Here is a 222,972-nt window from a genome sequence, read left to right on the forward strand (position 1 = left end):
CCGTGGGCACGATGCCCCTGGGCACCAGCAGCACGAAGACCACCAGGATGCCGCCGAGCACGAGGTTGGCATTGAGCGTCTGCTGGGTGCCGATCTGCGTGGTCAGCCACTGGATGGCGACCGCACCCACCACCGGGCCGACCAGCGTCCCGAGCCCGCCGACGATGACCCAGATGATGATCTGCGCCGACTGGGCCAGGCCGAAGATCGTCGGGCTGGTGAAGGCGCCCCAGTTGGCGAAGAGGCAGCCCGCCAGCCCCGCGATGGCGCCGCCGAGCGTGAAGCTGAAGAGCTTGTAGGCCCGTGCGTCGTAGCCCAGCAGCAGCACGCGCTGCTCGTTCTCCTTGGCCGCCACGATCACCCGGCCGACCTTCGAGGCAAGCAGGGCACGCAGGCCGACGTAGACGACCAGCAGGCAGGCGAAGGCCAGGTAGAACAGGTCCTTGGGCGTGAGCACCTCGTCCTTCAGCCCGGGCCAGTTGAGCGTGGGGATGGCCGGGATGCCGTTGAAGCCGCCCAGCGGCGCATCGCCGATGCGCCATTCGGGCCCGGCCGTCGAATTGACCAGGTTGAACAGGATCAGCGTCACGGTGAGCGTGATCACGCCCATGTACACGTCCGACAGCCGGCCATAGAAGATGACGTAGCCCAGCAGCGCCGCGAAGAGCGCCGGCACCACGATGGCCAGCAGGAAGGGCAAGGTGCTGTCGCCCAGGTTCATCACCGCGATGGCATAGGTGTAGGCACCCAGCCCGAAGAAGGCCGCCTGCCCGAAGCACAGGATGCCGCCATAGCCCCAGATGAAGGCCAGACTGACCGACAGGATGGCCATGACCACATAGATGGTGACTTCGATCAGCGTGTAGTCGTCGATCACGACGGGCAGCCCCAGCATCAGCAGCAGGCCGAGGGCCAGGCAGACGATGGCGCTCGCCCACGAATTGGCGAAACGGTTCACAGGGACCCCTTGAAGAAACGGCCGGTGATGCCCTGCGGCAACACGCGCAGAAGCACGATGGCGGCGAGGAGCAGCGCCACCTCGCCCAGCACGGGCGTGGTGGCGAAGGTGGCGAGCTGGTTGATGGCACCGAACAGCGACGAGGCGCCCAGCAGCCCGGCGAGGATGGCCGGCCCGCCGCCGATCACCGTGATGAAGGCCTTGGCCACGAAGGCCGCGCCCATGGTCGGCACCACGCCCGTGAGTGGCGCCAGCAGCCCGCCCGCCAACCCCGACAGCGCAGCGCCGACGGCGAAGGTGACCGAATACACCCGGCTCGGACTGATGCCCAGCGCATTGGCCATGTCAGGCTTCTGCATGGTGCCGCGCGCGATAAGTCCCCACTGGGTACGGGTGAGCGCCCAGCGGATGGCCAAGGCCACCACCACCGCCACGGCGATGATGACCAGCGTATAGCCGCTGACCGAGTAGGCCCCCACCGAGAAGCTGCCCAGCGGCGCCGACACGCCCGCCGTGGTGTTGCCCGCGATGGAGGTCACGATGCCCACCAGCAGCAGCGACAGCCCCCAGGTGGCCAGCATGGTGTCGACCATGCGCCCATAGAGCCGCCGGATGACCAGCCGCTCCAGCACCACGCCGATGGCGCCGACCGCCACGGGCGCCACCACCAGCATGGCGACCCAGAGGTTGATGCCCAGCTTGAGCGCCAGGATGACCGCATAGGCCCCCAGCATCATGAACTCGCCATGCGCCAGGTTGATCACCTTCATCATGCCGAAGATGACGGCCAGCCCGGCCGAGACGATCACCAGGCCCGCCACGGCGTACAGCACCTGGATGACCACGATCAGCGCAAGATCCATGTCGATTGACTCCTCGGTCCGGGTCGTTCCACTTCAGGCTTTGATGACGTACTGCTGGTTGTCTTTCGGGTTCTTCTGGAGGTTGCACACCGCGCTGGTGTCCACCGGCGGCTGCTGCTGGAAGGTCTCGACGATGTTCAGCTGCTTGTTGCGCACCTCGGCGATGCTCACGTTCAGCACGCAGTGGTGGGTCTGGGCATCGACCGTGACCTTGCCGCTGGGCCCGTCGATGCTGATGCCGCTCTCCAGCGCGGTGATCATCTTCTCGCGGTCGATGGAGCCGGCCTTCTTCACCGCCTCGGCCCAGAGCTTGAAGCCCTGGTAGGTGCCCATGGCCAGCTCGGTGATGTTGGGATAGTCGCTGCCGAAGCGCTTGTAGAAGCGCTCCTTGAAGGCCTTGTTCTGCGGCGTGTCGAGGTTCTGGAAGTAGTTGTACGAGACCAGGAAGCCGTCGGTCTCCGCGGGCGAGAGCACGATGTGCTCGTTGCCGCCGGCGAAGGTGGTCGAGGCCAGCGGGATCTTCTTGGTCAGGCCGGCCGCCGCCCACTGGCGGTAGAAGGAGATGTGCGCGCCACCCACCAGGGCCGAGACGATCATGTCGGGCTTGGCGGCCTCGATCTTCGAGATGGTCGGCCCGAAGTTCGTCACATCCAGCGGGAAGAAGTCGATGGAGGCGACCGAGCCGCCGTTGTCCTGCACGAACTTCTTGACCCACTGCGAGGTGATCTGTCCGTAGTTGTAGTCCGCCGCTACCACGTAGACCTTCTTGCCCCACTTCTTCATGGCGTAGGGGATGAGCTTGGCCACCGTCTGGCCGGGCGTGACGCCGGTGCAGAAGGTGTTGCGGTCGCACACGCCCCCTTCGTACTGCGTGTTGTAGAAGTAGAGCGTCTTGTTGCGGGTGAGCACCGGCCGGATCACCTCGCGCGAGGCGGAGGTGATGCCGCCCATCACCACCGTGGACTTGTCGCGCAGGGCCGACTGCTGCGCGAACTGCGCATACAGCTGCATGTTGGACTGCGGGTCGTAGGTGACCAGCTTGATCTTCTTGCCGAGCAGGCCGCCGGCCGCGTTCTGCTCCTCCACTGCCAGCGTCATGCAGTCCGCCATGGGCTTGCCGTAGATGTCGAGGCCGCCCGACATGTCGATGATGCTGCCGACGACGATCTCGTCGGCCGCCATCGCGGCCATGGGCAGCAGCGGCAGCGCCGTGCCGGCCAGGGCGGTGGCAGAGCCTTGAAGGAAGGATCGACGATCCATGGGAACACTCCTCGTTGATCTGACGGACGCAGCCCGTCGTTGTGTGTGAAAGGGATGAAGGAACGGGAACGCGGGGCTCCGGGGCGGGCGCAGCGCGCCGCCCGGGTCGGATGGCTCAGAGGCTCTTCCAGTCGCCGGCCTGCTCGAAGGCATAGGCGGCGCGGTAGATGGTCTCTTCGTCGTAGTTGCGGCCGACGAGCATCATTCCGACAGGCAGGCCGTCGACCAGGCCGCAGGGAATGCTCATGGCGGGGTGCCCCGTGACGTCGAAGGGGCAGGTGTTGGGCAGCACCTCGAAGGCGCGCGTGATCACTTCTTCCAGCGACGCGCCCGGCTTCGGGATGGGCGTGGCCGTGATCGGCAGCGTCGGCATCAGCAGCAGGTCGAAGTCCGACAGGGCGGCGTCGTAGGCCGCCGTCAGCTTGCGCGCGAGGTTCTGCGCCTTGGCATAGAAATGGCCGCGGTAGTTCTGGATGAAGTATTCGCCCAGCACCATGGTGATCTTGAGCGTGTCGGACAGCTCGTCGGCGCGTTGCTTCCAGCCGGCATGGAAGTCCACCAGGCTGGTCACGTACAGGCCCTTCCAGTTGAAGCCGTGGCCGTTGTCCTTCATCATCTGCTGCGTCGCCCCTTCGGCGGCGATGGGCAGCCAGATGGCCGGGCCCAGTGCGTGCATCGGCACCGACACCTCGCTCACGGTGGCCCCCAGACGCGTGAACACCTCGGCGGCGTTGCGCACCTTCTCATTGACCGCCGCGTCCGACTGCGGCCAACCGAAACCTTCGGTCACGATGCCGATGCGCAAGCCCTGCACGCCCGTCTTCATCAGTTCGCTGTAGGGCTTCGAGCCCTGGCCCGCATGCTGGCGCGGGTCCAGGCCGTCCGGCCCCGCCAGCGCTTCGAGCATCAGCGCGTTGTCGGTCACGTTCGCCGTCATCGGTCCGGTGTGATCGATGGTCAGCTCGATGGGCATGACGCCGGTGTAGGGCACCAGGCCATGCGTGGCCTTCATGCCGTAGATGCCGCAGTAGGAGGCCGGCATGCGGATGGAGCCGCCCTGATCGCCGCCGATGGCCATGTCGACCTCGCCGGCCGCAACCAGCGCAGCGCTGCCCGAGGACGAACCGCCCGCCGAATAGCCCATGCGCCAGGGGTTGTGCACCGGCGAGGGCGAGCTGGTGTGCGAGCCGCCCGAGAAGCAGAAGTACTCGCACTTGGCCTTGCCCACGATGGTGGCGCCGGCATCCAGCAGCCGCGTGACGACGGTGGCGTCGACGTTGGGCACATAGCCCTCCAGCGTGGAGGCGCCGTTCATCATGGGCACGCCGGCCAGGCAGACGTTGTCTTTCAGCACCACCGTCTTGCCGGCGAGCTTGCCGCCGGGCTTCCCCTGGATGGTGGTCTTCACGTACCAGGCACCGTACTGGTTCTCCTCACCCGCGGGGAAGTAGCCGGGCGTGCGGGCATAGGTGACAGCCGGCTGGTAGTCGGGCATCGCATCCACGGCGTCGTAGGCATCGAAGTTGGACTGCAGCAGCGCGTTGTAGCTGGCGGCCTGGGAATCGGAGAGATGGATGCCGAGGCTGAGTGCGACGTCCTGCAGCTGCTCGACGGTGGGGCGCTTGATGGCCATGAAGGGACTCCGTGTCACGAGGGAAGAAGAGGTGCCCGAAGCAGACGGACACCCTGCGTTTCACGGATCGATTCTGTGAACTTATATTTTCCTGGTCAAGCTTTTTGTTTGCTTTGGAAAATAAAGGCGGTGCCGAAGCCGAGTCAGAGTCGTGTCAGTACGCGGAAGGCATTGCCCTCGGCGCGCGCGAGATAGATGGGCACACCGCTCGGTTCGCCGGCCTCGAAGGCGGCGTCGCGGGCGCTGCGGTAGGCGATGGTGCCGACGCTGGTGGGGCGGCTGCGGCCGGTGCATTCGCCGCGGTCGAGCAGCGCGGCCAGGAAGTGCATGCCCTCGTAGGTGGACTGGCCATGGGTGCTCAGCGTGGGCGCGCGCTCGCCGAAGTGGGCGCGGTAGCGCGCCTTGAACGCCAGGTTGGCGTCGGTGTCCAGCGTGGCGAAGTAGCCGCAGGCGGCATAGAACTCCTCGGCGTTGTCGGCGCCGAAGCCCAGCAGCTCGTTCTCGCCGGCGCCGCAGGTCAGGCGCAGCATGTGGCGGTGCAGGCCTGCGCGGCCGAATGCGCGGTTGAACTCGATGGAATCCTGACCCACCAGCGACACCAGCACCGCGTCGGCCCGGGCCTTGCGCACGGCCTCCAGCACAGCCGAGAAGTCGGTCGTCTCGAAGGGCACGTAGCTTTCGCCCACCAGTTCGGCCCCGGTCTCGGCGATGCAGGTGCGCGCGATGCGATGCGACATGCGCGGCCAGACATAGTCGTTGCCCACCGCATACCAGCGCCGCGGGCGCTTGCGCTCGCCCAGCCAGCGGATGGCCGGCCGCAGCTGCCGCTCGGCGGTCTCGCCGATGGCGAAGACGCCGGGGCTGGCCTCGCCGCCCTCATACAGCGGCGTGTAGACGATGGGAATGCGCCCGCCCACGGCGCGCAGGATGCGGTGGCGCACGGCACTGGTGTGCATGCCGACGATGGCATCGATGTCGCCGGCCTGCACCAGCTCCGTCAGCGTGGCCTCGATGTCGGCCGCGTCGTCCGCGGCGTTCACCGTCAGCAGCCGGCAGGCCCGGCCGCCCAGCCCCGCCTCCCGGTTGAGTTCGGAGACGGCCAGCTTGGCACAGGCCAGCGCCGACGGCGCCCAGATGCCCGCGAAGCCGCCGAGCGGCACGCACAGCGCGATGTTGAGTTCATGGCTCGCGAGCAGCGGGCGCTGCAGCCGACCGGCGGGCAGGCGCGGCGTGGCGGGTCCTGAGGATGGGAACATCGAGAACTCCGGGACAGTGCACCAAGTTGGCAACAGAAGGGACAGCGTCGCAAAAACTGCGCCAATGCTTTCCAAGGCAAGGGTTGCGCGCTACCATCGGAAACCCTTCCCCCCACGCGCCGACGTGAGCCATGCCTGAGAAAGACATATCGCAGTACCTGGCCTATCTGCTGGCCTCCGCCAACCGGCGCATGCGCATCGGCCTGGCGCAATCGATCGCCGCGGAAGAGGTGACCGAGGAGCACTGGCGCATCCTGCAGGTGCTCGCCGACGAGCAGGGCCGCTCGATGGGCGACCTGGCCGAGGCGGTGCTGCTCAACCACCCCGCGCTGACCAAGAACATCGACAAGCTGGTTGCCCGCGGCCTCGTCCAGCGCGCGGCCGATCCGGCCGACAGCCGGCGCGTGCTGGTCTACATCAGCGACCTCGGCCTGGAGACGGTCGCCCGCCTGCGCAAGAGCGTGGATGCCCATCACAGCCAGATCGAAGAGGCGCTGGGCCCCCGCAAGACGAGCCAGCTCAAGAAGCTGCTCGAATCCTTCATCGACGAGACCGAGCCGCACTGAGGCACGCATCGCGCCGCGGCCTGATTCCGCCGCCGGTGGCGCGGCGTCCGCGGGTCCGCCGCTATACCAAGGTATAGCCGCGCCATCCTTCCCGCATCCCTGACCGACCGAATGCGCGCTGGCTCCTGCGGCGCGTCACGGCGACCATTGCCGCATCGGCCCGGCCATGGCGGCAGCACGACAGCGGCACGCACCCGCCGCCGTTGACGCACGACCCGCCCTGCCGATGCGGCGACGCCCTGCCGGGCGCGTCCGGCTGACATCCATCTGACCTGACCCTGGCGACGCCCGCTGCCGAGCAGCGGGCGATGGCCGCGCCACGTCCGTCGTTCTCTCACACCGCCCGGAAGACGCCCATGAAGCCGATCCCCGCCCTCGCCCTTCTGCTGTGCCTGGCCACGCTCGCCAGCTGCGATGCCGGCCGCTCCGCACCCACCGCCCAAATTCAGGCCACGCCCTCCGATGGGGCGCGCCAGCACCAGAACACCCTCATCCGCGTGCCCGAAGGCTCCGCCCTGCGGCAGGCTCTGGTCGTGGCGGCCGTGGCGCCGCAGCCCTTTTCCCCCACGCTCGAAGTCCCCGGCACCGTCGAGGCCGCACCCGAGCGCCTGGTGAAGATCGTGCCGCCGCTGGCCGGCCGCATCGTGCGGCTGCATCACCAGCTGGGCGATGCGGTGAAGGCAGGCGATCCGCTGGTCACGCTGGATTCGCCCGACCTGGGCGCCGCCTATCGGGACGACGCCAAGGCCCAGGCCGCCCTGCTGCAGGCCCGCCAGGATTTCGAGCGCCAGCAGACGTTGAACCAGGCCGACATCGCCGCCGCCAAGGACCTGCAGGCCGCCCGCCAGACACTCACCGCCGCCGAGAGCGACGCCCGCGCCGCGCGGGAGCGGCTGGCTCAACTGGGCGCGCCGGTGGATGCCGCATCGCGCCGCGAATACGTGCTGCGCGCCCCCATCGCCGGCCGCGTGGTCGACATGAGCGGCGCCCTGGGTGGCTACTGGAACGACACCACGGCCTCGCTGATGACCGTGGCCGACCTGTCCACCGTCTGGCTGGCGGCCAGCGTGCCCGAGAAGGACATCGCCGCCCTGTCGGTGGGCCAGGCGGTGCACATCGCGCTCGATGCCTATCCCGGCCGCAGCTTCGAAGGCAAGGCGCGCTACATCGGCGACCTGGTCGATCCCGACACCCGCACCGTGCGCGTGCGCGTGGCCATCGACAACCGCGAGCGGCTGTTCAAGCCCGGCATGTATGCGCATGCCACGCTGGAAGGGCCCGCGCAGCCGGCGCTGCTGATCCCGGCGACCGCCGTGCTGCAGAGCGGGCTGGCCACGCGCGTCTTCGTCGAGCAGGCGCCCTTCCAGTACGAATCGCGTCTGGTGGTGCTGGGCCGCTCGTCCGACGACAAGGTGGAAGTCATTTCGGGCCTGAAGGCCGGGGAGCGCATCGTGGTGCAGGGCGGAGTGCTGCTCAATGATTGAGAAGCTCGTCGCCCTCGCCTTCCAGCGGCGCGGCATCGCCTGGCTGCTGTTTGTCTTCGTGGCGCTCTACGGCTACTGGAGCTGGAAGCAGCTGCCCATCGAGGCCTATCCCGACATCGCCGACGTCAGCTCGCAGATCGTCACGCAGGTGCCCGGCCTGGGCGCGGAGGAGGTGGAGCAGCAGATCACCGTGCCGCTGGAGCGCGCGCTGCTCGGCACGCCGGGCATGCACGTGCTGCGCTCGCGCAGCCTGTTCGCGCTGTCGCTGATCACCGTCGTCTTCGAGGACGGCACCGACGGCTACTTCGCCCGCCAGCGGCTGCAGGAGCGCATCAACGCGGTCACCCTGCCCTACGGCGCCTCGCCGGGGCTGGATGCCTACACCTCGCCCACCGGCGAGATCTACCGCTACACGCTCGAATCGAAGACGCGCAGCCTGCGCGAGCTGTCGGAGCTGCAGTTCTGGACCGTGATCCCCCGCCTGAAGAAAGCCACCGACGTGGTGGACGTGGCCAACTTCGGCGGCCTCACGACCCAGTTCATGCTGGAGCTGGAGCCCGACAAGCTTCAGCAGTACGGCCTGTCGCTGCAGGACGTGAAGGATGCGCTCAACAACAACAACGCCACCGGCGGCGGCAGCATCGTCGACCGTGGCGAGCAGAGCTACGTGGTGCGCGGCGTGGGCCTGCTGCGCTCGCTGGACGACATGGGCAACGTGGTGGTCAAGACCAAGGCCGGCGTGCCCGTGCTGGTCAAGGACCTGGGCAGCCTGAGCTACGGCAACGTCGAGCGCCGCGGCGTGCTGGGCAAGGACGCCAACCCCGACACCATCGAAGGCATCGTGCTGCTGCTGAAGGACCGCAACCCCTCCACGGCGCTGGCCTCGGTGCACGAAGCGGTGCAGGAGCTCAACAACCACATCCTGCCCAAAGACGTGAAGGTGGTGCCCTACCTGGACCGCACCTCGCTGATCGAGGCCACGCTGCACACGGTCTCGTCCACGCTGATGGAGGGCATGGTGCTGGTGGCGGTGGTGCTGCTGCTCTTCCTGGGCAGCCCGCGCGCGGCAGCCATCGTGGCGCTGACGATCCCGCTGGCGCTGCTGATCGCCTTCATCTTCATGCACCAGTTCCACATCCCGGCCAACCTGCTGTCGCTGGGTGCCATCGACTTCGGCATCCTGGTGGACGGCGCGGTGGTGCTGGTGGAGAACATCCTGCGCCGGCGCGAGGAGGCGGAAGGCCGGCCGCTTTCGGCCAGCGACGCCATCGAGGCCACGCTGCAGGTGGCGCGGCCGATCTTCTTCGGCATGGTGGTGATCGTGTGCGCCTACCTGCCGCTCTTCGCCTTCCAGCGCATCGAATACAAGCTCTTCTCGCCCATGGCCTATGCGGTGGGCGCGGCGCTGGCGGGCGCGCTGCTGGTGGCCCTCACGCTGATTCCAGGGCTGGCCTGGCTGGCGCTGCGCAAGCCGCGGCGCATCGTGCACAACCCGGTGCTCGAATGGCTGGCGGTGCGCTATGGGCGCTTCCTGGCCCACACGGTGGGCCGCGCGCGCGGCGTCCTCGTGGCCTGCGCCCTGTCGCTGGTGGCGCTGGTCGGCCTGTTTGCCACCACCGGTCACGACTTCCTGCCCTACCTGGACGAAGGCTCGCTGTGGCTGCAGGTGCAGATGCCGCCGGGCATCACCCTCGCCAAGGCCGCGGCCATGGCCGACGAGCTGCGCACGGCCACGCTGGCCTTCCCCGAGGTGTCGTACGTGGTCACGCAGACCGGCCGCAACGACGACGGCACCGACTACTGGACGCCCTCGCACATCGAGGCCAGCGTGGGGCTGCATCCGTACAGCGAATGGACATCGGGCCTCACCAAGCAGGAGCTGATCGACCGCATGGCGCAGCGCTTCGCGCAGATGCCCGGCTACACGGTGGGTTTCATGCAGCCCATGATCGACGGCGTGCAGGACAAGCTCTCGGGCGCCCACGGCGACCTCACGGTCAAGGTCTTCGGCGAGGACCTGGCGCAGATCCGCAATGTGGCCAACCGCGTGGCCCAGACGCTGCGTCGCGTGCCCGGCGCCGCCGACGTGGCAGTGGATGTGGAGCCGCCGCTGCCCAACCTCAAGATCGAGCTCGACCGGGCCGCCGCCGCGCGCCACGGCATCAACGCCGCCGCGGTGGCCGACCTGATCGCCACCGGCGTGGGCGGCACGCCCATCGGCCGGCTCTACGTGGGCGAGAGGAGCTACGACATGACGGTGCGCTTTCCCGAGAAGGCCCGCGCCAGCGTCGATGCCATCGGCAACCTCACGCTGAAGTCGGCCACGGGCGAGCAGGTGCCGCTTTCCGCCGTGGCCAAGTTGAGCACCGTGGCCGGCGAAAGCGTCATCGTGCGCGAGATGGCCGAACGCAACATCATCGTGCGGCTGAACGTGCGCGGCCGCGACCTGGCAGGCTTCCTGAAGGACGCGCAGGCCGCCGTCGCCCACGACGTGACGCCCGCCGACACGCATGTTCAGCTGCGCTGGGGCGGCCAGTTCGAGAACCTGGAGCGGGCCCAGGCCCGCCTGGCGCTGATCCTGCCGATGACGCTGGGCCTGATGTTCCTGCTGCTCTTCGGTGCCTTCGGCAACCTGCGCCAGCCGCTGCTGGTGCTGGCCGCGGTGCCGCTGGCCATGCTGGGCGGGCTGGCGGCGCTGCACCTGCGGGGCATGACGCTCAACGTCTCCAGCGCAGTGGGCTTCATCGCGCTCTTCGGCGTGGCGGTGCTCAACGGCGTGCTGATGCTGTCGCAGATCAACCGGCTGCGCACCGAAGAAGGCCGGTCGCTGCGCGAGGCGGTGCTGGAAGGCGCCCGCAGCCGCATGCGGCCGGTGCTCACCACCGCCACCGTGGCCGCCCTGGGCCTCACCCCGGCCATGCTGGCCACGGGGCTGGGCAGCGACGTGCAGCGGCCGCTCGCCACCGTGGTGGTGGGCGGGCTGGTCAGCGCAACGGTGCTCACGCTCGCGCTGCTGCCGGCGCTCTACCACCTGATCGAAGCGCGGCTGGAGCGGCGGCGTGCCTCGCCCGCCGCGCCCGCCTCGCATGACATCCCGACGCAGGAGGTCCAGCCGTGACAACCCTCCGACTCCGCTCACTTCTTCCCATGCCGCTGCTGGCCCTGCTCGGCCTGGTTCAGGGCTGCGCCGTCGGCCCGGACTTCCACGCGCCGGCCGCACCCGCCACACCGTCGGTGGCCGCGGCGCCCCTGCCCGCGCGCACGGCCGAGGCCGAGGGCCCGGCCGGCGGGGCGCAGCGCTTCGCCCTGGGCCAGGGCGTCGCCTCGCAATGGTGGAAGGCCTTCGGCTCCCCCGGCCTCGACGCCCTTGTCGATGCTGCGCTGGCCGCCAGCCCCGACCTGCAGGCCGCCGAGGCCGCGTTGCGCAGTGCGCAGGAGACGGCCCTCGCCCAGCGCGGCGCCTTCTGGCCCACGGTGGACGCGAGCTACACGCCCACGCGCCAGAAGACCTCCGGCGCCCTCTCCAGCCCGCTGGCCGACGGCGACATCACCCGCTACACGTTGCACACGGCGCAGCTCAGCATCGGCTACGCGCCCGATGTCTTCGGCGGCACGCGCCGCGCCGTGGAGGCGCAGGACGCGCAGGTCGACGTGCAGCGCTGGCAGCGCGAAGCGGTGGGCACCACGCTGGTCACCAACGTGGTGAGCACCGCGATCCAGGAGGCCGCGCTAAGCGCGCAGATCGACGCCACGCAGCAGCTGGTCGACCTGGCCACCCGCCTGCTCGACGGTGCCCGCCGCCAGCATGCGGCCGGCCAGATCGGTGGCGTCGACATCGCCGCCCAGGAGAGTGCCCTGGCCCAGGTCCAGGCCACGCTGCCGCCGCTGCAGAAGCAGCTGGCCGCGCAGCGCAGCCGGCTGGCGGTGCTCACCGGCCGGCTGCCGGGCGATCCGCTGCCGCAGCAGTTCACGCTCGATGCGCTGCAGCTGCCGGCCGAACTGCCGGTGAGCCTGCCCTCGCAACTGGTGCAACAGCGCCCCGACATCCGCGCCGCCGAGGCCCAGCTGCACGCGGCCGCCGCCCAGGTGGGCGTGGCCACGGCGGCGCGCCTGCCCAACTTCACGCTCACGGCCACGCTGGGCAGCTCGGCGCTGGGCGTGTCGCAACTGCTGCGCAGCGGCGGCTTCTGGTCGGTGGGCGGCACGCTGCTGCAGCCGGTCTTCCACGGCGGCACGCTGCTGCACCAGCAGCGCGCCGCGCAGGCCGCCTACGAGCAGGCCGAGGCGCAATACCGCAGCACCGTGCTCACGGCCTTCCAGAACACCGCCGACACGCTGCAGGCCATCGTGAGCGATGCCGACACGCTGCGCGCCACCGCCGCGGCCGAGGCGGCCGCGCGTCGCAGCCTGGCCGCCGTGCAGCGGCAGCGCGAGGCGGGTGCTGCCGCCCAGGCAGACCTGGTCCTGGCGCAGCAGACGCTGCAGCAGGCGGTGCTGGCCACTGCCCAGGCGCGCGCCGCCCGGCTCGGCGACTGCGTGGCGCTCTACCAAGCCCTCGGCGGCTGGTGGCAGGTGGCCGACAGCTCGGCGCGATAGGCTGGCGCGCCATGGTGCAAAGCCGAGCCTGGAACGCCCTCTCCAATCAGCCATGGGCGCGTGCACCCACGATCCGGAGACAAGACCATGAAGGCTTCACGCTGGCATCGCCTCGCCCTGCTCACCCTGCCCGCCACCCTGTTCGGCCTGGCGGGTTGCGCCGCCCTGCCCGGCCGCGAGGTGCAGGCCGGCGGCGCCTACTGCTTCCTCAACCCGCTGGCACATGGCCACCACGGGCCCTGCCTCGACGGACCGCTGCCCGACGCCGACACGGCCCAGCAGGCCTGGCACTTCGCACCCGACCCGCAGGCCCTGACCGTCTACGTGGTGCGTCAGAACTGGAGCGACGGCCCGCACCGCGTGGCCGTGTCCCTGGACGGCCAGCCGCTGGCGGACACGCTGCCCTCGACCACACTGCGCCTGCGCGTGCCGCCGGGTGCGCATGCGTTCACGCTGCACGCCGAAGGCCACCCGCCGCACACCATCTCGCTCGATGGGCGTGCGGGCGAGGTGCATTACCTGCACATCGCCACCCTGGCCGGGCTCTGGCACATGGACTACGGGTGGGAGCTCGAGCCCGACGTCGTACTGCAGGCCCGGGCACGCCGCACGCGGCTGGTGGCCGATCTGCGGGAGGACCCCACGCGACCGACGAAATGAAGCCATCGATCCCCCCGGCACGGCGTGCCGCTCCTCTTCGGGTGCGCGGTCGCGGCGCACCGCGCGTCCCGTCCGCCATCGCCGCCGCCCTCGCCCTGCTGCTGGCCGGCGCCGCCAAGGCCGAGCCGGTCGAGGCGCCCGCCGCGACACCCGAGCAGGAATGGGGCACCGCCTTCCAGTCCACCTACGTCTGGCAAGACAAGGCCGCTTTCCCCGCCGCCTATTCCGGCAACAACAGCCTGGGCACCGAGCGGGCGCTGAGCTATTCGTTCACCGTCACCGCCATGGTCGGCATGCGGCCCTGGCGGGGCGGCGAGCTGTATTTCAATGCCGAGGGCGCCCAGGGCGTGCCGCTGTCGGGCCTCACGGGCCTGGGCGGCTTCACCAATGGCGAGATGGCCCGCTCGGCCACGCCCAACCTGGGCCTGTACCGCGCCCGTCTCTTCCTGCGCCAGACCTGGGGAGAGGGTGGCGGCGAGGAAGTGCAGGCCTCCGGCCTCACCCAGCTCGCCGGCACCGCCGACCGGCGCCGCTGGGTGCTGACCGCCGGCAACCTGTCGGTGCTGGACGTGTTCGACAACAACGCCTATGCCCACGACCCGCGCACCCAGTTCCTCAACTGGGCCTTCATGACCTACGGCGCCTACGACTATGCGGCGGACGGGCGCGGTTACTCCTGGGGCGCGGTGCTGGAGCGCTACCACGACGACTGGGCCCTGCGCGCCGGCCGCTTCATCCAGCCCTACGAGCCCAACGGCCAGCCGCTGGATCCGCGCTTCCAGCGCCACTACGGCGACCAGGTCGAGCTGGAGCATGCCCACCAGCTGGACGGCCAGCCCGGCAAGCTGCGGCTGCTGGTCTTCCGCAACCGGGCGCGCATGGCCAGCTTCCAGGACGCGCTGGCGCTTGCGCAGGCCACGGGCGACACCCCAAGCCTCGACGCCGTGCGCGGCGGCGACCGCAGCAAGCGCGGCATCGGCCTGGGGCTGGAGCAGGCCGTGGGCGACGACCTGGGCCTCTTCGCCCGCTGGAGCCGGGCCGACGGCGGCACCGAGACCTATGCCTTCACCGAGATCGACCGCTCGCTCTCCGCGGGCGCCCTGCTGCGCGGCAGCGCCTGGGGCCGGGGTCAGGACACGGTGGGCGTGGCCGCCGCGGCGAACGGCCTCTCGCACGCACGCCGCGACTACCTGGCGGCAGGCGGCATGGGCACCTTCCTGGGCGACGGCGCATTGCGCTACGGCACCGAAACGGTGGTCGAGGTTTTCTACGCCATTCAGGTGACCCGGGCGTTCTGGGTGACGCTCGACTGGCAGCACATCCGCCATCCCGGCTACAACGCCGACCGCGGGCCGGTGCATGTCGGCTCGGTGCGGCTTCACACGGAGTTCTGACCGGACTGAGGGGCCGCACAGCCTCGCGGAGCCCCACCTCCACGCGCCCCGGGGGACGAGCCGGCCCCTGTCACCCTGGTCCGTCCTGTCCTACACCGAATGGGGAGATCTTGTGACGACCAGTGTCATGAAATTTCATCAATGTTCACGCCACTAAAGAATTGCAATCTGCCAAAAGGTGAGGTTGCGTTCTTCGGACCAGCTGTCGCAGCGATCGACGGGTGGCGCGTTCATGGCCATTTCGGGGAGTTTCGTTGTCCGTTGTTTCGTCTCTCGACCCCGCCCGGTGCGCGCACTGGTCGGCGGCCTGTGCGTTTTCACCCTTCGCGAGCGCCGAGTACCGGGCCTGGATCGCACGCGAATCATCGTCTGCCGACGCCGAGCGCGAAGCGCTGCTCGCTGCCCTGACGGCGGTCCCCCACCCCGCTGGCATCACCTTCGTCGTCGCCGACGACACACATGATCGCGCGGTGCGGGCGACGCTGTCGTCGCTCGCCGCGCAGGTGTGCCTGCAGTTCGACGTCCTGCTCAGTTGCAGCCCCGCACGCCGGGTGGCGATGTCGGGTGTCCTCGCCCTAGTGCCGCAGTCGCTGAAGGTGCGTGTCATCGTCGCCACCGAGGACGATGTCACCGTGCCGGCGCTGCAGCAGCTGGCACTCACCCATGCCGGCGGCGAACATGTCGGCCTGCTCAGCGCGGGCGACCAGCTTGCGCCCACGGCGGTGGCCGCCCTTCGGATGACGCTCGCGCGCTGGCCCGAGACCGACATCGTCTACGCCGACGAGGACTGGATCGCCGCCGACGGCACGCGCTGCAGGCCGCGCTTCAAGCCGGGCTGGGATCCAGAGGCCCAGCTGGGCTTCGATCTGCTGGAAGGCCTGTGCCTGTTCCGCCGCGCCGAAGTGCTGCACAGTGGCGGGCTGCGCCCCGAGTTCGGGCCTGCCGCGCGCTATGAACTGGGCTGTCGGATCGGCCTGCCGCTGCCGGCCTGGCGGGTGCGGCACATTCCTGCCGTCCTTTGCCATCGGCGCATACCGCTCGCACCGGACAGTGCCGCGACGGCCCGCGCGATCGAAGCCTATGCCGCGGCGGCACGTCGGGCCGCCCAGCAGGTGGCGTCGATGCAGAGCGGCACCCCCGTCGAGGTGGCCCCGTCGGTCCTGGCCCCCGTCGTCAACTGGGTGCGGCGCCCATTGCCGCAGCCCGCGCCGCGCGTCAGCATCCTGGTGCCCACGCGGGACCGCGCGGATCTGCTCGCCAACTGCCTGAACAGCCTGCTTCGGCATACCGACTACCCCGATCTGGAAGTCGTGGTGCTCGACAACGACAGCACCGAGCCCCAGACCCATGCCCTGTTCGCACAGCTGCGCCAGGACCCCCGCGTACGCATCCTGAAGACGCCGGGCGCGTTCAACTTCTCGCGCATCAACAACCTCGGCGCCCGTGCGGCGACCGGCGCGGTCCTGCTGTTCCTGAACAACGACACAGAGATCCTCGATGCGAACTGGCTCAAGGAGATGGTGGCGCAGGCCATGCGACCGGACATCGGCTGCGTCGGCGCCAAGCTGCTGTACGCCGACGGCACCGTGCAGCATGCCGGGGTGATCCTCCAACCCGACCGGCTGGCCATGCACGTGTCCCGCACGGACGATGCGATGGCGCCCGGCGCGGACGGCAGACTGGCCGGCGCCCGCGGTTACCTCGCAGTCACCGGCGCCTGCCTGGCCATCCGGCGCGAGGTCTTCCAGCTTCTCGGTGGCTTCGACGAGAAGCACCTGGCCATCGCGTTCAACGACGTCGACCTCTGCCTCAAGGCCACCGACGCCGGCTACCGCAACGTGTGCACGCCGTTCGCGACCCTGTTGCACCTCGAAAGCGTGTCGCGCGGGCACGACCACGCCAACGAAGAAAAGCAGCAGCGCGCCGCGCGCGAGCTCGGACACATCACCGCCAAGTGGCCGGACCGCTTCGCGGAAGACCGGTTCCACAACCCCAACGTGCGGCTGGACTGGTACACGGGCACGCAGCTGGCCGCCTATGAAGCGCGGTGGCAGCTCGCCCGCTAGTGAACGCCATCGATCTGAAGAGAGGCCTCGGCACGCGCCGAGCGGCAATACATGCAAGACACCCCCGTTCATCTTCCCGCCGTCGAGTGCACGAGCCTCGACCGCTCGCTCGACGTCCTGACGGACCCGGCGCTGGCGCCGCTGTTCTGGACACCCCATCTGCTGGGCAAGCCCAGCGCGTGGTGGACCCACACCCCCTTCGCCTTCTGGCTGGTGTCGGCCTGCAGGCCCCGCACGCTGGTGGAGCTGGGAACGCACAACGGCGTGTCGTACGCCGCCTTCTGCGAGGCCGTGGCCCGACTGGAGACAGGCACGCGCTGCTACGCGGTGGACACCTGGGCGGGCGACGAGCACGCCGGGCACTTCGACCCGCAGGTCTACTACGCGCTGCGCGATTTCCACGACAAGCACTTCAGCGCCTTCTCCGAGCTGCTGCAGTCGACCTTCGACGACGCGCTGCCCTATTTCGCCGACGGCTCGGTCGACGTGCTCCACATCGATGGCTTCCACACCTACGAGGCGGTGCGCCACGACTTCGAGACCTGGCTGCCCAAGCTGTCCGACCGGGCCGTGGTCCTGTTCCACGACACCAACGTGCGCAGCCGCGACTTCGGGGTGTTCCGCTACTTCGCCGAGCTGATCGGCCAGTACCCGTCGTTCGAGTTCCTGCACGGGCACGGCCTGGGCGTCCTGGCGGTCGGCCGCAACGCACCGGCCGCGATCAAGGCCCTGTGCAAGCTCGAGGCCGACAAGGCGGACGCCGTGCGCACCCGCTTCTCGCACCTGGGCACGCGATGGTTCGTGACCACACGCGAGCAACTGGGCAGTGCCGAGCTCAATCAGCGCCTGCAAGCGGCACAGACCCAGCAGGTGCAGGCCGAGGCCGAGCTGGCGCAACTGCGCGCCGAGCGGTCCGCCGCGACGGAAAGCAGCACCGTCGAGGCCGACTCGCAGCGCAGTGCCGAGATCGAGACACTGGCGCAGCAGGCCCAGGCCGCCGAGGCACGTGCCGCGCAGTCCGAGGCGCGGGCCGAGCGGGCCGAGGCCACCACCCATGCAACGCAGCTGGTGCAGCAGCAAGCGGGACGCCGGGTGGCGGAACTGCGCCGCATGGTGGCCCAGCTGACCACGGAACTGGCCCAGGCGCAGGAACGCGCGGTGACCGCGGACCGGCAGGCAGGCCTTCAGCAGCAGATCGCCGTCGCCTGGAAGGAGCGCGCCCAGGCACAAGGCGAACACTCCCGTGCGCTGCTGCAGCGCTTTCGCGACGTCCAGACCGATCCCGCTGCGCAGGCCAAGGCTGCGGAGCCGGGACGGCTTCGCCGCATTGCGAAGCGTCTGCGCAATCGGAAGATCGCCATCGGCGAGACCTGGGAGACCGAGACCATCCGCCGCTCCCCGTACTTCGATCGCGCCTGGTACCTGCTCACCTATCCCGATGTCGCGTCAGCGGGGCTGGACCCCGCGGACCACTACCTGAGATACGGTGCGATCGAGGGCCGCGACCCGGGCCCCCTGTTCTCGTCCGCCACCTACCTGGCCCACTACACCGATGTGGCAGCGGCGGGCCTCAATCCGCTGCTGCACTACATGGAGCACGGCATCGAGGAAGGGCGCCACGCCGCCGTGCACGGCCTCTCGCAGGGCGAGCCCGCCCTTCCCGCCCTGCCGACCCAGCGCTTCTCCATCTTCTACGTGTCCGGCGAACCCGACACCCCCGGGCACATCTACCGCGTGACCCGGTACATGGAGGCGGCGCGGATGAATGGCGTGCCCTCGGAGTGGGTGCGCCTGGACCAGCTGCAGGACAAGCTGTCGCTGACCGCCCAGCACGATGTGATGATGCTGTGGCGCACGCCCTGGACGCCCGCACTGCAGGAGGCGGTCGCCCGCATGCGCGCGCAGGGCAAGATGGTCGTGTTCGACATCGACGATCTGATGGTCGAGCCGGACCTCGCCCAGATCAAGTTCATCGATGGCATCCGCTCTGACGGCCATGTGCCCGAGCATGTCCGGGCGCATTTCGCCAACATCCGCCGCGCGATGCTTGCCGCCGACATCTGCCTGGCCAGCACCCAGGAACTGGCCTACCACATGCGCTGGGCCGGCAAGAGCACCCACGTCGTGCCCAATGGCTTCGACCACGGCACGCTGGAGCTTTCGCTTCGCAGCGCGCAGGCATGGCGTAGCACGCGCAGCGACGACCTGATCCGCATCGGCTACGCCGGCGGCTCACGCACCCACCAGCGCGACCTCGGCCTGGCCATCGAGGCGATTGCGCGCGTGCTGCGCGAGAACGCGCGTTGCCGGCTGGTCCTGTTCCAGACGCTGGCGGGCGTGCGCCTGGTCGAAGTGGAGGAATTCCCGGCGCTGGAAGGACTGGAGGACCGCATCGAGTGGCGGCCCTTCCAGACGCTGGAGACCCTGCCGCAGGAGATGGCGCGCTTCGACATCAACATCGCACCGCTGGAGTTCGGCAACCCCTTCTGCGAAGCCAAGAGCGAACTCAAGTTCTTCGAGGCGGCACTGCTGCATGTGCCCACGATCGCCTCGCCCACCGGCCCCTTCCGCCGCGCCATCTCGCACGAAGCGACCGGCCTGCTGGCCTCCGACGGCGACGACTGGTACCGCTGCCTGTCCCGGCTGGTCGACGAGCCGGCGCTGCGCGACGGGCTCGCCGCCGCCGCGCATCTCAGCGCCCTGGCGCAGTTCGGTCCTCTGCAGCGCGCGGCGCGGTTCGGTTGCGTGCTCGATCAACTGCGTGGCGACGTCCAGGCCGCGCGGGGGTTCGCGCTGGACGCGCGCATCCGAGCGACACCGTGGCGCAGCCCCACGCTGGTGCCGTCCACCGTGCTCTTCGAGCATTGGGCAGCGGAGCCGGAGGTGGCCGAGATCTCGGTGATCATCCCGCTGTACAACTACACGCAATTCATCGTCGAGGCGCTGGAGTCGGTGCAGGCCCAGAGCCTGGCGGTGCTGGACCTGATCGTGGTGGACGACTGCTCCACGGACGCCTCCCTGGACACGGCACTGGCCTGGGTCCGCGAGAACGCCCACCGCTTCAACCGGGCAGTGGTGGCGAGGAACGCGGTCAACAGCGGATTGGCCATGACCCGCAACGTGGGCTTCGGACTTGCACGGACGCCCTACGTGCTGCCGCTGGACGCCGACAACCGGCTGCTGCCGACCTGCTGTGAAACGCTGTACGGCGTCATGCGGGCGAACGCCGTGGCCTTTGTCTATCCCACCATCCAGCACTTCGGCGCCTCGCGCCGCACCATCAGCGACGCGCGCTACGAACCGCAACGCTTCGTGGCGGGCAACTACGTGGACGCCATGGCCCTGGTGGCCAAGGAGGCCTGGGCCATCGTCGGCGGCTACGACCACGTGAGGCACGGCTGGGAGGACTACGACTTCTGGTGCCGGCTCGCCGAGCAGGGCCAGCGTGGCCTCTGGGAGCCCCAGACACTCGCCGAATACCGCGTGCACGCCGCCTCGATGATCAAGACGGAGACCACGGCGCCCGAGAACTACCGGCGCCTCATGGACGACTTCAAGACGCGGCATCCCTGGGTGTCGTTGATCGACGAGCAACTCGCGCTGCAGGCAGCGCGCGCCAACCGCAGCTGACCAACCGTCGTCGCACGGGCAAAGGCGGTGAGCCCCTGCACCGCCGGAACCGGCGTGTGCAGCATGGCATCGTCGCGACGGGGCGCGCCCGTGCGGCCGCGCGACGGCCGCCAACCTGGCCATGTCGCGCACAATCCCGCCTGGCCGCATGCCGCTCTCCCGGCGTGCATGACGGTCCTCGCTGCGCGCCGCACCATGCTCCTCCTGGCCCGAACCCGCTCCGTCCTCCGCGTCGCCCTCGTGGCCGTGGCGATGGCGGCCATCTTCGTGGCGGACACGCTCACCAACTACGAGGTGGCGGCGGCGGTGCTCTATGCGGTGGTGGTGCTGTCGGCCGAGCGGGCGCTCCAGCCGCGGGCGCTGCGCGCCCTGGGCATGGCGTGCATCGCGATGACGGTGCTGAGCTTCATGCTCACGCCGCGCGGCCACTACCACGCCGGCCTGATCAACATGGGCCTGAGCGTGTCGGCCATCGCCATGGTGACCTGGCTGGTGCTGCGCATGCAACGCGCCCGGGCCGCGGCGCAGGCGGCACAGGCCCGGCTGGAACGCATCGCCCGGGCGCAGAACCTGTCGGGCCTGACCACCTCCATTGCGCACGAGTTGAACCAGCCGCTGGCGGCCATCGTGACCAGCGGCAATGCCGCCCAGCGCTGGCTGGCGCAGGCACCGCCGCAACTCGACAAGGCGCGCCAGGCCCTGCAGCGCATGCAGGCCGATGCCGAGCGGGCCAGCAGCGTCATCGCCCGGGTGCGCAGCCTCACGCGGGGCGAACCGCCCCAGGCCAGCCGCTTCGACCTCAACGCCAGCGTGCGCGAGATCGTGGCGCTGTCGCAAGACCGGCTGCAGGAAGAGGGCATCGACCTGCACCAGGCATTGGCCGCCGGACTGCCGCCGGTGTGGGCCGATCCGGTGCAGGTGCAACAGGTCATCGGCAACCTGCTGCTCAATGCACTCGACGCCATGCCCGCCGCGCCCGGCGCGCGGCGCGAGGTGCACATCGACACCGCCCGCGAGGGCGACACCGTGGTCTTCACCATCCGCGACTCGGGCATTGGCCTGGCGCCGGAGGTGCAGGCCCACCTGTTCGACGCCTTCTGGACCACCAAGCCCCAGGGCATCGGCATCGGCCTGAGCATCAGCCGCACCATCGTCGAAGCCAACGGCGGCCGCATCTGGGCCGAGCCCGCCGCCGGCCTGGGGGCGGTGTTCCGGTTCAGCCTGCCCGCCGCCCTGCAGGAGAAGCTGCCTTGACCCCGCCGACCTCGCCCGCCGACGCGGAACCCATCGTCTATGTGGTCGACGACGACCATTCGGTGCGCGCCGCGCTGGAAGACCTGCTCGCCTCGGTCGGGCTGCGCGCCATCGGCTTCGGCGCGACGCGCGACTTCCTGGCCCATCCCCGCGAACCGGCCCCGGCGTGCCTGGTGCTCGACGTCCGCATGCCGGGCCAGAGCGGCCTGGACTTCCAGCGGCAGATGCGGGCCACCGGCATCGGCCTGCCCGTGGTCTTCATCACCGGCCACGGCGACATGGCCATGGCGGTGGAGGCCATGAAGGGCGGCGCCATCGAGTTCCTGCCCAAGCCCTTCCGCGAGCAGGACCTGCTCGATGCCATCCACCAGGGCATCGCCTGCGACCGCGAACGCCTGGCGCAGGAAGCCGCGGGCGCGGACCTGCGGGCGCGCTGGGCCCTGCTGACGCCGGGCGAGCAGGCCGTGGTGCGCCTCGTGGTGCAGGGCCAGCTCAACAAGCAGATCGCCTGGCAGCTGCAGCTGAGCGAGGTCACGGTGAAGGTGCGGCGCGGCCAAGCCATGCGCAAGATGCAGGCGGCCTCGCTGGCCGAGCTGGTGCGGATGGCGGACCGGCTGGGCGACGTGGGCTGAAGCGCCGAGACTCACCGGCCAGGAGGGCACGCGCTGCGAGCGGCGCGCTCGCAGCCACCCCGCGCGGCCCTCAGGCCGCAGGCGCCACCGACGCGCCCTCGATCCCGTGCCGCGCCAGCGCCTCGGCCACGAAGCCGCTGGCCTTGGCCTCTTCCACGAAGGCGGCCAGCGCCGCGGCCGCGGCCCCGCCCCGGCTGTTTGGCGTGCCCATGGCCTGCTGGATCACCATGAAGCGACCCGGCAACAGCCGCAGGCCGCCGATGCGCGCGGCATCCGCCTGCAGCTGCTGCTTGACGCCGGCCGCGACGTCGGCGCCTTCGGCGATGAAGCTGTCGACCACCGCCGGCGAGGTGGGCGCGCGTTCGATGGTGGCGGCCTTGAGTTCGCGCGTCAGGTACAGGTCGTACGCGCTGCCCTTGCCCACCATGACGCGGGTGCCGGCGCGGTCCACCTCGTCGTTGGACTGCAGCGGCGAGGCATCGCGCACCAGGTACGCGCCCTCGATCAGCACATAGGGCGCGGTGAAGCGGATGCCCTCGCCGCGCAGCGGGTCGATGGCGAAGAAGCCGATGTCCGCGTCTTCGGCCTTCACCGCTGCCACCGACGCGGCCGCGGTGTCGAACACCGCCAGCTCAAGGCCTACGTCCAGCTTCTGTGCGAACGCGCGGGCCAGATCGACCGAGACACCCCCCACATCGCCGGTGTCCGCGTCGCGGCGGGCCAAAATGGGATTGCCGAGGTTGATGGAGGCGCGCAGCACGCCGCGCGGCGCAAAGGCGGCCGCGACGGCCGGATCGATGAGGGACATGGTGGACTCCTTGGAAGCGGGCCAAAAAAGACGGGGCCGGCAGGGCCGCCCCCGAACCGACCCGATCATCGTCGACGTGTCTGACGCCTGGCGTTGGCGCAAGCGCCACTGCCAGGCGCTGAAAGCCTTTTGACAGCTTGCCTTGTGCACCATGCGCTCCAGCCCGGCCGGCATCGCGCTGGCCGGGCCGAATTCTTTTCTGGCGGACCTCGCCGCCGCGCCCCTAGAACAGTTCCGGAGACGACGCCATGACGCACCACGACCCGCTCGCCCAACCCGCCCTGCCCACCCGCCGCCGCCTGCTGCAGGGCGCCGCCGCGTCCGTGGCCGCCGGCGCCCTGCCCCATCTGGCCTTTGCCCAGGACGGCTGGCCCACGCGCCAGGTGCGCTTCGTGGTGCCCTTCGCGCCGGGCGGCTCGTCCGAGATCGTCGCGCGCTCCACCGCGGCCGAACTGGGCAAGACCCTGGGCCAGAGCGTCTACGTCGACAACAAGCCGGGCGCGGCCGGCAACATCGCCATGCAGGACGTGGCCCGCGCCGACGACCAGCACACGATCATCCTGGGCCACATCGGCACGCTGGCGGTCAATCCGTACATCTTCGCCAAGCTGCCCTACGACCCCAACAAGGACTTCAAGCCCGTCAGCCTGCTGGCCAAGGTGCCCAGCCTGTACGTGATCCATCCGGACGTGCCGGCCAAGAACCTCAAGGAATTCGTCGCCTATGCCAAGACCCGCCCGGGCCGCCTGAGCTACGGCTCGGCCGGCAACGGCAGCGCCGGCCACCTGGCCATGGAATACCTGAAGATGAGCGCGGACATCTTCATGCTGCACGTGCCCTACAAGGGCACCGGCCCCATGCTGACCGACCTGATGGCCGGCCGGCTGGAGGCCTCGGCCATCGGCGCGGCGGCCGTGATTCCCTTCATCAAGTCGGGCAAGCTGCGCTGCATCGGCACCGGCTCCACGCGTCGCCTGCCGCAGTTGCCCGACGTGCCCACCGTGGCCGAGCAGGGCTTCCCGGGCTTCGAGATGACGCAGTGGTACGGCATGATGGCCCCGGCTTCGATGACGCCGGCCCACCTGGCCAAGCTGTCGGCCGAAACGATGAAGGCCGCCAAGTCGCCACCGGCCCTGGAGCGCATGAGCGCCGATGCGGCCGAGGTGGTGGGCGGCACCCCCGAGCAGTTCGCGCAGTTCATCGCGGCCGAGCAGGCCCGCTGGCAGAAGGTCATCGCGCGCGCCAACATCAAGCCCGACTGAGCGGCGCTGCCGGCTGCCGAAGCGGCATGGGCCGCAGCTAGCATCGGCCACCATGCGCATCCTCCTGGCGGAAGACGAACACACCCTCGGCACCTGGCTGTGCCGGGCGCTGGAGCATTCGGGCATCCAGGTCGAATGGGTGGACGACGGTCGCCTCGCCGACCGGGCCCTGCAGCAGCGTGACCATGACGCCCTGGTGCTGGACCTGGGACTGCCGGGACTGGACGGCCACCGCGTGCTGCAGCGCCTGCGCGAGCGCGACCAGCGCATCCCGGCGCTGATCCTCACCGCGCGTGATTCGGTCGACGAGAAGGTTGCGGCCCTGAACGCGGGCGCCGACGACTTCCTCGCCAAGCCTTTCGCCCTTGCCGAACTGGAGGCGCGCCTGCATGCACTGGTGCGCCGCGCCCGCGGCGTGGAGCATCCGCGCCTGGCGTGCGGGCCATTGGTCTACGACAGCACCCGACGGCAGTTCACGCTGCACGGCGAAGTGCTCGCGCTGTCGCCGCGCGAATCCGCCGTGCTGCGGGCGCTGGCGCAGCGCACCGGCGAGCCGCTGTCCAAGCAGCAGATCATCGACCGCGTGTTCTCGGACCAGGACGAGGTGAATCCCGAGGCGGTCGAGGTGCTGGTTTACCGCCTGCGCAGGCGGCTGGAAGGCAGCGGCGCGCGCATCGTCACCCTGCGCGGGCTGGGCTATGTGCTCGAGCCGGACTGAGCCGGCCGCAACCGCGGGACGAGGACTGCGGTCGCGCGTCGCGCGCTGGCTGCAGCGCAGCAGCCTGTGGCAGCGGCTGGCCCTGCTCCTGCTGCCGGGGCTGGCGGCGGTCACGGCGCTGGAGCTGTGGATGACCCGGCACGATGCGCTCGAATCCGCCAACGCGGCCTACGACCGCTCGCTGCTGGGCGCCCTCAAGTCCATCGACGCCAACATCTCCACCGCCTCGGGCGGCCTCTCGCTGGAGATGCCCTACACCATGTTCGAGTTCTTCGAGCTGACGGCGAGCGGCCAGGTGTTCTTTCGCGTCGCCACCTCCGACGGGCTGGTCGAACTGGGCAGCGCCGACTTCCCGCAGCCGGGCACCCCGCCGCCCCTGGGCGTGCCGGTGTTCTACGACGCGGTGTACTTCGGCGAGCCGGTGCGGCTGGCCGCCTACGAGCGCGAGCTGGAGCGCGCGCCCGCCGGCAGCACGGCGCGCCGCGTGATGATCCAGGTGGGCGAAGGCACCCAGTCGCGCGAGGTCTTCAGCGCCCGCTTCGTGCGCAGTGCCGCCCTGCGTGACCTGCTGGTGCTGCTCCTGATGCTGGGCGGCACCACGGCCGCGCTGCTGGCAGCGCTGCGGCCGCTCTTGCGGCTGGCGCAGGAGGTCGAGGCGCGCCCGCCCGAGGACCTGAACCGCATCTCGCAGGAGAACCTGCCAGCCGAGATCCGCCCGCTGGTGGAGGCCGTCAACCGGCAGATGGCGCGCACGCAGGAGCTGGTGTTGCTGCAGCGCCAGTTCCTGGACGACGCGTCGCACCAGTTGCGCACCCACCTCACCACGCTGCAGATGCAGGTGGACTATGCGCGCCGTGAGCAGGACCCAGGCATGGTGCAGGACGCGCTCGCCGCCCTCGAAGCCGAAATCGCCAGTGCCACGCGCAGCGCGCAGCAGTTGCTGGCGCTGGGCCGCAGCGACACGGTGCCGGTGGAGGCCGCACTCTTCGACGCTGGCGAATTGCTGCGTGAGGTCGCGCTGCAATGGCTGCCGGCCGCCCGCCGCAAGCGCATCGACCTGGGCATCCAGCCCGAGGCAGGCGCACCGGCCGCCTTCGGCGACCGCCATCTGCTGCGCGAGGCTTTCGCCAACCTGGTGGCCAATGCCGTGGCGTACACGCCCGATGGCGGGACGGTGACGCTGCTGTCCGGCAGCGATGCGCAGGGCTGGCTGCTGGCCGTCGAGGACAACGGCCCCGGCCTGGATGCCGAGGACCGTGCGCGCCTGGGCCAGCGCTTCCAGCGCGGCAGCGGCGCGCGGCCGGGCGGCTTCGGCCTGGGGCTGGCCATCGCGCGCTCCATCGCCCAGCGGCATGGCGGCGAACTGCGGCTGCTGGACCGTGCGCCATCGTCCGGCCTGCATGCCGAGATCTGGTGGCCCCGCGACCGCCGCGCCGACACTGCAAGAACGACAGGAGACACCCATGAGGCATCACACCCCGGCACGCCCACCTGATCGCCGCCAGTTGCTGCTGCGGGCCGTCGCAGCCCTGGTGCTGCCTGCGGGCGCGCCAGGCGCTGCCCCCGCCGCCGCAGCCCCCTTGCCGGCCATCCCGGACCCAAGCGTCCTGGCCGCCGAATGCGTCATCCCGGCGAAGGCCGGCGGTGGCTTCGCGCTCACCTGCGCACTGGCGCGCGACGCCCTGCAGGCGGTGCGGCCGCAGCGGCCCTCGCTGGGCCAGCGCTTCCTGCCCGGCGGCATCGGCGCCCTCGCCTTCGACCAGATCGCCACCGGGCGCATCGGCGGCCCCGGCACGCTGGTGGCCTTTTCCGGCGGCTCGCTGCTGAACATCGCGCAAGGCCGCTTCGGCCCGCACCCGGTCTCGGCGGTGCGCTGGCTGGCGTTGCTCGGTGCCGACTATGGCGTGATCGCCGTGCACCGCGACTCGCCCTACCGCCGGCTTCAGGACCTGGTGGAAGTGCTGCGCGCCAAGCCCGGCCGCGTGGCCTTCGGCGCCGGGGGCACCGTCGGCAGCCAGGACTGGGTGAAGGCGGCCCTGCTGGTGCGGGCCAGCGGCGGTGACCACAGGGCCATGCGCTTCGTGGCCTTCGAAGGCGGCGGCGATGCACTGAATGCGCTGCAGGGGCGTCATGTGGACGTGTTCTGCGGCGACGCCGCCGAAGCCGCCCAGGCCGTGGACGCCGGCGCTTCACTGCGCTTCCTGGCGGTCTTTTCAGCCGAGCGGCTGGGCGGTGCGCTGCAGGGCGTGCCCACGGCGCGCGAGCAGGGCATCGACATCGTCTGGCCCACCGTGCGCGGCGTGTACCTCAGCGCTGACGTGCCCGAGCCCGCGCTGCGCGCCTGGACCGCCGCCTTCGAGGAAGCGATGAGGGCGCCAGGCTATGCGAAGCTGCTCGCCCGCAGTGCGCTCTACCCCTTCGCGCTGACCGGTCCGGCCCTGCAGGGCTTCGTGGAAGCGGAGCTGGAGAAGTACCAGAAGCTGGCCACGGAACTGGGCCTGCGACGGTGGGGCCGCACGGGCAGCTGAGGGGCTGCTCCGCTCCCGCGGCCAGCGTCAATAGCCGGCGCCGCGGTCCACCGCACGCAGCGGCGCCAGGCCTGCGCGCACCCGCGCGACCTCTTCGGCGAACTGTGCCACCACGGCCTCGATGTCCACGCTGCGGCAGGCATGCGGGGTCAGGACCACGCGCGGGTGCTGCCAGAACGGACTTTCGGGTGGCAGCGGCTCATGCCGGAAGACGTCCAGCACCGCGGCGGCGAGGTGACCGCTGTCCAGCGCGGCCAGCAGGTCGGCGTCCACCACGTGCTCGCCGCGTCCGACGTTCAGCAGCGAGGCGCCCGCCGGCAGTTGGGCCAGCAGGCGCGCGTCGATCAGGTTCTCGGTGTCGGGCGTCAGCGGCAGCAGGTTGACCAGGATCTGCGAGCGGGCCAGCAGCGCCCGCAGGCCCGCGGCGCCTTCGAAGACGTGGATGCCGTCCTCCGACCGGCCCCGGCGCGCCCACGCGGCCACATCGAAGCCCACCTGCCGCAGCAGGCGTGCCGCGGGCGCCGCCATCGCACCGAAACCGAGGAAGCCGACGCGACGCGCGCGCAAGGGCAGCGGGGCCCGTTTGCACCAACGCCGCGCGCGCTGGTCCTGCGCATAGGCCGGCAGCTCGCGATGCAGCTGCAGTACCTGGGTCAACACGTACTCGTTCATGAGCACATCGCCGCCCTGGGGTACCGGGCGCGTCAGTGGCACCCCGGCGGGAATGCCGCCGTCGCGCAGCAGGTGGTCCACGCCGGCATGCAGCGAGCCCACGAGGCGAAGCCGGGGCAGCGCCTGCAGCGCGCCGTGCGGGATGCGCGAGACGAGCGCGAACTCGATCTCCGTCGCATCTCCCACATCGGGCCAGATGCGCACGGGCAGTTCGTCGCCGCAGTGCGCCTGCACCGCGGCGCGCAACTCCGGCAGGGGCACGGGCCCCGCATGCAGCAGCAGCGCCATCACTCGGCGCGAATGTTGTTGCGGCGGATCACCTCGCCCCAGCGCCGCTGCTCATTGGCCAGCAGCTTCGCAAACTGCTCGGGGGTGCCGGTGCTGATCTCGCCGCCCCCGTTGGCCGCGAACTGCTGCATCTCGGCCGAGGCCATCCCCCTGGCCGCCGCTTCGCGCACGCGCGCGATGACGGGCGCGGGCGTGCCCAGCGGTGCCATCAGCCCCATCCAGTAGTCTGCGCCGGCGTCCAGCACGCCCAGTTCCACCAGCGTTGGCACCCCGGGCATCAGGCTCGAGCGGGCGTCGCTGCTCAAGGCCAGCACCTTGACCTTGCCCTGCTTCATCCAGATCTGCGCGTTGGGCACGGTGTCGAAGTACATCTGCACCTCGTCGGCGGCCAAGGCCTGCACCGCGGCGGCAGAGCCCTTGTAGGGCACGTGCACCAGATCGAGCCCTGTACGGCTCTTGAACAGCTCGCCCAGCAGGTGGTTGGTGCTGCCCACGCCGGAGGAGGCGTAGTTCAGCTTTCCGGGCCGCTGCTTGGCGTAGGCCATGAAGTCGGCCAGGGTCCTGCCCGGCACCGAGGTGCTCACCATCAACACGCCCAGATAGTGGATCAGCAGCGTGATCGGCGCGAAGTCGCGCGCACCGTCGTAGGGCGGCTTCTCCAGCAGGAGCGGCGCGATCACCTGGTTGGTCGAGGTCGTGAACATCAGCGTGTAGCCATCGGCCGGCGAGCGCATCGCCGCCTGAGTGCCGATGGTGCCGGTGGCACCGGGGCGGTTGTCCATGACGACGGGCTGGCCGAGCTCGATGCGCAGGCGGTCCGCCACCATCCGGGCGGTGATGTCCGTGGCGCCACCGGGCGCGAACGGCACGATCAGCTTGATGGGCCGGTCGGGATAGCCACTCTGGGCCGAGGCCCCGAAGGCGAGCGAGGCGGCACCGGCGGCGGCCGCCGTCAGCACGCGGCGGCGTGGGATGGAAGTGGGCATGCTCTGTCTCCTCGTGGCGGTCATCGCGCGGGCGCGGTGTGTCCGCCCAGCACCTCGGCCACCCAATCCGCCATGTAGTCGGTGGCAGGCGCCTGGTTGTCGACGTGGCAGTGCTCGCAGCCGCCTTCTTCGGCGGTGAAGACCCGCAGTTCGCGCCGCGCGCTGTGGACGGCGGCGGCGTAGACCTGGTGCGCCTCGGTCACCGGCGTCTGCCGGTCATTCCCGCCGTGGGTGATGAGCAGCGGGCAGCGGATGCGCTCGGCGATGCCGCCCAGGTGCATGGGCGCCATCTTCGCGACGACGTCCTCGACGCCCTGCGCGCCGTACACCCACTCGGCATGTTCCAGATGGAAGTGCACCGCCTGTGCGAGTTGGCCCTTGAGGCGCTTCTCGAAGAGCGAGCCCCAGTCCCACACGCCGGTCCAGGCCACACAGCAGGCGAAGCGCGGCTCCAGTGCGGCCGAACGCACGGCGTGGTAGCCGCCCGCCGATGGCGCAATGATGCCGATGCGCGCAGGGTCCACGTCATCGCGACCCAGCAGGTATTCCAGGCTCGCGCGTGCCGGACGCTCGGTCTCGGGCATGCCGAGCAGGCCCTGCAGGCGCAGTGCCTCGCCCACGCCCGGATGGTCCACGATCAGCATCGAGATGCCGCGGCGGCGGAACTCCTCGTGGACCTGCATCAGGCAGATCGTCTCCTTCATGATGTCGAAGCCGTCGAACATCACCATGCAGGGGCCCCGCCCGTCGCCGGCGCGTACGAACAGCGCCGGCAGCGTGCTGCCTTCGTAGGGCACGGCGCAGCGCTCCACGGGCTGCTCCAGCGTGGCCTGCCAGCCCGCGAAGCTGTCGAGCATGCGGTGGTAGACCGGCATGCGCTGCGGGTCGGCGTGGCGCATCTGGCGCTCGGCCATCATGTAGTAGGTGCAGGCGCGCTGCAGCTTGCGTCCCGCACTGAAGGCGCGACCGGCGCGCCGGTCGACTTCGGCCTGCGCCGACACGCGGTCGGCGACCTTCAGCCAACTCTGCGTCCATGCGAGGGACGAGGCGTCGCCTTTGACGGAGGCGTAGGGTCGCAGCGGCCTGCATGCTTCGTCGATATCGCCGATGGCGCCACCACAGGTCTCGGCCATCATCACCGCCAGGCTCCAGGCGTAGTTGTCAGGGAAGTATTCGAACATCGTCTCGGTTGTTGAAGATAGCGACCGCGCACGGCTGCGCCACCAGGACCGCATGGGTGCTGGGCGGTAGGCGGCGGATCGTCGAGCCGGAGGCCGGCGGGGGTCGCGCTTCAGCCTCTCGGGCTGGCAGCGGCGGATGTCTTGGTCAGTCTTGTCTCCTTCTGCGATCAGCGTCGTGGGCGCATGCTGTCGTGCTTCGATGGGCGGCGGTGTCGATCACTGCCGACCCACGGCCTTGGCATGCACGCGGACCGCCGGAGTCGCCTGGCGGAGAGGGTGCGTGTGAGGCCGTGATGAGCGGCGCTCAGCATAGGAGTGCGGACAGGGCGGCACCAATGGAATCTGGCGATGGTTCGCATCGCCGCGGATGATGCATGCATCGCCCGCGCACCTTCGGTGCCTCGGCAGAAGCGAATGCGGCGGACTGAGCGAACGCCGCTCAGTCGTTCGGCGGCAGCTCGAATTCGCGCTGCGCCGCCTGGATCGATGCGGTCGAAGGCATTGATCGCAAGGCCGCAGCCCGCTGCGGCGACATTGGCAGGCGGTCGGCCACCGGCCGCGCCGGCCTGGGCGTCTGCACCAAGGGATCGACAGCCGTCGCAGCAAGAGGCGGCGTGCGACCCGTCATCGACACCGGCGCGCCAGGCCCGGCCCCCGACGCCTGGGTCGCGCTCAGGGTCACCACGATGCGCCGCCCCTCGACGGTGCGCAGCACCACCTCGTCGACGCGCACGGCTTCGATCGTCCACTCCGGCGTGACGGCGGAACGGGCTCGATACAACTGCCAGCCCGACGGCCCCACGGCCATGAGCGCCAGGCTGCGGGTCGCGTCAGCATGCATCACGGTCCCGCCCAGCTGAACGACAGGCGCGTCGTCTGCCCATGCTGCCTGGACGCCAGCAACGACAAGCATGGCGCATGCGAGCCGAACGCGACGCAGGAGATGCGCGAGCGGTGGGTCGGCAACGCGAGGAAAGGTCATGGGTTCGGAATGGCCAAGCGCAGCACACGATTGTTCCCACTCTGGAGCCGCATTCCATCGGTACAGGTCCCAGGACGAACTGAAAGCCAATTGAAAGGCGCGACCTTCTATGGTCGCTGCGCGCGGGCCACCGTGGCGCCCGCACCTCTGGAGACATGATGAACAGAACCTTTGCCCTGACGGGCGTTTGCGCAGCCGTGGTGCTGCTGGCCGCATGCGGCGGCGGAAGCAAGCAGACCAGCGTGGACCTCGTGGCACCCCCACCCCCCTCTTCCGAACAGCCCAGCACGCCGCCGCCACCGCCGCCTGCCGTCGATCCGCTGGCCAAGGCACCAGCCGATGTACGGATGACCTGGTTCGGCATCACCAACTGGCACTACCAGATCGGCGACAAGGGCGTGATGCTCGACGGCGAAGTCGTGAACTCCGGGCGCACCGCCAATGCCGCCGCCGTCACCAAGGCCCTGACGGCATTGACCGATGGCGTGGCCGGCAACTCGGTCGATGTCGTGCTGCTCGGTCATGTGCATCCCGACCATTCCGTGCAACTGCCCGAGTGGGCCAAGCAGACGAGCAAGCGCGTGTACGCACCGCCAGCCGCCTGCGCCACGCTGGTGGGCAGCAACGGAATCCCGGCCGACCAATGCGTGGGGCTCAAGGGCGGCGAGGTGATCGACCTCGATGCCTTCACCCAGATCCGCGCCGTGCGCTGGGTGCACAGCGTGGACTGCGACGAGTTCAGCAACGGCACCGGCGGCCCCGAGACCTTCGGTTTCCTCTTCACCACCAAGATCAAAACGGGCGAGACGCTCAGCTGGTTCGTCTCCGACAGCGGCGCCGGCGGCCCCGACCTCACTGCACCGCGCGTGGTCACCACGGTGGAGAACGGCCAGAACGTCACCACCACCTACGGCTCGCCGCTGCAGAACCTCAAGGACGCCCTCAAGTCCGCGGGTCTCAAGAGCTTCGACGTGTGGCAAGGGGGACCCGAGTCGCGCATGGTCTACCAGGCCCGCACGGTGATCCCGGAGTTCGAGGTGAAGACCTTCATGCCGCACCACCTCAATTCGCGTGCGGCGGGCGGGCAGTCCTTCAGCCTGACCTACGGCATGCACTATGCCTACAGCGAGGACGACCAGCCCAAGCTGAAGGAGTTCCTGAAGACGGTGGAGGTCCCGCAGATCTATCCGGCCAATTATTTCGACGCCTGGACCTATGGCCGCGACGGCGTGAAGGTGGTGGCCAACGACAAGATGAAGGCCGCCTACGGCCTGCCGGCGACCGGCCCCGGCCCCGGCCAGCAGTTCCCCAACCCGCGCGCGGGCGCCCTGGAATGCAAGTACGACTGAAGTCGCGCCGCGCCCTCGTGCGGGGCACTGGTGCGCTGCTGCTGGCCGCGTCGCCATGGGTGGCCTTCGCCCACGGCGACTGGCCGCCCAAGCATGGCGGGGTGATGAACGATGGCGAGACCTCCTTCGAGCTGGTGCAGCGCCGCGACGGCCTGCACTTCTACGTCGAGGACCACGGTGAGCGCGTGCGTACGGCAGGCAGCACGCCGACGCTGATCGTTCTCCGCAACGGCATGGAGAAAAGTCATGGCGGCAAGCCGCAGGGCGACAACGCGCTCTTCTTCCCCGGCGTGCGCCTGCAGCCGGCCGACGATGTAGTGGTGCGCGTGACCTTCGCGCAGGGCGCCGTTGCCGTGGGTCGCTTTCCAGCTCAGCTGCGGACCAGGGTTTCTACGGCATCTCGCTGAAAGCCGGACGAAAGGCGTGCGCCGATAAGGTCAGGGGACGCTAGATCCCATTGGAGACCTCACATGGCTTTTCGTCCTCTTTCCCTGTCCCTCGTCCTGATGGCCGCGGCCACGGCGGCCCTGGCCGGCCCGCTCGACAAGACCGAGTGCATCGCACCGGCCAAGCCGGGCGGCGGCTTCGACCTCACCTGCAAGCTGGTTCAAAGCGGCCTGCTCGAGGGCAAGTACATCGCCGATCCGATGCGCGTGACCTACATGCCCGGCGGCATCGGTGCGGTGGCCTACAACACCGTCATCGCGCAGCGCCCCGATGCGGCCAACACCATCGTGGCCTTCTCGGGCGGCTCGCTGCTCAACCTCGCGCAAGGCAAGTTCGGCCGATATTCCGAGAACGACGTGAAGTGGCTCGCGGCCATCGGCACCGACTACGGCGCCGTGGTGGTGGCCGAGAACTCGCCCTACAAGACCCTGCAGGACGTGATGGCCGCCATGAAGGCCGACCCGTCGAAGGTTGTGCTCGGTGCCGGTGGCACCATCGGCAGCCAGGACTGGATGAAGGCCGCGCTGCTGGCACGCGCCGCGGGCGTCAACCCGCGCCAGATGCGCTTTGTGGCCTTCGAAGGCGGCGGCGAGGCCATGACCGCGCTGCAGGGCGGCCACATCCATGTGTTCACCGGCGATGCGGCCGAGACGCTGCAACAGGCCAAGGCCGGCACCAAGGTGCGCGTGCTGGCCGTCATGTCCGACAAGCGCCTGCCCGGCGAGTTCGCCAAGGTGCCCACGGCCAAGGAAGCCGGCGCGGACATCCAATGGCCCATCGTGCGCGGTTTCTACCTGGGCCCCAAGGTGAGCCAGGCCGACTACGACACCTGGGCCCAGACCTTCTCGAAGATGACGGCCACGCCCGCCTACGAGAAGCTGCGCGACGAGCGTGGCCTGTTCCCGCTGGCCATCGTGGGCAGCGAGCTCGACGGCTACGTCAAGCAGCAGGTGGCGCAGTACCGCAAGCTGGTCGAGGACTTCGGGCTGAAGGTCGCGAATTGAACACCGCGCACAGCGCACGAGCGACCGACGCATGACCGACCGAATCCTTGGCGTGGCGTGCGTGCTGGTGGCGGCCGTCATGGCCCTCGCCGCACGCCACTACGTGGCCGACATCTCCTATGAACCCGTGGGCCCGCGGGCCTTTCCGATGCTGCTGGCCGGCCTGCTGGCCGTGGCGGGCCTGTGGCTGGCCATCAAGCCCTCGGCCGATGCGACCGACTATCGCGGCCTGCCGCTGAAGCAGGTGGCGGTAGTGCTGGGCGCTGTCTTTGCCTATGCCCTGTGCTTCGAGGTGCTGGGCTTCGCGCTGGCGACCATGCTGGTGGCGGTGCCCGTGGGCATGGCCTTCGGCGGCAAGCCGCTGAAGTGCCTGGCCGCCGGCGCAGTGCTGGGGGCCGGCGCCTTCTACATGTTCGACCGGCTGCTCGATGTGGTGCTGCCGATGGGCTGGCTGGCGCCGGTGCTGGGAGCCCTCTGATGGAGACGCTGCACTTCCTGCTCAGCGGCTTCGGCGTGGCCTTCACGCCGGTCAACCTGATCACGGCGGCACTGGGCGCCTTCATCGGTACCGTGGTCGGCCTGCTGCCCGGGCTGGGGCCGATCAACGGCGTCGCCATCCTGATGCCTCTGGCCTTCGCCATGAAGCTGCCGCCGGAGACGTCGCTGATCCTGCTGGCCGCCGTGTACATCGGCTGCGAATATGGCGGGCGCATCTCGTCGATCCTGCTGAACATCCCCGGCGATGCGGGCGCGATCATGACGGCGCTCGACGGCTACCCGATGGCCCGCAAAGGGCTGGGCGGCGTGGCGCTGTCGATCTCGGCCTGGAGCTCCTTCGTAGGCTCGCTGATCGCCACCGCCGGCATCGTGATGCTGGCCCCGCTGCTGGCGCAATGGGCCATCTCGTTCGGCCCGGCCGAGTACTTCGCGCTGATGTGCTTTGCCTTCGCCTGCATCACCGGGCTGCTGGGCGATGCGCCGGTCAAGGCCGGCATTGCCGCGATCCTTGGGCTGGCGCTGTCCTGCGTGGGGCTGGACTCCAACTCGGGCATCTACCGCTTCACCGGTGGCGACGTGCACCTGTCGGACGGCGTGCAGTTCGTGGTGGTGGTGATCGGCGTGTTCTCGATCAGCGAGATCCTGCTCATGCTGGAGGCCCACCACAGCACCGGCGGCATGGTGCGCCAGACCGGCCGCAAGCTCTTCAACTGGTTCGAGGTCAAGTACACCTGGGTGAGCACGCTGCGCTCGAGCGTGGTGGGCTTCGTGGTAGGCATCCTGCCCGGCGCGGGCGCCACGGTGGCCAGCGCCATGACCTACAGCATGGAAAAGCGCCTCCTCGACAAGGAAGGCACCTTCGGCCACGGCGACATCCGCGGCGTGGCGGCACCGGAGGCAGCCAACAACTCCGCGGCCACGGGCTCCTTCGTGCCCATGCTGACGCTCGGCGTGCCCGGCTCGGGCACCACCGCCGTGATGATGGGCGCGCTGGCGCTCTACAACATCACGCCCGGACCGGCCCTGTTCAGCATGCAGCCGGACCTGGTGTGGGGCTTCATCGCCTCGCTGTTCCTGGCCAACGTTATCCTGCTGGTCATCAACATTCCGATGGTGGGGCTGTTCACCAAGCTCTTGTCGGTGCCCAACTGGCTGCTCGTGCCGGCCATCCTGACGGTGAGCACCGTGGGCGTCTATGCGGTGCATGCCACCACCTTCGACCTGGTGCTGATGGCGGTGCTCGGCGTGGCCGGCTACCTGTTGCGCAAGCAGGGCGTGCCCATGGCACCGCTGATCCTCGGCTTCGTGCTCGGGCCGCTGATGGAGCAGAACCTGCGCCGCGCGCTCTCCATCACCCAGGGCGACACCGCCATCCTGGTGGAAAGCCCGATCTCTCTGGGCCTGTGGATCTGCGCGGCTCTGATGCTGGTGGTGCCACCGCTGCTGCGCCTGCGCCAGCAACGCGCGCGGCGACGTGCCGCAGCGCTCGGTCAGGCACCGGCTGCCTGATCGACGCGCGGCTGCGCGGCCGGCAGCCACAGGCTGGCCCGCAGCCCGCCCCCCGGCGCGCGGGCCAGTTCCAGGCGGCCGTGCAGCCGCGTCGCGATGGACAGCACGATGGCCAGTCCCAGCCCGGTGCCCGCACCCAGGGCATTGCTTGCGCGAAAGAAGCGCTGGGTCACCAGCGGCAGTTCATCCTCAGGGATGCCCGGCCCCTCGTCGGTTACCTCGATGCAGCATCCTCCCGTCTCGGCCCGCACGCCGACGGTGACGCTGCCGCCGGCCGGCGTGTGGCGCAGGGCGTTGTCGACCAGGTTGGACAGCGCTTCCTGCACCAGGCCTGCATGCGCCAGCGCCATCACCGGGGCACCATCGTGCTCCAGCCCCAGGTCCACCGCGTTGCGGCGTGCAACGGGCCATAGCCTGCGCACCAATTCGCCCGCCAGCCCCGCCAGGTCGGTGCGCTCGGACTGCAGCGGCGAGGTGTCCGCCCGTGCCAGCACAAGCAGCTGGTTGACGCGCCGGATCATGGCCCGCAGCTGGACGCGCATGGCCTCCATGGCTTCACGCACGCGCCGGTCGTCCGGCTCACGCAGCGCATAACCGGCCTGGGTCAGCAAGGTGGTCAGCGGCGTGCGCAGCTGGTGCGAGGCATCGTCGAGAAAGCGCCGCTGCGTGGCCAGCAGCGTGCGGTAGCGGCCCAGGTGGTCGTTGGTCGCCTGCACCAGCGGCAGCACATCCACCGGCACCCGCGCGGTGTCGATGGGCGAGAGGTCGTCGGCCTGACGAGCCTGCACGCCTTCGCGCAGTTGCTTGAGCGGCCGCAGCGACCAGCTCACGGTCATCGCAACCATGGCCGCCGCCAAGACGGCCAGCAGCACGTCGCGGATGACGGCCTGGAGGATGAACTGCCGGCTGAACTCTGTGCGCGAGGCCAGCGATTCGGCCACCTGGATGACGATGTTGCCGCTCGCCGGCTCGTCGAGCGGCCGCACGTAGGTGCCCACGCGTGCCGGGCCGTCGACATAGTCCACGGTCTGGAAGTGCGGGGTGCGCAGCGCCGTGGGCTCGTCCGGCATCGGGATGTCGGGGCTGCCGATCTCCACCAGCCCATCCTCGGTAGCCACCCGGTAATGCACCGGGCCGCTGGCCGTCAGTTCGAAGAACTCGAGCAGCACATAGGGCAGCTCCACGCCGATGCCGCCGCTCTCGGTGGAGATGCTCGCGTCGATGGCGCGGATGGCGCCGTACAGCGAGCGGTCGAAGGCCGCATTCACCGCCGCATCGGCCGTGCGCCATGTGGCGAGCACCTGCAGCACGCTGCCGGCCAGCACGCCCGCCAGCAGCACCACGGTCAGCGTGCGGCGCAGGCTGGTACGGTGCAGCGCATCAAGGCGCATGGCCGACCGCCTCCAGCACATAGCCCAGTCCGCGCATCGTCGTCACCTGCACATCGCTGCCGCTCAGGCGCTTGCGCAGCCGGTGGATGATCACTTCCACGGCTTCCGGATTGACCTCGGCGTCGCCAGGAAACACCTGCTGCATCAGCTCGGCCTTGCCCACCGGCTGACCCGGCGCACGGATCAGCACGCTCAGCAGTGCGTGTTCGCGCGGTGTGAGGGTCAGGGACTCCGCACCCAGCTGAAACCGCTTGCCGACCGGATCGAAGCTGAGCGAGCCGCAGCTCGGCCGGGCCGGCTCGCGGCTGCGCGCCCGGCGCACCAGCGCCAGCAGGCGCGCTTCCAACTCCTCGATCTCGAAGGGCTTGGCCATGAAGTCGTCGGCGCCTCCCCGCAGCGTGGACACTCGCTGCGCGAGCGTGTCCCGCGCCGTGAGAACGAGTACCGGCAGTGCCTCGTCGTCCTCGCGCAGATTGGCCAGCACGTCCTCGCCGTCCAGTCCGGGCAGGCCCAGATCGAGGATCAGCGCGTCGTAGCGCTCGGCGCGCAGCGCGCGGGAGACCAGCCGCCCGTCGGCCACCCAGTCCACCGCACTGCCGCTCTGCGTGAGCGCGCGCACCATCCAGTCGGCCAGCGCCGCCTCGTCCTCTGCCAACAACAACTTCATGCTTGCCCTCTCGAAGTTGCCATTGTCCAGGCGCAGGCCCTACTGGATCACCCCCGCCGCCACATTGATCGACAGCGCCAGCACCACCATGTTGAAGCCGAAGGACAGCACGCTGTGCAACAGCGTCAGCCGCCGCATCTCGCGCGTGGTGACCTGCACGTCGGACACCTGCGAGGTCATGCCGACGACGAAGGCGTAGTACATGAAGTCGGTGTAGTCCGGGTCGGCCTTGCCCGGAAAGTCCAGCCCGCCCTCGTCGGGCGTGCCGTCGTCGCGGTAGTAGCGGTGCGCGTAGTGGAAGGCGTAGACGGTGTGGATCATCAGCCACGAGCCGGCCAGCGCGACCATGCCCAGCACGATGTGCGCGCCGCGCTCCACGCCGCCGAGTTGCTTGACCTGCTGCAGCAGCAGACCGATGGCGATCACGCTGCTGATGATGGCGGCCGAAACGATGGCCAGGATGATCGGCCCTGGTGGATCGAGCGATCGGGCCCGGGCCTTGACCTGCGCCGCGTCGAAGATGCGCGCCTGCCAGGTGGCCCAGCCCAGGTAGGCGGCCACCGCGGCGCACCAGCCGAGCAGGCTGGCGGGCCGTGCGGCCATGCCGCCCGCCATGCACAGGCCTGCCACGCTCAGGCCGGCCAGGCCGCCGTAGGTCAGTCGCTGGGTGCCGTTGACATGTTGAAAGTGCCGTCGCATGCGGCCACTTTAGCGGGCGCCGACTGCCGCCCATCTGACCCGCGGCGCGCTCGGCGCGCCGGCCTACACCAGGGCGCAGCCTCGCTGATAGGTTGCAGGCCGATCATCACTTCAGGAGCGACACGATGACATCCAGCCTCAAGACGGGCGACAAGGTGAAATGGGACACCTCCCAGGGGCAGACCACCGGCAAGGTGGTGCGCAAGGTCACGCACACCGCCCATGTGGCAGGGCACGAAGCCAAGGCCTCACCGGCCCACCCTCAGTACGAGGTCAAGAGCAGCAAGACCGGCAAGAAGGCGATCCACCATGCCGATGCGCTGAAGAAGGCCTGAGCCGATGTCGCAGCCGAAGAGTGAGGACGTCTCGGAGATCGTGCGCGCGTTCAAGCATGCCGTGAACATGACGCCGGCCCAGCTGGAGAAGTGGCTGGAGACGGAAGCGTCGAAGACCGTCGGCTTCAAGGGTGCCGCAGGGGGTGAGTCCGTAGGCCACCGCTCCGGCCGCCGCATCGTGCGACTGCTGCACAAGAAGACGGACGACTTGACCGCTGGCGACGTGGCGCATATGCGCAAAGTGGTGGGCTATGTGAAGCGGCACCTGGCGCAGCGTCCCCACGGGTCGGTGCGCGACACGCCGTGGCGCCAGTCGCTGATGAACTGGGGACACGATCCCATGCGTCACTGAGCCGGCCTTAACCAGCCGACAGTCCGAAGTCGTCAGCCTTCGGCGTCACACGCCCAGGTCGCCGCCATGCTGGGACGCTGGCGGAAGCCCTCGTACCAGCCGGCGGTGGGTGCATGCCGCTCACGCCAGCCGAGTTCCGGAAAACGCAGGTCCAGATACCACAGCGCGCAGCCCACGGTGAGCGCGCCCAGGTCCACGCGGCCGGCGAGCAGGTCCGGATGAGCATCGAGGTGGGCGAGCGAGGTTTCGATCTTGTCGAGCTGTGCGGCCCGCCATTCCGGCCAGCGGATCGATTCGGGCCGCGCGACGTCTTCATAGCGCGCGAGCAGTGCCGCGTCCAGCATGCCATCGCCGAGCGACTGCAGCGTAAGCGTGGTCCAGCGCGCTGCGCCCGAGGCGGGGATCAGCCGACGGCCTGCCAGTGTGTCGAGGTATTCGCAGATCACCCGGCTGTCGTAGAGCACCTGACCGTCGTCGGTGAAGAACGTGGGCACCTTGCCGAGCGGGTTGTGGCCGATGATGGCCTGGTCGCGCTGGACCGGATGCGCGTTGGAAGGCAGCAGCTGGATCTGCCCATCCAGGCCGAGTTCGTGCGCGGTGACCAGGCACTTGCGCACATAGGGGGAGAAGGGCGAGAACAGGATCTTCATGCGTGGGACTCCGCAGGTAGGGTGTGAGCCAGGTGCTGGCCGGCCAGCCAGCCGAAGGTCAGCGCCGGGCCGAGCGTGATGCCGGGCGCAGGATACTGCCCGCCCATCACCGAGTGCATGTCGTTGCCGACCACGTGCAGGCCGGACACAGGCGTGCCATCGGCCGACAGGGCCTGAGCGTTGGCGTCGCAGCGGATGCCGCAGGCTGTGCCGATGTCGCCGGCGACCACGGCCACGGCGTAGAACGGCGCCTGGCGCAGCCGGCCCAGACACGGGTTGGGCTGGTGCTCCGCGTCACCCAGGTAGCGGTTGTAGGCGGTGCTGCCCTTGCCGAATTCCGGATCCACTCCATTCACACCGGCCTGGTCGAAGGCCTCGGCCGAGGCGCGCAACGCGGCGGGGTCGACCTTGATCTGCGCGGCCAGCGCCTCCAGCGTGTCTGCCTTGGCCAGGTAGCCCGCGCGCACGAGGTGGTCACGCGGTCGCCCGCCCGGCAGCGCCAGCCCCAGGCCCCAGCGCTCCATGAAGTCGCTGTCGCAGACCAGATAGGCCGGCAGGCTCGGCACCTCGGCATGCGAGCGGTACATGGCCAGCACGAACTCGTGGTACGAGGTCGATTCGTTGACGAAGCGGCGGCCCGCGGCATTCACCGCCATGAGCCCGGGCTTGGCCCGGTCCCACACCAGGTGGGGATACCGCACCTGCGTGCCGTCCGGCCGGGTGAGGATCGACACCGGCGCCCAGAAGGCCGGGCTGAAATGCCCCGTCCCCATGGTGGCGCCGGCCGCCTGGGCCAGCGTGATGCCGTCGCCGGCATTGCCCGCCGGTGCCATCGACCAGGGCCCGGTGGGCGAGGGATACAGCCGCTCGCGCAGCGCCGCATTCCAGGGGAAGCCGCCCGTGGCCACCACGACGCCGCGGCGCGCCCGAACCCAGGTGGCCCGCCCGTCGCGCTCGATGCAGGCCCCCACCACGCGGCCCTCATCCACCTGCAGCGAGACCAGCGGCGCACGCAGCCAGTAGGGAATGCCGCGGTCCAGCACCGAGCGGAAGAGGCGCCCGGCCAGTGCATTGCCCAGCACCAGTCGCGTGCCGCGGTGATAGCCGCGAAGACGGTCGCCGACGTAGCGCAGGACGAGCTTGACGCCCTCCTTCCAGGCCGTGAACGAGCGGGTGACGGCCAGCAGGTGCTTCACGTCGGTCATCGTCACCATCATGCCGCCCAGCACCATGAACTCGGGCAGCGGATCGCGCAGCTCCTTGAAGTGCGCGCCGAGGGTGCGGCCGTCGAACATCAGCGGGTCGAGCGAGCGCCCGCCCATCGCCGCACCGGGCCGGTCGGGGTAGTAGTCGGGCGAATGGGTGCGCGCGGCGAGCCGCACCTGCGTGTGCTGCGCCAGCGCATCCATCACCGGACCGGCCGCGCGCAGGAAGGCCTCCTGCATCTCGGCCGGCGCGGCGTCGCCGACGGTGTGGCGCATGTACGTCCACACCTTGTCGAAGTCGTCCGGATGGCCGGCGCCCGCGCTCTGGCTGTTGAGCGGCGCCCACACGGCGCCGCCCGACACCGCGGTGGAGCCGCCGATGCGCTCGGTCTTCTCGACCAGCAGCACACGGCAGCCGCCCACGCTGGCGCCCAGCGCCGCACTCATGCCCGCGGCGCCGCTGCCGATGACCAGCACGTCGACCTCTTCGTCCCACGTCGGTGCAGTGACGCCGCTCATGCGCCGGACCCTCCGAGCGACTTGCCACCGTCCACGAACAGCACCTGACCAGTGATGAAGCCGGTCTGCGGCGAGACGAGGAAGGACACGGCCTGGGCGATGTCCTCCGGCCGGCCGGCCTTGCCGGTGGGCTGCAGCGCCAGTTGCGCGGCCAGCCGCTCGGGCGTGAGTGCGCGCAGGATGGGCGTGTCGATCAGCCCCGGCGCGATGGCATTGACCAGGATGCCACGCGGCGCCAGCTCCATGGCGCTGGCCCGGGTGTAGCCCACGATGGCGGCCTTGGACGCCACGTAGTGCGGATGGTTGCGCGCACCCAGGTAGGCGCGCGAGGCGATGTTCACGATGCGGCCGCCCTCGGGCATGGTGCGTGCCACCTCCTGCGTGAGCGTCGCGGCCGCAATCAGGTTCACCTCGTAGGCGCGGCGGAAGTCGTCACTGCTCACCTCGCCGAACCTGCGCTCGTCGAACACGCCCGCGTTGTTGACCAGGGCCGTGACCGGCCCCAGCGACTGCACCAGCGCACGCACGGCCGGCTCGTCGGTCAGGTCCAGCACCCGGCCTTCCACGGCCAGGCCCTCGGCGGCCAGCCGGCCCGCCTCCTGGGCCACCAGCTCGGCCGCGCGGTCCACCATCACCACCCGGAATCCGTCACGGGCCAGCCGCTCCACGGTGGCCAGGCCCATTCCGCTGGCACCGCCGGTGACCAGGGCCAGGGGAAGTCGGTCGTCGCTCATCGATGCACTCCTGCTCATGCCGAAAGAAAGCCGCCGTCCACCGGCAGCACGGCGCCATTCACATAGCTGGCCATGGAGGAGGCCAGGAAGACCACCGGGCCCACGATCTCCTCCGGCTCGCCACCGCGCTTCATGGGCACGCGGTCCATGTACCAGTCGGTGCCGCCCGGCACCTCCAGCTGGGGCCGCACCATCTCGGTCAGCATCAGGCCCGGCGCCACGGCATTGGCGCGTACGCCGTACGGCGCCAGATCGCGTGCCAGCGCCTGGGTGAAGGAGCGCACCGCGCCCTTGGACGCGATGTAGCCCGCAGAGGAGATGCCGCTCACGAAGGCGACGATGGACGACAGGTTGACGATGCAGCCGCGCGTCTTCTTGAGCGCCGGTACGAAGGCATGCGTGACGTTGAACAGGCCCTGCAGATTGACGTCGATGAGCCGGTCCCACACGTCGGCGGCCTGGGGATCGTCGATGCGCGCCCGGCCGGAGATGCCGGCGTTGTTGACCAGCACGTCGATGGGGCCGATGCGGGCCTCCAGCCCCTGCGCCAACGCGGCGGTGGCGGCCCGGTCGGTCACGTCGATGGCCTCGGTCCAGGCGGTGCCGCCGGCCGCGCGGATCTCCGCCGCCACGGCCTCGGCACGCGGCAGGTCGAGATCGGCCACCACCACGCGGGCACCGTGGCGTGCAAAGCCCAGGGCCATGGCGCGGCCGAGGCCGCCCCCGCCGCCCGTGATGAGGGCGAGCTTGTCGTCGAGAAGGTCCATGTCGTTGTCGTTGTTGGATGAAAGGACGCTCGGGCGCTCAGACGCCCAGGTAGGCGCGGCGCACGGCCGGGTCGGTCAGCAGGCGGTCCGAGGGCCCTTCCAGGCTCAGTTCGCCGTTCTCCAGGATGTAGGCGTGGCTGGCCACCCGCAGCGCCAGCCGCACGTCCTGCTCGACCAGCAGGATGGTCAGACCCTGCTCGCGGTTGAGCCGCTGGATGGTCTCGAAGATCTGCTCCACCAGCAGCGGCGACAGGCCCATCGACGGCTCGTCCAGCAGGATCATGCGCGGCCGCGCCATGAGGGCCCGGCCGATGGCCAGCATCTGCTGCTCGCCACCCGACAGGGTCGAAGCCTTCTGCTCGCTGCGCTCCTTGAGCCGCGGAAAGGTCTGGAACACGCGCTCCAGGTCCTGCGCGATCTCGGCGCGCGCCCGGCGCAGGTAGGCGCCCAGCTCCAGGTTCTCGCGCACGCTCATGTCCTTGAACACCTCGCGCCCTTCGGGCACCTGCACCAGGCCGCGGCGCACGATCTCGTCCGAGCGCAGCCGGCGGATGGGCTCGCCGTCGAACAGGATCTCGCCTGCAGACGGCTCGATGAGGTGCGAGATCGCGTTGAGCGTGGTGCTCTTGCCGGCCCCGTTGCTGCCCAGCAGCGCCACGATGGCGCCCTGCCGCACGCGCAGCGACACGCCCTGCAGCGCCTGGATGGCGCCGTAGGCGGCGCTCACGCCCTTGAGTTCGAGCATCCACTCACTCATTCGCCGCTCCCTTGCCGAGGTAGGCCTCGATCACGCGCTCGTTGCGGCCGATCTCGGCCGGCGTGCCCTCGGCAATCTTCTCGCCGAAGGACATGACGGTAATGCGGTCGGAGATCGACATCACCAGCTGCATCACATGCTCCACCAGCAGCACCGTGATGCCGTCGCGGCGCGCCAGGTCGGACAGCAGATGGTCCAGGCTCTCGATGTCGCGGTTGCGCAGGCCGGCGGCCGGCTCGTCCAGCAGCAGCAGGCGCGGCTTGAGCGCCAGCGCCCGGGCCAGCTCCAGCAGCTTCTGGTGGCCGAAGTCGAGTTCGCGCGCCACGGTGTCGCGGTCGTGCGTCAGGCCCACGCGCTCGATCAGGCTGTCGACCAGGTCGCGCGTCTCGCCCGTGGGGCGGCGCAGCAGCGCACGCGGACCGCGGGCGCTGTGCGAATGGCAGCCCAGAAGCACGTTCTCGTACACGCTCAGTTCGCCGAACAGCTCCAGGTTCTGGAAGGTGCGGGCCACGCCCATGCCGGCCATCTGGTGCGGCCGCGCCCGGCTCACGTCCACGCCATCGAGCACGATGGCGCCCTCGGTGGGCTGGTAGTAGCGCGAGATGCAGTTGAAGGTGGTCGACTTGCCGGCGCCGTTGGGACCGATCAGCGCATGCACCGTGCCCTGCGCCACCTGGAACGACAGGTTGTTCACTGCCGTCAGGCCGCCGAAGCGCACGGTGATGCCGCGCACGTCGAGGAAGGGCTGCGCCGTCGCCGCCGGCTGCGCGCCGGCGGACCGTGTGGGGGCCTGGGCCTGCAGCCCGGCGTCCATGACCAGGGCGTTCATGCGGCACCGCCCTTGAGTGCGGCAGCGCCGGCGGCCGCCTGCGCGTGCGGTCGGGCGACGCGCTTCTTCGCATCGGCGAACAGCCCGCGCGGCTTGAACATCATGAAACCGAGCAGGATGGCGCCATACAGGATCTCCTGGATCGACAGTGCCTGGCGCAGCATCTCCGAGATGATGCCGAAGGCCAGTGCGCCGGCCACTGCGCCGCGCACCGAGCCGATGCCACCCACCACCACCATCGTGAGGATGAGGATCGTGGTCTGGAAGCCCAGGCTCTCCGGATGGATGAAGGAGATGAACAGCGTGTAGGTGCCGCCCGCGATGCCGGCGAAGGCGGCCGACACCGCAAAGGCCGACTGCTTCATCGCCCGCGCATCGATACCCATGGCCATCGCAGCAACGTCGCTTTCGCGCACCGCGCGCAGGGCCGAGCCGAACTGCGAGCGCGACAGCCACACCGTCACACCCAGCATCAAGGCCGCGATGCCCACCACGAAGGGGTAGGCCTGCAGGTCGTTGGTGAGCGTGAGGCCCAGCATCTGTGCCGGCTGCATGCGCATGCCGTTGGAGCCACCCGTCACCGACTCCCAGTTGAGAAACACCCACTGCATGGCCTCGCCGAAGGCGAAGGTGGCCAGCGCGAGGTAGATGTCGCGCATGCGCAGCGCCAGCAGACCGATCACATAGCCCAGGGCCGCCGCGACCAGGCCACCGGCCAGGATCGACAGCACGAAGGGCGGATGCCAGTGCGTGTTGATGAGCCCGGCGACATAGATGCCGATGCCGTAGAAGGCCGTGTGCGAAAGGGCGAACTGCCCGGCCTCGCCGATCACCACGTGCATGCCCAGCGCCAGGATCACGAAGACCATCAGCAGGTTCACCACGTACAGCACGTAGCCGCTGGCAAAGAAGGGAATCGCACAGAGCACGACGGCCAGCACGGCCAGCGCCCAGGCGTCGAGGGGGAAACGTCGGGTGGGGGGCGTCATACTTTCTTCACCTGCACCTTGCCGCCGAGCAGGCCCTGGGGCCGCACGATCAGCGTCACGAGGATCGCCAGGAAGGGCGCGACCACGATGGCGTTCGTCGAGATGAACAGGCCCACCATGTTCTCGACCACGCCGATCAGCAGGCCACCCAGCACGGCGCCGGGGAGGCTGGTGAAGCCGCCGACGATGGCCGCCGCATAGGCCAGGATGGCGATGTGCGCGATGTCGGGCGTGACCAGCACTTTCGGCGTGATCAGCAGCGCGGCGATGCCGGCGATCAGGCCCGCAAGCGCCCACACCATCATGCGGATGCTCGACAGACGGATGCCCACGATCTGCGCCGCCTTGGGATTCATGCCCACCGCGCGCATGGCCTTGCCGATGCGGGTGTGCGTGAACATGAAGTAGATCAGCAGCATCACCGCCACGGCCACGCCGAAGATGGCGATGTCCAGGTGCGTGAGCGCGGCGTCGCCGATCATCACCGTGTCGTTGGAGACCAGGGCCGGCAGCGACCGGGGCGTGTCGCCCAGGCCGGTCTGCCGCACCAGGCCCTTGAGCAGGTAGGCCAGGCCCAGCGTCGCGATGACCAGTTGCACGCCGACGCCACGCGAGCGGGTGACGCGTTCCATCACCACGCGCTGGAACAGCGCCCCGCCCACCGCCATGGCGACCAGCGTGATCGGGATCACCGCGGCATAGGGCAGCTTGACCAGCAGCAGCAGGCTGAGGGCGACGTAGCCCGCCATCATCAACATCTCGCCCTGGGCGAAGTTGGGCACGTCGGTGGTCTTGAAGATGGCAACGATGGCCAGCGCCAGCAGCGCGTACACGCTGCCGGTCACCAGGCCCGACAGCAGACCCTGCTGCAGGAACAGCCAGATTTCATCGAGGCTCATGCGTGGACCTTGTGCGTCGACTGCAGGCGGGCCGCCCCGCGGGGCGGCCGTGGGTGGCGATGCGGTGCACTCACTTGGGCTGGTACGTCCAGGCGCTGGCGTAGCTGCCGGGCACCACCGTCTTGTTCTCGCCGTCGAACTTCAGGTAGATGGCGGACTTCTGCGCCGCATGGTCCGACGGCGTGAAGACGATGGGACCGGCCATCACCTTGGAGTCGAAGTTGGTCTTCGACATGGCATCCAGGAACTTCTCGCGCGTGGGCTGCGGGCCGGCGGCCTTCAGCGCATTGACCACGGCCATCGCCGACGGGATGCCGTAGGGCATGTAGGTCTGCGGATAGCCGGGTTTGGCGGCCAGTTCGGGGTAGTACTGCTTGTACATGTCGTACACCCACTTGAGCTTGTCGCCCCCGGCCACGTCCAGCATCACCTCCTGCAGGTAGACGTTCTTGAAGGCCTCCTTGCTGCCCACGTTCTCGACCAGCTGCTTGAGGTCGGCCGTGCCGTTGACGGCGATCACGATGGGCTTGTTCCAGCCCAGCTCCTGCGCCTTCTTGACCAGCAGGCTCACGGGACGGGCGTAGGTGGTGACCAGCAGCACGTCGGGGTTGGCGGCGCGGATCTTGAGCATCGGCGCCGTCACGTCGGTGATGTTGGGATTGATGGACTGCACCTGCAGCGTGGCGCCCACCTTCTTGGCCTGGAATTCGGCGGCCTCCAGGTTCCATCCCCCGTAGGCGTCGTCGTGATTGAGGTAGCCGATCTTCTTGGCCTTGAGGTGCTCCGCCGCGAACTGCACCATGGAGCCGCCCACCGCACGCTGCGAGATCGAGAAGGCGCCGTAGATGTACTTGGACGGCGGATACAGCGCACCATCGCCCGAGGCGTTGAGCATGATCATCGGGATCTGCGAGCGCTCCACGTACTCGCGCGCACCCACCACCGGACCCGAGCACGAGCCGCCGTTGAGCAGGAACACCTTGTCCTGCTCGGTCAGCTTCTTGACCGCGGCCAGCAGGTCGTTGGCATTGCAGCGGTCGTCCTCGACCACCAGCTCGATCTGCCGCCCGTGGATGCCGCCTTCCTTGTTGACCTTGTCGTAGTACATCTTGGCGGCATTGATGACGTCGAAGCCGTAGGCCATCGAGTTGCCCGAGAGCGGGCCGAACATGCCGATGCGGATGGTCTTGTCGGTCAGGCCGGGCTCGGCCTGCGCCTGGGCACCGAAAGCCGCGGCCGTGAGCGCGGCGGCAAGCAGTCTCTTGAACAGGGGGGTCATGCGTGTCTCCTTGGGATGGATGGGGCGGAACGCGGCGTCAGGCCTGCACGGCGGCAGGCGCTGCGGCGTCCTCTTTCTGGAAGCCGGGCCGGGGGATCAGGCCCAGCCAGGTCTGGGTGAGGCCGCCGTCGACCAGGATCTCCTGGCCATTGACATAGGCGGCCTGGTCGCTGGCCAGGAACAGCACCGCCTGCGCGATGTCCGCTGGCGTGCCGATGCGGCCGGCCGGCACGATGCGCTCGCGCAGCGTGCGCACGGCGTCCTGGGCATAGATGCCCTCGCTCATGGGGGTGCGGATCATGGCGGGGCTGACGAGGTTGCTGCGGATGCGGCTTTCGGCCAGCTCCACCGCCAGCAGGCGCGACAGCATGGCGACGCCAGCCTTGCTGACGCTGTAGGCACCGCTGAAGGGCTGGGGCACGCTGCCGGAGACGGAGCCCACATGCACCATCGCCCCGCCGCCCTGCTCGCGCATCTGGCGGCCGAACTGCTGGGCGCACAGCAGGTAGCCACCCAGGTTGACGGCCAGCAGCTGGTTCCACCGGTCGATGGGCAGGTCCAGCAACGCGCCCGCGTACAGCGCACCGGCGTTGTTGACCAGCACCTGCGCAGGCCCAAGCTGGCGGTGCACGGCCTCGGCCGCGGCCTGCACGCTGGCTTCGCGGCTCACATCGCAGGCCAACGCGATGGCGCGGCCGGCGGGGGCGCCGAGCGTGTCCAGCGCGCGGGCCGCCTTGGCACCGTCGAGGTCGAGCAGGGCCACGCGCGCACCGGCGCCCAGCAGTTGCCGCGCCACCTCGGTGCCGATGCCGCCGGCGGCGCCGGTCACCACGCAGACGCGGTCGGTCAGGCCAAGCCAATTCGGCGCAGTGGCCGGGGAATCGTTCAACGTTGTCTCCGTCGGATCATCACAGGCGGCGGATTATGTATACCTGACACGAATAGAACGTCCGGGTTAACCCGTTTAATTGGCGTTTTAGGCCTCACATGTATACTCAATGCCGACTAGAAACAGGGGGTATTCCGATGAAGACGCTGGCGCAGAACGTCACGGACACGCTCCGCGACTGGATCCTCCATGGCCAGTTCAAGCCCCTGACGCGGCTGGAGGAACTGCCGCTTGCACAGCAGCTGCAGGTGTCGCGCACGCCCGTGCGCGCGGCACTGGCCACGCTCGCCAGCGAGGGCCTGATCGACCACCAGCCCAAGCGCGGCTATGTGGTGCGCGGCTTCGACCTGGAGGCGATCGCGGCGGCCTACGAGGTGCGGTCGGTGCTGGAGGGGCTCGCTTGCCGCAATGCGGCCCAGCGCGGCCTGGACGCCGCACAGGTCGGCCGCCTGCGCGAGAACCTGGCCATCGGCGACGCGATCCTGGCCAAGGGCAGGCTGGAGCCGGCGGACCACGAGCCCTACCAGCGGATGAATGTCGAGATCCACGACACGCTGCTCGAGGCCTCGGGCAACGACTGGGTCTGCCGCTTCGCCGAGCAGGCGCAGAACATCCCTTTCGCGTCGGACCGCATCATCCTGTGGGACGACCATCCGATCATCCTGCGCTCGCACGGCGACCATCACCGCATCGTCGAGGCGGTGATCGGCGGCGACGCCGCGCGTGCCGAGCAGCTGATGCGCGAGCACGTCTACTACGCCGGCCTCATCCTCCGTCGCAACTACGAGGCATTGCTCGACGCCGGCAAGGACGCGCCGGGGCTGCGCCCTTCGCGCCGTTCAGACGATGGCGCCCCGGGCGCCGGCTGAGACGGGCGAGGCGTCCGCAGTCGCAGCGGCGTCCCCGAACTCGCTGCGGATCGCACTGCCCTGCGCGTCCAGCGCCGGCGCGGGCGCAAACTCTTCCGCCTCCCAAGGCACCGACCAGGGCGACGCGGGCACCTGGGCCGTCATGCCGTTGACGGCCATGGGCCGCGTCTTCAGCTGGGGGTGGGCGATCAGGTCGTCCACCGAATTGATGCTGCCGTAGGCCGTCTGGGCCTGCCTCAGGCGCCGGCGCATCTCCTCGCTGGTCTGGGCGGCGAACACCTCGGCCACCGCGCCGTCCACATAGGCCCGGTTGGCCACGCGCACCGCGTTGCCGGCGCACCGCGGGTCCTGCAGCAGCTCGGGCCGCTGCAGCACGGTGCGGCAGAAGTCGGCCCACTCGCGTTCGTTCTGGATCGACAGCACGATGTCGCGGCCATCGGCACAGCGGAAGGCACCATAGGGCGCGATGGTCGGATGCCTGAGGCCCACCCGCTGGGGCGCGCTGCCGCCGTAGCGGGTCTGGAGGTAGGGCACGCTCATCAGCTCGGCGGCCGATCCGAACAGCGACACCTTGACCGCCGCGCCCTCGCCGGTGCGCTCGCGCTGCATCAGCGCCTGCTGAACGCCGATCAGCGCATTCATGCCCGCCGTGATGTCGCACAGCGACACGCCGATGCGGCCCCATTCGCCCGGCGCACCGCTCACCGACACCAGGCCGCTCTCGGCCTGGACCAGAAGGTCGTAGGCCTTGAGCTCGCGCAGCGCGCCCTCGTCGCCGTAGCCGGTGATGTCGCAGGTGATGAGGCGCGGGTGGCGCTCGCGCAGCGTGGCCGAGCCGATGCCCAGGCGCTCCGTGGCGCCGGGCGCCAGGTTCTGGATGAACACGTCGGCGCGGGCGAGCAGGCGCTCCAGCAGGGCCAGGTCGTCGGCCTTCTTGACGTCGAGCGCGATGGATTCCTTGCCCCGGTTGATCCACACCCAGTAGGACGACTCCCCGCCCACGGTGCGGTCGTAGCCGCGGGCGAAGTCGCCCTCGCTGCGTTCGATCTTGATGACGCGGGCGCCTGCATCGGCGAGGCGGCTGCTGCAGTAGGGGGCGGCCACGGCCTGTTCCAGGGCCACCACGAGGACGCCCTCCAGCGGGCCGGCGGGCCGGCGGTCGGCGGCGCGGGAGGAAGTCGGGTCCGGGGCTTGGTCATGGGTCGTCATGGGCTGGATTCTGGAAGCGCGCCACCCTGCGCCGGAATTGCTTTCGTGCAAATCCAGCCTTGCCGGGCAGGCAAGGCTGCCCTTTCCCAAAGGCGGGACGACCATCTGCTGGACACCCACATCGTCATCGACGTGCTGAAGCGGCGCCCCATCGCGAGAACGGGGTGAGCCCGCGCAGCTGACCGCTGAAGTGCCCATGCGCCTGCGGGCACCCGTCAGCCGCCTCGCTCCTGGGGCGCCGCCGCGCACGCCTCCAGGTGGGCCATCAGCGTGCCCAGCGGCGTCTGCCCCGGCGGCTGGGCGCGCGTGCACAGCTGCATGCGGCGCACGGCCCAGTCGTCGGCGAGCGGCAGCACCTTGAGCTGCAGCGCATGCGCGAAGCTGCCAGCCGCCGCCAGGGGCAGGATGCCGACGCCCAGGCCGGCCTGCACCGCGCGGCACACGGCCTCGAAGCTGCGCACCTGCACCCGCAGCGCCATCGGCCGGCTCTGCGCCGAGGCCTGGGCGGTGATGAGGCGCGTGAGCGTGCTGCTGCCCTCCAGGCCCACCAGGTCGCGGTCCAGCAGGTCGGCGAAGGCCACCGTGTCGCCCACCGGCGCATCGGCTTCGCGGGTGACGGCGGCCAGCCGGTCGCTGCGGTAAGGCCGCACCCACAGGCCCGACACGTCGCAGCCTTCCACCACCACGCCCACATCGGCCTCGCCGGCACGCACGCGGCGGGCGGCCTCGTCGCTCCAGCATTCCTCCAGCACGATGCGCGCCCCGGCATGGCCTGCCTGGAAGCGCGCCACGTCGCCGGGCAGGAACTGCGACATGGCCGAGGTGTTGCCATGCACCCGCAGCACCGCGAAGTTGCCGGCCGCGTAGTTGACCATCTCGGCGCGCATGTGCTGGACGTCGGCGATCACGTTGCGCGCCAGTCGCAGCAGGTGCTCGCCGGCCGGCGTGAGCTCCAGGCCGCGCGAATGGCGCGCGAAGAGCGTGGCATTGAACTGGTGCTCCAGCTGCATGAGCCGGCGGCTGGCCGCCGGCACCGTGATGTGGCTGGCCTCGGCCGCGCGGGTGAGGTTGCGCAGCTCGGCCGCGCGCACGAAGAGGGCCAGAGAATCGATGTCCGGGAGCATGGCGGCCGATTCTGCCGCCGCATCGGCTTGTCTTGCAGTTCGTGCAAGGCGGCGTTGATCGCTTTCCAATTCACGGCTGCGGCCGCGCTGCCTACATTGCGATGCGTTGCATGCACGAGACCACGGGTGAACACCATGAGCCAAGGCCAACTCCAGGACAAGATCGCCGTCGTCACCGGCGGCGCCGCCGGCTTCGGCGAAGGCATCGTCCGCCTCTACGTGGCGGAAGGCGCCCGCGTGGTCATCGCCGACCTGGACGCCACCAAGGGCGAGGCGCTGGCCGCCGAGCTGGGCAGCGCAGCGCGCTTCTGCCGCTGCGACGTCTCCAGCGGCAGCGACGTGCAGGCGCTGGTCCAGACGTGCGTCGCGGCCTTCGGCGTGCCCGACATCGTTGTCAACAACGCCGGCACCACGCATGCCAACCAGCCCATGCTGAACGTGGACGAAGCCACCTTCGACCGCATGTTCGCGGTCAACGTGAAATCCATCTTCCACATGGCGCATGCCGTGGTGCCGAGGATGCGCGAGCGCGGCCAGGGCGGTGTGATCCTCAACGTGGGCTCTACGGCGGGCATCCGGCCGCGGCCCGGACTCACCTGGTACAACGGCAGCAAGGGCGCGGTGAACCTGCTGTCCAAGTCGATGGCGGTGGAACTCGGCCCCGACCGCATCCGCGTCAACGCCATCTGCCCGGTGATCGGCGAGACCGGCCTGCTGGAGAAGTTCATGGGCGTTCCCGACACGCCCGAGAACCGCGCCCGATTCATCGCGACCATTCCGCTGGGCCGCATGTCGCGCCCCTCGGACGTCGCGGCCACGGCCCTGTTCCTCGCCAGCGACGCGGCCGGGTTCCTCACCGGCATCGAGATGCCGGTGGACGGCGGGCGCACCGTCTGATGGCCGCCCTGCACCGCCCGCCACGCAGCTACCTCTTCGTGCCGGGCGACCGGCCCGAGCGCTTCGCCAAGGCCTGGGACAGCGACGCCGACGCCGTCATCCTCGACCTGGAGGACGCCGTCGCGCCGCAGGACAAGGACGCCGCCCGGGCGGCGGTGGCCGGCTGGCTGTCGGCCGAGCGACCGGTGTGGGTGCGCATCAATGCCGGCGACACGGCGGCCTTCGAGGGCGACCTGCAGCTCATCGGCCGGCCGGGCCTGGCAGGGCTGATGGTGCCCAAGGCCGAGGCGCTTGCGCCCGCCCTGCTCGCCGCGGCCACGGCGGCCGACTGCCCGCTGCTCGCCCTGGTGGAGACGGCCCGTGGCATCGCCCTGGCCCAGGAGATCGCCCGCACGCCGGGCGTGGCACGGCTGGCCTTCGGCAGCATCGACTTCCAGGCCGACCTGGGCATCGAGAGCGAGGAAGGCCTGCTGCCCTTCCGCAGCATGCTGGTGCTGGCCTCGCGGCTGGCAGGCCTGCCGCCGCCCGTGGACGGCGTCTGTACGGCGCTGGACGACGCCGCCGTGCTGGACGCCGACAGTCGCCGCTCGCGCGCCCTGGGCTTCGGCGGCCGGCTGTGCATCCATCCGAAGCAGGTCGGCACCGTGCATGCCGCCTGGGCGCCCACACAGGCCGAAAAGGCCTGGGCCCGGCGCGTGGTCGAGGCCATGGACGCCAGCGGCGGCAGCGCGGTGCGCGTGGACGGCAGGATGGTCGACCAGCCCGTGCTGATCCGGGCCCGCCAGTGGCTGGATGCGGCCGACATGGGGCGGCGCCCGCGCGGCGGCTGACGGGCGCGGGCGCGTGCAGGCGGCTTGGCCGCCTGAGCGTTTTCCTTGCACAACAAGGGCCAATCACGCTCCAGACACGCATGCCTACCTCAACATCCGCAGGAAATCGTTGATCCCGGTCGAAATCGATCCAGAAGTTGCAGGATATGTGCGCAGCCCTCTGCCTACAGTAGAGCCTTTCCGACCATCCCTACGACTCTGGAGCCAACGATGTCCGACCTCTTCGACAACCCCATGGGCCTGTGCGGCTTCGAATTCGTCGAATTCGCCTCCCCCACGCCGAATGTCCTGGAGCCGCTGTTCGAGAAGATGGGCTTCACGCTGGTGGCCAGGCACCGCTCCAAGGACGTGCTGCTCTACCGCCAGGGCGGCATCAACTTCATCGTCAACCGCGAGCCGCGCAGCCCGGCCGCCTACTTCGCCGCCGAGCACGGTCCCTCCGCCTGCGGCCTCGCCTTCCGCGTGAAGGACTCGCACCTGGCCTACAAGCGCGCCCTCGAGCTGGGCGCCCAGCCCGTCGAGATCGCCACCGGCCCGATGGAGCTGCGCCTGCCGGCCATCAAGGGCATCGGCGGTGCGCCGCTGTACCTGATCGACCGCTACGAGGACGGCAAGTCCATCTACGACATCGACTTCGAATTCCTGCCCGGCGTCGAGCGCCATCCGCAAGGCCACGGCTTCCAGGTGGTGGACCACCTGACGCACAACGTCTACCGCGGCCGCATGAGCTACTGGGCGGACTTCTACAGCAAGCTCTTCAACTTCCGCGAGATCCGCTACTTCGACATCAGCGGCGAGTACACCGGCCTCACCTCCAAGGCCATGACCGCACCGGACGGTCTGGTGCGCATTCCGCTGAACGAGGAATCGCGCCAGGGCGGCGGCCAGATCGAGGAATTCCTGATGCAGTTCAACGGCGAGGGCATCCAGCACATCGCCCTGCTGACGGACAACCTGCTCGAGTCCATCGACCGGCTTCAGATGGCCGGCGTGCCGCTGCTCACGGCGCCCAACGACATCTACTACCAGAACCTGGACAAGCGCCTGCCCGGTCACGGCCAACCCGTCGGCGAACTGCAGGCCCGCGGCATCCTGCTGGACGGCACCACCGAAGGCGGCCAGCCGCGCCTCTTGCTGCAGATCTTCTCGGAGCCCACCCTGGGCCCGGTCTTCTTCGAATTCATCGAGCGCAAGGGCGACTACCGCGAAGGCTTCGGCGAGGGCAACTTCAAGGCCCTCTTCGAGTCGCTGGAGCGCGACCAGATCAACCGCGGTGTGCTGAAGGTGGACGACAAGGCCGCCGAGAAGGAAGCCGCGTGAGCGCAGCGCCCGTCCGCCTCGACGGCGACGCGCTCGCGGCGCAGCTCGCCACGCTGCCGCAGTGGCGCCATGCACCGGAGCGCGGCGGCCTGATCGTGCGCGAATTCGTCTTCGCCGATTTCGTGGCCGCCTTCGGCTTCATGGCCCAGGTGGCGCTCCATGCGGAGCGCATGAATCACCACCCCGAGTGGTTCAACGTCTACAACCGCGTGCAGGTCACCCTGACCACGCACGATGCCAACGGCCTCTCGGCCAAGGACATCGAGATGGCCGGCCTGATGGACCGGCTGGCCACCGCCCTCGGCGCCCGCGCGCCCGCCTCCTCCACCTAGGAGCCCTCCATGCTGCAGACCACCGACACCGCGCCGGCCAAGCATGGCCTGGCGGCGGGGAGCGAACACGCCCCCGCGCGACCCGACTGGACCATCGACCAGGACTGGGGCCGCTACACCGCCGAGGAGCATGGCGTGTGGCGCACGCTCTTCGAACGCCAGAGCCGGCTGCTGCCCGGCCGCGCCTGCGACGAATTCATCCGCGGCATGCAGGACCTGCCCATCGGCCCCGAGCAGATTCCCGACTTCGAACAGATGTCCAAGGTGCTGCGCCAGCGCACCGGCTGGGAAGTGGTGGCCGTGCCGGGCCTGGTGCCGGACGACGTGTTCTTCGAGCACCTGGCCAACCGCCGCTTTCCGGCCGGCCAGTTCATCCGCAAGCCGCACGAGCTGGACTACCTGGAAGAGCCGGACGTCTTCCACGACGTGTTCGGCCATGTGCCGATGCTGATGAACCCGGTGATCGCCGACTACATCCAGGCCTACGGCGAAGGCGGCCTCAAGGCCAACCGGCTCGGCATGCTGGAGAAGCTGGCTCGCGTCTATTGGTACACGGTGGAGTTCGGCCTGGTGCAGCAGAGCGACGGGTTGCGCATCTATGGCGCGGGCATCGCCTCCTCGGCCAGCGAGACGCGCTTCGCCGTCGAGGACGACTCGCCCAACCGCATCCGCTTCGAGCTGGCGCGGGTGATGCAGACGCACTACCGCATCGACGACTTCCAGGAGACGTACTTCGTGCTGGGCCACCTGGACGAGCTGCTGGAGCTGGCCCGCATCGACTTCGCGCCGTTCTACCAGCGCCTGGCCGATGCGCCGGAGCATGAACCGGGCGACGTGCTGCCCGGCGACACGGTGCTCACACGCGGCAGCGGCCGCTACCACGCGGCGCGTCGCAACGCGGCCACGGCCTGAAGGAACTGCAGTCCATGACACCTCCCTCCCCTACCCGGAAGATCGTGCTGATCACCGGTGCTTCCGGCCAACTGGGCCGCGCCGTCGCGCAGGCCTTCCTCGACCAGGGCGCGCGGCTCATCCTGCTGGACCGTCACCGCGGCGAGCTGCCCGCTGGCGAGGACCTGCGCCATGTGACGGCGGACCTTGCCGACCGCGCGCAGGTCGTGCAGCACATCGGCGAGGCTGCCGCACAGATGGGCGGCCTGCACACGGTCTGCCACATCGCCGGCGGCTTCCGCATGGGCGAGGCGGTGCACGAGACCAGCGCCGCGACCTGGGACTTCCTGATGGACCTGAACGCCCGCTCGCTGCTGCATGTGGCCGCGGCCACCGTGCCGCTGCTGCTCAAGCAGGGCGGCGGCCAGATCGTGACGGTGGGCGCCGGCGCCGCCGCCCGTGGCGGTGCGCAGATGGGCGCCTACAGTGCGTCCAAGAGCGCGCTGATCCGCCTGACCGAGTCGATGTCGTCGGAACTGAAGGACCAGGGCATCCGGGTCAACTGCGTGCTGCCCTCGATCATCGACACGCCGGACAACCGGCAGTCGATGCCCGATGCCGACTTCGGCCGATGGGTGACGCCCCAGGCCCTGGCGGAGGTGATCGCCTTCCTGGCCTCCGACGCGGCGCGCGCGATCCACGGCGCGGCGATCCCGGTCAGCGGTCGGGTCTGACGGCCGCCCAGGCGCTCGGCGCGAGCGGCGCCCCGCTCCCTCGCGGCCTGGCATCGGGGTAGTTGCGGTCCTCGTGACCCCATTGATCGAGCCGCTGCCCCATTCGGTTCAGCTCGGAATGCCCAGCAACTGCTTCACCAGGCCGTACTGCGCATCGAGCATCGAGGTGCCGAGCGAGATCCGGCAGCCGCGGGCCTGCGCCGCCACCAGCAGCGGCGTGAGCGCGGGCGTCATGATGATTTCGGCCACATCGGTGGAAGCGGCGAGCTGACCGACGTCCATGGGCAGCGGATCGCCCTCGTGCATGCCCATCGAGGTGGTGTTGATCACCACGTCGAATCCACGCGGATCGTCCGGCCCCGACTCGGCGGCGCAGCTTGGCCATGCTGCCTCTACCGCCTGAGCCAGTGCCTGCGCGCGCGCCGCCGTGCGGTTGTGGATGACCAATGCGCTGGCGCCCGCTTCTGCGACGGCGAAAGCCACCGCCCGCCCCGCGCCGCCCGCGCCCAGCTGCAGCACGCGGCGGCCTGCCAGGCCGATGCCGCTGGCGGCCAGGCCGTCCACGAAACCCTGACCGTCGAGGTTGTCGCCAGTGAGGCGGCCTTCGGGATCGCGGCGGACGAAGTTGACCGCGCCGATCAGGCGCGCACGCGGCGTGACCGCATCCAGCAGCGGCATCACCTCGATCTTGTGCGGGATGGTCACGCCGAAGCCCCGCACGTTCTGCAGCAGGCGCAGCGCGCCGATGACGGTCGCCAGGTCCTTCGGCTGCACATGCAGCGGCGACACCGCCATGTCCAGCCCCTCGGCCGCGAAGCGCGCGTTGAGCCGGTCCGAGCCGACCACATGCGCGACCGGATCGGCCAGGATGAACAGGATGCCGGTGCGGCCGGTGATGCGCTGCTCGGCGCTCAACGCGCGTCTCCGGCAGCCAGCGCGCGGCCGACCGCCTCGGCCACGGCCGGCGGCGTGAGGCCGTGGCGCTCGAACAGCCAGGGCATCGAGGCGCCCTGCGCGAACCGGTCGCGCACGCCCAGGCGCAGCAGGCGCGCGCCGCCGCCGGCCTCCGCCATCGTCTCGGCGACGGCCGAGCCCAACCCGCCGATCACCGAATGGTTCTCCAGCGTCACGATCAGCCGGCGCTGCCGGGCCTGCGCACGCACGAAATCGTCGTCGAAGGGCTTGAGCGTGTGGGCGTTGGCCACGGCCACGCCCAGCCCCCCGGCCCGCAGGCGCGCGGCGGCGGCCAGTGCCACCTCTACCATCAGGCCACTGGCGAGCAGCAGCACCTCGCCCTCATCGGCTTCCAGCGGCTGGATCTCGCCGATGCGCAGCGGCATCCAGGGCGTGCCCGCGGGCAGGGCCTGGCTGGCGCGCAGCAGGCGCAGGTAGACGGGCCCCTTGTGGTCGGCGGCCGCGCGGACGGCGGCGGGCACCTGGGCCGGCCCGGCCGGCTCGATCACCGTCATGTTCGGCAGGGCCCGCATCAGCGCCACGTCGTCGATGGCCTGGTGGCTCACGCCGAGGATGGTGGCGAGCCCGGGCAGGAAGCCCACGATCTTCACGTCGGCCTTGGGGTAGGCCACCTGCATGGCCACCTGGTCGTAGGGCCGCCGCGTGGCGAAGACGCAGAAGGTGTGGACCCACGCCTGCATGCCGCTGCGCGCCAGTCCGCCCGCCACGCCGACCATGTTGGCCTCGGCGATGCCGGCGTTGATGAAGCGCTCGGGCAGCGCATCGCGGAACAGGTCGGTCTCGGTGGAGCTGCTCAGGTCGGCCGACAGCGCCACGATGTGGCCGCGCTCGCGCGCCAGGGCCAGCAGTGTCTCGCCGTAGTAGCGTGGCACGGCGGCCGGACTGGTGGCCGCGGCATCTGCGGCCGGCGCGACGGCATGCGCGCCGCCCTGGGTGAAGTCGTCGACGACGACGGCATCCGCCTGCGCCGACGGGGAAAGGGTGGCATCACGCATGGGGGGCCTCCAGTTCGGCCAGGGCCGCATCGGCCAGATCGGCAGGCAGCCTGGCGTTGTGGCTGATCACCCCCTCCAGCGCACGCACGCCCTTGCCCGGCACCGTGGTGGCGATCAGGATGGTGGGCTGGGCCCGGTTGGCCCGGGCCAGGCCGAAGGCCGCGACCAGGGCATCCAGGTCATGGCCATCGACCTCGATGGCCTGCCAGCCGAAGGCGCGCCACTTGTCGGCGATGGGCGCGAGCTTCAGCACCTGGTCGGTGTGGCCCTCCACCTGCATCCAGTTCAGGTCGAGGATCACGCACAGGTTGCCCAGCTTCTGCGAGCCCGCGAACATCGCGGCCTCCCACACCTGGCCCTCTTCGAGTTCGCCGTCGCCGAGGATGACGTTGACCCGCCAGTCCCCACCCGACAGCCGCGAGGCCAGCGCCATGCCGGCGGCGGCCGAGACGCCCTGCCCCAGCGAGCCGAAGGTGCCTTCGACCACCGGCCCCAGGCGCTCGGAGACGTTGATCTCCAGCGCGGAGCCGTCCACGACGTAGCCGGCCAGATCGGCCTCGGGAATCATCCCGCGCAGCGCCAATGCCGCATGGAAGAGCGCCGAGTTGTGGGCGGTCGAGAGGATGCAGCGGTCGCGCCGCGGCCAACGCGGCTCGGCCGGATCGATGGCCGCCTCGTGGAAGTAGAGGCTCGCGAACAGCTCGGCGGCACCCAGGCCCTGCTGCACATAGCCCTGGCCGTGGCGGCGCACCAGTTGCACCACCTGGCGGCGCAGCAAGCGGGCCACCTCGCGCAGCTCGGAGGTCGGCAGGACCAGGCGGCCTGCCGCCTGCCAGCGCGGATCGACACCGGTCGCCGTGGCTGTCCGACGCCCGGCTTCACCCGCGCCGCGGGCACCGTCCGGCTGGATCGGGCGGGCGCTCATAAGGCAACCTCCATCTTGACGCTGCCCCGGACAGGTGCTGAGGTGGCGAACCGACTTCCGTGCCCTCGTGGTGACTGCCCGTGGCGCTGGCTGTTCGACAGCCCGCATGAGACCTGCAGCACCCGACGTGCCGGAAGGCCACGACGGGCCACCGGATGTAGCGCCACGCCTACCCAGCTGGAGCGCCAATTTATGAGCGTCCCGCCATGCCTTCCGACACGGACAGTCTTAACCCAAACCCATGGAGGTTGTCCATGACTCTCAGTGTCTTTGTCGGCCTGGATTGGGCCTACCGTTCGCACGCGGTGTGCGTGATCGACGCCCAAGGCAGCGTGCTCAAGCACTTGACCATCAACCACGATCGCCAGGGACTCGGTGAGCTGCAACGTGCACTCGCTGCCTTTGGCAAAGCCTTGCCCATCGCCATCGAACGGCCCTCGGGCCTGATCGTGGACGCCCTGCTCGACGCCGGCCATCAGGTCTTTGCGATCCATCCCAACGCCGTCAAGGCCAGCCGCCCGCGCTACCGCAGCAGCAATGCCAAGAGCGATGCGGGCGATGCCTTCATGCTGGCTGACTTGCTGCGTACCGACGGCCATCGCTGGCGCGCTGTGCAGCCGCAGTCTGCAGCCATCCGCGCCTTGCGCGCCCTGGTGCGCACACGCGACGACTTGGTGAGCACGCGCATTCGCCTGGCCAACCAGCTCACCGCGCTGCTCGATGCCTACTGGCCTGGCGCCACAGGCATCTTCGCCGCCGTCGATTCGCCCATCGCCCTGGCCTTCATCGAGCAGTGGCCCACCGCGCGCAAACTCACAGCCCGCCAGATCGCCGCCTTCTGCAAACGCCATGGCTACAGCGGCCGGCGTTCTCCCGACGCGCTGCTCGAACGCCTGCAAGCCGCTGCGCCCAGCTTTTGCGAACCTGCGCTCGCCCAGGCCCAGGCCACGGCTGCCTTGGCCCTGGTGGCCCTGCTCAAGCCGCTCGCAGCTCAGATCAAGTCCCTGGACGGCCACATCGCTCAAGCCATGGGGCAGTTGCCACAGGCCGTCTCGGTCATGTCGCTGCCGCGCGCCGGCTGCATCTGCGCCGCCCAGATCCTGGCCGAACTGGGCGATGTGCCCCAACGCTTCGCCAGTGCCGAGCAGTTGTGCTCCGAGGCCGGCGTCGTGCCCGTCACCTACCAGTCCGGCAAGAGCCGCGCCGTCACCTTCCGATGGGCTTGTAACCACCGCTTGCGCCGCGCCATCACTTGCCTGGCTGATAACTCCCGCCATGCCAGCCCTTGGGCCGCCAGCGTCTACCACGCCGCGCGCAAGCGCGGCTGCGATCATCCGCACGCAGTGCGCATATTGGCTCGCGCCTGGACTCGTGTGCTCTGGCGTATCTGGACCGATGGCTGCGCCTACGACCCCGCCGTCCATTCCAGCGCTTGTCGCATCGAAATTTCTCAAGAGGGTTGACACCGGATGTCTCATGCCGGCACCTCGAAGGGCGTCGGGTCCAGGAAGCGCTGCAGCACATTGCCCGTGATGCGGCTGATGTTGTTGTCGTAGCTGTTGTGGCTGAGCGAGAGCACGTACGAGATCGAACCCGTCGCAAAGACCGCGCCGCCGTTGGCCGTCTCGAAGAACACCATGTCCGCCCGCACCAGCGCGTTCTGCTCGCCGTCCAGGCCGTGCACCGTGGTGCGGTATTCCTCGGGCGTGGGCAGCGCGCCCGGCCCGAGGCCGTGCGAGGTGGCCAGCATCACCGCATGCGGCGGGGAGCCCAGGCCGACGTCGAAGCGGTCGATCTCGATGCCCACGGCCCCGCCGATGCGCACACCGTAATCGCCGATGCGCTCGCCGGGCGCGATGCCCTCGACCGCGAAGGCCACGCGCGGGTTGGCCGCGTCGGGCGTCAGCAGGTAGTAGCCGGCATGGTCGTAGACCATCGCCGCGAAGCCCACGCCGATCAGCTTCTGCGGCGCGAAGCCGCTGTGGCGCCACAGCGCCCCGGGCTCGCCGGTGCCGGCCAGGTGCACCTCGCCGGGCTGCGACTCCCAGGTGCGGGTGCCGGCCATGCCGCGGCGCACTTCCACCGCGGCGGGCGCCTGCGGATGGAAGGCGCAGCGCCAGTAGAAGCCGTTGGCGCCCAGGGCCAGGTGCCGGCCGCCCCCGTTCTGGAAGGCCATGATGCCGTTCATCATGGCCTCGCTGTAGTACTCGGGATGCGACAGCGTGGCGAGCGTGCGGTAGCCGGCCAGCGCGCCGGGGCCCTGGCGGTCCAGCTCGACGTCGGTGATGACGTCGTAGTCGATGCCCTTCTCTTCCAGCCAGTCCAGGAAGTGGCTGTCGATGGCCAGGTTGCCGGGCGTGGAGCGCGGCCGCATGTTCAGCACCGGCCGCAGCCAGGAGCTGTAGGCGCGGCCGCTGCCGTCGATGTGGTGGTCGTAGGTGGACTGACCGACTTCCGGATGCTCCTGCAGGTAGACGTCGTCGCCGGTCAGCATCAGCAGCCGCTCGGTCAGCACCTCGAAGTGCACGGCATGCAGCCGCAGCGCACTGTTGGCATAGGCCATGTAGGTCATGCTGGCCGCCAGCACCGCCAGCGGGGCTCGCACCGCATCGGCCGCGGGCGTGATGAAGAAGGTGATGAAGGTCTCGGCATCGTCCGCGGCGCGCGCCCCGCCCTCGCCCGGCGGGCGCAGGCGCAGGGCGTAGAAGCCGGACTTCCAGCTGCGCGGCACGTCCAGTTCCAGCGTGGCCGGCCATGCGCAGTCGTAGATGTCGTCGCTGTGGAAATGGATGGCGCCGTACTGCTGCGGCGCGGCGCGCCAATCGTGCACATCGCCCGTCCAGCGCACGCCGGTCATGGCGCGGCAGGGCAGCTGGTGCAGGCGGCCGTGCAGGCGGTTGGCCGAGAGGTCGAGCACGTCGAGCGTCTCGATGCCCTGCGAGAAGTCCCAGCAGGCCACCAGCTGCGGATCGGCCTGGCCGGGCCGGGGCGCCTCATCGCAGCGGCGCAGCGCGTCGGCGTCCATGCGGCCCAGCACGAGGCGGGGACCTTCGATCTTGCCGTCGTAGTGGCCCGCGCACAGGGTGCCCGTGCGGGTGCGCAGGTGCGCGCCGACCGTCAGCGCGCAACGGGCGTCGATCTCCCAGGGGCCCGGAACCGTGCGGCGCGCCTCGTGGCGCTGCTCGGGCAGCACGCCCTCGGCCAGGCGGCACTGCAGCACGTGCATCTCGCCCGTGGCCGGGTCCAGACTGGCCTGCACCCAGTACCAGCGCCGCTGCTCCAGCGCCACGCCCGTCCCCAGTTCGGCGACGCCCGCATCGCTGCCCACGCGCAGGCCCACGCCGGCGCGGCTCACCTGCAGCGCATAGCCCCGGCCCGAGTCGTCGCACCAGCGTGCCATCACGGTCTGGGGCGTGTCGGTCAGGCGCGTGGGCCAGATGTAGGCGCCGAAGGTGAAGGCCCCGGCGGGCGCCAGACGCGCGTCCTCCGGCACATGCAGGAAGGAGCCGCAGGGCACCTCGCGGTGCACCACCGCATGCGGGCCGTCGATCGGCGACGCCATCTCCTGGTACTTGATGCCCGGGCCGGTGGCGTCGGCATCGGCGCAGCGCACGCGCACGAACTTCACGTCGGCCTGCGTCTGCTGCGCGCTGCTGAGGTGGAAGCGGATGCGATCGCCCGCGCGCACGCTGAGTTGGTCGGGGTAGCCGACGAAGGCGTTGGTCTCGATGGGAAAGGTCATGGTGGAGGAATGCGGTGCGTGCGTGAGGCTCAGTCGATGTCCAGCGCAGTGCCGGCGAGTGCCTGCCAGCGCAGCTTGAAGACATGCCACTCGGCCTCGTCCAGCGACGTGAAGACCACGTCGTGGAAGACCTTCACCTTCTGCCCGCGCTCGTCGGGCATCTGCGCCAGTGCCCAGCGGCGGCCGGGCTCGACCGTCAGCAGCAGGTAGCGACCCGGAAAGGCGCCCCAGCGCATGCGGTGCAGCAGCTTGCGCAGCTCTTCGCTGTGGGGGCCTCGGATGTTGCGGCGGAACTCGCTGGCGAGCTCGGTGCGGCTCGGGTCCAGCACATAGCGCGCGGCCTGGGGGTCGCTGGTGTGGTCCATCATGGTCAGGGCGGTGTCTTGCCGGGGGACGCCGGCTGGTTGCGAAGCGCCAGCAGCTCGGCCGCGCGCTCGGGGTTGTGGTCGATCTCGGTGAGCACCTTCACGAAGTTGCGTCCGCCCTCGACCAGGTCGTCGCGGATGGCCTGCGTGACCAGGGCCACGTCGCGGGCCTGCAGGCCCTTGAGGACGTTCATGTGCTGGTGCTCTGCGTCGTAGCTGGGATGGCCGTGCGGGTACAGGAAGTTGAGCATCGGCCCCACCTGCACCCAGATGCGGTCGAGCAACTCGGTGAGCTGCGGCATGCCCGAGCGGCGGTAGATGCCGAAGTGGAAGTCGAAGTTGTGCTGCAGCGCGGCGCGATAGTCGCGCGTCTTTTCCGCCCGCATCAGCAGCCGGTGCGACTCGGTCAGCTGCCGGATCGCGGCATCGTCGAGCAGCGGGATGGCCCGCTCGGCGGCCAGCGGCTCCAGCGCCAGCCGGATGTCGCGCAACTCCAGGTACTCGGCCAGGCTCAGCTGCCGCACGCGGATGAAATAGCCTTCCTTCATCTCCAGGGCGCGGTCGCGCACCAGCTGGATCAGGGCCTCGCGCACGGGCGTCTCGCTGGTGCCGATCTCCTTGGCCAGTTCGCGGATCTTGAGCCGCTGCCCGGGCTGGAAGACCGCGGACATGAGCTTCTCGCGCAGGCTTTCGTAGATCTGGCTGGCGAGGTTGGTTCGGCCGACGACGTTGAGACCAGGGGTGGACATGTTCATCTCTGTGGGGCTGCGAAGAAAGCCGCCGGGGCGGCGGCGCAGCGAGTATCGGGGCCGCTGCGCACCGCCTGCCCGGCCTTGCGACTCAGCGGCCCAGCCAGGCGATCCAGCGGTCGCGCAGCATCTGGCGGTTGTTGCCGATCCACTCGTAGTCGGCCACGATCAGCTTGTCGAAGTTCTCGGCCGAGGTGGCCAGCATGGCGCGCCGCTCGGGCGGGAACAGGTTGGCGGTCTTGGCGCTGCCGGTGTCGTAGCTGACGGCATCGACGAACTTCACGTGCTGCTCGGGCGGCAGGCTGTAGAAGAAATCGAGGTAGGCCATGGCGGCCTTGGGGTGCGGCGCCCCCTTGGGAATGGCCATGTAGCCCACGTCGCGGATGGCGCCGTCCCACGACACGGCCAGCGGCACCTTGGCGTTGATCAGCGAGATCAGGCGGCCCGAATAGCCCATGGTCATGACCACCTCCTTGCTGCGCATGGTCTGCTGGAGCTGGTCGCCGCTCTTCCACCACACGGCGATGCTGGGGCGCAGCTTGTCGAGCTTCTTGTAGGCGCGGTCCAGGTCGAGCGGGAAGAGCTTGTCGGGCGCGACGCCATCGGCCAGCAGGGCGGCCACGGGCACCCACCATTCGCGGTCGCCGGTGTCGGGCAGGCCGCGCGGGCCGGGGAATTTGGCGGTGTCCCAGAAGTCGGCCCAGGTCCTGGGGCCCTTGCCGTCCTTGAAGACCTCGGTGTTGTAGCCGATCTGCATGCCGCCCACGGTGCGCATCACGCCATAGGGCGTGCAGGCGCCCTTGACGCCGTTGGCCGTCACGCTGGGCAGCTTGCTGCAGTCGATGGGCTGCAGCAGGTCCTTCTTCTGCACCAGGTCGGGCGGGGTGGCGGTCACGATGTCGAACTCCATGCCGCCGCTGCGCGACATGGCCTGCACCTTGGCCCACTGGTCGGGCACCTCGATGGCGGCGGGGATCACGTCCACGCCCTTGGCCTTGGAGAAGGGTGTGTAGAAGGACTGCACCAGCGCCTTCTCGATCAGACCGCCGGTGGTGGCGATCACCAGTTCCTTCTCGAGGGCCTGGGCCGAGGCGCCAGCGGCACCGAGCAGCGCCGCGCCGCCGAGGACGAGCGCGCGGGCGCCCTTGCGTGGATCGAGCCAATTCATCATCACGAACTCCTTGCGAGTGAAGACCAGGGATAGGGAGAGAAGGCAGGGGGCTCAGCGGCTGCGCCGCCGGGCCTCCATGACGCGCAGCAGCGCGGCGGCGACGAGCACCGCGATCGACAGCAGGGTCAGCAGCGTCGCGATGGCGGGAATGACCGGCGTGAGGTTCTGCTCGATGTCCTCGAACATCCGGCGCGGCAGCGTGCGCTGGCGCACGCTGGAGACGAAGAAGGACACCACCGGCTCGTCGAAGGAGATGATGAACGCGAACAGCGCACCGCTCAGCAGGCCCGGCACGATCAGCGGCAGCGTCACCAGGAAGAAGGCGCGCAGCCGGCTTGCGCCGCAGCTCATCGCGGCCGACTCCAGATCGGGGTCCACGCGCGAGAGCGCCGCCGAGACGGTAAAGACCACGAAGGGCAGCGCCAGCACGGTGTGCGCGGCCACGAAGCCGGTCATCGTGCCCACCACGCCCAGGCGCTGGTAGAACAGGTAGCAGGCCACCGCCACCGCGATGTGTGGCGCGATCACCGGGCCGATGACCATGAGCTGCGTGGCCGGGCGCAGGCGCGCGGCGCCGCGCACGATGGCATACGCCACCATGGTGCCGATCACGACCGAACAGACCATGGTGAGCGCGGCCACGCGCAGGCTCAGCAGGGCGGCGCGCTGCCACTGGGGATCGGCGAAGAACTCCTCGTACCAGTGCAGCGTGAAGCCGCGCGGCGGGAACTCGAGGTAGTCCGCCGGGCTGAAGGACATCGGCACGATGATCAGCGTGGGCAGCATGATGAACAGCACCACCAGCCACACGTAGACGCGCAGCGAAAGGCTGCCCAGGTCGAAGGGCGCCCGGTTGCGACGGGCCGGTGGGACGCTCGGGGTGTCGGTCATGCGCCGCCTCCCATCAGACGGTTGAAGCTCACGGCCTTGTTGAAGACCATCGTCAGGGTGGCGACGACCACCATCAGCACGCCGATCAGCGCGGCGGCGAAGGGCCAGTCGAGCATCTCGCGCACCTGCTGCGACACCAGCGTGGCGATCATCAGCTCCTGCGGGCTGCCCACCAGCGCGGGCGTGACGAAGAAGCCCAGCGCCGAGAGGAAGACCATCAGGCAGCCGCTCCAGATGCCGGCCCGGCTCATGGGCAGCAGCACCTCGAAGAAGGCGCGCCGGCGGTTGGCGCCCAGCATGGCCGCCGCCCGCATGTAGTCGTCGGGAATGTTCTTGAGCGCCGAGTAGATCGGCAGGATCAGGAAGGGCAGCAGCACATGGGCCATGGCCAGCACGACAGCGCCCTCGGTGTAGAGCAGCTTCATGGGCTCGCCCGTCAGGCCCAGCCACTGCAGGGCGTTGTTGACGATGCCGTCGCGGCGCAGCAGCACGATCCATGCCGCGGTGCGCACCAGCACGCTGGACCACAGCGGCAGCAGCACGCAGGCCGTCAGGAGCAGTGCGACCGCGCCTTTCACGCGCGTCATCATGTAGGCGATGGGAAAGCCCAGCACCAGCGCCAGCACGGTGGTGAGCAGACTGATCCATCCGGTGCGCACCATCACCCGCAGATAGACGGGGTTGTCGAACACACGGGCGTAGTTGTCCAGCGTGGGGTGCGGCTCCAGCACGCTGAGCGACAGCAGGCTCAGCAGCGGATACAGGAAGACGATGAGCAGCAGCGCAAAGAAAGGCGCAAGCAGCAAAGCCGTCCAGCCACCACTGAGCTGCCGGCCGCCCAGCCAGAGCCGGCGCAGCGGCGACGGTGGCGCCAGGGCCGATGCCGCCACGGGAGGGGCGACGGCGCTCATGCAGTGGCCGCCTCTTCGCCATAGACGCGTAGCGCCTCAGGCGACCAGCGCAGGCCGACCTGGTCGCCGGCCTGCACGTTCACCCGGCTCGGGTCGGACAGGCGGGCGCGCAGCTCGGTGCCGTCGTCCAGGTTGGCGATGCACAGCACGGTGGAACCGCTGTAGATCACGCCGGCCACGCGGGCGCGCAGTGCGGACGGGTCTTCGGGGTTCACCAGCGCGATCTGCTCCGGCCGCAGCGCCGCCACGCCCCGGCCGCCCGCAGCGTCCAGGCCCACCAGTGCTTGCGCCCCCACCTCGCAGTGGTGCGTGCCGCCCGGCAGCTGCACCGTGGCCACCTCGCCACGCAACGGCCCCACGCCGACGGGGATGAAGTTGGTCTCGCCGATGAAGCCGGCGACGAAGCGGTTGCGCGGCCGTTCGTACAGCGCCTTGGGCTCGTCCAGCTGCTGGATGCGGCCCTGGTTGAGGATGGCGACGCGGTCGGCCATGGTCAGCGCCTCGCCCTGATCGTGGGTCACGAAGACCACGGTGATGCCCAGCTGCGATTGCAGGCGCTTGATCTCCAGCTGCATCTCCTCGCGCAGGTTCTTGTCGAGGGCGCTGAGTGGCTCGTCCATCAGCAGCACCTTCGGCCGGTAGACGATGGCGCGGGCAAGGGCCACGCGCTGCTGCTGCCCGCCCGACAGTTGGGCCGGCATGCGCGCGCCCAGGCCGGCGAGCCGCACGGTGGCCAGTGCCTGCTCGGCCAGGCGGTGGCGCTCGCCTTTGGCCACGCCGCGCATCTTGAGGCCGAAGGCCACGTTGTCCAGCACCGTCAGGTGCGGGAACAGCGTGTACTTCTGGAAGACCATGCCCAGGTTGCGATGGTTGGCCGGCAGGTAGGTCACGTCGCGACCGTCGATGGCGATCTGGCCGGCATCGGGCAGCTCGAAGCCGGCGATGCTCATGAGGATGGAGGTCTTGCCGGAGCCGCTGGGCCCGAGCAGCGCCAGGAACTCGCCCGGACGGACCTGCAGCGAGACATCGTCCACGGCGCGGACGGCACCGAAGCGCTTGGCCAGCCGCGTGATCTCGATGGAGGCGCCGCCGACAGGGTCGGCCGTGCCGGCGGGCGTGGGACGGGGGGCGGATGCCATCTGCATCTCTCCTTCAATCATGGAGTCCGGCAACGTCATCGGGACCCGAAGCGCCGGGACACGGCGGCGAAGGCGGCGTCGGTGGCTTCGAGTGCCTGGTCGATGTCGGCCTCGGTGTGCGCGAGCGAGAGGAACATGTTGTGGCGGGGATGCAGGTAGACCCCGCGGCGCAGGGCCTCGACGGTGAAGGCCGAGCCCTTCTCGAAGGCCGGATCGTCCTCGAACAGGATCAGCGGCAGCGCGGCCGGGCCGGTCTGGCGCACCGGCATGCCGTGGCTGGCGGCCTGGGCCGCGATGCCGTCGCGCAGGCGCTGGCCCATGGCCTGCACATGGCCGACCACGTCCTGCGCATCGGCCACGTCCAGCGTGGCCAGGCTGGCCGCCATGGCCACGCCGCCCGACCAGAAGGAGCCTGTCGCATAGATGCGGGAGGCGGCATCGCGCAGGCTGTCCACGCCGGTGACGGCCGCCAGGGCGTAGCCGTTGGCGATGGACTTGCTCCAGGCGCACAGGTCGGGCCGCACGCCCACCGTCTCCCAGCTGCCACCGGCATGCACGCGCATGCCCGCACGCACCTCGTCCACGATCAGGGCTGCTCCGGCCTTGTCGCACAGCTGGCGGGCGTGGCGGGCGAACGCAGGGGTGGGCAGTTCCTGGTCGACGCCCAGGTCGTGCTTGAAGGCGGCGCACACGATGGCGGCCAGGTCGTCGCCGGCCTTGGCCACGGCCGCGTCCAGGCTCGCCGTGTCGTTGTAGGTGTAGTGGATGAGGTGCGCCCGGTCCTCGGCCGTGATGCCCACCGGCACCGGCGTGCACCACGGGTCGGCGCCGTGGTAGGCCTTGGTCGCCACCAGCACCTTGCGCTTGCCGGTGGCGGCGCGGGCCACCATCAGGCAGATGGTGGTGGCGTCGGTGCCGTTCTTCTGGAACAGCGCCCAGTCCGCATGCGCGGTACGCGCCACGAAGCGCTCGGCCAGCTCGACGAAGCGCTCGGTCGGGCCGTTGAGGCAGTCGCCCAGCGCCTGCTGGCGACGGGCCGCCTCGTCCACCTGCGGATGGGCATGGCCCAGCAGGTTGGGGCCCCAGCTGCACATGAAGTCGATGTACTCGCGGCCATCGACGTCCCACACGCGGCAGCCCTGCCCGCGGGCGAAGTACTGCGGATAGCCCGCCGGCAGCTGCGCCGCATTCAGGTGCCCGGTCATGCCGCCCGGCACCACCTTGAGGGCGCGCTGGCGCAGAAGTTGGTCGCGCTCGCCGACGGTGGCGCTGGAGGTTTCGGAAGACATGGAAAGAAGCCTTGGGTTGTCGTCGATTTCGACCGTAGGATATATCATGTTTCATGTAACGCAATAGCCCCTGAACGCCGCGGGCGCTTTTTTCCAACGCAAGGAGACTTGAATGGCCCTTCTGTTCGGCGCCCTCGCCGATGACCTGACCGGCGGCATGGAGCTCGCCGCCATGCTTGTGGCCCAGGGAGTGCGCTGCGGCTTCGTGACGCATCCCTCCGAACTGGACGCGCTGCCCGCCGACATCGAGGCGGCCGTCATCGCCGGCAAGACGCGCGTGGTACCGGCGCAGGACGCGGTGCGGGCCTTTGCCGGCGGTGCCCGGGCGCTGCAGGCGCGCGGCGCCCGGCAGCTCTTCTTCAAGTACTGCGCCACCTTCGACTCCACCGACGCCGGCAACATCGGCCCCTGCGCCGACCTGCTGCGCGAGATGACGGCGGCGCGCTTCACGGCCTTCTGCCCCTCCTTTCCGGAGGCGGGCCGCCGCGTGTTCCAGGGCCACCTGTTCGCGGACGACATGCTGATCTCGGAGTCGCCCAAGCGCTTCGATCCGCTCACGCCCATGCTCGACCCCAGCCTCGTGCGCACGCTGCAGCGACAGACAGCGACGAAGGTGGGGCTGCTGCCCCAGCAGGTGGTGCATGCCGGGCTGGAGGCGATGCGCGCGCATGTGGCGCAGTTGCAGGCCACGGGCGTGGGCTTCGCCATCACCGATGCCGCCGAGCCGGACGACCTGGCGGCGCTCGCGGCCCTGACCTGGGACTGGCCGCTGATGACGGGCAATTCGTCGATCGGCGCCTACTACCCCGCGCACTGGCGCCGCAACGGCTGGCTGACGTCCGCCCCGGCCGACCCGGCGCTGCCGGCCGTGGAAGGCCCCGCGGTCGTCCTGGCCGGCAGCTGCGCCGGCCGCTCGATCGAGCAGCTGCGTGCCTTCGCCGAGCAACGCCCGGTGCTCTGGATCGACATGGTCCGCGCGCTGGAAGGCGCCGACGTGGTGGGCGAAGCGCTTGCCTGGGCGCTGCCCCTGCTCGCGGCGGGCCCGGTGGCCATTGCCACTTCGGCCGATGCGGCCGAGGTCGAACGTGTGCAGGCCCGCGCGGGCAAGCTGGGCGCCGCCGCCCTGGCCGAGGAGGTGCTGGGCCGCCTGGCCCTGCGGCTGCGCGATGCGGGCGTGCGGCGCTTCGTCATCTCCGGCGGCGAGACCTCCGGCGCCGTGCTCCGGCACCTGGCCGTCACCCGCCTCACCGTGGGCGCCTACGAAGGCCCTGGCGTGGCCCGCGCGGTGACCGACGACCCCGGCGAGGGCCGGCTCGCGCTGTGCCTCAAGTCCGGCAAGCTGGGGCCCGTCGACATGCTGCTGCCCATGCTCCAGGGCATGGCCTCCGGCGGATAGGCCGCATGCCATCCGCAGTCCCGTACCGACCTCCACCCCTTCAGCAGAAAGCCGATCCGATGACGACTCCCATCGACACCCCGATCTCCGAGGACGCTCTTCGCCAGGCCCTCGCCGACGGCTACCGCCGTCTGGCCGAACTCGGCCTCAACACCGGCAGCGCCGGCAACATCAGCTGCCGCTTCGACGGCGGCGCGCTGATCAGCCCTTCCGGCGCGGATGCCCACAGCATCGACGCGCAGGCCATCGTCTCGATCGCCATGGATGGCGAGAACCGCTCGTCGGGCATCCCGTCCAGCGAATGGTCCATGCACACGGCCATCTACCGGCACTATCCGCAGGCCATGGCGGTGGTGCATACCCATTCGGACGCCTGCGTGGCCCTGTCGGCCCAGCGCAGGCCGCTCCCGGCCTTCCACTACATGCTGGCGGGCTTCGGCGGCGACGAGGTGCCCTGTGCCACGTACGCCACCTTCGGCACCGACGCCCTGGCGCAGTCGGCGGTCGACGCGCTGGCCGGCCACACGGCCTGCCTGTTGGCCAACCATGGAATGATCTGCCATGCGGTCTCCATCGAGAAGGCCGTCGCCAATGCGGCCAAGCTGGAGACGCTGGCGCGCCAGTACTGGATGAGCGCCCAACTGGGTGCTCCCGTGGTGCTGGATGCGGCAGAGATGGCAACGGTGCGCGACCGCTACCGCAGCTACGGTAAGGCGAGGCTGCCGCGCGGCGCCGGCGCCGCCTGAGCAGGGGCCGTGCCTTCCGGAAGAACGATGGCGCTCAGGGCAGCCGCACGGTGCCCTGGATGACCACGCCGGGCTCGCGCGGCGCCGGGTAGACGGGCACCGGCACGGGCACATAGGCCGGCGCGGGCGCCGGGCGGTAACCCACAGGTCCGCCGTCCTTGCATTTGCGCTTCTCGTCGAAGTCGCCGTTCTTCTTCCACTTGCGCTCGATCTTGCAGGGGCCGTCCCAGTAGGTCTCCTTGTGGCCGGGACCATGGCCCTTGCCATGGCCGCGACCGTGGGGCGGATCGGCCAAGGCAAGCGTGGGAGCGAGGAGCAGGCTACCGGCGAGGCAGGCGAGCAGGCGATGTGTTGTCATGATGGGAGCGGGGTGACGACTTCTTGCGCCGCCGAGGATATCGGCGCGCGCCGGCGGGGGAGTCGGCAAAGTTCGACCGCCGGCATCGGACAAGGCCACCCGAATGTCCGGCGCCGCGATCCCTCCACCGCTGACGCGCCGGCCCGACACGCTCCCGCGTCGCGCGTTCCTTCAGGCGCCGTCCGGCAGCACGTCCCACGCGACCGACAGGCGCATCGACTCGCCCTTGCGCAACAGTCGCAGCCCCTCCTGTCCCGGCAGATGGAAGGCGTCGATGGGATGGGTGATCGGCTCCAGGCAGAAGGCCTCACCCTGTGGTGGACGGTAGACGAGGCAGTGGCCCTCCCCGCCGCGCACGGCCGGCTCGATCTGCCGCAGCTGCACCTGAAGCCCCCGCCCAGGCCAGTGCACCGTGGCGACGCCGTCCCAGCCGAAGAAGGCGTTGTCGATGAAGCTGCCATGGGCCGGCATGCCGGTGGGCAGGTTCCAGTCGGCCGGCAGCGTGGTGCTGCGGCCGGTGGGGATCGGATCGGCCCCGCTCAGCCACACGCCCTGCACCGCCGCCTGGATGCGCGTATCGGCCGCGCGCACGAACCATGGATGCAGGCCCAGGCCGTAGGGCAGCGGCTCGTCGCCTTCATGGCGCACCTCGACCCGTTGGTCCAGGCCATGCTCGCGTAGCCGCAGCACCTGCCGCGCGACGAAGCGGTAGGGGCTGCCGCCGAAGCCATCGGAGTGCAGCGTCATCTCGATCTCGCCCGGGCCCGTCTGCCGCAGCTGCCAGGGCTGCAGCCAGCCGTCGCCATGGATCGGATAGGGCTCGCCCACGCGATTGGGTTGCATGGCATGGAAGCGACCCGCCGCCTCGAAACCGCCCTGCGCGATGCGGTTGGACCACGGCACCATCGCGAAGGAGGCCTGGCGGTAGAGGTCGTCGCTGCCATCCCAGGGGCGCCACAGGTCCATTGGCGCCCCTTGCGGCGGCAGCCACTGCCAGGCGGCCACGGCGCCGCCGCGCGAGGGCACGACCGCCAGCCGCTGGCCGGCATGCTGCAGCCAGTGGCGGCCCTGGACGTCGGCCATGGACGCCACGCTGTCGGCACCGTGGACCGGATCGGGGGACGATGCCGGCGAGCCGGCGATCTCGGAGACGTTCATGCGGCAACTCCAAAGGCATGGGCCGGCAGGCCGGCCACGTTCATCGGCACGGCGAAGAGCCCACCCGCCAGAGGCTCGGCATGCAGTGCCACCTCGTCCAGGCCCACGCGCGCGGTCGTGATGTAGAGCGTGCGCAGGTCCTCGCCGCCGAAGGCGCAGTGCGTGACCTGGCTGGCGGGCACGGCGATGCGGTCCAGCTCCTCGCCCGTGTCGGGGTCGTGGGCGCTGACGCAGCCGCCGCCCCAGTGCGCGATCCACAGGCGCCCCAGCGCATCGACCGTCATGCCGTCGGGATGGCCATCGCCCGCGCCGAAGGTCAACCAGGGGCGAAGCGGCACACGCGGGCCGCTGACGGGGTCCACCTCGCAGGCCAGCACATGCCGGCCCACCGTGTCGTTCACATACATGCGCCGCCCGTCCAGCGACCAGGCCGGACCGTTGGTCACGCGCAAGCCCAGCAGCAGACGGTCGCAGCGGCCCGCCTCGTCGTAGCAGTACAGGTGGCCAGTGGGCTGGCGGGCGTCGAAATCCATGCTGCCGGCCCAGAAGCGGCCATGCCGGTCGCAGCGGCCGTCGTTGAAGCGGTTGCTGGCCGGTTCGCCCGCGGGCCGGTGCAGGTAGACCGGCCCCGAGCCCGGTGCGTCGGGATCGAAGTGCGCCATGCCCCGACGCAGCGCCAGCATCAGGCCGGCGCCGTCGCGCCGCTCGGCCACGGCCGAGACCTCTTCGTCGAACTGCCAGCACAGGGCTTCGCCATCGGCCGGGCGCCAGCGGAAGAGTCGGTGCGACAGGATGTCCACCCACCACAGCGCCCGGCGGCGCGGCGACCACAGGGCGCCCTCGCCCAACTGGGCGCGGGCATCGAGGACGCACTGCGCCCGGCCGGCATGCAGCGGCGCGCCGCTGGCGGCAGGCAAGAAGGAAGAAGTCATGCAGGGAGCCTCATCGCGCGGTGTCGCGTCTGTCTCGTCGTTTGTCTCGTCGTTTGTCTCGTCGTTTGTCTCGTCTTGACGCCGTCGATGCTAGCCGGGCATATTGATGAGCATTGCATGATTTCTTTGCCTCATTCGATACACAAATGAATATCCCATCTTCGAACACCGCTGGCGCCGGTTTGGCCCGCTACCCGGGCCTTCAGGGCCGCCGCGCCTTCGTCACCGGGGGCGGCAGCGGCATCGGCGCCGCCATCGTGGGCGAGCTGGCCCGCCAGGGCATGCAGGTCGCCTTCATCGACATCGCCGAGGCGCCCAGCCGGACGCTGGCGGAATCGCTGGCGGCCGATGGCCTGCCGGCGCCCTGGTGGCGGCGCTGCGACGTGCGCGACGTGCCCGCGCTGCAGGCCGCCATCGCCGACGCGGCCACGGCACTGGGCGACTTCCATGTGCTGGTCAACAACGTGGCGAGCGACGACCGGCACACGCTCGAATCGGTGACGCCGCAGTACTACGACGAGCGCATGGCCATCAACGAGCGGCCGGCCTTCTTCGCGATCCAGTCCGTGGTGCCCGGCATGCGCCGGCTGGGCGGCGGATCGGTGGTCAACCTGGGCTCGACCGGCTGGCAGGGCAAGGGCAGCGGCTATCCCTGCTATGCCATCGCCAAGTCGTCGGTGAACGGGCTGACACGCGGGCTGGCCCGCACGCTGGGGCAGGACCGCATCCGCATCAACACGGTCTCGCCGGGCTGGGTGATGACCGAGCGGCAGATCGCGCTCTGGCTGGATGCCGAGGGCGAGAAGGAGCTCGCCCGCAACCAGTGCCTGCCCGACCGTCTGGCGCCGCAGGACATCGCGCACATGGTGGCCTTCCTGGCCAGCGATGCGGGGCGCATGTGCACGGCGCAGGAGTTCACGGTGGATGCGGGGTGGGTTTGAAGATCGGCGGCAACGCCAGCGGCGTGGCGAATCGGGCGCCCGCGGCCCCTCACCCTGCCTCTCCCCAGCGGGGAGAGGAGCAAGGCGGGGTCAGGGACTGAGGCCGTAGACGGGCCTGCAGGCGGTGCGCAGCGCCTGCATCAGCAGCGTGGCGCCGGGCGACAGCTGCCGGTCGGTGCGGGTGATGAGGCCGAAGTCGTCCATGTGGCAGGGCATGTCCAGCGGCAGGATGCTCAGGATGCCGTGCCCCGCGTAGTAGCGCGCCACCTCGGTGGCCATGACGCACAGCATGTCGCTCTGCTGCAGCATGCGGGTGATGAAGAGCAACGCCGCCGTCTCCACCACGTCGAAGGGCGGCGCCAGGCCGGCCTCCTGGAACATCAGGTCGAAACGGTGCCGCAGCACGCTGCCTGCGGGCGGCACGATCCAGGGCCGCGTGGCCACGTCGCCCAGCGTCAGCCCGGCTGCGCTCGACAGCGGATGCCCGGGCCGCGCCACCGCGCACACGGGCTCGCCCGTCAGCGGTTCGTAGCGCAGGTTCGACTTGTCGTCGTCGGCAAAGATGCGCGCCACGAGGATGTCCAGCCGGCCCTGGCGCAGGTAGTCGACCAGCACCGGGCTGGTCTCGATCTCCAGCACCACGCGCAGACTGGGCTGCTCGCGCTTCACGGCCGCCACCGCCTGCGGCAGCAGCGCGAGGCCGGGTGAGGTGATCGCGCCCACGCCCACCTGGCCGTAGCGGCCGGCCTTGAGCGACATCAGCTCCTCGTGCGCCTGGTTGAGGCTCGCCAGCGCCTGGCGGGCATGGCGGATCATGGTCTCGCCGTACCAGGTGGGCCGCATGCCTCGCGGCAGGCGCTCGAACAGCGGCACCTCCAGCACGTCCTCCAGGTCCTTGAGCAGCTTGCTGGCCGCGGGCTGCGTGATGTTGAGCGCGCGGGCGGCGGCGTGGATGTTGCCCTCGTCGGCCAGCGCCGTGAGCAGCAGCAGTTGCCGCGTCTTGAGGCGGGCGCGCAGGAACCAGTGCGGGTTGGATGTCGAGGGGCTGGTCATCAAGGAAGGAATGGTGGTGTCGCCAACGGGCGGCGAGGGTTTGTGCGAATGCTCCTATTGATATCCATTCTCTTCAAAAAACCATTGGATGGATATTTTTTTGCTTCATACACTGCCCTCACGTTCGATGCGGTGCGGGTGCGCCGCACGGCGCCCACAACACCATCGATTCCTTCATCAGGAGACAACCCATGCGCCCCTCTCGTCGTCAGCTCGTCGCCCTGGCCGCCGGCCTGCCCCTCGCCATGGCGCTGCCCAGTGCCGCCTGGGCGCAGAAGAAGATCGTGCTCGGCTTCAGCCAGGTGGGCGCCGAAAGCGAATGGCGCACCGCCAATACGGAATCGATCAAGTCGGCCGCCAAGGACGCAGGCATCGAGCTCAAGTTCTCCGACGCGCAGCAGAAGCAGGAAAACCAGATCAAGGCCATCCGCGCCTTCATCGCACAGAAGGTGGACGTGATCGCCTTCTCGCCGGTGGTCGAGACCGGCTGGGACAACGTGCTGCGCGAGGCCAAGGCCGCCAAGATCCCGGTGGTGCTGACGGACCGCGCCGTCAACACCAAGGACACCTCGCTCTACGTCACCTTCATGGGCTCCGACTTCGTCGAGGAAGGCCGCAAGGCCGGCCGCTGGCTGGTGGACAAGATGAAGGACCAGAAGGGCGAGGTGCGCATCGTCGAACTGCAGGGCACCGTGGGCTCGGCCCCGGCCATCGACCGCAAGAAGGGCTTCGAGGAAATCATCAAGGCCGATCCCAAGTTCAAGATCGTGCGCTCGCAGACCGGCGACTTCACCCGCGCCAAGGGCAAGGAGGTGATGGAAGCCTTCCTGAAAGCCGAGGGCAAGAACGGCATCAACGTGCTCTACGCGCACAACGACGACATGGCCATCGGCGCCATCCAGGCCATCGAGGAAGCGGGCCTGAAGCCGGCCAAGGACATCACCATCATCTCCATCGACGCCGTCAAGGGCGCCTTCGAGGCCATGATGGCCGGCAAGCTCAACGTGTCCGTCGAATGCTCACCGCTGCTGGGGCCGCAGCTGATGACGGCGGTGAAGGACATCGTGGCCGGCAAGCCGGTGGCCAAGCGCATCGTGACGGAGGAAGGCATCTTCCCGATGGAAACCGCCGCTGCCGAGTTTCCAAAGCGGAAGTACTGAACAACCCCCATGCCGCTTCGCGGCTCCCCCTTCTCTCGCTTCGCGGGAAGGGGGCGCACCCAGCGGCCTGGCGGAGCCAGATCCGCGGGTGCCCTGGCAGGCGCTGCGAGCGCCCCGGCCCCTCACGCTGTCCAGTTCGAACAACACCACTCAGAGAGACAACCCATGCGCCGCGTCTTCATCCGTCACCTTCTTGCCGCAGCGGCTGCGCTGACGGCCTTCGGCCCGCTGGCCGCGCACGCCCAGGACAAGGGCCTGGTCGGCATCGCCATGCCCACCAAGTCCTCGGCACGATGGATCGCCGATGGCGACAACATGGTCAAGGTGCTGAAGGACCGGGGCTACAAGACCGACCTGCAGTACGCCGAGGACGACATCCCCAACCAGCTGGCGCAGATCGAGAACATGATCACCCGCGGCGCCAAGGTGCTGGTGATCGCCTCCATCGACGGCACCACGCTCGGCAAGGCGCTGCAGAACGCGGCCGACCGGGGCATCAAGGTCATCGCCTACGACCGGTTGATCCGCAACAGCAAGAACGTCGACTACTACGCCACCTTCGACAACTTCCAGGTCGGCGTGCTGCAGGCCAATTCCATCGTCGACAAGCTCGGCCTCAAGCAGGGCAAGGGCCCCTTCAACATCGAGCTGTTCGGCGGCTCGCCCGACGACAACAACGCCTTCTTCTTCTACGACGGGGCGATGAGCGTGCTCAAGCCCTACATCGACAGTGGCAAGCTGGTGGTGCGTAGCAAGCAGATGGGCATGGACAAGGTGGGGACGCTGCGCTGGGACGGCGCGGTGGCGCAGGCCCGCATGGACAACCTGCTGTCGGCCTTCTACGGCAACGCCCGCGTCGACGCCGTACTCTCGCCCTATGACGGGCTGTCCATCGGCATCCTCTCCTCGCTCAAGGGCGTGGGCTACTGCACCGCGCAGCAGCCCTGCCCCGTGGTGAGCGGGCAGGACGCGGAGGTGCCCTCGGTCAAGTCGATCCTGCGCGGCGAGCAGTCCTCTACCGTGTTCAAGGACACGCGCGAGCTGGCCAAGGTCACGGCCGACATGGTCGACGCCGTGGTCTCGGGCAAGCAGCCCCAGGTCAACGACACCAAGACCTACAACAACGGCGTCAAGGTGGTGCCGTCGTACCTGCTCAAGCCCGTGAGCGTGGACAAGAGCAACTGGGAACAGGTGCTCGTGGGCAGCGGCTACTACAAGGCCGCGCAGTTCAAGTAAGGCTCAGCCGGCGCTCATGAACCGCGTCACCGCAAGCGCCCGCCGAAGCCCTTCTCCCCTTGTGGGAGAGGGAGCCCCACTGCCATGAGTCTTCTTCTGGAGATGCGCCACATCCGCAAGACCTTTCCCGGGGTCGTGGCCCTGGACCGGGTGGAGCTGGGTGTGCAAGCCGGGCAGATCCATGCTCTGGTGGGCGAGAACGGCGCCGGCAAGTCCACGCTGATGAAGGTGCTGAGCGGCGTCTATCCGCACGGCGAGTACGAGGGCGACATCGTCTACGACGGCCAGGTGCAGCGCTTCGGCGGCATCCACGACAGCGAGCGCGCCGGCATCATCATCATCCACCAGGAGCTGGCGCTGGTACCCATGCTCTCCATCGCGGAGAACCTGTTCCTGGGTAACGAGGTGGCCCGCGGCGGCGTCATCGATTGGACCGAGGCGCACCGGCGAACCCGCGAGCTGCTGGCCAAGGTGGGCCTGAAGATGTCGCCCGAAACGCCGGTGGGCGAGCTGGGCATCGGCCAGCAGCAACTGGTGGAGATCGCCAAGGCGTTGGCCAAGCAGGTGCGCCTGCTGATCCTGGACGAGCCCACCGCCAGCCTCAACGAGAACGACAGCGCCGCCCTGCTGGACCTGCTGATGGAGCTGCGCGTGCAGGGCATCACCTGCATCCTGATCTCGCACAAGCTCAACGAGATCGCCCGCGTGGCCGACGCCGTCACGGTGCTGCGCGACGGCAGCAGCGTGCAGACCCTCGACTGCAGCGCCGCACCGGTGGACGAGAACGAGGTGATCCGCGCCATGGTCGGCCGCGCCATGGCCGACCGCTACCCGCCGCGCACACCGAACATCGGCGACGTGGGCTTCGAGGTGCGGGACTGGCATGCGCACCATCCGCAGCGGCCCGATCGCCCTTTCCTGCAGGACCTGAACCTGCACGTACGCCGCGGCGAGGTGGTGGGCATCGCCGGCCTGATGGGCGCCGGCCGCACCGAGTTCGCCATGAGCGTGTTCGGCCGCAGCTGGGGCCAGCGCGTCGCAGGCACCGCACGCATCGACGGCCGCGAGGTGGACGTGAGCACCGTCGGCAAGGCCATCGCCCAGGGCCTGGCCTACGTGACCGAGGACCGCAAGGGCGCTGGCCTGGTGCTGGACGAGAGCATCCGCTTCAACACCTCGCTGGCCCACCTGAAGGGTGTCTCCCGTGCCGGCGTGATCGACCCGCTTCAGGACACGGCCGTGGCCGAGCGCTTTCGCCGCGCCCTGCGCATCCGCACGCCCGACGTGCTGCAGAAGACGCTCAACCTGTCGGGTGGCAACCAGCAGAAGGTGGTGCTGGGCAAGTGGCTCTTCACCGAGCCCAGGGTGCTGATCCTCGACGAGCCCACGCGCGGCATCGACGTCGGCGCCAAGTACGAGATCTACACGCTCATCGCCGAGCTGGCCGCCCAGGGCCGCTGCGTGATCGTCATTTCCTCCGAGATGCCCGAGCTGCTGGGCATCACCGACCGCATCTACGTGATGAACGAAGGCCGCTTCGTCGCCGAGATGCCCACGGCCGAGGCCACGCAGGAGCGGATCATGGGCGCCATCGTGCGCGGCCATGGCACCGCGCGCGGGCCGGCGGTCAAGACGGAAGCCCTTGCATGACCGACAACGCCGCATCCCTGCCCCGCGCCGCCGCATCCGCGGCCGCGCCGGCACCTTCCACCGCCGCCTTCCTGCGCCACAACTTCCGCGAGTACGGCATGCTGGTGTGCCTGGTCGCGATCATGGTGCTGTTCCAGGTGCTGACCGACGGCACGCTGATGCAGCCGCTCAACCTCACCAACCTGGTGCTGCAGAACAGCTACATCGTCATCATGGCGCTGGGCATGCTGCTGGTGATCGTGGCCGGGCACATCGACCTGTCGGTCGGCTCGGTCAGCGGCTTCATCGGCGCGCTGGCGGCGGTGCTGATGGTCAACCACGACTGGCCGGTGATCCCCGCGGCGCTGGCCTGCCTGGTGGGCGGCGCGCTGATCGGCGCCGCGCAGGGCTGGTTCGTGGCCTATGCGCGCATTCCCTCCTTCATCGTCACGCTGGCCGGCATGCTGGTGTTCAAGGGCCTGGCGCTGGCGCTGCTGCAGGGCCAGTCGGTGGGGCCCTTTCCCGACACGTTTCAGCGGCTGAGCTCCGGCTTCATCCCCGACGCCTTCGGCAACCAGGGGCTGCGGCTGACCTCGCTGCTGCTGGGCGTGGCCATGGCGGCGTCCTTCGCCATCGCCGGCTGGCGGGCGCGGCAGCGCCAGCAGGCGCACGGCATCGGCGGCGAGCCGGCCGGCTTCTTCGCCGCCAAGACGCTGATCTTCGCGGGCCTGCTGATCGGCTTCGCCTGGATGATGGCCTCCTACCGCGGCCTGCCCAACGTGCTGGTGGTAATGGCGGTGCTGATCGTGCTGTTCGACTTCGTCACCCGCCGCACGGTGCTGGGCCGGCGCGTCTATGCGCTGGGCGGCAACGAGAAGGCGGCGCGGCTGTCGGGCATCGACACCCGGCGGCTGAGCTTCTATGCCTTCGTCAACATGGGTGTGCTGGCGGCGCTGGCCGGGCTGGTGTTCGCGGCGAGGCTCAACACGGCCACGCCCAAGGCGGGGTTGGGCTTCGAGCTGGACGTGATCGCGGCCTGCTTCATCGGCGGCGCCTCGGCTTCGGGCGGCGTGGGCAAGGTCACGGGCGCGGTGATCGGCGCCTTCGTCATGGGCGTGATGAACAACGGCATGTCGATCATGGGCATCGGCATCGACTACCAGCAGGTGATCAAGGGGCTGGTGCTGCTGGCCGCGGTGTTCATCGACGTCTGGCACAAGAACCGCTGAAGCCATGGCTGCTGTCCCCTCTGCCTCCACGGCCCCGGTGCTCGAACTCACCGGCATCGGCAAGCGCTTCGGCAGCGTGCCCGTGCTGCAGGACGTGCAACTGCGCCTGTACCCCGGCGAGATCCATGCGCTGATGGGCCAGAATGGCGCGGGCAAGTCCACGCTGATCAAGGTGCTCACGGGCGTCTTCCCGGCCAACGAAGGACGCATGGTGCTGGCGGGTGCGCCCATCGTGCCGACCTCGCCCGCGCAGGCGCAGGCACTGGGCATCAGCACCGTCTACCAGGAAGTGAACCTCTGCCCGAACCTCTCCGTCGCCGAGAACGTGTTCGCCGGCCGCTACCCGCGCCGCGGCCTGCTGCAGGGCCGGCGCATCGACTGGGCCGCGGTCAACGAGGGCGCGCGCACGCTGCTGGCGCGCGTGGGCCTGGACATCGACGTCACGCGGCTGCTGGCCAGCTATCCGGTGGCGGTGCAGCAGCTGGTCTCCATCGCCCGCGCGCTGGGCGTGGATGCGCGGGTGCTGATCCTGGACGAGCCCACCTCCAGCCTGGACGACGACGAGGTGCGCAAGCTCTTCGAGGTGATGCGTCGGCTGAGGGACGAAGGCCTTGCCATCGTCTTCGTCACCCACTTCATGAACCAGGTGTACGCCGTCTCGGATCGCATCACCGTGCTGCGCAACGGCCGCTTCGTGGGCGAATGGCCGACGGCCGAGTTGCCGGCACCGGCGCTGATCTCGGCCATGGTGGGCCGCGAGCTGGCCGCCGCGCAGGGCCAGTCTGCCGCCCTGCCGCCGGCCGCCGTCGGCGAGACGCCGCTGCTCAAGGCCGAGGGCCTGGGCCAGAAGACCCAGCTGCATCCCATCGACCTGCAGGTGCGCGCGGGCGAGGTGGTCGGCCTGGCCGGCCTGCTGGGCGCGGGCCGAACGGAGCTGGCCCGCCTGCTCTTCGGCCTGGAGCCGGCGGACAGCGGCACGCTGTGGATCGACGGCCAGGCCCGGCGCTTCGGCAGCCCGACCCAAGCCATCGCCGCCGGCCTGGCGCTGTGCCCCGAGGAGCGCAAGACCGACGGCATCGTCGCCGAGCTGTCGTTGCGCGAGAACATTGCCCTGGCCCTGCAGGCCCGGCGCGGCGCGCTGCATTTCATTCCCCATGCCGAGCAGGTGCGCATGGCCGAGCATTACGTCGCGGCGCTGGGCATCAAGACGGCCAGCATCGACACACCCATCGGCCTGCTCTCGGGCGGCAACCAGCAGAAGGCGGTCATCGCCCGCTGGCTGGCCACGGCGCCGCGCCTCTTGATCCTGGACGAGCCCACCCGCGGCATCGACGTGGCCGCCAAGCAGGAAATCATGGAACAGATCCTCCAGCTCGCGAAGGCGGGCATGGCGGTGCTGTTCATCTCTTCCGAGATCAGCGAGGTGGTGCGCGTGGCCCACCGCATCGTCGTGCTGCGCGACCGTGCGAAGGTGGGCGAGCTGCCCGCCGGCAGCAGCGAGGACGACGTGTACGAACTCATCGCCGCGGAGCCGGCGCACTGACATGCCTCCTTCCCTCCTCTCACGACTGATGCAGCACCGCCTTGCCTGGCCGCTGCTCACGCTGGCACTGCTGCTGGCCGTCAACGCCGGCTTCAACCCGGGCTTCCTGCACCTGGAATGGCGCGACGGCCACCTCTACGGCAGCCTGGTCGACATCCTCAACCGCGCGGCGCCGCTGGTGGTGGTGTCGCTGGGCATGACGCTGGTGATCGCCACGCGGGGCATCGACATCTCGGTGGGCGCGGTGGTGGCCATCTGCGCGGCCGTGGCTGCCTGGCTCATCGGCGGCGCGGTCGACGGCCAGAGCGCGCGCTTCGGCCTGCCGCTGGCGGTGGCCGGCGCCCTGGGCGTGGCCCTGCTGTGCGGGCTGTGGAACGGCCTGCTGGTGGGCGCCATCGGCATGCAGCCCATCATCGCGACGCTGATCCTGATGGTGGCCGGCCGCGGCCTGGCGCAGCTGATCACCGACGGTCAGATCCTGACCATCTATTACAAGCCCTTCTTCTTCATCGGCGGCGGCTACCTCTTCGGCCTGCCCTTCTCTGTCTACGTGCCGGCGGCGGTGCTGGCGCTGCTGGGCCTGGCCTGCACCCGCACGGCGCTGGGCCTGTTCATCCAGGCCGTGGGCATCAACCCGACGGCGGCGCGGGTGGCGGGCGTGAAGGCACGCCGGCTGATCATCGGCTGCTATGCGGTGTGCGGGCTGTGCGCCGGCATCGCGGGGCTGCTGATCAGCTCCAACGTCAAGAGCGCGGACGGCAACAACGCCGGCCAGTTGATGGAGCTGGACGCCATCCTGGCCGTGACGCTGGGCGGCACGCTGCTCACCGGCGGGCGCTTCAGCCTGGTGGGCAGCGCCATCGGCGCGCTCATCATCCAGACGCTGACCTATGCCATCTACTCGCTGGGCGTGCCGCCCGAGGTCAACCTGGTGGTCAAGGCGGCCGTGGTGTTCGTCGTGATGCTGCTGCAGTCCGCTGAATTCCGCGCCATGTTGCGCACCCTGGCGGTGCGGCCGGCGCCGCGGGAGCAGCTGCGATGAGCGCCGTGTTGCCCAACGCCCGCGCCGCCGACAAGGCAAGCCCCACGGCGCCGGCACGACCACGCCGCCGGCTCGACCCCAAGTACCTGCCCCTGACCGCCACCATCTCGCTCTTCGCGGCCGTGGTGCTGGCCGGCTCGCTGCGCTACGACGGCTTCTTCTCGCTGCAGGTCTTTTTGAACCTGCTGATCGACAACAGCTTCCTGCTGGTGGTGGCGGTGGGCATGACCTTCGTCATCCTCACCGGCGGCATCGACCTGTCGGTGGGCTCGGTCATCGCCTTCTCGACCATGGTGCTGGCCACGCTGGTGGAGCAGCACGGCTGGAGCCCCGCCCCCGCCATCGCCGTGGTGCTGGTGATGGGCACCGCCTTCGGCGGCTTCATGGGCCTGTTGATCGAGCGATTCCGGCTGCAGCCCTTCATCGTCACGCTGGCCGGCATGTTCCTGGCGCGCGGGCTGTGCTACCTGATCAGCATCGACTCGATCAGCATCACCAGCGAGGCCTATACCGAGCTGGCGCAGCTGCGTGTGCCCTTCTTCGCCGAGACCTCGCTGTCGCTGGGCGCCGTGATCGGCGTGGCGGTGCTGCTGCTCGCCATGTACGTGGCTCACTGCACGCCCTTCGGCCGCACGGTGTACGCCATCGGCGGCAACGAGCATTCGGCCCACCTCATGGGGCTGCCGGTGCGCCGAACGCTGGTGGGCGTGTATGCCCTGTCGGGCCTGTGCTCGGCGCTGGCCGGCGTGCTCTTTACCTTCTACATGCTCTCGGGCTACGGCCTGCATGCCGTGGGGCTGGAGCTGGACGCCATCGCCGCTGTGGTGATCGGCGGCACGCTGCTCAGCGGCGGCGTGGGCTACGTGGCCGGCACGCTGTTCGGCGTGCTGATGCTGGGCGTGATCCAGACCCTCATCGCCTTCGACGGCACCCTGAGTTCATGGTGGACGCGCATCGTCGTCGGCCTGCTGCTCTTTGCCTTCTGCCTGCTGCAGCGCGTGGTGTCGCTGCGTGTCGGCCGCCGCTGAATCCCCTCCTCTTCGAACGTCGCCTCCGTCCTTCTGAAAGCCACCATGTCCGACTCAACCCCCAAGAAGAAGCTGCGCTCCACCGAGTGGTTCGGCCACAACGACAAGAACGGCTTCATGTACCGCAGCTGGATGAAGAACCAGGGCTTCCCCGACCACGAGTTCGACGGCCGGCCGGTGATCGGCATCTGCAACACCTGGTCGGAGCTGACGCCCTGCAACGCGCACTTCCGCAAGATCGCCGAGCATGTGCGGCGCGGCGTGTACGAGGCGGGCGGCTTTCCGGTGGAGTTTCCGGTGTTCTCCAACGGCGAGTCCAACCTGCGGCCCACCGCCATGCTCACGCGCAACCTGGCGGCCATGGACGTGGAAGAGGCGATCCGCGGCAACCCCATCGATGCGGTGGTGCTGCTGGCCGGCTGCGACAAGACCACGCCCGCGCTGCTGATGGGCGCGGCCAGCTGCGACGTGCCGGCCATCGTGGTCTCGGGCGGGCCCATGCTCAACGGCAAGCTCGACGGCAAGAACATCGGCTCCGGCACCTCGGTGTGGCAGCTGCACGAGTCGCTCAAGGCGGGCGAGATCGACCTGCACAAGTTCCTCTCGGCCGAAGCCGGCATGTCGCGCTCGGCGGGCACCTGCAACACCATGGGCACCGCCTCTACCATGGCCTGCATGGCCGAGTCGCTGGGCGTCACGCTGCCGCACAACGCGGCCATTCCGGCGGTGGACGCGCGGCGCTACGTGCTGGCGCACCTGTCGGGCCAGCGCATCGTGCAGATGGCCAAGGACGACCTCACGCTGTCGAAGATCCTCACCCGCCAGGCCTTCGAGAACGCCATCCGCACCAACGCGGCCATCGGCGGCTCGACCAACGCGGTGATCCACCTCAAGGCCATCGCCGGGCGCATCGGCGTGGACCTGGAGCTGGAGGACTGGACGCGGGTCGGCCAGGGCATGCCCACGCTGGTGGACCTGATGCCCTCGGGCCGCTTCCTGATGGAGGAGTTCTATTACGCGGGTGGGCTGCCCGGCGTGCTGCGCCGCATGGGCGAGGCCGGACTGCTGCCGCATCCCGAGGCCCTGACGGTGAACGGCCACAGCCTGTGGGACAACGTGCGCGAGGCGGCCATCCACGACCCCGAAGTCATCCGCCCGCTGGACAAGCCGCTGATCGGCGACGGCAGCATCCGCATCCTGCGCGGCAACCTGTCACCCCGCGGCGCGGTGCTCAAGCCCTCGGCCGCCACGCCGGCCCTGCTCAAGCACCGTGGCCGCGCCGTGGTGTTCGAGAACCTGGAGCACTACAAGGAGCGCATCGTCGACGAAGACCTCGACGTCGACGCCGACTCCGTGCTGGTGCTCAAGAACTGCGGCCCGCGCGGCTATCCCGGCATGGCCGAGGTGGGCAACATGGGCCTGCCCCCGAAGCTGCTGCGCCAGGGCATCAAGGACATGGTGCGCATCTCGGATGCCCGCATGAGCGGCACTGCCTACGGCACCGTGGTGCTGCACGTGGCCCCCGAGGCCGCGGCCGGTGGGCCCCTGGCCATGGTGCGCGATGGCGACTGGATCGAGCTGGACAGCGACGCCGGCCGGCTGCACCTGGACATCTCCGACGAGGAATACGCGAGCCGCATGGCCGACGTGCAGAAAAGCCTGACGCCCCCCGGCGGCGGCTACCGCAAGCTCTATGTGGAGCATGTGCTGCAGGCCGACGAGGGCTGCGATCTGGACTTCCTGGTGGGCTGCCGCGGTGCGGCCGTGCCGCGCCATTCGCACTGAGCCCGCCCTGTCCTTTTTCCACACGCCAAGACGCACAGACCGCCCCATGGCCCATCCCGCCACCCCGTACCGCGGCATCTTCCCGGTGGTGCCCACCACCTTCACCGAGAGCGGCGAGCTCGACCTGCCCAGCCAGAAGCGCGCGCTCGACTTCATGATCGACGCCGGCGTGGATGGTCTGGCCATCCTCGCCAACTTCTCGGAGCAGTTCTCGCTGTCGGACCAGGAGCGCGAGGTGCTCACCCGCACGGCCCTGGAGCATGTGGCCGGCCGCGTGCCGGTGATCGTCACCACCTCGCACTACGCCACGCGCATCTGCGCCGAGCGCAGCCGTCGCGCGCAGGACATGGGCGCCGCCATGGTGATGGTGATGCCGCCCTACCACGGCGCCACCTTCCGCGTGCCCGAGGCGCAGATCCAGGCCTTCTACCAGCAGGTGTCGGACGCCATCGACATCCCCATCATGGTCCAGGACGCGCCGGCCAGCGGCACGGTGCTGAGCCCGACCTTCCTGGCCCGCATGGCGCGCGAGATCGACCATGTGTCGTACTTCAAAATGGAGACCGCCGGCGCCGCCAACAAGCTGCGCGAGCTGATCCAGCTGGGTGGCGATGCCATCGAAGGCCCCTGGGACGGCGAAGAGGCCATCACGCTGCTGGCCGACCTGCATGCCGGCGCCACCGGCGCCATGACCGGCGGCGGCTTCCCGGACGGCATCCGCCCCATCCTGGAGGCGCATCGCCGCGGGGACATGGACGGCGCCTTCGCGCTCTATCAGCGCTGGCTGCCCCTGATCAACCACGAGAACCGCCAGGCCGGCATGCTGGCCGCCAAGGCACTGATGAAGGAAGGCGGCGTGATCACCTGCGAGGCGCCCCGACACCCCCTGCCGCCCATGCACCCGGCCACGCGCCGCGAGCTGATCGACATCGCGCGACGGCTCGATCCGCTGGTGCTGCGCTGGGGGCGGTGAGGGTTCGGGCGTGAAAGGCGCCGGACCACCGAGGCTAGTGGTAGTCCTGCTCCAGCTGATGCCGCACGGCCAGGATCACGACCGTGGTGGCATCAGCGATTTCGTAGAGAAGCACATAGCCACTGGCCCCAAAGGGAACGATCAGCTCGCGACGCAGCCCCCCGCCTTGGGCCGCCTTGCGGTAGATGAAGGGCGTCCGGGACAGGTGCAGTTGCGCAGCCGATTCGACCGCCGCGATGGCGCGCTCTGCCAGATCGAGGTCCGCCGCCGTCTCAGCCCGATCGATCAGGTATTCGAAGAGTCTCAGCAAGTCCGCGCGGGCCTGCGGCGCAAACACCACGGCAAAGGTCATCGCGCTTTGGCTCGGCCAGCCCCCAACTCCTTGCGCTTGCTTTCCAGACGCTGACGCATCTCGCCGATGACCTCATCGGCAGGATGCGCCACACCCGTGCGCGAATACGCCTGCCAGGCCGCCTCCCCCCGCGCGTAGAACTCCGCCTGGGCGCGCCGGTATGCCACGGCACTGCGGACGCTGTCTTCGATGAAGCCGGACAGGGACTCGCCCTCGCGAAGCATGGATTCCAGGTCGGCGCGAAGTTCGGGATCGACGCGCACCTGCGGAAGGATGGCTGACTTCATCCGAAAATTGTGCTGCAAATGCGTTGCAGCGGCAAGTGCGCGCGGCCCATTCGATGGCAGCAGACCTCGGCAGAACGGCGTAGCGACAGGCATCCGCTGGTGCATCGCTTGGGGGCGCTGAGCCGCGCCCCATCCGGCAGCCTCAGCCCCGCAGCAGGCGCCGCAGCAGCTTGCCCGTGCCCGTGGCGGGCAGCGCATCCAGCAGCTCCAGCTGGCGCGGCACCTTGTAGTGGGACATGTTCTCGCGCGCCCAGGCCAGCAGCGCGTCCCGGTCGAAGGGGTCGCCGGCAGCAGCCGACGGCACCACGAAGGCCTTGACCACCTCGCCCTTGTCGGCGTCGGGCACGCCGATGACAGCCACCTGCGCGACCTGGGGATGCAGGATCAGGATCGACTCCACCTCTTCCGGGAAGACGCTGTAGCCCGACACCTTGATCATCTCCTTGACACGGCCGATGAAGCTGAGATAACCCTGCGCGTCCAGCCTGCCGATGTCGCCGGTGTGCACCCAGCCGTCCTGGAGCACCTCGGCCGTGGCTTCGGGCCGGTTCCAGTAGCCATGGAACACGCCCTGGCTGCGCACCACGATCTGCCCGCTCTCGCCCACCGGCACCGGCTGGCCCGCCTCGTCCAGGATGCGCAGCTCCACGCCCGGGCCCGGCACGCCGTTGGTGCCCCAGCGCACCGCATCGCGGGGCATCAGCACGTCGTTGGTGTGGGTCTCCGACAGGCCATAGCCCGCCTCGTACACCAGGCAGTCGTTGGCGAAGGCGCTCCAGCGTTCGGCCAGCTCCTGGGTCAGCTTGATGCCGAAGCTGGTGGCCATGGTGGTCTTCAGGCTCGACAGGTCGAACTCGGCCGCGCCGGGCGCCTTCATCGTGGCCTCGAGCATGGGTGCCATGGCGTACCACCAAGTGACGCGGAAGCGCTGGATGCTCTGCAGCACCGCAACCGGATCCATACGGTTGAGCAGCACGATGGTGGCGCCGGTGTAGGCCAGCAGTGTGACGCCGCAGATCATGCCGGCGATGTGATAGACCGGCGCGACCGCCAGCATCGTGTCCTCGGCGCGGATGCCGAACATCTGCGCGCCCACGGCCGTCTTGTAGAGCGCGTTGCGGTAGCTCAGCATCGCGCCCTTGGGCATGCCGGTGGTGCCCGAGGTGTAGGTCATCAATGCCACGTCGTCCATCGAGAGCACAGGCCGCGGCGGCTGTGGATGGGCGTCGGCCACGGCCTCGCCGAAGTCGACCACGCCGTCGGGCAGCGGCAGGCGGGCGAGCAGCTCCGGCGGCACCTGCACCGGCGGATCCGGCGGCAACAGGTCCGCATAGCGCACTGCATACACATGCGGCACCGCCACCCGGTCGCGCACCGACGTCACGATGGGCAGCAGATAGTCGGCCGCCACGATGGCCTTGGCGCCCAGGTCGCCCACCTGGTAGGCGAACTCGTGGGCCTTGAACATCGGGCTGCAGGGGCTGACGATGGCGCCCAGCTTCTGGATGCCGAAATGGGCGATCAGGTACTGCGGACAGTTCTGCAGGAAGAGCGCCACCCGGTCGCCCGGCCCGACGCCCACGTCGTGCAGCGTCTGCGCGAAGGCATCGCTCATGCGGTCGAGCTCGGCATAGCTCAACGCCCGCCCGTACCAGACGATGGCCGCCTTGTCGGGCTGGTGGCGCGCGTGGGCACGCAGGTATTCATGCAGCGGCTGCTCGCCGAGCGGATAGTCGATGGGGGTTGGGCTCATGATGGTGTCAGCTTTCCATAGCGCTGTCGCGCCACACGCGAGGCATGAAGCCGGCGCCGCTTTTCTGATCGAAGGGCCGCGGAGCAGGCCATGCCAGTGCACCCGCGGAACGGGCTTGGCCCGGCCGCCGGGTGCGCCCCTGGAGGGGGATTGGGCTTCCACACGCAGTGAGGAAGTCCAAACGGGGTGGTTTCATCTCAGAGGCCCAGCACATGCTTGGCCATGATGTTCTTCTGCACTTCGGTGCTGCCGCCGTAGATGGTCATGGCCCGGCAGAACTGGTAGCTTGCCACCGGCCCCAGCGCATGCTCGGGCCCCAGCAGCGGCGTTTCGCCGTCGCCGAACAGCCAGTCGGGCTGGAAGCGCTGGGCGTCCGGCCCGCTCGCCATCACCCGCAGCTCGGTGATGCGCTGGGCGATCTCGGTGCCGCGGATCTTGATGAAGGACGAGGTGCCCGGCGCCGCCGCCTGGCCCGCCTGGGCATCGGAGAGCAGGCGCAGCAGCCCGATCTCCAGCGCCTTGAACTGGGCCTCCACCTGCGCAAGTTCACGCGCGAAGGCGGGCTCGTCGATCAGCCGGCGGCCGCCGCTGCCCACCTCGGCCGCCACTTCGCGCAGGCGCGCGAGCTCCTGGGTGATGAAGCGCAGGTTCGCGTTCTCCACCCGCTCGTGGGCGAGCAGGAACTTGGCATAGGTCCAGCCCCGGTCGACCTCGCCGATGAGGTTCTCGCGCGGCACGCGCACGTCGTCGAAGAACACCGCATTCAGGTAGTGCCGGCCGTCCATCATGCGGATCGGCTGCACCTGCACGCCCGGCGTCTTCATGTCGATCAGCAGGAAGGAGATGCCCGCCTGCTTCGGCCCTTCGGTGGTGGTGCGCACGAGGCAGAACATCCAGTCGGCGAAGTGCGCGTACGAGGTCCAGATCTTCTGGCCGTTGACGAGGAAGTGATCGCCCCGGTCGACCGCCTGCGTCTTGAGGGCCGCCAGGTCCGAGCCCGCGCCGGGCTCCGAATAGCCCTGGCACCACCACACCGAGGAATCGCGAATCGCCGGCAGATGCCGGGCCTTCTGCGCCTCGGTGCCGAAGGTGTAGATCACCGGCCCCACCATGGCCGGACCGAAGACCTGCAGCTCGGGGCAATGCATCTCACCGGCCACGCGGTTGAAGATCAGCGTGTGCAGGGCCGTCCAGTCCAGGCCGCCCTGGGCCCCCGGCCACGCCCCGGTAAACCAGCCCCGCCGGGCCAGGATCTGCTGCCAGCGCATGAAGTCGTCGCGTGCGAGGGTGCGGTCCAGACGCACCTTCTCGCGGATGTCCGGCGGCAGTTCGGCGGCGATGAAGGCGCGCACCTCGGCTTCGAAGGCACGGTCCTGGTCGCTCAGGCGGAGGTCCATCGTGCGGGCCTCACTGCGCCATGTAGCGCTCGGCATGCCAGTCGGCATCGCCAAAGCCGAGGCGGATCATCGACAGGCGCTTGAAGTAGTGGCCCACGGCCAGTTCCTCGGTCACCCCCATCGCCCCGTGCATCTGCACCGCCTCCTGCCCGACCAGCCGGGCCGTGCGGTCGATCTCCATCTTGGCGGCCGACAGCGCGCGGCGGCGCGCCGGGGCGTCGGCCTCGCGCAGCATCAGCGCGGCATACAGCGCCATGGAGCGGGCCTCGTCCAGCGCGATGGTCATGTCGACCATGCGGTGCTGCAGCGCCTGGTTGGTTCCGATGGGCCGGCCGAACTGCTGCCGGGTCTTGAGGTAGTCGAGCGTGGTGTCCACCAGCACCGCCATCGCACCGACAGCCTCGGCGGCGAGCGCCGCGATGCCATGGTCGACCACCCGCTCCAGCGCATCGCCCACCTCCGTGCCCTCGGCCGGCACCAGCCGGCGCGATGCGTCCACCGTCACGCCGTCCAGGCGCAGGTCGGCCGCGCGCTGGCCGTCGTGCATGGCATAGGCCATGCGCGACAGGCCCGGCGCATCCGCATCCACCACGAAGGCCTGCAGCCCGGCACGCTCCCCGGGCGCGCCGGCACTGCGGGCGATCACCACCAGGGCATCGGCGCAGTCGCCGCCGTAGACCAGCGTCTTGGTGCCATCCAGGCGCCAGACGCCGCCCTCCTGGCGCGCCGTCGCGGCGATGTGGAAGGGGTCGTAGCGCGAGCCCGGCTCGGCATAGGCCAGGGCCAGGCGCAGCTCGCCCGCCATCATGGGCTGCAGCCACTCCGCCTTCTGCGCCTCGCTGCCGATCAGGCTGAGCAGGCCGCCGCCCAGCACCACGCTGGCCAGGTAGGGCTCCAGCAGCAGGCCGCGGCCCACGCCTTCCATGACGATGCCGGTGTCCACCGCGTCGCCGCCGATGCCGCCGTCGTCCTCGGAGAAGGGAATGGCGAGCCAGCCAAAGTCGGCATAGCGGCGCCAGCAGTCGGCGTCATGGCCCAGTTCGCTGGCGGCCACGCGCCGCCGGTGGCTGAAGTCGTAGGCCTCGCGCACGAAGCGCTCCACGCTCTCGCGCAGCTGTTGTTGTTCGGGGGTGTATTGCAGGTCCATGGTCGGTATCGCTCGGCAGTCACAGCGCCAGGTAGCGCTGCTGGATCTCGGGATGGCGGTCGAAGGCGGCCCAGTCGCCTTCGAAGACGAGGCGGCCCGTGTCGATGACGTAGACGTGGTCGGTGCAGCGGCGGGCGAACCAGATGTTCTGCTCGCACAGCAGCAGGGCCACGCCGTTGTCGGTGCAGCTGCGCACCAGGTCGTGGGCCATCTCTTCCACGATGATGGGCGCCAGGCCCTCGGTAGGTTCGTCCAGCAGCAGCAGGCGCGGATGGGCGGCCATGGCCCGGGCCACCGCGAGCAGCTGCTGCTGGCCGCCACTGAGCTGGCCGCCATGACGCTGCAGCAGGCTGGCCAGCATGGGAAAGCGGCGCACGATCTCCTCCACCGGCACGGCGGGCCGGCCCGGGCCGGCGCCATACCGGGCCATGGCGATGTTCTCGGCCACGGTCAGGTGGGTGAAGATGCGGCGGTCCTCGGGCACGAGGGACAGGCCCAGGCGGGTGCGCCGGTGCGTGGGCAGGGTGGCCAGGTCCTGCCCGTCGAAGCGCACCGTGCCGCGCACGCGCGGGCCGGCGTTCATGACGCTCTTGAGCAGCGTCGACTTGCCGGCGCCGTTGCGGCCCAGCAGCGCCACGCGCTGGCCGGCCGCCACCGACAGCCGCAGGCCGAAGAGGATGTGGCTGTCGCCATAGAAGGCGTCGAGTTCACGCACATCAAGCATGGACCATCTCCTTGCCGAGGTAGACCTCGCGCACGCGCGGGTCGGCGCGCACCGCCTCGACGCTGCCGGTGGACACCACCTCGCCGTAGTTCATCACCATGATCCGGTCGGCCAGGCCGAAGACCACGTCCATGTCGTGTTCGGTCATCACCACCGTGATGCCGCGCTCGCGCTGCATGCGGGCGATGAGCGCGGCCACGTCGGCACGGTCGCTGGGCGACATGCCGGCCGTGGGCTCGTCCAGCATGAGGATGGCGGGACGGCCCGCCAGCGCGATGGCGAACTCCAGCCGCTTCTTGTCGCCATGCGACAGGAAGCGCGCGCCCTGCTGCGCATGCCCTGCGAGGCGCAGATCGGCCAGCAGCGCCATCGCTTCGTCCCGGATGTCGGGCGACGGCGCGCAGCGCCGCCACGAGCCGAGCGGCTCGCCGGTATGGCGGCGGCGCGCCTCGATGGCCACCACCACGTTGTCCAGCACGTTGAAGTCCGCGAACACCCGCGCCACCTGGAAGGTGCGGCCGAAGCCGCGGCGCACCCGCTCGTGCGCCGGCAGCCGCGTGACGTCCTCGCCCTTGAAGCGGATGCTGCCGCCGTTGCAGGCGACCTCGCCGGTCATTACCCGGAACATGGTGGTCTTGCCCGCGCCGTTGGGCCCGATGATGGCGAACACCTGGCCCGGCTCCACCGCCAGGCTGACGCCGCGCAGCACTTCGATGGGGCCGTAGTTCTTACGGACCTGGCTCACTTCCAGCAGTGCGGTGCTCATGGCGTGCCTCCCGCGCGCAGCGGCTGCGCGGTGGCCATGGGCGCCGGTGGCGCATCGGCCGGGGTGGCCGGGCGCGCGCGGCCGCCCCACAGCCGCAGTTCCAGACTGCGCCACAGGCCCACGGCCCCGTTCGGCGCCAGCAGGATGATCGCCAGCAGGCCGCAACCCACGATCAACTCCGACAGCCCGACCAGGGTGCGCGTGGCATAGGCGATGGCGGCGAACAGCCCGGCGCCCACCACCGGGCCCCAGAAGGAGCTCACCCCGCCCAGCAGCGTGTTGAGCATCGGCTGCGCCGAAGCGAGCCAGTGCACCTCTTCCACCGTCACGATGCGCGACCAGGGCGCATACAGGCAGCCGGCCACCGCGGCCACGGCGCCGGAGATGACGAAGGCGGCCAGCCGGTAGCTGGCCACCGGCGTGCCCATGAACGCCGCGCGCTCCGGATCCTGCCGGATGGTCTGCAGCGTGCGGCCGAAGCGGCTGTGCAGCAGCCACCACAGCAGCCCGGTGATCAGCACGCAGGTCGCCAGCAGGAACAGGTAGTAGGCGTTGGAGCTGCCCAGGTCCACGCGCAGCAGCAGCAGGTCGAGCACCGGCCGGGGAATGTCGGTGATGCCGTCCTCCCGCCCCAGGAAGGCACTGAAGCCGATGACCAGGCGAAGCGCCTCGGCCAGGGCCACGGTCAGGACCGCCAGGAACACGCCGCTCATGCGCCGCAGCGCCAGCACGCCGACCAGCCAGGCCGCCGCCGCGCCCAGCAACGCCGCGCCGCCCATCACCAGCAGGAAGGGCACCCCGGCCACATGCCGCAGCGCGAGCGCCGTGAGGTAGGCGCCGATGGCGAAGAAGCCCGCATGGCCGAAGGAGACCAGGCCGGTGTAGCCGAAGAGGATGTTCCACGACAGCGCGAACACCACCTGGATCAGCACCGTGCCCACCACATAGAGCGGGCCGGCGCCCACCCACCAGGGCAGCGTCGCCAGCAGCAGCACCAGCGCCGTGCCCAGCGCCTGCCAGACCGGGCGCGGCACCTGCGGGCGGTGCAGGCTGCCACCGCCGCCGGCCTCGTGGTGGCCAGCGTCCTGGCTGCCCACCGCCGGGAACAGGCCGCTGGGCTTGCACAGCAGGAAGACCGCCAGCACCACGTACACCGCCAGGCCCGGCACCTGCGGCAGCAGCACCGTGTTCAGGCTCTGCACCAGCCCCAGCACCAGCGAGCCGATGAAGGCACCGCGGATGTTGCCCAGCCCGCCGATGATGACGGCGAAGAAGGCATACATGAGGTAGGAGTCGCCCAGGCCGGTCGACAGGCTCTGGTTGGGCAGCAGCAACCCGCCCGCCAGGCCGGCGAGCATGAAGCTGGCCATGACGCTGAGCGCCACCCCGAAGGACACGTTCAGCCCCAGCACGCCCGACATCCACGGATCGGCCGCCAGCGCCTGCATGAGCTTGCCGAACCACATGCGGTGGATGGCGATCTCCAGCAGCACATAGATCACCAGGCCCGCGCCGATCACGAAGATCTGGTAGGCCGAGAAGAACAGCCCGAAGGGGTTGAGCGGCTGGTCCAGCCCCGGCGGCGGGTTGACGGAGAAGAAGTCCACCCCCCACACCAGCTTGGTGACGCCGGTGCACACCATCATGAGCGCGAAGGTGGCGATCAGCACGTAGTGCGGATCGACATGGCGCAGCCGCCGCAGCACCAGCCGGTCGGTGACCAGCCCCAGCACCGCCACCACCACGCCGCCCGCCAGGGCCGCCAGCAGGAACATGCCCAGCGACTGCACGTCGCGGCCCATGACCGAATAGGCCGTGTAGGCGCCGATCATGAAGAAGCCGCCCTGCGCCATGTTGAGCAGCCGCAGCAGCCCGAAGATGAGCGTCAGCCCGGCCGCCACCAGGAAGATCGCCATGCCGAAGGCGGCGGCATTGAAGAAGGCAAAGAGGATCTCGTTGGCCATCGCGTCAGGCCTCGTACTTGCGGCCGGGCGACGGCGGCTCGACGATCTCGGCCTCGTCCAGGCGGATCACCTGCTCCAGGCCATAGCCGGGGGCGGCCTCGCGCGCGCCGATCTTCGCGAAGTAGGCATAGCCGATGCCCTGGTGGTCCTCCTTGCGGATGCGGTAGGGGCCCGCCGCCGTGTCGAAGGCCAGGCCCTCCAGCGCCGGGATCACGGCCTCGGTCTCGGTGCTGCCCGCCTTCTTCACCGCATTGAACAGCGCCAGCGCCGAGCGGTGCGAGGCCTGCACGATGCCCGGCACATGGGGTGTGCCGGTGACCTTGACGATGTACTCGGACAACTGGCGGCTGAGCGGGTACTGGCTCTTGAAGGGCTCCAGCTCGGGCGCCCAGAAGCTCACACCCCAGAGGTTCTGCGGCGTGGAGCGGCCCATGGCCTTGGCGATCATCAGCTCGGTGCCAGCCTCGCCGATCACCTTGAAGCGGCGGTCCATACCGACGGCCCGGCCCTGCTGCAGCAGGCTCACGCAGGGCGCCGCCGTCAGGCCCACGAACAGCCCCTCGGCGCCCGAATTCATCAGGCTGTTGATCTCGACCTTGTAGTCGGCCTTGTTGAGCGAGGCATACACCGGCTCCAGCACCTTGGGCGCCGTGCCGCCGGCCTTGGCGGCCCGCTCCACGCCCAGGCGGAAGTAGCGCGCCATGTCGCGGCCGTTCTCGCTGTCGGGCAGGATCAGCGCCCAGCTGCCCACCTGCGGGAACTTGGTGGCCAGCATGTTGCCGATGCCGCCGAAGAGCATCAGTGCGTTGGACGCCACCCGGAAGAAGTGGCGGCTGAAGTTCTCGTGCGTGACCGACATCACCGTCGGCGCCGGCGCGGCCACCACCGCCTTGAGCTCCGCCAGGATGGGGGCGATGGCCAGCGCCATGGGCGACTGGCCCGCACCCACCGACAGGTTGACACCCTCGCCCGCCAGCTCGCGCACAGCCGCCACAGCACCCGCGCTGGTGAACTTGTCGTCGCGCACGACGATCTCGATCTGGCGACCGAGCAGGCCGCCCTGGTCGTTCCATTGCATCTGGGCGGCGCGGATGCCGGCCAGCCAGTTGGCACCGGCCTCGGCGCCGATGCCGCTCATCGGCAGCATGGCACCGATGCGCACCGGCCCGGGCTGGGCGCGCACCCACGGCGCCGCCGTCGCGGCCAGCACGGCGCCTGCACCGGCGGCCTGGATCAGGGTTCTGCGTTGCAAGGACATGGTGCTGCTCCTCACATCGACAGCGGCTTGCCCGGGCTCGGCGGCTCGGCCACGTCGGCCTCGCGGTACGCGATGGCATCGACGATGCCGTAGCCGGGGTCGGCCTCGCGGGCGCCCACCTGGGCGATGTAGGCCTCGCCCAGCCCTTGGTGGTCTTCCTTGCGGATGTTGTATCGGCCCACCGCGGTGTCGAACTCCAGGCCTTCGAGCGCGGCGATGACGGCGTCGGTGTCGGTGCCGCCGGCCTTCTCGATGCCGTTGAACAGCGCCAGCGCGCAGCGGTGGCTGGACTGCACGATGCTCGGCGGATTGCGGTCGCCGGTGAGCTTGACGTAGTCCTCGTACAGCGCCTTGCTCATCGCATGGCGGCGGCCGGCCTCGGTGCCCGGCACCCAGTAGCTGATGCTCCAGAGGTTGGCCGGCGTGGACTTCTGCATCGCCTTGGCGATCATCAGTTCGGTGCCGGCATCGCCGATCACCTTGAACTTGCGGTCCATGCCCACGGCCCGGCCCTGCTGCAGCAGGCTGATGCAGGGCGCCGCGGTGAGGCCGACGAACAACCCCTGCGAGGGCGCGTTCATCAGGCTGTTGATCTCCACCTTGTAGTCGGCCTTGTTGAGGCTGGCGAAGACGGGGTCGAGCACCTTGACCGTGCGGCCGGCCTTCTGCGCGGCGCGCTGCACACCGACGCTGAAGAAGCGCGCCATGTCGCGGCCGTTCTCGCTGTCGGGCACGATGCAGGACCAGGTCTGCACTTCCTTGAAGCGGTCGGTCAGCATGTTGCCGATGCCGGCGAAGGCGATATAGGCGTTCCAGGACAGGCGGAAGAAGTTGCGCTGGAAGCCCTCGTGCGTGAGCGACATGACGGTGGGGCACGGCGCCACCATCAGCGCCTTGAGCTCGGGCAGGATGGGCGCGGTCGCCAGCGCCATCGGCGACTGCGAGCCGCCGATGAGCAGGTTGACGCCACTGCCTGCCAGCTCGCGCGCGGCGGCCACGGCGCCGGCACTGGTGAACTTGTCGTCGCGCACCACCAGTTCCACCTGCCGCTTGAGCACGCCGCCCTTGGCGTTCCACTGGGCCACGGCCACGCGCGCCCCGGCCAGCCACGCGGCGCCCGCCTCCGCGCCGATGCCGCTCATCGGCAGCATCAGCCCGATGCGAACGGGGCCACCCTGGGCCCGCGCGGGACGCGCGCCGACGCTGCCGAGGACGGCAGCCGCCGCAGTCGCCTGAAGGAAATGGCGTCGATCGGTCTTCATCGCATGTCTCCAGTTCCGCCTTGGGTAGGCGTATTTGTTATAACAGATTTGCGATGGTGTTCGTGCAGGCGAGCGCTGTCACCGGCATTAACCCCTAAGGGTCGCCGGCAGCAGGCGAAGCGAAGCCGCGGCGCCTGGCCGCGGTGATGGGAGTGCGAGGAGGCGAAGACGCCCTCAGCGGGCGTAGCAGCGCAGCATCACCGAGCGCAGCCAGCGGTTGCCGGCGTCGTTGTCGGCGCTGGCATGCCAGTACAGGTAGGCGTCCATGGAGGACAGCGGCGCCGGCATGGGCAGCACCTGGTTGCCGAAGGTTTTGTTGACCATGTGGGCGTAGCTCTCGGGCATGGTGAGCACCAGGTCGGTCTGCGACACGGTGCGGCAGGCCGCGAAGTAATACTGGCAGCGCAGCGCCACCTGCCGCTGCATGCCCAGGCGGCGCAGCTCGATGTCCTCGAAGCCGGGGCCCTGCCGCCGCGTGGTGACCAGCACGTGCCGCTGCGCCAGGTAGGTGTCGATGTCCACGCTGCCCTGGATGGCCGGATGGCCCTGCCGCGCCACCACCGCCGCACCGTCGACCGTGATGCGGGTGAACTTGACGGCATCCGACAGCGGCAGCAACACGTCGACGGCGAGGTCGAGCGTGCCGGCTGCCAGCTCGCCCTCGAGGGTGCGACGGCTCGCGCGCACGCTGGCCACCTCCACGCCCGGCGCCTCGCGCTCCAGCGTGCGCATCAGCGGCGGCATCACGGTCGACTCCATGAAGTCGCGCAGCCCGATCACGAAGCGCTTGGTGCTGGTGGTGGGGTCGAAGCTCTGGGTGTCGTTGAGCAGCGAGCCTAACGACTGCAGCGAGCCGCGCAGCGGATCGATGATGCGCTTGGTCAGCGCGGTGGGCACCATGCGGTGGCCCTGGCGCTCGAAGAGGGGATCGTTGAACAGGTCGCGCAGCCGCGCCAGGGCATGGCTGATCGCCGGCTGGGTCAGATGCAGCTTGTCGGCGGCCTTGGTGATGCCGCCCTCCGTGTAGATCGTGTCCAGCACGACCAGCAGGTTGAGATCGACCCTCGAAATATGCATGGACTGTATCGGCGGGCATGCCGCGCTTTCATTGGGCAGCGCGGGCCGGGGCGCTTAGCCTTGGCGGCCCCCGATGATGCCCGCAAGCGGGGCGCCCTGCATGCCTTCCGGAGACAGCCCCTTGCCCCAGACCGACACCTCTGCCGACACCACCGCGGTGCGACCCGGCCACCGCCTGGACGAGCAGGCCCTGCGCGAATGGTGGATCGACCACGTCGACGGCAGCGCCCGGCAGCGCTTCGGCCTGGCGCAGTTCAAGGGCGGCCAGTCCAACCCCACCTTCCTGGTCGAGACACCCGACGGCCGCTATGTGCTGCGGCGCAAGCCCGCCGGCACGCTGCTGCCCTCGGCCCATGCCGTGGACCGCGAGTTCCGCGTCATGCGGGCACTGGCCGACAGCGCGGTGCCCGTGCCCCGTGTCCACGCGCTGTGCACCGACGCCGCGGTGATCGGCACCATGTTCTATGTCATGGACTGCGTGCCCGGCCGCATCCTCTGGGATCCGCACCTGCCGGGCATGGCCGAGAGCGAACGCGCCGCGATCTACGACGACATGAACCGCACCATCGCGGCACTGCACGAGGTGGATGTGGCCGCGGTCGGTCTGGCCGACTACGGACGCACGGGTGGCTACATCGCCCGGCAGATCGACCGCTGGAGCCGCCAGTACCGCGCCAGCGAGACGGAGCCCATCGAGGCGATGGAGCAGCTGATCGACTGGCTGCCCCGGCATCAACCCGCCGACACCGGCACGCGGCTGGTGCATGGCGACTTCCGGCTGGACAACCTGGTCTTCGCGCAGGACGCGCCGCGCGTTGTGGCGGTGCTGGACTGGGAGCTGTCGACGCTGGGCGATCCCATGGTCGACTTCGCCTACCACTGCATGGCCTGGCGCTTGCCGCCGCAGGTGCGCGGGCTGGGCGACCTGGACGCGGCGCAGCTGCAGGCGGCGGGCATCCCGACGGTGACCGCCTACCTCGCGCGCTACCTGCAACGCCGCGCCCTCCCGCCGGTCGAGCCCCAGACCTGGCGCTTCTACGAGGCCTTCAACCTGTTTCGCGCCGCCGCCATCGCCCAGGGCATCATGGGCCGCGCCCTGGCAGGCAATGCGGCCAGCGGCGAAGCCCTGCAGGCCGGTCGCCAGGCCCGGCAGCTCGCCGAGCTCGGCTGGCGCTGCGTGGGCCGCGACGCGTGAGAAGGTGTGAACGGACCGGCCCACCGCGCATGGATGTGGTCCGCCCTGCTCCCCGGCTGCGCTTCGCGCGCCTGCGCATGTCCGACGCGGCCCTGGCCCGCGCGCTCTTCGCCGACCTGCTGGGCTGGTCAATGTCCGAGGCCCGGGGCCGGCGGCTCTTCCGCGGCCCCGGCCTGGACGTGGAGGTGACGACGGCGGCGGCGGCCGACGGTCCGGCCGGCCCCGACTTGCTCGGCTGGCAGGTGCCCGACCTGCTGGACTGGCAGCGGCACTGCCACCGCCAGGGCCTCAGCGTGACGGACGAAGGCCTGCTCGGTCCCGACAGCGCGCTTCAGCTGGCCGCCGAGGACACCGGCGGCTGTGTGCTGGAGTTCAGCGAGCGGCACGACGCCCACGGCATCGCGACACCCGCCGCGGTGGGGGTACCGGCCCGCGCCCGTGCCAGGCCGCTGGCCGCCATCGACCTGCGCGTGCGCGCGCCGGAACGGGTGGCCGCCCACTGGAGCCGTCTGCTCGCCCTGCCGGCCGTGCGCCAGGAGGGCCTGCCCGCCGTGGCGACCGCCTGCGGCGCGCTGCGCTTCATGCCCGCGGCCGAGCATGCCGACGCCGGCATCGACGGGCTGTGGATGCGGCCCGAGGAAGCCGGCGCCCTGCAGACGTGGACCCACCAGCTGGGGCTCCAGCCGCCGCCGGCCGGCCCCTGGCGGATCGGCGGCCTGACGCTGCGGTGCACTTGAGGGCGGCACGCCGGCCGGGCGCACGCCTCAGGCGAAGGTGCGCCCCTCGCTCACCAGCTTCCGGATCAGGCCCGCCGGCTCCCAGAACTTCGCGTCATCGTTGGGGTTGCGCCCGAAGCGCTGCATCGCCTGCACCACGTTGAACAGGCCCTGCTGGCTGGCGTAGTGCATCGGGCCGCCGCGGAAGATCGGGAAGCCGTAGCCCGTGATGTAGACCATGTCGATGTCGCTGGCTTTGCTGGCAATGCCGTCTTCCAGGATGTGCGCACCCTCGTTGACCAGCGAATACACCAGGCGCTGCACGATCTCCTCGTCGCTGATCTTGCGCGGCGTGATGCCCAGTTGCTTGCGGTGCTCGGCAATCATGTCCTCCACCAGCTTGGATGGAATCGCGTCGCGCTTGCCGGCCTGGTAGTCGTACCAGCCCGCGCCCGTCTTCTGGCCGAAGCGGCCCAGCTCGCACAGCTTGTCGGCCGTGCGGCTGTACTTCATGTCGGGCTGCTCCACCGAGCGGCGCTTGCGGATGGCCCAGCCGATGTCGTTGCCCGCCAGGTCGCCCATGCGGAACGGGCCCATCGCGAAGCCGAACTTCTCGATGGCCTTGTCCACCTGCGCCGGCGTCGCGCCTTCGTCCAGCAGGAAGCCCGCCTGGCGGCTGTACTGCTCGATCATGCGGTTGCCGATGAAGCCGTCGCACACGCCCGAGACCACGGCCGTCTTCTTGATCTTCTTGGCCAGGCTCATCACCGTGGCCAGCACGTCCTTGCCCGTCCTGGCGCCGCGCACCACTTCCAGCAGCTTCATCACGTTGGCCGGGCTGAAGAAGTGCATGCCGATGACGTCCTGCGGACGCTTCGTGAAGGCCGCGATCTTGTCGACGTCGAGCGTGGAGGTGTTGGAGGCCAGGATGGCGCCAGGCTTGGCCACGGCATCGAGCTGGTTGAACACCTTTTCCTTGACGCCCAGTTCCTCGAACACGGCCTCGATGATCAGGTCGCAGTCCTTCAGGTCGTCGTAGCTCAGCGTGGTCTTGAGCAGCGCCATGCGCTCCTCGTACTTCTCGGGCTTGAGCTTGCCCTTCTTGACCTGGGCCTCGTAGTTCTTTCGGATGGTGGCCACGCCGCGGTCCAGCGCTTCCTGCTTCATCTCCAGGATGGTCACCGGAATGCCGGCGTTCAGGAAGTTCATGCTGATGCCACCGCCCATGGTGCCGGCGCCGATCACGCCCACCGTCTTGATGGTGCGCTGGGGCGTGTCGTCGGACACGTCGGCGATCTTGGCCGCGGCACGTTCACCGAAGAAGATGTTGCGCAGCGCCGCCGATTCGGACGTCCAGACCAGCTCGGTCACACCGCGGCGCTCGAAAGCCAGGGCTTCGTCGAAGGGCAGGCGCACCGACTGGGCCACGCAATCCAGGCACAGCAGCGGCGCCGGAAAGTGGCGCGAGGCCGCGGCCACCTGGGTGCGTGCGAACTGCAGATAGGCCTCGGGCGCCGGATGCACCACCTGCAGCTCGCGCACGCGCGGCAGCGGGCGCACCGCGGCGTGCTGCCGCGCGAAGGCCACCGCAGCGCCGACCACGTCGTCGTCCACCAGTTCGTCGATCAGGCGCTGTCCCGGCAGCCGGGCCAGGTCCTCGCTCATCACCGTCTCGCCGGTCACGATCATGTTCAGGGCCGGCTCCAGCCCGATGAGCCGCGGCAGGCGCTGCGTGCCACTTGCACCGGGCAGGATGCCGATGCGCACCTCGGGCAGCGAGACCTGCGTGCCGCGCTGCATCAGGCGGTAGTGGCAGCCCATCGCCAGTTCCAGCCCGCCGCCCATGGCCACGCGGTGCACGGCGGCCACGATGGGCTTGTCGCTGCGCTCGATGAGGTCGATGACGTCGACCAGGTCGGGCGCCGTGGTCGCCTCCGGCCGATTGAACTCGCGGATGTCCGCCCCGCCGCAGAAGGCGCGGCCGCGGCCGGTGAGCACCATGGCCTGTACCTGCGGATCGCTGCCGGCGCGTGCGACCGATTCGGCGATGAAGCGACGGTTGGCCAGGCCCAGGCTGTTGACGGGCGGCGTGTCCATGGTGATGACGGCGATGCCGTCCTGAATCGCGTAGCTGCCGCTCATGCGTGCTCTCCTCGTCGGGTCATGGAGTGGGGGGAATGCGGCGGCCCGGAAGGCCGGCGGTCCGATGTTCAGTCGCCCGCGCGACGCCACGCATCAGCACTTTGAATCGCTCCGATGAAAACACTGCATGCCCCGGCGACTCACGGCGCGCGGCATGGCGGCACCATCGGGGCACCAGTTTTTGCCCTCGCAATGACAGCATGACCACCCTCACCCGCGCCAACCTCCACGACTTCGTCGGCCAGTCCATCGGCACCTCGTCATGGGTCGATGTGCCCCAGTCGCGCATCGACGCGTTCGCCGATTGCACCGGCGACCGGCAATGGATCCACATCGACGTGGAACGCGCCACGCGCGAAAGCCCCTTCGGCGCGCCCATCGCCCACGGCTTCCTGACCCTGTCGCTGCTGCCCATCACCAGCTATGAATTGCTGGAAGGGCTGGCGCCGACCAAGTCCGTCAACTATGGGCTGGACAAGCTGCGCTTCATGTCGCCCGTCAAGGCCGGTGCACGGGTGCGCAACCACATGCGACTGCTGGCCGCCGAGGCGCGCGACGACGGCTGGACGCTGCTGCGGTGCGAGAACACCATGGAGATCGAGGACCAGGACAAGCCGGCGCTGGTGGCGGTGAGCCTGGGTCTGTTCTCCTGGGACTGACGCGCGCGCCCGCGTCCTCCCGCTTCCATCCGATCCAACCGAGACACACCACATGGACTTCGAACACAGCCCCAAGGTGCAGGACCTGCGCCGCCGCCTGCTCGCCTTCATGGACGAGCACATCTATCCCAACGAGAAGCGCCATGCGCAGGAAGCGCATGCGTCGTATCTGAACGCCGAGCGCACCGGCGGTCCCTATACCGGCCTGCCGCTCATGGAAGAGCTCAAGCGCAAGGCCCACGCCGCGGGCCTGTGGAACCTCTTCCTGCCCGAGGACGAGCACGGCGCGGGCCTGACCAACCTGGAATACGCACCGCTGTGCGAGATCATGGGCCGTCGCTACTGGAGCGCCGAGGCCTTCAACTGCAGTGCGCCCGACACCGGCAACACCGAGGTGATCGCGCGCTACGGCAACGAGGAGCAGAAGGCCCGCTGGCTGCAGCCGCTGCTCGACGGCGAGATCCGCTCCTCCTTCGCCATGACCGAGCCTGCCGTGGCCTCGTCGGACGCCACCAACATCGCCACGCGCATCCGCCGCGACGGCGACGACTACGTGATCAACGGCCGCAAGTGGTACATCACCGGTGCCATGAACGAGCGCTGCAAGCTGTTCATCCTGATGGGCAAGACCGACCCCGACAACCCGGACCGGCATCGCCAGCAGTCGATGATCATCGTGCCGCGCGACACGCCCGGCATCACCGTGGTGCGCGACATGGCGCTGGTGAACCACTACGACGCGCCCTTCGGCCATCCGGAGGTGATCTTCGACAACGTGCGGGTGCCGGCCTCCAACCTGCTGCTGGGCGAGGGCCGCGGCTTCGAGATCGCCCAGGGCCGCCTCGGGCCGGGCCGCATCCATCACTGCATGCGCATGATCGGCATGGCCGAATCGGCGCTGGAGATGATGTGCGAGCGCGCCGTCTCGCGCGTGGCCTTCGGCAAGCCGCTGTCCGACCAGGGCGTCTGGCGCGAGCGCATCGCCCGGGGCCGCATGCTGATCGACCAGACGCGCTGGATGGTGCTGCACGCCGCCTGGCGCATGGACACCGTGGGCAACAAGGTGGCGGCCAAGGAGATCGCCATGATCAAGGTGATCGCGCCCAACAACTGCATCCAGGTCATCGACGACGCCATGCAGGCCTTCGGCGCCATGGGGCTGAGCCAGGACACGTTGCTGGTGAACTTCTGGGCCTATGCGCGCCACCTGCGCGTGGCCGACGGCCCGGACGAGGTGCACACCAACGCCGTCGCCAAGCAGGAGCTGGGGCCCTACCGCGCCAAGGTCGCCTGAGCGCGGGCGCCGCGGGGCCTGCGCCCTGCGACGCCGGCCCGCGGCGGCGATTCAGGCGCCGCTGGCGCGGGGCGCGGCAAAGCCGGGCTCGCGCAGCATGCGCCGCAGCAGCTTGCCGTTGTCGGCCGCGGGCAGGCCGTCGCGAAAGACGATGGTGCGCGGGACCTTGTAGTGCGACATGTGGGCCTGGCACCACTCGATGAGCACCTGGTCCGTGCGGTCGCGCCGGCGCCCGAAGCCGTCCACCCGGATCTGCCGCGCCGCCGGGTCCTTGAGCACCACGTAGGCCTGCAGCGCCTCGCCGCGGTCCGGGTCGGGCAGGCCGACCACCGCGGCCTGCCGCACGTCGGGATGCGTCGCCAGGATGGCCTCCACCTCTTCGGGGAAGACGCTGTAGCTCCAGACCTTGATCATCTCCTTGCGCCGTCCCACGAAGGTGAGGTAGCCCTCCTCGTCGAGCCGGCCGATGTCGCCCGTGCGCACCCAGCCGTCGCGCACCATGGCCGCCGTGGCCTCGGGCCGCATCCAGTAGCCCCTGAAGGGCTGGGGGCCGCGCAGCAGGATCTCGCCAACGGCGCCGCAGGGCCGGGGCTGACCGGTGTCGGGGTCGACGATGCGCACCTCGGTGCCGGGCACCGGCCTTCCATTGGTGCCCCAGCGCACGGCGTCGGCAGGCATCATCACGTCGGAGCTGTGGGTCTCGCTCAGGCCGTAGCCTGCCTCGAACACCTGGGCGCCGCCGGTGAAGCGGTGCCAGCGGTCGGCGAGCGCACGGGTCAGGATGGTGCCGAAGCTGGTGCTGGCCGTGCCGCGCAAGGACGACAGGTCGTAGGTGGGGGCATCTTCCGCGCCCATCACCAGCTCCAGCGAAGGCGCCATGGTGTACCACCATGTCACGCGGCAGGCCTCGATGGCCTGCAGCACGGCCGTGGCATCGAAGCGGGCCAGCAGCACCACCGTGGCGCCCATGTAGAGCACGACGTCCAGTCCCGCCACCAGGCCCGAGATGTGGTGCAGCGGCACGTCGGCCAGCAGCACGTCGTCGGCCGTCAGCCCCCAGCAGCTTGACGTGGCGGCCGACTTGTAGAGCGCGACGTCATGGCCCAGCATGGCCGCCTTGGGCAGGCCCGTCGTGCCCGAGGTGCAGGCCATGAGCGCCACCTCGTCCATGGCCAGGTCGGCCAGGGGCTCGAAGGGCGGCATGGCCTCGAGCTCGTCCATGAGATCGACCACGCCGTCGGGCCAGGGCTTGGCGGGCTCGCCCGGCAGGCGGATGCAGGCGGGCACGTCCATGGCCAGCATGCCAGGCAGCATGTCGCCTGCCCGCACCCCGTACACGGTGCAATCGCGCCCGCCCGGCCGGGACTCATGGACCGTGGGCAGGTCCTCCTCGCCGGCGACCACGGCCCGCACGTCGAGCTCGGCGAACTGGTGCGCAAGCTCGTACCGCCGGGCGTGCGGGCTGCAGGCGCTGACCACCACCCCCAGCTTCTGCGCGCCCAGGTGCGCGATCACGAACTGGGGGCAGTTGTGCAGCACCAGCACCACCACGTCGCCCTGCGCCAGTCCGCGCTGTCGCAGGCTCTGGGCGAAGCGGTCGCTCAGGTCGTCGAGTTCGGCGTAGCTGATGCGCCGCCCATACCAGACGATGGCGGTCTTGTCGGGCGTGGCGCGCGCATGCAGGCGCAGGTAGTCATGCAGCGGTCGCTCGCCGTGGCGAAAGTCGATCATCCTGGCTTGTCTCCGGATCATTCGATGCGACCGGATACCGCGGGGCGGTTCCGGCTTCTTCCCGGATGATGACCCGCGCAGAGCGCCACCGCAAGGCGCGCCGGATGAATGTTGGGCATGGGCAAGCATGCCGGGGCTGCATGGCGCGGCGCAGCAAACCACGGCCCGCTGTCCGCAGCCCCCGGCTGCCTCGCGCGGCGCGTGGGTGGATCAGGCGCCGGCCGCGGCCGTGGCGCCCGCCGTGGCGGACTGCTGCTCGAGCAGGTAGGCCAGGATGGGCGCCATCGTGCGTTCGATCTCTTCCTCGATGCCGGCACGCGCGGTGTCCGCATCCGCCTTGCGCAGGCCGCGCAGTACGCGCTGGTGCGGGTGCTGGCGCCGCGGCTCTGCCATGGGCCGCGTCTGCAGTGCCCGCATCAGCGGCCCGCATTGCAGCCACAGGCCTTCGATCATGCGCAGCAGCACGGGCTTGCCCGCCAGCGCATACACCGCCAGGTGGAAGCGCTCGGAGGCGAGCAGCTCACCGGCAAAGTCCGCCGCCTCATGATGGGCGGCCATGTCGCGGTGCAGTTGCTCCAGGCGCGCAATGTCCTCCGGGCCGGCCAGGGCCGCCGCATGCGCGGCCGCACGCCCTTCGAGCATCAGCCGCAGTTCGCAGACCTCGGCGAAGCGCGCTGCCGACATCACGGGCACACGCACCGAATGGTGGCCGACCTGCTCCAGCGCCTGTTCGGAGATGAGCCTGGCAAAGGCCTCGCGCACCGGTGTCGGGCTGATGCCCATCTCGGCCGCGAGGTCGCGCAGCTTGAGCTTCTCGCCCGGGGCGAAGCGCCCCGCCTTCAGGTCGCGGCACAGGCGGCCATAAGCCAGGCCGTTGAGGCTCTCACGGGTCAGGGGCGCGTCGTCCATGGCTGCAGCGGCGGGGCCGAAAGTCATTTGCAATAAGTTATATCGTACAAGCCGCTGACCTTAGCGGCCGGTGAAGCGCGGCGGGCGCTTTTCCAGGAAATGCGCGACACCCTCCTGGAAGTCCTCGCTGCCGAATGAGGCCACCATGTCGGCGTCGGCCCGCCGCCAGGCGGCATCCAGATCCTGGAACAGCCCGTCGTACACCTGCCGCTTGATCACGCCGATGGAGCGCGGCGACGCCAGCCGCGTCCATTCCCGGGCCTGGGCCTGCACGCTGGCCAGGAAGCCTTCGGCCGGTCGCGCGCGTACCAGCCCGAATCGCTCGGCCTCGTCCGTCAGGAGGGTGCGCGCCGACATCAACAGGTCGAGGGCATTCGTCAGGCCGACGATCCGCGGCAGCATCCATGAGGCGCCATGCTCCGCGATCAGGCCGCGCTTGGCGAAGGCGGTGGTGAGCTTCTGGCCCTCGGCCATGTAGCGGAAGTCGCAGAACAGCGCCATGCACAGTCCGATGCCCGCCATCGGCCCGTTGATGGCGGCAAAGATGGGCTTGGGCACCTTCAGCAGGTAGCTGAAGCGCCAGGCGTAGTTGCGATCCAGCCCATCGGGCGCGGCCGTCGGGCTGGCGGCGCCGGGCGCGGCGGCGGTCGCATCGCCGCTTGAGGTACCGCGGGTACCCGCCTCCAGAATGTCCATGTCGGCCCCGGCGCAGAAGCCCCGGCCGGCGCCGGTGACCACGATGGCCCGCACGGCCGTGTCGGCCTCGGCGGCTTCGATGGCGCGGCGGAACTCGGCCTCCATGGCCTCGGTCCAGGCGTTGAGCCGCTCGGGCCGGTTGAGCGTCAGGGTCATGACGCCGTGGTCCACCGCGGTGGCGATCTGCTGGAAGTCGTCGTACGAAGGCATGCTTGGCTCCGATATGGGCTGGGCGGGCGATGGGCCGCGTTCAGGCCTCGCCACCGACGGTGGCGCCACCGTCGATGACCAGCGTGGTGCCGGTGATAAAGCGGCCGGCCTCGGAGGCCAGCAGCAGTGCCGCACCGGCGATGTCCTCGGGCTCGCCGATGCGGTGCAACGGGCTGGACGCGAGTGCGGCCGCCAGCGTGTCGGGGTTGTCCCAGAGCGCCTTGGCGAAGTCGGTCTTGATCAGGCCCGGCGCGATGCAGTTGGTGCGGATGCCCTGCTTGCCCCACTCCAGCGCCAGGTTGCGTGCGAGCTGCATGTCCGCCGCCTTCGAGATGGCATAGGCGCCCAGCACCCGCGAACCGGTCAGGCCGGCAATCGAGCTGATGATCACCACGCTGCCGCCGCCCTTGGCCGCCATGCCCGGTGCCACGCGGTTGACCAGCCACAGGTTCGAGCGGATGTTCACATCCATGACCTTGGAGAAAGCCTCGTCCGTGATGCCGGACATCGGCCCGTAGTACGGGTTGACCGCCGCATTGCAGACCAGCACGTCGACGCTTCCGTAGCGCGATTCGGTCTGGTCCACCAGCGCCAGCACCTCGTCCTTGCGCGAGATGTTGCAGGCGATGGCCGTGGCCTCGCCGCCTTCGCTGCGGATCTGGTCGACCACGGCGGCACAGGCGTCGGCCTTGCGGCTGGTGATGACGACGCGCGCACCGGCACGGGCGAAGGCCAGCGCGATGGCGCGGCCGATGCCGCGCGACGAGCCGGTGACGATGGCGGTCTTGTCCTTGAGCGAGAAGCTGTCCATGGGGTACTCCGGCGCCGGTGGCGCATCAGCGGTTGTGGAAGACGGGGGTGCGCTTGTCCATGAAGGCCCGGGCGGCTTCGAGGTGGTCCTCGGTCATGGCACAGCGGATGTGGCGGATGGCCTCGTGGTCCAGCGCCTGCGCCAGGGTGGCGCCCTGCTCCGCCACGTTCAGGTTGGCCTTGATGTGGCCGAGGGTGATGGTCGGGCCGGCCGCCAGCTGGCGTGCGAGCCGCTGCCCTTCGTCATCGAGCGCCTCGTCGGGCACCACCTGCGTGACCAGACCCATTTGCAAGGCCTCGTCGGCCTGCAGCACGGGCGACAACAGCGCGAAGGCCCGGGCACGCGGACCCAGCAGCTGCGTGAGGAAGTAGGTGCTGCCGAAATCGCCCGACAGCCCCACCTTGGCGAAGGCCGAGGTCATCTTGAGGGTGGAGCCGGCCACCAGCAGGTCGCAGGCCAGGGCCAGCGACAGGCCGGCGCCCGCACAGGCGCCGCGCACCACGGCCAGCGTGGGCTTGGGCATCTCGTGCAGCAGGCGGGCGCATTCCATGTGCTCGCGCAGCTGGTGGGTACGGGCCTCCAGCGTGGCCTCGGCGCCTTCCGATGCCGCCATGGCCTGCACGTCGCCCCCGGCGCAGAAGCCGCGGCCGGCGCCGGTCAGCAGCACGGCACGCACCTGCGCATCGATGGCTGCGCGGCGCAGGGCAGCCAGCAGGGCGTCGGTCATGCTGGGCGTGAGCGCATTCAGCCGCTCGGGCCGGTTCAGCGTCAGGGTGAGCACGCCGTCCTGCAGCTGCTCGATCAATTCGGTGGTCATCATGTCTCCTTCGTCGTCAAAGGGCTTCGGCCTGGCGTAGGGCGTCGACCTGTGCGGGGGTCCAGCCCAGCCACTGGCGCAGGACCTCGTCGTTGTGCGCGCCCACCTGCGGCAATGCGCTGCGCACGCTCAGGGGGGTGTCGGACAGGTGGATGGTCACGCCCTGCATCGGTACTTCAGTGCCGCCGAAGGGCAGGCGCACGATCGCGTCGCGATGGGCGAGCTGCGGGTTGTGGACCACTTCGTCGAGCCGGGCGATCTTGGCGCAGGGAACGCCCTGCGCCTCCAGGCGCCGCACGATCTCGTCGGCCTCCAGCCCGGCCATCCAGTCGGCCACCAGGCCCTCCACCGCATCGCGGTGCGCCAGTCGGCTGGCCATGGTGGCGAATCGCGGGTCGTCGATCAGGCCCGGGCGCTCCATGGCGCGCAGCACGCGGGGGAACATGTTGTCGTCGCCCCCCACCAGCAGCACATGGCGGCCGTCGCCGGTGGCGAAGGTGTTGGAGGGCGCGACGAAGCGGTCTCGACTGCCCACGCGCGTCATCGTGGTGCCCAGGAGCAGCTGCTGCGGGATGGCCGTCATCAGCATCGACAGCGCACTTTCGAGCAGCGACACGTCGACCAGCTGCCCACGGCCCGTGGCATGGCGCGCATTGAGCGCGGCCAGGATGCCCAGGGCGGCATACATGCCGGTGGTGTAGTCGCAGATGAAGGACCCGATCATGGTCGGCGGCCCCTCGGGCTGGCCGGTCATGTCCATCAGGCCGCTCATGGCCTGGGCCACGCCGTCGAAGCACTGCTTGTTGGCGAGCGGCCCGTCCTGCCCGAAGCCGGAGATGCGCGCCATGACCAGGCGCGGGTTGAGGGCATGGACCGCCTCCCAGCCCAGGCCCATCTTCTCCATGGTGCCCGGGCGGAAGTTCTCGACCAGCACATCGGCCTCGGCGATCAGCGCCCGCAGCGTCGCCAGGCCCTCGGGGTGGCGCAGGTCCAGCGCCAGGCTCTTCTTGTTGCGGTTGACGATGAAGGTATAGAGGCTCTGGCCCTCCACGGCGGGCAAGGCCTGCCGGGCGTACTCGCCGTCGCCGGGCGGCTCGATCTTGACCACCTCGGCCCCCATGTCGCCCAGCATCATGGCGCAATAGGGCCCCGCGATGAAGCGCGAGAGATCGAGGACGCGCAGGCCGGCCAGCGAGGTCATGGGAAATGTCTCCGTGTGGATGCGCGCCGTCTGCCTAATCTCGACTCCGCGACGCGATTTTTATCTGTTATAACAGATTTATCGGAGACAAAGCATGACCGTCCATCCTTTCACCCCCTCTGCCCCCAGCGCCTCGTCGCAGGGCGGCTCCTTTCTGCGACTGCGCCAGATCTGCCTGGTGGCGAACGAGCTCCATCCCGTGGTGGAGGACCTGTGCGCCGTCTTCGGCGTGGAGGTCTGCCACCGCGATCCCGAGGTCGGTCAGTTCGGGCTGCACAACGCGCTCATGCCCTTCGGCCAGCAGTTCATCGAGGTGGTCGCGCCGACCCGGCCCGACACGGCGGCGGGCCGCTATCTGGATCGCCGCGGCGGCGATGGCGGCTACATGGTGATCCTGGACACCGACGCCCTTCCCCGCTGGCGCACCCACGTGGCCGCCATCGGCGTGCGGGTGGCCGCACCGCTGGCGCTGGGCGACTACGAGGGCATGCAGCTGCATCCGCGCGACACCGGCGGCGCCCTGCTGGAGCTCAACACCACCCTGGGCGGCGCTGCGCTCGATGGTCCCTATTGGCCGGCGGGGCCGCACTGGCAGCCGCATGTGCGCACGCAGCGGGTGACCGGCATCGCCGGCGCCGTGCTCCAGTCGGCCGAGCCTCATACGCTGGCCCGCCGCTGGTCGCAGATCCTCCAGCGTCCGCTGGCGCAGGACCATCTGGCGCTGGACAACGCCACGCTGCGCTTCGTGCAGGAAGACGACGGCCGGGGCGAAGGCCTGGCCGCCCTGCTGCTGCACACCCGCGACGCCGCGGCCATCGAGTCCGCCGCCCGCGCACGCGGCCTGCCCTGCCGCGAAGGCCAGGTCACGGTCGGCGGCGTGCAGTTCCATCTGCAGGCAGCCTGATCCGCACACCCGCCCACCGCCCCGATCAACAAGGAGACATGCCATGGAACTCGAATTCACCCCCGAAGAGCGGGCCTTCGCCGACGAAGTGCGCGACTTCATCGCCGGCCACCTGCCACCCGACATCGCCCAGCGCGTGGAGCACGACCTGCACCTGGAGCGCGACGACTACATGCGCTGGCAGCAGATCCTGGGCCGGCGCGGCTGGCATGCCTACACCTGGCCCGAGTCGCAGGGCGGGCCGGGCTGGAGCGTGATCCAGCGCTACCTGTTCGAGACCATCAGCGGGCAGATGAACTGCCCCACGATCCAGCCCTTCGGGCCGCGCATGGTCGGACCGGTGATCTACAACTTCGGCAATGCGGCGCAACAGGCGCAGCACCTCCCGGGCATCCGCGATTCGACGGTGTGGTGGTGCCAGGGCTACTCGGAGCCCGCCTCGGGCTCGGACCTGGCCTCGCTGGCGACACGGGCAGACGACGCGGGCGACCACTACGTGGTCAATGGCCAGAAGATCTGGACCTCGTACGCGCACCATGCCGACTGGATGTTCTGCCTGGTCCGCACCCGGCGCGAGAGCCGCAAGCAGGAGGGCATCTCCTTCCTGCTGATCGACATGCGCACGCCGGGCATCGAGGTGCAGCCCATTCCGATGCTGGAGGGCACCCATTCCTTCAATGCCGTGTTCTTCACCGACGTGCGGGTGCCCAAGGCCAACCTGGTGGGCGAGGAAGGCCAGGGCTGGCGCTACGCCAAGTTTCTGCTGGAGCATGAGCGGGTCGAGAACTCGAACATCGGCTTTTCGACCTTTGCGCTGCGCCGCCTGCGACGCATGGCCGCCTCGGTGCAGGACCGGGGCCGCCCGCTGGTCGAGCAGCCGCTGTTCCGCGCCAAGCTTGCGCGCACCGAGGCCCAGCTCAAGGCACTGGAGATGACCACGCTGCGTGCGCTGTCGAGCATGGGCAGCGGCAGCTCGCCCGGTGCCGGGCTTGCCTCGGCCCTCAAGATCCGCGGCACCGAGATCGGCCAGAGCCTGACCGAACTGCTCTTCGAGGCGGCCGGCCCGCTCGGGCAGCGGCTGGACCCGGCCCTTGCCCACGGCAAGGGCGACCTGGCCAGCCTGGATGCCAGCCTGCGCGGCGCCCCAGCCAACTACTTCTGGCGACGTGCCATGTCGATCTACGGCGGCAGCAACGAGATCCAGCGCAACATCGTGGCCAAGCAGGTGCTTGGACTCTGAGCGCATGGTGGCGGTGGCGGGCTGCTGCCGGCGCTGTTCCAACAGGTGGAATGGCGGTCTTCGCGCAGGGCGGGGCCTGGCCTAAGCTGTTTCCGATGCACGAGCCGGTCATGCAACCGGTTCGGCCCGGAGACTTTCGATGACCCCCATTGCCACCTCTCTTCGGCTTCGCCGCCGCTCGCTTCTTCAGGCCGCCGCATTCGGCGCGGTATTGCCCAGCGCCTGGGCCCAGGCGCCCTTCCCGAACAAGCCAGTCCGCATCGTCGTGCCGTTCGCGGCGGGCGGCCCGACGGACCTGATGGCCCGGGCCATCGCGAAGGCGATGGGCCAGTCCACGGGCCAGCCCTTCATCGTCGACAACAAGCCGGGCGGCGGTGGCGTGATCGGCCTGAGCGAGATCGGGCGCAACCCCGCCGACGGCTACACGCTGGTGATGCCCTCGATCCTGGCGGTGACCAACCCCGCGCTGATGCCCAACTACCCCTTCGACACCCTGAAGGACTTCAGCCCGGTCACCATCGTCGGCCTCATCCCCCACGCCCTGGTCGTCAAGCCGGACTTTGCGGCCACCGACCTGCAGGGGCTGGTGAAGATGGGCAAGGCCAACCCAGGGAGCCTGTCGTACGCGTCCTCGGGCATCGGCACGTCCGCCCATCTGGCCGGTGCGCTGTTCGCGCAGCGCGCAGGCATCCAGGCCACGCACGTACCCTACCGTGGCGCCGGCCCCGCCGTGCAGGACCTGCTGGGCGGCCGCGTGCAGTTCATGTTCCTGGACATGAGCACGGCCCTCGGGCAGATCCAGGCCGGCAAGCTGCGCGCACTGGCCGTGGCACCGGCCCAGCGCTTCGAGGGCCTGCCGCAGGTGCCGACGGTTGCGGAGCAGGGCTACCCGGGCTTCGATGTGCATGGCTGGTACGGGCTCCTGGTGAAGTCGGGCACCCCCGCGCCGGTGGTCGATGCCCTGTACCGAGAGGTCAAGGCCGCACTTTCTGACACCGAACTGCGGGCCATGTTCCGCGCACAGGGCATCGAGCCCGGCGGCATGCCGCCCGCGGAATACGGCGAGATCATCCGCAAGGACCTGGTGCAATGGCGCAAGACCATTGCCGAGCTCGGCATCAAGCTCGACTGAAGGCCCTCATGCGCATCGCGATTCCCGACGACTACCAGGACTGCGTGCGCGGGCTGGCCTGCTTCGGCAAGCTCGCCGGGCACGAGGTCACCGTCTTCCACGACACCCTGCACGACCCAGCCGCGCTGGCCGAGCGCCTGCAGGACTTCGACGCTGTGGTGCTCACGCGCGAGCGCACCCGCGTCGGCCCCGAGCTGCTGGCGCGGCTGCCGCGGCTGAAGCTGATCAGCCAGACCGGCAAGGTGGCCGGCCATGTGGACCTGGCGGCCTGCACCGCGCACGGCGTGGCCGTGGCCGACGGCCGCGGCTCGGGTGCGGCGACGGCCGAGCTGACCTGGGCCCTGCTGCTGGCCAGCCGGCGGCATCTGGTCGACGAAGCCAACCGGCTGCGCGCCGGCCACTGGCAGGGCCACCTGGGGCAGCAGCTCTTCGGGCAACGGCTGGGCATCTGGAGCTATGGCCGCATCGGCAGCCAGGTGGCCCGCTATGGCCGCGCCTTCGGCATGCAGGTGTGGGTGTGGGGCCGCGAAGCCTCCACCGCCGCGGCGCGTGCCGACGGCTTCGACGTGGCGCCTTCGCGCGAGGCCTTCTTTGCCGAAAGCGATGCGGTCTGCCTGCATGTGCGCCTGGTGCCGCAGACGCAGGGCCTCGTCACCCGCGCCGACCTGGCCCGCATGAAGCCCGGTGCCGTGTTGGTCAACACCAGCCGCTCCGAGCTGATCGAGGACGGTGCCCTGGTCGATGCCCTGCGCGCCGGCCGGCCGGGCTTCGCCGCGGTGGACGTCTTCGACCAGGACCTGGAGCCGCTGCAGGGCGGCCACCCGCTGCTCGACCTGCCCAATGCGCTGTGCACCCCGCACATCGGGTACGTGGAGCGCGACAACTACGAGCACTACTTCGGCACGGCCTTCGACAACATCGTGGCCTTTGCGCAAGGGCAGCCGCGCAACATCGTCAATCCGGAAGTGCTGGGCGCGCGGGCGGGCTGAACCCCTCGGGCAAGCGGGCCGCTCGGCCCCGCACGCAAGAGCACCCTGATGCGCCGCGGCGCTTAGCCGTGGCGCATCACGTTGAAGCCTTCGTCCGCCGTCGGTGGCACGAAGTGACGGGAGATCTGGTCGAACTCGGCGTCGCTCGTTTCGAAGGGGTGGTCCCCGGTCGCGTTGCGGGCGCGAAGACGGGCCTTGCAGACCTCGTCGGGCACCTCCAGCAGATGCAGGGTATGGGCGGCGCCCGCCCGCTCATACAAGCCGCGCGCCCAGGCCCGCGTGGCAACCGTGTTGGCGGGAAAGTCGAGCACCACCGACACGCCACTGCGCAGCAGCGATTCGACGTGACCGCTCATGGCGTCGCGCAGGCGGCCCGCGCAGCGCACATAGTCGGCGAGCGCATGGATCTCGTTCGGATAGAGCCGCGACAGCCAGTCGTCCTCGCTGATGCGCACGGTGTTGGGGGCGGAGGCCAGGCGCTGCGTCAGCGTCGACTTGCCCGAGCCGATCTTGCCGCAGACCAGGTGCAGCGTGGCAACGGAAGAAGGGGGCGCGGAACGGGGTGGGACTTGCGGCGGGTTCATTTCGATCTCCTATGACGAGGGCCCGGGAGACAGAAAGAAGAAACCCGCCTCACCGGGCGGGTTGCGGATGGCGACCTGGGCCGCGCGCTAACCCACCCACCCCGGACTGGGGCGAATGATGGAGGCGATGCGCGGGGCGGTCATGGCGGGGCCAGCTTAACAGCGCGGCCGGGGCTGCGGAAACAGAGCCGGTCACGCTCGACCTTCAGGTGAAGAGGTCATGGAACGCCTGCACGTCGCACATGGCCACCTGGGCCTGCAAGGGAAACACGCGCCAGGGCGCGGCCACGTCCATGTCGACAAGCCGGCGCAGCAGTTCATCACGCACGGCTGGCTTCACCTGCTGGCGCCAGTCGAGCACCTGGCCCCAGGTGGAACTGCCGTTCAGGTGCAGCGGACCGCTGACGGGCTGGATGGATTCGCCGAAGGCTGGTGGGAACAAGCGCGTGTAGGCCCGGAGGTTGTAGAGCCAGGAGACGCCCATGACCGACCGTGCTTCGGGATGGGCGCTGCGGATGTGTTGGAACATCGCGCGCAGTTCATGGCGGCGCGCGTCAACCGCCGCGGCTGCGAGAGGACTGGCGGCTAGACCTTCCGGCGGCATGAAGTGGATACGCAGCACGCCTGCCGCAGTGGGGCTGTCGTATGAGAAGCATCCGAAGGTTGGCGCAGGAGCGAGCGGTGGGCGGGCTTTGTGGAACTTGAGCGTGGTCGACAGCAGGGCCGCTTGGTCATGGCTGACCGTGCCCAGTTCAGCCAGGAAGATGGTCCATTGTTCGGCACCACTTTCGCCCCAGAGATGCAGGCGGCGGCGGAGGTTGGCGCAGCGCTCGACCGCGACGTCGAAGGGCACGCCTGCCGCGGTCGCGTAGTGCGCGGCGAAGGTCAGTTGGAGCGAGAAGTAGGCGCTGGGCACAGCGTGATGGACTGTCCGGGAGCCTTGATTGTGGTGGTTGAAAGGCGGCTTCAGACTGATCACGGGCATTCGGTACAACCTAGCCAGCGTCGGCTCTCAGCCGCGACCTGACCTTCGTCAATCAGATCAGGTATGCCATGGCTATTGCCCACTGGCTGGGAGGCCCAGGGGTAGCTTCCATCACGCAGTGTGAAGACACTTCAGCTGGACTGAGCCTACGCTGATGCCTGCACGCCCTGGTGCTCCTGACGGATATCGAAGAGGGGGTCGCCGGCTTCGTCGGCGTGGAAGTGCGCACACGCGCGGTCCGCGACGAACGCGAAGCTCTTGCTAGGCATGAGCGTGCCCTTGTTGCCGTCGTATTCGAGGAACGCGGACGCGCGGGTTTGGCCATGCCAGGGGCAGATCAACTGCGTAAACAAGCCGACCGCGGTCGACGCCAACAGACCGTTGGGCCAAACGACCTGCGGCTTGCCGCCTGCGGCACCGTAGTTGCGGGCTTCCTGGGCCAACGCTTCTTCGGTCACCAAACCCATGCAGCGCAGGCAAGGGCTGCCTGGCGTGATCAGCACGACCTGGCCCGAGATGAGAAAGCCCGAGCCCAGCTTATGCACATCCATACCGATGTCGATGTACGGGATCAGGAAGCGCTGGCAGAACTTGTCGAGCTGATCCTTGGCCGCCACAGCGTCCAGGCAGCCGATCAGCACGTCGCAGGTCTGGAGTTCTCTGGACACCTCTTGCCACTGAGCGGGATGGGCGCCGACATTGGCATCAGCCACGACCGCGCGGATCACGCGCACGGCGATGTCGACCTTCAAGGTCCGGCGCTTCACGTCTTCCAGGGTCCCGCCGACCAAGCGGTTCAGGTTGGTGTCGTCAATGGTGTCCGGGTCGACCAGCACGTAGTTGCCGACGCCAAGGTGGGCGAGCTGTTGGACGACATGCGACCCGCCGCCGCCCAGGCCGATGACGCCGACCTTCGCGCGCTTAAGGTCCTGCTCACTAGTGGCGCCCAGGAAGCTTTGACGGTCATGCTTGCTCATAGCGGTCTCCAAATCTCTGAACCGAGCGGCCCACCTGCGTGAACCCGTCGACGTACTGGGGTTTGGCGTTCTTCGCCGTCCACACCAAACCCTTGGCGCTTGTGTTGCTCAGGACAAGCAGACCATGGGGCGTGCGCGGCAGCGCGTTGAAGAAGCCAGGCACGAACTGGGCGCCGCTGAACAGGTCGGTCTTCGAGAAGGCCGGCACACCACGGCCGCCGTGGGTGTGGATGTGCAGGAGGGCCGACTTGCCGGGGTGCGCCACCTCGATCGCCTTGCGCATCGCGTCGGACCCGATCTGGGCGCCGACCGTCGCGCTGGCCTCGTAGTCCTGATCGGCCACGGGGTGATAGCCGCGGCAGAGCAGCAGGATGTCACCGTCGCGCGAGCGCGTGGCGCCCGCGGTCAGGAAGCCAACGCGCTCGAAGGCGAACGGGTGCCGGCGGTGCAGATCGGCCCGGGCCTGCGCCAGGAGCGTCTCGGTGATCTTGATGTGGATCTTCATCGGAATGCCCTCAGGTGGTTCATCAGGATCTGCACCCATGGGAGCGCGGCCTCGACGCCCTGCCACGAGCACGCCCACCAGGTCCGGCCACCCAACGAGTGGGCGGTCCAGTTGTTCGCGCTGCCGCCGGGGATCTGGCGATCCAGGAAGAGGCGCGTCTGGTAGCTGGTGTGCTCGTAAGGGTGGAGCAGCGCGTCGCAGACGATGGTGCCGCTGCGCGTCTCAACCTTGAGGCCAGGGAGGAAGGCCAACAGGCGCCCCCCCTCCTGGAACGGCTCCGCGCTGGGCACGACGGCCTGCAGCGCGCTCAGTTGTGCCGCGCTCACGACGACTGCCCCCGCGGCGGGTGCGACGTGAAGTGCATACCGGCCTTGAGCTTGAGCTCCTGACCGGGCTTCAGCTCGACCAGCTTGCCATCGACCCAGAGGTCGAGGAGGTAGCCCGGCTCGACCTTGAAGATGGCGATCAGCTGCTCGGTCGTGTACATGCCCTTGGCCAGCTCGAACGGCTGTTCGTTGTAGAACACTTTGAGCTGCTTGCCGCCCTTGCTGGTCTTGAAGTGCTCCGTGCCCTTGTGGGACAGGTCCACCACATCGTCATCGTTGAGCACCTTGTCTGGCGCATCTTCCAGCTGCTGCACGACCTCGAACTCGTCACCCTTGCGGGCCAGGCGCAGCAAGGTGCTGGCGTTGACCTTCGCACGCGGCCACTCGAGCTTGAGGCCGTCCAGGAAGAAGCGGAAGGTCGTATCGCCTTCCATGACGAAGAAGCGCTCCACGCCCGGCTGGGTCAGGTCGACGAGTTCTTCGGGGCGGAGCTCCTCAAGCGCGCCGCTGGATAGCTGCTGCAGGACGATCACCTCGTCGACGGAGTTGAAGCCCGCGGCCTCGGCGATCTGACGGCCCGTCACCCGGTCGTCGTCGATGCCCTTGCTGCGCGGGTTGAAGTGCTCGTCGAGCACTTCGATGGCTTGGCCCTGAGGACGGGCTGTCTGGTTGTGTTGCGTATCCGTAGCGTAGTTCATGGGAGGTTCCCGTCTGAGTGCAGAGCCAGCCCTGCGTGCGATGATGACTTTATGAATAAAAAATCACCATGACATCCATGCTAGATGAGCAGAAAACACTTGTCAACTGGCGATTGGATGGCGATCTTTGAAATTTTTTATGGGCATTTATCGTTGACAAAATCGCCGTTTTCCATGACCATGAAGGCCCCGCAAAGGAGCCCGACCATGAACACCACCGCCAAAAGGACCCTCACGCTCGTCCTCTCCGACACAGAGATGGACGTGCTGGATTCGCTGTCGTCAGAGAAGTCGCTATCGAAGACCGCCGTCCTGCGCCAGGCCTTGCGCCTGTATCAAACCGTGGACATCCGCCAGCAGCGTGGCGAGAAGCTGTTCTTCGAAAGTGAAAGCAAAGAGAAGGCGGAGCTGATGCTCCTGTAAACCAAATGCTTGAGCTGTTCAATCGACACACCCAACAGATGGAGCCGGCCGACTTGATCGGCCGCATCGAACTTGAAGATGTGACCTCTTTCGAACAGCGCTGGCTTCCGCCGATGCAGGCAAAAATCGAGGAGCTTCGTAAGGCCGGCACACTCACGCGTGAAGAGGTGACACGCTGGAACGTGGCGGATGCCCATTGGGAATGGCCGGCGAAGGTCCGTGATCGCGTTGGCCAGCTGCAATGGGCCTCTCATGCACTTCGATGCGGCGGCGACACCCAAGGCCTGATGTTCATGAACGTCGTCTTCACGTGCCGCCTGCCTGAACAGCTCAAACAGCACATGGTTTACGTGGATCTCGTTTCCACCGCACCTTGGAATCGACCGAGGTTGGTGCCCACCCCGATGTATGGCGGTGTCGGCGTGATCTTGGTCACCGAGGCGATCATTCGGAGTCTCGATGAAGGATTTGAAGGACGGATCGGCCTGCACTCATTGCCAGGTGCCGAGTCCCTCTACAGAGAAAAGTTCAAGATGGATTGCCTTGGGCCAGACCCTGACTACGGCAACCTTCTCTACTTCGAGATGACGCCTCAGCAGGCAGCCGCGGTGCTCCCCAGCACTGCGACCTAGACTGGAGGTAATTTATGAATAGCAAGCATCGCCCGGACCGCCAGTGGTACGCGCGCATGATCCAAGAAACACTGGACGACGACTTTGTGATTGGCCCCGCGTTCGACGCGAAGGCCAAGGAAGCCGCACCCGCTGAGCCGCCGCTCACGGTCGCTTTTGGACTGCTGGTGAAGTTTTCTCGGCGCGCAAAGCGGCTCAGTGTTGAAGAACTGGCTGAGAGGCTTTCAGTGGAAGCCGACGAGCTTCAACACATCGAACGCGACCCTGAGTTCCGCGCTCGGCCCAGAACGATCTCTAAGGTCGCCAACTTCTTTGACCTGCCGGTTGGGGAAGTGATGAAGCTCGCCGGCGCCGCCGTCTCCAACGACGCGTCGTTCAACACGAACGCGCTGAAGTTCGCCGCGCATTCGGATGACATGGCGGCGCTGACGCGCGAAGAGCAAGAAGCGCTCAAAAGCTTCGTGCGCTACCTTCGTGACCAGGAGTAGATGACCCGTGCGGGAGCTTGTTGGTCAGTCTGAACAGCGTGAAATCGATCTGCTGATCGACAAGATCCTGAGGGACCTGGGACGCCCCGAACCTCCGCTCGACCTGCGGATGGTTCGGGAGCTTCTGCGCCTCGATCGCAAGTACTACTCGTCGACCGAAGTGGGCCCTCTTGCCGAGTTCGCCCACCGCGTCAAGGTGGCTGGCAAACGGCTTGTCGAGGATCCCAAACTGATCCTTGAGGTGGTCAAGAAAGCTAAGCTCAGCGGGCTGTGGCTGCCCGATGACCGCAAGATCCTTATCGACAAAGAAGTCCCCGAGCTCAAGCACCGCTGGATCGAAGCGCACGAGATCAACCACAGCTTCATCCCGTGGCACAGCGAGTTCCTGCTCGGCGACACCGAGATCACGCTCGCCCCCGACTGTCACGAAATAATCGAGGCCGAGGCCAACTTCGGTGCCGGCCGCATGCTGTTTCTCGGCGACAAGTTCAGCATCGAGGCCAAGGACTACGAACCCTCGTTCAAGAGCGTCCAGGCGCTAAAGGGTCGATTCGGCAACACGCTGACATCGACCTTCTGGCGGTTCGTCGAGGACCGCGACCCGCTTGAGCCGACCTTTGGCCTAATCAGCACACACCCCAACCACGCCGACATCGGCCCCACGGAAGACGGCAGTGGCGTCCACTACTTCATCAAGTCAGCAGCGTTCCGCCAGATGTTCCCCGCCGTCACTGCAGCCCAATTGTTCGAGCTGATCCGGCTGCGCACGAGTTGGAGGCGTCGCGGGCCCGTGGTTGAAGGCACCGCAGCGCTGGTGGATGGCGGCGGCTCTGCGCGGACCATCGTTCTCGATGGCTTCTGCAATACCCACCATGTGCTCACACTGGGTCGGCTGGCGCGATAGGCCCCGACTTCCAAGGCGGGCCACGGATTAGTGACAGTCAGCGTGAATCCGCGTGACGAGAACGAAGGTCGCCAACCGCTGCACTCCTAAATTTGAGGCGAGCGTCGGACACGGACGACGGCGAACCGCCAGACACCCGTCGTTGGCGGAGCCAGGGTGAATGGCTGCAACCGCTGCATAGGCGCCGCTCGGGGTTGATCGGCGAATCGAAAGCCCGCTCATCTTTCAGCGGTGACTAAAGCGATTGCCGCACACCTGGGCCCAAAGCCGTCACGCGAAAGGGTCCTTGCCGCCTGACCGACCCGTCCTGCGCTGCAGACACTTCAACCACGAGCCCCCCGAAGACGCTCGTGCGTCGCTTAAAGCAGCCTGCTAGCTCAGTGCCGCTGGCCTTGCACTCACGGCAGGCTGCGGGCAAAGCGCTCACCGGACTTCCGCGCGGTGATGTTCACGCGCATCGCAAGGCGGATCGACGTCAGGGCAGTGCCTGCAGGAACCCGCCATCCCGCCCGATACGATACGGCCCACACCGTTATCAGAGGGTGCACGCCTTGACGCCGGACTTCCCACCCGATCAGCCGCCCTCGCCCTGCCGGACCCAGCCCAACCGCTTGGCCAGTGGCCCACTTCAACAAGGCCGCGCACCGTGACCCGCCACATCATCCTCGGCGACTCCGACGACACCCCCGACGGCGCCCTGGCGGCTGCGTACGCCGCCCTCGACAAGGGCCAAGTCCATGAGGCCTACGACCTGGCCGCCGCCGCGCTGTCCGCGGCCAATGGCGACAACCTCCGGCTCGAGGCCCGCGCACTGGCCTGCCTCGCGCATTGCGATCGCATCCATTCACGCCTGCGCCGCGCGAGCGGCACCAGCCGCAGGGCGGCGCAGCTCTTCGAACAGCTGGGCGACGCGCAGGGCGAGGCCAATGCGCTGACCACGCTCGCGCATGTCTGCATGCTGCTCGGTCGCAACGACGAGGCGGTCGAGGCCGCCTTGCTGAGCGTGCAGCTGTGCAAGACCAAGCAACCGCAGCCGCCCGCGGTGCTCGCGTTGAACTGCCTGGGGCTGGCCTACTCCTGGGGCGGCGACCACAAGCGCGGCGATGCGGCGCTGGAGCTTGCTGTCGAAACGGCGCGGCGCTGCGAGCCGGCGGTCAGTGTCTTTCAGCCGCGCATCAATCAGGTGTGGGTCGAGGCGTCTCGCCTGATCGATGAGCGCTTCCACACCGGCACGATGCGCAGCCTGGCGCGTCTGGCAAGCCTGGTGACGGAGTGCCGGGAGCTGGAGCGCGCCGGCATCGGGTTTGCGCTGCTGCCGGGGCTGCAGGCCTTCCGGGCCGTGATATCTCCGGCTTCGTGCGCGCTGCTTGCCACATGGCAGGGCGACATGGGTCTGGCCCACGCCGAGTTCGAGGCCGCCCAGCGTGCGCTGGGCACGACGGTCACCTGGCTCGATGCCTTCGTGCGTTGGTGCGCCGCCGAGATGGCCTGGGCACGGCAGGACTGGGCAGCCACGCAGCTCGAACTGGAAAGGATGCGGGATCTCGCCCTGAGCGTCGAGCACGAACAGCTGGCCTGCCGTGCCCATCTGCTGCTGATTCAGGTCTTCGAACTACAGGGTCGCCATGAAGATGCGTTGCGCGAGAACCGAATCCTTCGGCAACGCGAACAACGGGTCGTCGCGGACAGCCTGAGCCATCGGGAGGCGCTGGTGTCCTGGCGCCTTGGTGCGAGGCAGAGCGAGCGTCACCTGCAGCAGGCGCTGGTGGCGTCCAGGCAGTTCGAGCGCTGGTCGCTGGAGGACGCACTGACGGGCATCGCCAATCGGCGACATCTGGAGCAGGTCCTGGACGAAGAGCTACGCCTGCACGCATCCGCCGGGCAGCCGCTGGCCGTGGCGCTGCTCGACATCGACCAGTTCAAGTCGATCAACGACCGCTTCACCCACGAGGTGGGCGACCGTGTCCTGAAGACGGTGGCCGGCATCATGTCGTCGCAGTTGCGCGACCGCGACCTGCCGGCGCGCTGGGCGGGCGACGAGTTCGTCATCGTGTTCGCCAACGCCACGGCGGGCAGTGCGGCGCAGGTGTGCGAGCGCGTTCGGTTCGCCATCACGTCCTTCGACTGGGAGTCGATCGCTGCGGGGCTGCGCGTGGCAGTGAGCATCGGTCTGGCCGAGGCCATGAATGGGGACACCACTGCGTCCCTTCTTCACCGCAGCGACACGTCGATGTACCGGGTCAAGCCGCGCTCCGGTACATAGCACCGCGCGGCGGGGCCATCCGTGCAACGGTTACATGGATGGAGATCGATACAAAGTGCCGGCCTCATGGGCCCGCCCGGTCAGGCCCGTGCAAGCCCACCCTGACGATGCTGTTCCTTCCTCCCCCAAAGGTGACTCGAAGAAGAAACACAGCCCCGCCATGACGTTCACCGACCGATTTCCCCAGGCCGCGCGCCGCGCCCTTGCAGGCAGCCTTGCACTGATCGCCGTGGCAGCAGGCCTCAGCGCCTGCGTCACTCCCGTCGTCGAAGAGCGGCCCGTGATCGTTCGGCCACCACCGCCGCCACCCGCACCGCATGTGGTCGTGCGCGCCATGCCCGCGCCCGTGCATGAGGACCGGGGCAATCCGCCCGGCCCGGGCTTCAACTGGGTGCCGGGCCACTGGCGCTGGGCCGGCAACGACTGGCTCTGGCAGCACGGCCAGTGGGTGCGCCAGCCGGTGCCACCCATGCCGCCGGTCATCATCGAACAGATCGGCGTGCCGCCCTCACCGCAGCATGTGTGGGTGCCGGGCCATTGGGTCTGGCGGCCGGAGGCCGGCGGGTGGGCCTGGGTGCGCGGCACCTGGTACCGCTGATGGCGACAGGTTTTTGCGCCGGCCGCAACACCGGACCTGCGTAGCGTCGGCAGACGATCGGCACCGGTGGCGCAGCCTCAGGCACGCGCCGCCTTCAGCAACATCCGCACCGTCTCCACGCCCTCGATGGGCCGGGGATTGGTCCGGATCCACGGGTCGTGCATCGCCGCCTGGGCCACGGCTTCGATCCGCTCGTCGTCGTCCAGGCCCACCGCGCGCAGCGTGCGCGGCAGCCCCAGCCCCTCGATCAGGCCCGCCACCGCCTGCCAGGCTGGCACGCTGGGCTGGCCCATGGCTTCGCTGATCATCGCGTGCTGCTCGCGCACCACCGGTTCGTTGAAGCGCATCACATGCGGCATGAGGATGCAGGACGTGAGTCCGTGCGGCACGCCGCCCGTGCCGCCCAGGGCGTGGCCGATGCCATGGCTCGCGCCCTTGTTGACGCCGGCCTGAGAGCCCACGGTGGAGAGCCAGCCCGCCACCTGCGCATCGAGCCGCGCGCGCAGATTGCCCGCGTCGCGATGGGTGGCCGGCAACGCGCGGGTCAGCAGGCGGATGGCCTGCAGCGCCGTGCCCTGCGAATAGGGCTGCGCGTCGATGGAGCAGATGTCCTCCACGGCATGGTCGAGCGCACGCACGCCGGTCGACAGCCACAGCGCCTGCGGCGTGGGCAGCGTCACCGACGGATCGAGCACGACGACGCGCGGCACTTGCTGCGGATGGGTGAACACCTCCTTCAGGCGCGTCCGCGGATGCGTGACGCCGGCATAGGCCGTGAACTCTGCCCCGGCAAGTGTGGTGGGCACCGCCAGCAGCGGCAACTGCGGCGCGCGCACCGCAGCGCCTGCCGCGGTCATCGACTGCGAGGGCGACTTGCGCAAGGCGTCCATGTCGTCCACCGTGTCGACGTCGTTGGCCAGGCAGGTCGCCACCACCTTGGCCGCATCGATGACGGAGCCGCCACCCAGCGCCACCAGAAGATCGGCGTCGGCGCGCCGGGCGGCCTCCACCGCGGCGATGACGTCGTCGCGCGGGGTATGGGCGGCGATGCCGCTCCAGGTGGCCGCATGGCGCGCGCCCAGTGCGGCGGCCAGGCGGGCGGGCACGTCCGTCTGTTCGGCCAGCAGCGCGGCGGTCAGCACGAAGACGCGCTTGGCGCCCAGGCGCTCGGCCTCTGCCGCGACCACCTCGGCCGCCGGCTGGCCAAAGACCACACGCTCGATCTTGGGCAGGGTGTAGATGCCGCGGTACAGCTCGTCATTCATGTCGCTTGGACTCCTTGCGGCGCAACGGGCCGCCGTGATGGCATTGAGGGGATCGGTGCATGACGGCCGGCCTATTGCAGTTCCAGGCCGGTGAGCTTGACCAGCGACTTCCAGCGCGCGATCTCCTCGACCTGGTAGCGGCGCATGTCCTCGGGCGTGGAAAGCCGCATGTTCACCAGCTGGCCTTCGTAGAACTTGCGGGTCTCGTCGCTGCGGCCGGCCTGGGTGAACAGTTCGGCGAGCCGCCGCGTCGCCTCGGGCGGCGTCCTGGCGGCCACGGCCGCGCCCACCCAGGTGAAGGCGTCGAAGGCGGCCAGGCCGGCCTCGGGCGCGCTGGGCACGTCGGGCATCAGGGGCGAGCGCTGGGGCGCCGCGAGCATCAGTCCACGCAGGCGGCCCGACTTGACCAGCTCGACCGTGCTGCTCGCATCGACGATGGCGAAGTCCACGTTGCCTGCCATGACGGCGGCACCGGCGTCTCCCGAGCCCTTGTAGTTGATGGGCGTGGCCTTGATGCCGGCAAGCTGGTCCATCCACTCCGCATACAGCGTGTACGAGATCGAGCCCGAGCCGTAGTTGAGCGCGCCGGGCCGCTGCCTGGCATCGGCCACCAGATCGGCCACGGTGCGGTAGCGCGACGTCGGCGGCACCACCAGCATCACGGGCGCGCCCACCAGCAACGAGATCGGCGCGAGGTCGACCAGCGGGTCGTAGGGCAGCTTGCGAAAGGCCGCGGCATTGGTCGCCAGGGTCGAGTTGCTGCCGAGCAGCACCGTGTGCCCATCGGCCGGCGCATTCAGCACCATCTGCACGGCAATGAAGCCATTGCCGCCGGGCTTGTTCTCGACGATGGCGGGCTGGCCCGACATCTCCCCGAGCAGGCGCGCGAAGTGCCGCGCCGCGATGTCCGTGCCACTGCCTGGCGGAAAGGGCACCACCAGCTTGAGCGGACGCGAGGGGAAGGGCTCCGTCGCCGCGAGGGCGCCCGTCGCCTGAGTGGCCGCGAGGCCGGCACTGCCAAGCAATGCAAGCCACCGGCGGCGCGTGAAGGAATGCTGGGGCATGACGATGTCTCCGTTGTTGTTGCCGACCGCTGTCGATCATGGGCGGCAGCCCCGTCTTTCTCAACCGGGCCCGCGGCAGTCATTTCCATAGAATGGAAAACTCCCGCTGGCACCCCGCACCCAGGAGCTGCCCTTTGCGACCTCGCAAGCCCGTCGACCGCACCGACACCGCCACCAACCAGACCCTGCGCCGCGGCCTGGCATTGCTCAAGGCCTTCCGGCCCGGCTTTCCCGTCCTGACCAACGGCGCCCTGGCGGAGCTGAGCGGCCTGGCGCCGTCGACGGTCAGCCGCATGACCGGGGCGCTGGTCGAGGCAGGCCTGCTGCGGCAGTTGCCGGGCGCGGGCGGCTACGCGCCCACGGCGACCTGCATCAGCCTGGGCTTTGCGACCTTCCAGGCGATGGCACCGGTGCGGCAGCAGGTGCTGGCCCGCATGGAAGAGGCCGCCGAACGCCACAACGTGAGCGTGAGCCTGGCCGCCCCCGACGGTGACGACATGGTCTACGTCGACACCTTCCGCCGCGCGCGGCGCGAGACGCTGATGCACATTGCGCCGGGCGTGCGCATTCCCATGACCTACACCGCCCTCGGCACGGCCGCGCTGGCCTGCATGCCGGCACAGGCGCGGTCAGCGCAGATCTCCCACCTGGTCGCGCGCCACACAGGTAACCGCGCCGACTTGCGCGCGCAGATCGATGCCGGCGTGCAACACCACCAGATGCACGGCTGGTGCCAGGCCTCATGGGTGGCCGACGTGGTGGGCGTGGCGCGCGCGGTGCACCTGCCGGCGCACGGCATCCTCAGCTTCAATTGCGCGGGCTCGTCGTCGCAGATGAGCGCGTCGAAGATCGAGCGCAAGCTGGTGCCGCTGCTGTTCGAGCTGACCGAACTGGCCCTGTCCGCCGACAGCGAAGCGCGCTGATGGCAGCGGCCGTCGGCCGCAGGGCCGACCCCTAGAATCCGCCCGCTCCAGCGCCCCTCACCTGCCCATGAAACACCACGCCAAACGCGCCAGCATCAAGGACGTGGCGGCGTTCGCGGGCGTGTCGCTGGGCAGCGTGTCGCGGGTCATCAACAAGGCCGGCAATGTCGGCGACGAAGTCCGGGCGCGGGTGGAGCGCGCCATGCGCGAGCTGGACTATTCGCCCGATCAGACGGCGCAGGCGCTGCGCTCGCGCAGTTCGCGCACCGTGGGCTGCATGTTCACCGACGTGGCCAACCCGCTCTATGCGCGGCTCTACCAGACCTTCGAGACCAAGCTGCACAAGGCTGGCTACATGGTGCTGCTGGCCAACAGCCTGAACGACCTGCAGCGTGAGCGCGAGATCCTGTCGATGTTCCAGAGCCGGCGCATGGACGGCGCCATCGTCGCGCCGGGCAACGAGCGTGATCCGGCCCTGCTGGAGACGATGGAAAAGCTCGGCCTGCCGGTGGTCATCCTCGACCGCGACATGGACGTGGCGCACGACCGCGTGCTGTTCGACCACCTGCGCGGCCTGCACGACGCCGTGCAGCACCTGGCCGCACTGCAGCACCGCGACGTAGCCTTGCTCATCGCCGATGTGCCCAACCGGCCCATGCGTCGGCGCCTCGAGGGCTTCAAGGCCGGGCTCGAAGCCGCCGGTCTGGCGCTTCGCCCTGAGCGGGTCGTGCGCCTGGGCTCATCGACCAGCCCGGCCTATGACGAAGTGCTGCGCCTCCTGCGCCCCGCCGACCGGCCGACGGCGCTGATCACCCCCGGCACCAGCGTGCTGGCCGATGCGCTCAACGCGGCAGAAGCGCTGGGCCTGCAGGTGCCGCGCGACCTGTCCATCGTGAGCCTGGGCGACCCGGACTTTGCCCGCCATCACCGGCCTTCGATCAGCAGCATCGCCATCGACCACGAGATCGCGGCCGAGGCCGGCGTGGACATGCTGCTCAAGCGCATGCGCGGCGAGCCGCCCGCGCAGCCACGCGAGGCCCTGGCGCCCGCGCGCTTCGTGGCGCGCGAGTCGACCGGGCCCGCCCCCACCCTGCCCCTTCGCCGCGCACGCAACCCCCGCCCCTGAGACATCCGGCAGCCGGACCGCGGTACTCAATACACCTCGCGGTGAAACGTTTCACCCTGGGGAAAACGCTCTTCTTGTGCGGTTGCGCGCAGACCTACGCTGAGGTCATCACTCCATGGGCCATCGGCCCCGAGGTCCCGCGTGAACACCCTTCCGACCCCTCTCGGCGCCGCCGACCATTCCCAACCCGCGAGCAGCCGCCTGGATGGCCGCGTCGCCATCGTGACCGGCGCCGGCTCGCGCACCGCCGACGTGGGCAACGGCCGCGCGGCCGCCATCCTGCTGGCACGACGCGGCGCCCGCGTGCTGCTGCTCGACCTGCAGCCCGATGCCGCGCGCGAGACCGAGCGCACCATCGCGGCCGAGGGCGGGCAGGCGCTCACGCTGGGCTGCGACGTGTCCCAGGCCGAGGCCTGCCGCCAGGCCGTCGCCACGGCCGTGGAGGCCTGGGGCCGTGTCGACATCCTGGTCAACAACGTCGGCATCGGCGGGCCCGGCGGCAGCGCGGTCGACCTCGACCTGGACGAGTGGGACCGGGCCCTGCGCATCAACGTGACCTCGATGATGCTGATGGCCCGCTACGCCATCCCCGAGATGCGCAAGCTGGGCCGCGGCGCCATCGTCAACATCGCCTCGGTGGCCGGGCTGATGGGCGGCACGCCGGCCCTGCTCTACCCCACCTCCAAGGGCGCGGTGGTCAACATGACGCGGGCCATGGCCGCGCATCACGGCACCGAGGGCATCCGCGTCAACTGCGTGGCGCCGGGCATGGTCTACACGCCCATGGTCGCGGGCCGCATGACGCCTGAGGTGCGCGAGGAACGGCGTATGCGCTCGCTGCTGCAGACCGAAGGCTCGGGCTGGGACGTGGGCCAGGCCGTGGCCTACCTGGCCAGCGACGAGGCGCGCTGGGTCACGGGCGTGATCCTGCCCGTGGATGCCGGGGCCACCGCCGGCAAGGCGCCCTCGCCGGGCCTGAAGCCGGACGGGCGCGAGACCAAAGCTGGCTGAGTTCAGCCCTGCTCCATCGCCAGCCAGCCCCATGCCCCGCATCCCCCTGCTCCCCGAACACCCGGCCGATCCGCAGGCCGCCGCCCTCTTCGACGAAGTGCGCCAGGCCCGCGGCCCGGACTTTCCGATGCCGCACCTCTACCGCGTGCTGGCCACGGCGCCGGCCATGTTCCGCGGCTGGCTCGACTTTGCCTGGCCGCTGCGGCAGAACGCCCACACCCCACGGCCCTTGCGCGAGCTGCTGATCCTGCGCGGGGCGCAGATCTCCGGTACGGCCTACGAATGGGCGCACCACGTGCCGATGGCGCTGGAGGCCGGGGTGAGCCAGGCCCAGATCGATGCGCTCGCCGATTGGCAGGCATCGGCGCTGTTCGACGGCCCGCAACGCGCCGTGCTGCAGCTGGCCGACGAGGTCACGCGCGGCCCGGCCGCATCGCACGCCACGCTGCTGCAGCTCCAGCACAGCGGCTTCGACGACGCCGCGGTGGTGGAGCTGGTGCTCACGGCCAGCTTCTACGTGTGCGTGGGGCGCTTCCTGCAGTCCATGGACATCGAGCTCGAGCCTGGCTACGACGCGCTGTTGTCGTCCATGTCGACCGGCGATGCGCCTCCCACCGCCCACCCGCCCTCGGACCCTGTGCACTGAACCCACGAAAGGATTCCGCGATGACGCACCTTCCTCGGACGCCCCACCGCCGCGCATTGGGCGCTGTCATGGGCCTGCTGCTCGGCGCCGGCCTGCTGGCCGCCGCGCCGGTTCAGGCCCAGGCGCAGAGCCAGAGCGGGACCTTTCCCGACCGGCCGCTCAAGATCATCCTGATGTTCCCGGCCGGCAACGGGCTGGACACCAGCACCCGCAACTTCGCCGATGCGCTGGGCAAGGAACTGGGGCAGCCGGTGGTGGTCGACAACCGGCCCGGGGCCAATGGCGTCATCGCCTTCTCGGCGGTGCGTCTGGCGCCGGCCGATGGCTACACGCTGCTGGTGGGCAGCTCTTCGGGCATCACCATTCCGGTCGCCTACGGCAAGAGCCTGCCCTACGACCCGTTCAAGGACTTCAAGCTCGTCGGCGGCATGCTGCGCGCGCCCGCCATCCTGACGGTGCCGCCCGACTCCAGGTTCACCACCATCCGCCAGATGATCGAGGTGGGCAAGGCCAAGCCCGAGCCGCTGACCATCGGCACCTATTCCGACGGCTACTACCTCACGTCGCAGCGCCTGGCCAACCTCGCCGGCATCAAGCTGCGCAACGTGCCCTACAAGGGCTATCCGGCCTCGCTGCCCGACCTGGCGGCCGGCCGAATCGACATCGGCTACGGCGACGCCACGGCCACGCAGGAGCTGATCAAGTCCGGCAAGATCCGCGCCCTGGCCGTGACGGGCACCACGCGCCATCCCAACTACCCGGACGTGCCCACGGTGGCCGAAAGCGGGGTGCCCGACTTCTCGTACTACAGCTGGGACGTCTTCCTGGTGCGCAGCGAGACGCCGGCGCCCATCACCGAGAAGTTGATGGCCGCGGTCAAGCGGGTGCTCCACGGCCCCGACTATCCGGCCTTCCTGCGGGCGAATGGCTCCGAGCCCATGCTCGACGACATGCCCGCCATCCAGAAGATGATGACCGACGAGGTCACCCTCTACAAATCGCTCATCGCCAGCACCAGCGCCGAAAGCCGCTGAGCACACCGCCCATCCCTCATTGCATCGGCAGCATGACAGCCGGTGCGCTCCACCTGTACACCGCACCATGGCCCGCGTCCCCTACTTCGACCTCTCGCAGGCGTCCGACACCTACCTGCAGCTGATCGGCTCGCGTCCGCCACTCAACCTCTATCGCATGCTGCCGCATGCCGGCAAGGTGGCCGAAGGCTTTCTCGCGTTGGGCGGCGCCATCCTGCGCGAGAACCGGCTCGACTCAAGGTTGCGCGAGATCGCCATCCTGCGTGTCGGCCTGCTGTGCGGGTCGAGCTACGAAGTGCACCAGCACCGACGGGTGGCGCGCAACGTGGGTCTGGCCGACGACAAGGTGGCGGCCCTGGAAATCGGCGCCGACACGGGCGCGCTCGATGCCACCGAGCACATGGTGCTGGACTACGTCGACCAGGTCGTGGCGCACGTCAAGGCACCCGATGCGATGTTCCAGGCCTTGTGCCGGCAACTCTCGCCCGCCCTTGTGGCCGAGCTGACGCTCGTGATCGGCTTCTACATGATGGTGAGCCGCTTCCTCGAGAACTTCGAGGTGGACATCGAGGCGCCAGCCGCGACGCAGAACGCCGGTTGAGGCCCGGCCTCAACTGACCTTGCCGTCTTCCTGCTTGGCCTGGGCCATGGCCTCGGGCTCCAGTTCTTCCGCCTCCCGGTTGTAGCGGATGAAGACGCCCCACCCCGCGAGCAGCACGCCGACGGCAACGACGAGGGCGCTGGCGTAGAGCATGTCTGCCGGCGCCCTTTGCGCCTTGAAGGCGGCCACAAGCCCCTCGACCGCGAGCGCCACCACCAGCACGACCAGAAAGCGCGACAGGAAGCGGCGCACCCGCGTCGGTCCGCTGATGTGGGCTTCGCGCACCACCTCCTCTTCGGCGATGGTGCGCGAGATCTGCAGCGCCACCACCGCCGAGGCCAGCACGCCCAGCGCCTCGATGATGGAAGCGGCCGAGCCGCGGTCCAGGCCGGCACCGAAGGCGTCCCAGCCGATGCGCGCCGCGATCACCAGCAGCATCAGCGACGCCACCGCGAACACCACGGCCATCAGGGCGTGCACCAGGGGAAAGAGGTCGAGGAAGCGCTTCATGCGGACCAAGCCTGCCTGCCGGCCGCGGCGTCGCGTGTCAGGCGGCGCAGCGTCCTTCGGAAGGCAAGCAGGCCGGCCCGTGCACCAGGTCCGGCCTGCCCGCCGCCTTCAGGCGGCCTGCTTCACGGCACCCGCGGCCGCCAGCGATTCGATCTCCTCGGTCGACAGCCCCGCCTCGCGCAGCACTTCAGCGGAATGCTCGCCCAGCGTCGGCGCCAGGCGCGCGATGCGTGCCGGCGTCGTGCCAAAGCGCACGGGCGGCCGCACCTGAACGGTGGGGCCCTCGGTGGGATGCTCATGCGTCTCGAACAGGCCGACGCTGACCAGCTGTGGATGCTCGCGCAGCTCGTCGAGCGCATAGATGCGCGTGGCCGGGATGTCCAGCGCTTCGCAAAGCGTCAGGCAGGTGTCGCAGTCCATGTCGGCCACCACGGCCGCCAGGTCGGCATACAGCTCGCGCACACGGGCGTTGAGCTGGCTGCGGTCCAGCGTGCCGTACTTCTGCAGAAGGGCCGCATGGCCGGTGCGCTCGAACAGCGCCTGCCAGTGCGCGGGCGAATAAGGCAGAACCGTCACATGGCCGTCGCGCACGGCGATGGGGCGCCGTCCGCCATTGAGCACCCGCGCGTAGCCGGGCTCCGCCGTCGCAGGCTCGAAGGCATGGCCGCCGTGGTGCTCGACCAGCGTGAAGGCGGTCATGGCCTCGAACATGGGCACTTCCACATACTGGCCCTGGCCGCTGCGCGCACGGTGCAGCAGCGCGGCCGTCACGGCCTGCGCCACCATCAGGCCCGCAGCCTTGTCGGCCACCAGCGTGGGCATGTAGCGCGGCTGCGCGCCGTCGCGCAGGTTCAGGTCCACCAGGCCGCAGCCCGACTGCACGATGTCGTCGAACACCGGCTTGCCGGCGAAAGCGCCGCCCTCCTGGTAGCCGGTGGCCACGCAGTAGACGATGTCGGGCCGGACGCGGCGCAGCGCCTCATAGCCCAGACCCAGCCGCTCGATGGCCGGCACGCGCATGTTGTGGACGAACACATCGACCGTGGCCGCCAGCCGCAGCAGCGCCTGCACGCCTTCGGGGCGCTTGAGGTCCAGCGCCAGCGAACGCTTGTTGCGGTTGATGGTGAGGTAGATCGAGCTCATGCCACGGTGGCGCGACACGCCATTGGCCCGCATCAGGTCGCCCTCCAGGCTTTCGACCTTGATCACGTCCGCGCCCTGGTCGCCCAGAATCTGGGTGGCCAGCGGGCCGAGCACCACGGCGGTGAGGTCGAGGACGCGCAGGCCCGCAAGCGGCCCGCTGGCGGAGGAAGAGGTCTGCTCGGAAGGCTTCATGGCATGGAAAGAAAAATGGCCGACAGGCCGAAGGCGCCCATCGGCCGGGTCATCGTCATTGCTGCACCAGGCCGGCCGCTTCGGCCACGCGCTTGAAGCGCTCGTATTCGCGCTGCTGGAACTTGCGCATCTCGTCGCCCTTGAGGTCCAGGAAGTCGGCGCCCCGCTGCTGGCGGTAGGCCACGGCCTCCGGCTGTGCCATGACTTCGGCCAACGCGCCGATCAGCTTCTGGGTGATGTCGGCGGGCGTCTCGCTGCGCACGAAGAAGGAGCTCCAGACATAGGTCTCGAAGTCGGCGAAGCCGCTCTCGATCATGGTGGGCACCGCGGGCAGCGTGCCCATGCGCTTGGCGCCGGTGACGGCCAGCATGCGAATGCGGCCTTCCTTCTGCATCTCGACGAAGGCCGAGGGGTCGACGATGGCCACTTCCAGCTGGCCGCCGATCACGTCCGTGACCATCTGCGAGCCGCCCTTGTAGTTGATGTGGTTGATCTGCGCGCCCGAGGCCGTGCCCAGCCACGCGGCCACGAGCTGGTAGCCCGCCGAATAGTTGCCCACCGCGATCGGACGCTTCTCGCGCTTGGCCGCGGCCACCACGTCCTGGATGCTGTGGGCGGGCGAATCGCCTTTCACCACGAAGGCGGCCGGGCCGACGGCCGAGCCCACCAGCGGCTTGAAGTCCTTGAACGGGTCGTAGGGCAGGCTCTTCATCACGGCCGGGTTGACCGACATGGGCGAGTTGCTGGCCAGCAGGATGCTGTAGCCGTCGGCCGGGGCCGACTTGACCGACTGCACCGCGATCAGGCCACTGCCCCCGGGCCGGTTCTCCACGATCACCGGCTGGCCCAGCTTCTTGCCGAGCAGGTCGCCGTAGAAGCGCGAATCCGAGTCGGAGCCGCTGCCCGCGGTGAAGGGCACCACGATGCGCAGCGGCTTGGTGGGAAAGGCCGCCTGGGCCAGGGCGGCCGGACTGGCCGCCAGCAGCGCAGCGCCGGCGCCGAAGGCGCCCAGCGCAGCCAGGAAGGCGCGACGTTCAAGGGTCATGGGATGTCTCCGTCTGTAGGTGTGGATTCACGCAAGTCCGGGAAGGCCCGGGGTGGACCTCGCTTGCCTGGGCGGACTCTAGCACTTATATTTGTTGACCAACAAGCAAGTTGCTTTAGGTGTTGACCCGGACGCTCCTGTCCGGCACGCACCTTCGAAGGAGACAAGCCATGCAAGCCCTGGACATCCGTCCGGCCGAACTGCCGCCCGACTGCGAGCGGCTGCGCGCCGAGGTGCGCGACTTTCTCGCGCAGACGCTCGGCGACCTGCCGCCGCATGAGCGGGCGCGCAACTGGTCCGGCTACAGCCCCGAGTTCAGCCGAGCACTCGGCCGACGCGGCTGGATCGGCATGACCTGGCCGCGGCGCTACGGCGGCGGCGAGCGCTCCATGCTCGAGCGCTACGTGGTGCTGGAAGAGCTGCTGGCCGCTGGCGCCCCCGTGTCGGCCCACTGGGTGGCCGACCGCCAGAGCGGGCCGCTGCTGATGCGCTATTCGCCCGAGGTGCTGGCGCCCGAGCTGCTGCCGCGCATCGCGCGGGGCGAGTGCCATTTCTGCATCGGCATGAGCGAACCCGATTCGGGCTCGGACCTCGCCTCCATCCGCACCCGGGCCGTGCGCGATGGCGACGGCTGGCGCATCAGCGGCCGCAAGGTGTGGACCTCGGCCGCGCACAAGGCGCACTACATGATCGCGCTGGTGCGCACCGCACCACCCAGTGCCGACCGGCATGCCGGCATGTCGCAGTTCCTGGTGGACATGCGCAGCCCCGGCCTCACCATCCGGCCCATCGTCAACCAGCTGGGCGAGCACGAGTTCAACGAGGTCACCTTCGACGAGGTGCCCGTGCCCGCGCACCACCTGATCGGCGCCGAAGGCGAAGGCTGGCACCAGGTCACGACCGAGCTGACCTTCGAGCGCTCGGGTCCCGAGCGCTACATGAGCAGCACGCAGCTCATGCTCGAGATGCTGGACGCCGCCGATGCCGACAACCCGCACCACCAGCTGGTGCTGGGGCGGCTGGCCGCGCAGTACGCCACGCTGCGGCAGATGTCGCTGGGCGTGGCCGGCATGCTGGCCGCGGGCCAGAACCCCGGGCTGGCCGCTGCGGCCGTCAAGGACCAGGGCGCACTCCTGGAGCAGGGCCTGCCCGACCTGGCGCACGAACTCTTCGGCGGCCGCATGCCCCCCGAGAGCGACCTGGCGCGCGTGCAGCGGCACCTCGTGCTGGCCACGCCGTCCTTCTCCCTGCGCGGCGGCACGCGCGAAATCCTGCGGGGCATGCTCGCGAAAGGAATGGGCCTCCGATGAACGACGACCAACAGATGATCCAGGACAGCGCCGCGCGCCTGTTCGCCGATGCGGCCGGGGCCGCGCTCAACACGCAGGTGGAGGCCGGCGACTTTCCGCAGGCGCTCTGGCAGCAGGTGGAAGAGGCCGGCTTTGCGGCGTCGCTGGCAGCGGGCGATCAGGGCTTCGGCCTCACGCCCGACCAGGCGCTGCCGATCTTCGAGGAACTGGGCCGCCATCGCGTACCGTTGCCGCTGGCCGAAACGGCGGCCGGCCTGGCACTGCTCGCCTGCACGGGACATGCGCCGCTGGCCGGGCCGGGCACGCTGATCGACGCGGGCCCGGGCCAGACGCTGGCCCTGACGGCCGACGGCCGCCACCTGAGCGGCGAGGCGCCCGCCGTGCCCTGGGGACGCCATGCCGCCTGGGCACTCGTGCAACTGCCGCAGGGCGATATCGCCGTGGTGGACCTGAAGAATGCCGTCGGCCTCAGCTGCGAGCCGGGCCTGGACCTCGCAGGCCTACCTGCCGACCGCCTGCGCCTGGCAGGCGTCGCGGTGCGCGCGGTGCTGCCCGCCGCGGCATTCGGCATCGCGCTGCCACTGCGCAGCACGGCCGCCCTACTGCATGCGGCCATGATGGTCGGCGCCATGGAATGGGCGCTGGCCGAGGCCATCCAGTACGCCAACGACCGCGTGCAGTTCGGCCGGCCCATCGGCAAGAACCAGGCGCTGCAGCAGATGCTGGCGCAGGCCGCGGGCGATGTGGCCTCGGCCCGCATGGCGGTGCGCGCGGCAGGGCTGGACTTCAGGCTCGGCGACGCGGAGCGCGCGGCGCGTGCCGACTTCGGCGTGGCTGCGGCCAAGGTGCGCTGCGGCGAGGCGGCCACGCGCGTGGCGGCCACCGCGCACCAGGTGCTGGGCGCCATCGGCTTCACGCACGAGCATGCGCTGCACTTCGCCACGCGCCGGCTGTGGGCCTGGCGCGCGGCCTATGGTGCCGATGCCTGGTGGGCGCAGCGACTGGGCGCCGCGGCCATCCGCGCCCGCGCGGCCGGCTTCTGGCCGGCGATGACGCAGCGGCAGTTCTCCGTGACCGCGGCCGAGTGAGCTGCGCCGAGGGCGTCTCGCGCTTCAGCGTATGGCGCCCAGCATTCCCTTCACATTCCCCGAGACCTTCATGCCCCCACGCAGCCACACCGACCTCGGCGTCGACATGGACGGCCACGTCGCCATCCTCGAGATCCGCCGCCCGCCGCACAACTTCTTCGACGTGCCGCTGATCCGCGCCATCGCCGATGCGCTCGAAGACCTCGAAGCCCATGCCGACTGCCGCGCCGTGGTGCTGGCCGCGCAGGGCACGGCCTTCTGCGCCGGTGCCAACTTCGGCGGCGACACCGATGCCACGGCAGCCACCAGCCCGCGCGCACTCAACCCGATCTATGCCGAGGCGCTGCGCATCTACGCCACCGGCAAGCCCATCGTGGCCGCGGTGCACGGGCCGGCCATCGGCGGCGGACTGGGCCTCGCGCTGGCCGCGGACTTTCGCGTGAGCTGCCCGCAGGCGCGCTTCAGCGCCAACTTCAACCGGCTGGGATTCCATCCCGGCTTCGGCCTGTCGGTCACGCTGCCGCGGCTGGTGGGTCCGCAGCAGGCCGCCCTGCTCTTCTACACCGGCCGGCGCATCGACGGCACGCAGGCCCACACGCTGGGCCTGGTCGACGAGTTGGTCGATACGCCCGAGGCCGTGCGCGGCGCGGCCCTGGAACTCGCGCAAGAGATCGCACTGTCGGCGCCCATCGCCGTGCAGGCCACCCGCACCACGCTGCGGCGCGAACTGATGCCGCTGCTGCGCGAAGCCGTCGCGCGCGAAAGCGAGATGCAGTTCGCGCACTTCCGCAGCGAGGACTTCCGCGAGGGCGTGCAGGCCATGTCCGAGCGCCGGCCGCCGAAGTTCAGCGGCCGGTAAGCCGGCGGCACGCCTCCTCTTTCGCAACAACGCCCGCACCGCGGGGCCAGGGCAACACCATGCTTCAAGACGGACTGCTGCGCGGACGGCGCATCCTCATCACCGGCGGCGGCAGCGGCCTGGGGCTCGCCATGGCCGAGCGCTTCGCGGCGCTGGGCGCACAGCTGGTGCTGTGCGGCCGCCGGGCCGAGCTGCTGGCGGCCGCACGCGACGGCCTCCTGGCACGCCACGACGCCGATGTGCAGACACTGACTTGTGACGTGCGCGATCCGTCCGCCGTCGAAGCCATGTTCGATGCAGCCTGGCAGCAAGGCCCGCTCGATGTGCTGGTCAACAACGCGGCGGCCACCTTCATCGCGCAGACCGAACGCCTGAGTGCCCGCGCGGCCGACGCCATCCTGGGCCCCACGCTGCACGGGGCGCTGTACTGCACGCTGCAGGCAGGCCGACGCTGGATCGACAGCGGCCGGCCGGGCGTGGTGCTGAGCATCCTGTCGACCTCCACCCGCACCGGACGCGCCTTCACCGTGCCCTCGGCCATGGCCAAGTCGGCGCTGCTGGCCATGACGCGCAGCCTGGCCGTGGAATGGGGCCCTCACGGCATCCGCAGCGTGGCCATCGCGCCCGGACCCTTCCCGACGGCGGGCGCGGGCCAGGCGCTCGACCCGACGGCGGGGCGGGCGTTTGCCAATGCGGCGCCGAATGTGGAGGCGAGCGCAGGCACTGGCGTCGCGGCTGAGGCCGGGGCTGCCGCCCCTTATCCAGCCAACCCGCTGGGCCGCGTCGGCCGGCCGCCGGAGCTGGCCGAGCTGGCCGCCTTCCTGGTGAGCGAAAGCGCGGCCTATATCAACGGCGAGATGATCGCCATCGACGGCGGCCAGCACCTGCGCACCTCCGGCGCCGAAGACCTGCTGGCCTGGGGACCGGACGACTGGGCTCGCGCGCGGGCGGGCCGCGGCGGCTGAGCCCGGCGGGCCGCCGTCAATGCGGCGCCAAGGTCCTGTCGACCATCTGTAGGGCCAGGTCCCGCACCTTGTCCAGCCGCAGGTCGCCCAGCACCAGGCGCTGGTGCAGCACGCCGCGCAGCGCGCCGAGCAGCAGCGTGGCGGCGGTGGTCGGGTCGATGTCGGCACGGATCTCGCCCAGCGCAATGCCGTCGCGGATGTGCTGCTCCAGCCGCGAGATGCTGCTGCGGATGTATTCGCCGATGTAGGGGTTGAGTTCCGAGTCCTCCATGAAGCCCTCGGTCATCATCACCAGCAGCGCGCGGGTCTCGATCCAGCGGGTGTCGTCGCGGACGAAGTAGGTGGAGACCAGGCTGCGCACCGCATCCAGCCCCGGCCGGTGCTGAGGCAGCGCGAGGCGCCGTGCCTCGAAGCGCGCGCCGATGTTGAGCACCACCCGCTGCAACAGGCCGGCCTTGTTGCCGAAGCGATGGGCCGGCAGGCCGCGGCTGTAGCCGGCGGCCTCGCCCACTTCGGCCAGCGTCATGCGTACCGAGCCGCGACGCGCCACCAACTCCAGCGCCGCGTCCAGGATGCGCCGCTCGGCCAGCGCGCGGCGCTCGGCCTGGGTCAGCCGGGTACCGGCTTCGCCGCCCTCGTCCGCAGGGACTTCCTCGTCCATGGCCACGTCCACGGCGGGCGCAGCAGAGGCGGCGACGGCCTTGCGGGTCACGCGCTTGCGCAGCGCCGGCGCGGTGGAAGGGGACGAGGCTTTGGAGGGCATGGCGAACGTGGAGGCGGGAAGGCCACGGGGACAGGGCCGGAAACGATAGCACCTCGGTCGCGCGGCAGAGGTCCTGTTCGTGCCCACCGGCACAATGCCCGGATGCCCCGCTCCCTGCGCTTCCTGCTGCCCTGGCTGCTGGCCTGGCTCGCCGCCGTGCTGGCGGGTGGTGCATGGCTGGCGCGGACCGAACTCGATCGCCTGCAGGCCGACTTCGACACCGAAGGCCGCATCGCCCATCGGCTGCTGAGCCAGCAGGTGGTGCAGTACGACGCGGTGCTGGCCACGCTGGCGCTGCTGGGTGGCGCCCAGGCGTCCGCCGCCGCCGACCGGCCCGAACAGCGGCTGAGCGCCGTCTATCCCGCCATCCTGCGCGTGCAACGGCGCGCGCCCGGCACCGCATGGGCCGATGCGGAACTGGCCGCCGCCGAAGCCCGCTCGCGCAGCCGCAAGGCGGCGGTGCTCAGCCGCATCGACCTGGCCGCCGGCCGTTATCAACTGCTCATGGCGGCCGAGCCGACCAGCTACGCACTCGACATCGACCTGGCTGCGGCCGTGCCCTGGCAGGAATGGCCGAGCGATCCACGCACGGCCGCCGCCCGAACGGTGCTGACGCTGGATGGCCAGGCCTTCGTGCTGCAACCCGGCCGCGATGCGACCGCGGCCGGCGGCTGGCACTTCGGCTTCCGCAAGACGCTGGCCTCGGCCAGCCAGCCCTTCGAGGTGGTGTCGATGCGGCGCGTGGGCTGGGCCGAACTGCCCTGGGCTGCGATGGCGCTGTGGGCGGCGGCCGTCGCCCTCGCGCTGGGCGTGCTGCAGGCCTGGCAGCGCCAGCGCACCGGGCGCCGCCGGGCCGAGGAGTTGCTGCGTCTGGGGCAGGTCGGCCGGCTCAACACACTCGGCGAGTTGGCCGCCGGCATGGCGCACGAGCTCAACCAGCCCCTCACCGCCATGCTGGCCAACACGCAGGCCGCACGCCGCCTGCTCGACGACGACCCGCCCGAGCTGGCCACCGCCCGAGGCGCCATGGCCCAGGCGGCCGAGCAGGCCCGCCGCGCCGCGGCCGTGGTCGCGCGCCTGCGCCGCGCCATCGAGCGGCCCGAGGCACAGGCCGGCGAGCGGCGCACCGTCGTCGCGCTGCAGGATGTGGTGCGCGATGCCCTGCATCTGCTGGAGCCCGAATGCACGCGCCGCCAAGTGGCGGTGGAGACGGCCGCCACCCCGGAGCCGGTGCGCGTGCAGGCCGACCCCGTGGCGGTGGAGCAGATCGTCCACAACCTGCTGCTCAACGCGCTGCAGGCGCTGGAGAGCCGGCCGGCCGACGCGCCGCGGCGCATCCGCATCGCCGTGCTGCGCCAGCAGGGCCAGGGCCTGCTGCAGATCCACGACAGCGGGCCGGGCATCGCGCCCGAGCTGCTGCCGTGCATCTTCCAGCCCTTCGTCAGCACGCGCCCGGGCGGACTCGGGCTGGGCCTGAGCCTCAGCGAGACGCTGGCCACCGGCCAGGGCGGCAGCCTGGCCGCCGACAACCCGCCCGAAGGCGGCGCGCGCTTCACGCTCGCCCTGCCACTGGCCGAGGCCTGATCACCCGCGTCCGCATGCCATGAACGCTTCGCCCCAATCCCCGCTCATCCACCTGATCGACGACGACGACGCCGTGCGAGACGGGCTCGCCCTGCTCATCGGCACGGTGGGGCTGCGGGTGCAGGCGTGGGCCGACCCGCTCGCCTTCCTGGCGCAGTTCGACCGGCGCGAGATCGGCGCCATCGTGCTCGACGTCCGCATGCCGGGCATCAGCGGCCTCGCGGTGCTGGACCGGCTGATCGCCGAGGGCGTGGACCAGCCGGTGCTGATGCTCACCGGCCACGGCACGGTCGAGCTGTGCCGGCGCGCCTTCAAGTCGGGGGCGGCGGAGTTCCTGGAGAAACCGGTGGACGACCAGCAACTCATCGACGCGCTGCAGGCTGCCGTGCGCCAGCATGTGCGCTCGCGCGAGCGGCTGCTGGGCGACCATGCGGCGCGCGAGCGCTTCGCCCAGCTGTCGCCGCGCGAGCGCGAGGTGCTGGCCTTCATCATCGAAGGCCTGACCAACAAGGAGATCGCGCGCCGGCTGGACCTGTCGCCGCGCACGGTCGAGACGCACCGCGCCAACCTCTTCGCCAAGCTGGACTGCGAGTCGCTGGCGCAACTGATCCGGCGCTATGCCGTGCTGGCCGAGGCGCCGGCAGCCTAGCGACGCCAGCGTGGCGCCATCGCGGCGCCGCTGCCGCAGGAGGCGCCGTCCATGCGCCATCGCCGCTCCGTAGTTCTACGCAGTGGCGCGCGTAGCCGCACGAATGGGCGCGGTGCGGACGGATTTCTACAGTGGCATCACCGCCGACGAGCGGACTTCACCGCGTCACAACACTGGAGATTTCCATGCCCATTTCGCCCGCCTCCCTGACCCGCGCCTGCACCGGCGCCGCCCTGGCCACGCTCGCCAGCCTTGCCCTGGCCCAGCAGGCCACGGCACCGGCCGCCGCTGCCGCACCCATGCTCCGCACCGAACGCGCCCTGAGCCTGCCGCTGGCCAACCAGATCGCCGCCGCCACGGTGGCCGCCTGCGCCGCCAATGGCTACGCCGTCACGGCCACCGTGGTCGACCGCGCCGGCACCGTGCGCGCCGTGCAGCGCGCCGACAACGCCGGCCCGCACACCGTGGCCGCGGCCGAGCGCAAGGCCTTCACTTCGGCCTCGGGCAAGGCGCCCACGCTCGCGATGATGGAGAACGCCCAGAAGAACCCCGGCGCCGCCAACCTGGTGAACATCCCCGGCTTCCTGCTGCTGGGCGGCGGCGTGCCGATCAAGGCCGGCAACGAGGTGATCGGTGCCGTGGGCGTCGGCGGCGCGCCCGGCGGCCACCTGGACGACCAGTGCGCCAATGCGGGCCTGGAATCCGTCAAAGCACAACTGGGCGCTTGAGATGCCGATGCGCTGCGGCCGCCTCGCCGCTTCCCTTCTGGCTGTGGCCGCAGCACTGTCGCTGGGTACGGCAACCGCATCGGCGCAGGTCGCGCCCACCGCCGCAGAGGCCGAGGCCTACACCGGCCTCTTCCGCGCCGCGCAGCGCGGCGACCTGCCGGCGCTGCGTCAGGCGCTCGCCCATGGCGCACCGGTCAATGGTCGCGATGCCCACGGCCGCACGCCGCTGCATGTGGCGACTTTCGCCCGCCAGGCCGAGGCCATCCGCGCCCTGGCGGCGGCCGGTGCCGACCTGGGTGCCATGGACGCCGACCGCTACGACGCCGTGACCATCGCCGCCGTGGCCGACGACCTGCCGACGCTGTCGCTGCTGCTGGACCTGGGCGCCTCCGCGCGCCTGGTCACCAGCCGCTACGACGGCACCGCCCTGATTGCCGCCGCACACCTGGGCCACGACACGGTGGTGCAGCGGCTGATCCGCGCCGGTGCGCCGCTGGACCATGTCAACAACCTGCACTGGACTGCGGCCATCGAGGCCGTGGTGCTGGGCGACGGCGGGCCGCGCCACCAGCGCACGCTGGCCGCGCTGATCGACGCCGGCGCCGACCTGCGCCTGGCCGACCGGCAGGGCCGCACGCCGCTGGACCTGGCCCGAGCACGCGGCTATACGGGCATGGTGCGGTTGATCGAGGCTGCGCCACACCGTCGCACGGTACCCGGCGCGCCAGCGCCCAGCGCCACCGCCCCGACCTCCTAGGACGCCATCTCGAACATCTTCCCCGGATTCATGATGTTGGCCGGATCGAGGGCGCGCTTGATCGCCCGCATCAGGTCCACGCCCTCCGGATGCTCGGCCACCAGCTGGTGGATGCGGTGCAGCCCGATCCCGTGCTCGCCGGTGCAGGTGCCGCCCATTCGGATCGCGCGCATCGCCACGCGCTCGGCCAACGCCTCGGCCCGCGCACGCTCGTCCTCGCTGCCCGGGTCGAACAGGATGCCCAGATGGAAGTTGCCATCGCCGACATGGCCGACGAGCGGTGCAAGCAGACCGCTGGCCTCGATGTCGCTGCGGGTCTCCTCGATGCACGCCGCCAGCGCAGCGATGGGCACGCAGGCATCGGTGCCGATCATCCGGCAGCCCGGTCGCAGCGCCAGGTTGGCGTAGGTGACGTCATGGCGCGCCTTCCAGAGGCGGCTGCGGTCCTCCGGCCGCTCGGCCCATGCGAATCCGCTGCCGCCGTTGTCCGCGGCGATCTGCTCGATGGTCTCGATCTGCTCGCGCACGGCTGCGGGCGAGCCATGGAACTCGATGAACAGGGTGGGCCGCGGCTGGAGCTCGGTCAATGCCGAGAAGGCGATGCAGGCCGCCGTCTGAACGTCGTCCAGCAGTTCGATCCGCGCGACCGGTACGCCGATCTGCAGCACGGCAATGACGGTCTGGATGGCGGACCGGAGATCGTCGAACTGGCACACGGCGGCCTGCACCGTCTCGGGCAGGCCCCACAGGCGCAGCTGGATCTCGGTGACGATGCCGAGCACGCCTTCGCTGCCGACGAACAGCCGGGTCAGGTCGAGCCCGGCCGCCGTCTTGCGCGCGCGCGTGCCGGTGCGCACGATCCGTCCATCCGGCATCACCACGGTCAGGCCCAGCACGGCATCGCGCATCGTCCCGTAGCGCACCGCAGCCGTCCCCGAGGCCCGGGTGCAGGTCATGCCGCCGAGGCTCGCATTGGCGCCAGGGTCAATGGGGAAGAAGAGCCCAAGCTCCCGCACTTCCGCGTTGAGCTGAAGGCGGGTCACACCCGCCTGCACCCGGCAGTCCAGGGAATCGGCGCTGACATCGAGCACCCGGTCCATGCGCGACAGATCGAGGCTGATCCCGCCACGGACCGCCGCCACGTGCGCCTCGAGCGAGGTGCCGGTGCCAAAAGGCACGATGGGGACGACGGTCTGGTTGCACAGCCGCGCGACGAAGGCCACCTCCTCGTTGTCCAGCGGAAACACGACGGCATCCGGCAGGCTGCGGATGGGCACGCCCTCCCCGCCCCCGCCGTGGTGGTCGAGGACGGCGGCGGCCGTCGACACACGGTCACCAAAACGCGCGCGCAGCGCAGGCAGCAGCGCCTGCACGCGCTGTGCGACGAGGTCGCGCGCTGAATCATTCACGGTTGAAAGGCCCCACCGGGTATCCGTACAGTCCGGCCGCTCGTCCAGTCATTTCATGCCCCGAGGTAGGTCTGCCGCACGTCGTCGTCGTGCATCAAGTCCGAGGCCGGCCCTTCGAGCGCGACGGCGCCGTTCTCGAGCACATAGCCGTAGTCCGAGATGCCCAGCGCCGCATAAGCGTTCTGCTCAACGATCAGCACCGTGCGCCCCGTGCGCGCAATGCGCCGGATGTCCGCGAACATTTCGGTGGTGAGCTTGGGCGAGATGCCCATCGACGGTTCGTCGAGCAGCAGCAGCGAGGGGTTGGACATCAGGCCACGGCCGATGGCGAGCATCTGCTGCTCGCCGCCCGACAGGACGCCGCCCAGCATGTTCGCCTTCCTGGCGAGCACCGGAAAAAGCGCATGGACCTCGTCCAGCGTGCGGGCCACGCCGGCCCGGTCCCGGCGCCGCACATAGGCCCCGACCTCCAGGTTCTCCAGCACCGTCAGGGTCCCGAAGATGCGCCGGCGCTGGGGTACGCAGGCCACGCCCGCGGCGATGATCTGCTCGGTGTCCAGGCCCAGGATCGACCGGCCATCGAGCTCGACGGCCCCTGCGCTGGCACGCAGGCGCCCCATCACCAGGTTGAGCATGGTCGACTTGCCCGCACCATTGGCCCCGATCAGCGACACCACCTTTCCGCGGGGCACGCGCACGCTGATGTCGAACAGGATCTGCGCTTTGCCGTAGAAGGCGTCGGCATGGCGGATGTCCAGCACCAGCGGACCCGCTTCCGGCGCAGGCCCGCTCCGCAAGCCCGCGGGAAGGTCCGTCACGGCGTTCATCAGAACCGGACCGTGGTCTTCACCACGGGCTGCCCCTTCTGGATCTCGACGATGTTGATCTGGTTGTTGCAGTCGCCATTGGGCAGGCACTTGTAGTCGGCCAACACGCCCTTGTACGAGATCCTGGCGAAGGCTTCGCGCACCTTTGCCGGCTCGGTCGAACCGGCATCGCCGATGGCCTTGGCCAGCAGCCAGGTGGCGTCGTAGTAGGTCGCCGCGTAGAGCTCGGTCTCCGTCTTGGTCCGCGCCTCGTATTTCTTGACGAACTCCTGCACCGCCGGGTCGGGATTGCCGGGCACGAAGTCGCTGGAGCTCAGCGCCCCTTCCGCCGCCTCGCCGGCCAGCTTGACGAACACCGGCTGGCTGAGCGAGGTGCTGCCGGCGAACTTCATCTTCAGGCCCAGCTGCTTGGCCTGGCGCACGATCAGGGCCGCCTCGTTGTCGTGCGTCCACATGATCACCATCTGCGCGCCGGCATCGCGCAGGCGCCCCAGCTGGGCGGAGAAGTCCTTGTCCTCGGGGTTGTGCGACTCGACCCGCACGGGCTTGAGGCCCGCCGCCTCGATCTGCTCGATCACGCGGACGGCACCGGCCTTGCCGAAGTCGTCGTTGATCGAGAGCACGCCGATCTTGTCGAGCTTGAGGTGGGTGCGTGCGTACTCGACGATGGCCTTGGCGTTGAGGTTGTCGTTGGCGCGATTGCGGATCACGGTCATGCAGCCGGCCGCCGTCACCGGCACGCCACTCGCGCCCGTCACCGAGACGGCGTTGTCGCAGTACATCTTCTGCGTCGCCAGCTGCGCCACCGAGAAGTGCGGGCCCACGAAGGCCGTGACCTTGTGCACCTTGAGCAGCTTGTTGACCGCGTTGATCGCGACGTTCGGGTTGTCAGCCTGGTCGTCCTCGAACACCACCTTGAGCGGCTTGCCGAGCACGCCGCCAGCCTTGTTGATCTCGTCCACGGCCAGCTCCACGCCCTGCCGGAAATAGCGGCCCAGGTTGGCACGCGGGCCGGTCAGGGGCGCCGCTGCACCGATGGTGACGGCGTCCTGCGCCATCGCCGGGGCGCTGAACAGAAGGCCGCCGGTCAAGGCGAGCGCGGCGGCCATGCTGGCCTTCAGGGGACGGTGTGCAGGGTTCATGGTGGTCTCCGGGTTGTCGTTGGCAGGGCAGGGTCTCGGCTGAAGCGCCGCGAGGCGAGTGACGGTGCGCGTGCGGGTGCAGGTGTTCAGGCGTGGTGGGCGAGCACAGCCGCGGCTTCGTGCTGCGGATGCGAGGTGCCGAGCGCAACAGCCGCGGCGTCGTAGCCGGCACGCTCGCCAAGGTAGGCCTCGATCACCTCAGGGTCGGCCTGGATCTCGGCCGGTGTGCCTTCGGCGATCTTCTTGCCGAGGTTCAGCACGACGACCCGGTCGCACATGGCCATCACGAGCTTGATGCGATGCTCCACCACCAGCACCGTGGTGCCCTGGGCGCGCAGCTTCTGCAGGATGTCCGCCAGCTCCAGGATCAGGCCGCCCCGCAGTCCGGCGGCGGGCTCGTCCAGCAGCAGCAGTCGGGGCCGGGCCACCATGGCGCGAGCGAGCTCGACCATCCGGCTCTGACCGAAGGACAGATCGCCAGCCCGGCGCGTCGCCAGGAAGTCGATGCCCATCGCCCTCAACGCCTCTTGCGCCGCACTGCGCGCCGCCGATTCGCGCTGTGCCGGCGTCGATCCGGCCGCAGCGCCGTGCCACGCGAGCATTACGTTCTCCAGCACGGTCATGGACTCCCACAACCGGACGTTCTGGAAGATGCGGGCCACGCCGCGTGCGTGGATGTCCCAGGCAGGCCTCGCGCAAATGTCCTCGCCGTCGAGCTCGATGTGCCCCGCGTCGGGCCGGACGATGCCGGAGCAGGCGTTGATCAAGGTGCTCTTGCCCGAACCGTTGGGGCCGATCACGCCCAGGATTTCGCCCTCGCGCACGTCGAAGCCCACCTGCTGCAGCGCATAGACGCCGCCGAAGTGCTTGGAGACATCGCGCACGCGCATCACGACGCGCGCATCGGGGCCGGGCGGTGTGGGGCGCGAGACGGGCGTGGAGTTCGCGTCGACGTCTTTCGGAATCGCCAGCACCGTGCCCGACTGCGGGCCGTGCTCCGTCTTTGGCAGCCACGGCGCCAGCAGCCAGTCGCCCACCACCCCCAGGCCATGCGGGGCAAGCAGCAGCACCAGCATCACGCCCAGCCCGAAGGCGGCCATGTAGTAGGCCTGCAGGTCGCGCAGCGCCTCGGGCAGGATGGTGACCACCGCGGCGCCCAACACGGTGCCGCCGATGGAGCCCAGCCCGCCGATCACCGTCATGAGCAGCAGCTTGACGCTTTCGACGATGAGAAAGTTGTTGGGCGAGATGAAGCCGTTGGTGAGCACGTACAGCCCGCCAGCCAGCGCGCCGAACACGCTGCACAGCACGAAGGCCTGGATCTTGGTGGTGCGCGAGTCGACCCCCATCGATTCGGCGGCGAGTTCATCGTCGCGCACCGCGCGCATGCGGCGGCCGAGTTGGCGGCCGTAGATCCGGACCGCGATGGCATAGACCGCGACCAGGGTCAGCAGCAGCGGCAGGTACAGCCGGGCGTCCGTGTCCGGGCCCCAGGATTCGAACAGGGCCGGCGCGGGCACGTCGCGCAGGCCCATCGGCCCGCCGGTCACGGCCTCTTCGTTCAAGACCACCTGCCGGAAGATCTCGTTGAGGGCCAGGGTGACGATGGCCAGGTAGTGGCCCTTGATGCGCATCGACAACAGGCCCAGCGCCACGCCCACGATCACCGCGATGCCGAGTGCAGCGGGCAGCGCGGCCCACCAGGGTACGGACAGCCGGGCGACCGCCAGGCCGGTGACATAGGCGCCGACGCCCATGAGCGCAGCCTGGCCGAGCACGATCTGGCCCGTCATGCCCGTGGCGATGTTCAGGCCCAGCGCAGCGATGGCCGCGATCCAGGTGAGGTTGAGGATGTGCAGCCAATAGGTGTTCACGGCCGCCACCCACGGGAACGCGGCCAGCGCCAGCAGGATGGCCAGGAGCAGGAACTTGCGCGCAGTCATCGTCATGCGTGCGCTCCTCATGCCCGGTCGGCGCTGCGTTCGGGCAGCAGCCCTTGCGGACGCAAGGCGAGAAAGGCCAGCAGCAGCACAAAAGCGATGGCCTCCTTGTAGGTCGATGAAATCCAGTACGCGCCCAGGTTCTCGCTCACACCGAGGAGCACGCCACCGAGGATTGCGCCGGGAATGCTGCCGAAGCCGCCGATGATCATCGCGACGAAGCCCTTGAGGCCCACCATGCCGCCCATCTCCGTCGTCACGAAGAACAGGGGCGCCAGCAGGATGCCGGCCAGCGCCGCAAGCACGCTGGAGTAGGCGAAGGTGCCCGCCAGGACCTTCTGCACCGGAATGCCCATCAGCGCCGCCGTGTCGCGATCGGCCGCCACGGCGCGCATCATCTTGCCGACCATCGTGCGACGCAGCACCACCTGCTGGACCGCAGTGAGCGCCAGCACGACGCCGATGATCATGAGGTGCTGCCAGCCGACGGTAAGGCCCATCAGCGCGATGCCGCCATCGCCCAGCGGGCTGGGATACAGCAGCGGCTCGGGCCCGTAGATGATGTGCGCCATCTCCTTGAGAAAGATGCCGAAGCCCACCGTCGCGATGATCGAGACCAGGGGCCGTTGCGACTGCAGCCGCGAGAACACCACGCGGGAGAAGGCCGCCCCGAGCAGCGCCATCACCACCGCGGCCGACACCGCGGCGATCACGAAGGGAAAACCCAGCGCCGTGACGAAGGTCGCCACGAAGATGTAGGAGGAGAAGGTGACGAACTCGCCAGCGGCGAAGTTGACGATGGCCATCGTCCTCCAGACGAAGGCATAGCCCAGCGCCAGCAGGGCATAGATGGCCCCCATGGACAGTCCGCTGATGATGATCTGGCCGGTCATGCGGATTGACTCCAGCAAGGCGTGGACGAATACATGGCTTTCTCCTGGCGAAAGGGGCCCGCAGCCGAGCCGGCCGACCCTCGAGGGTGGCCGTCGGACTGGCGGCAAAAGGATGGCGAGTGGCGCTTACTTCTTCGCGCCGAGCTGATCGATCAGCTGCTTGAAGAGCGCCGTGTCACCGGAGATCTGCCGCTGGAAGGTCGCGCCGTCGGCCACCGCGTAGCCGAGGCTCTGACGCTCCATCGACTCCTTGACTGCGGGGTCGTTCGCGGCCTTGGTCGAAGCCGCCGTCAGCACACCCACGACATCCGCAGGCGTTCCCTTGGGCACCGCAACGCCGCGCCAGGTGCCCATGCTCAGGTCCACCTTGCGCTCCTTGAGCGTGGGCACATCCGCAAAGGCCCCCTGCATGCGCTGGTCCGACAGCACGGCCAGGGGACGGACCTTTTTGCCACTGACATAGGTCGCGACCTCCGACGGCGAGGACATCACCGCATCGATGTGGCCGCCCAGCAGCGCGACGATGGCCGGCGCGTTGCCCTGGAACGGCGCGTGCGTGAAGCTGGTGCCCAGCTTCTGTTGCAAGGCCAGCGCCGCCAGATGCGACACGCCGCCCGTGCCGGCATTGCCGAAGGTGACGGGCTGCGGGCGCTTCTTGACCGCCTCCACGAATTCGTCCACCGTCTTCCACGGCGAGTCCGCACTGACGCTCAGGACCAGCGGGTCCGAGTTCAGCCGCACGATGGGCGTGAAGTCGTCGGTGGTGAACTTGGCCACGCCCATGTGGGGCAGGATGGCCAGTTCGACCGAGATCATGCCGATCTTGTAGCCGTCGGGCCGGCTCGTGGCCACCTCGCCGAAGCCGATCGCGCCGCTGGCGCCCGGCTTGTTGATGACGGTCACCGGCTGCGGAAGGTGCTTCTTGATCGCGTCCGCAAACACCCGCGCGAGAGCGTCGGTGCCGCCGCCCGCGCCGAAGGGCACGATCATCTCGATCGGATGGTTCGGATAGTCGGTGGCGCCCTGCGCCATCGCAAGGCCGGGCAGGCCCTGCAGCGCGAGCAGCGCGCCCATAAAGCCGATGCGATGGAAGTGGCGGCGATAGGTGTTCATGGTCTTGTCTCCTTCGAATGTTGATGGGGCAACCGGCAAGCGGCCGGGGCTAGATGGCCTCGGCCATCCGCAGCACGGCCACCATGCCGGGGTCGTCGAGGCCGACACTGCGGTCGGCGAACATCCGGGCGCGCCCGACCTTGTTGGGCCGCCCGCGGTAATCGTCCAGCGCCTGTCGCGCGGAATGGACGGCAACGGCTCTTGCATCGGCCGTCAGGGGTGCCTGCTCCAGCGCCCGCGCAATGGCGTCCAGCGAGTCGAGCATGGTCTTGTCGCCCAGCGATGCACCACCGCGCGCCGCCAGCTGGGTGACGCACAGCGAGAGCAGTTCGGCGATCTGGTGGGGGCTCAGCGTCTCACGCGGTGGCACCCATTTCGCACTGCCGAGGAAGGCCGCGGCCAGCAGCGTCCCGAAGCTGGAGCCCGAGGCCTTGGCACAGGCCTGCGCGGCGCCGCGGAACACGGCTTCCAGACTGTCCGGCATGGCGGGCAGTGCCTGCTCGATGTTGGTGGCGCAACGCTCGAGCGTCGCGCCCAGGTCGCCATCGCCCAGCCGTCTATCGAGCTCGTTCAGTTCCGCCGCGGCCTTCTTCATCGCGTCCGCCCAACGCGCGAGCGCTGCCTTCAACAGCTGTGCGTCCATGGTCAGACCTTCCAGAAGGGACAGTCAGCCGGTGCTTTGAGCAGGGCCTCGAGCTCGTCGTCCAGGGGCATCAGCGACAGGGAGGCACCGGCCATCTCCATGGACGTGGCATAACGCCCGACCAGCGGCATCACCGGCGTCACGCCCAACGCCCCGAGCCGCGCGGCCACCCGCCGGTAGAGGATGTACAGCTCCTCCAGCGGCGTGGCGCCGAGGCTGTTGACGAGCACAGCCACTCTTGCTCCCTGCCCGGTGGAAAGCTCCGGCAGCAGCCGGTCCAGCATTTCGTCGGCAAGCGCGTCGGCAGTCCTCAGCGGCCCGCGCCAGATCCCCGGCTCGCCATGGATGCCCATGCCGAACTCGACCTCGTCCGGGGCGAGTTCGAAGGTCGCCTTGCCTGATTCAGGAACGATGCAGGGTGTCAGCGCCACGCCGATGCTGCGAACGGCGTCGGCGGCCTTTCTTGCCGCGGCCGTCACCTCGGCCAGGCTGCCACCCAGGGCGGCCCGCGCCCCGGCGACCTTGTAGACCAGCACGAGCCCTGCCACACCGCGACGTTTGTCGCGCTGCTCGACAGGGGCGCTCGCCACGTCGTCCGCCACGCGCAGCGATGCGATCGCCCTGCCCTCCAGTTCCAGGAACTCCTGCGCCATGTCGAAGTTCATGCGGTCGCCGCCGTAATTGCCGTAGAGGGCCAGTACACCCGCGCCGCCATCGCACTGCGCCATGGCCTGCTGGCAGTCGGCGACCCGGGGCCCGGCGAAGACGTTGCCGACGGCGCAGCCGTCCAGCAGCCCCTCTCCCACGTAGCCAAGGAAGACAGGCAGGTGGCCCGAGCCGCCGCCCGTCACGATGGCGACCTTGCCCGCCACGGGCCCATCGGCGCGGACGATGACGCGGCGATCCTCCCCGAGCAACCGGTAGGTGTCGGGGTGGGCGGCACACAGGCCTTCCAGCATCTCGTCCACGTAGTCGGACGGCGCGTTGAGGATCTTCTTCAAGAGATGTCTCCGGGATCTGGTGCGCCAGGGCAGACGCCCTGTGCGTCGGGACGAAGCTCAGGCGAGCAGCGGCTGCAGGTTCTTCTTGATGGCCGCCTTCTGCGCATCGCTCACGCGCATCATGGGCGCGCGGGGTTCGAACATCGACACGCCCTGCAAGTGCTGGATGTACTTCACGCAGGCCGGCAGGTTGTCGTGATTGAGGCTGTTCCAGAGCGCATTGAGCTTGAAGTGGATGTCGCGCGCGGTCTCGTGGTCGTTGGCCGCCACGGCCTTCTGCAGCTTGACGATCACGCCCGGCACGGCACTGGTCAGCGCCGTGATGGCACCGTGCATGCCCAGGCAGAAGCCGGGGTACAGCAGCGCATCCACGCCCGAGAGCACCAGGTTCTCCGGCTTGCATCGCAGCAGCAGGTCGGAGACCGACTTCAGGTCGCCGCCGCTCTGCTTCATGCCGACCACGCCCGGCACCTCGTCCATGATCCGCAGCATGAGGTCGACGCTGAGGTAGTTCCAGGGGATCACGTTGTAGATCAGGATCGGGATGCCCGTCGCGTCGTAGATGGCCCGGAAGTGCTCGATGGTGGCTTCCGCATCGGGCTTGAAGAGGTAATGCACGGGCGTGACCTGCAGCGCCTCGATGTTCAGGCCCTTCAGCCGGTTGGTACGGACGATGGCGTCGCGCGTGCTCTGCACGATCAGGCCAGCGACGAAGGGAACGCGGTTGTTGGTGGCCTCGTACGCCTCGCGCATCACAGCCTCGTACTCGGCATCCGTGAGTGTGTGGCCTTCACCGGTGCTGCCGCCGGCGACGACGGCATTGGCGCCGGCTCCGATGATGAAGTCGATCTGCTCCTTCAGGCCGCCCTTGACCAGCTCACCCTTGGCGTCGAAGGGCATGGTGATGGGCGGCAGGACGCCGGTCAGTTTCTGGCGCAGCGAGGAAGAAGACGGTGCGGTCACGAGAGATCCTTTGGAGGTTGGAAAGGGCGAAAGCCATTCAGGCAGCGTCTGGCCAGGTTCCGCTAGGGAAGTGATCGTCGGCAAGACGGCCATCTATCGCCACTAATTCCGGAATCCGGTACAACGTTCCGTAATTTTGCGGGCCAAAAAAAGGAGCCACATCGGGGCTAACCCCGTGTGTGGCTCGCTGCAGCCTGGGCCGCCTTCGAAGCGAGAGCAGCGCCGTCGACCCTGCCATCAGCGCGGCGGCATGTAGCCCAGATGCATGGAAATGGAGTCAGCGGCCTGGATGACCAGACTGGAGAGCTGATGGATGCGCTCGTCGGTCATGCGGTCCGCCGGTCCGGTCACGCTGACGGCGGCAAACACCTGGCCTCCTGCATTGCGGATCGGGGCCGCCACGCAGCGCACCCAGATCTGATGCTCGGAGTTGTCGATCGCATAGCCCCGCTCCCGTATCGTTGACAGCTCGGCGCGCAATGCCTCGCCGCTGGTCAGGGTCTGTGCAGTGAACGGCCGCAGGCCGGCGGCGATGATCCTGTCCACCACCTCCGGACCCTGGAATGCGAGCACCGCCTTTCCGACGCTCGTGCAGTAGGCCGGTGCAGATTCGGTCCCGCTCAGGTGACGCCCCGGCACGCGTTCCTGCGGGTCCTCCCGCTCCACCACGACCACGTTGTAGCCGTCGAAGACGCCAAGGTGGGCCGACTCGCTGGCGAGCCGTGAAAGGCGATCCATGAAGGGCTTGGCCTCGCGCATCAGGTCCAGATTCGCCAGCGCCAGACTGCCCAGCTCGAACAGCCGCAGCCCGAGGCTGTACTGGCCGCTGCGGCCGTCCTGCTGAATGAAGCCGATCTCGCGCAGGGCGGTCAGCATGCGGTGGGTGGTCGCCCGCGGCAGGTCGGCCGATTGCGCGATGCGCGCCAGGCTGAGCGAGCGGTCGACGGTGGTGAAACAGCCCAGGATGTCCATCATCTTCCCGAAGGACTGGATGCGGTTCTTGTCGCTGGCGGCGGAATTCTTGATGTCGCTCATGGTGGCGCAGAGTCGTGGATCAGGCGACTGTAGACCTTCCGGATTCCGGAATCAAATCCATAGACCCAGCAGGATCACCTGCGGGTCGTCCAAGCGCAGCGCGGCAGCCGCCCGGGTCGCCGGCTTCACCCGACGATGCGGATGACGGCAACCACGGCCGCCCCCGAGCCCAGCGCCGCCGCCAGCATCAGCACGCCGTCCCTCACCAGAAGGGCCAGTCCGAACAGCGCGATGGCCAGCATGGGCACCGAACTGGCAAAAGGCACCAGCTCCAGCGGCGGTGCAAGGCAGGCCAAGGCAATGACTGCGGCAGCTGCAATGCGGACGAACGGGCCGCGCGTGAGCATCGACAGGCGCCGGTGGCAATGACGGTCCAGGAAGCGGGTGACCGGCTGCAGCCTGTCCAAAGCGGTCGAAAGGCGCCCACCCGCCACCGCGCGGCGACGCAGCCATTGCGGCATCCAGACCTGCTGGCGACCGAAGAGCATCTGTGCGGCAAAGAGGGCCACCACGCCGGCCAGCAGCATCGGCACGCCGGGCACGCCGCCCAGGGGTGAAAGCTCCAGCAGTGCGGGAACGAGCAGGAACGGCCCGTAGCCTCGCGTGCCCATCGCATCGGCCACGCAGCCGGCCGTCACGCGTTGCTCCCGGCGCGCGAGCGCGCGCAGCTTGTCCACCAGTGCAGTCGCGCCGTCGGTCGCTGGCGCGGGCGATGTCGCAGCCCCAGCGACCGCCGCCGTGGACTGCAGCGCGCTTGCGGCAGGCGCGCGCTGCGCGCGGGGTGCAGAGGGATCGGGCATCGACGGCATGGGCTTCTCGGCAGGCAGCAAGCGCCACACAGCATCGCGACCCTGCCCTTTCGGGAATGTCGGCCGCCTCGGCGCTCGGCTGTAGGGGGGATGCGCCCGGGAGGCCCCGCCACCGCTCAGGCAGCGTCGGTGCGCGGCGCCGCGCAAGCCAGAGGCGCCAGTCGACGCAAGGTTCGCTCCAGCATGTCCACCTCCACCAGCTTGGCAAGGTGCGCAGAAAAGCCGCGCTCGAGTGTGGCGGCGCGATGGGCCGGCAGCGCATAGCCGCTGATGGCGACGAACCGCGGAGGCTCGCGCAGCGTCAGATGCGCCTGGTCGGCGACTGCCCAGCCACTCATGCCCGGCAAGCCCAGGTCCAGCAGGACCACCCGGGGTCGCAGCCGGCGGATCTTCTCGAGGGCCTCCGGTCCGTCGAGGGCCCGGGCCACGGCGTAGCCCAGCGTCTCGATCAAAAGCCCCAGCGTCTCCGCCGAATCCGGCACATCGTCGACGACGAGCACCAATGGCGCGACAGCGGCGCCCACCCCTCTGACGCCGCCTTCCTCCACAGGCGCCAGCGCAGGCAGCAGGACCACGAACTCGGAGCCTTCGCCAGCCACCCCTGTGCTTCGCGCCTCGACCTCGCCGCCGTGCATCTGCACCAGCTGCCGCACCAGCGCCAGTCCCAGGCCCAGGCCGCCGGGCGCACGCTCGCTGCCGTGCCGACACTGCTCGAACATCTCGAAGACGCGGGGCAGCTCCTCGGGCGGGATGCCGGGTCCGTTGTCGCGCACGCGAATCCGGACCTGATCGCGCGCCGTGTCCCGCGACGCCTCGACATGGATGTGGCCGCGGGGCTGGGTGTATTTGACGGCATTGGCCACCAGATTGGAGACGACCTGGATCGGCCGCGCGCGATCGCCTGCCGTCCAGAGCCCTGGGGCAAGCTCGACCGACAGGGTCTGCTCACGGGCCGCAAATGCGCGGCTGGAAGGCTTCCAGCGCCTCCTCCAAGGCAGGAGCAATCTCCACGGGCTTGCGCTCCAGCTGGATCTTGCCGTTGGCGATGCGGGCGGCATCGAGCAAGTCGTCCACCAGCCGGGTCAGCTGGCGCGTCTGCCGCCCGATGATGCCGGCCATGCGCGCCACGGTCGGGTCGGCCTGACCGCGGCCGAGGATCTCTGCCGCGGTGGCGATGGGCGCAAGGGGGTTGCGCAGCTCATGGCCCAGCCGCGCCAGGAACTCCTGGATGCGCCGGCCTCGGTCTCCAGTGCCGCCACGCGGCGCTTCTTGGTGAGGTCGCGCGTGACCTTGGCAAAGCCCTTGAGCACCCCACCCGCATCGAAGGTGGCCGAGATCACCACATTGGCCCAGAAGCGCGTGCCGTCCTTGCGCAGGCGCCAGCCCTCGTCCTCGAAGCGGCCCACGGTGCGGGCCTCCTCCAGCTCGCGATCGGGAAAGCCGGAAGCGCGCACCTCGTCGGGATAGAACACCGAGAAGTGCTGGCCGACGATCTCTGCAGCTTCGTAGCCCGTGTTCGCACGCGCGCCGGCGTTCCAGCTCACGACGTGGCCGCTCGGGTCGAGCATGAAGATGGCGTAATCCTTGACGCTGTCCACCAGGAGCCGGAAGCGCTGCTCGCTGGCGCGGATCTCCTCCTGCTAACGCTGTCGCTCGGTGAGGTCGCGCGTGACCTTGACGAAGCCCAGCACCTGGCCCTGGTCGCCATCGATGCGCGTGATGGTGACGCTGGCCCAGAAGCGCGTTCCGTCCTTGCGCAGGCGCCAGCCTTCCTCCTCGTACTTGCCGACCTGGACCGCCACGGCCAGTTCGTGCTCCGGCCAGCGCCGCGCCAGCAGCTCGGGCGGATAGAAGATGGAGAAATGCCGGCCGATGATCTCGTCGGCCTCGTAGGCCTTGAGGCGCTGCGCGCCACGGTTCCAGCTCAGGATCACGCCGTTGGCGTCGAGCATGAAGATGGCGTAGTCCTCCACGGCCTCCACCATGCGCCGGTAATCCGAAGCGGGGGTCGCGGAGCGGCGGGGCAGCGTGCTGACGCTGCCCAGGGAGGGCGGCTTGTCCATGCAGGTCGGGCGTTGAGACGGCGCCCGAACTCTGCACGCAGCGACGCCGCGAGGTCAAACCGGCAACCGGCCAAAGCTAGGGTGCCGTGCCGCTCGTCACCGTCCACCAGCGCGGCAGCAGCGCCAGCACCTCGGGCTGGGCAAAGCGGTCGTCCAGCAGGTGCACCACGCCCGTGTCCTGCTCGGTGCGCACCACACGCCCCGCCGCCTGCACCACCTTGCGCAGGCCGGGGTAGAGGTAGGTGTAGGCATAGCCCTGGCCGAACATGGCCTCCATGCGCTCGCGCAGCACCTCGTTGGCCTCGTCGTGCTGCGGCAGGCCCAGGCTGGCGACGAAGGCACCCACCAGCCGGTCGCCGGGCAGGTCCACGCCTTCCGCAAAGGCACCGCCCAGCACCGCGAAGGCGATGCCCTGCCCGCCCGGCGCGAAACGGGCGACGAAGGCGGTGCGCTCGCGTTCGGGCATGCCGGACGACTGCCGCCAGACCGGCACCCCGGGATGCTGCCGCGCGAAGGCCTCGAAGGCCATGTCCAGGTACGCGAAGCTGCTGAAGAAGGCGATGTAGTTGCCGGGCCGCTGCGCGAACTGCCGGGCCATCACCGCCGTGATCCGCGGCAGGGAGCGCGGACGGTCGCGCAGGCGCGTGGAGACGTCGCGCGCCACCTCCACGCGCAGTTGCTCGGCGCGGAAGGGCGAGTCCACCTCCAGCTCCACCGTGTCCTCGGGCAGGCCCAGCAGGTCGCGGTAGTAGCCGAAGGGCGCGATGGTGCCCGAGAAGAGCACGGCCGTGGACGCCCCCGCGAAGCGCGGCCGCAGAAAGCCGGCCGGCACCAGGTTTCTGATGGCCAGGGTCAGCGGCTCGCCCTGCGGCGTGTTCGTCACCTCGAAGACCGAATGCGGCCCGAAGACGTCGGCCAGCCGCACCAGCGCCAGCAGGCCGAAGAACAGCGCCTGCAGCGGCCCGGGCAGCTCCGGCGACGACTGCGCCGCATGCTCCGACAGGGCCGCGACCGCATCGGCCAGGCTGCGCACCAGCGGCTCGGGCAGGTCGGTGGCCGCGGCATAGGGCACGGTCTGGGCGCGCGACACCTGCCGCCATTCGCGCCGCACCCGTCGCAAGGCCGCCTGCACGAAGGCCGGCGCCGCCGCCTCGCCGCCGTCGAGCAGCGTGAAGGCCAGCGTGGTCGAGTACATGGCGCGTGCCCGGTCCACCAGGTTGTGGGCCTCGTCGACCAGCACGGCCACCTGCCATTCCTCCTCGCGGGCGAGCGCATGCAGCATGGCGGTGCCGTCGAAGTAGTAGTTGTAGTCGCCCACCACCACGTCGCTCCAGCGCACCATCTCCTGGCCCAGGAAGTAGGGACACACGCCATGGCCGGCCGCGATGCGGCGCAACGCCTCCCGGTCCAGCCAGCGGGCCTCGGCGGCTTCGGCGCGGGCTGCCGGCAGGCGGTCGTAGAAGCCCTTGGCCAGCGGGCAGCTGTCGCCATGGCAGGCGGCACCGGGGCGCTCGCAGGCGGACTCGCGTGCGCTCAGCTCCAGCACCCGCAGCGCCCGGTCATCGCCCAGCTGGCGCAGGGCGTCGAGCGCCACCTGCCGTCCGGGCGTCTTGGCGGTGAGGAAGAACACCTTGTCCGTGCCGTGCGCGGCCATGCCGCGCAGCAGCGGATAGGTGGTGGCCAGCGTCTTGCCGATGCCCGTGGGCGCCTGGGCGATCAGGCAGCGCCGGCGCGCGGCGGCGCGGTAGACATCGCGCGAGAGCTTGTGCTGGCCGGCGCGGAAGTCGCCGTGCGGAAAGGCCAGCTGCGCCATCTGCGCATCGCGCTGCGCGCGGTGCGCTTCCTCCTGCTGCGCCCAGCGGGCATAGGCCTCGCACATGGCCTGCAGCGCGGCCTTCAGGGCGGTCGCCTCGCAATGCTCCTGCAGCACCGTCTCCTCACCGCTGGCGAGGTCCAGGTAGACCAGGGCGACGGTGATCGACGTGAGCGCATCGCGCTCGCACAGCAGGGCCGCATAGGTCTTGGCCTGCGCCCAGTGCAGCGCGCGGTGGTTGCCCTTGATGCGCGCGAAGTCGCCGCGGAAGGTCTTGATCTCCTCCACCCGCCGCTGGCCGGCGTCGTAGCCGTCGGCGCGGCCACGCACCTGCAAGCCGTCGACGACCGTCTCCAGCGCCACCTCGCGCTCGTAGCCCGGTCCGCGCCGCGACTGCACCAGCGAATGGCCGGCCTGCCCTTCGTGCGCGGTGGGCGCCGGCACGAAGCGGATGTCCAGGTCGCCCGCCTTGGCCGCGAAGGCACACAGCGACTTGACGGAGACGCGGGACATGGCGGGAGCGCAGCCGGGCGGGCCGGTCGCCGTCAGCGCAGAAGCGCCGCCGCGCGCACAACCCGCGCGCGCCCCGCACCCGCACCCGCGCCGGCCAGGGCCAGCGCCACGCCGATGACGCCGAAGAGCAGGGCCGAGGCGCGGAAGCTGCCCGTCCAGGCCCGCAGCAACCCCACCAGCATCGGCCCCGTCGCGGCCACCAGGTAGCCCACGCCCTGCGCCATGCCCGAGAGCTGGGCGGCGACGCGCGCGTCGGGCGAGCGCATCACGATCATCGTGAGCGCCAGCGAGAAGGTGCCGCCCTGCGCAATGCCCAGCAGCACCGCCCAGCCCCAGATGCCGCCCAGCGGCGCGAACATGCAGGCCCACAGCGTCGCCACCGTGAGCACGGCCAGTCCCACGGCCAGCGCCACCTGGTTGCGCTGGCGCTGCGCCAGCGTGGGCAGCACCAGGCAGGTGGGCACCTGCACCAGCACCGACAGCGAGACCACGAAGCCGGCCGTGGCCGCGGCCAGGCCCCGCTCGCGCAGCACCGGCGCCAGCCAGCCCATCACCGAATAGGCGAGCGCCGACTGCAGGCCCATGAACAGCGTGACCTGCCAGGCCAGCGCATCGCCCCACAGGCCGCGCACCCGGAAGGCGGATTCGCCGGCATCCCGCCGCGCCGGCCAGGCACGCGGCGCCCACAGCGCCAGGGCGACCGCGGCCGGCACGGTCCACATCGCCAGCGCGCCCTGCCACCCCAGGCCCAGCGCCTGCTGCAAGGGCACGGTGAAGCCCGCCCCGCTGGCGGCGCCGGCGCACACGGCCATGGTGTACAGGCCCATCATCAGCGCCGTGCGGCTGTCGAAGTCGCGCTTGACCAGGGCCGACAGCAGCACGTTGGCCACCGCGATGCCCACGCCCGCCAGCGCCGAGGCCGCGAACAGCAGTGGCAGTTGCGCCGAGCCGCGCAGCAGCGTGCCGGCGGTGATGAGCACCATGCAGGCCAGCAGCGTGCGCTCGATGCCCAGGCGCCGGCCGAGCCAGGGCGCCACCATCGCGAAGGCACCGAGGCAGATCACGGGCAGCGTGGTCAGCGCACTGGCCGCGGCCGCCGACATGCCGGTGGCCGCCACGATGTCGGGCAGCACCACCGACAGGCTGGAGAACACCGGCCGCAGATTGAAGGCGATGAGCACGATCGACAGGGCGAGCAGCCCCAGGTTCTGCGCAACGGGGCCGGATCGCGGGCGGGAGGACGTGGAAGCAGTGGGGAAGGCAGGCATGCAAGAGAAAGGCAGCACCCGCAGGTGCGCGAAGGTCGTGGCCGACGACGGGCGCCGCTGGAACGGCGGCAGGCCCGCCGTGGGAGCGCGGATGCTGCCACAGCGGGCCCATGCGGGCTGTCGCGCAGGCCGAAACCCATGAAGGCGGCGCAGCCCGCAGGGGGTGGCTCGTAGGACGGCACCGCCAGGGCGCCGCACATCGCGCAGCGGCGGGTGTAGTCCGGGGGCGGGGGGTCGGTCCCGGCCGACAGCCACCCGCGCTGCGCCCTTGCCGACGTGACCGGCCAACACCCCGATGGTGGATCCATGCAGAACACACCCCTTGCCCGAAGGGCCGCCGAAGAAGCCCAGATGCACCACCTCACCACCGCCTCGCCCGCGGCGCCGCTGCAGCCCCGGGCTGGCGCCCCTGCCGCGAACGAGGACGGCCGTGCGCTGGCCCACGGCGCCCGCGCGCTGTACGACGCGCTGCTGCAGGCCAACGACCAACCGGACGACGCGCTGCGCGCCCAGGCCCGCGCCTTCATCGAGCGCTGGCGGGCCGAGATGCGGACGCAGCCCTGCGACCTGCCCGCTTCGCCCGACGGCCTGGCCGCCTGGCAACAGGCCAACCTGGCCTCGACCGGCGCGGCCTACCAGGCCTATCTGGCCGTGCGCAAGGCGGGCGGGCCACGGCGCTACTTCGGCAGCCGCTCGCATGCGCTCAACTTCCTGCGCGCGGTCGCGCCCACCAAGCTGGTCGATGGCGCCTGGCTGTATGGCCTGCTGCCCGATGCCGCCAATCCGCACCTCAACGACCTGATCCTTACCTACGTGGAGGAACTGGGCGACGGCGACCCCGACAAGAACCACGTGCTGCTCTACCGCCGCCTGCTCGATGCCATGGGCATCGTGGACTGGGCCGAACAGCCTGACGAGGCCTATGTGCAGGGCGCGCTGCAGCTGTCGCTGGCCGCCTGCACCACCGAGCTGCTGCCTGAGGTGATCGGCTTCAACCTGGGCTACGAGCAGTTGCCCCTGCACCTGCTGATCACGGCCTACGAGCTGGACGAGCTGGGCATCGACCCGACCTACTTCACGCTGCATGTGACGGTGGACAACGCCGCGGGCGGCCATGCGCAGCGCGCCCTGCGGGCCGCGGCCGAGAACCTGCCCGCCCTGGCCGACCGCGAGACCTTCTGGGCCCGGGTGGCCGACGGCTACATGCTGAGCAACGCCGGCCCGGGCACCACGGACGCCATCGCCGCCTTCGACCCCCACGAGGCCCTGCTGCAGGTGCTGGGGGGCCGGGCCGGTGAAGGCAGCCTGGCTCATTCCGACTACTGCCGCATCGAAGGCCGCACGGTCAACCAGTGGCTGGCCGATCCGGCCGCCATCGGCGGTTTCGTGGCCGCCTTAGAACGCAAGGGGTGGCTGGTGCGGGGCAGCGACCCCGCGCAGAGCCGCTTCTGGGCCCTGCTGCAAGGCGAGCACGCGAGCATGTTCGGCGTCTTCGGCGACTACGAGCTTCAGGTCATCTACGACTGGATCCGCGGCGATGCCGCGGCCGATGGGGCGGCGTTCGTCCGCGCCGGCCCGGCGGCCCGGGCGCCGGCGCCCCCGCGCGCCTTCCGGCATGTGCGCCGGGCCGCGCAGGGTCAGACGCCGCTGTCGCTGGCCACGCTGGCCGAGGACGGCAGCACGCTCGATCCGGACCTCGCCGAGTTGCGGCAGGTGCTGGACGGCGACGATGCGGCCGGTCGCGGCGCGGCGCTGCGCCGGCTGCTGGGGCCGGCCATGCACTGGGGGCCGGCAGGGCTGGAAGCCACCCGTCACGTCGCCCAGATGATGCGGGCCGCCTGAACGCGCCTGCGCCGCCCGCCGGGGGCTTCAGGCGCCGTGCGCGGCGCGACGCCCGGTGTCCAGCGCCAGCAGGCGCGCGAGCAGGATCTCCACCTGGGCCGGCTTGGCGAAGTGGTCGTCGAAGCCGGCGGCCAGTGCCTTGTGCCGGTCGGCCTCGCGGCCATAGCCGGTGAGCGCGATCAGCGCCATGCGGGCGGTGGCGGGCTGGGCGCGCAGACGCGTGGCCAGCTCGTGCCCGCTCAGTCCCGGCAGCCCGATGTCCACGATGGCCCCCTCCGCCGGCTGCTCGGCCAGGGCGTCCAGGGCCGCCTCTGCCGAATACACCACGCGCACGCGGTGCCCTTCCAGCTCCAGCCAGCTGGCCAGCGAATCGGCCGCGTCCTGGTTGTCATCCACGACGAGCAGCGACAGGACCTGGCGCGGCAGCGCAGGGGGCGCGGTCGCCTCTGCCGCGGCTGCGGGCAGTGCGTGAAGGGGCAGGCGCAGCTCGAAGGTGCTGCCCCGCCCCACGCCCGCGCTGTGCACGGTGATGGCACCGCCGTGCAGCCCGGCCAGGCTCTGCGCAATCGCCAGGCCCAGCCCCAGGCCGCCCGCGGCCCGCTGCAGCGGCTGCTCGCCCTGCACGAAGCGTTCGAAGACGCGCGGCAACAGCTCGGGCGCGATGCCGATGCCCTCGTCGATGACCTGCAGCACCGCCTGCGGATGCGCAGCCGCCGTGTCCACCGCCAGCACCACGCGGATGGCCTTGCCCGCCTCGGTGAACTTGGCGGCGTTGTTCAGCAGGTTGCCGACCACCTGCGCCAGGCGCAGCGGGTCGCCATGGACCGGCACGGGCTCGGCGGGCAGCCTCACCACGGGCATCTCTGGGCGCTGCTGCAGCACGGGCAGCGTGAGCTCCAGGGCCCGCGCCACCACGTCGCGCAGGTCCAGCGTCTCGGGGCGCAGGACGATCTTGCCCGAGACGATGCGCGAGACGTCCAGTAGGTCGTCCACCATGCGGGACAGGTGGCGCACCTGCCGCTCGATGATCTGCCGCTCGCGCGGGAAGGCCTGCGGGTCGCGGCGCTGCACCAGCTGCAGCGCCAGCGCGATGGGCGCGAGCGGGTTGCGCAGCTCGTGGCCCAACATGGCCAGGAACTCGTCCTTGGCCTGGTTGGCGTCCTCGGCCTGCTTCTGCGCCGCGCGGGCCCGGGCGAACAGCCGCACGTTGTCCAGCGCCAGCGCGGCGCGCTGGGCCAGGTCGTTGATCAACGCGCCGTCCTCGGGCGTGAAGCGGCGGCCCGACTCGGCCTGCAGCACCGCCATCGCGCCGATGGTGCGGCCGCGCGCGACCAGCGGCACGATGCAGCCGGCCGTGACGCCGAAGGCCTGCACGAACTCCCGCAACTGCGGATCGAGCGCCTCGGGCATGCCCTCGTCCTCGATGTTGCGCAGGAAGCTGCGGCCGGTGGCCACGGCCCAGGGAAAGGCGCCGGGCGCATCCGCCGGCGCGGCGCGCGTCTCCACCAGGGCGGCGATGGCGGCCGTGCGCGCGGGGTCGAAGTGGTGCGTCAGCTTGCGCTGCAGCATGCCGTGTTCGTCCAGCAGGTCGATGCGGCAGAGGTCGCCCACCGAGGGCACGATCAGCGCGGCGATGGCGCGCAGCGTGGCCTCCTCCTCCAGCGACTGCGACAGCACCGCGCCGGCGCTGACCAGCCGGGCCAGCCGCTGCTGGGCCGCCTGCGCGGCCGTGCTGGCCGCGCGCTCGGCCTCCAGCAGCTGCTGGCGCTCGGCCTCGCTGCGCCGTCGCTGCAGCGAGGCCGCCGCCAGCGCGTCCGCCACGGCCTCCACCTCGGGCACACCGGAAGGCGCCATCGCAACCGGCTCGCCCCGGCCCAGCGCGTCGGCCTGCTGGCGCAGCCGGGCCATGGGGCCGGTGACGCCGCGCGAGATCCACCACGCGGCCAGCGCCCCGTAGGCCAGGGAGAAGAGCAGGCCGCCGAGGTAGGCGACATAGGTGCGGCGCAGCGGCGACTCGGCCAGGTCGGCCGATGCGCCCAGCACGACGAACCACGGCGCCGACTCCAGCCGGGCCACGGCGGTCTGCGAGCGCACGCCGTCCACGTTGGTCGAGCGGCCGACGCCGTCGGGCGCATCGCCCATCTCCGCCAGCAGGCGGCGCAGCGTGTCGCTCGGACCGCTGCCGCGCAAGCGGGCGTCGTCGATGTTGCGCGCCACGCGGCGCTCGCGCGAGTCGAAGACCGACACCGACCAGCCCTCGGGCACGCGCTGGCGGCCCAGCACGGCGGTGATGGCCTCCGGCCGCACGACCGCGGTCAGCACCTGGAGGGTCTGGCCGTCGCGGATCACGGGCACGCGCACCGCGAAGGCGAGTCGGCCTGCCGGCCCCGGCACCATGGCGCCGACGGCGGGCTGCCCGGTGCGCAGCACCCGCTGCAGGCTGTCGTCGTCGACCACGCGCCGCAGCGCGCCCGAGACGCCGCCATCGGTGTTGAAAAGCAGGCGCCCGTCCGGCGCCGCGAGCACCAGCGCCAGCCACTCGGGATGCGAGCGCCGCACGGCGGTGGCCAGCCGCGTCGCCTGGGTCAGGCCGGCGCCGGCCTGGGTGCCCAGCGGCTCGGTCAGCGCGAGGGCGTCGAGGGCGGCGATGGTCAGGCGCAGTTCGCTGTCCACCGCGGTGGCGACGGCGCGGGCCACGCCCAGGGTGCTGGCCCGGTGCTGGTCCTGCTGGCTTTCGGCCAGCGCGTACAGCGCCAGGCCGCAGACGATGGCCAGCGGAAGGATGGCCATCGATGCGATCAGCATCAGCCGGCCCTGCATCGTGATGATGCGCATGCGTCTCCTCGGGGGGGTGGGGCCGGCCGCCGGCGGGCGTGGCCGCGCGATTGTGCAGCAGCCCCCGGGCCGCCGTGTGCCGGGGTCATCCCGGCGCAGCCAGTGCGGCGAACTCCTCGTTCAGCAGTTGCATGAAGACCTGGCCGAGCGTGGAGAGCGGCCGGTGCGTGTTGCTGGCGGCCAGCAACGGAAAGGCGGGCGCCTGGGGCACGGGCACCAGCACCAGGCGGCCCGGCGCGAAGCTGCGCGCCGACAGGTCGTCGACGAAGGCCACGCCGGCGCCGCTGGCCGCCATGGCACAGGCAGCATGGCCAGAGCGCACCTCCACCGCACGCCGCGGCACGATGTCGCGTTCGGCCAGCCAGCGGTCGATGACCTGGCTCTGGGGTGCCTCGGGGCTGTAGAGCACGAGCCGCTCGCGCAGCGCCGCATCGAAGTCGAAGACCGGTGCCGCCAGCAGGCAGTGCCCCGGCGCGAGGGCGCACATCAGGCGCCACTGGCCGATCTCGCGCAGGTCGAGCACGGGATGCTCCAGCGGCGCGGAGGAGACGGCGAGGTCCGCGTCCTCCGCCACCAGCAGCTTGACGATCTCGCGCGTGGGCAGCGCCTCGAAGCCGACCTGCGCATCCGGAAAGCGCGCGAGCAGCCGCGCCGTGGCGCGCGGCACCAGTTCCAGTGCCGTGTTGGCACTGGAGAGCACGCGCAGCGTCGCGTGGGCACCGAAGCGCAGGTGCTGCGCCACGTCCTGCACATGACGCACACCCCGGTAGACCTTGTCGACCTCCACCTGCAGCGCCCGCGCCTCCGGCGTGGCGAAGAGCCGGCCGTTGCGCCGCTCGAACAGGGCCACACCCAGCTGCACTTCCAGGTGGCGGACCAGCCGGCTCACGCCCGGCTGCGACACATGCAGCAGCCGGGCGGCGCCCGTGATCGAGCCGGCGCTCATCACGGCCCGGAAGACTTCGATCTGGCGCAGGTTCATGGCGAGGGGCCGAGGCCACGAAGGCCAGAACAGCAGAGATTCATCGACACCGCCAACCATAACAGCCAGGCATGCCCCGCCAAAGCCTTGGTATTGGGCGCCGGGGCCAGCGGTTCCTAGCATCGGTGCCACACCTTCCACGGAGACAACCATGCAACGAATGCTTCGCCGCCGCTGGCTGGCGGTGGCCGCCGCCACCGCCCTCGGCACCGCCGCCCTGACGCCCACGGCCTGGGCCCAGAGCTATCCCTCCAAGCCGATCACCCTGGTGGTCGGCTTCGCGCCCGGCGGGTCGGGCGACATCCTGGCCCGGCTCATGGGCGACGCGCTGGGCAAGGCGCTCGGCCAGACCGTGGTGGTGGACAACCGCCCCGGCGCGGGCGCCACCATCGCCACCAGCTACGTGGCCACCGCTCCGGCGGACGGCCACACGCTGCTGTTCGTGACCAGCGGCTTCCCGGGCAGCACCTCGCTCTACCCCAGGCTCAACTACGACACCGTCAAGACCTTCGCGCCGGTGGCCAAGGTCGGCGCCTCACCGGTCGTGGTGGTGGTGCCGGCCGCCTCGCCCTTCAAGGACTTCCGCGCCGTGCTCGACGCGGCACGCAAGTCGCCCGGCAAGCTCAACTACGCCGCGGGCGGCGGCGGGGCCACCACCACCAGCCTGGCCGCGGAGTTCCTCAAGAGCGACGCGAAGGTCGACATGCAGATGATTCCGTACAAGGGCTCCGGCCCGGCCCTCACGGCGCTGCTGGCGGGCGAGGTGGACCTGGGCTTCGACATCCCGTCCAGCGCCCTGCCCCACATCCAGACCGGCAAGCTGCGCGCGCTGGCCGTGACGACGGCGAAACGTTCGGCCGTGCTGCCCGAGGTGCCCACGGTGGCCGAGCTGGCGCTGCCCGGCTTCGAGGTGACCGGCTGGTTCGGCATCCTGGCCCCGGCCGCCACACCGCCGGCCATCGTGGACCGCCTGAACCGCGAGGTGAATGCCGCCCTCGCCCAGCCGGCGGTGCAGCAGCGCCTGCAGGCGCTGGGCGTGGAGCCGGGCGGCGGCACCAGCGCGGCCTTCGGCCAGTTGATCGCCACCGAGACGGTGCGCTACGGCGACGCCATCCGCCGCCTGGGGCTGCGCGCCGAATGACGAGCGCGGTGCACGCACGCGGCCTCGGCCATGAGCTGCAGGCCGACCTGGTGGTCGCGGGCGGCGGGCTGGGCGGCATCGCCGCCACCCTGGCCGCGCTGCGCCAGGGGCTGCGCGTGGTGCTGGTCGAGGAGCTCGACTGGCTCGGCGGCCAGCTCACGGCGCAGGGCGTGCCCTTCGACGAGCATCCATGGATCGAGCATGTCAGCGCATCGCTGAGCTACGCCCAGCTGCGCCAGGGCATCCGGGCCTATTACCGCGACCACCTGCCGCTCACGCCCGAGGCACGGCTGCATCCGCGGCTCAACCCGGGCCAGGGCAACGTCAGCACGCTCTGCCACGAGCCCTGGGTGGCCGTGCGGGTGATCGACGCGCTACTGGCGCCGCACGAGGCGGCGGGCCGCCTCGTCGTGCTGCGCGAGCACCGCATCGACGCCGCCCAGGTGCAAGGCGACACGGTGCAGGCCCTGGAGGTCTTCGACCTGCGCGAAGGCCGCCGCCGCGTGCTGCAGGCCGGCATGTTCATCGACGCCACCGAGATCGGCGACCTGCTGCCGCTGGCCGGCGTCGAGCATGTGTTCGGCGCCGAGGCCCGCGCGCAGACCGGCGAGCCGCATGCGCTGGACGAGGCCGACCCGTTCGACCAGCAGGCCATCACCTGGTGCCTGGCCGCCGAGCTGCGGCCCGGCGAGGACCACACCATCGAGCGCCCGCGCGACTACGACCGCCTGCGCACGCTGCAGCTGCCCTGCTGGCCCGGCCCGCAGCTGAGCTGGACCCTCAGCGACTTCGTGACCCACCAGCCGCGCGTGCGTCCCCTCTTCGTCGGCCCGACCGACGAAGAGGGCCTGTACGACCTGTGGCATGCGCGCCGCATCGCCTGGCGCGGGCACTTCGCGCCGGGCGCCTATGCCAGCGACATCACGCTGGCCAACTGGCCGCAGATGGACTACTGGGAGCAGCCGGTGGTGGGCGTGGACCGCACGGCGCAGCAGCAGGCCCTGCAGGCCGCGCGCGAACTGAGCCTGGCCTTCTTCTACTGGATGCAGACCGAGGCGCCGCGCCACGACGGCGGCGAAGGCTACCCGGAGCTGCGCCTGCGCGGCGACGTGCTGGGCACGGCCGACGGCCTGGCCAAGCAGGCCTACTACCGCGAAGGCCGCCGCATCGCGGCGGAGTTCACCGTGCTGGAGCAGCACATCGGCGTGCAGGCGCGGCCCGGCCACGACGGTGCCGAGCCCTTCGCGGACAGCGTGGGCCTGGGCGGCTACCGCATCGACCTGCACCCGAGCACACGCGGGCGCAACACGGTGGACATCGACGCCTACCCCTTCCAGATTCCGCTGGGCGCACTGCTGCCGGTGCGGGTGGACAACCTGCTGCCGGCCTGCAAGAACATCGGCACCACGCGCGTGACCAACGGCGCCTACCGCGAGCACCAGACCGAATGGAGCATCGGCGAGGCCGCCGGCCTGCTCGCCGCCTTCGCGCTGCAGCGCGGCACCGTGCCACGGGCCGTGCGCAGCACGCCGAGCCTGCTGGCGGACTTCCAGCGCCTGTTGCAGCGCCAGGGCGTGATGCTGGCCTGGCCGCGCTTCGGCGCACTCACGCCGACGCTGCGCACCGGCTACCAGACGGCGCGCTGAAGGACGCAAGTTCACCACAGGGCATCAACGCTCCAACCGCCGCCCAGGACGCGGTAGAGCCTCACCTGCATCTGCAGCATGGCCTGGTGCAGGACCGCGGCCTCGTCCTCGGCCGAGAAGAGGGTGCGCTGCGCGTCCAGCAAGGCCAGCGCGTCGTCGGCCCCCGCGCGCCATCGCGCCTCGGCCAGGCGCTGTGCCTGGCGGGCCTCGGCCAGCGCAGCGGCCTGGGCCTCGCGCCGCGCGTGCAGCGCGGCCTGCGACTGCAGGGCCGCTTCGACCTCGGCAAAGGCCTGCACGACCGACTGCCGGTAGGCGACCAACCGCTCCTCCCGCACGGCCACCGCCTCGTCCCGTTCGGCCGCCAGGCGGCCGCCGTCGAGCAGGGGCGCCACCAGCCCCACCGCCAGCGCATAGGCGGGATCGCGCAGCAGCGTGCGCGACGAGGCGCTTTCGGCGCCCAGGCTGGCGGTCAGCGTCAGCCGGGGCCAGCGGGCGGCCTCCGCGGCCAGACGCTGCGCGTCGGCGGCAGCCAGCAGGGCGGCCGCGCGTGCGATGTCGGGCCGGCGCGCCAGCAGCCCTGCCGGCAGGCCGGTTGCCACGACGGGCGGCGCCAGCTGCGCCAGGCGGCTTCGGGGCGTCCAGCTTGGATCAGGCTGGGCCGTGAGGATCGTCAGCGTGGCACGGACCTCTCCCACCCGCTGGCGCAGCGCCTGCACCTGCGCGCGCTGCGCCTGCACCAGGCCGCGCTGGCGGCTGGCCTCCAAGGCCGTGGCCGTGCCCGCCCGCCTGCGCACCTCGGTCAGCGCCGCGATGCGCTCGGCCGCGGCCAGACTCGCTTCGCCGATGCGGATGCGCTCGGCCAGGCCGACCGCTTCGAGCCATGCCTCGGCCGCGGCGGCCGTCAGGGTCAGGCGCAGCGCCTGCGCATCGAGCGCGCTGGCCTGGACGGCGGCCTGCGCCCCATCCCGCTCGGCGCCGAGGCGGCCCCACAGGTCCCATTCCCAGGCGGCATCCAGACTCAGCGCATGGCGCGGATCGGCAGCGGCGGCCTGGCCCCCGAACGCGCCCTGGCGACGGACCTGGGCCTGGGCCTCCAGGACCGGCCAGCGCCCCGCCTCGGCCTGCCGTGCCCGGGCCTGCACCTGACGCAGCCGCGCTGCCGCGGCGGCCAGGTCGAGGGAGCCGGACTGCACGCGCAGCACCAGCGCATCGAGTTCGGCGCTGCCGAAGCGCCGCCACCAGCCGTCCCCGGCCGGCTCGGCGGCATCGGCCACCACGGATGGCGGCAGGGGAACGGACCACTGCGCCGGCAGGGGCGGTGCCGAGGCCGGCGCGGCCGGCAGCCGCGGCATGGCGCAGCCGGCCAGCAGCCCCACCAGCACCGCCATCGCGAATCCGCGCACGGCGGCGCCGCGGGTCGTCGGGATGTCGTGCCGCATGCTCAATCTCCCGCCAGGGCCACGACCGGGTCCAGGCGCGACGCCGAACGCGCCGGCGCCCAGCCGAAGACCAGCCCGGTCGCCAGCGCACAGGCGAACGCGCCGGCCATCGCGCGGACCGAGAACACCACCGGCACGCCGCTGGCGACCAGCACGGCGCCGGTGATGCCGCCGGCCAGCACGCCGGCCACACCGCCCGTCAGCGTCAGCAGCACCGCCTCGGTCAGGAACTGCCGCTGCACGTCGCGCTGGCGGGCGCCGACGGCCATGCGGATGCCGATCTCACGCAGCCGCTCGCGCACCGTCATCAGCATCACGTTCATCACGCCGATGCCGCCCACCACCAGCGAGACGGCGGCGATGAGGCCCAGCATCATCGTCATGCTGCGGCGCGTCTGGGCCTCGGCCTGCAGGCGCGCCGCGGCGTTGCTGATCTCGAAATCGGCGCGGCCGTGGCGCGCCAGCAGCAGGCGGCGGATGGCCGCTTCGGCCGGCGCCACCTGCTGCGGCGAGGCGGCGGCGACGACCGTGTAGTCGGGCTGCGTCTGCACGCGGTAGACACGCGCCCGGCCCGCGCGGTAGGGAATGAAGACCATGTCGTCGTAGCTTTGCGCGCCGGACTCCGCGCCCCGCTCGGCCAGGGTGCCGATGACCTCGAAGGGCGAATCGCCGATCAGCAGTTGCCGGCCCCGCGGGTCCGGATCGCCGGGGAAGAAATGCGCCTTCGCCCGATGGCCCAGCACCACCAGGGGCGTGAGCGCACGGTCCTCGGCCTCGGTATAGAAGCGGCCCTGCGCCAGCGGCCACTGGTGCACCCGGGGCATGAACCATTCGGCCGCGAACACGTAGACCTGCCGCTCCAGCCGGCCGCGGCGCACCGGGATCGGGTCGCCGATGACGGGCATGACATGGGCCACGTCCGGCAGGCCGGCGATGGCCGAAAGGTCCTCGTCGGTGATCCGGCCCGGCGGCCCCCCCTCGGCCGGCGCGCTGCCGCCCAGGTACATGATGGTGGTGCCCAGGGTGCCCATCTGCTGCACCACGCGCTGGCGTGCCCCCTCCCCCACGGCCAGCATGACGATGACCGAGGCCACGCCGATCACGATGCCGAGCAGGGTGAGGCCGGTGCGCAGGCGGTTGCGGCCCATGCCGCGCCAGGCGGCGCGCGCGGCCTCGCCCAGGTCGGCATGCCAGGCCCGGGCCGGCCCGGGCGAGCCGGGCGGCATCGGTGCGGTAGCGGCCTGCGTGCCACCTGCCGCGGCCGATGCGGCCGACGTCGACGATGCCGCGCCCGGCCCCGGGCCATCGGCCACGATGCGGCCGTCCCGGATCTCCACCACGCGGTGCGCCTGCTCGGCCACGCCGCGGTCGTGGGTGATCAGCACGATGGTGTGGCCCTCGTCCGCGAGCTGGTGCAGGAGTGCCATCACCTCGGCGCCGCTGGCGCTGTCGAGCGCGCCGGTGGGCTCGTCGGCCAGCAGCACGCGACCGCCGTTCATCAGGGCCCGGGCGATGGCCACGCGCTGCTGCTGGCCGCCCGAGATCTGGTGCGGCCGGTGCTCGGTCTTGTCCGCCAGGCCCAGGCGCGCGAGCAGGGCCCGCGCCCGGTCGGCGCGCGCTGGCGGCGGCAGGCCGGCGTACAGGGCCGGCAGCTCCACGTTCTCACGGGCCGTCTCGCTGGCGATGAGGTGATAGCCCTGGAAGACGAAGCCGAAGGCCTCGCGGCGCAGCCGGGCCAGCGCGTCCGGGTCCAGCGAGGCGACGTCGCGCCCCTCGAAGCGGTAGTGGCCGGCGCTGGGCCGGTCCAGGCCGCCCAGCAGGTTCATCAGCGTGGACTTGCCCGAGCCGGACTGGCCCACGATGGCCACGAATTCCCCCGCGCGGATCTCCAGGTCGATGCCATGCAGCACCTCCGTCTCGGGCTGGCCGCTGCTGCCGCCGCCGTAGCGCTTGCGCACGCCGGCCAGCGCGATCAGCGGCGGCGCAGGGGCCGGCCCCGCGCTCACCATTGCAGCCACGCGGGCCACCGGGGCACCTGCGTCTCGCCGACGATCAACTGCTCGCCTTCGGCCAGGCCCCGCGTCACCTCGGCCAGGTGGCGGCTGCGCACGCCCAGCTGCACCTCACGGACCTGGGCGCCGGTGCGTGCATCCAGCACCCGCACCTGGGTGCGCCCGGGCTGGCCGGGCACCGGCTGCAGCGCCGACAGCGGCACGGCCACGGCCTGCGGCGCCTGCGCCACGCGCAGGCCGACCTGGGCGGTCATCTGCGGCAGCAGCGCGCCGTCGGCGTTGTCCACGTCGAAGAGCACGGTATAGGTCACGGCCTTGGTGGCGGCGGGCGCCGCGGCGGCATCGGCGCCCTTCTCGGCCAGCGGCGGAGCGGGCAGCACCTGCCGCACGCGGCTGTGCCAGCGCCGGGGTTGCGCCTGGTCCTCGCCACCCAGCGTGGTGAAGCTGGCCGGCATGCCGGCGCGCACGCGGCCGATGTCGGCCTCGGAGACCTCGGTCCACACGGTCATGGTGGCCAGGTCGGCGAGGCGCAGCACACGCGGCGTCTGGTAGGTGGCGTTGAGGGTCTGCCCCTCGCGCGCCTCGACGCCGATCACCGTGCCGTCCATGGGCGCATAGATGCGGGTGTAGCCCAGGCGGGCTTCGTCGGCGCGCTGGGTGGCGCGGGTCTGGGCGATCTGGGCGCGCCACTGGTCCAGGCGGGCGCTGCGCACGGCCAGCTCGGCCCGGGCCGCCTGCACGTCCTCGCCGCGCGTGGCGCCGTCGGCATCCAGCCGCAGCTGCCGCGCGGCCTGGTCGCGGGCCCGCTGCCATTGCGCTTCTTCCTCGGCCAGCTGCGCACGCAGGGCCTGCAATTGGGCACGGCCGGCATCGACCACGGCCTGCTGCACGCTGGGGTCGATCTCCACCAGCAACTGGCCCTGGCGCACGGTGTCGCCGGCCGCCACGTGCAGGCGGCGGATCTGCCCCGAGACCTGCGCCCCCACGTCCACGAAGCGGCGCGGCTGGAGGGTGCCGATGGCGGTCACGCTGGCCTCCACGTCATGGCGGCGCACGGTCTCGGTCTGGTGCTGCACGGCGGGCTGCGCCATCCATGCCGCCAGGCCCGCGCCCGCGGCCAGCACCACGGCGGCCATGATCCAGCGCCGCTTCATGGAGACGTCACCTCGAAACTCAGCGTGGCGCTGTGGCGCACCTCGGAATAGTCGCGCCCCTCGAAGCGGACCTTGCCGCCATCCACGCTCGCTGTCACGGACAGCACATAGAGCCCGGGAAAGGGCGTGCTCAACGTCACCGAGCCGTCCGCTTCGGGGCGCAGCAAGCGCTGCCAGCCGGCATCCGTCTGCACCTCGACCTGGGTGGCCGCCACGGGGCGGCCCTTCCACATCAGGCGGAAGCGCCGGCCCTCGGGCTCGGTCGGCACCAGTTCCAGGTCATTGACGGGCAACGTCTCCCTCCGGCCCAGGCGGGCCTGATGGTGGACCAGCACGCGCTGCCCTTCGGTCTCGACCGCGGTCAGGCGCAGGTCGCCGGCCGCCGCGTTGCCGCGTGCGATGAGGCCGTCGGGCCCGGGCACGTGCGTCGCATCCGCACCGGGCGCGGCCAGCGCCTGCAGCGGTGGCAGGGCAAGGGCGGGCTGGTCGGGCGGACCGGCGCGAAGGCGCGCGCCCTGGGCGGTGGGCTGCAGCCAGAGCGACTCGGCCAACGCCGGGGTGGCCGCCACCGAGAGCAACCCGGCGCCTGCAGCCAGCAGCGCCGCGTGCATCAACGGCGAGACGGCGCTCACTGCACGAACCCCGGCCGGACTGGCATTCCGGCCTCAGCGCGCCACATAGCTCAGGGTGGCGGTGTAGTCGACGGCTTCCACGCGGGTGCCGGCCACGTCCTGGGGATGGCGGTCGGTGTGGGCGGCGATCAGCACATAGCGGCCGACGCCGCGGTCCGGCACGGTGAGCCAGCCATCGGCGTCGGTCTGCAAGCGCCGGCTCCAGCCCGCGGGATCGACCACGGTCACCGCGCGGCTGCCCGCCGGCTGGCCCTTGAAGACCAGGCGGAAACGGCTGGCCCCGGCCTGTTCGGGGACGAACTCGTAGTCGAGCACGGCGCGCGTGTCGCGCCGGCCCTCACGGGCATTGAAGACAGCCGCCTTGAGCACGCCGTCCTTGCCGCGCCAGGGCTTCCAGACCTGGTCGTTGATCAGGCGCAGGTCCGCATCCGCGGGCACGGAGGCCGCCAGCAAATGGTCCTCGCGGACCGCGAGCGGCAACGGTGCGGCGGCATCGGCCGCGAAGAGTCGAGTGCTGGCGCCCAGCTTGGCGACCTCGTCGCCGCGGTCGCGCTCGCCATCGACATCGCCGACGTAGACACGGGCCGTGCCGGGCGCGGCGCGCTCGATCCAGAGCTGGTGGGCCTGGGCGCTGCCGATCGCGGTGGCAGCCAGGGCAAGGGCGAAGAAGGCGCGGTGGGCCATCGATGGTTCTCCGTGGAAATGGAAAGGAAGGGAGGACGCTGCGCGTCGTTGACGGCAGCACGAGATACGTTGGAAGACACGGGCGCGCGGCGGACCGCGGCCGATCAGAAGCGGGCTTCGACGCCCAGCCGCAGCTGCCGCGGCGCGCCCCAGTAGCTGTTGCCCGTGGTGTTGTAGTAGCGCTTGTCGAATGCGTTGAACACGTTGAGCGTGGCGCTGAGCTGCGGCGTGAAGGGGTACTTCAGCATCAGGTCCACCACCGCATAGGCGGGCTGTTCGAAGCGCTGGTTGCGCGCGGGCCCGAGGTTGTCGGCGTAGATCCCGCTCTGCCAGCGCACCGCGCCGCCCACGGTCAGGCCGTTGCCCACGCCGGCCATGCGCCAGCTGGTGGCGAGCTTGAAATTGTTCTGCGCCACGTTGGTCAGCAGGCGCTGGCCATCGCGGTCGCGCGTCATGTTGCGCGAGAAGCCGGCCGACAGCTGCCAGCCCGGGCGCAGCTCGCCGCTGGCTTCCAGCTCGAAGCCGCGCGTGCGCGTGCCCGACACGGCCCGGTAGGCCTGCGAGCCGTCGGGCGCGAAGGTGTCCGGGATGGAGACGGCCAGGTTGTCCTGCTTGCTCTCGTAGACGGCCGCGCTCAGGTTCAGGCGGTCGTCGAGCACGCTGCCCTTGATGCCGAACTCACGGCTGACGCCGGTCTGCGGATCGATCTGGTCGCCCGTCGGCGTCTTGTAATCCTGCGGCTTGAAGATGTCGGTGTAGCTGGCGTAGGCCGTCCAGTCACGGGCGAAGTCCCAGGTGATGGCGGCATAGGGCGTGACCACGCCGCGCTCGCGACGGTCGGCGGTGGTGAGGCTGGCGCTGGTCCAGCTCTGGCTGCGTTGCTGGCGCCGCCAGTCGGTCACGCGGGCGCCGAGCAACACGGCCACGCCATCCAGTGGCTTGAAACGCACCGTGCCGTAGGCGCTGTTGAGACGCTCGTCCGAGTCGTCGGTGCCCACCTGCGGGTTGTAGGGTTCCAGTGGCGAGAGACCGTTCCACAGGTAGATGTTGGGGATCGACGGGTCCCAGCCAGCATGCCGCCAGTTGGTGTAGGCCGGCGCGAAGTAGGCGGTCCGCACGGCCGTCGCGCCGAACACCAGATCGTGCTGGCGCCCCAGCAGGTTGAAGCGACCGTTGACCTGCACGTCGGCGGCGTCCTGCCGCGGCGTGGCGGCCCAGCGCCCGGCCCACAGGCCCACGCCCGCGCCGGTCAGCCGGTCCGGATAGCCGTTGGACGCGTAGCCGATCACCTCGTCGTAGGCGTTGAAGCTGCGCGACACGGTGGCCTTGAGCGACCAGTCCGCCGAGAAGTGGTGCTCCACCCCGCCGAAGAGGCTGCTGTATTCGCGGTGCGACGACGCCCATTCGGGGGCGGCCGAGGCCGACACGTCCCACGCAGCCCTGCTGCCGTCGCTGAAGTAGGCCGGCAGGCCGCCGCGGGCGTGCCCGGTCGCATCGAAGCGCTGCCACGACAGACCGGCGTGGAGCACGGTGTCGGGCCCGACATCGGCCTCGAGCACGCCATAGAACACGTCCTTCTTCTCGTGCAGCCGGTCGATGTACGACGCGTTGTCCTGCTTGGCGGCGACCAGGCGCCCGCGCAGCGTGCCGGCCGCATTGAGCGGGCCCGAGACGTCGAGCTCGCCGCGGCGGTGGGACCACGACCCCAGCTCGCCGCGCACGCTGGCCTGGAAAGTGGCGGTGGGCCGCTTGCGCACCAGGTTGATGGCCGCGCCCGGCGAGCCGATGCCGTTGAGCAGTCCGCTGGCGCCGCGCAGCACCTCCACGCGGTCGACCAGGGCGGTGTCGAAGGTCTGGAAGATGTCGGTGTAGTTGGAGTCCACCAGCCGCACGCCGTCCACCAGGTAGTTGTCGACCTGGAAGCCGCGCGCATAGATGGGCGAGCTGTCACTGCCGGCATTGCCGGCCTGCGCGAGCGTGAGGCCCGGCGTCTGCTGGACCACATCGGTGAGCTGTGTGAGGCCCTGGTCGTCCAGACGCTGGCGGGTGATGACGCTGATGGACTGCGGGGTCTCGCGCGGCGCGAGCGGCAGGCGGGTGGCCAGGCTGGTGCTGCGCGCGGTGTACGCGCCGGTGCCTTCAGTGGTGGCGCTGCCGTCCGCCTCGGCGCTGACCGTGATCGTGGCCAGCGTGGGCCCCGCGCCGGTCGCGGCTGGGCCGGCCTGGCCGGCAGGCGGTGCGGCAGGCGCCAGCACATAGCCGCCCGCGGCGGGCAGGGCTCGCAGGCCGGTGCCGCGCAGCAGCAGGGCAAAGCCTTGCTCCACGCCGTGGCGGCCGCGCAGCCCATCGCTGCGCAGGCCCGCCACGCGGGACGCATCCACCGACAGGCCGACGCCGGCCTGCTGCGCGAATCGCACCAGTGCCTGGTCGAGCGGGCCGGCCGGGATGTCGAACGGCGCCACCGCGGTGGACGGGGCGGGCTGCGCCCAGGCAGCGGCGGGCAGCCCCACGAGGCAGGCCAGGGCCAGGGCGGCGGCCACGGCGGTGGGGCGAAGGGCGGCGGGATGCGCGACGGTCATGATGGGCGGGAGGTCTGGGCGTAAAGAAGCGGTGTTCACTTCCCTTGACGGCCCGGCCCGCACATCCGGAACCGCCTTCGCCAAAAAAATGCCCCGGTACCCGGGCGGGGCCGGAGCCGGGACCTCAGTCGGCCGTGCCCACCTGCACCCACCACGCCGTCACGCGGCGCACCTTCAGTTGCGGGAAGCTCGCCTGCAGCAGCGCGAGCGCGCGGTCGGTGTCGTCCAGCGGCAGCACCGCACTGACGCGCAGCGCCGCGAGCGCAGATGCGTCGTAGCCCAGCCGCCCGGCCCGGTGGCGGCCGAGTTCCTCCAGGACCTGCGTCAGCGGCATGTCCACCACGGCCCATTCGTGTCGCGACCACGCGCGCGCCAGCGCGGCCGGCTCGATGCCGGGCAGCCGCTCGACGGCGTCAGGCCGGATGCGCACCTGTTCGCCCGCATGGACACGGACCGCCTCTTCCAGCGGCCGGGCAAACGCCTGGCCGGGCCGCACGGCGGTGACCGACTCGATCATGGCCAGCCGGGTCGCCTCCGCCTCGCGGCGCACCACGAAACGGGTGCCCAGGGCGCGGATCTCGCCGTCGCGGGTGCGGACCTCGAAGGGCCGTGAGGCGTCGGGGGCCACGTCGACCAGCACATCGCCCCGCAGCAGCCGCACCTCGCGACGGCCGCGGTCGAAGTGCAGGTCGACGGCACTGCCGCCGGCCAGGGTGAGCTGGCTGCCGTCGGGCAGGCGCTGCGTGCGCCATTCGCCGGGCGCCGTGCGCAGGTCGGCCGCAAGGCTTTGGGGCCACTCGCTGCGCCACAGCGGCGCTGCCACCAGCGCGGCCAGGAGCACGCCCATGACGCCGGCGGCCAGCGCGCGGCGCCGGCGTGGGCCGCGGCCGGCCGCCGCCTCGCCGGCACGCAGCGCCGCCCGCGCGCCGGCCGCATGGCCGTGACGCAGCGACTGCATGCCGCCCAGCAGGCGCTCCATGGGCGCGGCCGCCGCAGCGTGCCGGGGATCGGCGGCCTTCCAGGCCTCGAAGGCAATGCGGGCCCGCTCGCGCTCGTGCGGGTCGGTGGCCGTCAGCGCCACCAGCCAGTCGGCGGCCTGCTCCTGCGCGCTGCCGTCGGCGGGCCGGGCCCTCATGCGGCTTCGACGGCCACCTGCACGAGCACCTGGGCCAGGTACTTGCGCACCATGCGGTCGGACACGCCCAACTGCGCGGCCACCGCCTCGTGCGTCAGGCCGTCCAGGTGGTGCAGCAGAAAGGCCGCGCGTGCCCGCGGCGCCACCGCGTCGAGCACCCGGGCCAGCGTCTGCAGGGTGCTCAGGGCGTCGAGCGCCTCCTCCGGCGAGGGATAGGCCTGGTCCTGGTCGGCGAGTGCCTGCATCTCGGCCAGCCAGGCACGTTCGATGGCGTCGTGCCGCGCCCGGTCCACCAGCAGCCGCTGGGCCGTCGTGCGCAGGTAGGCGCGGGGTTCACGCAGCAGCGGCAGCGCGGCGCGCGCGCCCAGCAGGCGCATGAAGGTGTCGTGCGCCACGTCGGCCGCGTGCTCCGAACAGCCGAGCCGGCGCAGCAGCCAGCTGCGCAGCCAGAGGTGATGGTCGCGGTAGAGCAGGCCGATGTCCTGCGCCGGTTGGGCGGACACCGCCGCCATGGAAGCCGTGGACATCGTGTCCCTCGCACCCTCGTCGTTCTACACCTCTCAAATGATAATTGTTTTTATTTGGAGGGATGAGGAAGGGCACGCTCCGCCGCGGGGATCAGGGGGACGGCGCGTCGTACGCCGCCAGGGCCGCCGGCAGCGATGCAATGACGGTGGCGCCCGCGGCCGGCAGCCCGACCAGCACGGCGCTGGCCACTTCCTGCCGCGTGGCACCCAGGTCGCGGGCGGCCTGCGCATGGAAGGGCACGCCCGCCGTGTTGCCGGTGGCGGCCAGCACCGCGAGGTAGCTCAGTGCCTGTGTCTTGGCGTCGAGGCTGCTGGCGGCACCCAGCGCCTGGGCGGCTTCCGACCAGGCCGCGGCATGGGCCGGCGCTTCCTTCATGAACAGGGCGAAGGCTGTCGAAACACTCATGGTCGGCTCCTTGCCGGTGTCGCCCCGGAGCGAGGCGGTGCGATTGTCCGGCGCCGATGCCGGCGCGCGCCTGATGCCGCGCAGACGCAGACGCGCCCTACCCCGCCTTCAGGAACAGTTCCGCGCACACGCCCCGCAGCCAGCGGTTGCCCGCGTCCTGGTGGAAGCGCGCATGCCAGTGCTGCCGCACCGGGAAGGCAGGGATGGGCACCGGGCAGGGCAGGACACGCAGGCCACCCAGGACCGCGAGCGTCTCGCCGATGTGCCGCGGCAGGGTGGCGATCAGGTCGGTGGTCGAAAGGATGGCCGGCAGCCCCAGGAAGCCCGGGATGCTCAGCACCACGCGCCGCTCGATCTGCAGTCGCCGCACCGTGGCGTCGAGCAGCGCGGCGCCGGTGCCCTGCACGATGCCGGCGTGCGCCTCGCGGCGGTAGTCCTCGAGCCCGAAAGCGGCCGGGCGGATCCGGGGGTGGTCGGGATGGACCAGGCAGACCCAGTCCTGGTCGTAGAGCGTCTGCTGATAGAAGCCCGCATCCAGCGCCGGGATGAACCCCAGCGCCAGGTCCGCGGCGCCCGACTCCAGCTCGGCCGCCATGCCCCCGTGGATGGCCGCGGCCTCCAGCGCGATGCCCGGCGCCAGCGCCCGCACATGCGAGAACAGCCGCGGCAGCAGCGTGATGTGGCTGGCGTCGGTCATGAAGATGCGAAAGCGCCGCTGCATGGTGGCCGGGTCGAAGGCCGCGGGCACCTCGGCAATGCTGCGCAGGCCGGCCAGCACGCTGCGCACGGTGCCGATCAGCGCCTCGGTGCGGGGCGTGGGCAGCATGCCCTGGGCCGTGCGCACGAAGAGCGGATCGCCCAGCTGCTCGCGCAGGCGCGCCAGCCACAGGCTCACGGTGGGCTGGCTCTGCCCCAGCTGGTCGGCCGCCCGGGTGACGCTGCCGGTGGCGTAGAGCAGGTCGATCAACTGCAGCTGCCGGCCGTCCAGCAGTTGAAGCTCGCTCATCGGCACCTCCATGTGAAAACGACATGGAGTGTATTTGGCCCATGCGATTCACTGAATGGAGGTCGCGCCGAAGAATGCCGGCCAGCTACAGGAGACTTCCTTTTGAAGATCGCAGTTCTCGGCGCCGGCGCACTCGGCTGCGCCATCGGCGGCACGCTGGCCACGGCCGGCAACGACGTGGTGCTCATCAACCGCAACGCGGCCCATGTCGATGCCATTCGCACCCACGGCTTGCGGCTGCGCGGGCCGGAGGGCGAACGCCGCGTCGCCGTGCAGGCCGAGACGGACTGCCGCGCACTCGGCCCGGTCGACCTGGTGATCGTGCTGGTCAAGTCCTTCCACACGCAGGCCGCCATCGCCGCCGCGACGCCGCTCGTCGGGCCGCAGACGCTGGTGCTGTCGCTGCAGAACGGCCTGGGCCACGAGGACATCCTGGCCGAGGCCGTGGGCCGCGAGCGCGTGATCGCCGGCAAAACCTACGTGGGCGGCGTCATGCTGGCGCCCGGCCATGTGCAGGCCGGCGTGGCGGGCAAGGAAACGCTGATCGGCGAACTGGACGGCAGCGACAGCCCGCGCGTGCGCCGCATCGCCGACACCTTCGAGGCCGCCGGCCTGCGCACCACGGTCAGCACCACGATCATGGGGACGATCTGGGACAAGCTGCTCATCAACGTCGCCACCGGCGCCGTGAGCGGCATCACCGGCCTGGGCTACGGCCCGCTCTACGCCATCCCCGAGATCGAGGCGACCGCCCTGGCTGCGGTGCAGGAGGCCATGGACGTGGCCCGCGCCAGCGCGGTGGCGCTGTCGTACACCGACCCCAGGGCCGCCTGGACCAAGGCCGCCGCCGGCCTGCCCCCGGACTTCAAGACCTCGATGCTGCAGAGCCTGGAGAAGGGCTCCATCACCGAGATCGACTTCATCAACGGTGCCGTGGTCCGCTGGGGCCAGCGCTGCGGTGTGCCCACGCCGGTCAATACCACGCTGGTGGCCTGCATCAAGGGCATCGAGCATGCCCGCCATTGCCGCTGACCCTGCCCGGCCGCCCTCATTCCACGGAGACACGACATGCCCCCCTTCACCCCGCCCACCACCGCCTATGTCGAGCACGTCGCCATCCGCGTGCGCGACATCCACTGGCACATCCGCTTCTTCTACGAAGTGCTGGGCATGGACGTGCGCGAGATCGACGGCCCCACCGACGATCCGCGCCAGTACTGGACGCTCGGCGGGATGCAGCTGATGGCCACGCCCGGCTTCGAAGCCCCGCCCAGCAACGACGCCGGCTGGCTGGCCCATCTGGGCGTGATGGTCGACGACCTGGAAGCCGCGCTGGCCGCCGCCGAACCCTGGAACGTGAAGCCGCTGCCGCAGGGCCGCAACTGGCTGCAGCTGCCCGACGGCCTGGCGGTCGAGCTGATCCAGGCGGCGCCCGGCAGCGTTGCCCAGGCCCTGGCCGTGAAGCCGCGCGGCTGATCTTTTCGATTCCGGAGACGAATCCCCATGAAACTGACCCCGCCCCCGCAGCACTTCTCGACGCCCGAGAAATACTGGGACGACGCCCGCGAAGGCGACACCTGCACCAGCCCCGAGTACGAGGTGACCGAGGCGCGCATCAACGCCTATGCCGAGCTGACCGGCGACTACACGCCGGTGCACATCGACGAGGACTATGCCAAGACCACGCCCTTCGGCACCCGCGTGGCGCACGGGCTGTTCGGCCTCTCGATCGCCGACGGCCTGAAGACCCGCAGCGAATACCGCTTCCTGCCCGGCATGTCGCTGGGCTGGACCTGGGACTTCCTGCTGCCCATCAAGATCAACGACCGGCTGCATGTGCGCTTCACCGTCACCGGCCTGCGCGCATCGAAGAGCCGGCCCGGCTGGGGCATCGTCATCCTGCCCTCGGAGCTGGTCAACCAGCATGGCGAGGTCGTGCACAAGGGCGAGCACCGCCTGATGATTCCGCGGAGGCCGGCATGAGCGTGGCGCCTGAGAACACCCAGCCGCTGCCGCTCGCCGGCATCCGCGTCATCGACTATTCGCACTTCCTGGCCGGCCCCTACGTGGGCCGCTGCCTGGCGGGCCTGGGCGCCGAGGTCATCAAGGTGGAGCGCCCCGGCAGCGGCGACGCCGGCCGCCACCATGCCTGGTTCGTGGGTGAGGACGATGCCTACTCCGGCTACTTCCTGCAGCTCAACATGGGCAAGCAGGGCCTGTCCGTCAATACCAAGGACCCGCGCGGCAAGGCGCTGATGCACAAGCTGGTGGACAGCGCCGACGTGTTCATCGAGAACTACCGCCCCGGCGCGCTCGACAAGCTGGGCCTGGGCTATGCCGAGCTGAGCGCGCGCAACCCGGGCCTGGTGTATTGCTCCATCTCGGCCTACGGCCACACCGGCCCCGACGCGCACCGCGCCGGCTTCGGCCTGATCGCCGAGGCCAAGAGCGGCATCATGCAGATGGTGGGCACGCCGGGCGAGCCGCCGCCGCTGCTGCGCATCTCGCTGGGCGACATGTACACCGGCATCCATGCGGTGGCGGCCATCAATGCCGCGCTGCTGGGCCGCACCCGCACCGGCCGCGGCCAGCACATCGACATGGCGCTGTACGACACGCTGGTCTCCATGCATGAGTACGCGGTGCAGTGCTACACCCTGTCGGGCGGCAAGGTGCTGCCGGAGCAGACCGGGCACGACATGCCCACCTCCACGCTCTACGGCGTGTTCCGCGCGGCCGATGGCGACCTGGTGATCGCCGCGCAGGTGGACGATGCCTGGAAGCGTTTCGCGGCGCTGGTGGAGGCCCACGGCGGCCCGGCCGGCTTCGGTGCCGATGCCCGCTTCCATACCTCGACCGGCCGCAACGCGAACCGGCTGGAGATCCTGGCCGTGGTCAAGCCCTGGGTGGCCTCGCGCCGGGTGGCCGACGTGCTGGCGCTGCTGGACGGCATCGACGTGCCCTGTGCCAAGGTGCAGCGCATCGACGAGGTGCTGGCCGATCCGCAGATCCAGGCCCGCGGCATGGTGGTGGAGCAGGAGCATCCGGTGCTCGGCAAGATCCGTCTGCCCAACCTGCCCTTCAAGTTCTCGGACTGCGACACCACCATTCGCCAGGTCGCGCCCGACCTGGGTCAGCACAACGCGGAGATCGCCGCGGCACTCGGCTACAGCACCGACGAGATCGCCCAGATGCAGGCCGACGGCGTGCTCTACACCAAGGAGATGAAGTGATGAGTGATCAATACGCCGTCATCGGCAACCCCATCGGCCATACCAAGTCGCCGCTGATCCACGGCATGTTCGCCGCGGCCACGGGCCAGGACCTGGTCTACACGGCCATCGAAGGCCGCCTCGGCCAGTTCGCCGAGGATGCCCAGGCCTTCCGCGCCGCCGGTGGCCACGGCATGAACGTCACGGCGCCCCTCAAGCTCGACGCGTTCGCCTTCGCCACCGAGCGTTCGCCGCGCGCCAGCCTGGCGGGCGCGGTCAACGCGCTGAAGTTCGAGGGCGAGCGCGTGCTGGCCGAGAACTTCGACGGCGTGGGGCTGACGCGCGACGTCGTGGAGAACCTGGGCTGCGCCATGCGCGGGAAGCGCGTGCTCATCCTGGGCGCGGGCGGCGCCACGCGCGGCGCGCTGCTGCCCTTCCTGGAGCAGGACCCGGCCGAGCTGGTGATCGCGAACCGCACGGTCGAGAAGGCCACCGCCCTCGCCGCCGAATTGCGCAGCCACGGCCCGGTGCGCGGTTGCGGCTACCAGGACCTGGACGGCCACCGCTTCGACCTCGTTTTCAACGCCACCTCGGCCAGCCTGCGCGGCGAGTTGCCGCCCGTGCCGGCCACGGTGTTCACCGCCGACGGCCTGGCCTACGAACTCGCCTACGGCAAGGGCCTGACGCCCTTCCTGCGCATGGCGCAGCAGACGGGCGTCAAGCGGCTGGCCGATGGCGTGGGCATGCTGGTCGAGCAGGCCGCCGAGGCCTTCGACTGGTGGCGCGGCGTGCGGCCCGACACGGCGGCCGTCATCGCCAAGCTGACCGTGCCGCTGACGTGAGCGCGCAGGAGACACGGCGATGAAATTCCTCATGCTGCATGGCATCAACCACAACATGTTCGGCAAGCGCGATCCCAAGCAGTACGGCACGACGACGCTGGCGCAGATCGACGGCGAACTGCAGATGCTGGCGGGCGAACTGGGGGTGGCGGTCGAGTCCTTCCAGACCAACTACGAAGGCGCGATGGTCGAGCGCATCCACCAGGCCTACTTCGACGGCGCGGACGGCGTGATGCTCAACGCCGGTGCCTGGACGCACTACAGCTACGGCATCCGCGACGCGCTGGCCATCCTGACCTGCCCCATCGTGGAGCTGCACATGTCCAACATCCATGCGCGCGAGGCCTTCCGGCACCATTCCGTCTTCGCGGACATCGTGCAGGGGCAGATCGCGGGCTTCGGGGTGGACAGCTACCGGCTGGCGCTGCGCACGGCCGTCACGCACGCGCGGGCGCGGGCCGCCGCCTGACGGGCAGCCGCGCCGGCCGGCACTCAGGCGCGCGCGGCGCGTAGGTCTTGCAGCCGCTGCTCGGCCTGCTGGCGCAGGTCGGCATACACGCTGCGGCCGTGGGCATCGATGGCCACGGTGGCCGGGCCCAGGTCCTCGACCTCCAGCGTCAGCAGGCGGAACTGGGCGATGTAGTCGGTCCAGTGCACGGCGACGACCCGACGGATGGCCTGCGACAGCAGCGTGCAGCCGCCGCCCAGGAAGGACAGGTAGACGCAGCCCTGGCGCTGCAGCGCCTGCACGCTGGCCGCATCCAGCCCGCCCTTGCCGCCCACCAGCCGCAGGCCGGCACCTTCGATGAGGGCCGGCATGTAGGGGCTGTAGCGGGTGCTGGTGGTCGGGTTGAGGTACAGCGCCTCGTGGCCCTGCCCGTCCGCCCGCTCGCGGTTGAAGCAGCTCAGGTGGAAGAAGGCGCCGCCGCGCAGGTCCACCGGCAGCGGCTCGCCGCGCGCCAGGTGGTCCACCATGCGCTGGTGCGTGGGCAGGCCGATGGACATGGTGACCTGGCCGCTGACGGTGACCAGGTCGCCCACCGCCAGGGCCTCGGCCTCGGCGCGCTCGAGGGGCAGTCGCAGCGCCTTCATTCGATGCGCTCCACGCGGCCGTCCGCATGCAGGCGCGCGCGCGTGCGGCGGTTGATCCAGCAGTTCAGGCTCACGGCCACCGGCACGAAGCCGTGCGAGGCCGCGTAGTTGATGTGCACCGCCATGGCCGTGGTGTCGCCGCCCGTGCCCATGGGGCCGAAGCCCAGGCGGTTGATGGCGGCGAGCAGGCGGCCTTCCATGGCGGCCAGCGTGGGCTCCGGATTGGTCTGGCCGAAGGGGCGCAGCACCGCCTCCTTGGCGATGCGGGCCGCATGGTCGAAGGTGCCGCCGATGCCCACGCCCACGACGATGGGCGGGCAGGGCTGCGAGCCGGCGCGCACCACCGTGTCGAGCACGTAGTTCTCGATGGTCTCCAGCGAGGGGTAGACGAAGGTGTCCAGCGCCTCCCACCGGCCGGTGCCCATGGCCTTGGGCGCGCAGGTGATGTCCACGTAGTCGGCCTCGTCCAGCAGGTCGAAGGTGACGATGGGCATGTCCTTGCCCGCATGGCTGCGCTCGTGCGTGAGCGGGTTGGTCACCATCTTGAGGATGGGCGGATCGCTGCGCGCGGCCATGCGCGCAAAGCCTTCCACGATGGCTTGCCGCACCGGCCCCTCGAAGCGCACGCGGGTGCCGATCTTGATGCTGTAGGTGGGAATGCCCACATCCGAGCACACCAGGCCACCGGTGCGCTCCGCCGCCTCGGCGGACTTGAGCATGATGGTGAGCGTCTTGCGGCCGGTGTCGTTGCCCTCGCGCGGCACGGCCTCGCGCAGGGCCGCCTGGGTGTCGTTGGGCACCTTCTTGAGGGACCATTCGTAGAGGTCGGCCACGACCTGGGCCACCTGCTCGCTGGTGATGGGCATGTCCGCCTCCTTCTTTCAGGCGGCGACGCCGCTGCTCTGCGCGCGCAGCTTGGCCAGCCCGTGGATAGTGGCCAGGGCCGGCAGCGGCATCGCCACCGCGGCGGCGCATTCCAGCACCGCGCCGAGGATGGCGCCGATCTCCACCGGCCGGCCGGCCTCGAAGTCCTGCAGCATCGAGGTCTTGATGTGGCCCAGCGCCCGCGCCTGCGCGATGCGCCGCGCCGGCTCGATGTCCAGCGCCAGGCCGATGCGCCCGCCGATGCCCAGCAACTCGTCCATCATCCGCACGAACAGGGCGTGCAGTTCGGGCGTGTCGATCATGTCGTCGGTATGCGCACCGGCGAGCAGGCTCACCGGGTTGAAGCAGGCATTGCCCAGCAGCTTGAGCCAGATGTCGCGGCGGATGTCTCCGCTCACCTGGGCGTCGAGGCCAGCGCCCTTGAGCCGCTGCGCCAACAGCTGCACACGCGTGCTGTCGCCGCCGGCTGGCTCGCCCAGCAGCAGCCGGCCGCCGCTGTCGTGCTGCACCACGCCGGGCGCGGGGCAATGGCAGGCCGCGAAGACGCTCAGGCCCAGCAACTGGGGCAGCGGCAGCGCGGCTTCGATGCGCGCGTCAGGGTCGACGCTGCGCAGCCGCAGGCCCGCACAGCTGCGGCCGCCGGCCAGGAAGTACCACCAGGGCAGTCCGTTGGCAGCGCTCAACACCAGCGTGCCGGGATGCAGCAAGGGCGCGAGCCGCGGTGCGAGGGCCGGCAGCGCGGGCGCCTTGACGGTCAGCAGCACGATGTCCTGCGGGCCCAGGGCCTCGGGCGCCTCGGCCGCGCGCACCGGCACGACATGGCGCTCGCCCTGACTGCGCAGTTCCAGGCCCTGTCGCTGCAGGACCTGCAGCGTGGCGCCGCGCGCCAGCACACTGACCTTTTCGCCAGCCAGCGCCAGCCGCGCGGCCAGCCAGCCGCCGATGGCACCGGCGCCGACCACGCAGATGCGCGGGGCCGCCGGCTCCTGCGCTTCGTCCGCCACAGGCCTGCTCATCACGCCGTGGGCAGCGGATAGTCGTGCTCGTTGGCCACCTTGCCCGGCTTGCCGGCGAAGTCCATGCGCGGCGGGGCGAAGATGTCCAGCAGCCAGGCGCCGCCGTCGTTGGTGTTGCGGCTGGTGTGAATCACCTTGGGCGGGATCACCGTGAGCGAGGGGCTGCCGACGCGGATGGCCTCGTCCTCGCGCCAGTCGTTCATGTCGGCCGTCCAGGGATAGCGCATGTGGTGCACCCAGTCGCCACGGATCGCCAGCGAGCCCTGCTCGAAGTCCGCATGCGAATGGGGGCTCAGCTTGCGCACGTCGCGGGCCACCATGCGCGGCGTCATCACGTTCACCATCAGGTTGGTGCTGCGGAAGATGCGCATGTTGCTGTCGGCCTGCGTGTGCTGCGCCAGCGGATAGTGCCGCAGCCGGAAGCCGTCCGCCGGCGTGGGCCAGGGCACGAGCGGCGCCACCTCGGGCGTGGGCTGGGCATAGTCGGCCGCGTTGCCGGCCAGCGCCAGCAGGTCGGCCGCCCGGTGGGAGAAGACACGGACCACCTGCCCGGTGGCCTTCATCACCACCCGGCTGTCGCCGGGCGGCACGATGGTCACGGACTCGGCGCCGGCCTCGATGCTGGCGTCGCCCGCGTGGATGGTGGCGCCGGCATCGGGCAGGAAGACGAAGTATTCGTCGGGCTGATCGCGGCGCGCCAGCGTCGCACCGGCCTGGACCTCACTCACGGCCACGATGAAGTTGGCGCCGCGGCCCACCCAGGTGCGGGCGCCGTCGGCCTCGTGCGCGGGCGGCTCGTCATGGTGGCGGGCGACGGAGGCGGGTCGGATCGTGGAAGTGCTCATGCAGTCACCTTCGAAGAGGAGGAAGAAGCCGGCGCGGCGGGCCGGGCGATGGCCTGCGCCGCCTGGCGCAGCAGCCCCTGGTCGGAGCCATGGATGAACCAGCGCACGCCGAGGGCGCGGTAGCGCTCGCGCTCGGCCTGGCTGCCGACGAACATGCCGACCAGCTTGCCGGCGGCGAGGCCGGCGCGGATGACCTGCTCGGTGGCCTTGGCCACCTCCGGCGCCTGGGCACTGTCCAGGCCCATCGACAGCGCCAGGTCGGCACGCCCGATGAAGAGGCCGGCCACGCCCTCGACGGCGGCGATGTCGGCGGCGTTGCGCACCGCCTCCACGCTCTCGATCTGGGCCAGCACCACGCTGCGGTCGCCCTGTCGGATGGCCTCCTTCATGCCCAGGGCGCCATAGCCGGCCACGCGCGGCGAGCTGGAGTAGCCGCGGTCGCCGCCCACGTAGCGGCAATGGGCGACCACCTCGCGCGCGTCGGCGGCCGTGTCCACATGCGGCACCAGCACGCCGGCCGCGCCCATGTCCAGCACCGACAGCAGGCCGGCGGCCGTGCGCTCCAGCACGCGCACGAACAGCGGCAGCCCGCAGCTTTGGCCCGCCATGAGCGCGAGGTCCAGCGCCGCGCGGTCGAAGGGCGCATGCTCGGCATCGAGCACCGCGAAGTCCAGGCCGGTGCCGCCCAGGATCTCCACGCACTGCGGCGAGGTGGTCTTGACGAAGGTGCCGACATGCCAGTCGTCACCGAGGGGAAGCGGCGTGTGCGTCATGGGGTGTCTCCGATCGGTTCGCCGGGCGGCCGCTGCAGCGCCGGGCGGTGGAAGGTGGGGCCCAGCGCCGCGTAGTACGGGCCGCCGAGCCGCGCGATGGGCCGCAAGCGCTGGCTGTCGACATTGCGCCCGTCGTAGACGGTGCGCGACAGATGGAAGCTCAGCACCTCGCCGATGTAGAGCGTGTTGAGCCCGCGGCCCAGCGTGACGAACTGGTCCAGCCGGCATTCCATGTGGATGGGCGAGGCGGCGATGCGCGGCACCGGCGTGTGCACGCCGGGCAGCAGCGCGATGCCCAGGGCCTCGGGCTCGCCGACCTCGGGCGGATAGTCGGCGCCGCACTGGTGCAGCGTCTCCATCACGTCCTCGGTGGCCACGTTGACGCAGAAGAAGCCGCTGTCGCGGATGTTGCGGGCCGTGTCCTTCAGCGCGCCCTGTCGCGTGCCGATGTTGACCGCCACCATGGGCGGGCTGTGGGCCACGTAGTTGTACGAGCTGAAGGGCGCGGCATTGACGCGCCCGTCGCGGTCCACCGTGGTGATCCAGGCCACCGGCCGCGGCACCACGATGCCGCAGATCAGGCGGTAGGCCGTGGCCGTGTCCAGGCCGCCGGCAGCGACTTCCTCGTGGTCGTTCACGCGCGCGCCCTGCTGCCGGCCTTGGCGAACACGCGCCGGCCGGTGTCGTGCCACACGGCCCGCTGCTCGGCCGGCGTGAGCAGGTCCGACGCGTTGATCATGCGCTGGACCATGTCCTGGTAGGTGCCCGACGAGGTGCCGATGTCCGAGCCCCACATCACCCGCTCGGCGCCGAACAGGTCCACCGCGCGCCGCAGCACCCGGTTGGCGGGAAAGCCTTCCTCGCGGCAGTGGTCGAGGTTGATGGAGGTGAACTTGAAGGAGATGCGCTCGCAGGCGGCCAGCTGCTCCCAGCGCGCGTCCATGCCGAAGTGCGGGCCGTCGTGCAGCTCGGGCTCCAGCAGGTGGTCCAGCACGATGCGCACGTTGCGGTAGCGCTCGGCCAGCGCCAGCAGCGCCGGCACGGCCGGGCCGCCGCCGCCCTGGGCCAGCACTTCCAGGTCCATCACGATGCCGGCCTCGTCCACGGCCTCCCAGCTCTTGAGCGCGTTGGGCGAATCGAGCCAGGGCATGCTGCCGTCCGGCTTGCGGCCACCGAAGAGGCGCAGGCCCACCAGGTCGTGCTCGCGAACATAGCGGCGCACCAGGTCCGGCGTGCCCGGGTCCTCGGCATCGAGGATCACCACGGCGGAGAAGATCTCGGGATGCGCATCCGACGAGTCCAGGATGTAGCTGTTGTCGTAGCGGTAGACCATGCGCTTCTGCACCGCGACGGCGCCGTCCACGTTCTCTTCCTTCATCCACACACGCATGCGCGAGACGTCGGGCACCTCGTTGATGGGGTTCGGGCCGTGGTGGCCGCCGGGGCGGCCGATCACGCCCGGCGGTCGGTAGGGCGCATCGGCGGCGCGCTGCATGGGGTTGCGCGGATAGCGTTGCTGGTCGTCGGCCACCAGGTGGGCATGCGCATCGAACAGCAGGGGGCGGGTGTCGCTCATGGGTCAGTCCAGGGTGATGTTGGTGGCTTCGATGACCTTCTTCCACTTGGCGCTGTCGCTGGCCATCAGCTGCACCAGCTGCTGCGGGCTGCCGCCGATGGGCGCGGCGCCGTACTGCTCCAGCTTGGCGCGCGCCTCGGGCGTGGCGATCACGGCATTGATCTCGGTGTTCAGGCGCGCCACCACGGCCTCGGGCAGCCCCTTGGGTCCCACGACGGCCATCCAGACGGTCGCCTCGACGGGAATACCCTGCTCGATGGCCGTGGGCACCTGCGGCAGGCCCACGAAGCGCTGGCGCGAGGTGACAGCCAGGCCCTTCAGCTTGCCGGCCTGGATCTGCGGCACCAGCGAGGTGATGGGCATGGACACGGCGTCGACGTTGCCGCCCACGGTGTCGGTGATGGCCGGCGTGTCGCCCTTGTAGGGCACGCCCAGCGCCTCGACCTTCGCCTGGCTCTTGAGCAGCTCCGCCGTGAGGTGGCCGATGGTGCCGTTGCCCGGGTTGGCGATGCTCACCTTGCCGGGCTGGGCCCGCGCCCGCTCCAGCAGCGCGGCCAGCGAATCGACCTTGAGCGCGGGGCTCGCCGCGATGCCCATCGGGATCTCGCCGATGGCGATCACCGGCGTCAGGTCCTTCTGCGGGTCGAAGCGCAGGTTCTTGTAGAGGTACTTGTTGTTGGCCAGCGGGCCCGAGGTCGACAGCGCGAGCGTATAGCCATCGGGCGCGGCCTTGGCCACCATGTCGGTGCCCAGGTTGCCGCCGGCACCGGCGCGGTTGTCCACCACCACCGGCTGGCCCAGCTTCTCCGACAGACGCTGGCCGATGAGCCGGGCCAGCGCGTCGGTGCTGCCGCCGGCCGGGAAGGGAACGATCAGGGTGATCGGCTTGGCAGGCCAGTCCGCAGCCAGGGCCGGCACCGCGGCGGCGCAGGCCAGCAGCGCCATGGCAAGGCGTCGTTTCATCTTGCGTGTCTCCGTTGGAATGCCGCGATCATGCGCAGCCCTGCCCCGCCGACCAAGCAGCCATTGCGGACTTTCCGCGCGGCGGAAAGTCAGCGGCGCGAGGGTGCCAGCGCTTCCAGCGCCTGGGCGATGGCCGTCGCGGCCTGCTGCAGTGGCGGCACGAAGCGCTCCACGGCCTGCGCGGACGTGAGCGCGGAGGAGAACCACGTCAGCCCGATGGTGGCCACGACGCGCGAGCCTTCGAAGATCGGCACCGCCACGGTGGAAGACTCCGGCCGCACCCGCGGATCGCGCAGCGCGTAGCCGCGTGCGCGGGTCTCGTCCAGCATGGCGCGGATGGCCTCGGCGTCACCCCCCTCGCGTTCTTCGGGATGCGGCGTGCGAGCGAGCAGCTCGATCAGGGCCTGCTGCTCCTGCGCATCGGCAAAGGCCAGGTAGGCCCGGCCCAGCGCCTGCGTGAGCAGGCTCAGGCGCATGTTGATCGTCGAATGAAAGAAGGACAGCGGCGACTGCGGAATGGTGCTGTAGCGCACCACCATTGCATCGCCGTCATGCACCGCCACCGAGACCGGCCATTTCAGCTCGGCCGTCAGCCCGTCGGCGATGGCCGAGGACGCCTCGACGATGCGCGGCTCGCTGTGATAGCCGCTCGCGAGCGAGGCCACCTCGGCGGTGAGGTAGTAGGCGCCGTATTGCGGCGCATGGCGCACGAAGCCCGCGGCCTGCAGGGTCTGCAGCAGCCGCACGATGCTGGGCTTGGGAATGCCGGTCTGCCGGTGCAGCACGTCCAGCGTGGAGACAGGCTGGCGGTTGAGCGCCTGCAGCAACGCCAGGGCACGGACGACGACGTTGATGGGCGGGGCAGAGGGCATGGGGCGGGACGGCGGGCGATTCTAGGAAGGTCCTCCAAGAAGCGATCGCTCGCAGGCGCTGACCCTTGCGGCGCCACGCTGTCCCGGACAGTCGCCGCACCGCCTGCTTGCCGCCCGCGCCCGGGCGAGGCCACCCTATCGCGGCATGACCGATGCCACGAAGTTCGTCGGCTCCGGGATGTCCGCCAGGCCGGTATGCCGGGCCCGGATGGCGAGAACGCCCCGCAGACGATGCGGTTCCAGCGCCAGATCGCGCTGGAGCCCGCCGTCGCTGGCAAGAAGATCGTCGAGCACGCAGGCCGCGGTCGCCGCGTCCAGCCCTTCGTGGCGCGCCATGAGCTCGCCGCAGGCCTTGGGCCGATGCGCGGGCACATGCAGCCAGTCCACGGCCTCGCGGTAGGCCTGCATGAAGGCCCGGGCCTGTGCGGCATGGGCGTCCAGCCAGCGCTGGCGGGCGGCCCCCACGGTACCCATGTACGGGCCGATGAGCGGCCCCGCATGGGCCAGGATGCGCAAGCCCTGCGCGGCCGCCAGCCGCTCGTAGGGCGCGCGCAGCAGCGTGGCGTCGTGCGACCCGGCCAGCAGCTGCTGGTAGCGCGTGGCCGTGCCGCCGGCGCTCACGATGCGCACCCCTTGCTCGGACAGGCCCGCCTGCGCCAGCATGTCGCGCAGCACGAAGGCGAAGCCCGTGGTGAGCGCGTCCACCGACAGCGTGCAGCCGGCCAGGGCCTGCAGCGACGTGATTCCGGGCCGCGCCACCAGCGACAGGAAGCCGCCGTCGCCGCCCAAGAAGGCCCGCAGGTCCGGCCGCTCGGGCAGCTCGGCCTCGCCCTGGCCGAGCTGGTAGGCGGCGATGTTGTCGAAGCCGCACAGGCCGATGTCGGCCTCACCGTTCATCAGCGCCTGCACCAGGAAGCGGGAGTTCGGCGTGTAGGCCAGCGAGACGACGAGCCCGCGGCCGGCGAAAAGTCCACGCGACTGGCCGATCCAGATCGGCAGGTTGAAGGCGCCGTCGAAGGCCAGGAGGCGCAGTGGGTACGCGGTCATGCGCACCTCGTTGCACAAAGCGCGGCAGCGCGCCTCAGGCGTCGGCAGCGCCGGTGGACTGGCGCACCACCAGCTCCGGCTGGAACACGATCACGCGCGGGGGCCGCGGTGCCTCGGCTGCGGCGCGCGCCTCGATCTCCTCGATCATCAGGGTGCCGGCCTGCCGCCCCATCTCCAGATGCTGCATGCGCACGGTGGTCAGCGGCGGACTCACCAGGTCGGCCATCAGCATGTCGTTCTGGCCCACCACCGACAGGTGCTGCGGCACCAGCAGGCCCGCCTGGCGCGCGGCCTCGTAGGCACCCAGCGCCAACAGGTCGTTGGCCGCGCACACAGCCGTGAAGGGCGGGCGCGCCTGCGGGCCGTGCCCGGCCAGCCGCTGCTGCATCGCCTTCAGGCCGGCATCGCGGCCCGTGCCATCGGCCACGGCCACGGCTTGGGGTTCGAGCCCATGACGAGCCAGGGCCGCCGTCGCAAAGCGCAGCCGTTCGACGCCCAGCGGCGTGTTCTGCGGCGTGGCCAGCAGCGCGATGCGCCGATGCCCCAGCGCATGCAGATGGTCGATGGCCAGGCTGGCGGCCCGTTCGCGGTCGCCATGCACGGCGCTGAAGCGTCCATCGGGATCGGCCCGCGAGGTAAGCACGGCGGGCAGGCCAGCCTTGGCCAGGGCAGCGAGCAACTCGTCGTCCAGCGTCGCCACCACCACGCCGTCCACCCGCTGCCACAGCAGCCGCTCGACCATCGCCTTGCCCGAAGGCACGGCATTCATGCTGACCACCAGGGGGAAGAAGCCGCGCGGGACGATGGCGGCTTCCACGCCCTGCATGATCTGGGCGGTGACGAGGTTGGTCATGTCGGGCACGAGCACGCCGATGACCATCGACCGGCCCTTGCGCAGCGAGGCGGCTGCGCGGTTGGGGCGCCAACCCAGCTCCTTGGCCGCGGCCTCCACCTTGGCCACGATGTCGCGGCTGATGAGGTGGCGCCGCTCGGGATCGAGGGCCCGCGACACCGTGGAGAGATGGACGCCCGCATGCTTGGCGACTTGCCGCAACGTGGCGGGCGCGGAGGGCGGCACTGTCATGGAGCGGCGGATCATACAAGGGGCATGGCGGGGTCCGGCCCCTCTGGAAGGGGGTTGGCGACAGCGAAGGCGAGTGCGTCCTGGACATGCATTTCTCCTGGTGCGGCACCGATCAGCCGCGCACGGGCCAGCGGGGCTGCGCGAGGCGTTCCAAGCCCGCCTCGTCCAGCAGTTGCGCGGCATCGGCCCGTGCCGCGGCCATCACGGCGTCGGCATCGGGCACCTGCGGAAAGTGACCGTCCTGCATCGCGATGCGGCCGTCGACCATCACCAGCGTGGCGTCGGCGCCCCGGCAGCCGCGCACGAAGGCGGTGAGCGGGTCCTCGATCATCTGCAGGTGGGCGCGGCTGCGATCGAAGAGCACGAGGTCCGCGCGCTTGCCGGGCTCCAGCGAGCCGATCTTGTGCGCCAACCCCAGCGCCCGTGCCGCACCCAGCGTCGCCATGGCGAGCGCCTGGCGCGGCGTGACGGCATCGCGGTCGCCGTAGCGCACGGCCTGCAGGAAGCAGCAGGCCTTGATCTGCTCGACCATGTCGACGCTGTAGTCGACGGCCGGGCCGTCGGTGCCGAGCGCGCAGCAGATGCCGGCCTCGTGCATGGCGCGCCACGGCCCCAGGCCACCGCCGCGGATGGACTCGGAGGTCGGCGTGTACACGACCGAGGCGCCGCGCCGGGCCACCTTGTGCAGGTCCTCGTCGCTGAAGTGGATGCCGTGCTTGAGGATCCAGCGATGGTCGAGCACCCCCAACTGCTCCAGGTATTCGACGTCGCTGCGGCCGGTCTGACGCCGGTACTTGGTGAAGCCCATGCGCATCGACAGCGTGCCGCCGGACATGTGGACCGCCACACGCAGGTCGAGCGCCTGGGCCAGCGCATGGCCTGCGCGCACCAGGCTGTCGGAGCTGCGGCCCATCTCGGTATGGTGGGCATTGCATTCGACGGTCAGGGCCGTGCGAGTCATGCCGTGCGCGCCGCCGTCGAGCGACTCCACGAGGCGGCCGATCTGTCGGGTGGCCTCCGCTTCGTCCCAGGGATGCTCGGGCAGCTTCGGCGTGCGGCACTGGAAAGGGATGGCCAGCACCTGACGCAGTCCGACCTGGGTCATGGCCTCGGCCGCGTCGTGCGTGAGCTCGGGCCAGGGAAACGGCGACTGGTGGTTGAGCACGCAGGTGGTGCCGGTGCGCAGCATCTCCAGCGCGGCCAGCCGCGCCGAGTTGCGCACCGCCGGGCGGCGCATGGCGCGTCGGCTGTGGGCACTGAAGTCGCGGGCCCAGGGTTCGAGCAGCATCCCGTCCGCCAGACCCTTGAGCAGGTTCATGTGCAGGTGCTGGTGCATGTTGATCAGCCCCGGCGTCAGGAATCTGCCGCAGGCGTCCACGATGCGCGTGCCTCCCGGCATGGCGGGCAGCGCTGCCATGGGACCGACGGCCGCGATGCGGCTGCCCTCCACCAGGACGAAACCCTGCGGGTGGATGTCACCGGCCTCGGCGCCGGTGATCACGCAGGCATTGGCGAAAAGGGTGCGCATCGCGGCTCCTTGGATCGGTGCGGGGTTCGGGCTCGCGGAGGGCGTCATGCCGCCACCGCGCGAAGCCGGGCATGCAGGGCCGTGCGGCACGCCAGGCCGGCCTCGGCCAGCGCCCGATCGTCGTGCCGCGACGGCGCGCCGTCGGCGTGGATGCAGCGGCCTGCCACGAACACGGCGTGGGCGTCGCGCGCACGGCCGCAGCAGACGAAGGTGGAGATCGGCTTGTGCGAGACCTGGAAATGCGGCGCACGCATGTCGAAGACGACCACATCGCCCTGCTTGCCGGGCTCCAGCGAGCCGATCTCGTCTGCCAGGCCGAGGGCGCGCGCACCATCCAGTGTGGCCGCCTCCAGGGCTGCCTCGGCGGACATCGAGGTGGGATCGAGGTTCAGGGTGTTCTGGAGCATGACCAGCGCCTTCATCTCCTCGACCATGTCCACCGTGCAGCTGGCAGCAGGGCCGCCGGTGCCGATGGCGAAGTGCCCCCCGAGGCGCAGCAGCGTCGTCCAGCGCGTGTGGGCGCGGCCCCGCACGGCCTCCGACAGCGGCTGCGCCACGCCCATGCAGCCGGACTCCAGCATCAGCATCAGGTCGGCCGGGCCGAGGCGGTCCACGTCCCCGATCAACCAGCGCGAATCCAGCAGGCCCAGCTCCATCAGGTGCGTGATGGCGCTCCGGCCCAGACGGCGGTGGGCCGCCTGCCATTGCGCATCGTCGGCACTGCCTCCGGGCTGCGTGAACAGCCGCAGGCCGTGGCGGGCGGCCAGGGTGGCGGCGCGGACCAGTCGGGCCTCGTCCGCCGCGCCGGTGCAGATCGACACAGGATCGCTCAGTACCGACAGGGCGATGCGAAACAAGGGGCCGGATGCCTGCGCACAGGCGCCCTCGACCCGATCGACGCCGGTGGCAGCGACATCGACGCAAGCCACCTGCCGCAAGCCGTGCGTGTCGAAGGCCTCGGTGGCCGCGGCCAGCCGCGCTGCCGTCGCGGCGCCGGGAACATGGTGCAGCACGGTGGTCACGCCGCCGGCGGCCAGCTCGGCCGCGGCCAGGTGGGCGGCGACGCGTACCTCCTCGTCCTGCAGCGCCGAAGCGGCTGCAGCACAGCGGGCCGGATCGGCGGCCCCGGACCAGCCCATCAGCAGATGCTCCCACGGCCGGTGACCGGCGTCCACGAGGCCGGGCAGCACGATCATGCCGGTGGCGTCAAGTTGCACGCCGTGGAAGCCCTGCGGGATGCCGGCCTGCGGCCCGGTCGATGCGACGCGGCCGTCGTCGCCGATGAGCACGAAGCCGCCGGGAAAGACCTCCCGCGCCGCATTCATCGTGACGACATGGCCGCCATGGATGAGGGTCGCCATGCGCTGCCTCAGCCGCACACGGTCACTTCGGACGGCGACGCATGCATGGAGACATAGCCCTCGGGTGTGATCAGGCCCATCTGCCCCAGCTGCATGCCCACCTTCTCGTCGGCAGTGGTCGGGTTGGGCTGCAGCACGATGGTTACGCCCGGCTCCAGGGTGTAGGGCACATGCGGCGGCGCAAAGTTGGGGCCGAGCGCCGGCGGCAGTATGTCGACGCCGAAACCGTGCAGCAGCCCGTCCACGGTGGTGTAGCCCGCGTCGCGGATGCTCAGCGACACCTCGCGCAGCTCGTCCAGGGTGACGCCCGGCTTCATGGCCTCGGCCAACGCGTCGTGCGCGGTCTTGAGCACGCCGTACAGGTGCGCGTACTGCGAGGTGGGCTCGCCCAGGAAGAAGGGCCGCAGCAGCTGGGCCGAATACATGCCGTAGCTCACCGTGAGCTCGGTGTTGATCACGTCGCCCATCTGCAGCTTGCGCCGCGACAGGATCTGGTTGGGCACGCAGCTTTCCGAGGCCGCCATGGGCGTGCTGTTGAGGTAGAGGAAGTTGGGCTGGCAGCCGAACTGCCAGGCCACCTGTTCACTCAGCACCAGCAGTTCGCGCTCCTCCACACCGGGGCGGATGGCGGCATGCAGGGCCGCCATCACCCGGTCGCAGCCGGCCGCGGCCACACGTTGCCAGGCCAGCTCCTCCTCGCTCTTGCGGATGCGCAGGCGCTTGAAAGGCATGCTCAGGTCGGTCCATTGCGCATCGGGTACCAGCCCCAGCAGGCGCGTGTGCTCCTGATGGAACATGGGTCCGACCAGCCCGAGGGCGGCATCCGCCAGGCCACGGCTGCGCAGCTCCGCTGCGATCACGGCCGGCGCGTCGCGGGTGCCTCGGCGCACGTCGGCGATGCGCGACAGGTCCCGCGCGGTGGCGAAGTGGTTGTGGTGCGTGACCCAGAGCACCGGCTCGCCCTCCACCGGCACCAGGCAGTAGGCCTCGTGAAAGGGCGCCACTTCGGTCACGTAGTGGATGTCCGCCTGGTAGTGGCGGCGTGAACCGCTGTGGCCGAACAGCAGCAGGGCGCGCACGCCACGCTCTTGCGCCAGCCCACGCACGGCCGCCAGGCGCCGCGCCATTTCGCCGTCGCTGAAGCGCGGCAGTCCTTCGATGCTCATGGAAACCTCCAGAGAAATGCCCGGCGTAAATGCAACCGGTTGCATGATCATATGCAAAGCTCGCGGCAAGGCGCAAGCGAATGCGCATCGGACACAAATCGTTTGACAGGGTAGACGAGGTGCGGCACGATTCCCTGCAAATGCAACCGGTTGCAGTCACCAAGGAATGAACGTGACCCTTTCGACGCGCATCAGCCGCAGGGCGGGCCTGCCATGAACCGCCCCGCCATCGAGATCCGGGCGCTCACCAAGCGCTACACCAACGGGGGCGAGGCGCTGGTCGCCCTGCAATCCTTCGACGTGAGGGTCGAGGAAGGCGCCTTCGTCGCGGTGGTGGGGCCCTCGGGCTGCGGCAAGTCCACCCTGCTCAAGACGCTGGGCGGCCTGCAGCCCTACTCCGAGGGCAGCGTGGCCATCCGCGGCGAGCCCGTGCGCGGGCCGCGCAAGGACATCGGCATCGTCTTCCAGTCGCCGGTGCTCTTTCCCTGGCGCACGGTGCTGCAGAACGTGCTGCTGCCGGCACAGATCCTGCGACTCGATCCCGCCCGGCATGCCGCCGTGGCGCGCGAGTTGCTGGCGCTGGTCGGCCTGGCCGATTTCGAGTCCCGCTATCCGTGGGAGCTGTCGGGCGGCATGCAACAGCGCGCGGCCCTGGCCCGTGCGCTGGTCAACGACCCCACGCTGCTGCTCATGGACGAACCCTTCGGTGCCCTGGACGCCATGACGCGCGAGCACATGAATGTCGAGCTGCAGCGCATCTGGCTGGAGCGGCGCAAGACGGTGCTGCTCATCACCCACTCCATCGCCGAGGCGGTGTACCTGGCCGACCGCGTGCTGGTCATGTCGCCGCGCCCGGGCCGGCTCATCGACGACATCCGCATCGACCTGCCCCGGCCGCGGGGCCTGGAGGTGATGGCCTCGCCGGAATTCGGGGCCCATGTGGCGCACATCCGTGCGCTGTTCAACCTGCGCGGAGGCGTGGACTGATGATGACCCGACGACAACTGGCCATGGTGATCGCGCTGTTCCTGTGCACGCTCCTGCTGTGGGAGGCGGTGTGCCGCCTGGGCGCGGTGCCCAACTACGTGCTGCCCTCGCCCAGCGAGGTGTTCGCCGCGCTGGTGCGCGGCCTGGCCTCGGGCATGTACCTGCGCCACGGCGCCGTCACGCTGCTGGAGACGCTGCTGGGCTTCGTCATCGGCACCGGCCTGGGCCTGCTGCTGGGCACGCTGATCGCCACCTACCGCTCCGTGGACATGCTGATGTATCCCTACATCATCATGTTCCAGTCCATGCCCAAGGTGGCGCTCGCGCCCATCTTCGCGCTGTGGCTGGGCCTGGGCATGCAGTCCAAGGTGTTCAGCGCCGCCATCATCTGCTTCTTCCCGCTCATGGTGAACACCATCGCCGGCCTGCGCTCGGCCGACGAGGACCGGGTCAGCCTCATGCTGTCGCTGGGCGCCACGCCCTGGCAGGTCTTCCGGCACCTGCGGCTGCCCGGCGCCCTGCCCTTCGTCATCGCCGGGCTGGAACTGGCCGTGGTGTTGTCGCTCATCGGCGTGATCGTGGCGGAATTCGTGGGCGCCGAAGCGGGGCTGGGCACGCTGATCCAGACCATGAGCTTCAACATGGACGTGGCGGGCCAGTTCTCGGTGCTGCTGCTGCTGTCGGTGATCGGCCTGGTGCTCAACCGCCTGATCAAGATGCTGCGCCGGCGCGTGCTGTTCTGGGACCCCTCCGAGAAGGCACGCCGGACGACGCCCAGCGTCTGACCCCGCCTTGCCCGCGCTGCATGCACCCGATCCCACTCTTGAACCGGAGCCGTCGTCCATGACCCCTGCATTCCCGATCCAGCGCCGCACACTCTTGCGTGCCGCAGCCGCCGCCACAGTGTCGGCCGGGCCCTTGCGCGCACTGGCGGCCGCGCCCTCGCGCGTGCGCTACGTGCTGGCGATCCCCACGCTGTCGGTGGTGATCTCCAACCAGACCTCCATCCCCACCGCGCTCGGCTACTACGACGAGGAAAGCGTGCGCGTGGAGCCGGTGCTCGCGGGTGCCGCCGGCATCACCGGTGCAGTGCAGCTGGTGGCCTCGGGCAATCAGGACATGGGCTCGGGCTCCTTCATTCCGGTGATGTCGCGCGCCGCCGCGGGCCAGGACCTGGGCCTCACCTTCTTCTACCAGCAGATCCGCAGCTACCCGGTGGAGGTGGCAGTCCCCACCGACCACCCGGCCCGCACCCTCGCCGACCTGCGCGGCAAGCTCATCGGCGTGCCCACGCTGGCCAACGAAGGCGTGGCGATGGTGGACTTCGCGGCGCGCGAGGCGGGCCTGGTGCCCGGCACGGACCTGCGCGTGATCGCGGTGGGAGCTGGCGCACAGGCGGGCCAGGCGCTGCGCTCGGGACAGGTGGCCGCCTATGTCGCACCCCGCTCGCAGACGCGGCAGCTCGAAAGCCTTGGCATCACCCTGCGCGCACTGCCTTCGCCGCCGCGCTTCAAGGATCTCTTCGGCGCCAGCAACTTCGTGCGGCGTGATTACATCGCCCGCAACCGGCGCACGGTGGTGGGCGTGGGCCGCGCCATCGCCAAGAGCACGATCTTCCTCATCAACAACCCCGAGGCCGCCATCCGCCTGCACTGGAAGGCCTTCCCCGAGCAGATGCCCCAGGGCGGCAACCCCGACAAGGCACTGCAGGACGCGATGCGCGTGATGAAGGCACAGATCGAGTCGCTGTCCTTCCAGGACAACGATGGCACGCACAAGTGGGGCTACTTCCGGCCCCAGTCGCTGGCTGCGTTGATCGACATCTTCGGCTGGACGAAGGTGCAGCGGCCCCAGGACTACTTCACCAACGACCTGATCGACGAGATCAACGCCTTCGACGCCGACAAGATCGCCGCGCAGGCGCGCAGCTTCCGGGTCTGAGCGCGCTGCCAGTTCCGGGATGGCCCGTTGACTGCTGCAGTCCAACGCGCAGGAGGGGCAGGGTGGCGAATCAGCGCCCGCAACAACGCCAGGACGCGAACGATGCGGGCGCCGCCTTCAGCCTGACGCGGGCCCGGTGAACGCAAACGCCGCCAACGGCTCCCACGGCCCGCCCATGTAGCACCAAAGGTCCAGGCCGGTCGCCCCGATCTTCCAGGGCACGAATTTGCGAGCAAGTTCGGCATGTAGCGCCCGGGCCTGCTCGGGACGCACCTTGTTCTGCACCGTCACGTGCAGCGGGCCGCGCCACTGCCGGTCCTGCGCGCCGAGCAAGCCCGACCAGGCCGTTGCGAGCGTCGCGCGCAACCGCAGCGCTTCCGGCGCGCTCATGGCATAAGCGACGCCCGCCCCAAGGAACTGCACGCGGTCCACATCCAGGTTGAAGGGCGTGGTGCGATTGGCGATGTCCGCCATGTCCTCCCGCACCCTCGACAATTCCGCGATGGGCAAGGCATGGAACAGGGTGACGTGCGCATCGAGCCAGTTGCGCGATGGCGGAAAGTGAGCGCTGCGAAGCGCAGTCAGCGCCGCGGCGGACGCATCGTCCATGCGCAACGTGACGATCAGAGCGGTCGGCTGCATGGGTCAGGAGTGGACCATGGGTTGGCGCGTGACAAAGCCATTGCTCCCGACCAAAGGACCCAGGTGACGCAGCCAGGCAGAAGCTACTCTGCCGAGAAGTCCTGGGCCGGCTGCATGCGCCATTCGCCACCGCCCAGCAGTTCCAGCACATGCGTGTGGTAGCGCAGCACGGCATGCCGGTGCGCAATGCTGACCATGGTCGAGCCGGTGTCGCGCAGGCGCTGGTACAGCGCCGCCTCCGTGGCCGCGTCCAGCGCACTGGTGGCCTCGTCCAGGATGACCACGCGCGGCCGGCGGGCCAGCACGCGCGCGAAGGCCATGCGCTGCTGCTCGCCCATGGAGAGCAGCTTCTCCCAGTCGTGCACCGCATCCAGGCCGCCCACGCGCTCGGCCAGGCCGCCCAGGTGCACGGCATCCAGGATGTCGAGCAGCTGCGCATCGCTGTGCTTCGACGCATCGGCCGGGTAGAGGATCTGGCTGCGCAGCGTGCCCAGTTGCATGTAGGGCCGCTGCGGCAGGAAGAACACCTGCTCGGCCGGCAGGGTGCGTACCGTGCCGCTGCCATTGCGCCACAGCCCGGCCAGGGCCCGCAGCAGCGAGCTCTTTCCGCAGCCGCTCGGGCCCGCGATCATCAGACCCTCGCCCGGGTTGAGGCGCAGAGAGAGGTCGCGGATCAGCAACCGGTTGAACTGCGGCGTGTAGAGCGTCACGTTCTCCACGCACAACTCGTCGTTGCCGCATTCGCTCTGGATCTGGCCGGCCGGCGCGCTCGCCACCGCCACGGCCGAGGGCGCGCGCGTGCTGCCCGGCATCACCACGCCGGCCAGGGTGTGCAGGCGGTCGATGCCGGCGACGAAGCGGCTCAGCCCCTCGAAGTTGTCGACGATCAGACCCACGGCACCCAGCACCGCGGCGAAGGCGCCGCCCGCCTGAACGGCGCGGCCCACCTCCAGATTGCCGGCCAGCACCTCGCCCGCCAGGATGATGCTGGGCACCACCAGCGTCAGCTGGCTGAAGGCGCGCTGGAAGAGGTTGAGCGAGCGCTGCTTCTTGATGAGCCGGCCGTAGTTGGCAAAGGCCGCCTGGAAGCGGTTGTCCAGTTCCATGCGCTCCTGTGCCTCACCACGGTAGAAAGCGATGGACTCGGCGTTCTCGCGGAAGCGCATCAGGCCGAAGCGGAAGTCCGCCTCGCGCCGCAGCTGCCAGAAGTTGAGCCGGATCAGCGGTGCCCCGAAGACATACAGCGCCACCACCGTGCCCACCGTGGCATAGATGGCCAGGAAGAGCACCAGCATCTTCGAGATGGACCACAGCACGGCGCTGAAGGCCACCAGCTGCATCAGCGAGCCGAGGAAGATCAGCGCGTAGTTGATGGAGCGGCCGGTGAAGGTGTTGATGTCCTCGCTGATGCGCTGGTCTGGGTTGTCCAGGTCCTGCCGGCTGCCCAGCTCGTAGTAGCGCCGCTGCTGCAGGTAGCCGTCGAGGAAGCGGTGTGTGAGCCAGCGGCGCCAGTGGTTGCCCAGGTAGTCGCGCAGGTAGTAGTAGCCGGCATACATGGGGGCCGCGAAGGCCAGTACCACCAGGCTCCAGCGCACGGCGCTCCAGAAGCGATCAGCATCCCGGGCGGCCAGGGCCGAGGTCATCTCGCCGGTGCGCGAGATCAGCATCACGGCCAGTTGCGTCTCGCACAGCATCACCACCAGCAGCACACCCAGCAGGCTCCAGGCCTTGACCCGCTGGTCGCCCACCCAGTACGGGCGGGCCACTTCCATGAACTGGCGCCACGCCGCCATCGACAGCGTGGGGGCGCGGTGTCGGCGCTGCTTGTTGCTGCGGTCGCGGGGCTTGGGCGAAAGGTCGACGGGTTCGGGGGGCGCGATGGCGGACATCAGGCGTCTGAAGTCAGGGAGAGGAATTGCGGCGCTCGCACGAAGGCGGCGCGGGCATGGGAGGCTTCAGACTCGGCCAGGGACGGGTGCGCTCAGCAGCAGCCCAGGTGCGCCTGCACCGCACGGCCGTTCAGGCCTGCGCGGTCGACTGCGCCGATCAGGTGCTGCTCGTCGACGCCCAGTTCCTGGGCATAGTGGCGGATCTCGGTGCGGTCGTTGACGTTGATGTCGGAGCGCTCGCTGCGGCGCAGGGCGAAGGGCTCTTCGGCAAGGTACTTTTCCATCGAATGCATGACCGGCTCCCGCACGTTCGTGGTGGTGATCGAGTGCGGCAGATGATCCGGGAGGCGGGCCCTCGCGGCCTCGCGGACGGCGGCTGATGCCGCTGAAGTCCGCCGCCTACGCGCTGCGCAGGCGGCCATGCCGCGCGGGGCGGCTCAGCGGCCCGACTGGCGCATCGGCATGCGGTCGATGGTGCGGAAGATCTCGGCCAGGTCGGCGCCGCCGTTCTGGCGCAGCTTGGCGCCGCCGTCCTTGCCCACCAGCACCAGCTGCGCGGGGGCATCGGCGCGGAGTTCGAGCGCGGCAAGCAGCGCCCGGGTCTGTCCGGGCGTCAGGGCCCGGCCGTCGCGGCTGCCAACGCCGGCCACCACCCGGTAGAGCACCATCTCGCGTTCGATGAAGGCCTCGCGCGCGGCCGTCCGGGCAAGGGTGGCCTCGACCTCGCGCAGCAGCGGGTCGTCGGCGCGCGGTGCGACGACCACCAGCGGCCGGGTCTTCCAGCGCTCGGCATCGAGCGGATTGACGTCGGCCGCCACGGCGGCGCCAAGGGCGGCGAGGCCGGAAAGGGCGAAAGTGGCGGTGCTGGCAGTTCGCTGAATCGGGTTCATGCGCCCAATCGTCGGTACACGGCCAGTCCGGCCGTGCCCGTCTCCATGCTGCGTCGGGGTCGGCCGCGACCGCGGTAGCCGGATCCGGCACGGCAATGGCAGCCGTCGTTTGCAGCCACTGCGGCTGTGGCACGCGCCGCGTCGACAAGTCGGCGCCCGGCGTGCTAGATTCTATTGGTACAACCATTCACCATCATATTCACTGCCCTGGAAGAACGCCATGCTTGTCCACACACCCATCCGCGCCCTCGGAGCGCCACGCTGATGGCCGGCCCGCTCCACGGCGTACGCGTGATCGAGATCGCCTCGATCGGCCCCGGCCCGCTGGCCGCCATGCTGCTGGCCGACATGGGCGCCGAGGTGATCCGCGTCGACCGCCCCGGCCCAGCCGCCGGCGGCGGCATGGTGCCGCCGCACAAGGACATCTCGCGCCGCGGCCGGCGCTCCATCGCCCTCGACGTCAAGCAGGACGCCGCCCGAGAGGTGCTGCTGCGCCTGATCGAGGGCGCCGACGTGATGGTGGAAGGCTTTCGCCCGGGCGTCATGGAACGGCTGGGGCTGGGGCCCGACGCCTGCCTGGCGCGTAACCCGCGCCTGGTCTATGGCCGCATGACCGGCTGGGGCCAGGAAGGCCCCCTGGCCACGGCCGCAGGGCACGACATCAACTACATCGCCCTGGCCGGCGCTCTGGGCATGATCGGAACGCCCGAGGCGCCGGTGGCGCCGCTCAACCTGGTGGGCGACTACGGCGGCGGCACCATGCTGCTGGCCTTCGGTATCGCCTGCGCGCTGTTCGAGGCACGGGGAAGCGGCAAGGGCCAGGTGGTCGATGCGGCCATGGTGGACGGCGTGTCGCTGCTGATGACGCTGTTCCACAGCGTGCAGGCCGCCGGCCGCACGAAGTCACGCGGAACCGGCGTGCTGGACGGCGGCAGCCACTACTACGGCAGCTACCGCTGCGCCGATGGCGGCTGGATCTCGCTGGGGAGCATCGAGCCGCAGTTCTACGCCCTGCTGCTGGACAAGCTGGGCATCGAAGACCCTGCGGCCTGGCCGCAGCACGATGCCAGCCGCTGGCCGGCGCTGAAGGCCGAGCTGGCCCACCGCTTCGCCCAGAAGACACGCGACGAATGGTGTGCCCTGCTCGAAGGCACGGACGTGTGCTTCGCGCCGGTGCTGGCTCTGGACGAGGTGCCCGACCATCCGCACCAGAAGGCGCGCAACGCCTTCTACACGCAGGACGGCCTGACGCAACCGGCGCCGGCGCCACGCTTCAGCCGTTCCGCGCCCGAACGGCCCCGCGCTCCGGTGGCTGCTGGCACGGACACCGAGGCGATCCTGCGCGAACTCGGCTACCGCGACGCAGACATCATCGCCCTGCGCGGCGCGGGCGTGGGCTGAACGGGCGCGCCGCTTGCCTCGGCTGGATCAAACAGCAAGGACGGGCATGACGGCCTTGCTCGCGCCCCCTCAGGCCACCAATGCTGCAGCCGCCGACAGGCGCTCGCGGCACTCGCGGGCCATGCGCGCCAGCAGGTCGGCGCACGAGGGGATGTCGTCGACCAGGCCGACCACCTGGCCGGCCCACACCACGCCGTCGTCGACGGCGCCGGAATGCAGCGTGGCCCGCCCGCGGGCGCCGGCCACCAGCGGACGCAGATCGTCGAAGCTGCAGCCGCCGGGGCGGTTTTCGAGCGCCACCACCTCTTCGCTGACGGCATTGCGCAGCACCCGGGCGGTGTTGCGCAGCGTGCGGAACATGAGCCGGGTGTCCGTCTCCCGCGCGGCGAGCAGGGCCTGCTTGATGTTCGCGTGCACCGGCGCTTCCTGCGTGGCGACGAAGCGGGTGCCCATGTTGACGCCCTCGGCGCCCAGCGCCAGGGCCGCCGCCATGCCGGCGCCGGTGGCGATGCCGCCGGAGGCGATCACGGGAACGCGCAGGGCCCGCACCGCGGCCGGGATGAGCACCAGGCCGGGCACGTCGTCCTCGCCCGGATGGCCTGCGCATTCGAAGCCGTCGATGCTCACCAGGTCCACGCCGCGCTTCTCGGCCGCCAGCGCGTGGCGCACCGAGGTGCACTTGTGGATGACCGTGATGCCCGCGCCCTTGAGCCGGTCGAAGACCTCGGCCGGCACATTGCCCGCCGTCTCCACCACGCGCACGCCCCGCGCCACGATCACGTCGAAGATGCGCTCGTAGGGCGGCGGATTCATGGTGCGCAGCATGGTCACGTTGACGCCGAAGGGCCGGTCCGTCATGCCGCGGCAGCGCTCGATCTCGCGGCCCAGGGCTTCGGGCGTGGGCTGGGTCAGGGCGCTGAGCGTGCCCAGGCCGCCGGCGTTGCTGACGGCCGAGGCCATCTCGGCCGTGCCGACCCACTGCATGCCGCCCTGGATGATCGGCAGCCGGATGCCCAGGGCTGCTGTGATGCGTGTCTTCATGGAAACGCAACCGCTCATGAGCGGAGCGTGACGCGCCCGTGGCTCAACACCACCACCTCGCGCGCCGGCACGCGGGCGCGCAGGGCCAGTTCGCTGGCGCCCAGCGCCCAGAAGTCGAAGGCCAGCGTCTCGCCCGGGAACACGGGCGAGGACAGCCGCGCCCGCAGGCCCGTGAGGCGCGACGGATCGCCGCCGCAGAAGTGCTGCACGGCGGCGAGGCCGGCCATGCCCCAGGTGGCCAGGCCGTGCAGGATGGGCCGCGGAAAGCCCGAGCGCGTGGCCACGGCCGGGTCGATGTGCAGCGGATTCAGGTCGCCGGAAAGGCGGTAGAGCGCTGCCGCATCGGCCCGCGTCGCCACCGTCACGCTGAGGTCGGGCGCCGTGTCGGGCACGGCGGCCGGGGCCGGGGTCGGCGCGTCGCTGGCCGCGCCGGGCGCAAAGCCTCCGTTGCCGCGCAGGAACAGCACTTGCTCGCAGGTGGCCAGCCGCTGGCCGGTGGCCTCGTCGGTCAGCACCTTCTCGACATGCATTACGGCGCCTTTGCCCTCCCCCTTGTCGACGAGGCGGGTGACGCGGCTGCGGCCGATGAGCGCCGCCGCCGGCGGGAGCGGCGCATGCAGCGTGACGGCCTGCTCGCCGTGCACCAGCTTCAGGAAGTCGATGCCCAGTTCGACACGCTCGCGCATCCATGAACCGGGCGAAGCCAGCACGGCCGCCATGGTGGGCAGCGCCGCCAGTTCCTTCTCGTAGATGAATCGCAGCTGCTGCGGATCGAGCGGATCGGCACCCGCGCCCAGGCCGAGGGCGTAGAGGATGCAGTCCTTGGCGGTGTAGTGCTGGCGCACGTCGCCGGAATTCCAGGCACGGGTCTTGTCGGAATCGATCATGGGAAAAGCGCCGGTTCAGGCGTCGTTGGCGGAAGGGGAAGCCGGCCACTGGAACTGGGCCGGCTCCTTGTGGGCAAAGCGGCGCGCGGCCTCGGCCACGTAGTCGCTCGCGGCGACGACGGGGTTGGACAGCACCTCGAGGTCGAGCATGGCGCCGAGCCCGCTCTGCAGCGAGGCCTGCAAGGCCCGCTTGCTCAGCCGCAAGGCCACCGGCGAGGCGCCGCCGAAGCTCTGCGCGATGGCCAGAGCGCGCGGCAGCAGCGCCGCAGGCGCGAGCACCTCCAGCGCCAGGCCCATCTGCCGCGCCTCGTCGGCGCCGAACTCGCGGGCGGAGAAGATCAGCTCCTTGGCCCTTTGCAGGCCGACCACGCGCGGCAGCGTGTACCAGGCGCCCAGGTCCGGCACCAGGCCCACGCGGTGGAAGGCCATGGCCAGCCGCGCACGGCGGCTGAGCACCACGATGTCGGCCGTGAGGGCCAGGCTCAGCCCCGCGCCGAAGGCCACGCCATCGACCGCGGCGACGAGCGGCTTGTCCAGGCCGAGCAGGGTTTCGGTCAGCGTCCGGTAGCGCTGCATGCCGGCCAGCCGCTGCTCGGCCGTGCGCGGGCTGGCATCGGCCATGACCTTGAGGTCGCCACCGGCGCAGAAGTCGCCGCCCGCCCCGGCCAGCACCACGGCGCGCACCGCGTCGTCCTGCTGCGCCTCCCGCAGCGCGGCGGTGAGTGCGTCGGCCAGGGCCGGGCTGAGCGCGTTGCGGCTGCCGGGACGGTCGAGGGTGAGCACGGCAACGGCGGCCTCGCGGGCCACCTGCAGACCGTCCGGGCCGCTCATCGGGCGGCCTCCGGCGTTGCCGCTGGCGCCGTGCTGCGGCGGGCCTCGGACGCGGGCACGCCGTCCTCCATCAGGTCGCAGAACTCGATCATGCCGAGCACCGTGCGGTCGCCACAGCGCCATTCGGTCAGGCTTTCGGTGATCCGGGTGTCGCTGCCGCCGCCGCGGCGCCTGTGGCGCAGCGGCACGGTGCGCAGCACCCTGCCCTGGAGTAGGTAGACACCCTGGGCGGTGGTGACCGTGGCGGTCACCGCACGCGGATACCAGGCCTCGTCGTAGTCGGTCTCGATGCGGCCGTCGATCACCGGCTCGTAGACACCGCCGCGCAGCACGTTGCCGCTGATGCGGTCCGGGCCGCCTTCGGGCCGGCCCTTGATCGACAGCAGCACGCCGAACTCGCGGTCGAAGGTGACCGGAATCCACTTGTACCAAAAGAAGCTGTGCCAATGCCGTGGGCCCCAGGACTTGTCGCGGTAGCCCGTGCCCCGCACGAAGTCGAAGCGCTGCCCGTCCACCATGATGTGGCCGGTGACGGCCATGTTCTGCTCGGTATGGCCGCGATAGACCGACAGCGCCGGATCGACGTCGATGGGCCGCCCGTCCATGGTGACGATCTCGCCGCCATGCATGGGCGAGATGCCCTCGAAGTCCAGCACGAAAGTGCCCGGCTTCTTCGGAAAGATCTTGAAGGCACGGCTCGGATCGGCCATGGCCAGGGGGTCGTCCATGACGAGCAGCTCGCCCACGTAGCTGCAGCGCAGGCGGCGGAAGGGCTCGATCACCTCGAAGCGCATGCCGCCGGCATCCATGGCGTCGTTGTTGCCGATGGCCGGCCGCCCGAACATGAAGGCCACCCGCCCGTCGGGCAGGTAGATGCAGCAGGTCATCTCGGCATGGCCTTCGTTGGGCCGGTTGCCCAGACGGAACCAGGCGCCCACGCCCGTGGCCGTCTCGAAGGCATTGAAGTACATGCTCTCGTTGTAGTTGCCTGCGGCTTCGGGCGTGTGGGTGTATTCGTCCCGGGGATCGAGGCGCAGACGCGTGTCGGGGGGCATGTACATGGGGGCTCCTGGCGGGTCGCGGCGCTCAGAGGCTGATGTGGAAACCGCCGTTGACGCCGATGTGCTGGCCGGTCATGTAGCTGCCTGCATCCGACAGCAGGAAGGCCAGCATGCGCACCGCCTCCTCGGCGGTGGACCAGCGGCCCAGGGGAATCTGCGCCAGCATGCCGTCCTTGAACTTCTCGCCGCGCACCACTTCGGTCATGGGCGTTTCCACCACGCCGAAGCAGATGGAGTTGGTGCGGATGTTGTAGCGGCCCCATTCACGGGCGGCGGTCATCGTCATGCCCAGCAGGCCGGCCTTGGCGGCCGCGTAGTTGATCTGGCCGATGGAGCCCTTGCGCCCCGCGTCCGAAGAGATGTTGATGATCGAGCCGCCGCGGCTGTCGCCGCCCCGCGACCGCGCCACCATGTGCCGGCCCACGGCCTGCAGCCAGTAGAAGCTGCCGGTGAGGTGCACGTCGATCACGTCCTTCCATTGCTGGTCGGTCATCTTCTCGATCATGGCCGGGCGGGTGATGCCGGCGTTGTTGACCAGGCCGTGCAGCGCACCGAAGCGCTCCACCGCCTCGTCCACGGCGCGGGTGGCCAGCGCGGCGTCGGTCACGCTGCCGACCACCGTCATCACCCGGTCGGCGGGCAGCTCGGCCAGGGCGGAGCGCAGGCCGTCGCCGTTCATGTCCACCGCCACCACGCGGCCATCGAGCTGAACGATCAGCTCGGTCAGCGCCTTGCCGATGCCCTGGCCGGCGCCGGTGACGACGACCGTGCGGTCCTGCAGAGTGACAAGAGGATTCATGGGTCGTTGCTCCATTTGTTTGGTTGAACCAATATTAGATGTTGGCCGATTCGGACGTCAACGGTCGACCCGGTGGCCTGCCCGCGCATCTGTCGCGTCCGTGTCTCGATCACTTATGGTTGAACCAATATTATGGTGGCGACCATCTTTCAAGGTTCACAGGAGAAACGCCGATGACCATCAAGGGCAAGGCCTGCATCGCAGGGGCCTTCGAGCATCCGACGCGCAAGGCGCCGGACAAGACCGTGGCCCAGCTGCATGCCGAATGCGCGCGCGGCGCCCTGGCCGATGCCGGCCTCACGCTGCAGGACGTGGACGGCTACTTCTGTGCCGGCGACGCGCCCGGCCTCGGCGCCAACAGCATGGCCGACTACCTGGGCCTGACCCGCCTGCGCCACGTCGACACCACGGACACCGGCGGCTCGGCCTACCTCATCCACGTGTCGCATGCCGCCCAGGCCATCGCCGCGGGCAAGTGCGACGTGGCGCTGATCACCCTGGCTGGGCGGCCGCGTACCGAAGGCGGCAGCGGTGTCGGCGTCGGTGCCCGCCTGGTGACGGCCGCCACGCCCGACGCGGCGTGGGAGATGCCGTATTCGCCGGTCACGGTCAACATGTACGCCCTGGCCGCCGCGCGCCACATGCACGAGTACGGCACCACCTCCGAACAGCTCGCCTGGATCAAGGTGGCCGCCTCGCAGCATGCCCAGCACAACCCGCATGCGATGCTGCGGGAGACCGTGACGGTCGAGGAGGTGCTGGCCTCGCCGTTGATCTCCGACCCGCTGCACAAGCTCGACTGCTGTGTGGTGAGCGACGGCGGCGGCGCCCTGGTGGTGGTGCGGCCCGAGATCGCACGCCGGCTCAAGCGGCCCGTGGTGCGGGTGCTGGGTGCCGGCGAAACCATCAAGGGCCAGCTCGGCGGCGCGGTGGACCTGACCTGGTCGGGCGCCGCCGTGTCCGGCCCGGCCGCCTTTGCGGAGGCCGGCGTGAAGCCGGCCGACATCCAGTACGCCTCGATCTACGACAGCTTCACCATCACGGTGCTGATGCAGCTGGAAGACCTCGGCTTCTGCCCCAAGGGCCAGGGCGGCCGCTTCGTGGCCGACGGCAATCTGATCTCCGGCGTGGGCAGGCTGCCCTTCAACACCGACGGTGGCGGCCTGTGCAACAACCACCCGGCCAACCGGGGCGGCATCACCAAGGTGATCGAGGCGGTGCGCCAGCTGCGCGGCGAGGCCCATCCCAAGGTGCAGGTGCCCGACTGCCGGCTGGCGCTGGCGCAGGGCACGGGCGGCCTGCTCGGCTCGCGCCACGGCAGCGCAACGCTCATCATGGAAAGGGAATGACATCATGGCGACGCCCTACACCGAACGCCCCCTCACCACGCTGCCGCACGATGCCGCCACCGAGCGCTTCTGGGCCGCCACCGCCGACCACCTGCTGCTGACGCGCCAGTGCACGAGCTGCCACAAGCCGCACTGGTATCCGCGGCCGGTCTGCCCCTTCTGCCAGGGCGACACGGAGTGGCGCAGCCTGTCGGGCCGGGGCACGATCTACAGCGTCAGCGTCACGCGCCGCGCAGGCCCCATTCCCTATGCCATCGCCTACGTGGCGCTGGACGAGGGCATCACCATGCTCACCAACATCGTGGACTGCGACCTCGACGCGCTGCACATCGGCCAGCGCGTTCAGGTGTGCTTCAAGCCTGCCGAGGACGGGACGCTGGTGCCCATGTTCACACCGGCCTGAAGGACGACCGCCCATGGACACCCTGCAGTTCGAGGTGCGCGAGCAGGTCGGCTGGGTCCGCCTGTCCCGCCCTGCCATCCACAACCCCTTCGACGCCCAGCTGCGCGCCGACCTGATGGCCGTGCTGGAGCAGGTGCGCGACGACCCCGGCATCCGCGTGCTGGTGCTCACCGCCACGCCCGGCACCTTCTGCGCCGGCGGCAACCTGCATGTGCTGAAGGAGCACCTGGATTCCGGGCCCGCCTACTGGCAGCAACGCATCCGCGGGGGGCTGCGTTTCATCCAGGACATGCTCAATCTGGGGCGACCGGTCATCGCGGCCGTGGATGGCCCGGCCATGGGCGCGGGCTTCGCGCTGGCGCTCACCGCCGACATCGTGCTCGCCTCCGAGCGTGCGCGCTTTTGCATGGCCTATCTGCGGCTCGGGCTGGTGCCCGACCTGGGGGCGATGTACCTGCTGCCGCGCGCGGTGGGCGTGCAGCGGGCCAAGGAGCTGATCTTCTCCACCCGGGACATCGATGCGCACGAGGCGCAGCGCCTGGGCATCGCGATGGAGGTGCATGCCAGCGAGGCGCTGGAGGCCCGTGCTGCCGCCATCGCCCGCAGCCTCACCCAGGCCGCGCCCACGGCCCTGGCCCTGACCAAGGCCGCGCTCAATGCCTCGCTCGATGCGGACCAGCAGACCCTGTTCAGCATGGAGGCGGGCAGCCAGGCCGCCGCCTTCGCCGCGCCGGAGCCGCGCGAGGCCATCGAGGCCATGCTGGCCCGGCGGCCACCGCCGTACCGCGGCTTTCCGCCAGCCGCCTGAGCGCGATCGCCCGAGCGTCGGGCCTGGGGCCCGGAGACGCCTCGTCGCTGTATTACGATTGCCCAAAGAGGTTCATCCAATGCCGACGAAGCGCATCTCCCCGTCCATCCCGCGCGCCAAGGCCGGCCCCGGCGCCACAGCCGCCCTCGCAGAACCGGCGGTCACGCCCCTGTTCCAGCCGGTGCGCACGCGTCGCACCTTCGAGGCGGTCGCCAGTCAGATCCGCGAACAGCTGGCCCGGGGCGAGTTGCGCCCCGGCGACCGGCTGCCCGCCGAAAAGGACCTGGCCGAGCAGTTCGACGTCAGCCGAAGCGCCGTGCGCGAGGCATTGCGCAGCCTGGAGTCGGCGGGTGTGGTGGAGGCCCTCACCGGCCTGAACGGCGGCTTCTTCATCCGCAACGGCAAACCCACCAGCCTCACCCAGTCCGTGCGCGACATGGTCTCGCTGCAGCAGGCGTCGATCGCTCACGTCACCGAGGCCCGCATCGAGCTGATGGCCGTGGCCATCCGCCTGGCCTGTGAACGGGCGACCGAAGAGGAGATCGACGCCATCGAGGCCGACATCGACTACCACACCGACCTGTTCCGGCAAGGCCACGGCTCGCGCAACACCCATTCGGTGATCCGCTTCTACCAACTCATCGCCGAGGCCACTCACAACGAGGTGTTCACGGCGATGGTCGATGCGCTGTCGGAAATCATCCGCGGCCTGCTGGCCCAGGTGGACCCGCGTCCGCGCAAGGACTTCATGCAGGTGCGCCGCAAGGTGCTCACGCACCTGCGCGCCCGCGATGCCTCGGCCGCGGCGGCGGCCATGACGGCCCACCTCAAGCTCATCAGCGACTACCTCGAAAGCGAAAGCAAGAAGGCAGCGACCAAACGCGTCGCGGCCCGGCGGGCCGCTTGACGCCCCAGCTCTCCAGACCCATGGCAACCAAGACATCGTCTCCCTCCGCCCTCTCCGCCGCGCCGCAGCCCGACCCCGCGGCGCCTGCCGTGCGCTTCCAGGCCGTGCGCTCGGCCCGCGCCTTCGAGGAGATCGCCGACCAGATCCGCACCGAATTGGCCGAGGGCCGGCTGAAGGTGGGCAGCCGGCTGCCGGCCGAACGGGCCCTGGCGGTGCAGTTCGGCGTGTCGCGCAACACGCTGCGCGAGGCACTGCGCTCGCTGGAACACGGCGGCCTGGTGCGGCTGCAGAAGGGCGCCAGCGGCGGTGCCTTCATCAGCGAAGGCTCGGGCCTGGCCATCACCACCAGCCTGATGGACCTGTACCACATCGGCACCATCACGCCCGCCCACCTGACCGAGGCGCGCATCTGGCTCGAATCGGTGATCGTGCGCGAGGCCTGCAGCCGCGCCACGCCCGCGGACCTGGAGGCGCTGCGCAACAACGTCGAGGCCGCCGCCCAGGCCACGAAGGACGGCGACTTCCAGCGCCGCGCCGAGATGCACCTGGACTTCCACCGCATCCTGGCGCGCATGACGGGCAACCCGCTCATGGTGCTGATGATGGACAGCCTGATGGCCGTGCTCAGCCGCTTCATCCAGACCCTGGGCGAGTACGAGAACGCCTTTGTGCTGCCCTCGCGCAAGCGCTTCCTCAAGCACATGGAGGCGCGCGACGTCGACGCCGCCGTGGCCGAGATGGAGGCCAGCCTCAAGCGCCTGCAGAAGGGCTACCTCTCGCACCTGGCGACCGATGACGCCGCGCCTGCGCCCCGCAGCCGCGCGCCGGCGAAGAAGCGCTGAGCGGCGCGGGGTCGCGCCCGCTTCCTTTCTCCTGTCTTTCCTGCCTCGCCGTTGGCGAAGGCGGACGCTCGCGGCCGCCTGCCCGGCGCGGCCGCGTTGCGTGCGTGCGTCCTCGGGACATAGAATGGCTCTACCATTGAAAAATGCATGGCCTGCAGCCGTGCGGCCACCACCATGTCCTACACCTACGAGCGCACCCCGCGCGGGATGTATTTCGAGGATTTCGAGATCGGCCAGACCATCGTGACCTCGCGGCGCACGGTCACGCTGACCGACATCGTCAACTTCGCCTGCCTGTCCGGCGACCACAACGCGCCGCACATCGACCACGAGTTCTGCAAGACCCAGTCCTATGGCGAGCCCATCGCGCACGGGCCGCTGGTGCTGGCCATCGTGGGCGGCCTGCAGTGCCTCACCGGCATCAACGACGGCACCATCATCGCCATGACGGGCCTGGACCAGTGGCGCATGCACCTGCCGGTGAAGGCTGGCGACACCATCCATGCGCTGATCACGCCGGTGGAGAAGAAGCTCACCAGCAGCGGCACGAAGGGCATCGTGACCTGCGAACGCATCGTCAAGAACCAGCGCGGCGAGACGGTGCACTCCATGGTGATCGGCAACATGTACCGCTGCCGGCCTGCGGCCGCCTGACCAACGCGCGTCCGGGCACGGGCTGCGGTCAGGAGCGTCCTCCGGTCAACCCCTAACTTGGACTTCCGGCGGCGACAGGCCACAATCCCATTGGCCCAACCATTGAATCTCGCCGAAGCGCCGACACAAGGAAGACCTTCCATGCACCGCCCCACCGCCGCCCGAATCCTCTGCCTCGCCCTCGCCGCCACGGCGCCGGCCCTTGCCGCCGCCCAGGAGGCCTATCCGAGCCGGCCCATCACCATCGTCGTGCCCTATGCGGCCGGCGGCACCAGCGATGGCCAGGTGCGCATGTTCCAGGACGCGCTGGGCAAGGAACTGGGCCAGCCCATCGTGGTGGACAACCGCCCCGGCGCCTCGGGCGCCATCGCCGCCCAGCTGGTGGCGCGCGCCCGGCCCGACGGCTACACCCTGCTCTACCCCAACAACGGCGTGCTGACCACGCCGCTGCTGAACGACAAGGCCGGCTACGACGCCTTCAAGGACTTGCGGCCCGTGACGCTGACCTCGGTGGTGCCCATGGTGCTGGTGGTCAACAAGGCGGTGCCGGCGGACGATGCCAAGTCCTTCTTCGACTGGGCGCGCAAGCAGCCCAAGGGTGTCATGTACGCCTCGGCCGGCACGGCCTCCTACGGCCACCTGTCCACGGCCCGCCTCATCCAGCTGTCGGGCATCAAGGCCGAACACATTCCCTACAAGGGCGAGGCGGCCTCCACCATGGCGGCGCGCACGGGCGAGGTGCAGATGCTGGTGACCACGCCCTCCTCCGCCATGCTGGGCCAGGTGCAGCAGGGCAACCTGAAGCTGCTGGGCGTCGGCACCCGGGAACCCTCCAGCGTGGTACCGGGCACGCCACCCCTGAACCGCGCCGTGCCCGGCTACGAGGCCCAGGCCTGGTTCGGCGTCATGGCGCCGGCAGGAACGCCCGACGCGGTGGTCGAACGGCTCAATGCCGCCTTCCGCAAGGTCATGGCCGACGACGGGCTCAAGACCCGGCTGCTGGCGACCGGCGCCGTGGCCCGCACCACCAGTCCGGCCGACTTCGCCCAGATGATGAAGACCGAGTCCGATCAGCTGCGCGACATCGTCACCCAGTTCAACATCAAGGCGGAATGAACACCCTTGCCACAGAGGCCGCCGAGCACGACCTGGTGGTCGTCGGCTCCGGCGCGGCCGGCCTCACCGCCGCCATCACCGCCCGCAAGCGCGGGCTGGATGTGGTGGTGCTCGAGAAGGAGCCCGTCTTCGGCGGCACCACGGCACTGTCGGGCGGCGTGCTGTGGATTCCCCTGACCCACCACGGCCTCCGGCAGAACCCGTCCGACACCGCCGAGCAGGTGCGTACCTTCATGCAGGCCGAGACCGGGCAGTTCTACAACGCAGCCGCCGTGGACGCCTTCATCGAGAACGGCCCGCGCATGGTGGACTTCCTGGAGCGCGAGACGGCCATGCAGTTCGTGCCCACCCTCTATCCCGACTACCACCCCACCGCGCCCGGTGGTGCCGACGTGGGCCGCTCGATCCTGGCCACGCCCTACGACATTCGCGGCCTGGGCAAGGACATGCCGCGGCTCAAGCCGCCGCTGCGCAGCATCACCTTCATGGGGATGATGTTCAACTCGTCCAACGCCGACCTGAAGCACTTCTTCCGTGCCACCAGGTCGCTCACTTCCTTCTTCTACGTGGCGCGGCGGCTGGCCAACCACCTCAAGGAGCTGCTGCTCTACCGCCGCGCCGTGCAGGTCACCAGCGGCAATGCGCTGGCGGCACGGCTGGCCCAGTCGGCGCTGGACCTGGGCATTCCCATCCTGACCGACACGCCGGCGCGACGGCTGCTGGTGGAAGGCGGCCGCGTCACCGGCGTGGTGGCCGGACCGGAAGGGGACGAGCGCACGCTGCGCGCACGGCATGGCGTGATCCTCGCCTGCGGCGGCTTTCCGCACGACGCCCGCCGCATCGCACAGGCCTATCCGCACCTGCGGCGCGGGCACCAGCACCTCTCGCCCACGCCGGCAAGCAACACGGGCGACGGCTGCGCGATGGCCGAAGACGCCGGCGGGGTGGTGCAGATCCGCTTCAAGGAGCCCGCTGCCTGGATGCCGGTCACCCATGTGGACTTCGGTGGCGGCCAGACCGGCGTGTTTCCGCACCTGCTGGACCGCTACAAGCCCGGCGTGATCGGCGTGCTGGCCAATGGCCGGCGCTTCACCAACGAATCCAACTCGTACCACGACGTCGGCGCCGCGCTGCACCGAGCGTGCGAGGGCATGCCCGAGACGGCGATGTGGCTGGTCTGCGACCAGATCGCGCTGACCAAGTACGGCCTGGGCTATGTCAAACCGGCGCCGATCCCGCATGGCGCGCTGCTGCGCAATGGCTATCTGCTGCGTGGCCGTACCCTGGAGCAACTGGCCCGGCATGCCGGCATCGATGTCGAGGGTCTGGTCCGCACCGTGGCCGACTACAACCAGCACGCCGCCCGCGGCGAGGACCCGGCTTTCCATCGTGGCGGCACCAGCTTCAACCGCTACCTGGCCGACCCCGACCATGGGCCCAATCCCTGCGTGGCGCCGCTCGTCCAGGGGCCCTTCTATGCCATCAAGCTGCTGATGGGCGACCTCGGCACCTTCGACGGCCTGAGCACCGCCGTCACCGGCGAAGTGCTGCGGCCCGACGGCAGTGCGATTCCCGGCCTCTATGCCGCCGGCAACGACCGCGCCAGCGTGATGGGCGGCAACTACCCGGCGGCCGGCATCACGCACGGGCCCAACATGGCCTTCGCCTTTCTCACGGCCAACCACATTGCGGACCAAGCCCTGAAGCCCACGCAGGCCGCGGCGACGATTCAAGGCGGGCAGCCGGTGCCGGACATTCCGGTGGTCCGACCGGCGCAGGTGGCCTGATGGGCAAGTGGCGAACCGAGGCACGCTTCGTCGGCATGGCGGTCGACGCCGGGGTCGCGCGCCTCACCCTCGACCATCCGGCACGCCGCAACGCCCTGTCGTGGGACATGCTGGTCGAGCTGCGTGCCGCGCTGCTGGAGGCCGACGACCTCCGGGCCGTCCGCGTCATCGTGCTCGAAGGCGCGGGGCCCGACTTCTGCGCCGGCTACGACATGCAGTCGGCCTACGCGCGCTATGCCAGCGAATCCGCCGGCGAGGCCGGCGCGGACCTCTACCGCAGCGGCAGCGGCTCCTTCGACGACGATGCCTGGAAGCTCGAGCGCTTCCAGGAACTGCTGCGCACGCCCTTCACGCTGCACAAGCCCGTGATCGCCAAGGTGCATGGCCATTGCGTGGCCGGTGGCACCGACCTGGCGCTGTACTGCGACATGGTGATCGCGGCGGACGACGCCCGCATCGGCTTCCCGGCCACGCGCGCCATGGGCTCGCCGCCCAACCACATGTGGTTCTACAACGTGGGACCGCAATGGGCCAAGCGGCTGCTGCTGAGCGGCGATGTGGTCAGCGGCGCCGATGCGGCGCGCATCGGCCTGGCGGTGGCCAGCGCGCCCGCCGAGGCGCTGGAAGAAGAGGTGATGACGCTTGCGCGCCGCCTCGCCACCATCGATGCGGAGCTGCTCGCCACCAACAAGCGCATCGTCAACATCGCGCTGGAACTCGCGGGCGCCGGCA

The 222,972-nt window shown here is 70.2% G+C and carries 209 protein-coding genes and 1 pseudogene (2 of these 210 cut by a window edge); 91 read left to right on the plus strand and 119 right to left on the minus strand.

Annotation, left to right across the window (positions count from 1 at the left end; genetic code table 11):
* From ACT54X_RS16255 to ACT54X_RS16275, 5 genes are all read right to left on the minus strand, one after another.
* A protein-coding gene (locus ACT54X_RS16255) for a branched-chain amino acid ABC transporter permease (protein WP_294371029.1) crosses the window boundary here: on the minus strand, positions 1–958 show its 5' portion. The gene continues 140 nt to the left of window position 1, outside the view; 958 of the gene's 1,098 nt are visible here — the first part of the coding sequence; its start codon is at positions 956–958; its stop codon lies beyond the left edge, outside the window.
* Complete coding sequence (locus ACT54X_RS16260; RefSeq protein ID WP_476347493.1) at positions 955–1,821, minus strand: ABC transporter permease subunit; 867 nt, start codon at positions 1,819–1,821, stop codon at positions 955–957. The genes ACT54X_RS16255 and ACT54X_RS16260 overlap by 4 nt, the downstream gene beginning before the upstream one ends.
* A gap of 33 nt (positions 1,822–1,854) precedes the next feature.
* Positions 1,855–3,081, minus strand: coding sequence for an urea ABC transporter substrate-binding protein (locus ACT54X_RS16265; protein ID WP_354321226.1), 1,227 nt, complete (start codon positions 3,079–3,081; stop codon positions 1,855–1,857).
* A 115-nt stretch (positions 3,082–3,196) separates the two neighbouring features.
* Entirely contained in the window at positions 3,197–4,714 is a 1,518-nt protein-coding gene (locus ACT54X_RS16270; protein WP_294371037.1) for an amidase, read from the minus strand.
* A 143-nt stretch (positions 4,715–4,857) separates the two neighbouring features.
* The gene (locus tag ACT54X_RS16275) at positions 4,858–5,970 is read right to left on the minus strand and encodes a substrate-binding domain-containing protein (protein ID WP_294371039.1); all 1,113 of its coding nucleotides are present in this window, start codon (positions 5,968–5,970) and stop codon (positions 4,858–4,860) included.
* Between the two features lie 131 nt (positions 5,971–6,101).
* Here ACT54X_RS16275 and ACT54X_RS16280 point away from each other — a divergent pair, with 131 nt between their 5' ends.
* The 10 genes from ACT54X_RS16280 (at position 6,102) to ACT54X_RS16325 (ending at position 22,252) form a co-directional block, all read left to right on the plus strand.
* Positions 6,102–6,536, plus strand: a complete 435-nt coding sequence (locus ACT54X_RS16280) for a MarR family winged helix-turn-helix transcriptional regulator (RefSeq protein ID WP_234195278.1) — start codon at positions 6,102–6,104, stop codon at positions 6,534–6,536.
* A gap of 356 nt (positions 6,537–6,892) precedes the next feature.
* Positions 6,893–8,020 (plus strand): efflux RND transporter periplasmic adaptor subunit, encoded by a 1,128-nt coding sequence (locus tag ACT54X_RS16285; RefSeq protein WP_476347494.1) that lies wholly within the window; start codon positions 6,893–6,895, stop codon positions 8,018–8,020.
* The gene (locus tag ACT54X_RS16290; protein ID WP_476347495.1) at positions 8,013–11,138 is read left to right on the plus strand and encodes an efflux RND transporter permease subunit; all 3,126 of its coding nucleotides are present in this window, start codon (positions 8,013–8,015) and stop codon (positions 11,136–11,138) included. The genes ACT54X_RS16285 and ACT54X_RS16290 overlap by 8 nt, the downstream gene beginning before the upstream one ends.
* Entirely contained in the window at positions 11,135–12,616 is a 1,482-nt protein-coding gene (locus tag ACT54X_RS16295) for an efflux transporter outer membrane subunit (RefSeq protein WP_476347496.1), read from the plus strand. The genes ACT54X_RS16290 and ACT54X_RS16295 overlap by 4 nt, the downstream gene beginning before the upstream one ends.
* A gap of 87 nt (positions 12,617–12,703) precedes the next feature.
* A complete protein-coding gene (locus tag ACT54X_RS16300; protein WP_476347497.1) occupies positions 12,704–13,276 on the plus strand; it encodes a hypothetical protein in 573 nt (190 codons plus the stop codon).
* The gene (locus tag ACT54X_RS16305) at positions 13,273–14,670 is read left to right on the plus strand and encodes a carbohydrate porin (RefSeq protein WP_476347498.1); all 1,398 of its coding nucleotides are present in this window, start codon (positions 13,273–13,275) and stop codon (positions 14,668–14,670) included. The genes ACT54X_RS16300 and ACT54X_RS16305 overlap by 4 nt, the downstream gene beginning before the upstream one ends.
* A gap of 254 nt (positions 14,671–14,924) precedes the next feature.
* Complete coding sequence (locus ACT54X_RS16310; protein WP_476347499.1) at positions 14,925–16,736, plus strand: glycosyltransferase family 2 protein; 1,812 nt, start codon at positions 14,925–14,927, stop codon at positions 16,734–16,736.
* Between the two features lie 51 nt (positions 16,737–16,787).
* The gene (locus ACT54X_RS16315) at positions 16,788–20,366 is read left to right on the plus strand and encodes a class I SAM-dependent methyltransferase (protein ID WP_476347500.1); all 3,579 of its coding nucleotides are present in this window, start codon (positions 16,788–16,790) and stop codon (positions 20,364–20,366) included.
* A gap of 195 nt (positions 20,367–20,561) precedes the next feature.
* Positions 20,562–21,620, plus strand: a complete 1,059-nt coding sequence (locus ACT54X_RS16320; protein ID WP_476347501.1) for a sensor histidine kinase — start codon at positions 20,562–20,564, stop codon at positions 21,618–21,620.
* Positions 21,617–22,252 (plus strand): response regulator transcription factor, encoded by a 636-nt coding sequence (locus tag ACT54X_RS16325; protein ID WP_294371065.1) that lies wholly within the window; start codon positions 21,617–21,619, stop codon positions 22,250–22,252. Before ACT54X_RS16320 ends, ACT54X_RS16325 begins: the two co-directional genes overlap by 4 nt.
* Before the next feature lie 70 nt (positions 22,253–22,322).
* On the opposite strand, the gene ACT54X_RS16330 is transcribed toward ACT54X_RS16325, so the two are convergent.
* Positions 22,323–23,060, minus strand: a complete 738-nt coding sequence (locus ACT54X_RS16330) for a transporter substrate-binding domain-containing protein (RefSeq protein ID WP_476347502.1) — start codon at positions 23,058–23,060, stop codon at positions 22,323–22,325.
* 248 nt (positions 23,061–23,308) lie between these two features.
* On the opposite strand from ACT54X_RS16330, the gene ACT54X_RS16335 reads away from it, so the two are divergent.
* Genes ACT54X_RS16335 through ACT54X_RS16350 form a run of 4 tightly spaced genes read left to right on the plus strand, consistent with a single transcriptional unit; the run spans position 23,309 to position 27,568 of the window.
* Positions 23,309–24,322 (plus strand): Bug family tripartite tricarboxylate transporter substrate binding protein, encoded by a 1,014-nt coding sequence (locus tag ACT54X_RS16335; RefSeq protein ID WP_354321237.1) that lies wholly within the window; start codon positions 23,309–23,311, stop codon positions 24,320–24,322.
* Between the two features lie 52 nt (positions 24,323–24,374).
* A complete protein-coding gene (locus ACT54X_RS16340; RefSeq protein ID WP_476347503.1) occupies positions 24,375–25,040 on the plus strand; it encodes a response regulator in 666 nt (221 codons plus the stop codon).
* The gene (locus tag ACT54X_RS16345; RefSeq protein ID WP_476347504.1) at positions 25,021–26,535 is read left to right on the plus strand and encodes a sensor histidine kinase; all 1,515 of its coding nucleotides are present in this window, start codon (positions 25,021–25,023) and stop codon (positions 26,533–26,535) included. Before ACT54X_RS16340 ends, ACT54X_RS16345 begins: the two co-directional genes overlap by 20 nt.
* Positions 26,504–27,568: a Bug family tripartite tricarboxylate transporter substrate binding protein gene (locus tag ACT54X_RS16350; protein WP_476347505.1), complete on the plus strand. Its 1,065-nt coding sequence runs from the start codon at positions 26,504–26,506 to the stop codon at positions 27,566–27,568. The genes ACT54X_RS16345 and ACT54X_RS16350 overlap by 32 nt, the downstream gene beginning before the upstream one ends.
* 27 nt (positions 27,569–27,595) lie before the next feature.
* On the opposite strand, the gene ACT54X_RS16355 is transcribed toward ACT54X_RS16350, so the two are convergent.
* The 4 genes from ACT54X_RS16355 to ACT54X_RS16370 all read right to left on the minus strand — a co-directional run bounded on the left by ACT54X_RS16355 (position 27,596) and on the right by ACT54X_RS16370 (position 31,677).
* On the minus strand, positions 27,596–28,528 hold the full coding sequence (locus ACT54X_RS16355; RefSeq protein ID WP_476347506.1) for a 2-hydroxyacid dehydrogenase: 933 nt from the start codon (positions 28,526–28,528) through the stop codon (positions 27,596–27,598).
* Positions 28,528–29,514, minus strand: a complete 987-nt coding sequence (locus ACT54X_RS16360; RefSeq protein ID WP_476347507.1) for a Bug family tripartite tricarboxylate transporter substrate binding protein — start codon at positions 29,512–29,514, stop codon at positions 28,528–28,530. Before ACT54X_RS16360 ends, ACT54X_RS16355 begins: the two co-directional genes overlap by 1 nt.
* Before the next feature lie 20 nt (positions 29,515–29,534).
* Entirely contained in the window at positions 29,535–30,695 is a 1,161-nt protein-coding gene (locus ACT54X_RS16365) for an alpha/beta hydrolase family protein (protein WP_476347508.1), read from the minus strand.
* A 439-nt stretch (positions 30,696–31,134) separates the two neighbouring features.
* A complete protein-coding gene (locus ACT54X_RS16370; RefSeq protein ID WP_294371087.1) occupies positions 31,135–31,677 on the minus strand; it encodes a hypothetical protein in 543 nt (180 codons plus the stop codon).
* A 155-nt stretch (positions 31,678–31,832) separates the two neighbouring features.
* Between ACT54X_RS16370 and ACT54X_RS16375 the strand changes: the two genes are divergently transcribed.
* The 5 genes from ACT54X_RS16375 (at position 31,833) to ACT54X_RS16395 (ending at position 36,484) form a co-directional block, all read left to right on the plus strand.
* The gene (locus tag ACT54X_RS16375; RefSeq protein WP_476347509.1) at positions 31,833–33,026 is read left to right on the plus strand and encodes an MBL fold metallo-hydrolase; all 1,194 of its coding nucleotides are present in this window, start codon (positions 31,833–31,835) and stop codon (positions 33,024–33,026) included.
* A complete protein-coding gene (locus tag ACT54X_RS16380; RefSeq protein ID WP_294371092.1) occupies positions 33,011–33,433 on the plus strand; it encodes a hypothetical protein in 423 nt (140 codons plus the stop codon). The genes ACT54X_RS16375 and ACT54X_RS16380 overlap by 16 nt, the downstream gene beginning before the upstream one ends.
* 63 nt (positions 33,434–33,496) lie before the next feature.
* Positions 33,497–34,477: a tripartite tricarboxylate transporter substrate binding protein gene (locus tag ACT54X_RS16385; protein WP_476347510.1), complete on the plus strand. Its 981-nt coding sequence runs from the start codon at positions 33,497–33,499 to the stop codon at positions 34,475–34,477.
* A 31-nt stretch (positions 34,478–34,508) separates the two neighbouring features.
* Positions 34,509–34,955, plus strand: a complete 447-nt coding sequence (locus ACT54X_RS16390; RefSeq protein ID WP_294371096.1) for a tripartite tricarboxylate transporter TctB family protein — start codon at positions 34,509–34,511, stop codon at positions 34,953–34,955.
* Positions 34,955–36,484 carry a tripartite tricarboxylate transporter permease gene (locus ACT54X_RS16395; protein WP_294371098.1) on the plus strand — a complete coding sequence of 510 codons (1,530 nt, stop codon included), beginning with the start codon at positions 34,955–34,957 and terminating at the stop codon, positions 36,482–36,484. Before ACT54X_RS16390 ends, ACT54X_RS16395 begins: the two co-directional genes overlap by 1 nt.
* Here the strand turns inward: ACT54X_RS16395 and ACT54X_RS16400 are convergent.
* Genes ACT54X_RS16400 through ACT54X_RS16410 form a run of 3 tightly spaced genes read right to left on the minus strand, consistent with a single transcriptional unit; the run spans position 36,466 to position 39,241 of the window.
* Positions 36,466–37,875 carry a sensor histidine kinase gene (locus ACT54X_RS16400; RefSeq protein WP_294371102.1) on the minus strand — a complete coding sequence of 470 codons (1,410 nt, stop codon included), beginning with the start codon at positions 37,873–37,875 and terminating at the stop codon, positions 36,466–36,468. The genes ACT54X_RS16395 and ACT54X_RS16400 overlap by 19 nt on opposite strands.
* The gene (locus ACT54X_RS16405) at positions 37,865–38,542 is read right to left on the minus strand and encodes a response regulator (protein WP_294371104.1); all 678 of its coding nucleotides are present in this window, start codon (positions 38,540–38,542) and stop codon (positions 37,865–37,867) included. The genes ACT54X_RS16400 and ACT54X_RS16405 overlap by 11 nt, the downstream gene beginning before the upstream one ends.
* Positions 38,543–38,581: 39 nt before the next feature.
* Positions 38,582–39,241: a DUF1345 domain-containing protein gene (locus ACT54X_RS16410; RefSeq protein ID WP_294371106.1), complete on the minus strand. Its 660-nt coding sequence runs from the start codon at positions 39,239–39,241 to the stop codon at positions 38,582–38,584.
* 125 nt (positions 39,242–39,366) lie between these two features.
* Here ACT54X_RS16410 and ACT54X_RS16415 point away from each other — a divergent pair, with 125 nt between their 5' ends.
* Together ACT54X_RS16415 and ACT54X_RS16420 are read left to right on the plus strand one after the other, a co-directional pair.
* Positions 39,367–39,576, plus strand: a complete 210-nt coding sequence (locus ACT54X_RS16415; RefSeq protein ID WP_114803656.1) for a hypervirulence associated TUDOR domain-containing protein — start codon at positions 39,367–39,369, stop codon at positions 39,574–39,576.
* A 4-nt stretch (positions 39,577–39,580) separates the two neighbouring features.
* Positions 39,581–39,928: a DUF3140 domain-containing protein gene (locus ACT54X_RS16420; protein WP_476347511.1), complete on the plus strand. Its 348-nt coding sequence runs from the start codon at positions 39,581–39,583 to the stop codon at positions 39,926–39,928.
* A 32-nt stretch (positions 39,929–39,960) separates the two neighbouring features.
* Here ACT54X_RS16420 and ACT54X_RS16425 read toward each other — a convergent pair whose 3' ends face one another.
* The 10 genes from ACT54X_RS16425 to ACT54X_RS16470 form a co-directional block, all read right to left on the minus strand.
* Positions 39,961–40,578 (minus strand): glutathione S-transferase, encoded by a 618-nt coding sequence (locus ACT54X_RS16425; protein WP_476347512.1) that lies wholly within the window; start codon positions 40,576–40,578, stop codon positions 39,961–39,963.
* Entirely contained in the window at positions 40,575–42,302 is a 1,728-nt protein-coding gene (locus tag ACT54X_RS16430) for an FAD-dependent oxidoreductase (RefSeq protein ID WP_476347513.1), read from the minus strand. Before ACT54X_RS16430 ends, ACT54X_RS16425 begins: the two co-directional genes overlap by 4 nt.
* Positions 42,299–43,036, minus strand: coding sequence for an SDR family NAD(P)-dependent oxidoreductase (locus ACT54X_RS16435; protein ID WP_476347514.1), 738 nt, complete (start codon positions 43,034–43,036; stop codon positions 42,299–42,301). Before ACT54X_RS16435 ends, ACT54X_RS16430 begins: the two co-directional genes overlap by 4 nt.
* 14 nt (positions 43,037–43,050) lie before the next feature.
* Positions 43,051–43,803, minus strand: coding sequence for an SDR family NAD(P)-dependent oxidoreductase (locus ACT54X_RS16440; RefSeq protein WP_476347515.1), 753 nt, complete (start codon positions 43,801–43,803; stop codon positions 43,051–43,053).
* 37 nt (positions 43,804–43,840) lie between these two features.
* Entirely contained in the window at positions 43,841–44,560 is a 720-nt protein-coding gene (locus tag ACT54X_RS16445; RefSeq protein ID WP_476347516.1) for an ABC transporter ATP-binding protein, read from the minus strand.
* Positions 44,553–45,389 carry an ABC transporter ATP-binding protein gene (locus tag ACT54X_RS16450; RefSeq protein ID WP_476347517.1) on the minus strand — a complete coding sequence of 279 codons (837 nt, stop codon included), beginning with the start codon at positions 45,387–45,389 and terminating at the stop codon, positions 44,553–44,555. Before ACT54X_RS16450 ends, ACT54X_RS16445 begins: the two co-directional genes overlap by 8 nt.
* On the minus strand, positions 45,386–46,378 hold the full coding sequence (locus ACT54X_RS16455) for a branched-chain amino acid ABC transporter permease (protein WP_476347518.1): 993 nt from the start codon (positions 46,376–46,378) through the stop codon (positions 45,386–45,388). The genes ACT54X_RS16450 and ACT54X_RS16455 overlap by 4 nt, the downstream gene beginning before the upstream one ends.
* Positions 46,375–47,277, minus strand: a complete 903-nt coding sequence (locus tag ACT54X_RS16460) for a branched-chain amino acid ABC transporter permease (RefSeq protein WP_294371134.1) — start codon at positions 47,275–47,277, stop codon at positions 46,375–46,377. The genes ACT54X_RS16455 and ACT54X_RS16460 overlap by 4 nt, the downstream gene beginning before the upstream one ends.
* A 70-nt stretch (positions 47,278–47,347) precedes the next feature.
* Positions 47,348–48,556, minus strand: a complete 1,209-nt coding sequence (locus ACT54X_RS16465; RefSeq protein WP_476347519.1) for an ABC transporter substrate-binding protein — start codon at positions 48,554–48,556, stop codon at positions 47,348–47,350.
* Positions 48,557–48,593: 37 nt separating this feature from the next.
* On the minus strand, positions 48,594–49,445 hold the full coding sequence (locus tag ACT54X_RS16470; RefSeq protein ID WP_294371138.1) for an SDR family NAD(P)-dependent oxidoreductase: 852 nt from the start codon (positions 49,443–49,445) through the stop codon (positions 48,594–48,596).
* Positions 49,446–49,582: 137 nt separating this feature from the next.
* On the opposite strand from ACT54X_RS16470, the gene ACT54X_RS16475 reads away from it, so the two are divergent.
* The gene (locus tag ACT54X_RS16475) at positions 49,583–50,314 is read left to right on the plus strand and encodes a GntR family transcriptional regulator (RefSeq protein ID WP_294371142.1); all 732 of its coding nucleotides are present in this window, start codon (positions 49,583–49,585) and stop codon (positions 50,312–50,314) included.
* On the opposite strand, the gene ACT54X_RS16480 is transcribed toward ACT54X_RS16475, so the two are convergent.
* Both ACT54X_RS16480 and ACT54X_RS16485 read right to left on the minus strand, forming a co-directional pair.
* Positions 50,285–51,523, minus strand: coding sequence for a CaiB/BaiF CoA transferase family protein (locus ACT54X_RS16480; protein ID WP_476347520.1), 1,239 nt, complete (start codon positions 51,521–51,523; stop codon positions 50,285–50,287). The genes ACT54X_RS16475 and ACT54X_RS16480 overlap by 30 nt on opposite strands.
* A gap of 215 nt (positions 51,524–51,738) precedes the next feature.
* The gene (locus tag ACT54X_RS16485; RefSeq protein ID WP_476347521.1) at positions 51,739–52,647 is read right to left on the minus strand and encodes a LysR family transcriptional regulator; all 909 of its coding nucleotides are present in this window, start codon (positions 52,645–52,647) and stop codon (positions 51,739–51,741) included.
* Between the two features lie 135 nt (positions 52,648–52,782).
* Between ACT54X_RS16485 and ACT54X_RS16490 the strand changes: the two genes are divergently transcribed.
* The 6 genes from ACT54X_RS16490 (at position 52,783) to ACT54X_RS16515 (ending at position 57,651) form a co-directional block, all read left to right on the plus strand.
* Positions 52,783–53,544, plus strand: coding sequence for a glucose 1-dehydrogenase (locus ACT54X_RS16490; RefSeq protein ID WP_354321254.1), 762 nt, complete (start codon positions 52,783–52,785; stop codon positions 53,542–53,544).
* Positions 53,544–54,374, plus strand: coding sequence for an HpcH/HpaI aldolase/citrate lyase family protein (locus ACT54X_RS16495; protein WP_476347522.1), 831 nt, complete (start codon positions 53,544–53,546; stop codon positions 54,372–54,374). The genes ACT54X_RS16490 and ACT54X_RS16495 overlap by 1 nt, the downstream gene beginning before the upstream one ends.
* Positions 54,375–54,584: 210 nt before the next feature.
* Complete coding sequence (gene hppD / locus ACT54X_RS16500) at positions 54,585–55,694, plus strand: 4-hydroxyphenylpyruvate dioxygenase (RefSeq protein ID WP_476347523.1); 1,110 nt, start codon at positions 54,585–54,587, stop codon at positions 55,692–55,694.
* A complete protein-coding gene (locus ACT54X_RS16505) occupies positions 55,691–56,026 on the plus strand; it encodes a 4a-hydroxytetrahydrobiopterin dehydratase (protein WP_294371165.1) in 336 nt (111 codons plus the stop codon). The genes hppD and ACT54X_RS16505 overlap by 4 nt, the downstream gene beginning before the upstream one ends.
* A gap of 9 nt (positions 56,027–56,035) precedes the next feature.
* Positions 56,036–56,938 carry a phenylalanine 4-monooxygenase gene (gene phhA / locus ACT54X_RS16510; protein ID WP_294371168.1) on the plus strand — a complete coding sequence of 301 codons (903 nt, stop codon included), beginning with the start codon at positions 56,036–56,038 and terminating at the stop codon, positions 56,936–56,938.
* Between the two features lie 14 nt (positions 56,939–56,952).
* A complete protein-coding gene (locus tag ACT54X_RS16515) occupies positions 56,953–57,651 on the plus strand; it encodes an SDR family oxidoreductase (RefSeq protein WP_476347524.1) in 699 nt (232 codons plus the stop codon).
* A 108-nt stretch (positions 57,652–57,759) separates the two neighbouring features.
* Here the strand turns inward: ACT54X_RS16515 and ACT54X_RS16520 are convergent, their stop codons facing one another.
* The 3 genes from ACT54X_RS16520 to ACT54X_RS16530 are packed head-to-tail and all read right to left on the minus strand — an operon-like array spanning position 57,760 to position 60,546.
* Positions 57,760–58,566 carry a shikimate dehydrogenase family protein gene (locus ACT54X_RS16520; RefSeq protein ID WP_476347525.1) on the minus strand — a complete coding sequence of 269 codons (807 nt, stop codon included), beginning with the start codon at positions 58,564–58,566 and terminating at the stop codon, positions 57,760–57,762.
* Entirely contained in the window at positions 58,563–59,621 is a 1,059-nt protein-coding gene (locus ACT54X_RS16525) for a transketolase family protein (protein WP_476347526.1), read from the minus strand. Before ACT54X_RS16525 ends, ACT54X_RS16520 begins: the two co-directional genes overlap by 4 nt.
* Positions 59,614–60,546: a transketolase gene (locus ACT54X_RS16530; RefSeq protein WP_354321261.1), complete on the minus strand. Its 933-nt coding sequence runs from the start codon at positions 60,544–60,546 to the stop codon at positions 59,614–59,616. Before ACT54X_RS16530 ends, ACT54X_RS16525 begins: the two co-directional genes overlap by 8 nt.
* A gap of 206 nt (positions 60,547–60,752) precedes the next feature.
* Here ACT54X_RS16530 and ACT54X_RS16535 point away from each other — a divergent pair, with 206 nt between their 5' ends.
* A complete protein-coding gene (locus ACT54X_RS16535; protein WP_476347527.1) occupies positions 60,753–62,009 on the plus strand; it encodes an IS110 family RNA-guided transposase in 1,257 nt (418 codons plus the stop codon).
* 11 nt (positions 62,010–62,020) lie between these two features.
* Here the strand turns inward: ACT54X_RS16535 and ACT54X_RS16540 are convergent, their stop codons facing one another.
* From ACT54X_RS16540 to ACT54X_RS16575, 8 genes are all read right to left on the minus strand, one after another.
* Positions 62,021–64,288, minus strand: coding sequence for a N,N-dimethylformamidase beta subunit family domain-containing protein (locus tag ACT54X_RS16540; RefSeq protein WP_476347528.1), 2,268 nt, complete (start codon positions 64,286–64,288; stop codon positions 62,021–62,023).
* 29 nt (positions 64,289–64,317) lie between these two features.
* Positions 64,318–64,656, minus strand: a complete 339-nt coding sequence (locus ACT54X_RS16545; protein WP_476347529.1) for a N,N-dimethylformamidase alpha subunit family protein — start codon at positions 64,654–64,656, stop codon at positions 64,318–64,320.
* 2 nt (positions 64,657–64,658) lie between these two features.
* Positions 64,659–65,402, minus strand: a complete 744-nt coding sequence (locus tag ACT54X_RS16550) for a GntR family transcriptional regulator (RefSeq protein ID WP_354320345.1) — start codon at positions 65,400–65,402, stop codon at positions 64,659–64,661.
* Positions 65,403–65,493: 91 nt separating this feature from the next.
* Complete coding sequence (locus ACT54X_RS16555) at positions 65,494–66,573, minus strand: ABC transporter substrate-binding protein (RefSeq protein ID WP_354320344.1); 1,080 nt, start codon at positions 66,571–66,573, stop codon at positions 65,494–65,496.
* Positions 66,574–66,624: 51 nt separating this feature from the next.
* Positions 66,625–67,464: an ABC transporter permease gene (locus ACT54X_RS16560; protein ID WP_354320343.1), complete on the minus strand. Its 840-nt coding sequence runs from the start codon at positions 67,462–67,464 to the stop codon at positions 66,625–66,627.
* A complete protein-coding gene (locus ACT54X_RS16565) occupies positions 67,461–68,375 on the minus strand; it encodes an ABC transporter permease (RefSeq protein ID WP_017757788.1) in 915 nt (304 codons plus the stop codon). Before ACT54X_RS16565 ends, ACT54X_RS16560 begins: the two co-directional genes overlap by 4 nt.
* Complete coding sequence (locus ACT54X_RS16570) at positions 68,372–69,514, minus strand: ABC transporter ATP-binding protein (protein WP_476347530.1); 1,143 nt, start codon at positions 69,512–69,514, stop codon at positions 68,372–68,374. The genes ACT54X_RS16565 and ACT54X_RS16570 overlap by 4 nt, the downstream gene beginning before the upstream one ends.
* Positions 69,515–69,549: 35 nt before the next feature.
* Positions 69,550–70,803, minus strand: a complete 1,254-nt coding sequence (locus tag ACT54X_RS16575) for an aminotransferase class III-fold pyridoxal phosphate-dependent enzyme (protein WP_476347531.1) — start codon at positions 70,801–70,803, stop codon at positions 69,550–69,552.
* Between the two features lie 112 nt (positions 70,804–70,915).
* Here ACT54X_RS16575 and otnK point away from each other — a divergent pair, with 112 nt between their 5' ends.
* Both otnK and ACT54X_RS16585 read left to right on the plus strand, forming a co-directional pair.
* Positions 70,916–72,199 (plus strand): 3-oxo-tetronate kinase, encoded by a 1,284-nt coding sequence (otnK, locus tag ACT54X_RS16580; protein ID WP_476347532.1) that lies wholly within the window; start codon positions 70,916–70,918, stop codon positions 72,197–72,199.
* 59 nt (positions 72,200–72,258) lie between these two features.
* On the plus strand, positions 72,259–72,945 hold the full coding sequence (locus ACT54X_RS16585; RefSeq protein WP_476347533.1) for a class II aldolase/adducin family protein: 687 nt from the start codon (positions 72,259–72,261) through the stop codon (positions 72,943–72,945).
* A 34-nt stretch (positions 72,946–72,979) separates the two neighbouring features.
* Here ACT54X_RS16585 and ACT54X_RS16590 read toward each other — a convergent pair whose 3' ends face one another.
* From ACT54X_RS16590 to ACT54X_RS16600, 3 genes are all read right to left on the minus strand, one after another.
* The gene (locus ACT54X_RS16590) at positions 72,980–73,303 is read right to left on the minus strand and encodes a hypothetical protein (protein ID WP_354320338.1); all 324 of its coding nucleotides are present in this window, start codon (positions 73,301–73,303) and stop codon (positions 72,980–72,982) included.
* 171 nt (positions 73,304–73,474) lie between these two features.
* Entirely contained in the window at positions 73,475–74,461 is a 987-nt protein-coding gene (locus ACT54X_RS16595) for an aldose 1-epimerase (RefSeq protein WP_476347534.1), read from the minus strand.
* Complete coding sequence (locus ACT54X_RS16600; RefSeq protein WP_476347535.1) at positions 74,458–75,393, minus strand: SMP-30/gluconolactonase/LRE family protein; 936 nt, start codon at positions 75,391–75,393, stop codon at positions 74,458–74,460. The genes ACT54X_RS16595 and ACT54X_RS16600 overlap by 4 nt, the downstream gene beginning before the upstream one ends.
* Positions 75,394–75,539: 146 nt before the next feature.
* Between ACT54X_RS16600 and ACT54X_RS16605 the strand changes: the two genes are divergently transcribed.
* On the plus strand, positions 75,540–76,334 hold the full coding sequence (locus ACT54X_RS16605) for an SDR family NAD(P)-dependent oxidoreductase (RefSeq protein ID WP_476347536.1): 795 nt from the start codon (positions 75,540–75,542) through the stop codon (positions 76,332–76,334).
* Between the two features lie 90 nt (positions 76,335–76,424).
* Here the strand turns inward: ACT54X_RS16605 and ACT54X_RS16610 are convergent, their stop codons facing one another.
* Positions 76,425–77,387, minus strand: a complete 963-nt coding sequence (locus ACT54X_RS16610; protein WP_114803636.1) for a LysR family transcriptional regulator — start codon at positions 77,385–77,387, stop codon at positions 76,425–76,427.
* A gap of 191 nt (positions 77,388–77,578) precedes the next feature.
* Between ACT54X_RS16610 and ACT54X_RS16615 the strand changes: the two genes are divergently transcribed.
* From ACT54X_RS16615 to ACT54X_RS16655, 9 genes are all read left to right on the plus strand, one after another.
* Positions 77,579–78,547, plus strand: a complete 969-nt coding sequence (locus ACT54X_RS16615; protein ID WP_294371186.1) for an ABC transporter substrate-binding protein — start codon at positions 77,579–77,581, stop codon at positions 78,545–78,547.
* Between the two features lie 165 nt (positions 78,548–78,712).
* Positions 78,713–79,783: a multiple monosaccharide ABC transporter substrate-binding protein gene (gene chvE, locus ACT54X_RS16620; protein WP_294371192.1), complete on the plus strand. Its 1,071-nt coding sequence runs from the start codon at positions 78,713–78,715 to the stop codon at positions 79,781–79,783.
* A gap of 84 nt (positions 79,784–79,867) precedes the next feature.
* Positions 79,868–81,433 carry a multiple monosaccharide ABC transporter ATP-binding protein gene (gene mmsA, locus ACT54X_RS16625; protein ID WP_294371194.1) on the plus strand — a complete coding sequence of 522 codons (1,566 nt, stop codon included), beginning with the start codon at positions 79,868–79,870 and terminating at the stop codon, positions 81,431–81,433.
* Complete coding sequence (mmsB, locus tag ACT54X_RS16630) at positions 81,430–82,641, plus strand: multiple monosaccharide ABC transporter permease (RefSeq protein WP_294371197.1); 1,212 nt, start codon at positions 81,430–81,432, stop codon at positions 82,639–82,641. The genes mmsA and mmsB overlap by 4 nt, the downstream gene beginning before the upstream one ends.
* 4 nt (positions 82,642–82,645) lie before the next feature.
* The gene (locus ACT54X_RS16635; RefSeq protein ID WP_476347537.1) at positions 82,646–84,184 is read left to right on the plus strand and encodes a sugar ABC transporter ATP-binding protein; all 1,539 of its coding nucleotides are present in this window, start codon (positions 82,646–82,648) and stop codon (positions 84,182–84,184) included.
* A gap of 1 nt (position 84,185) precedes the next feature.
* Positions 84,186–85,226, plus strand: coding sequence for an ABC transporter permease (locus ACT54X_RS16640; protein WP_476347538.1), 1,041 nt, complete (start codon positions 84,186–84,188; stop codon positions 85,224–85,226).
* Positions 85,223–86,254, plus strand: a complete 1,032-nt coding sequence (gene yjfF / locus ACT54X_RS16645) for a galactofuranose ABC transporter, permease protein YjfF (RefSeq protein WP_476347539.1) — start codon at positions 85,223–85,225, stop codon at positions 86,252–86,254. Before ACT54X_RS16640 ends, yjfF begins: the two co-directional genes overlap by 4 nt.
* A 45-nt stretch (positions 86,255–86,299) precedes the next feature.
* Positions 86,300–88,039 (plus strand): IlvD/Edd family dehydratase, encoded by a 1,740-nt coding sequence (locus ACT54X_RS16650; protein WP_476347540.1) that lies wholly within the window; start codon positions 86,300–86,302, stop codon positions 88,037–88,039.
* A 46-nt stretch (positions 88,040–88,085) separates the two neighbouring features.
* Positions 88,086–89,012 carry a dihydrodipicolinate synthase family protein gene (locus ACT54X_RS16655; RefSeq protein ID WP_294371218.1) on the plus strand — a complete coding sequence of 309 codons (927 nt, stop codon included), beginning with the start codon at positions 88,086–88,088 and terminating at the stop codon, positions 89,010–89,012.
* Between the two features lie 34 nt (positions 89,013–89,046).
* On the opposite strand, the gene ACT54X_RS16660 is transcribed toward ACT54X_RS16655, so the two are convergent.
* The 11 genes from ACT54X_RS16660 to ACT54X_RS16710 form a co-directional block, all read right to left on the minus strand.
* On the minus strand, positions 89,047–89,364 hold the full coding sequence (locus ACT54X_RS16660) for a type II toxin-antitoxin system RelE/ParE family toxin (protein ID WP_294371221.1): 318 nt from the start codon (positions 89,362–89,364) through the stop codon (positions 89,047–89,049).
* Positions 89,361–89,651, minus strand: a complete 291-nt coding sequence (locus tag ACT54X_RS16665) for a YlcI/YnfO family protein (protein ID WP_017760970.1) — start codon at positions 89,649–89,651, stop codon at positions 89,361–89,363. The genes ACT54X_RS16660 and ACT54X_RS16665 overlap by 4 nt, the downstream gene beginning before the upstream one ends.
* A gap of 142 nt (positions 89,652–89,793) precedes the next feature.
* Positions 89,794–91,404 carry an AMP-binding protein gene (locus ACT54X_RS16670; protein WP_476347541.1) on the minus strand — a complete coding sequence of 537 codons (1,611 nt, stop codon included), beginning with the start codon at positions 91,402–91,404 and terminating at the stop codon, positions 89,794–89,796.
* A 197-nt stretch (positions 91,405–91,601) separates the two neighbouring features.
* The gene (locus tag ACT54X_RS16675) at positions 91,602–92,801 is read right to left on the minus strand and encodes an acyl-CoA dehydrogenase family protein (RefSeq protein WP_476347542.1); all 1,200 of its coding nucleotides are present in this window, start codon (positions 92,799–92,801) and stop codon (positions 91,602–91,604) included.
* A 10-nt stretch (positions 92,802–92,811) separates the two neighbouring features.
* The gene (locus ACT54X_RS16680; protein ID WP_476347543.1) at positions 92,812–93,948 is read right to left on the minus strand and encodes an acyl-CoA dehydrogenase family protein; all 1,137 of its coding nucleotides are present in this window, start codon (positions 93,946–93,948) and stop codon (positions 92,812–92,814) included.
* 19 nt (positions 93,949–93,967) lie between these two features.
* Positions 93,968–94,672: an ABC transporter ATP-binding protein gene (locus ACT54X_RS16685; RefSeq protein ID WP_354320322.1), complete on the minus strand. Its 705-nt coding sequence runs from the start codon at positions 94,670–94,672 to the stop codon at positions 93,968–93,970.
* Positions 94,665–95,438, minus strand: coding sequence for an ABC transporter ATP-binding protein (locus ACT54X_RS16690; protein WP_476347544.1), 774 nt, complete (start codon positions 95,436–95,438; stop codon positions 94,665–94,667). Before ACT54X_RS16690 ends, ACT54X_RS16685 begins: the two co-directional genes overlap by 8 nt.
* The gene (locus tag ACT54X_RS16695) at positions 95,435–97,402 is read right to left on the minus strand and encodes an ABC transporter permease (protein WP_476347545.1); all 1,968 of its coding nucleotides are present in this window, start codon (positions 97,400–97,402) and stop codon (positions 95,435–95,437) included. The genes ACT54X_RS16690 and ACT54X_RS16695 overlap by 4 nt, the downstream gene beginning before the upstream one ends.
* 4 nt (positions 97,403–97,406) lie before the next feature.
* The gene (locus ACT54X_RS16700; protein ID WP_354320319.1) at positions 97,407–98,660 is read right to left on the minus strand and encodes an ABC transporter substrate-binding protein; all 1,254 of its coding nucleotides are present in this window, start codon (positions 98,658–98,660) and stop codon (positions 97,407–97,409) included.
* An 11-nt stretch (positions 98,661–98,671) separates the two neighbouring features.
* On the minus strand, positions 98,672–99,922 hold the full coding sequence (locus ACT54X_RS16705) for an ABC transporter substrate-binding protein (protein ID WP_476347546.1): 1,251 nt from the start codon (positions 99,920–99,922) through the stop codon (positions 98,672–98,674).
* Positions 99,923–100,096: 174 nt separating this feature from the next.
* The gene (locus ACT54X_RS16710; RefSeq protein WP_294371246.1) at positions 100,097–100,999 is read right to left on the minus strand and encodes a LysR family transcriptional regulator; all 903 of its coding nucleotides are present in this window, start codon (positions 100,997–100,999) and stop codon (positions 100,097–100,099) included.
* A 100-nt stretch (positions 101,000–101,099) separates the two neighbouring features.
* On the opposite strand from ACT54X_RS16710, the gene ACT54X_RS16715 reads away from it, so the two are divergent.
* Together ACT54X_RS16715 and ACT54X_RS16720 are read left to right on the plus strand one after the other, a co-directional pair.
* Positions 101,100–102,194 carry a phosphotransferase gene (locus ACT54X_RS16715; RefSeq protein ID WP_476347547.1) on the plus strand — a complete coding sequence of 365 codons (1,095 nt, stop codon included), beginning with the start codon at positions 101,100–101,102 and terminating at the stop codon, positions 102,192–102,194.
* Positions 102,195–102,223: 29 nt separating this feature from the next.
* Positions 102,224–102,931 carry a hypothetical protein gene (locus tag ACT54X_RS16720; protein ID WP_294371252.1) on the plus strand — a complete coding sequence of 236 codons (708 nt, stop codon included), beginning with the start codon at positions 102,224–102,226 and terminating at the stop codon, positions 102,929–102,931.
* 27 nt (positions 102,932–102,958) lie between these two features.
* On the opposite strand, the gene ACT54X_RS16725 is transcribed toward ACT54X_RS16720, so the two are convergent.
* A complete protein-coding gene (locus ACT54X_RS16725; protein ID WP_476347548.1) occupies positions 102,959–105,052 on the minus strand; it encodes a 3-hydroxyacyl-CoA dehydrogenase NAD-binding domain-containing protein in 2,094 nt (697 codons plus the stop codon).
* Between the two features lie 200 nt (positions 105,053–105,252).
* Between ACT54X_RS16725 and ACT54X_RS16730 the strand changes: the two genes are divergently transcribed.
* Both ACT54X_RS16730 and ACT54X_RS16735 read left to right on the plus strand, forming a co-directional pair.
* Positions 105,253–105,711: a MaoC family dehydratase gene (locus ACT54X_RS16730; RefSeq protein ID WP_294371259.1), complete on the plus strand. Its 459-nt coding sequence runs from the start codon at positions 105,253–105,255 to the stop codon at positions 105,709–105,711.
* A 52-nt stretch (positions 105,712–105,763) separates the two neighbouring features.
* Positions 105,764–107,005, plus strand: a complete 1,242-nt coding sequence (locus tag ACT54X_RS16735; protein WP_294371262.1) for an acyl-CoA dehydrogenase family protein — start codon at positions 105,764–105,766, stop codon at positions 107,003–107,005.
* Between the two features lie 51 nt (positions 107,006–107,056).
* On the opposite strand, the gene ACT54X_RS16740 is transcribed toward ACT54X_RS16735, so the two are convergent.
* The 6 genes from ACT54X_RS16740 to ACT54X_RS16765 all read right to left on the minus strand — a co-directional run bounded on the left by ACT54X_RS16740 (position 107,057) and on the right by ACT54X_RS16765 (position 113,380).
* On the minus strand, positions 107,057–108,736 hold the full coding sequence (locus tag ACT54X_RS16740) for an AMP-binding protein (RefSeq protein ID WP_476347549.1): 1,680 nt from the start codon (positions 108,734–108,736) through the stop codon (positions 107,057–107,059).
* Positions 108,737–108,946: 210 nt separating this feature from the next.
* A complete protein-coding gene (locus tag ACT54X_RS16745) occupies positions 108,947–109,645 on the minus strand; it encodes a GntR family transcriptional regulator (RefSeq protein ID WP_476347550.1) in 699 nt (232 codons plus the stop codon).
* A 60-nt stretch (positions 109,646–109,705) separates the two neighbouring features.
* The gene (locus tag ACT54X_RS16750) at positions 109,706–110,551 is read right to left on the minus strand and encodes an enoyl-CoA hydratase-related protein (RefSeq protein ID WP_476347551.1); all 846 of its coding nucleotides are present in this window, start codon (positions 110,549–110,551) and stop codon (positions 109,706–109,708) included.
* A 40-nt stretch (positions 110,552–110,591) separates the two neighbouring features.
* Positions 110,592–111,362 (minus strand): SDR family NAD(P)-dependent oxidoreductase, encoded by a 771-nt coding sequence (locus ACT54X_RS16755; RefSeq protein ID WP_354320311.1) that lies wholly within the window; start codon positions 111,360–111,362, stop codon positions 110,592–110,594.
* Between the two features lie 25 nt (positions 111,363–111,387).
* Complete coding sequence (locus ACT54X_RS16760) at positions 111,388–112,179, minus strand: enoyl-CoA hydratase (protein ID WP_476347552.1); 792 nt, start codon at positions 112,177–112,179, stop codon at positions 111,388–111,390.
* Between the two features lie 16 nt (positions 112,180–112,195).
* Positions 112,196–113,380, minus strand: coding sequence for a CaiB/BaiF CoA transferase family protein (locus tag ACT54X_RS16765; protein ID WP_476347553.1), 1,185 nt, complete (start codon positions 113,378–113,380; stop codon positions 112,196–112,198).
* A gap of 94 nt (positions 113,381–113,474) precedes the next feature.
* On the opposite strand from ACT54X_RS16765, the gene ACT54X_RS16770 reads away from it, so the two are divergent.
* The 4 genes from ACT54X_RS16770 (at position 113,475) to ACT54X_RS16785 (ending at position 117,645) form a co-directional block, all read left to right on the plus strand.
* Complete coding sequence (locus ACT54X_RS16770; protein WP_476347554.1) at positions 113,475–114,284, plus strand: VOC family protein; 810 nt, start codon at positions 113,475–113,477, stop codon at positions 114,282–114,284.
* 43 nt (positions 114,285–114,327) lie between these two features.
* Positions 114,328–115,524, plus strand: a complete 1,197-nt coding sequence (locus ACT54X_RS16775; protein ID WP_476347555.1) for an acyl-CoA dehydrogenase family protein — start codon at positions 114,328–114,330, stop codon at positions 115,522–115,524.
* Between the two features lie 139 nt (positions 115,525–115,663).
* Entirely contained in the window at positions 115,664–116,656 is a 993-nt protein-coding gene (locus tag ACT54X_RS16780; protein ID WP_476347556.1) for a Bug family tripartite tricarboxylate transporter substrate binding protein, read from the plus strand.
* An 8-nt stretch (positions 116,657–116,664) separates the two neighbouring features.
* Positions 116,665–117,645 (plus strand): D-2-hydroxyacid dehydrogenase family protein, encoded by a 981-nt coding sequence (locus ACT54X_RS16785; RefSeq protein ID WP_476347557.1) that lies wholly within the window; start codon positions 116,665–116,667, stop codon positions 117,643–117,645.
* A gap of 62 nt (positions 117,646–117,707) precedes the next feature.
* On the opposite strand, the gene ACT54X_RS16790 is transcribed toward ACT54X_RS16785, so the two are convergent.
* From ACT54X_RS16790 to ACT54X_RS16815, 6 genes are all read right to left on the minus strand, one after another.
* Entirely contained in the window at positions 117,708–118,229 is a 522-nt protein-coding gene (locus ACT54X_RS16790; RefSeq protein WP_476347558.1) for a P-loop nucleotide/nucleoside kinase family protein, read from the minus strand.
* Between the two features lie 205 nt (positions 118,230–118,434).
* Positions 118,435–119,214: a hypothetical protein gene (locus ACT54X_RS16795; protein WP_476347559.1), complete on the minus strand. Its 780-nt coding sequence runs from the start codon at positions 119,212–119,214 to the stop codon at positions 118,435–118,437.
* A 146-nt stretch (positions 119,215–119,360) separates the two neighbouring features.
* Positions 119,361–120,191 (minus strand): HesA/MoeB/ThiF family protein, encoded by an 831-nt coding sequence (locus tag ACT54X_RS16800; RefSeq protein WP_476347560.1) that lies wholly within the window; start codon positions 120,189–120,191, stop codon positions 119,361–119,363.
* A complete protein-coding gene (locus tag ACT54X_RS16805) occupies positions 120,178–120,696 on the minus strand; it encodes a hypothetical protein (protein ID WP_476347561.1) in 519 nt (172 codons plus the stop codon). The genes ACT54X_RS16800 and ACT54X_RS16805 overlap by 14 nt, the downstream gene beginning before the upstream one ends.
* Positions 120,693–121,022, minus strand: coding sequence for a hypothetical protein (locus ACT54X_RS16810; protein WP_476347562.1), 330 nt, complete (start codon positions 121,020–121,022; stop codon positions 120,693–120,695). Before ACT54X_RS16810 ends, ACT54X_RS16805 begins: the two co-directional genes overlap by 4 nt.
* Positions 121,019–121,720, minus strand: a complete 702-nt coding sequence (locus tag ACT54X_RS16815) for a multiubiquitin domain-containing protein (protein WP_476347563.1) — start codon at positions 121,718–121,720, stop codon at positions 121,019–121,021. The genes ACT54X_RS16810 and ACT54X_RS16815 overlap by 4 nt, the downstream gene beginning before the upstream one ends.
* Positions 121,721–121,927: 207 nt before the next feature.
* Between ACT54X_RS16815 and ACT54X_RS16820 the strand changes: the two genes are divergently transcribed.
* The 6 genes from ACT54X_RS16820 to ACT54X_RS16845 all read left to right on the plus strand — a co-directional run bounded on the left by ACT54X_RS16820 (position 121,928) and on the right by ACT54X_RS16845 (position 127,028).
* Complete coding sequence (locus tag ACT54X_RS16820) at positions 121,928–122,143, plus strand: transcriptional regulator (protein WP_476347564.1); 216 nt, start codon at positions 121,928–121,930, stop codon at positions 122,141–122,143.
* A gap of 5 nt (positions 122,144–122,148) precedes the next feature.
* Complete coding sequence (locus tag ACT54X_RS16825; RefSeq protein ID WP_476347565.1) at positions 122,149–122,775, plus strand: hypothetical protein; 627 nt, start codon at positions 122,149–122,151, stop codon at positions 122,773–122,775.
* 14 nt (positions 122,776–122,789) lie between these two features.
* Entirely contained in the window at positions 122,790–123,263 is a 474-nt protein-coding gene (locus ACT54X_RS16830) for a helix-turn-helix domain-containing protein (protein WP_476347566.1), read from the plus strand.
* A gap of 7 nt (positions 123,264–123,270) precedes the next feature.
* The gene (locus tag ACT54X_RS16835) at positions 123,271–124,167 is read left to right on the plus strand and encodes an ImmA/IrrE family metallo-endopeptidase (RefSeq protein ID WP_476347567.1); all 897 of its coding nucleotides are present in this window, start codon (positions 123,271–123,273) and stop codon (positions 124,165–124,167) included.
* Positions 124,168–124,813: 646 nt separating this feature from the next.
* Positions 124,814–126,430 carry a GGDEF domain-containing protein gene (locus ACT54X_RS16840; RefSeq protein ID WP_476347568.1) on the plus strand — a complete coding sequence of 539 codons (1,617 nt, stop codon included), beginning with the start codon at positions 124,814–124,816 and terminating at the stop codon, positions 126,428–126,430.
* A gap of 160 nt (positions 126,431–126,590) precedes the next feature.
* Positions 126,591–127,028 carry a YXWGXW repeat-containing protein gene (locus ACT54X_RS16845; RefSeq protein ID WP_354320295.1) on the plus strand — a complete coding sequence of 146 codons (438 nt, stop codon included), beginning with the start codon at positions 126,591–126,593 and terminating at the stop codon, positions 127,026–127,028.
* A gap of 77 nt (positions 127,029–127,105) precedes the next feature.
* Here the strand turns inward: ACT54X_RS16845 and ACT54X_RS16850 are convergent, their stop codons facing one another.
* Complete coding sequence (locus ACT54X_RS16850) at positions 127,106–128,293, minus strand: iron-containing alcohol dehydrogenase (RefSeq protein ID WP_476347569.1); 1,188 nt, start codon at positions 128,291–128,293, stop codon at positions 127,106–127,108.
* 71 nt (positions 128,294–128,364) lie between these two features.
* Positions 128,365–129,357, minus strand: coding sequence for a Bug family tripartite tricarboxylate transporter substrate binding protein (locus tag ACT54X_RS16855; protein WP_354320293.1), 993 nt, complete (start codon positions 129,355–129,357; stop codon positions 128,365–128,367).
* Between the two features lie 134 nt (positions 129,358–129,491).
* Between ACT54X_RS16855 and ACT54X_RS16860 the strand changes: the two genes are divergently transcribed.
* From ACT54X_RS16860 to ACT54X_RS16885, 6 genes are all read left to right on the plus strand, one after another.
* The gene (locus ACT54X_RS16860; RefSeq protein WP_476347570.1) at positions 129,492–130,280 is read left to right on the plus strand and encodes an IclR family transcriptional regulator; all 789 of its coding nucleotides are present in this window, start codon (positions 129,492–129,494) and stop codon (positions 130,278–130,280) included.
* 67 nt (positions 130,281–130,347) lie between these two features.
* Positions 130,348–131,406 (plus strand): LacI family DNA-binding transcriptional regulator, encoded by a 1,059-nt coding sequence (locus ACT54X_RS16865; protein WP_476347571.1) that lies wholly within the window; start codon positions 130,348–130,350, stop codon positions 131,404–131,406.
* 141 nt (positions 131,407–131,547) lie between these two features.
* Positions 131,548–132,417: an SDR family NAD(P)-dependent oxidoreductase gene (locus ACT54X_RS16870; RefSeq protein WP_476347572.1), complete on the plus strand. Its 870-nt coding sequence runs from the start codon at positions 131,548–131,550 to the stop codon at positions 132,415–132,417.
* 31 nt (positions 132,418–132,448) lie between these two features.
* Positions 132,449–133,063, plus strand: coding sequence for a carboxymuconolactone decarboxylase family protein (locus tag ACT54X_RS16875; RefSeq protein WP_476347573.1), 615 nt, complete (start codon positions 132,449–132,451; stop codon positions 133,061–133,063).
* Between the two features lie 20 nt (positions 133,064–133,083).
* On the plus strand, positions 133,084–134,097 hold the full coding sequence (locus ACT54X_RS16880) for a tripartite tricarboxylate transporter substrate binding protein (protein ID WP_476347574.1): 1,014 nt from the start codon (positions 133,084–133,086) through the stop codon (positions 134,095–134,097).
* Positions 134,098–134,164: 67 nt separating this feature from the next.
* On the plus strand, positions 134,165–134,698 hold the full coding sequence (locus ACT54X_RS16885; RefSeq protein WP_476347575.1) for a carboxymuconolactone decarboxylase family protein: 534 nt from the start codon (positions 134,165–134,167) through the stop codon (positions 134,696–134,698).
* Positions 134,699–134,707: 9 nt separating this feature from the next.
* Here the strand turns inward: ACT54X_RS16885 and ACT54X_RS16890 are convergent, their stop codons facing one another.
* The 3 genes from ACT54X_RS16890 to ACT54X_RS16900 all read right to left on the minus strand — a co-directional run bounded on the left by ACT54X_RS16890 (position 134,708) and on the right by ACT54X_RS16900 (position 137,588).
* Entirely contained in the window at positions 134,708–135,208 is a 501-nt protein-coding gene (locus ACT54X_RS16890; protein ID WP_017759635.1) for a hypothetical protein, read from the minus strand.
* Between the two features lie 108 nt (positions 135,209–135,316).
* Positions 135,317–136,543: a CaiB/BaiF CoA transferase family protein gene (locus ACT54X_RS16895; RefSeq protein ID WP_476347576.1), complete on the minus strand. Its 1,227-nt coding sequence runs from the start codon at positions 136,541–136,543 to the stop codon at positions 135,317–135,319.
* A 55-nt stretch (positions 136,544–136,598) separates the two neighbouring features.
* Positions 136,599–137,588: a Bug family tripartite tricarboxylate transporter substrate binding protein gene (locus ACT54X_RS16900; protein ID WP_476347577.1), complete on the minus strand. Its 990-nt coding sequence runs from the start codon at positions 137,586–137,588 to the stop codon at positions 136,599–136,601.
* A 170-nt stretch (positions 137,589–137,758) separates the two neighbouring features.
* Between ACT54X_RS16900 and ACT54X_RS16905 the strand changes: the two genes are divergently transcribed.
* From ACT54X_RS16905 to ACT54X_RS16920, 4 genes are all read left to right on the plus strand, one after another.
* Complete coding sequence (locus ACT54X_RS16905) at positions 137,759–138,898, plus strand: acyl-CoA dehydrogenase family protein (RefSeq protein ID WP_476347578.1); 1,140 nt, start codon at positions 137,759–137,761, stop codon at positions 138,896–138,898.
* Positions 138,895–139,986 carry an acyl-CoA dehydrogenase family protein gene (locus tag ACT54X_RS16910; protein WP_476347579.1) on the plus strand — a complete coding sequence of 364 codons (1,092 nt, stop codon included), beginning with the start codon at positions 138,895–138,897 and terminating at the stop codon, positions 139,984–139,986. The genes ACT54X_RS16905 and ACT54X_RS16910 overlap by 4 nt, the downstream gene beginning before the upstream one ends.
* Before the next feature lie 70 nt (positions 139,987–140,056).
* Entirely contained in the window at positions 140,057–140,845 is a 789-nt protein-coding gene (locus ACT54X_RS16915; RefSeq protein WP_476347580.1) for an enoyl-CoA hydratase/isomerase family protein, read from the plus strand.
* A gap of 59 nt (positions 140,846–140,904) precedes the next feature.
* Positions 140,905–141,810 carry an SDR family oxidoreductase gene (locus ACT54X_RS16920; protein WP_476347581.1) on the plus strand — a complete coding sequence of 302 codons (906 nt, stop codon included), beginning with the start codon at positions 140,905–140,907 and terminating at the stop codon, positions 141,808–141,810.
* Between the two features lie 16 nt (positions 141,811–141,826).
* Here ACT54X_RS16920 and ACT54X_RS16925 read toward each other — a convergent pair whose 3' ends face one another.
* Positions 141,827–142,573: a TetR/AcrR family transcriptional regulator gene (locus ACT54X_RS16925; protein WP_294376412.1), complete on the minus strand. Its 747-nt coding sequence runs from the start codon at positions 142,571–142,573 to the stop codon at positions 141,827–141,829.
* Positions 142,574–142,675: 102 nt separating this feature from the next.
* Here ACT54X_RS16925 and ACT54X_RS16930 point away from each other — a divergent pair, with 102 nt between their 5' ends.
* The 4 genes from ACT54X_RS16930 (at position 142,676) to ACT54X_RS16945 (ending at position 146,291) form a co-directional block, all read left to right on the plus strand.
* Positions 142,676–144,157 carry a sensor histidine kinase gene (locus ACT54X_RS16930; RefSeq protein ID WP_476347582.1) on the plus strand — a complete coding sequence of 494 codons (1,482 nt, stop codon included), beginning with the start codon at positions 142,676–142,678 and terminating at the stop codon, positions 144,155–144,157.
* 19 nt (positions 144,158–144,176) lie between these two features.
* Positions 144,177–144,806 (plus strand): response regulator transcription factor, encoded by a 630-nt coding sequence (locus ACT54X_RS16935; RefSeq protein WP_294376403.1) that lies wholly within the window; start codon positions 144,177–144,179, stop codon positions 144,804–144,806.
* A gap of 185 nt (positions 144,807–144,991) precedes the next feature.
* On the plus strand, positions 144,992–145,534 hold the full coding sequence (locus tag ACT54X_RS16940) for a GlcG/HbpS family heme-binding protein (protein ID WP_294376400.1): 543 nt from the start codon (positions 144,992–144,994) through the stop codon (positions 145,532–145,534).
* A gap of 1 nt (position 145,535) precedes the next feature.
* A complete protein-coding gene (locus ACT54X_RS16945; protein WP_476347583.1) occupies positions 145,536–146,291 on the plus strand; it encodes an ankyrin repeat domain-containing protein in 756 nt (251 codons plus the stop codon).
* Here ACT54X_RS16945 and ACT54X_RS16950 read toward each other — a convergent pair.
* The 14 genes and pseudogenes from ACT54X_RS16950 to ACT54X_RS17015 all read right to left on the minus strand — a co-directional run bounded on the left by ACT54X_RS16950 (position 146,288) and on the right by ACT54X_RS17015 (position 163,723).
* Complete coding sequence (locus ACT54X_RS16950) at positions 146,288–147,700, minus strand: FAD-binding oxidoreductase (RefSeq protein ID WP_476347584.1); 1,413 nt, start codon at positions 147,698–147,700, stop codon at positions 146,288–146,290. The two genes, ACT54X_RS16945 and ACT54X_RS16950, sit on opposite strands and share 4 nt — an antisense overlap.
* A 53-nt stretch (positions 147,701–147,753) precedes the next feature.
* Complete coding sequence (locus ACT54X_RS16955; RefSeq protein ID WP_476347585.1) at positions 147,754–148,518, minus strand: ABC transporter ATP-binding protein; 765 nt, start codon at positions 148,516–148,518, stop codon at positions 147,754–147,756.
* An 8-nt stretch (positions 148,519–148,526) separates the two neighbouring features.
* Complete coding sequence (locus ACT54X_RS16960; RefSeq protein ID WP_476347586.1) at positions 148,527–149,669, minus strand: ABC transporter substrate-binding protein; 1,143 nt, start codon at positions 149,667–149,669, stop codon at positions 148,527–148,529.
* 86 nt (positions 149,670–149,755) lie between these two features.
* Positions 149,756–151,618, minus strand: coding sequence for a branched-chain amino acid ABC transporter ATP-binding protein/permease (locus tag ACT54X_RS16965; RefSeq protein ID WP_476347587.1), 1,863 nt, complete (start codon positions 151,616–151,618; stop codon positions 149,756–149,758).
* Positions 151,619–151,629: 11 nt separating this feature from the next.
* Entirely contained in the window at positions 151,630–152,502 is an 873-nt protein-coding gene (locus ACT54X_RS16970) for a branched-chain amino acid ABC transporter permease (protein WP_476347588.1), read from the minus strand.
* A gap of 126 nt (positions 152,503–152,628) precedes the next feature.
* On the minus strand, positions 152,629–153,615 hold the full coding sequence (locus tag ACT54X_RS16975; protein WP_476347589.1) for a tripartite tricarboxylate transporter substrate binding protein: 987 nt from the start codon (positions 153,613–153,615) through the stop codon (positions 152,629–152,631).
* Positions 153,616–153,664: 49 nt separating this feature from the next.
* On the minus strand, positions 153,665–154,258 hold the full coding sequence (locus ACT54X_RS16980; RefSeq protein ID WP_294376378.1) for a DAK2 domain-containing protein: 594 nt from the start codon (positions 154,256–154,258) through the stop codon (positions 153,665–153,667).
* A gap of 2 nt (positions 154,259–154,260) precedes the next feature.
* Positions 154,261–155,259, minus strand: a complete 999-nt coding sequence (locus ACT54X_RS16985) for a dihydroxyacetone kinase subunit DhaK (RefSeq protein ID WP_476347590.1) — start codon at positions 155,257–155,259, stop codon at positions 154,261–154,263.
* 57 nt (positions 155,260–155,316) lie between these two features.
* A complete protein-coding gene (locus tag ACT54X_RS16990) occupies positions 155,317–156,222 on the minus strand; it encodes a dihydrodipicolinate synthase family protein (protein ID WP_294376374.1) in 906 nt (301 codons plus the stop codon).
* 237 nt (positions 156,223–156,459) lie between these two features.
* Positions 156,460–157,257 (minus strand): IclR family transcriptional regulator, encoded by a 798-nt coding sequence (locus ACT54X_RS16995; RefSeq protein WP_294376372.1) that lies wholly within the window; start codon positions 157,255–157,257, stop codon positions 156,460–156,462.
* Between the two features lie 125 nt (positions 157,258–157,382).
* Entirely contained in the window at positions 157,383–158,066 is a 684-nt protein-coding gene (locus tag ACT54X_RS17000; RefSeq protein ID WP_476347591.1) for an exopolysaccharide biosynthesis protein, read from the minus strand.
* Between the two features lie 116 nt (positions 158,067–158,182).
* Positions 158,183–160,129 (minus strand): annotated as a pseudogene (locus ACT54X_RS17005) (PAS domain-containing hybrid sensor histidine kinase/response regulator).
* A gap of 76 nt (positions 160,130–160,205) precedes the next feature.
* Positions 160,206–162,455: an ATP-dependent DNA helicase gene (locus ACT54X_RS17010; protein ID WP_476347592.1), complete on the minus strand. Its 2,250-nt coding sequence runs from the start codon at positions 162,453–162,455 to the stop codon at positions 160,206–160,208.
* A gap of 32 nt (positions 162,456–162,487) precedes the next feature.
* Positions 162,488–163,723, minus strand: coding sequence for a CynX/NimT family MFS transporter (locus ACT54X_RS17015; protein WP_476347593.1), 1,236 nt, complete (start codon positions 163,721–163,723; stop codon positions 162,488–162,490).
* A gap of 306 nt (positions 163,724–164,029) precedes the next feature.
* On the opposite strand from ACT54X_RS17015, the gene ACT54X_RS17020 reads away from it, so the two are divergent.
* On the plus strand, positions 164,030–165,565 hold the full coding sequence (locus tag ACT54X_RS17020) for an iron-containing redox enzyme family protein (protein ID WP_294376348.1): 1,536 nt from the start codon (positions 164,030–164,032) through the stop codon (positions 165,563–165,565).
* Positions 165,566–165,592: 27 nt separating this feature from the next.
* On the opposite strand, the gene ACT54X_RS17025 is transcribed toward ACT54X_RS17020, so the two are convergent.
* Together ACT54X_RS17025 and ACT54X_RS17030 are read right to left on the minus strand one after the other, a co-directional pair.
* Positions 165,593–168,400, minus strand: a complete 2,808-nt coding sequence (locus tag ACT54X_RS17025) for a hybrid sensor histidine kinase/response regulator (protein ID WP_294376346.1) — start codon at positions 168,398–168,400, stop codon at positions 165,593–165,595.
* Between the two features lie 85 nt (positions 168,401–168,485).
* Positions 168,486–169,382 (minus strand): LysR family transcriptional regulator, encoded by an 897-nt coding sequence (locus ACT54X_RS17030; RefSeq protein ID WP_476347594.1) that lies wholly within the window; start codon positions 169,380–169,382, stop codon positions 168,486–168,488.
* Between the two features lie 151 nt (positions 169,383–169,533).
* Here ACT54X_RS17030 and ACT54X_RS17035 point away from each other — a divergent pair, with 151 nt between their 5' ends.
* Positions 169,534–170,523 (plus strand): tripartite tricarboxylate transporter substrate binding protein, encoded by a 990-nt coding sequence (locus tag ACT54X_RS17035; RefSeq protein ID WP_234195532.1) that lies wholly within the window; start codon positions 169,534–169,536, stop codon positions 170,521–170,523.
* Entirely contained in the window at positions 170,520–172,169 is a 1,650-nt protein-coding gene (locus ACT54X_RS17040) for an FAD-dependent oxidoreductase (RefSeq protein WP_476347595.1), read from the plus strand. Before ACT54X_RS17035 ends, ACT54X_RS17040 begins: the two co-directional genes overlap by 4 nt.
* Before the next feature lie 11 nt (positions 172,170–172,180).
* Here the strand turns inward: ACT54X_RS17040 and ACT54X_RS17045 are convergent, their stop codons facing one another.
* The 10 genes from ACT54X_RS17045 to ACT54X_RS17090 form a co-directional block, all read right to left on the minus strand.
* The gene (locus ACT54X_RS17045) at positions 172,181–173,608 is read right to left on the minus strand and encodes an efflux transporter outer membrane subunit (RefSeq protein WP_476347596.1); all 1,428 of its coding nucleotides are present in this window, start codon (positions 173,606–173,608) and stop codon (positions 172,181–172,183) included.
* A 2-nt stretch (positions 173,609–173,610) separates the two neighbouring features.
* Positions 173,611–175,617, minus strand: coding sequence for an ABC transporter permease (locus ACT54X_RS17050; RefSeq protein ID WP_476347647.1), 2,007 nt, complete (start codon positions 175,615–175,617; stop codon positions 173,611–173,613).
* On the minus strand, positions 175,611–176,774 hold the full coding sequence (locus tag ACT54X_RS17055) for an efflux RND transporter periplasmic adaptor subunit (RefSeq protein ID WP_294376334.1): 1,164 nt from the start codon (positions 176,772–176,774) through the stop codon (positions 175,611–175,613). The genes ACT54X_RS17050 and ACT54X_RS17055 overlap by 7 nt, the downstream gene beginning before the upstream one ends.
* Positions 176,771–177,406, minus strand: coding sequence for a hypothetical protein (locus ACT54X_RS17060; RefSeq protein WP_476347597.1), 636 nt, complete (start codon positions 177,404–177,406; stop codon positions 176,771–176,773). Before ACT54X_RS17060 ends, ACT54X_RS17055 begins: the two co-directional genes overlap by 4 nt.
* Positions 177,407–177,439: 33 nt before the next feature.
* Entirely contained in the window at positions 177,440–178,090 is a 651-nt protein-coding gene (locus ACT54X_RS17065; RefSeq protein WP_114804836.1) for a nickel uptake transporter family protein, read from the minus strand.
* A gap of 104 nt (positions 178,091–178,194) precedes the next feature.
* Positions 178,195–180,669: a TonB-dependent siderophore receptor gene (locus ACT54X_RS17070; RefSeq protein WP_476347598.1), complete on the minus strand. Its 2,475-nt coding sequence runs from the start codon at positions 180,667–180,669 to the stop codon at positions 178,195–178,197.
* A 124-nt stretch (positions 180,670–180,793) separates the two neighbouring features.
* On the minus strand, positions 180,794–181,804 hold the full coding sequence (locus tag ACT54X_RS17075) for a FecR family protein (RefSeq protein WP_476347599.1): 1,011 nt from the start codon (positions 181,802–181,804) through the stop codon (positions 180,794–180,796).
* Positions 181,801–182,331, minus strand: a complete 531-nt coding sequence (locus tag ACT54X_RS17080; protein ID WP_476347600.1) for a sigma-70 family RNA polymerase sigma factor — start codon at positions 182,329–182,331, stop codon at positions 181,801–181,803. Before ACT54X_RS17080 ends, ACT54X_RS17075 begins: the two co-directional genes overlap by 4 nt.
* A gap of 91 nt (positions 182,332–182,422) precedes the next feature.
* Positions 182,423–182,737, minus strand: coding sequence for a carboxymuconolactone decarboxylase family protein (locus ACT54X_RS17085; protein ID WP_294376318.1), 315 nt, complete (start codon positions 182,735–182,737; stop codon positions 182,423–182,425).
* 97 nt (positions 182,738–182,834) lie between these two features.
* Entirely contained in the window at positions 182,835–183,743 is a 909-nt protein-coding gene (locus ACT54X_RS17090; protein ID WP_476347601.1) for a LysR family transcriptional regulator, read from the minus strand.
* Positions 183,744–183,845: 102 nt separating this feature from the next.
* On the opposite strand from ACT54X_RS17090, the gene ACT54X_RS17095 reads away from it, so the two are divergent.
* From ACT54X_RS17095 to aroQ, 6 genes are read left to right on the plus strand one after another with little or no spacing between them, the layout of a single operon-like run.
* Positions 183,846–184,775 (plus strand): ketopantoate reductase family protein, encoded by a 930-nt coding sequence (locus ACT54X_RS17095; RefSeq protein ID WP_476347602.1) that lies wholly within the window; start codon positions 183,846–183,848, stop codon positions 184,773–184,775.
* A gap of 36 nt (positions 184,776–184,811) precedes the next feature.
* Positions 184,812–185,219, plus strand: coding sequence for a VOC family protein (locus tag ACT54X_RS17100; protein WP_476347603.1), 408 nt, complete (start codon positions 184,812–184,814; stop codon positions 185,217–185,219).
* Positions 185,220–185,246: 27 nt separating this feature from the next.
* Positions 185,247–185,726 carry a MaoC family dehydratase gene (locus tag ACT54X_RS17105; RefSeq protein ID WP_234195552.1) on the plus strand — a complete coding sequence of 160 codons (480 nt, stop codon included), beginning with the start codon at positions 185,247–185,249 and terminating at the stop codon, positions 185,724–185,726.
* Positions 185,723–186,976 carry a CaiB/BaiF CoA transferase family protein gene (locus ACT54X_RS17110; protein WP_476347604.1) on the plus strand — a complete coding sequence of 418 codons (1,254 nt, stop codon included), beginning with the start codon at positions 185,723–185,725 and terminating at the stop codon, positions 186,974–186,976. Before ACT54X_RS17105 ends, ACT54X_RS17110 begins: the two co-directional genes overlap by 4 nt.
* A complete protein-coding gene (aroE, locus tag ACT54X_RS17115; RefSeq protein ID WP_294376298.1) occupies positions 186,976–187,797 on the plus strand; it encodes a shikimate dehydrogenase in 822 nt (273 codons plus the stop codon). The genes ACT54X_RS17110 and aroE overlap by 1 nt, the downstream gene beginning before the upstream one ends.
* A 19-nt stretch (positions 187,798–187,816) precedes the next feature.
* The gene (aroQ, locus tag ACT54X_RS17120) at positions 187,817–188,266 is read left to right on the plus strand and encodes a type II 3-dehydroquinate dehydratase (protein WP_294376294.1); all 450 of its coding nucleotides are present in this window, start codon (positions 187,817–187,819) and stop codon (positions 188,264–188,266) included.
* Positions 188,267–188,289: 23 nt separating this feature from the next.
* On the opposite strand, the gene ACT54X_RS17125 is transcribed toward aroQ, so the two are convergent.
* The 14 genes from ACT54X_RS17125 to ACT54X_RS17190 all read right to left on the minus strand — a co-directional run bounded on the left by ACT54X_RS17125 (position 188,290) and on the right by ACT54X_RS17190 (position 202,005).
* Entirely contained in the window at positions 188,290–188,952 is a 663-nt protein-coding gene (locus ACT54X_RS17125) for a fumarate hydratase C-terminal domain-containing protein (RefSeq protein ID WP_476347648.1), read from the minus strand.
* Positions 188,886–189,755: a fumarate hydratase gene (locus tag ACT54X_RS17130; RefSeq protein WP_294376291.1), complete on the minus strand. Its 870-nt coding sequence runs from the start codon at positions 189,753–189,755 to the stop codon at positions 188,886–188,888. Before ACT54X_RS17130 ends, ACT54X_RS17125 begins: the two co-directional genes overlap by 67 nt.
* A gap of 15 nt (positions 189,756–189,770) precedes the next feature.
* Positions 189,771–190,790, minus strand: coding sequence for a ketopantoate reductase family protein (locus ACT54X_RS17135; protein ID WP_294376286.1), 1,020 nt, complete (start codon positions 190,788–190,790; stop codon positions 189,771–189,773).
* Positions 190,790–191,635, minus strand: coding sequence for a cupin domain-containing protein (locus ACT54X_RS17140; protein WP_294376283.1), 846 nt, complete (start codon positions 191,633–191,635; stop codon positions 190,790–190,792). Before ACT54X_RS17140 ends, ACT54X_RS17135 begins: the two co-directional genes overlap by 1 nt.
* Positions 191,632–192,408, minus strand: a complete 777-nt coding sequence (locus ACT54X_RS17145; RefSeq protein ID WP_476347605.1) for an HpcH/HpaI aldolase family protein — start codon at positions 192,406–192,408, stop codon at positions 191,632–191,634. Before ACT54X_RS17145 ends, ACT54X_RS17140 begins: the two co-directional genes overlap by 4 nt.
* Entirely contained in the window at positions 192,405–193,046 is a 642-nt protein-coding gene (locus ACT54X_RS17150) for a flavin reductase family protein (protein WP_476347606.1), read from the minus strand. Before ACT54X_RS17150 ends, ACT54X_RS17145 begins: the two co-directional genes overlap by 4 nt.
* Positions 193,043–193,984 (minus strand): amidohydrolase family protein, encoded by a 942-nt coding sequence (locus ACT54X_RS17155; RefSeq protein WP_476347607.1) that lies wholly within the window; start codon positions 193,982–193,984, stop codon positions 193,043–193,045. Before ACT54X_RS17155 ends, ACT54X_RS17150 begins: the two co-directional genes overlap by 4 nt.
* A gap of 3 nt (positions 193,985–193,987) precedes the next feature.
* Complete coding sequence (locus ACT54X_RS17160; protein ID WP_476347608.1) at positions 193,988–194,947, minus strand: Bug family tripartite tricarboxylate transporter substrate binding protein; 960 nt, start codon at positions 194,945–194,947, stop codon at positions 193,988–193,990.
* 89 nt (positions 194,948–195,036) lie between these two features.
* Positions 195,037–195,819: a DNA-binding transcriptional regulator gene (locus ACT54X_RS17165; RefSeq protein WP_476347609.1), complete on the minus strand. Its 783-nt coding sequence runs from the start codon at positions 195,817–195,819 to the stop codon at positions 195,037–195,039.
* A gap of 135 nt (positions 195,820–195,954) precedes the next feature.
* On the minus strand, positions 195,955–196,866 hold the full coding sequence (locus ACT54X_RS17170; RefSeq protein WP_476347610.1) for an ABC transporter substrate-binding protein: 912 nt from the start codon (positions 196,864–196,866) through the stop codon (positions 195,955–195,957).
* 34 nt (positions 196,867–196,900) lie between these two features.
* Positions 196,901–197,950 (minus strand): LacI family DNA-binding transcriptional regulator, encoded by a 1,050-nt coding sequence (locus tag ACT54X_RS17175; RefSeq protein ID WP_476347611.1) that lies wholly within the window; start codon positions 197,948–197,950, stop codon positions 196,901–196,903.
* A 112-nt stretch (positions 197,951–198,062) separates the two neighbouring features.
* Complete coding sequence (locus tag ACT54X_RS17180) at positions 198,063–199,478, minus strand: amidohydrolase family protein (RefSeq protein ID WP_476347612.1); 1,416 nt, start codon at positions 199,476–199,478, stop codon at positions 198,063–198,065.
* Positions 199,479–199,522: 44 nt separating this feature from the next.
* A complete protein-coding gene (locus ACT54X_RS17185; protein ID WP_476347613.1) occupies positions 199,523–200,839 on the minus strand; it encodes an amidohydrolase family protein in 1,317 nt (438 codons plus the stop codon).
* 8 nt (positions 200,840–200,847) lie between these two features.
* Positions 200,848–202,005, minus strand: coding sequence for a M24 family metallopeptidase (locus ACT54X_RS17190; protein ID WP_294376258.1), 1,158 nt, complete (start codon positions 202,003–202,005; stop codon positions 200,848–200,850).
* A gap of 213 nt (positions 202,006–202,218) precedes the next feature.
* On the opposite strand from ACT54X_RS17190, the gene ACT54X_RS17195 reads away from it, so the two are divergent.
* Genes ACT54X_RS17195 through ACT54X_RS17205 form a run of 3 tightly spaced genes read left to right on the plus strand, consistent with a single transcriptional unit; the run spans position 202,219 to position 204,933 of the window.
* Complete coding sequence (locus ACT54X_RS17195; protein ID WP_476347614.1) at positions 202,219–202,992, plus strand: ABC transporter ATP-binding protein; 774 nt, start codon at positions 202,219–202,221, stop codon at positions 202,990–202,992.
* Complete coding sequence (locus ACT54X_RS17200; RefSeq protein ID WP_476347615.1) at positions 202,992–203,777, plus strand: ABC transporter permease; 786 nt, start codon at positions 202,992–202,994, stop codon at positions 203,775–203,777. The genes ACT54X_RS17195 and ACT54X_RS17200 overlap by 1 nt, the downstream gene beginning before the upstream one ends.
* 58 nt (positions 203,778–203,835) lie before the next feature.
* Positions 203,836–204,933 (plus strand): ABC transporter substrate-binding protein, encoded by a 1,098-nt coding sequence (locus ACT54X_RS17205; RefSeq protein ID WP_476347616.1) that lies wholly within the window; start codon positions 203,836–203,838, stop codon positions 204,931–204,933.
* 117 nt (positions 204,934–205,050) lie between these two features.
* Here the strand turns inward: ACT54X_RS17205 and ACT54X_RS17210 are convergent, their stop codons facing one another.
* The 4 genes from ACT54X_RS17210 to ACT54X_RS17225 form a co-directional block, all read right to left on the minus strand.
* Positions 205,051–205,575, minus strand: coding sequence for a 2'-5' RNA ligase family protein (locus ACT54X_RS17210; RefSeq protein ID WP_476347617.1), 525 nt, complete (start codon positions 205,573–205,575; stop codon positions 205,051–205,053).
* A gap of 83 nt (positions 205,576–205,658) precedes the next feature.
* Entirely contained in the window at positions 205,659–207,347 is a 1,689-nt protein-coding gene (locus ACT54X_RS17215) for an ABC transporter ATP-binding protein/permease (RefSeq protein WP_476347649.1), read from the minus strand.
* A 209-nt stretch (positions 207,348–207,556) separates the two neighbouring features.
* Positions 207,557–207,757, minus strand: coding sequence for a DUF3606 domain-containing protein (locus ACT54X_RS17220; protein WP_234195719.1), 201 nt, complete (start codon positions 207,755–207,757; stop codon positions 207,557–207,559).
* Between the two features lie 144 nt (positions 207,758–207,901).
* Positions 207,902–208,354, minus strand: a complete 453-nt coding sequence (locus ACT54X_RS17225) for a DUF4174 domain-containing protein (RefSeq protein WP_294376242.1) — start codon at positions 208,352–208,354, stop codon at positions 207,902–207,904.
* Positions 208,355–208,618: 264 nt separating this feature from the next.
* Here ACT54X_RS17225 and ACT54X_RS17230 point away from each other — a divergent pair, with 264 nt between their 5' ends.
* Positions 208,619–209,755 (plus strand): CaiB/BaiF CoA transferase family protein, encoded by a 1,137-nt coding sequence (locus ACT54X_RS17230; protein ID WP_476347618.1) that lies wholly within the window; start codon positions 208,619–208,621, stop codon positions 209,753–209,755.
* 69 nt (positions 209,756–209,824) lie between these two features.
* Here ACT54X_RS17230 and ACT54X_RS17235 read toward each other — a convergent pair whose 3' ends face one another.
* Genes ACT54X_RS17235 through ACT54X_RS17255 form a run of 5 tightly spaced genes read right to left on the minus strand, consistent with a single transcriptional unit; the run spans position 209,825 to position 214,374 of the window.
* Positions 209,825–210,796 carry an NAD(P)H-dependent flavin oxidoreductase gene (locus ACT54X_RS17235; RefSeq protein ID WP_476347619.1) on the minus strand — a complete coding sequence of 324 codons (972 nt, stop codon included), beginning with the start codon at positions 210,794–210,796 and terminating at the stop codon, positions 209,825–209,827.
* A 14-nt stretch (positions 210,797–210,810) separates the two neighbouring features.
* Positions 210,811–211,683 carry a MaoC/PaaZ C-terminal domain-containing protein gene (locus ACT54X_RS17240; RefSeq protein WP_476347620.1) on the minus strand — a complete coding sequence of 291 codons (873 nt, stop codon included), beginning with the start codon at positions 211,681–211,683 and terminating at the stop codon, positions 210,811–210,813.
* 15 nt (positions 211,684–211,698) lie between these two features.
* On the minus strand, positions 211,699–212,514 hold the full coding sequence (locus ACT54X_RS17245; RefSeq protein WP_476347621.1) for an enoyl-CoA hydratase/isomerase family protein: 816 nt from the start codon (positions 212,512–212,514) through the stop codon (positions 211,699–211,701).
* Positions 212,511–213,575 carry a DUF7064 domain-containing protein gene (locus ACT54X_RS17250; RefSeq protein WP_476347622.1) on the minus strand — a complete coding sequence of 355 codons (1,065 nt, stop codon included), beginning with the start codon at positions 213,573–213,575 and terminating at the stop codon, positions 212,511–212,513. The genes ACT54X_RS17245 and ACT54X_RS17250 overlap by 4 nt, the downstream gene beginning before the upstream one ends.
* A gap of 25 nt (positions 213,576–213,600) precedes the next feature.
* Positions 213,601–214,374, minus strand: coding sequence for an SDR family NAD(P)-dependent oxidoreductase (locus ACT54X_RS17255; RefSeq protein WP_294376227.1), 774 nt, complete (start codon positions 214,372–214,374; stop codon positions 213,601–213,603).
* A gap of 173 nt (positions 214,375–214,547) precedes the next feature.
* On the opposite strand from ACT54X_RS17255, the gene ACT54X_RS17260 reads away from it, so the two are divergent.
* The 9 genes from ACT54X_RS17260 to ACT54X_RS17300 all read left to right on the plus strand — a co-directional run.
* Entirely contained in the window at positions 214,548–215,723 is a 1,176-nt protein-coding gene (locus ACT54X_RS17260) for a thiolase domain-containing protein (protein ID WP_476347623.1), read from the plus strand.
* 4 nt (positions 215,724–215,727) lie between these two features.
* The gene (locus ACT54X_RS17265; RefSeq protein ID WP_294376222.1) at positions 215,728–216,126 is read left to right on the plus strand and encodes a Zn-ribbon domain-containing OB-fold protein; all 399 of its coding nucleotides are present in this window, start codon (positions 215,728–215,730) and stop codon (positions 216,124–216,126) included.
* A gap of 13 nt (positions 216,127–216,139) precedes the next feature.
* Entirely contained in the window at positions 216,140–216,934 is a 795-nt protein-coding gene (locus tag ACT54X_RS17270) for an enoyl-CoA hydratase/isomerase family protein (RefSeq protein WP_476347624.1), read from the plus strand.
* Between the two features lie 79 nt (positions 216,935–217,013).
* Positions 217,014–217,841, plus strand: a complete 828-nt coding sequence (locus tag ACT54X_RS17275) for a FadR/GntR family transcriptional regulator (RefSeq protein ID WP_294376217.1) — start codon at positions 217,014–217,016, stop codon at positions 217,839–217,841.
* A 20-nt stretch (positions 217,842–217,861) separates the two neighbouring features.
* Positions 217,862–218,683, plus strand: a complete 822-nt coding sequence (locus ACT54X_RS17280; protein ID WP_476347625.1) for a FadR/GntR family transcriptional regulator — start codon at positions 217,862–217,864, stop codon at positions 218,681–218,683.
* A gap of 147 nt (positions 218,684–218,830) precedes the next feature.
* Complete coding sequence (locus tag ACT54X_RS17285; RefSeq protein ID WP_294376214.1) at positions 218,831–219,337, plus strand: MaoC/PaaZ C-terminal domain-containing protein; 507 nt, start codon at positions 218,831–218,833, stop codon at positions 219,335–219,337.
* 141 nt (positions 219,338–219,478) lie between these two features.
* Positions 219,479–220,453, plus strand: coding sequence for a Bug family tripartite tricarboxylate transporter substrate binding protein (locus tag ACT54X_RS17290; RefSeq protein ID WP_294376211.1), 975 nt, complete (start codon positions 219,479–219,481; stop codon positions 220,451–220,453).
* Positions 220,450–222,240 carry an FAD-dependent oxidoreductase gene (locus ACT54X_RS17295; RefSeq protein ID WP_294376209.1) on the plus strand — a complete coding sequence of 597 codons (1,791 nt, stop codon included), beginning with the start codon at positions 220,450–220,452 and terminating at the stop codon, positions 222,238–222,240. Before ACT54X_RS17290 ends, ACT54X_RS17295 begins: the two co-directional genes overlap by 4 nt.
* A protein-coding gene (locus tag ACT54X_RS17300) for a crotonase/enoyl-CoA hydratase family protein (RefSeq protein WP_294376208.1) crosses the window boundary here: on the plus strand, positions 222,240–222,972 show its 5' portion. The gene runs 155 nt beyond the window's last position; 733 of the gene's 888 nt are visible here — the first part of the coding sequence; its start codon is at positions 222,240–222,242; its stop codon lies off the right edge, out of view. Before ACT54X_RS17295 ends, ACT54X_RS17300 begins: the two co-directional genes overlap by 1 nt.

The sequence above is a fragment of the Pseudacidovorax sp. DMC4 genome, from assembly GCF_056314265.1.

Bases quoted from the DNA above. Each gene is read 5' to 3' on its own strand.
- ACT54X_RS16260 (WP_476347493.1), bottom strand. From the start codon at position 1,821: ATGGATCTTGCGCTGATCGTGGTCATCCAGGTGCTGTACGCCGTGGCG.
- ACT54X_RS16265 (WP_354321226.1), bottom strand. From the start codon at position 3,081: ATGGATCGTCGATCCTTCCTTCAAGGCTCTGCCACCGCCCTGGCCGGC.
- ACT54X_RS16270 (WP_294371037.1), bottom strand. From the start codon at position 4,714: ATGGCCATCAAGCGCCCCACCGTCGAGCAGCTGCAGGACGTCGCACTC.
- ACT54X_RS16275 (WP_294371039.1), bottom strand. From the start codon at position 5,970: ATGTTCCCATCCTCAGGACCCGCCACGCCGCGCCTGCCCGCCGGTCGG.
- ACT54X_RS16280 (WP_234195278.1), top strand. From the start codon at position 6,102: ATGCCTGAGAAAGACATATCGCAGTACCTGGCCTATCTGCTGGCCTCC.
- ACT54X_RS16285 (WP_476347494.1), top strand. From the start codon at position 6,893: ATGAAGCCGATCCCCGCCCTCGCCCTTCTGCTGTGCCTGGCCACGCTC.
- ACT54X_RS16290 (WP_476347495.1), top strand. From the start codon at position 8,013: ATGATTGAGAAGCTCGTCGCCCTCGCCTTCCAGCGGCGCGGCATCGCC.
- ACT54X_RS16300 (WP_476347497.1), top strand. From the start codon at position 12,704: ATGAAGGCTTCACGCTGGCATCGCCTCGCCCTGCTCACCCTGCCCGCC.
- ACT54X_RS16305 (WP_476347498.1), top strand. From the start codon at position 13,273: ATGAAGCCATCGATCCCCCCGGCACGGCGTGCCGCTCCTCTTCGGGTG.
- ACT54X_RS16315 (WP_476347500.1), top strand. From the start codon at position 16,788: ATGCAAGACACCCCCGTTCATCTTCCCGCCGTCGAGTGCACGAGCCTC.
- ACT54X_RS16320 (WP_476347501.1), top strand. From the start codon at position 20,562: ATGCTCCTCCTGGCCCGAACCCGCTCCGTCCTCCGCGTCGCCCTCGTG.
- ACT54X_RS16330 (WP_476347502.1), bottom strand. From the start codon at position 23,060: ATGTCCCTCATCGATCCGGCCGTCGCGGCCGCCTTTGCGCCGCGCGGC.
- ACT54X_RS16335 (WP_354321237.1), top strand. From the start codon at position 23,309: ATGACGCACCACGACCCGCTCGCCCAACCCGCCCTGCCCACCCGCCGC.
- ACT54X_RS16340 (WP_476347503.1), top strand. From the start codon at position 24,375: ATGCGCATCCTCCTGGCGGAAGACGAACACACCCTCGGCACCTGGCTG.
- ACT54X_RS16345 (WP_476347504.1), top strand. From the start codon at position 25,021: ATGTGCTCGAGCCGGACTGAGCCGGCCGCAACCGCGGGACGAGGACTG.
- ACT54X_RS16350 (WP_476347505.1), top strand. From the start codon at position 26,504: ATGAGGCATCACACCCCGGCACGCCCACCTGATCGCCGCCAGTTGCTG.
- ACT54X_RS16355 (WP_476347506.1), bottom strand. From the start codon at position 28,528: ATGGCGCTGCTGCTGCATGCGGGGCCCGTGCCCCTGCCGGAGTTGCGC.
- ACT54X_RS16360 (WP_476347507.1), bottom strand. From the start codon at position 29,514: ATGCCCACTTCCATCCCACGCCGCCGCGTGCTGACGGCGGCCGCCGCC.
- ACT54X_RS16365 (WP_476347508.1), bottom strand. From the start codon at position 30,695: ATGTTCGAATACTTCCCTGACAACTACGCCTGGAGCCTGGCGGTGATG.
- ACT54X_RS16370 (WP_294371087.1), bottom strand. From the start codon at position 31,677: ATGACCTTTCCTCGCGTTGCCGACCCACCGCTCGCGCATCTCCTGCGT.
- ACT54X_RS16375 (WP_476347509.1), top strand. From the start codon at position 31,833: ATGATGAACAGAACCTTTGCCCTGACGGGCGTTTGCGCAGCCGTGGTG.
- ACT54X_RS16380 (WP_294371092.1), top strand. From the start codon at position 33,011: ATGCAAGTACGACTGAAGTCGCGCCGCGCCCTCGTGCGGGGCACTGGT.
- ACT54X_RS16385 (WP_476347510.1), top strand. From the start codon at position 33,497: ATGGCTTTTCGTCCTCTTTCCCTGTCCCTCGTCCTGATGGCCGCGGCC.
- ACT54X_RS16390 (WP_294371096.1), top strand. From the start codon at position 34,509: ATGACCGACCGAATCCTTGGCGTGGCGTGCGTGCTGGTGGCGGCCGTC.
- ACT54X_RS16395 (WP_294371098.1), top strand. From the start codon at position 34,955: ATGGAGACGCTGCACTTCCTGCTCAGCGGCTTCGGCGTGGCCTTCACG.
- ACT54X_RS16400 (WP_294371102.1), bottom strand. From the start codon at position 37,875: ATGCGCCTTGATGCGCTGCACCGTACCAGCCTGCGCCGCACGCTGACC.
- ACT54X_RS16405 (WP_294371104.1), bottom strand. From the start codon at position 38,542: ATGAAGTTGTTGTTGGCAGAGGACGAGGCGGCGCTGGCCGACTGGATG.
- ACT54X_RS16410 (WP_294371106.1), bottom strand. From the start codon at position 39,241: ATGCGACGGCACTTTCAACATGTCAACGGCACCCAGCGACTGACCTAC.
- ACT54X_RS16415 (WP_114803656.1), top strand. From the start codon at position 39,367: ATGACATCCAGCCTCAAGACGGGCGACAAGGTGAAATGGGACACCTCC.
- ACT54X_RS16420 (WP_476347511.1), top strand. From the start codon at position 39,581: ATGTCGCAGCCGAAGAGTGAGGACGTCTCGGAGATCGTGCGCGCGTTC.
- ACT54X_RS16425 (WP_476347512.1), bottom strand. From the start codon at position 40,578: ATGAAGATCCTGTTCTCGCCCTTCTCCCCCTATGTGCGCAAGTGCCTG.
- ACT54X_RS16430 (WP_476347513.1), bottom strand. From the start codon at position 42,302: ATGAGCGGCGTCACTGCACCGACGTGGGACGAAGAGGTCGACGTGCTG.
- ACT54X_RS16435 (WP_476347514.1), bottom strand. From the start codon at position 43,036: ATGAGCGACGACCGACTTCCCCTGGCCCTGGTCACCGGCGGTGCCAGC.
- ACT54X_RS16440 (WP_476347515.1), bottom strand. From the start codon at position 43,803: ATGGACCTTCTCGACGACAAGCTCGCCCTCATCACGGGCGGCGGGGGC.
- ACT54X_RS16445 (WP_476347516.1), bottom strand. From the start codon at position 44,560: ATGAGTGAGTGGATGCTCGAACTCAAGGGCGTGAGCGCCGCCTACGGC.
- ACT54X_RS16450 (WP_476347517.1), bottom strand. From the start codon at position 45,389: ATGAACGCCCTGGTCATGGACGCCGGGCTGCAGGCCCAGGCCCCCACA.
- ACT54X_RS16455 (WP_476347518.1), bottom strand. From the start codon at position 46,378: ATGACGCCCCCCACCCGACGTTTCCCCCTCGACGCCTGGGCGCTGGCC.
- ACT54X_RS16460 (WP_294371134.1), bottom strand. From the start codon at position 47,277: ATGAGCCTCGATGAAATCTGGCTGTTCCTGCAGCAGGGTCTGCTGTCG.
- ACT54X_RS16465 (WP_476347519.1), bottom strand. From the start codon at position 48,556: ATGACCCCCCTGTTCAAGAGACTGCTTGCCGCCGCGCTCACGGCCGCG.
- ACT54X_RS16475 (WP_294371142.1), top strand. From the start codon at position 49,583: ATGAAGACGCTGGCGCAGAACGTCACGGACACGCTCCGCGACTGGATC.
- ACT54X_RS16480 (WP_476347520.1), bottom strand. From the start codon at position 51,523: ATGACGACCCATGACCAAGCCCCGGACCCGACTTCCTCCCGCGCCGCC.
- ACT54X_RS16485 (WP_476347521.1), bottom strand. From the start codon at position 52,647: ATGCTCCCGGACATCGATTCTCTGGCCCTCTTCGTGCGCGCGGCCGAG.
- ACT54X_RS16490 (WP_354321254.1), top strand. From the start codon at position 52,783: ATGAGCCAAGGCCAACTCCAGGACAAGATCGCCGTCGTCACCGGCGGC.
- ACT54X_RS16495 (WP_476347522.1), top strand. From the start codon at position 53,544: ATGGCCGCCCTGCACCGCCCGCCACGCAGCTACCTCTTCGTGCCGGGC.
- hppD (WP_476347523.1), top strand. From the start codon at position 54,585: ATGTCCGACCTCTTCGACAACCCCATGGGCCTGTGCGGCTTCGAATTC.
- phhA (WP_294371168.1), top strand. From the start codon at position 56,036: ATGCTGCAGACCACCGACACCGCGCCGGCCAAGCATGGCCTGGCGGCG.
- ACT54X_RS16515 (WP_476347524.1), top strand. From the start codon at position 56,953: ATGACACCTCCCTCCCCTACCCGGAAGATCGTGCTGATCACCGGTGCT.
- ACT54X_RS16525 (WP_476347526.1), bottom strand. From the start codon at position 59,621: ATGCGTGATGCCACCCTTTCCCCGTCGGCGCAGGCGGATGCCGTCGTC.
- ACT54X_RS16530 (WP_354321261.1), bottom strand. From the start codon at position 60,546: ATGAGCGCCCGCCCGATCCAGCCGGACGGTGCCCGCGGCGCGGGTGAA.
- ACT54X_RS16535 (WP_476347527.1), top strand. From the start codon at position 60,753: ATGCCTTCCGACACGGACAGTCTTAACCCAAACCCATGGAGGTTGTCC.
- ACT54X_RS16540 (WP_476347528.1), bottom strand. From the start codon at position 64,288: ATGACCTTTCCCATCGAGACCAACGCCTTCGTCGGCTACCCCGACCAA.
- ACT54X_RS16545 (WP_476347529.1), bottom strand. From the start codon at position 64,656: ATGATGGACCACACCAGCGACCCCCAGGCCGCGCGCTATGTGCTGGAC.
- ACT54X_RS16550 (WP_354320345.1), bottom strand. From the start codon at position 65,402: ATGTCCACCCCTGGTCTCAACGTCGTCGGCCGAACCAACCTCGCCAGC.
- ACT54X_RS16555 (WP_354320344.1), bottom strand. From the start codon at position 66,573: ATGATGAATTGGCTCGATCCACGCAAGGGCGCCCGCGCGCTCGTCCTC.
- ACT54X_RS16560 (WP_354320343.1), bottom strand. From the start codon at position 67,464: ATGACCGACACCCCGAGCGTCCCACCGGCCCGTCGCAACCGGGCGCCC.
- ACT54X_RS16565 (WP_017757788.1), bottom strand. From the start codon at position 68,375: ATGAGCGCCGTCGCCCCTCCCGTGGCGGCATCGGCCCTGGCGCCACCG.
- ACT54X_RS16570 (WP_476347530.1), bottom strand. From the start codon at position 69,514: ATGGCATCCGCCCCCCGTCCCACGCCCGCCGGCACGGCCGACCCTGTC.
- ACT54X_RS16575 (WP_476347531.1), bottom strand. From the start codon at position 70,803: ATGTCTTCCGAAACCTCCAGCGCCACCGTCGGCGAGCGCGACCAACTT.
- otnK (WP_476347532.1), top strand. From the start codon at position 70,916: ATGGCCCTTCTGTTCGGCGCCCTCGCCGATGACCTGACCGGCGGCATG.
- ACT54X_RS16585 (WP_476347533.1), top strand. From the start codon at position 72,259: ATGACGACTCCCATCGACACCCCGATCTCCGAGGACGCTCTTCGCCAG.
- ACT54X_RS16590 (WP_354320338.1), bottom strand. From the start codon at position 73,303: ATGACAACACATCGCCTGCTCGCCTGCCTCGCCGGTAGCCTGCTCCTC.
- ACT54X_RS16595 (WP_476347534.1), bottom strand. From the start codon at position 74,461: ATGAACGTCTCCGAGATCGCCGGCTCGCCGGCATCGTCCCCCGATCCG.
- ACT54X_RS16600 (WP_476347535.1), bottom strand. From the start codon at position 75,393: ATGACTTCTTCCTTCTTGCCTGCCGCCAGCGGCGCGCCGCTGCATGCC.
- ACT54X_RS16605 (WP_476347536.1), top strand. From the start codon at position 75,540: ATGAATATCCCATCTTCGAACACCGCTGGCGCCGGTTTGGCCCGCTAC.
- ACT54X_RS16610 (WP_114803636.1), bottom strand. From the start codon at position 77,387: ATGACCAGCCCCTCGACATCCAACCCGCACTGGTTCCTGCGCGCCCGC.
- ACT54X_RS16615 (WP_294371186.1), top strand. From the start codon at position 77,579: ATGCGCCCCTCTCGTCGTCAGCTCGTCGCCCTGGCCGCCGGCCTGCCC.
- chvE (WP_294371192.1), top strand. From the start codon at position 78,713: ATGCGCCGCGTCTTCATCCGTCACCTTCTTGCCGCAGCGGCTGCGCTG.
- mmsA (WP_294371194.1), top strand. From the start codon at position 79,868: ATGAGTCTTCTTCTGGAGATGCGCCACATCCGCAAGACCTTTCCCGGG.
- mmsB (WP_294371197.1), top strand. From the start codon at position 81,430: ATGACCGACAACGCCGCATCCCTGCCCCGCGCCGCCGCATCCGCGGCC.
- ACT54X_RS16635 (WP_476347537.1), top strand. From the start codon at position 82,646: ATGGCTGCTGTCCCCTCTGCCTCCACGGCCCCGGTGCTCGAACTCACC.
- ACT54X_RS16640 (WP_476347538.1), top strand. From the start codon at position 84,186: ATGCCTCCTTCCCTCCTCTCACGACTGATGCAGCACCGCCTTGCCTGG.
- yjfF (WP_476347539.1), top strand. From the start codon at position 85,223: ATGAGCGCCGTGTTGCCCAACGCCCGCGCCGCCGACAAGGCAAGCCCC.
- ACT54X_RS16650 (WP_476347540.1), top strand. From the start codon at position 86,300: ATGTCCGACTCAACCCCCAAGAAGAAGCTGCGCTCCACCGAGTGGTTC.
- ACT54X_RS16655 (WP_294371218.1), top strand. From the start codon at position 88,086: ATGGCCCATCCCGCCACCCCGTACCGCGGCATCTTCCCGGTGGTGCCC.
- ACT54X_RS16660 (WP_294371221.1), bottom strand. From the start codon at position 89,364: ATGACCTTTGCCGTGGTGTTTGCGCCGCAGGCCCGCGCGGACTTGCTG.
- ACT54X_RS16665 (WP_017760970.1), bottom strand. From the start codon at position 89,651: ATGAAGTCAGCCATCCTTCCGCAGGTGCGCGTCGATCCCGAACTTCGC.
- ACT54X_RS16670 (WP_476347541.1), bottom strand. From the start codon at position 91,404: ATGAGCCCAACCCCCATCGACTATCCGCTCGGCGAGCAGCCGCTGCAT.
- ACT54X_RS16675 (WP_476347542.1), bottom strand. From the start codon at position 92,801: ATGGACCTCCGCCTGAGCGACCAGGACCGTGCCTTCGAAGCCGAGGTG.
- ACT54X_RS16680 (WP_476347543.1), bottom strand. From the start codon at position 93,948: ATGGACCTGCAATACACCCCCGAACAACAACAGCTGCGCGAGAGCGTG.
- ACT54X_RS16685 (WP_354320322.1), bottom strand. From the start codon at position 94,672: ATGCTTGATGTGCGTGAACTCGACGCCTTCTATGGCGACAGCCACATC.
- ACT54X_RS16690 (WP_476347544.1), bottom strand. From the start codon at position 95,438: ATGAGCACCGCACTGCTGGAAGTGAGCCAGGTCCGTAAGAACTACGGC.
- ACT54X_RS16695 (WP_476347545.1), bottom strand. From the start codon at position 97,402: ATGGCCAACGAGATCCTCTTTGCCTTCTTCAATGCCGCCGCCTTCGGC.
- ACT54X_RS16700 (WP_354320319.1), bottom strand. From the start codon at position 98,660: ATGTCCTTGCAACGCAGAACCCTGATCCAGGCCGCCGGTGCAGGCGCC.
- ACT54X_RS16705 (WP_476347546.1), bottom strand. From the start codon at position 99,922: ATGAAGACCGATCGACGCCATTTCCTTCAGGCGACTGCGGCGGCTGCC.
- ACT54X_RS16710 (WP_294371246.1), bottom strand. From the start codon at position 100,999: ATGCATATTTCGAGGGTCGATCTCAACCTGCTGGTCGTGCTGGACACG.
- ACT54X_RS16715 (WP_476347547.1), top strand. From the start codon at position 101,100: ATGCCTTCCGGAGACAGCCCCTTGCCCCAGACCGACACCTCTGCCGAC.
- ACT54X_RS16720 (WP_294371252.1), top strand. From the start codon at position 102,224: ATGGATGTGGTCCGCCCTGCTCCCCGGCTGCGCTTCGCGCGCCTGCGC.
- ACT54X_RS16725 (WP_476347548.1), bottom strand. From the start codon at position 105,052: ATGAGCGGCAGCTACGCGATTCAGGACGGCATCGCCGTCATCACCATG.
- ACT54X_RS16730 (WP_294371259.1), top strand. From the start codon at position 105,253: ATGACCACCCTCACCCGCGCCAACCTCCACGACTTCGTCGGCCAGTCC.
- ACT54X_RS16735 (WP_294371262.1), top strand. From the start codon at position 105,764: ATGGACTTCGAACACAGCCCCAAGGTGCAGGACCTGCGCCGCCGCCTG.
- ACT54X_RS16740 (WP_476347549.1), bottom strand. From the start codon at position 108,736: ATGATCGACTTTCGCCACGGCGAGCGACCGCTGCATGACTACCTGCGC.
- ACT54X_RS16745 (WP_476347550.1), bottom strand. From the start codon at position 109,645: ATGGACGACGCGCCCCTGACCCGTGAGAGCCTCAACGGCCTGGCTTAT.
- ACT54X_RS16750 (WP_476347551.1), bottom strand. From the start codon at position 110,551: ATGCCTTCGTACGACGACTTCCAGCAGATCGCCACCGCGGTGGACCAC.
- ACT54X_RS16755 (WP_354320311.1), bottom strand. From the start codon at position 111,362: ATGGACAGCTTCTCGCTCAAGGACAAGACCGCCATCGTCACCGGCTCG.
- ACT54X_RS16760 (WP_476347552.1), bottom strand. From the start codon at position 112,179: ATGACCACCGAATTGATCGAGCAGCTGCAGGACGGCGTGCTCACCCTG.
- ACT54X_RS16765 (WP_476347553.1), bottom strand. From the start codon at position 113,380: ATGACCTCGCTGGCCGGCCTGCGCGTCCTCGATCTCTCGCGCTTCATC.
- ACT54X_RS16770 (WP_476347554.1), top strand. From the start codon at position 113,475: ATGACCGTCCATCCTTTCACCCCCTCTGCCCCCAGCGCCTCGTCGCAG.
- ACT54X_RS16775 (WP_476347555.1), top strand. From the start codon at position 114,328: ATGGAACTCGAATTCACCCCCGAAGAGCGGGCCTTCGCCGACGAAGTG.
- ACT54X_RS16780 (WP_476347556.1), top strand. From the start codon at position 115,664: ATGACCCCCATTGCCACCTCTCTTCGGCTTCGCCGCCGCTCGCTTCTT.
- ACT54X_RS16785 (WP_476347557.1), top strand. From the start codon at position 116,665: ATGCGCATCGCGATTCCCGACGACTACCAGGACTGCGTGCGCGGGCTG.
- ACT54X_RS16790 (WP_476347558.1), bottom strand. From the start codon at position 118,229: ATGAACCCGCCGCAAGTCCCACCCCGTTCCGCGCCCCCTTCTTCCGTT.
- ACT54X_RS16795 (WP_476347559.1), bottom strand. From the start codon at position 119,214: ATGCCCGTGATCAGTCTGAAGCCGCCTTTCAACCACCACAATCAAGGC.
- ACT54X_RS16800 (WP_476347560.1), bottom strand. From the start codon at position 120,191: ATGAGCAAGCATGACCGTCAAAGCTTCCTGGGCGCCACTAGTGAGCAG.
- ACT54X_RS16805 (WP_476347561.1), bottom strand. From the start codon at position 120,696: ATGAAGATCCACATCAAGATCACCGAGACGCTCCTGGCGCAGGCCCGG.
- ACT54X_RS16815 (WP_476347563.1), bottom strand. From the start codon at position 121,720: ATGAACTACGCTACGGATACGCAACACAACCAGACAGCCCGTCCTCAG.
- ACT54X_RS16820 (WP_476347564.1), top strand. From the start codon at position 121,928: ATGAACACCACCGCCAAAAGGACCCTCACGCTCGTCCTCTCCGACACA.
- ACT54X_RS16825 (WP_476347565.1), top strand. From the start codon at position 122,149: ATGCTTGAGCTGTTCAATCGACACACCCAACAGATGGAGCCGGCCGAC.
- ACT54X_RS16830 (WP_476347566.1), top strand. From the start codon at position 122,790: ATGAATAGCAAGCATCGCCCGGACCGCCAGTGGTACGCGCGCATGATC.
- ACT54X_RS16845 (WP_354320295.1), top strand. From the start codon at position 126,591: ATGACGTTCACCGACCGATTTCCCCAGGCCGCGCGCCGCGCCCTTGCA.
- ACT54X_RS16850 (WP_476347569.1), bottom strand. From the start codon at position 128,293: ATGAATGACGAGCTGTACCGCGGCATCTACACCCTGCCCAAGATCGAG.
- ACT54X_RS16855 (WP_354320293.1), bottom strand. From the start codon at position 129,357: ATGCCCCAGCATTCCTTCACGCGCCGCCGGTGGCTTGCATTGCTTGGC.
- ACT54X_RS16865 (WP_476347571.1), top strand. From the start codon at position 130,348: ATGAAACACCACGCCAAACGCGCCAGCATCAAGGACGTGGCGGCGTTC.
- ACT54X_RS16875 (WP_476347573.1), top strand. From the start codon at position 132,449: ATGCCCCGCATCCCCCTGCTCCCCGAACACCCGGCCGATCCGCAGGCC.
- ACT54X_RS16880 (WP_476347574.1), top strand. From the start codon at position 133,084: ATGACGCACCTTCCTCGGACGCCCCACCGCCGCGCATTGGGCGCTGTC.
- ACT54X_RS16885 (WP_476347575.1), top strand. From the start codon at position 134,165: ATGGCCCGCGTCCCCTACTTCGACCTCTCGCAGGCGTCCGACACCTAC.
- ACT54X_RS16890 (WP_017759635.1), bottom strand. From the start codon at position 135,208: ATGAAGCGCTTCCTCGACCTCTTTCCCCTGGTGCACGCCCTGATGGCC.
- ACT54X_RS16895 (WP_476347576.1), bottom strand. From the start codon at position 136,543: ATGAAGCCTTCCGAGCAGACCTCTTCCTCCGCCAGCGGGCCGCTTGCG.
- ACT54X_RS16900 (WP_476347577.1), bottom strand. From the start codon at position 137,588: ATGACCCTTGAACGTCGCGCCTTCCTGGCTGCGCTGGGCGCCTTCGGC.
- ACT54X_RS16905 (WP_476347578.1), top strand. From the start codon at position 137,759: ATGCAAGCCCTGGACATCCGTCCGGCCGAACTGCCGCCCGACTGCGAG.
- ACT54X_RS16910 (WP_476347579.1), top strand. From the start codon at position 138,895: ATGAACGACGACCAACAGATGATCCAGGACAGCGCCGCGCGCCTGTTC.
- ACT54X_RS16915 (WP_476347580.1), top strand. From the start codon at position 140,057: ATGCCCCCACGCAGCCACACCGACCTCGGCGTCGACATGGACGGCCAC.
- ACT54X_RS16920 (WP_476347581.1), top strand. From the start codon at position 140,905: ATGCTTCAAGACGGACTGCTGCGCGGACGGCGCATCCTCATCACCGGC.
- ACT54X_RS16925 (WP_294376412.1), bottom strand. From the start codon at position 142,573: ATGCCCTCCAAAGCCTCGTCCCCTTCCACCGCGCCGGCGCTGCGCAAG.
- ACT54X_RS16930 (WP_476347582.1), top strand. From the start codon at position 142,676: ATGCCCCGCTCCCTGCGCTTCCTGCTGCCCTGGCTGCTGGCCTGGCTC.
- ACT54X_RS16935 (WP_294376403.1), top strand. From the start codon at position 144,177: ATGAACGCTTCGCCCCAATCCCCGCTCATCCACCTGATCGACGACGAC.
- ACT54X_RS16940 (WP_294376400.1), top strand. From the start codon at position 144,992: ATGCCCATTTCGCCCGCCTCCCTGACCCGCGCCTGCACCGGCGCCGCC.
- ACT54X_RS16945 (WP_476347583.1), top strand. From the start codon at position 145,536: ATGCCGATGCGCTGCGGCCGCCTCGCCGCTTCCCTTCTGGCTGTGGCC.
- ACT54X_RS16960 (WP_476347586.1), bottom strand. From the start codon at position 149,669: ATGAACCCTGCACACCGTCCCCTGAAGGCCAGCATGGCCGCCGCGCTC.
- ACT54X_RS16965 (WP_476347587.1), bottom strand. From the start codon at position 151,618: ATGACGATGACTGCGCGCAAGTTCCTGCTCCTGGCCATCCTGCTGGCG.
- ACT54X_RS16970 (WP_476347588.1), bottom strand. From the start codon at position 152,502: ATGACCGGCCAGATCATCATCAGCGGACTGTCCATGGGGGCCATCTAT.
- ACT54X_RS16975 (WP_476347589.1), bottom strand. From the start codon at position 153,615: ATGAACACCTATCGCCGCCACTTCCATCGCATCGGCTTTATGGGCGCG.
- ACT54X_RS16980 (WP_294376378.1), bottom strand. From the start codon at position 154,258: ATGGACGCACAGCTGTTGAAGGCAGCGCTCGCGCGTTGGGCGGACGCG.
- ACT54X_RS16995 (WP_294376372.1), bottom strand. From the start codon at position 157,257: ATGAGCGACATCAAGAATTCCGCCGCCAGCGACAAGAACCGCATCCAG.
- ACT54X_RS17000 (WP_476347591.1), bottom strand. From the start codon at position 158,066: ATGCCGTCGATGCCCGATCCCTCTGCACCCCGCGCGCAGCGCGCGCCT.
- ACT54X_RS17010 (WP_476347592.1), bottom strand. From the start codon at position 162,455: ATGTCCCGCGTCTCCGTCAAGTCGCTGTGTGCCTTCGCGGCCAAGGCG.
- ACT54X_RS17015 (WP_476347593.1), bottom strand. From the start codon at position 163,723: ATGCCTGCCTTCCCCACTGCTTCCACGTCCTCCCGCCCGCGATCCGGC.
- ACT54X_RS17020 (WP_294376348.1), top strand. From the start codon at position 164,030: ATGCAGAACACACCCCTTGCCCGAAGGGCCGCCGAAGAAGCCCAGATG.
- ACT54X_RS17025 (WP_294376346.1), bottom strand. From the start codon at position 168,400: ATGCGCATCATCACGATGCAGGGCCGGCTGATGCTGATCGCATCGATG.
- ACT54X_RS17030 (WP_476347594.1), bottom strand. From the start codon at position 169,382: ATGAACCTGCGCCAGATCGAAGTCTTCCGGGCCGTGATGAGCGCCGGC.
- ACT54X_RS17035 (WP_234195532.1), top strand. From the start codon at position 169,534: ATGCAACGAATGCTTCGCCGCCGCTGGCTGGCGGTGGCCGCCGCCACC.
- ACT54X_RS17040 (WP_476347595.1), top strand. From the start codon at position 170,520: ATGACGAGCGCGGTGCACGCACGCGGCCTCGGCCATGAGCTGCAGGCC.
- ACT54X_RS17045 (WP_476347596.1), bottom strand. From the start codon at position 173,608: ATGCGGCACGACATCCCGACGACCCGCGGCGCCGCCGTGCGCGGATTC.
- ACT54X_RS17050 (WP_476347647.1), bottom strand. From the start codon at position 175,617: ATGGTGAGCGCGGGGCCGGCCCCTGCGCCGCCGCTGATCGCGCTGGCC.
- ACT54X_RS17055 (WP_294376334.1), bottom strand. From the start codon at position 176,774: ATGAAGCGGCGCTGGATCATGGCCGCCGTGGTGCTGGCCGCGGGCGCG.
- ACT54X_RS17065 (WP_114804836.1), bottom strand. From the start codon at position 178,090: ATGGCCCACCGCGCCTTCTTCGCCCTTGCCCTGGCTGCCACCGCGATC.
- ACT54X_RS17070 (WP_476347598.1), bottom strand. From the start codon at position 180,669: ATGACCGTCGCGCATCCCGCCGCCCTTCGCCCCACCGCCGTGGCCGCC.
- ACT54X_RS17075 (WP_476347599.1), bottom strand. From the start codon at position 181,804: ATGAGGGCCCGGCCCGCCGACGGCAGCGCGCAGGAGCAGGCCGCCGAC.
- ACT54X_RS17080 (WP_476347600.1), bottom strand. From the start codon at position 182,331: ATGTCCACGGCTTCCATGGCGGCGGTGTCCGCCCAACCGGCGCAGGAC.
- ACT54X_RS17085 (WP_294376318.1), bottom strand. From the start codon at position 182,737: ATGAGTGTTTCGACAGCCTTCGCCCTGTTCATGAAGGAAGCGCCGGCC.
- ACT54X_RS17090 (WP_476347601.1), bottom strand. From the start codon at position 183,743: ATGAGCGAGCTTCAACTGCTGGACGGCCGGCAGCTGCAGTTGATCGAC.
- ACT54X_RS17100 (WP_476347603.1), top strand. From the start codon at position 184,812: ATGCCCCCCTTCACCCCGCCCACCACCGCCTATGTCGAGCACGTCGCC.
- ACT54X_RS17105 (WP_234195552.1), top strand. From the start codon at position 185,247: ATGAAACTGACCCCGCCCCCGCAGCACTTCTCGACGCCCGAGAAATAC.
- ACT54X_RS17110 (WP_476347604.1), top strand. From the start codon at position 185,723: ATGAGCGTGGCGCCTGAGAACACCCAGCCGCTGCCGCTCGCCGGCATC.
- aroE (WP_294376298.1), top strand. From the start codon at position 186,976: ATGAGTGATCAATACGCCGTCATCGGCAACCCCATCGGCCATACCAAG.
- aroQ (WP_294376294.1), top strand. From the start codon at position 187,817: ATGAAATTCCTCATGCTGCATGGCATCAACCACAACATGTTCGGCAAG.
- ACT54X_RS17130 (WP_294376291.1), bottom strand. From the start codon at position 189,755: ATGCCCATCACCAGCGAGCAGGTGGCCCAGGTCGTGGCCGACCTCTAC.
- ACT54X_RS17135 (WP_294376286.1), bottom strand. From the start codon at position 190,790: ATGAGCAGGCCTGTGGCGGACGAAGCGCAGGAGCCGGCGGCCCCGCGC.
- ACT54X_RS17140 (WP_294376283.1), bottom strand. From the start codon at position 191,635: ATGAGCACTTCCACGATCCGACCCGCCTCCGTCGCCCGCCACCATGAC.
- ACT54X_RS17145 (WP_476347605.1), bottom strand. From the start codon at position 192,408: ATGACGCACACGCCGCTTCCCCTCGGTGACGACTGGCATGTCGGCACC.
- ACT54X_RS17155 (WP_476347607.1), bottom strand. From the start codon at position 193,984: ATGAGCGACACCCGCCCCCTGCTGTTCGATGCGCATGCCCACCTGGTG.
- ACT54X_RS17160 (WP_476347608.1), bottom strand. From the start codon at position 194,947: ATGAAACGACGCCTTGCCATGGCGCTGCTGGCCTGCGCCGCCGCGGTG.
- ACT54X_RS17165 (WP_476347609.1), bottom strand. From the start codon at position 195,819: ATGCCCTCTGCCCCGCCCATCAACGTCGTCGTCCGTGCCCTGGCGTTG.
- ACT54X_RS17170 (WP_476347610.1), bottom strand. From the start codon at position 196,866: ATGACCGCGTACCCACTGCGCCTCCTGGCCTTCGACGGCGCCTTCAAC.
- ACT54X_RS17175 (WP_476347611.1), bottom strand. From the start codon at position 197,950: ATGACAGTGCCGCCCTCCGCGCCCGCCACGTTGCGGCAAGTCGCCAAG.
- ACT54X_RS17180 (WP_476347612.1), bottom strand. From the start codon at position 199,478: ATGCGCACCCTTTTCGCCAATGCCTGCGTGATCACCGGCGCCGAGGCC.
- ACT54X_RS17185 (WP_476347613.1), bottom strand. From the start codon at position 200,839: ATGGCGACCCTCATCCATGGCGGCCATGTCGTCACGATGAATGCGGCG.
- ACT54X_RS17190 (WP_294376258.1), bottom strand. From the start codon at position 202,005: ATGAGCATCGAAGGACTGCCGCGCTTCAGCGACGGCGAAATGGCGCGG.
- ACT54X_RS17195 (WP_476347614.1), top strand. From the start codon at position 202,219: ATGAACCGCCCCGCCATCGAGATCCGGGCGCTCACCAAGCGCTACACC.
- ACT54X_RS17200 (WP_476347615.1), top strand. From the start codon at position 202,992: ATGATGACCCGACGACAACTGGCCATGGTGATCGCGCTGTTCCTGTGC.
- ACT54X_RS17205 (WP_476347616.1), top strand. From the start codon at position 203,836: ATGACCCCTGCATTCCCGATCCAGCGCCGCACACTCTTGCGTGCCGCA.
- ACT54X_RS17210 (WP_476347617.1), bottom strand. From the start codon at position 205,575: ATGCAGCCGACCGCTCTGATCGTCACGTTGCGCATGGACGATGCGTCC.
- ACT54X_RS17215 (WP_476347649.1), bottom strand. From the start codon at position 207,347: ATGGAAGTGGCCCGCCCGTACTGGGTGGGCGACCAGCGGGTCAAGGCC.
- ACT54X_RS17220 (WP_234195719.1), bottom strand. From the start codon at position 207,757: ATGCATTCGATGGAAAAGTACCTTGCCGAAGAGCCCTTCGCCCTGCGC.
- ACT54X_RS17225 (WP_294376242.1), bottom strand. From the start codon at position 208,354: ATGAACCCGATTCAGCGAACTGCCAGCACCGCCACTTTCGCCCTTTCC.
- ACT54X_RS17230 (WP_476347618.1), top strand. From the start codon at position 208,619: ATGGCCGGCCCGCTCCACGGCGTACGCGTGATCGAGATCGCCTCGATC.
- ACT54X_RS17235 (WP_476347619.1), bottom strand. From the start codon at position 210,796: ATGAAGACACGCATCACAGCAGCCCTGGGCATCCGGCTGCCGATCATC.
- ACT54X_RS17240 (WP_476347620.1), bottom strand. From the start codon at position 211,683: ATGATCGATTCCGACAAGACCCGTGCCTGGAATTCCGGCGACGTGCGC.
- ACT54X_RS17245 (WP_476347621.1), bottom strand. From the start codon at position 212,514: ATGAGCGGCCCGGACGGTCTGCAGGTGGCCCGCGAGGCCGCCGTTGCC.
- ACT54X_RS17250 (WP_476347622.1), bottom strand. From the start codon at position 213,575: ATGTACATGCCCCCCGACACGCGTCTGCGCCTCGATCCCCGGGACGAA.
- ACT54X_RS17255 (WP_294376227.1), bottom strand. From the start codon at position 214,374: ATGAATCCTCTTGTCACTCTGCAGGACCGCACGGTCGTCGTCACCGGC.
- ACT54X_RS17260 (WP_476347623.1), top strand. From the start codon at position 214,548: ATGACCATCAAGGGCAAGGCCTGCATCGCAGGGGCCTTCGAGCATCCG.
- ACT54X_RS17265 (WP_294376222.1), top strand. From the start codon at position 215,728: ATGGCGACGCCCTACACCGAACGCCCCCTCACCACGCTGCCGCACGAT.
- ACT54X_RS17270 (WP_476347624.1), top strand. From the start codon at position 216,140: ATGGACACCCTGCAGTTCGAGGTGCGCGAGCAGGTCGGCTGGGTCCGC.
- ACT54X_RS17275 (WP_294376217.1), top strand. From the start codon at position 217,014: ATGCCGACGAAGCGCATCTCCCCGTCCATCCCGCGCGCCAAGGCCGGC.
- ACT54X_RS17280 (WP_476347625.1), top strand. From the start codon at position 217,862: ATGGCAACCAAGACATCGTCTCCCTCCGCCCTCTCCGCCGCGCCGCAG.
- ACT54X_RS17285 (WP_294376214.1), top strand. From the start codon at position 218,831: ATGGCCTGCAGCCGTGCGGCCACCACCATGTCCTACACCTACGAGCGC.
- ACT54X_RS17290 (WP_294376211.1), top strand. From the start codon at position 219,479: ATGCACCGCCCCACCGCCGCCCGAATCCTCTGCCTCGCCCTCGCCGCC.
- ACT54X_RS17295 (WP_294376209.1), top strand. From the start codon at position 220,450: ATGAACACCCTTGCCACAGAGGCCGCCGAGCACGACCTGGTGGTCGTC.